137 protein-coding genes (1 of these 137 only partly in view) are annotated in these 165,811 nt (G+C 66.7%); 58 read left to right on the forward strand and 79 right to left on the reverse strand.

Features of this window, described 5'->3' with window-relative positions; translation table 11 throughout:
- Window positions 1–233, reverse strand: the 5' portion of a protein-coding gene (locus Pla108_RS07585; protein ID WP_197526336.1) for an ASCH domain-containing protein. Its footprint begins 103 nt before the window's first position; 233 of the gene's 336 nt are visible here — the first part of the coding sequence; its start codon is at window positions 231–233; the stop codon falls past the left edge of the window.
- Window positions 234–376: 143 nt separating this feature from the next.
- The gene (gene ald, locus Pla108_RS07590; RefSeq protein WP_146444255.1) at window positions 377–1,501 is read right to left on the reverse strand and encodes an alanine dehydrogenase; all 1,125 of its coding nucleotides are present in this window, start codon (window positions 1,499–1,501) and stop codon (window positions 377–379) included.
- A gap of 427 nt (window positions 1,502–1,928) precedes the next feature.
- Here ald and rplM point away from each other — a divergent pair, with 427 nt between their 5' ends.
- Window positions 1,929–2,390, forward strand: a complete 462-nt coding sequence (gene rplM, locus Pla108_RS07595) for a 50S ribosomal protein L13 (RefSeq protein ID WP_146444256.1) — start codon at window positions 1,929–1,931, stop codon at window positions 2,388–2,390.
- A 100-nt stretch (window positions 2,391–2,490) separates the two neighbouring features.
- Complete coding sequence (rpsI, locus tag Pla108_RS07600) at window positions 2,491–2,889, forward strand: 30S ribosomal protein S9 (protein ID WP_146444257.1); 399 nt, start codon at window positions 2,491–2,493, stop codon at window positions 2,887–2,889.
- A gap of 272 nt (window positions 2,890–3,161) precedes the next feature.
- On the opposite strand, the gene Pla108_RS20920 is transcribed toward rpsI, so the two are convergent.
- The 3 genes from Pla108_RS20920 to Pla108_RS07610 all read right to left on the reverse strand — a co-directional run bounded on the left by Pla108_RS20920 (window position 3,162) and on the right by Pla108_RS07610 (window position 4,360).
- Window positions 3,162–3,338, reverse strand: a complete 177-nt coding sequence (locus tag Pla108_RS20920; protein ID WP_197526337.1) for a hypothetical protein — start codon at window positions 3,336–3,338, stop codon at window positions 3,162–3,164.
- Window positions 3,339–3,370: 32 nt separating this feature from the next.
- Window positions 3,371–3,901, reverse strand: coding sequence for a hypothetical protein (locus Pla108_RS07605; RefSeq protein ID WP_146444258.1), 531 nt, complete (start codon window positions 3,899–3,901; stop codon window positions 3,371–3,373).
- Window positions 3,902–3,988: 87 nt separating this feature from the next.
- Window positions 3,989–4,360 (reverse strand): BON domain-containing protein, encoded by a 372-nt coding sequence (locus Pla108_RS07610; RefSeq protein ID WP_146444259.1) that lies wholly within the window; start codon window positions 4,358–4,360, stop codon window positions 3,989–3,991.
- Between the two features lie 472 nt (window positions 4,361–4,832).
- On the opposite strand from Pla108_RS07610, the gene Pla108_RS07615 reads away from it, so the two are divergent.
- A complete protein-coding gene (locus Pla108_RS07615; RefSeq protein ID WP_146444260.1) occupies window positions 4,833–6,431 on the forward strand; it encodes a DUF1549 domain-containing protein in 1,599 nt (532 codons plus the stop codon).
- An 86-nt stretch (window positions 6,432–6,517) separates the two neighbouring features.
- A complete protein-coding gene (locus Pla108_RS07620; RefSeq protein ID WP_146444261.1) occupies window positions 6,518–7,831 on the forward strand; it encodes a DUF1501 domain-containing protein in 1,314 nt (437 codons plus the stop codon).
- A gap of 153 nt (window positions 7,832–7,984) precedes the next feature.
- On the opposite strand, the gene Pla108_RS07625 is transcribed toward Pla108_RS07620, so the two are convergent.
- The 7 genes from Pla108_RS07625 to Pla108_RS07655 all read right to left on the reverse strand — a co-directional run bounded on the left by Pla108_RS07625 (window position 7,985) and on the right by Pla108_RS07655 (window position 16,772).
- On the reverse strand, window positions 7,985–8,416 hold the full coding sequence (locus Pla108_RS07625) for a VOC family protein (protein ID WP_146444262.1): 432 nt from the start codon (window positions 8,414–8,416) through the stop codon (window positions 7,985–7,987).
- 75 nt (window positions 8,417–8,491) lie between these two features.
- A complete protein-coding gene (locus Pla108_RS07630) occupies window positions 8,492–9,262 on the reverse strand; it encodes a helix-turn-helix transcriptional regulator (RefSeq protein WP_146444263.1) in 771 nt (256 codons plus the stop codon).
- Between the two features lie 374 nt (window positions 9,263–9,636).
- Window positions 9,637–12,138 (reverse strand): DNA gyrase subunit B, encoded by a 2,502-nt coding sequence (locus tag Pla108_RS07635; RefSeq protein ID WP_146444264.1) that lies wholly within the window; start codon window positions 12,136–12,138, stop codon window positions 9,637–9,639.
- A gap of 200 nt (window positions 12,139–12,338) precedes the next feature.
- A complete protein-coding gene (locus tag Pla108_RS07640; RefSeq protein WP_146444265.1) occupies window positions 12,339–12,725 on the reverse strand; it encodes a DUF721 domain-containing protein in 387 nt (128 codons plus the stop codon).
- A 27-nt stretch (window positions 12,726–12,752) separates the two neighbouring features.
- The gene (dnaN, locus tag Pla108_RS07645; RefSeq protein WP_146444266.1) at window positions 12,753–13,877 is read right to left on the reverse strand and encodes a DNA polymerase III subunit beta; all 1,125 of its coding nucleotides are present in this window, start codon (window positions 13,875–13,877) and stop codon (window positions 12,753–12,755) included.
- A 344-nt stretch (window positions 13,878–14,221) separates the two neighbouring features.
- Window positions 14,222–15,403, reverse strand: coding sequence for a DnaA/Hda family protein (locus Pla108_RS07650; protein WP_146444267.1), 1,182 nt, complete (start codon window positions 15,401–15,403; stop codon window positions 14,222–14,224).
- A 193-nt stretch (window positions 15,404–15,596) separates the two neighbouring features.
- Window positions 15,597–16,772, reverse strand: a complete 1,176-nt coding sequence (locus Pla108_RS07655; protein ID WP_146444268.1) for a cysteine desulfurase family protein — start codon at window positions 16,770–16,772, stop codon at window positions 15,597–15,599.
- 233 nt (window positions 16,773–17,005) lie between these two features.
- Between Pla108_RS07655 and Pla108_RS07660 the strand changes: the two genes are divergently transcribed.
- From Pla108_RS07660 to Pla108_RS20925, 3 genes are read left to right on the forward strand one after another with little or no spacing between them, the layout of a single operon-like run.
- The gene (locus Pla108_RS07660) at window positions 17,006–17,599 is read left to right on the forward strand and encodes a hypothetical protein (protein ID WP_146444269.1); all 594 of its coding nucleotides are present in this window, start codon (window positions 17,006–17,008) and stop codon (window positions 17,597–17,599) included.
- A gap of 37 nt (window positions 17,600–17,636) precedes the next feature.
- On the forward strand, window positions 17,637–18,233 hold the full coding sequence (gene scpB / locus Pla108_RS07665; RefSeq protein ID WP_146444270.1) for an SMC-Scp complex subunit ScpB: 597 nt from the start codon (window positions 17,637–17,639) through the stop codon (window positions 18,231–18,233).
- Window positions 18,234–18,291: 58 nt separating this feature from the next.
- Complete coding sequence (locus tag Pla108_RS20925; RefSeq protein WP_197526338.1) at window positions 18,292–18,684, forward strand: hypothetical protein; 393 nt, start codon at window positions 18,292–18,294, stop codon at window positions 18,682–18,684.
- Between the two features lie 105 nt (window positions 18,685–18,789).
- Here the strand turns inward: Pla108_RS20925 and hemA are convergent, their stop codons facing one another.
- The 7 genes from hemA to argH form a co-directional block, all read right to left on the reverse strand.
- A complete protein-coding gene (gene hemA / locus Pla108_RS07675) occupies window positions 18,790–20,067 on the reverse strand; it encodes a glutamyl-tRNA reductase (protein ID WP_146444271.1) in 1,278 nt (425 codons plus the stop codon).
- On the reverse strand, window positions 20,064–20,981 hold the full coding sequence (locus Pla108_RS07680) for a hypothetical protein (protein ID WP_146444272.1): 918 nt from the start codon (window positions 20,979–20,981) through the stop codon (window positions 20,064–20,066). Before Pla108_RS07680 ends, hemA begins: the two co-directional genes overlap by 4 nt.
- A gap of 15 nt (window positions 20,982–20,996) precedes the next feature.
- The gene (locus Pla108_RS07685) at window positions 20,997–21,254 is read right to left on the reverse strand and encodes a type II toxin-antitoxin system RelE family toxin (protein ID WP_146444273.1); all 258 of its coding nucleotides are present in this window, start codon (window positions 21,252–21,254) and stop codon (window positions 20,997–20,999) included.
- Complete coding sequence (locus Pla108_RS07690; RefSeq protein ID WP_197526339.1) at window positions 21,251–21,439, reverse strand: hypothetical protein; 189 nt, start codon at window positions 21,437–21,439, stop codon at window positions 21,251–21,253. The genes Pla108_RS07685 and Pla108_RS07690 overlap by 4 nt, the downstream gene beginning before the upstream one ends.
- Before the next feature lie 14 nt (window positions 21,440–21,453).
- Window positions 21,454–22,467 carry a sigma-54 interaction domain-containing protein gene (locus tag Pla108_RS07695; protein WP_231934359.1) on the reverse strand — a complete coding sequence of 338 codons (1,014 nt, stop codon included), beginning with the start codon at window positions 22,465–22,467 and terminating at the stop codon, window positions 21,454–21,456.
- Window positions 22,468–22,710: 243 nt separating this feature from the next.
- Entirely contained in the window at window positions 22,711–24,741 is a 2,031-nt protein-coding gene (locus Pla108_RS07700) for a hypothetical protein (RefSeq protein ID WP_146444275.1), read from the reverse strand.
- Window positions 24,738–26,186 (reverse strand): argininosuccinate lyase, encoded by a 1,449-nt coding sequence (argH, locus tag Pla108_RS07705; RefSeq protein ID WP_146444276.1) that lies wholly within the window; start codon window positions 26,184–26,186, stop codon window positions 24,738–24,740. Before argH ends, Pla108_RS07700 begins: the two co-directional genes overlap by 4 nt.
- A gap of 307 nt (window positions 26,187–26,493) precedes the next feature.
- On the opposite strand from argH, the gene Pla108_RS07710 reads away from it, so the two are divergent.
- The 4 genes from Pla108_RS07710 to Pla108_RS07725 all read left to right on the forward strand — a co-directional run bounded on the left by Pla108_RS07710 (window position 26,494) and on the right by Pla108_RS07725 (window position 33,310).
- Complete coding sequence (locus Pla108_RS07710) at window positions 26,494–26,757, forward strand: hypothetical protein (RefSeq protein ID WP_146444277.1); 264 nt, start codon at window positions 26,494–26,496, stop codon at window positions 26,755–26,757.
- A 39-nt stretch (window positions 26,758–26,796) separates the two neighbouring features.
- On the forward strand, window positions 26,797–27,081 hold the full coding sequence (locus Pla108_RS07715) for a hypothetical protein (RefSeq protein WP_146444278.1): 285 nt from the start codon (window positions 26,797–26,799) through the stop codon (window positions 27,079–27,081).
- 157 nt (window positions 27,082–27,238) lie between these two features.
- Window positions 27,239–27,709: a hypothetical protein gene (locus Pla108_RS07720; RefSeq protein WP_146444279.1), complete on the forward strand. Its 471-nt coding sequence runs from the start codon at window positions 27,239–27,241 to the stop codon at window positions 27,707–27,709.
- 141 nt (window positions 27,710–27,850) lie between these two features.
- Window positions 27,851–33,310 carry a sigma-70 family RNA polymerase sigma factor gene (locus Pla108_RS07725; protein WP_146444280.1) on the forward strand — a complete coding sequence of 1,820 codons (5,460 nt, stop codon included), beginning with the start codon at window positions 27,851–27,853 and terminating at the stop codon, window positions 33,308–33,310.
- A 678-nt stretch (window positions 33,311–33,988) separates the two neighbouring features.
- Here the strand turns inward: Pla108_RS07725 and Pla108_RS07735 are convergent.
- Window positions 33,989–36,154 carry a serine/threonine protein kinase gene (locus Pla108_RS07735; protein ID WP_146444281.1) on the reverse strand — a complete coding sequence of 722 codons (2,166 nt, stop codon included), beginning with the start codon at window positions 36,152–36,154 and terminating at the stop codon, window positions 33,989–33,991.
- 316 nt (window positions 36,155–36,470) lie between these two features.
- Here Pla108_RS07735 and carB point away from each other — a divergent pair, with 316 nt between their 5' ends.
- Window positions 36,471–39,929: a carbamoyl-phosphate synthase large subunit gene (carB, locus tag Pla108_RS07740; RefSeq protein WP_146444282.1), complete on the forward strand. Its 3,459-nt coding sequence runs from the start codon at window positions 36,471–36,473 to the stop codon at window positions 39,927–39,929.
- A 212-nt stretch (window positions 39,930–40,141) separates the two neighbouring features.
- Here the strand turns inward: carB and carA are convergent, their stop codons facing one another.
- Window positions 40,142–41,281 (reverse strand): glutamine-hydrolyzing carbamoyl-phosphate synthase small subunit, encoded by a 1,140-nt coding sequence (gene carA / locus Pla108_RS07745; protein ID WP_146444283.1) that lies wholly within the window; start codon window positions 41,279–41,281, stop codon window positions 40,142–40,144.
- Window positions 41,282–41,502: 221 nt separating this feature from the next.
- Between carA and Pla108_RS07750 the strand changes: the two genes are divergently transcribed.
- Complete coding sequence (locus Pla108_RS07750; protein WP_197526340.1) at window positions 41,503–42,495, forward strand: putative zinc-binding metallopeptidase; 993 nt, start codon at window positions 41,503–41,505, stop codon at window positions 42,493–42,495.
- Window positions 42,496–42,512: 17 nt separating this feature from the next.
- Here Pla108_RS07750 and Pla108_RS07755 read toward each other — a convergent pair whose 3' ends face one another.
- Complete coding sequence (locus Pla108_RS07755; RefSeq protein ID WP_197526341.1) at window positions 42,513–45,596, reverse strand: PAS domain S-box protein; 3,084 nt, start codon at window positions 45,594–45,596, stop codon at window positions 42,513–42,515.
- A 215-nt stretch (window positions 45,597–45,811) separates the two neighbouring features.
- On the opposite strand from Pla108_RS07755, the gene Pla108_RS07760 reads away from it, so the two are divergent.
- Window positions 45,812–46,441 (forward strand): ANTAR domain-containing response regulator, encoded by a 630-nt coding sequence (locus Pla108_RS07760; protein ID WP_146444286.1) that lies wholly within the window; start codon window positions 45,812–45,814, stop codon window positions 46,439–46,441.
- Window positions 46,442–46,509: 68 nt separating this feature from the next.
- Here Pla108_RS07760 and Pla108_RS07765 read toward each other — a convergent pair whose 3' ends face one another.
- The 6 genes from Pla108_RS07765 to Pla108_RS07785 form a co-directional block, all read right to left on the reverse strand.
- The gene (locus Pla108_RS07765; RefSeq protein ID WP_146444287.1) at window positions 46,510–46,737 is read right to left on the reverse strand and encodes a hypothetical protein; all 228 of its coding nucleotides are present in this window, start codon (window positions 46,735–46,737) and stop codon (window positions 46,510–46,512) included.
- A gap of 40 nt (window positions 46,738–46,777) precedes the next feature.
- A complete protein-coding gene (locus Pla108_RS07770; protein WP_146444288.1) occupies window positions 46,778–46,939 on the reverse strand; it encodes a DUF3309 family protein in 162 nt (53 codons plus the stop codon).
- A 129-nt stretch (window positions 46,940–47,068) separates the two neighbouring features.
- A complete protein-coding gene (locus Pla108_RS07775; RefSeq protein ID WP_146444289.1) occupies window positions 47,069–48,901 on the reverse strand; it encodes an alpha-amylase family glycosyl hydrolase in 1,833 nt (610 codons plus the stop codon).
- A 75-nt stretch (window positions 48,902–48,976) separates the two neighbouring features.
- Complete coding sequence (locus tag Pla108_RS07780; RefSeq protein WP_146444290.1) at window positions 48,977–49,162, reverse strand: YqaE/Pmp3 family membrane protein; 186 nt, start codon at window positions 49,160–49,162, stop codon at window positions 48,977–48,979.
- A 70-nt stretch (window positions 49,163–49,232) separates the two neighbouring features.
- Entirely contained in the window at window positions 49,233–49,409 is a 177-nt protein-coding gene (locus Pla108_RS20930; protein WP_197526342.1) for a hypothetical protein, read from the reverse strand.
- 421 nt (window positions 49,410–49,830) lie between these two features.
- On the reverse strand, window positions 49,831–50,400 hold the full coding sequence (locus Pla108_RS07785) for a PRC-barrel domain-containing protein (RefSeq protein ID WP_146444291.1): 570 nt from the start codon (window positions 50,398–50,400) through the stop codon (window positions 49,831–49,833).
- A gap of 463 nt (window positions 50,401–50,863) precedes the next feature.
- Here Pla108_RS07785 and Pla108_RS07790 point away from each other — a divergent pair, with 463 nt between their 5' ends.
- Entirely contained in the window at window positions 50,864–51,034 is a 171-nt protein-coding gene (locus Pla108_RS07790; RefSeq protein ID WP_146444292.1) for a DUF1328 domain-containing protein, read from the forward strand.
- A 411-nt stretch (window positions 51,035–51,445) separates the two neighbouring features.
- On the opposite strand, the gene Pla108_RS07795 is transcribed toward Pla108_RS07790, so the two are convergent.
- Window positions 51,446–51,916: a DUF2383 domain-containing protein gene (locus Pla108_RS07795; protein WP_146444293.1), complete on the reverse strand. Its 471-nt coding sequence runs from the start codon at window positions 51,914–51,916 to the stop codon at window positions 51,446–51,448.
- A 327-nt stretch (window positions 51,917–52,243) separates the two neighbouring features.
- Between Pla108_RS07795 and Pla108_RS07800 the strand changes: the two genes are divergently transcribed.
- From Pla108_RS07800 to Pla108_RS07820, 5 genes are all read left to right on the forward strand, one after another.
- Complete coding sequence (locus Pla108_RS07800; protein ID WP_146444294.1) at window positions 52,244–52,831, forward strand: exopolysaccharide biosynthesis protein; 588 nt, start codon at window positions 52,244–52,246, stop codon at window positions 52,829–52,831.
- A 59-nt stretch (window positions 52,832–52,890) separates the two neighbouring features.
- Window positions 52,891–53,346 (forward strand): DUF4112 domain-containing protein, encoded by a 456-nt coding sequence (locus Pla108_RS07805; protein ID WP_146444295.1) that lies wholly within the window; start codon window positions 52,891–52,893, stop codon window positions 53,344–53,346.
- Window positions 53,347–53,620: 274 nt separating this feature from the next.
- On the forward strand, window positions 53,621–54,031 hold the full coding sequence (locus Pla108_RS07810; RefSeq protein WP_146444296.1) for a hypothetical protein: 411 nt from the start codon (window positions 53,621–53,623) through the stop codon (window positions 54,029–54,031).
- 87 nt (window positions 54,032–54,118) lie between these two features.
- Complete coding sequence (dps, locus tag Pla108_RS07815) at window positions 54,119–54,592, forward strand: DNA starvation/stationary phase protection protein Dps (RefSeq protein ID WP_146444297.1); 474 nt, start codon at window positions 54,119–54,121, stop codon at window positions 54,590–54,592.
- A 101-nt stretch (window positions 54,593–54,693) separates the two neighbouring features.
- Window positions 54,694–56,247 (forward strand): sigma-54-dependent transcriptional regulator, encoded by a 1,554-nt coding sequence (locus Pla108_RS07820; protein ID WP_146444298.1) that lies wholly within the window; start codon window positions 54,694–54,696, stop codon window positions 56,245–56,247.
- Window positions 56,248–56,288: 41 nt separating this feature from the next.
- On the opposite strand, the gene Pla108_RS07825 is transcribed toward Pla108_RS07820, so the two are convergent.
- The 7 genes from Pla108_RS07825 to Pla108_RS07855 form a co-directional block, all read right to left on the reverse strand.
- The gene (locus tag Pla108_RS07825) at window positions 56,289–58,241 is read right to left on the reverse strand and encodes a PAS domain-containing hybrid sensor histidine kinase/response regulator (protein ID WP_197526343.1); all 1,953 of its coding nucleotides are present in this window, start codon (window positions 58,239–58,241) and stop codon (window positions 56,289–56,291) included.
- 165 nt (window positions 58,242–58,406) lie between these two features.
- Entirely contained in the window at window positions 58,407–58,607 is a 201-nt protein-coding gene (locus Pla108_RS07830) for a hypothetical protein (protein WP_146444300.1), read from the reverse strand.
- 29 nt (window positions 58,608–58,636) lie between these two features.
- Entirely contained in the window at window positions 58,637–59,074 is a 438-nt protein-coding gene (locus Pla108_RS07835; protein ID WP_146444301.1) for a phage holin family protein, read from the reverse strand.
- Window positions 59,071–59,259: a hypothetical protein gene (locus Pla108_RS07840; RefSeq protein WP_146444302.1), complete on the reverse strand. Its 189-nt coding sequence runs from the start codon at window positions 59,257–59,259 to the stop codon at window positions 59,071–59,073. The genes Pla108_RS07835 and Pla108_RS07840 overlap by 4 nt, the downstream gene beginning before the upstream one ends.
- Window positions 59,256–59,762, reverse strand: a complete 507-nt coding sequence (locus Pla108_RS07845; RefSeq protein WP_146444303.1) for a hypothetical protein — start codon at window positions 59,760–59,762, stop codon at window positions 59,256–59,258. The genes Pla108_RS07840 and Pla108_RS07845 overlap by 4 nt, the downstream gene beginning before the upstream one ends.
- A 3-nt stretch (window positions 59,763–59,765) precedes the next feature.
- Complete coding sequence (locus Pla108_RS07850; protein ID WP_146444304.1) at window positions 59,766–60,047, reverse strand: hypothetical protein; 282 nt, start codon at window positions 60,045–60,047, stop codon at window positions 59,766–59,768.
- 100 nt (window positions 60,048–60,147) lie between these two features.
- Complete coding sequence (locus Pla108_RS07855) at window positions 60,148–60,570, reverse strand: CsbD family protein (protein WP_197526344.1); 423 nt, start codon at window positions 60,568–60,570, stop codon at window positions 60,148–60,150.
- Window positions 60,571–60,892: 322 nt separating this feature from the next.
- Between Pla108_RS07855 and Pla108_RS07860 the strand changes: the two genes are divergently transcribed.
- Together Pla108_RS07860 and Pla108_RS07865 are read left to right on the forward strand one after the other, a co-directional pair.
- A complete protein-coding gene (locus Pla108_RS07860; protein ID WP_197526345.1) occupies window positions 60,893–62,065 on the forward strand; it encodes an AI-2E family transporter in 1,173 nt (390 codons plus the stop codon).
- Window positions 62,066–62,152: 87 nt separating this feature from the next.
- Window positions 62,153–62,785 (forward strand): hypothetical protein, encoded by a 633-nt coding sequence (locus Pla108_RS07865; protein WP_146444307.1) that lies wholly within the window; start codon window positions 62,153–62,155, stop codon window positions 62,783–62,785.
- Window positions 62,786–63,074: 289 nt separating this feature from the next.
- On the opposite strand, the gene Pla108_RS07870 is transcribed toward Pla108_RS07865, so the two are convergent.
- From Pla108_RS07870 to Pla108_RS07880, 3 genes are all read right to left on the reverse strand, one after another.
- Window positions 63,075–65,324, reverse strand: coding sequence for a S9 family peptidase (locus Pla108_RS07870; RefSeq protein ID WP_146444308.1), 2,250 nt, complete (start codon window positions 65,322–65,324; stop codon window positions 63,075–63,077).
- A 198-nt stretch (window positions 65,325–65,522) separates the two neighbouring features.
- Complete coding sequence (locus Pla108_RS07875) at window positions 65,523–67,193, reverse strand: hypothetical protein (protein WP_146444309.1); 1,671 nt, start codon at window positions 67,191–67,193, stop codon at window positions 65,523–65,525.
- A 553-nt stretch (window positions 67,194–67,746) separates the two neighbouring features.
- Window positions 67,747–68,487, reverse strand: a complete 741-nt coding sequence (locus Pla108_RS07880) for an FKBP-type peptidyl-prolyl cis-trans isomerase (protein ID WP_197526346.1) — start codon at window positions 68,485–68,487, stop codon at window positions 67,747–67,749.
- A gap of 225 nt (window positions 68,488–68,712) precedes the next feature.
- On the opposite strand from Pla108_RS07880, the gene Pla108_RS07885 reads away from it, so the two are divergent.
- From Pla108_RS07885 to Pla108_RS07900, 4 genes are all read left to right on the forward strand, one after another.
- On the forward strand, window positions 68,713–69,867 hold the full coding sequence (locus Pla108_RS07885; RefSeq protein ID WP_146444311.1) for a DUF1559 domain-containing protein: 1,155 nt from the start codon (window positions 68,713–68,715) through the stop codon (window positions 69,865–69,867).
- 163 nt (window positions 69,868–70,030) lie between these two features.
- The gene (cysD, locus tag Pla108_RS07890; protein WP_146444312.1) at window positions 70,031–70,945 is read left to right on the forward strand and encodes a sulfate adenylyltransferase subunit CysD; all 915 of its coding nucleotides are present in this window, start codon (window positions 70,031–70,033) and stop codon (window positions 70,943–70,945) included.
- Window positions 70,946–71,077: 132 nt separating this feature from the next.
- Window positions 71,078–73,015 carry a sulfate adenylyltransferase subunit CysN gene (gene cysN / locus Pla108_RS07895; protein ID WP_146444313.1) on the forward strand — a complete coding sequence of 646 codons (1,938 nt, stop codon included), beginning with the start codon at window positions 71,078–71,080 and terminating at the stop codon, window positions 73,013–73,015.
- A gap of 146 nt (window positions 73,016–73,161) precedes the next feature.
- Complete coding sequence (locus Pla108_RS07900) at window positions 73,162–73,566, forward strand: hypothetical protein (RefSeq protein ID WP_197526347.1); 405 nt, start codon at window positions 73,162–73,164, stop codon at window positions 73,564–73,566.
- 261 nt (window positions 73,567–73,827) lie between these two features.
- Here the strand turns inward: Pla108_RS07900 and Pla108_RS07905 are convergent, their stop codons facing one another.
- Together Pla108_RS07905 and Pla108_RS07910 are read right to left on the reverse strand one after the other, a co-directional pair.
- On the reverse strand, window positions 73,828–75,444 hold the full coding sequence (locus tag Pla108_RS07905; protein WP_146444315.1) for a glycoside hydrolase family 43 protein: 1,617 nt from the start codon (window positions 75,442–75,444) through the stop codon (window positions 73,828–73,830).
- A gap of 134 nt (window positions 75,445–75,578) precedes the next feature.
- On the reverse strand, window positions 75,579–76,145 hold the full coding sequence (locus Pla108_RS07910; protein WP_146444316.1) for a hypothetical protein: 567 nt from the start codon (window positions 76,143–76,145) through the stop codon (window positions 75,579–75,581).
- 303 nt (window positions 76,146–76,448) lie between these two features.
- On the opposite strand from Pla108_RS07910, the gene Pla108_RS07915 reads away from it, so the two are divergent.
- Window positions 76,449–76,757 carry a DUF202 domain-containing protein gene (locus tag Pla108_RS07915; RefSeq protein ID WP_146444317.1) on the forward strand — a complete coding sequence of 103 codons (309 nt, stop codon included), beginning with the start codon at window positions 76,449–76,451 and terminating at the stop codon, window positions 76,755–76,757.
- An 8-nt stretch (window positions 76,758–76,765) separates the two neighbouring features.
- Here the strand turns inward: Pla108_RS07915 and Pla108_RS07920 are convergent, their stop codons facing one another.
- Window positions 76,766–77,521, reverse strand: a complete 756-nt coding sequence (locus Pla108_RS07920) for an ATP-dependent Clp protease proteolytic subunit (protein ID WP_197526348.1) — start codon at window positions 77,519–77,521, stop codon at window positions 76,766–76,768.
- Between the two features lie 73 nt (window positions 77,522–77,594).
- On the opposite strand from Pla108_RS07920, the gene Pla108_RS07925 reads away from it, so the two are divergent.
- The gene (locus Pla108_RS07925) at window positions 77,595–79,013 is read left to right on the forward strand and encodes a bifunctional folylpolyglutamate synthase/dihydrofolate synthase (RefSeq protein ID WP_197526349.1); all 1,419 of its coding nucleotides are present in this window, start codon (window positions 77,595–77,597) and stop codon (window positions 79,011–79,013) included.
- 68 nt (window positions 79,014–79,081) lie between these two features.
- Here the strand turns inward: Pla108_RS07925 and Pla108_RS07930 are convergent, their stop codons facing one another.
- The 4 genes from Pla108_RS07930 to Pla108_RS07945 form a co-directional block, all read right to left on the reverse strand.
- A complete protein-coding gene (locus Pla108_RS07930) occupies window positions 79,082–79,357 on the reverse strand; it encodes a hypothetical protein (RefSeq protein ID WP_146444320.1) in 276 nt (91 codons plus the stop codon).
- 359 nt (window positions 79,358–79,716) lie between these two features.
- Window positions 79,717–81,030 (reverse strand): S41 family peptidase, encoded by a 1,314-nt coding sequence (locus Pla108_RS07935; RefSeq protein ID WP_146444321.1) that lies wholly within the window; start codon window positions 81,028–81,030, stop codon window positions 79,717–79,719.
- A 121-nt stretch (window positions 81,031–81,151) separates the two neighbouring features.
- Entirely contained in the window at window positions 81,152–84,334 is a 3,183-nt protein-coding gene (locus tag Pla108_RS07940; RefSeq protein WP_146444322.1) for an efflux RND transporter permease subunit, read from the reverse strand.
- A 173-nt stretch (window positions 84,335–84,507) separates the two neighbouring features.
- On the reverse strand, window positions 84,508–86,013 hold the full coding sequence (locus Pla108_RS07945) for a BBP7 family outer membrane beta-barrel protein (RefSeq protein ID WP_146444323.1): 1,506 nt from the start codon (window positions 86,011–86,013) through the stop codon (window positions 84,508–84,510).
- 364 nt (window positions 86,014–86,377) lie between these two features.
- Between Pla108_RS07945 and Pla108_RS07950 the strand changes: the two genes are divergently transcribed.
- Window positions 86,378–88,573, forward strand: a complete 2,196-nt coding sequence (locus Pla108_RS07950) for an SEC-C domain-containing protein (RefSeq protein WP_146444324.1) — start codon at window positions 86,378–86,380, stop codon at window positions 88,571–88,573.
- 80 nt (window positions 88,574–88,653) lie between these two features.
- Window positions 88,654–89,754, forward strand: coding sequence for a bifunctional diaminohydroxyphosphoribosylaminopyrimidine deaminase/5-amino-6-(5-phosphoribosylamino)uracil reductase RibD (ribD, locus tag Pla108_RS07955; protein WP_197526350.1), 1,101 nt, complete (start codon window positions 88,654–88,656; stop codon window positions 89,752–89,754).
- Window positions 89,755–89,818: 64 nt separating this feature from the next.
- Here the strand turns inward: ribD and Pla108_RS07960 are convergent, their stop codons facing one another.
- Window positions 89,819–90,505 (reverse strand): hypothetical protein, encoded by a 687-nt coding sequence (locus Pla108_RS07960; RefSeq protein ID WP_146444325.1) that lies wholly within the window; start codon window positions 90,503–90,505, stop codon window positions 89,819–89,821.
- A gap of 360 nt (window positions 90,506–90,865) precedes the next feature.
- Here Pla108_RS07960 and thrS point away from each other — a divergent pair, with 360 nt between their 5' ends.
- Window positions 90,866–93,046, forward strand: coding sequence for a threonine--tRNA ligase (gene thrS, locus Pla108_RS07965; RefSeq protein WP_146444326.1), 2,181 nt, complete (start codon window positions 90,866–90,868; stop codon window positions 93,044–93,046).
- A gap of 488 nt (window positions 93,047–93,534) precedes the next feature.
- On the opposite strand, the gene Pla108_RS07970 is transcribed toward thrS, so the two are convergent.
- The 7 genes from Pla108_RS07970 to Pla108_RS20935 form a co-directional block, all read right to left on the reverse strand.
- Window positions 93,535–94,797, reverse strand: coding sequence for a cytochrome-c peroxidase (locus Pla108_RS07970; RefSeq protein WP_146444327.1), 1,263 nt, complete (start codon window positions 94,795–94,797; stop codon window positions 93,535–93,537).
- Between the two features lie 86 nt (window positions 94,798–94,883).
- Window positions 94,884–95,405 (reverse strand): thiol peroxidase, encoded by a 522-nt coding sequence (tpx, locus tag Pla108_RS07975; RefSeq protein WP_146444328.1) that lies wholly within the window; start codon window positions 95,403–95,405, stop codon window positions 94,884–94,886.
- 255 nt (window positions 95,406–95,660) lie between these two features.
- A complete protein-coding gene (locus Pla108_RS07980) occupies window positions 95,661–96,206 on the reverse strand; it encodes a hypothetical protein (protein ID WP_146444329.1) in 546 nt (181 codons plus the stop codon).
- A gap of 54 nt (window positions 96,207–96,260) precedes the next feature.
- Entirely contained in the window at window positions 96,261–98,561 is a 2,301-nt protein-coding gene (locus Pla108_RS07985; RefSeq protein ID WP_146444330.1) for a hypothetical protein, read from the reverse strand.
- 238 nt (window positions 98,562–98,799) lie between these two features.
- Window positions 98,800–101,886, reverse strand: coding sequence for a beta strand repeat-containing protein (locus Pla108_RS07990; RefSeq protein WP_146444331.1), 3,087 nt, complete (start codon window positions 101,884–101,886; stop codon window positions 98,800–98,802).
- A gap of 295 nt (window positions 101,887–102,181) precedes the next feature.
- Complete coding sequence (gene lnt / locus Pla108_RS07995) at window positions 102,182–103,843, reverse strand: apolipoprotein N-acyltransferase (protein WP_146444332.1); 1,662 nt, start codon at window positions 103,841–103,843, stop codon at window positions 102,182–102,184.
- Entirely contained in the window at window positions 103,840–105,507 is a 1,668-nt protein-coding gene (locus tag Pla108_RS20935) for a hypothetical protein (RefSeq protein ID WP_197526351.1), read from the reverse strand. The genes lnt and Pla108_RS20935 overlap by 4 nt, the downstream gene beginning before the upstream one ends.
- 181 nt (window positions 105,508–105,688) lie before the next feature.
- Between Pla108_RS20935 and Pla108_RS08000 the strand changes: the two genes are divergently transcribed.
- Entirely contained in the window at window positions 105,689–106,579 is an 891-nt protein-coding gene (locus tag Pla108_RS08000; protein WP_197526352.1) for a metallophosphoesterase, read from the forward strand.
- 202 nt (window positions 106,580–106,781) lie between these two features.
- Window positions 106,782–108,185: an AAA family ATPase gene (locus tag Pla108_RS08005; protein ID WP_146444334.1), complete on the forward strand. Its 1,404-nt coding sequence runs from the start codon at window positions 106,782–106,784 to the stop codon at window positions 108,183–108,185.
- Window positions 108,186–108,345: 160 nt separating this feature from the next.
- On the opposite strand, the gene Pla108_RS08010 is transcribed toward Pla108_RS08005, so the two are convergent.
- The 5 genes from Pla108_RS08010 to Pla108_RS08030 form a co-directional block, all read right to left on the reverse strand.
- On the reverse strand, window positions 108,346–108,594 hold the full coding sequence (locus tag Pla108_RS08010) for a hypothetical protein (RefSeq protein WP_146444335.1): 249 nt from the start codon (window positions 108,592–108,594) through the stop codon (window positions 108,346–108,348).
- 58 nt (window positions 108,595–108,652) lie between these two features.
- On the reverse strand, window positions 108,653–109,657 hold the full coding sequence (locus tag Pla108_RS08015; RefSeq protein ID WP_146444336.1) for a DUF1559 domain-containing protein: 1,005 nt from the start codon (window positions 109,655–109,657) through the stop codon (window positions 108,653–108,655).
- Window positions 109,654–110,772 (reverse strand): hypothetical protein, encoded by a 1,119-nt coding sequence (locus tag Pla108_RS08020; RefSeq protein WP_146444337.1) that lies wholly within the window; start codon window positions 110,770–110,772, stop codon window positions 109,654–109,656. Before Pla108_RS08020 ends, Pla108_RS08015 begins: the two co-directional genes overlap by 4 nt.
- 207 nt (window positions 110,773–110,979) lie before the next feature.
- Window positions 110,980–112,659, reverse strand: coding sequence for a serine/threonine-protein kinase (locus Pla108_RS08025; protein WP_146444338.1), 1,680 nt, complete (start codon window positions 112,657–112,659; stop codon window positions 110,980–110,982).
- Between the two features lie 174 nt (window positions 112,660–112,833).
- Window positions 112,834–113,496 (reverse strand): sigma-70 family RNA polymerase sigma factor, encoded by a 663-nt coding sequence (locus Pla108_RS08030; protein ID WP_197526353.1) that lies wholly within the window; start codon window positions 113,494–113,496, stop codon window positions 112,834–112,836.
- A 359-nt stretch (window positions 113,497–113,855) separates the two neighbouring features.
- Here Pla108_RS08030 and Pla108_RS08035 point away from each other — a divergent pair, with 359 nt between their 5' ends.
- The 3 genes from Pla108_RS08035 (at window position 113,856) to Pla108_RS08045 (ending at window position 117,165) form a co-directional block, all read left to right on the forward strand.
- Window positions 113,856–115,838: a BBP7 family outer membrane beta-barrel protein gene (locus Pla108_RS08035; RefSeq protein WP_146444339.1), complete on the forward strand. Its 1,983-nt coding sequence runs from the start codon at window positions 113,856–113,858 to the stop codon at window positions 115,836–115,838.
- 258 nt (window positions 115,839–116,096) lie between these two features.
- Window positions 116,097–116,633 carry a hypothetical protein gene (locus Pla108_RS08040; protein ID WP_146444340.1) on the forward strand — a complete coding sequence of 179 codons (537 nt, stop codon included), beginning with the start codon at window positions 116,097–116,099 and terminating at the stop codon, window positions 116,631–116,633.
- A 181-nt stretch (window positions 116,634–116,814) separates the two neighbouring features.
- Window positions 116,815–117,165, forward strand: a complete 351-nt coding sequence (locus Pla108_RS08045; RefSeq protein ID WP_146444341.1) for a hypothetical protein — start codon at window positions 116,815–116,817, stop codon at window positions 117,163–117,165.
- Window positions 117,166–117,168: 3 nt separating this feature from the next.
- Here the strand turns inward: Pla108_RS08045 and Pla108_RS08050 are convergent, their stop codons facing one another.
- From Pla108_RS08050 to rpmI, 5 genes are all read right to left on the reverse strand, one after another.
- Window positions 117,169–118,443 carry an AMP-dependent synthetase/ligase gene (locus tag Pla108_RS08050; protein ID WP_146444342.1) on the reverse strand — a complete coding sequence of 425 codons (1,275 nt, stop codon included), beginning with the start codon at window positions 118,441–118,443 and terminating at the stop codon, window positions 117,169–117,171.
- 90 nt (window positions 118,444–118,533) lie between these two features.
- A complete protein-coding gene (gene pheT / locus Pla108_RS08055) occupies window positions 118,534–120,630 on the reverse strand; it encodes a phenylalanine--tRNA ligase subunit beta (protein ID WP_146444343.1) in 2,097 nt (698 codons plus the stop codon).
- 88 nt (window positions 120,631–120,718) lie between these two features.
- Window positions 120,719–121,819, reverse strand: a complete 1,101-nt coding sequence (gene pheS / locus Pla108_RS08060; RefSeq protein WP_146444344.1) for a phenylalanine--tRNA ligase subunit alpha — start codon at window positions 121,817–121,819, stop codon at window positions 120,719–120,721.
- Between the two features lie 148 nt (window positions 121,820–121,967).
- Window positions 121,968–122,387: a 50S ribosomal protein L20 gene (rplT, locus tag Pla108_RS08065; RefSeq protein WP_146444345.1), complete on the reverse strand. Its 420-nt coding sequence runs from the start codon at window positions 122,385–122,387 to the stop codon at window positions 121,968–121,970.
- Window positions 122,388–122,565: 178 nt separating this feature from the next.
- Window positions 122,566–122,769 (reverse strand): 50S ribosomal protein L35, encoded by a 204-nt coding sequence (gene rpmI, locus Pla108_RS08070; protein WP_146444346.1) that lies wholly within the window; start codon window positions 122,767–122,769, stop codon window positions 122,566–122,568.
- A gap of 321 nt (window positions 122,770–123,090) precedes the next feature.
- On the opposite strand from rpmI, the gene Pla108_RS08075 reads away from it, so the two are divergent.
- The 6 genes from Pla108_RS08075 to Pla108_RS08100 all read left to right on the forward strand — a co-directional run bounded on the left by Pla108_RS08075 (window position 123,091) and on the right by Pla108_RS08100 (window position 130,663).
- Window positions 123,091–124,506, forward strand: a complete 1,416-nt coding sequence (locus Pla108_RS08075; protein WP_146444347.1) for an ammonium transporter — start codon at window positions 123,091–123,093, stop codon at window positions 124,504–124,506.
- Window positions 124,507–124,754: 248 nt separating this feature from the next.
- A complete protein-coding gene (gene acs, locus Pla108_RS08080) occupies window positions 124,755–126,716 on the forward strand; it encodes an acetate--CoA ligase (protein ID WP_146444348.1) in 1,962 nt (653 codons plus the stop codon).
- A gap of 60 nt (window positions 126,717–126,776) precedes the next feature.
- Window positions 126,777–127,085 (forward strand): hypothetical protein, encoded by a 309-nt coding sequence (locus tag Pla108_RS08085; RefSeq protein ID WP_146444349.1) that lies wholly within the window; start codon window positions 126,777–126,779, stop codon window positions 127,083–127,085.
- Window positions 127,086–127,228: 143 nt separating this feature from the next.
- Window positions 127,229–129,040, forward strand: coding sequence for a DUF7453 family protein (locus Pla108_RS08090; protein WP_146444350.1), 1,812 nt, complete (start codon window positions 127,229–127,231; stop codon window positions 129,038–129,040).
- A gap of 194 nt (window positions 129,041–129,234) precedes the next feature.
- A complete protein-coding gene (locus tag Pla108_RS08095) occupies window positions 129,235–129,543 on the forward strand; it encodes a hypothetical protein (RefSeq protein WP_146444351.1) in 309 nt (102 codons plus the stop codon).
- Between the two features lie 37 nt (window positions 129,544–129,580).
- Window positions 129,581–130,663, forward strand: coding sequence for a hypothetical protein (locus tag Pla108_RS08100; protein ID WP_146444352.1), 1,083 nt, complete (start codon window positions 129,581–129,583; stop codon window positions 130,661–130,663).
- Window positions 130,664–130,698: 35 nt separating this feature from the next.
- Here the strand turns inward: Pla108_RS08100 and Pla108_RS08105 are convergent, their stop codons facing one another.
- Both Pla108_RS08105 and Pla108_RS08110 read right to left on the reverse strand, forming a co-directional pair.
- Window positions 130,699–131,607, reverse strand: coding sequence for a hypothetical protein (locus Pla108_RS08105; RefSeq protein WP_146444353.1), 909 nt, complete (start codon window positions 131,605–131,607; stop codon window positions 130,699–130,701).
- Between the two features lie 185 nt (window positions 131,608–131,792).
- Window positions 131,793–132,491: a response regulator transcription factor gene (locus tag Pla108_RS08110; protein WP_146444354.1), complete on the reverse strand. Its 699-nt coding sequence runs from the start codon at window positions 132,489–132,491 to the stop codon at window positions 131,793–131,795.
- A gap of 278 nt (window positions 132,492–132,769) precedes the next feature.
- Here Pla108_RS08110 and Pla108_RS08115 point away from each other — a divergent pair, with 278 nt between their 5' ends.
- Both Pla108_RS08115 and Pla108_RS08120 read left to right on the forward strand, forming a co-directional pair.
- On the forward strand, window positions 132,770–133,342 hold the full coding sequence (locus tag Pla108_RS08115; RefSeq protein WP_197526354.1) for an RNA polymerase sigma factor: 573 nt from the start codon (window positions 132,770–132,772) through the stop codon (window positions 133,340–133,342).
- A complete protein-coding gene (locus Pla108_RS08120; RefSeq protein ID WP_146444356.1) occupies window positions 133,339–135,816 on the forward strand; it encodes a protein kinase domain-containing protein in 2,478 nt (825 codons plus the stop codon). The genes Pla108_RS08115 and Pla108_RS08120 overlap by 4 nt, the downstream gene beginning before the upstream one ends.
- A 124-nt stretch (window positions 135,817–135,940) precedes the next feature.
- On the opposite strand, the gene Pla108_RS08125 is transcribed toward Pla108_RS08120, so the two are convergent.
- The 5 genes from Pla108_RS08125 to Pla108_RS08145 all read right to left on the reverse strand — a co-directional run bounded on the left by Pla108_RS08125 (window position 135,941) and on the right by Pla108_RS08145 (window position 141,588).
- Window positions 135,941–138,631, reverse strand: coding sequence for an alpha/beta hydrolase-fold protein (locus Pla108_RS08125; RefSeq protein WP_146444357.1), 2,691 nt, complete (start codon window positions 138,629–138,631; stop codon window positions 135,941–135,943).
- Window positions 138,632–138,937: 306 nt separating this feature from the next.
- Complete coding sequence (locus tag Pla108_RS08130; RefSeq protein ID WP_146444358.1) at window positions 138,938–139,171, reverse strand: hypothetical protein; 234 nt, start codon at window positions 139,169–139,171, stop codon at window positions 138,938–138,940.
- A gap of 518 nt (window positions 139,172–139,689) precedes the next feature.
- Entirely contained in the window at window positions 139,690–140,340 is a 651-nt protein-coding gene (locus Pla108_RS08135) for a hypothetical protein (RefSeq protein ID WP_146444359.1), read from the reverse strand.
- Window positions 140,340–140,768: a hypothetical protein gene (locus Pla108_RS08140; RefSeq protein WP_146444360.1), complete on the reverse strand. Its 429-nt coding sequence runs from the start codon at window positions 140,766–140,768 to the stop codon at window positions 140,340–140,342. The genes Pla108_RS08135 and Pla108_RS08140 overlap by 1 nt, the downstream gene beginning before the upstream one ends.
- Window positions 140,769–141,309: 541 nt before the next feature.
- Complete coding sequence (locus tag Pla108_RS08145; protein WP_146444361.1) at window positions 141,310–141,588, reverse strand: 4Fe-4S binding protein; 279 nt, start codon at window positions 141,586–141,588, stop codon at window positions 141,310–141,312.
- Between the two features lie 153 nt (window positions 141,589–141,741).
- Here Pla108_RS08145 and Pla108_RS08150 point away from each other — a divergent pair, with 153 nt between their 5' ends.
- The gene (locus Pla108_RS08150; protein ID WP_146444362.1) at window positions 141,742–142,959 is read left to right on the forward strand and encodes a protein kinase domain-containing protein; all 1,218 of its coding nucleotides are present in this window, start codon (window positions 141,742–141,744) and stop codon (window positions 142,957–142,959) included.
- A 92-nt stretch (window positions 142,960–143,051) separates the two neighbouring features.
- On the opposite strand, the gene Pla108_RS08155 is transcribed toward Pla108_RS08150, so the two are convergent.
- From Pla108_RS08155 to Pla108_RS08165, 3 genes are all read right to left on the reverse strand, one after another.
- Window positions 143,052–143,597 (reverse strand): gamma carbonic anhydrase family protein, encoded by a 546-nt coding sequence (locus tag Pla108_RS08155; RefSeq protein ID WP_146444363.1) that lies wholly within the window; start codon window positions 143,595–143,597, stop codon window positions 143,052–143,054.
- A 173-nt stretch (window positions 143,598–143,770) separates the two neighbouring features.
- On the reverse strand, window positions 143,771–144,748 hold the full coding sequence (locus tag Pla108_RS08160) for an anti-sigma factor family protein (protein ID WP_146444364.1): 978 nt from the start codon (window positions 144,746–144,748) through the stop codon (window positions 143,771–143,773).
- 349 nt (window positions 144,749–145,097) lie between these two features.
- Window positions 145,098–145,886 carry a sigma-70 family RNA polymerase sigma factor gene (locus tag Pla108_RS08165; RefSeq protein ID WP_231934328.1) on the reverse strand — a complete coding sequence of 263 codons (789 nt, stop codon included), beginning with the start codon at window positions 145,884–145,886 and terminating at the stop codon, window positions 145,098–145,100.
- A 301-nt stretch (window positions 145,887–146,187) separates the two neighbouring features.
- Here Pla108_RS08165 and Pla108_RS08170 point away from each other — a divergent pair, with 301 nt between their 5' ends.
- The 3 genes from Pla108_RS08170 to cutA all read left to right on the forward strand — a co-directional run bounded on the left by Pla108_RS08170 (window position 146,188) and on the right by cutA (window position 149,376).
- Window positions 146,188–147,363 carry an aminotransferase class I/II-fold pyridoxal phosphate-dependent enzyme gene (locus tag Pla108_RS08170; protein WP_146444365.1) on the forward strand — a complete coding sequence of 392 codons (1,176 nt, stop codon included), beginning with the start codon at window positions 146,188–146,190 and terminating at the stop codon, window positions 147,361–147,363.
- A gap of 248 nt (window positions 147,364–147,611) precedes the next feature.
- Entirely contained in the window at window positions 147,612–148,949 is a 1,338-nt protein-coding gene (locus Pla108_RS08175) for a hypothetical protein (RefSeq protein ID WP_146444366.1), read from the forward strand.
- A 97-nt stretch (window positions 148,950–149,046) separates the two neighbouring features.
- Complete coding sequence (cutA, locus tag Pla108_RS08180; protein WP_146444367.1) at window positions 149,047–149,376, forward strand: divalent-cation tolerance protein CutA; 330 nt, start codon at window positions 149,047–149,049, stop codon at window positions 149,374–149,376.
- 80 nt (window positions 149,377–149,456) lie between these two features.
- Here cutA and Pla108_RS08185 read toward each other — a convergent pair whose 3' ends face one another.
- The 3 genes from Pla108_RS08185 to Pla108_RS08195 all read right to left on the reverse strand — a co-directional run bounded on the left by Pla108_RS08185 (window position 149,457) and on the right by Pla108_RS08195 (window position 153,822).
- A complete protein-coding gene (locus tag Pla108_RS08185; RefSeq protein ID WP_146444368.1) occupies window positions 149,457–150,755 on the reverse strand; it encodes a polysaccharide biosynthesis/export family protein in 1,299 nt (432 codons plus the stop codon).
- 17 nt (window positions 150,756–150,772) lie between these two features.
- A complete protein-coding gene (locus tag Pla108_RS08190) occupies window positions 150,773–152,620 on the reverse strand; it encodes a hypothetical protein (protein WP_146444369.1) in 1,848 nt (615 codons plus the stop codon).
- Window positions 152,621–152,838: 218 nt separating this feature from the next.
- Window positions 152,839–153,822, reverse strand: a complete 984-nt coding sequence (locus Pla108_RS08195) for an MBL fold metallo-hydrolase RNA specificity domain-containing protein (RefSeq protein WP_197526356.1) — start codon at window positions 153,820–153,822, stop codon at window positions 152,839–152,841.
- A gap of 124 nt (window positions 153,823–153,946) precedes the next feature.
- On the opposite strand from Pla108_RS08195, the gene Pla108_RS08200 reads away from it, so the two are divergent.
- The 6 genes from Pla108_RS08200 to Pla108_RS08225 all read left to right on the forward strand — a co-directional run bounded on the left by Pla108_RS08200 (window position 153,947) and on the right by Pla108_RS08225 (window position 159,988).
- Entirely contained in the window at window positions 153,947–154,768 is an 822-nt protein-coding gene (locus tag Pla108_RS08200; RefSeq protein WP_146444371.1) for an undecaprenyl-diphosphate phosphatase, read from the forward strand.
- A gap of 4 nt (window positions 154,769–154,772) precedes the next feature.
- Window positions 154,773–155,663 carry a class I SAM-dependent methyltransferase gene (locus Pla108_RS08205; RefSeq protein ID WP_146444372.1) on the forward strand — a complete coding sequence of 297 codons (891 nt, stop codon included), beginning with the start codon at window positions 154,773–154,775 and terminating at the stop codon, window positions 155,661–155,663.
- Window positions 155,664–155,714: 51 nt separating this feature from the next.
- Window positions 155,715–155,927 carry a hypothetical protein gene (locus Pla108_RS08210; RefSeq protein ID WP_146444373.1) on the forward strand — a complete coding sequence of 71 codons (213 nt, stop codon included), beginning with the start codon at window positions 155,715–155,717 and terminating at the stop codon, window positions 155,925–155,927.
- A gap of 5 nt (window positions 155,928–155,932) precedes the next feature.
- Complete coding sequence (locus Pla108_RS08215; RefSeq protein WP_146444374.1) at window positions 155,933–156,328, forward strand: type II toxin-antitoxin system death-on-curing family toxin; 396 nt, start codon at window positions 155,933–155,935, stop codon at window positions 156,326–156,328.
- Window positions 156,325–157,326: an alpha/beta hydrolase gene (locus tag Pla108_RS08220; RefSeq protein ID WP_197526357.1), complete on the forward strand. Its 1,002-nt coding sequence runs from the start codon at window positions 156,325–156,327 to the stop codon at window positions 157,324–157,326. Before Pla108_RS08215 ends, Pla108_RS08220 begins: the two co-directional genes overlap by 4 nt.
- Window positions 157,327–157,591: 265 nt before the next feature.
- Window positions 157,592–159,988 carry an arylsulfatase gene (locus Pla108_RS08225; RefSeq protein WP_146444376.1) on the forward strand — a complete coding sequence of 799 codons (2,397 nt, stop codon included), beginning with the start codon at window positions 157,592–157,594 and terminating at the stop codon, window positions 159,986–159,988.
- Between the two features lie 306 nt (window positions 159,989–160,294).
- Here the strand turns inward: Pla108_RS08225 and Pla108_RS08230 are convergent, their stop codons facing one another.
- Both Pla108_RS08230 and Pla108_RS08235 read right to left on the reverse strand, forming a co-directional pair.
- On the reverse strand, window positions 160,295–161,146 hold the full coding sequence (locus Pla108_RS08230; protein ID WP_146444377.1) for a hypothetical protein: 852 nt from the start codon (window positions 161,144–161,146) through the stop codon (window positions 160,295–160,297).
- A complete protein-coding gene (locus tag Pla108_RS08235; protein ID WP_146444378.1) occupies window positions 161,143–161,817 on the reverse strand; it encodes a hypothetical protein in 675 nt (224 codons plus the stop codon). The genes Pla108_RS08230 and Pla108_RS08235 overlap by 4 nt, the downstream gene beginning before the upstream one ends.
- Before the next feature lie 263 nt (window positions 161,818–162,080).
- On the opposite strand from Pla108_RS08235, the gene Pla108_RS08240 reads away from it, so the two are divergent.
- The 4 genes from Pla108_RS08240 (at window position 162,081) to Pla108_RS08255 (ending at window position 165,335) form a co-directional block, all read left to right on the forward strand.
- Window positions 162,081–162,575 carry a 3-hydroxyacyl-ACP dehydratase FabZ family protein gene (locus Pla108_RS08240; protein ID WP_146444379.1) on the forward strand — a complete coding sequence of 165 codons (495 nt, stop codon included), beginning with the start codon at window positions 162,081–162,083 and terminating at the stop codon, window positions 162,573–162,575.
- A gap of 114 nt (window positions 162,576–162,689) precedes the next feature.
- The gene (locus Pla108_RS08245) at window positions 162,690–163,079 is read left to right on the forward strand and encodes an acyl carrier protein (protein ID WP_146444380.1); all 390 of its coding nucleotides are present in this window, start codon (window positions 162,690–162,692) and stop codon (window positions 163,077–163,079) included.
- 290 nt (window positions 163,080–163,369) lie between these two features.
- Window positions 163,370–163,924: a beta-hydroxyacyl-ACP dehydratase gene (locus Pla108_RS08250; RefSeq protein WP_146444381.1), complete on the forward strand. Its 555-nt coding sequence runs from the start codon at window positions 163,370–163,372 to the stop codon at window positions 163,922–163,924.
- Between the two features lie 139 nt (window positions 163,925–164,063).
- The gene (locus tag Pla108_RS08255; protein WP_146444382.1) at window positions 164,064–165,335 is read left to right on the forward strand and encodes a beta-ketoacyl-[acyl-carrier-protein] synthase family protein; all 1,272 of its coding nucleotides are present in this window, start codon (window positions 164,064–164,066) and stop codon (window positions 165,333–165,335) included.
- Window positions 165,336–165,811: the final 476 nt, after the last annotated feature.

The raw sequence follows: 165,811 nt of genomic DNA on the forward strand, positions 1-165,811 counted from the left end.
TTCTGGAGTTCGGCGCGCAACGCGTCGGCCGTCGCGAAGCCGTCGGGCAGGGCGTCCTTGTCGGTGAGCGAGTCGACCTCAACGGCTTCGACCACCGTGATCCGCACGCCCCCGGCGCCGGGGATATAGCTCCGCTGCCCGGTGCGCATCATCCGATGCTTCCAGAGCCGGATCGTCTGGGTCTTCTCGCCGGCGCGGATCGCGGGGAGGAACTTGCGTTTGAACAGCAGCATGGCGGGCGTCGCGGATCGATCGGGGTGAGGTGGCAGCCTGCCCCGGCGATCGTATCGCAAGCCTTTGCGCCGTTGCATCCATTATCGACGACGAGATCGCTCTCCCGAGCCCTCGCTGCGACAACAGTTTGTCACCTCAAAAGCTAAACCGCGAAAAGCGCGGTGTGCTGCAGGCCGAAGGTCTCCGCCACCGGGCCGTTGGTGACCTCGCCGTCGAACAGGTTCACCGCCCGGGCGAGCGGCTTCGACGCCATGGCCGCCTTGGCGGCGCCCTCCTTGCCGGGGCCGGCGGTCGCCAGTCGCATCACCCAGGGGAGCGTCACATTGCACAGCGCGAACGTGCTGGTGCGGCCGACGGCGCCCGGCATGTTCGTCACGCAGTAGTGGACCACGCCATCGACGATGTAGGTCGGGTCGGCGTGCGACGTGGGGCGGCTCGTCTCCATGCAGCCCCCTTGGTCGATCGCGACGTCGATGATCACTGCGCCCTGCTGCATCCGCGACAGGTCCTCCCGCTCGACGAGCCGCGGCGCCTTCGCTCCGGGGATGAGCACCGCGCCGATCACCAGGTCGGCCCGCTCGAGTTGGCGGCGGATCGTGTGCCGATCGCTGTAGAGACAGTCAACGTTGGCCGGCATGATGTCGTCGAGGTAGCGGAGCCGGTCCATGTTGATGTCGAGGATCGCGACGCTCGCCTGGAAGCCGGCGGCGATCTTCGCGGCGTTCGCGCCGACGACGCCGCCGCCGAGCACCGTGATATGGGCCGGAGCGACGCCGGGGACGCCCCCCAGCAGAATGCCGCGGCCCATCTGCGGACGCTCGAGGTACTTGGCGCCCTCCTGGACGCTCATCCGGCCGGCGACTTCGCTCATGGGGGTGAGCAGCGGCAGGCGGCCCGCGTCATCGACGAGCGTCTCGTACGCGATGCTCGTCGCCCCCGACGCGAGCATCGCCTCGGTCAGATCACGGCACGCGGCGAAGTGGAAGTACGTGAAGACTGTCTGCCCACGACGGACCATCGGCCACTCCGCGGGCTGCGGCTCTTTGACTTTGACGATCAGGTCGGCCTCGCCCCAGACCTCGGCGGCCGTATCGACGAGCGTCGCGCCCGCCTGTTCGTAAGTCTCGTCGAGCAGGCCCGAGCCCTCGCCGGCGGTCCGCTCCACCAGGACCCGATGACCCCAGAGCACGAGCTCTTCGACCCCTACCGGCAGCATGGCGACGCGGTACTCGTCGGACTTGACCTCTTTGGGAACACCGATGTTCATAGACCGCGCGGGGGAGGGGACGCAGGGAGGGACCGTGAGGAAGGCGAGCCGCGACGTGCTGGCGCGGTCGAAAACGGGGACGCAGCAAGTCCTACTGACGGTATAAGCCGCCCGGCACCGCGACGGCAGACCTCTATCTGCGCGGCAGACTCTCGGTAGGGCGAGCGCCGGAGGGCCGGGGTAGGGGTTTCTCGCGACGATTTGCCCGCCGTCGGGTCTACTCCGGGGGCTGACGCCCTCCGGCTCGCTGCCAAAGTAGGGGCGTGATTCTCCGAGGCGCCCCTCAGTTCCCAAACACCGCAATTTCACAGATGCCGCGATGACTTTGCCGCTTGTGCCCGCCCCGCGCTGCCGATAAGATGCGGGGCTCCCGAACGGGCCCGCGCTCGCTCTACGGACTCAAATCCAGCGTTTTCTCGGTGTTTTTATGCGTACGATCACCCGCCCGCTGCAGCGGACCACCCAGCTCAATTCGGCCGCGGTCGAGGCCGAGTGGTTCCACATCGACGCCACCGACCGCGTCGTCGGCCGCCTCGCGGCCTCGATCGCGACGGTCCTGATGGGCAAACACAAGCCGACCTACACGCCTCACGTTGACACCGGCGACTTCGTCGTCGTCACCAACGTCGAGAAGGTCCACTTCAGCGGCAAGAAGTGGGAACAGAAAAAGTACGCCTGGTACACCGGTTACACGCGTCAGCGGACCGAGGTCGCCGGCAAGCGGCTCGAAGAGAAGCCCGACCAGATCCTTCGCGAGGCGGTCCGCCGCATGCTCCCGAAGAACAAGCTCGCCAACGCGATGCTCACCAAGCTGAAGCTCTACGCCGGCCCCGAGCACCCGCACCAAGCGCAGCAGCCGACCGAGCTCGATCCCACAACGATCCGCTGAGACGAATCACTCTCCCCCGGCTCGCGCCGGGGGCTCAGTTCGAAACGGTAGGGGCGACGCCCTCTCCGCCATCCGAAATCCGCACTCCGCAACCGAAACGATGCCAACCGCCACGCCAGACGCCCTGGGAACCGGCCGCCGTAAGACGAGCGTCGCTCGCGTTCGGATCCGCCCCGGCAGCGGTAAAATTACGGTCAACAACCGCGAGATGACCGAGTTCTTCCCGATCCCGCAGTACAGCAACCAGGTCCTTGCTGTCCTCGAGCATTGCGAGATCAAGGATTCGGTCGACGTGGTGATCCGCGTCCACGGTGGCGGCCTCACCGGCCAAGCCGGCGCCTGCCTGCAAGGGATCGCCCGCGCCTTGCTGAAGCACGACAGCGACCTCGACGAGAAGCTCCGCGAGAAGAACTTCCTCACACGCGACAGCCGCATGAAGGAACGTAAGAAGCCGGGCCTCCGCGGCGCCCGTCGTGGCACGCAGTTCTCGAAGCGTTAATCGCGACGAGACCGATTGCAAACCGAAAAGGCCCGTTGGAAATCCAGCGGGCCTTTTTCTATGGCCCCACGTCGCTGTCATCCCAAAATCGCTTCGAGAGGCGTTCTCGTCTTGATCGAAGCGTTGCCATCAGCTCCCCGCCGGAAAAGCACATCGCCATCACTTTTCACGGACTCCGAGACGAAACGCAGAAGGCCCGCCGGAACCTCCGACGGGCCTTCGTGGTATCCCAATCAGGGCCTCCATTCCCATCCGCTACCGAGTCGCGTCCGTTAGAAGTCGCAACCGCGTACGAACAGCAAGATGATGAGGATCGGCAGTGGCAGACCAATCAGCCATCCGAGCAAGGCGTACTTGATCTTGCCGGCCCGATCATTGAAGTCTCGTTGCATAATGCTCACCTGATGCGGTCGCGGTAGTTGGTTAACGACCCGGAAGAACGAGGGCATGGAGGCGTTGGAGATCGCCCCCTGCTTGTGGACTAGTCGTCGCTTTTAGCGCCCTGCGTCGAGATGTGCTTGGCGTCGGCGTCTGAGAAGATCTTCTTCGCCTTGGAGACTTCATCGCCGTCGCAGACGCTAACCGAAATCAAAGCGTTGCCGTCCTTGAGGTAGGACTCGTACTGCTTCGCTTCGTACTCGGAGAAGCCCAGGCCGATCAGGCCGCCCGTCAGCGTTCCCGCGGCGCCGCCAATCGCGGCTCCGCCGAGCGCCGCCATGATCGGACCGGCAGCAATGAAGGGTCCCAGACCCGGGATCGCGAGCGCGCCGATGCCCGCCATCCAACCCAAGGCGCCACCCAACACCATCCCGCTCCCCGCTCCGGTCGCTGCGCCTTCGGGCGCTTTGGTATGGCCTTCGATAGCGATCTCGCCGTCGCTATCTTCATGGGCCATCACGACAGAAATCTCCGACGCGGTAAATCCACTAGCGCGCAAGTCGCTGAGGATCGATAGCGCCTTCGAACGGTCGTCGGTGATGCAGAAGACGGCTTTGTCGTGCGTTGTAGACATGTGTATTCTCGTGGATCGTGATTAGCGTGATTGAAAAGGTGCTGCTGTAGCTGAAGAACATTCGTCGTGCCGCTTAAAACTCATCGATCACTCGGGTTCGATTTCTAGTTGGTTATCAACGTTGCCTTCGCCCACAACGTTGGCCGCGACATTGGCAATCGCGTCTCGTTCGGCCGCTGAGGCGACTGGACCGCGCAGGGTGACTCGGCCCCCGTCGGTGATGATCTTGACGTTGCGACCAGCCACCGACAGGTCGTCGATTTCTAAGACGTCCGCGCGAATCTTGGCGACCTGATCGATGTCGGTCTCTTCGTTCGATTGATCAAGCGGCGTCTTCATCGAGCCGTTCGCGTCGCGCTCGTTGACCGCGGTGTTGTCAGGTTGGGTCGTGCGGTTCGCGGCGTCGTCGCACCCCGTTGCCAACGCCACAATTCCGGCCGCGAGAAGTAAAGCTCTCATATCATCCGCCTTCGGTTAGTTGCCATGGAACGAAGCAATTTCTGAGGAGGTTAAAGAACGCGGCGAGCGGCGAGGGCTTGCAGCACCTCGCCGCATTCGCTCGGACTCCGCATGAAAAGGAGTCGGACGGTCGGATAGGCAAAGGCCGTACCGTTAGGTTTTGAGCGACGTTGAGAGCCTTAGGAACCGGGAGAAGGCCCGTGTTTAATGGCGGTCGACCCTTTCTCTTTGCCTCGCTCTCCGGCGTGAGGCTCTCGCCAGCGAGCTACCACTCCGATGGCGGTCGCGCGTACAGGCTGGATCGTCGCCTTCCAGTTTCAGGCGGAATATGCTCCGGCAGGGTCGTCTCAGGAATCGACTGCTCAGAACCAATCGAGTCCCGCGGAACCGCCGCCCGGGCGCGGGGTTATACTTATTGGGAGGTCGCTAAAGGGGCGGCCCCTCTGCGTCTCGCCCGTCGGAAACCTTCGCGATGCGGTTCCTAGGAGGTCTTGCCGTCTGTCTCGTGGGCGCCGTCGCGCTGGCGGAAAAGCCCAAGGCGACTGCGGTCGCCCGGCAGATTGATGCGATGATCGCCGAAGAGATTGGCCTCAACCCCGGCGAGTTGGCGCCCCCGGTCGGCGACGCGGTTTTCCTCCGCCGGGCTCACCTCGACCTGTTGGGAACGATCCCGGCGCCCGAAGAGGTCCAACGCTTTGTCGCTTCCCAGGAGAGCCAGAAGCGGCAAGAGCTGGTTAACCAACTAACGAAGCGTCCCGAGTACGGCCTCAACCAGGCCCGCTACTGGCGCGACGTCGTCCTGTCGCGGCGGCTCGAGGACCGGTCGATCGTGGTCGCGCCGGCGATGGTCGAGGACCTGGCCCGGTGGATCAATGACGGCGAACCGTGGGACGCTATCGCCCGCCGGTTCATCACCGCCACCGGCACGGCGAGCGACAACGGCGCGACGGCGATCCTCGTTGCTCAAGACGGCCGGACCGAAGAGATCGCCGCCGAGGTTTCGCGGATCTTTCTCGGCGTGCAGATCCAATGCGCCCAGTGCCACGACCACCCGTGGGACGACTGGAAGCGCGAGCAGTTCCACGAGCTGGCGGCGTTCTTCCCCCGTGTCGGCGTCCGGCTGGTGCGCGATGTGAAGCCCTTCACGCTGAAGGTGAACGTCGCCGACCGGCCCGACTTGCCGCGTCTGCGGACCGGCGCCAACCTCAACAAGCGGGGCCGGCCCGAACACTACATGCAAGACCTCGAGCACCCCGAGGAGGTCGGTGAGCGGATCGAGCCAAGGTTCTTCTTGACGAGCCTCGAGCTGCCCGCCGGCGCCCGTGACGCCGAACGCCGCCGAGCGCTCGCGGACGACCTGACGGCGACCGACTGGTTCGCGATGGCGTTGGTGAACCGCTACTGGTCCGAGCTGGTCGGCGAAGGGTTCTATGAGCCGGTTGACGACCTCGGACCCGAGCGCGAGGCGTCGGCGCCGAAAGCGGCTGAGCGGCTGGCCGAGGCGTTCGCCACCAGCGGCTACGACCTTCGCTGGCTGCACCGCACGATCCTGGCGACCGACGCCTACCAGCGTGAGAGCCGCCCCCGCCGCACGCCCGATGAAAAGCCGTTCACGGCCAACGTCGCCCAGCCGCTCCGCGGCGACCAGCTCTTCGACGCCCTGCTGGCAGCCATCGACATCGACGAAACCCAGCTGCGGCGGATCGGCGGCGGCGGGAGGGGCTACGGCGCCGTGACGCCTCGCCTCGCGTTCGACGCCGCCTTCGGCTACGACCCGAGCGACGCCCGCTCGACCGTCCAGGCGACCATCCCCCAAGCCTTGGCGCGGATGAACACGCCCCAGCTCAACCGCGCCGTGCAGGCCATTGTCGCACGCCTTAACCGCGAGCGGGATCGCGACGCCACGGCGGTCGCACGCGATCTCTACCTGCGGACGCTCTCCCGCGAACCCACCGACGAAGAGGTCGCCATCGTCGCCGAGGTCGCCAGCAACGCGATGTGGTACGGATCGGCAATGGAAGACCTGCTGTGGGCGTTGCTGAACTCGGCGGAGTTCTCGCACCGCCGGTAGGGTCCGCTGTGCGGACCGTGGTTGGCGGCAACGTTCTTCATCACTGCAAACCTACAACGACGGTCCGCACAGCGGACCCTACAACAATGGCCACCTTCCGCCGCCAAACCAAGATCCGACTCGACCGCCGTGGCGCGATCGCCTCGCGGCGTGACTTTCTTCGCAACGTCGGCGCGGCGACCGCGGCCGGCGCGCTGCTGGGTTGGACCGACCGGGTCAGCCTCGCCGCCGAGACGCTCCGCCAACAAGGCAAGCGCTGCGTGCTGTTATGGATGGCGGGAGGCCCCAGCCAGTTTGAAACGCTCGACCCCAAGCCGGGGACTCCCTCGGCGGGTGAAGCGGGCTCGATTGTCACTTCCGTGCCCGGCATTCATCTCTCCGAGAACCTGCCCGAACTCGCCAAACAAATGGGTGAGTTGGCGGTGATCCGCTCGCTCACCAGCAAGGAGGGGAGCCACCCCCGCGCCAGCTACCTGATGCACCACGCCTCGCTGCCGATGGGCGGCGCCGATCTGCCGACTCTCGGCTCGAGCGTCGCCGAGCGTTTGTTGGCGACCGGCGCTGCTGAGCCCGACAACGCCCTGCCGAGCTTCGTCCGCATTGGCCGCACGGCGAACGCCGGTGGCGCCGGCATGCTCGGCGTCGACTTCGATCCCCTGCTGGTCGACAACCCCACGCAGCCCCCCCGCAACGCCAAGCCCGCCACGAGCGTCGCCCGCTACCGGCGACGGCTCGAACTGCTCGGTCGTCTGGAGAGCGACTTCGGCTCGGTCGAGGGCGCCGACATCGTGGCCGACCATCGCAAGCTCATCGAGTCGGCCAGCAAGATGATCCTCTCCCCCGAGATGGCCGCCTTCGACCTCGAGCAAGAGACCCCCGCGATGCGGGCAAGCTACGGCGAAGGGAAATTCGCCAACGGATGCCTCCTGGCGCGGCGGCTGCTCGAATCGGGCGTCACCTTCGTCGAGGTCACCCTCGGCGGTTGGGACACCCACGACGACAACCACACCCGCACGCAAGAACTCTGCGGCCAGTTCGATCGCCCCGCCGCCCGGCTGCTGACCGACCTCAAGGAGCGCGGGCTGCTCGACTCGACGCTCGTCATCTGGATGGGCGAGTTCGGCCGCACGCCGAGGATCAACGCCCGCAGCGGACGCGACCACTACCCCAAGGCGTTCAGCGCCTGGCTGGCCGGCTGCGGTGTGCGAGGCGGGCAGGTGATCGGCGCGACCGACGAGCGGGGCGCCAACGTCATCGAGCGGCCCGTCTCACCGCAGGACTTTTTCCAGAGCGTCTACCAAGCGCTCGGCATCGACCCGTCGCACGAGAACACCACCAGCACCGGCCGCCCCGTGAAGCTCGTCGATGGCGGCAGCGTAATCGAGGGTTTGCTTGCCTAGAGCGTGCTTCTTGTAAGCGTCGCGTTTGGTCGGGCTGCGGCTTCGCTGGGCGTCGTTGACCTGCATCGACGAAGCACCGCTTCGCCTGCTTCGGTCGCCTCGCCCAGCTCGCCTCGCCGACGACCAAATCGCTACGCTTACAAGAAGCACGCTCTAGTCGGTAGTCGGGCCGCCGGTGCCCGGCTCGGGCCCGACCCACATCTGGGGATTGTGGGCGACCTCCCAGAGGTGGCCGTCCGGGTCGGCGAAGTAGCCCGAGTAGCCGCCCCAGAAGACCTTGTGCGCCGGTTTGACCAGCGTCGCTCCGGCGGCGACCGCTTCTTCAAGCAGGGCGTCGACTTCGGCCTCCGACGCGAGATTGTGCGCCAGCGACACCCCGCGGAACCCGCCGCCAGTGGCGTCGATCTGGGCGTCCTCCGCCAACGCCTCTCGGCCGTACAGACCGAGCCACGTTCCACTGAGCGTGAAGAACGCGACGTCGTCGGTCGGCATCTCGAGGCGGGGCAGGCCTAGCCGCTCATAGAAAGCAGCCGCTACGGAGACCTCTTGGACACCGAGCGTGATCAGGCTGATCCGTGCGTCCATGTCCGCCCCTCCATGAAGGTCCTCGGAAATCGGCAATATCATCAGGGCCGGCGCGCCGGCCCTGAAGCAGCCGGGTCAGAGCCCGAGGTCAAGATAGCCGCGATCCTGCAGCCGCGTCAGCAATCGCGCCAGGTCGACCGCCTTGGCGACCCCGAGCTTGGCGAAGGCTTTCTGCTTTCGCAACTCGATGCCGCGCGTGGTCATGCCGAGCCGCTCGCCGAGTTCGCGGCTGCTGATCCCAAGAGCCGTCAGGCGGCACATCTCTTGGTCGCGATCGGAGAGCTCACGGAAGCGTGTGCTGGCGGACACCAAGTCGATCTGTTGGGTGACGTCGTTGCCGTCGTCTTGCCGGTTCAAGCGGAGCACTCCGAGGATCGCCAGTCCCGGCGACTCAAGCGCCTTCAGCGAACGTTTGTGCGAGACGATCCGGTAGAAGCAGCCGTCGGGGCAGGGACCGGAAAACTCGCATTCGACATACACGCACCCTTCCTGGAGCAGTGACGCGATCTTCTCCCCGCGCGCCGCCATGGTGGGTTCAAGGTACGACTGCGAAGTGCGGCCCACCGGCGAACCGTGGTGCGAGAAATGCCGCTGATGCGCTTCGTTGCTAAAGACGACGACCCCGTCGGAGTTCTTTAGATAGATGCATTCGTCAAACTGCGACAGGCCCGAGAAATCGGATCCGCCGCGTGACTCCTGGTCGCGGACCACACGTTCCGCCCTATCCGCAACTTCAGCGATCCGGCAGAGATGCTCAGGGCCTATCAGCCCCTCGCTCTCGTGATCGGTGTTGTCGGTGTTTGGAGTCAATCCGTTCGAGAACGGGCCCGGGTCGGCTTCCTGCATAACAATGAATGAAGTCCGTGCGTCTCTATTGGTGTTCCGGAGGATCTCTTCAAGCGGCTTCTGGGAGCGCTCGACGCTCTGCGCCCTAGGGCCCGTCGGGACAATCGAGAACTGCTGTCGACTAGTCACCGCACAAGATCCACTAGTCGTTTCTAGCTAGCGATGTGGTCGACCGCAACGCATTCAAGGGCGCAACACAATTCGTATAAGCGAATATGGGTACAAAAAAGCCTAGAAAAACGGTATTTTTTGTGAGACAGAGTCTCGTACTCCTGCCCCCAAAAAATATCTTCAGATTTGCTTTTGTTGATACCACCCGGACGAATTACGCAATTGCGCATCGTAGCGATCGCTTTTGCGTCAACCGCGGGTCGTTATACGTCAAGGTTCTTGACGTCCAACGCGTGCTTTTGAATGAACTCGCGACGCGGCTCCACCTGGTCGCCCATCAAGATGCGGAACAGCTCATCGGCGGCGGCCGCGTCGTCCATCGTTACCCGCAGGAGGGTCCGCGCCGCCGGGTCGAGCGTCGTGTCGCGAAGCTCCTCGGCGTTCATTTCGCCAAGGCCCTTGAAGCGGATGATCTGCAAGCCTCGCTCGCCGGCCGCGCGGATCGCCGCGGGAAGCCCGCGAAGGTCGTCGATGCCCGACTCGTTCTCGCCGCGACGGATGACGTAGCGGCTCGTCTCTTCGCCGGTCCGCTCTTGGGGGATCAACGAATCGATCTCGAAACCCATCTGCGAGAGGTCACCGATCAGCGTGTTGATCGTCCGCACCTCGTGCAGCTCGATGACACGCAGCCGTTTCTTGGCGGCGGCGTCGGCGGCGCCGCTCGCTTCGCCGTTGCGGGCGTCCTCGATGTCCTGTGGCCCGATAGCCGCGACGCCGAACTCGACGACCAATTCGTCGCCAACCCGCTCTTCCGTCTGGCGGATGTACTCATCGACCTCTTGGCGCGAGATGAACCAGTTCTCCTCCATGCCAAAGAAGACGTGGTAGACCGGGAGCTTGCCGCTGGTCGGGTCCTGGCGTTCGGCGTGGATCTTGAGCGACACGCCGCGGCGTTCGAGTTGCAGGAGCGAGTCTTCCATCGCGGCGAGCGTGTGGACCAGTTTGGCCATCGCCTCTCCCTCGACGCTGACGCCCCCTTCGGCTTCGAGCACGCTCTCGCCGAGGCCGAGGCTGAGGAGTTCCGACCGCATCTCTTCTTCGGTCTGCACATAGCGGGCCGGGCTCTTGCCGCGGCGCACGCGGAACAGCGGCGGTTGGGCGACATAGACGTGGCCGCGGGCGACCAGGTCGTACATCTGCCGATAGAAGAACGTGAGCAGCAGCGTGCGGATGTGCGAGCCGTCGACGTCGGCGTCGGTCATGATGACGACCCGTCCGTAGCGGCGTTTTCCGACGTCCTGCTCGGCGCCGATGCCCGCGCCGATGGCGGCGATCATGCTGCGGATTTCCTCGTTGGCGAGGACTTTGTCTTCGCGGCTCTTGTAGGCGTTGATGATCTTGCCCCGTAGCGGCAGGATCGCCTGGAACTCACGCCGCCGGCCCCCTTCGGCCGGGCCACCGGCCGAATCGCCTTCCACCAAGTAGAGCTCGCACTTATCGACTTCTTTGCTCGAGCAGTCCCGCAACTTGCCGGGAAGCGAGCCGCCGCCCAGGGCGCCCTTCCGCTCACGGATGAGCTGCCGAGCCTTGCGGGCCGACTCACGCGCCTCGGCGGCGACGAGGCCTTTGCGTAAGATCGCCTTGGCGGTTTTTGGGTTTTCTTCGAGGTGTTTCTGGAGGTACTCGCCGAACAGCGTGTTGACGATTCCCTCGACTTCGCCGTTGCCGAGCTTCGTCTTGGTCTGCCCCTCGAACTGCGGGTGCGGCACGCGGCACGAGATCACGGCGGTGAGCCCCTCGCGGAAGTCCTCGCCCGTGGGGGCGAGGTCTTTGAAGAGGTTTTCCTTCTTGCCGTAGTTGTTCAACGTCCGCGTCAGGGCGGCGCGGAACCCGCTGAGGTGCGTCCCCCCCTCGTGCGTGTTGATGTTGTTCACATAGGTGTGCACATTCTCGGTGTACTCGCCCGAGTACTGCAACGCGACTTCCAGTTCGACGCCGTCTTGCTCGCCCGAGACGTAGAGCACCTCGGGATGGACCTGTTCGCTGGCCCGATTGAGATGGACGACAAACTCGCGGATGCCGTCCTCGTACTGAAAGGTCTCCGACTCGTTGTTACGGCCGTCGGTGATAGTGATCCGGACGCCGCGGTTGAGGAACGCCAACTCTTGGAGCCGCTTCACCAGGGTCGAGTAGCTGTACTTCGTGACCTGGAAGATCTGCGGGTCGGCCTTGAAGGTGGTCTTTGTGCCCTGCTTGTCGCTCTTACCAACGCGCCGGATCGGACCCTTGGGAACACCGCGCTCGTACTCTTGATGGTGGACGGCGCCGTCGCGGAAGACCTCGACCTCGGCCCACTCGGAAAGGAAGTTGACGACCGTCACGCCGACGCCGTGCAGACCGCCGGAGGTCTGGTAGGCGCCCTTGGTGAACTTGCCGCCGAACTTCAGCACGGTCATCACGCCCTCGAGCGTGCTGACCTCGCGGTCCATCTGCTCGGAGAGCTGGGTGTGGCGCTCGACCGGGATGCCGCGGCCGTTGTCCTCGACCGTGATCGAGTCATCCGGGTTGATGATGACGGTGACGTCCGACGCGAAGCCCGCCATCGCCTCGTCGATCGAGTTGTCGACCACCTCGTACACCAGGTGGTGGAGTCCCCGCACCGTGGTGTCGCCGATGTACATACTCGGCCGTTCGCGCACGTGCTCCAGGTCGGAGAGGTGCTCGAGGTCGCCTTCGCTGTAGGTCTTATTGGGCTCGATCGCCATGTTGTCTTGTCGTTAAGCCGTTTAGGTGGCTGGGTTTCGCTTCTAAAGGAGAATCGGGAGATGCAGGGGATAGAGGGGCGAGAGCAATCAACGTCATTCTGTAGGAAGCGTCTCCGACGCCGATTTCGGATTCCTTACCGAGTACGGCATGGTGCGTGAATTCGGCGTCGGAGACGCCTCCTACAACGGATTGAATTGGCTTACGTAATTCGCCCCACTTTGAATCGCAACGCCGTGATTTTTGAATCGGGGAGGGCCGCTTGTGTGGCGGCGAGCAAACGCGGGCGGTGGAAGTTGATCTCTTGCATCACCACGTGGTTGGCGACCATCACCTCGAGCACGCCACGCTTTAGTTGGCCCACCGAGGTCATCTTCGCGATCGCCTCGTCGCCAAGGACGTCGGCCGCGACTTGCACCCAACCGGCCCGCACGGCGTCGGCGCCTTTGACGGCGGCGTAGCCATGCTTGGCGATCACCGCGGCGACAACGTCACCCGCTCGCTTCGGTCGCCGTGCGTAGAACCTTGCCCGCTCCTTCTCAGAGCGTTTGACGAGGTCTTTCAGTTTTTGAATAGCGTCGACGTCCATAATCGGGTTGCTTAGTTGTCCCTGTCGCTAATTGCGATCTCGAGCCAGCGGCATCAGCACGTAGGTGTAGCCGTCGTCGGTGAGGGCCACCGCGGCCGAGTCGCTGTCCACCAGGTCGAAGGTGAACGACTGCTCGGCGTCGAGGGTCTTGAGGAAGTCAATCACGAAGCGAGGGTCGAGCGTGATTTCGATCTTCGAGCCGTCGTAGCCGATCGGCAATTCGACGTGCGACTCGCCGACCTCGGCCGCCTGTCCGGCCAGGACGAGCGAGCCGTCGCCGAACGTGAAGTCGATGCCGCGCGACTCGTCGCTGGTGACAATCGCCGCTTGACGCACCGCGGCAAAGAACGGGCCGACCGTCAGTTCGATCTTGGCCGAGTCGCTCCGCGTCGGCACCACGTCGCGCCAGCGGGGGTAACGCCCTTCGAGCAGCCGCGTCGAGAGCGTGGCGGTGGGGGTCGCGAAGACGGCGTCGTTGGCGCGGACGGCGAACTTGGTCGGCGCCTCGTCGTCGACCAAGGTGCGGTCGATCAGCTGGAGTGAACGCATCGGGACGATGGTCGCGTCGCCGATCGGCGCCGGCTCGCCGACCTTCTCGACCGGGCCCTCCATCTTCGCGAGCCGACGGCCGTCGGTGCCGACCGCGATCAGCTGACCGTCATCGCCGATCTCGAACTTGACGCCCCCCAGGGCGTAGCGGCTCGACTCGTTGTCGGTCGCGAAGATCGTCCGGCGGATCATCTCCTTCAAGAGCCGCGTCGGCGCCTGGTAATACGCCTCGGCGTCGAAGCCAACCGCGGGGGGAAACTCCGTCGGGTTCTCGCTCGGCAGGTTGAAGCGGCTCCGCTCGCCGCGGACGAGCGTCTTGACCCCGTCGGTTTCGATGCGGAACGTCGCGTCGGAAGACTCGCGGAGGATCGCCCCAAACCGGGTGACCGGCAGCAGGACCGCCCCGGGCGCCTCGACTTCGACCCCCTCGACCTCACGGCGTATCGACACCTCCAGGTCGGTGGCGAACAGCGTCGCGGCCCCGTTGTCGGAGACCTCGAGCTTGACGTTCTGGAGGATTGGCTTGGGGCTTCGGGCCGGGGCGACGGCCGCCACGGCTTGGAAGGCGGCTTGGAGTTTGTCGCGATCGCAGTTGATCTTCATCGGTTCAACGAGAGGGTCGCGTCGGAGCGGCTCCCGTTCCCTTATTTGTTCTTAAAGAAAGCGATAGTAGTTGTAAGGCGGCGGGCGGACGTGTTGACGGCGGGCCGTTTCCGCGTCCTAAAGTCTTGAAGGGTCAGCAGTTGGTATCGACAGCGGAGCTGGGGATAAGCCGGCGCGCCAGGGTCGCCGTGGCGTTGGCGGAGCGGCGAGACACGTCGGACAAAAAGGGACGATCTCGGCGAACGACTCGAAGGGCGTCACCGAGCGCCATCCCCATGACAGGCGCGCGCCGAGTTTTCCAGGTTGCCGGTCGACTTGAGTAACGTCGACTTGAATTACGGAGTTCATGGCGCCGTCTCCGTCCGTTCGACGAGCGAGGCCGACAACTCGGCCCGGCCCAGTTTGCGGAACAGGTCGCCCAGAGCCGACCGTAGGGCGCGATTACCCGCGACCTGGCTGTCGATGCGGTTGTAGTTGTGCATGACGGTCGTGTGGTCGCGGCCCCCCAGGTAGCGACCGATCTCTTCGTAGCTGAGCGGCGTCAGCTGGCGAGCCAGATAGATCGTTACCGCTCGGGCGAGCACCACCGGCGCTTTGCGGGAGCTGCTGCGGAGCGTCCGCAGCGGCATGGCGTAGTAGCGGGCGGCCACCGCGGCGATGTCCGCCAGCGGCGTCGACGCCTCGTGGATGGTCGCGTCGTTGACGAACGAGCGGACCTCGGCCCGGGTGATCGGTTTGCGGCTGCCGAAACGGGTGTGGAGTTGCTGAGCGGCGGCGAGCACGCGGCGGGCGTCGGCCGGGAGCCAAGCGGCGAGGTCATTGGCGGCGGCGGAATCGATCTGACAACCCTCGGCCATCAATGACGCAACGAGCAACTCGCGGCGCGCCCCCGCCGCGGGGGACGCCACTTCCAGCGTCAGTCCTCCGGCCAAACGTCCGACGAGGCGGGTGTCGAGGCCGGCGATTTCGCCGAGCGGTTTGCTGGCCGTTACGACCAGGGCGGCGCCCGCCTCGCGTAGTCGGTCGGCCAGCGACGTGAGGAGTCCGATGGTGACCGGCGATTCGGCGAGGCCGTCCAGGTCTTCGACAACCAACAGCCGCAACCCGGCGAGTCGTTCGACCAACTCCGTGACGCCGCCCGCTTGTTGGCGTTCGGCGGCGATCGCCCGTTCGTAGCGGCGGCGGAGATCAACGCCGGTGAGGCTGAGCACCGCGTCGTCGCCCGCGGCGGCGGTCCAGGCGGCCGTCACGCCACTGGCGAGCAGGCTCTTGCCGCAACCGGGCGGGCCGATCAACGTGAGCGGGCTGGGATAAACCGAGACGCTGTCTTCCGCGGCGGCGATCGGAGCCGCGCCGATGAGCCGCGAGACGGCCGCCGCGACCAGTGAGTTTTCGGGGCCGGCGTAGTAGACCGATTCGGGCGTCGAGGACGCCGCGTGCGACGCCGTTTTCGCGCCGCGACCAACGACGGCGCCAGGCAGCGACAGCGGCGTGACGCGGTGGTTTTCCTGGCGAGCGGCGGGCACAGCGATCCCTGCGGCGGCGCCGCCGGCGGGGCCCTGTTGTCAGAGGCCCAACGCGCTCGGCGGAAGCCCCGGATTCTACCGCATTTTTGGCCCCAGCGGGGAGGCGCCCGCCCGCCTTCTGACAGGTCTTTTTCCGGTGGTTGAGAACCCGTCGATACCGTGTCGAAAAGGTGGCGACATTCTGTCGACAAACTCAAACGCCGAGCCCCGCCCGGATCCCCGCGTTAACCCGCGAGACCCGCTCTATCGCGACATCGATTTCCGCGTCGGTTGTCATGGCGCCGACCGCAAAGCGGACCGCCCCATCGACGAGCGTGCGCTCGAGCCCCATCGCCAGGAGCGTCGGCGAGGGTTCGCTCGAACCGCTTGCGCAAGCCGATCCGGTGCCGCAGGCGACGCCGGCGAGGTCGTACGCCATGACCAGGGCTTGGCGGTCGCCGCCGGGGAAGGCGATGCAGGTCGTATTCGGCAGGCGGGAACTCTCGGCGCCGATCACCACCGAGCCTGGCCACGATCCGCGAACGCCCCTCTCCAAGCGGTCGCGTAGGCTTCGTAAACGGCTTACGCGTTCGGCATCCCCCACCACGGCGGCCTCTAGCGCCGCGGCGAGGCCTGCGGCCAGCGGCGCCGGTTCGGTGCCCGGACGTAGCGACTCTTGCTGGAAGCCCCCGTCGAGGAGCGGCTTCGGTATCGCCCCCGGCGCCAGCAGCAGGCCGCCAATCCCAACTGGTCCGTGGAACTTGTGAGCCGTGAACGTCAGGGCGTTGACCGCCAGGTTCCGGAAGGCAACCTCCGATTTGCCAATGGCCTGGACCGCGTCGGTGTGGAAGGGGACGCCGGCGGCCCGGCTGAGGTCTGCTAACTCCGCCACGGGCTGGACGACCCCCGTCTCGTTGCTAGCGAGCATCACGCTCACCAGCCCGATCTCTTCGGCAGCCTCCGCCAGCAGCGCCACCAACTCCTCGACCCGCACGCGGCCGTCGTTGCCAACGCCGAGCCGATCGACCGCCACCCCCGCCGCCTCCAGCCGATCTGCCGTTCGCGAGACGCTCGGGTGCTCGATCGCCGAGATCGCCAGGCGCCGTTTACCAGAAGCGGCTAACAGGCCCCGGATCGCCAGGGCGTTGGCCTCGGTCCCGCCGGAGGTGAAGACCAGCCGATCGGGCGAACGGCCGGTGGGGTCGCCGCCAAGAAGGCGGATCACCCGTTCCCGGGACTCCTCCAGTACCCGGCGGGCCGCCCGGCCGGGGGCGTGCTGGCTGGCGGGATTGGCCCAGGCGGTGGCCCACGTCTCGCGCATCGCCTCCGCCGCGGCCGGCAGCAGCGGCGAGGTGGCGTTGTGGTCGAGATAAATCGGCTCAGCGGGCATAGCAGGCCAGTATACGGTCACGACCCCCCACCAGCCGCTCACCCCCCAAGTGACAGCGAGCCGGCGGGCGTTAGCCCCCGGAGTCGTGGTGGGTACCCGCTGCACTCCGGGGGCTGACGCCTCCCGGCTCGCTGGTCGCTTTTCGTTCGTCGCCGGCGACTGATCTTGCGACGAGGCGGCGCGAAGCCCTAGCGTGCGCGAAATCCCCTTACGCCCCAAGCTGGTTGCCGACCGTGTCGAACAAGCCCACGCCGTTTCAGACCTGCTACCGCCTGACGATCATGGTGGGGACGCTCGCCGTTGGTTCGATGGCGGCTTACCGCTACGGACCGGAGCCGGCGGAACTCGCCGAGCTGATCGACCGGGCCGCTTCGCTAGTGGCAGAGGTCCCCTCGCGCGGCGCGTCCGACCCCTCGGCGATGGCCCTGACCGAAGCGCCCGCCGCCGAACTCGATTTGCTCCAGCCGGCGCCCGCTCTGCCGTCGCCCCCCGTCGCGTCGAGCGACTGGCGCCATTACGACACCGCGGTGCAGCCCGCGTCGGCGCTGGCGCCGCTAGCAACTCCGTCGACGGACGCTCCTCCGCCAGCCGATTTAGAACCTCTCGAACGCGAACGGCTGACCGCCCCGCTGCTGGCCGTCGGCGCCACGCGGGCGGACGTAACCGCCTGGGGTCGCGGCGCCGCGACCGTCTATCGGGCGACCGCCTCGGCGCCCGTCGGCGAAGTCGGCGGCGGCTTAGAGCGTCAATTCGACGCGGTCGGCGAGACGCCCGAAGCGGCGGTCGCCGAACTGGCGGCCGAAATCCGCACCGCGTCGTTGCGCTAACCCGCGGCTTTGTTATTTTGGTGGGAGTCTCGACGCGATGCCGGCCGAAACGACGCCAGCCCTGTCCGACGAAGGCAACCCCGCCGGGCGTGTGGAATCGCTGCTCTGGGCGGCGCAGGACCCACTGAGCCTAAAGAAAATAGCGAGCGCCGCCGGCTTCGACGGCGTCGCCGAGGCCCGTGAAGCGCTCGCTGAATTGCGTCGCCGTCTCGCGTCGCGGCGCAGCGCCCTGGAGGTGGTCGAGGTCGCGGGCGGGCTGCGGCTTTCCACCAGGCCGGCATTCGCCCCGTGGCTCCAGCGAGTTGCGGAGCGGGCCGAAGCGGGGACCCGGCTCTCGGGCGCCGCGGCCGAAACGCTGGCAATCGTGGCTTATCGGCAGCCGGTGGTCCGCGCCGAGGTCGAGGCAATCCGCGGCGTCGGCTGTGGAGAAGTCTTGCGACAGTTGCTGGAGGTCGATTTACTGCGTATCGTCGGGCGTTCGGAGGAACTGGGTCGTCCGCTCCTGTATGGGACGACGGGCCGATTCCTAGAACTCTACGGTTTGGGTAGTCTCGAAGACTTGCCGGGCCGCGGTGAAGCCGCCGGTGGCGCTGGACCGACAACACACAACGCAGCTGACGAAAGCGCCGCCTGACTGGGCGGGGCAATTAACCTCTCCCGTTCCGCTTGACCGACTCGCCAAGAGCCGTCCCATGACGACGACCCTCACGAAAACCACCTTGACCGATCAAGACGAACTCCGCACCGATGTCGCCGCCGAAGGCCTCATCTGGGCGTACGCGCCGATCGAGGACGACGACGAGTACGAGTACGTCGACGTCTACGAGGACGACGACGAAGAAGATGATGACGATGAGGAGGAGGACGACGTCGAGGAGGAGTTCGAGGACGACGATGAATTCGAGGACGACGACGAAGAGGAAGATGAAGACGCCGAAGAAGAAGTAGAGGACGACGAAGAGGAATGGGAAGAGGTCGAAGAGGGCGAGGAAGAAGACGACGACTACGAGTATGAGTACGAGGACGAAGAAGACGACGACGAAGAGGAAGAAGACGACGAGGAGTACGAGTACGAGGACGAGTGACCCCTCGGCTCGTAGTCACCGCTGTGCGCGTCCCGCCCCTGACCCAACCCCGCGGCGGGACTCAGCCTGCCGCGGGACTCAGCCGCCGCCGCTTTCGGCTGGGTCTCAGTCCTTGAGCTGGAAGAGCCGGCTCAGCGCTTGGAGCAGCCCGTGCGGGGATCCCTCGCGGGACTCGTCGCGGAGCGATTCCATCGGCGGGTGGAGCATCTTGTTCACAAGGCGGTCGGCGAATCGCTCAATCTCCTGCCGCGCCACCGGGTCGAGGCCGGGCAGCTTGTTAAAGAGCCGCTCGAGCTCGGCTTGCTTGGGCTGATCGAGCCCTTCCCGCAGACGAGCGATCACCGGCGCCGACAGGCGGTGCCGGGCGTCGACGAAGAACCGGTCACGCTCTTCCACAACGATGCGCTCGGCCCGGGGCAGCTCGCGGCGCCGGGCGTCGCGGTTCCGCTCGCAGGCCGCCGACAGGTCGTCGATCGAATAGAGATAGACCCCCGGCTCGCGGCCGATCGCCGGGTCGAAGTCACGCGGCATCGAGAGGTCGAGCACAAACAGCGGCCGCTGCGCTCGCTTCGGCCCCACCCGGCGCCGGAACGTGTCGGCGGTCAGGATCGGTTCGCCGGCCGCCGTGGCGGTGATGACGAGGTCCGCTTCGGCGAGTTCATCCACCAAATGGTCGAGCGTTGTCGCGCGCCCCTGCCACTGCTCGGCGAGCGCCTCGGCGCGGTCGAGGCTGCGGTTGACGATGACCGGATGGCGGGCACCCTGGTCCGTTAGGTAGCGGAGCGTTTCGTCGGCCATCTCGCCAGCGCCGACTACCAGCACGCGTTTGTCGTCGAACCGCTCAAAGATCCGCGCGGCGAAATCGGCGATCGCGACGCTCGGGATACTGACGCGGTGCTTGTGCAGGTCGGTCTCGCTCGCCACGCGGCGGGCGACCCGGAGGGCCCGCTGGAAGCAGTCGTGCGTCAGCGGTCCGGCCGACTGGGCGTCGCGGGCCATCTCGTACGCTTGCTTCACCTGGGCGAGGATCTGAGGCTCGCCGAGCACCATGCTGTCGAGGCTCGCCGCGACGCGGAACAGGTGGTCGACCGCCTGCTCGTCGCGGAGCGTCATCAGGTGTGGCCGCACCTCGTCCATGCTCAGCCGACGCGAGTTGGCCAAGTGCCGGGCGATCAGCGCCGGACAGGGGGGCAGCCCGCCGTCGGCGGTCGCGGCGTAGAACTCGATGCGGTTGCAGGTCGCCAGCAGCACCCCCTCGGCGCCGGGGAGCACGTCGCGCCATTCGGTGAGGGCGGCGGCCGCCTCGTCGGGGGTGAACGCCAAACGTTCGCGGATGTCCGCCCCCGCATGGTGGTGCGAACAACCAACCATTCGAAGTTTCATGGGCGGGTTTCCTCGCTGGGGCGGTCGCTCGCCACTTCGCGGGCCTCATCGCGGGACGCAGCGCCGCCGTGGGCGGGCCCCTTCGCCGCTAGCGCAATCAACGTGATCGCCAGAAACCCGAAGGCGACCACCGTCAGATACGCGACCTTCCGCCCGCTCCGCGCTGGCGGGTAGACCCAGCGAAACGCCATCGCCACCGCGAGCCACGCCAGCATTGCCGACGACGTCACGACCACCGGGTCGGTCCACAGGGCGTAGCTGTTGGCGCCGCCCCGATTGAGCTGCGTTAAGACGAGGCCGGATAAGAACCCGCCGGCCGTGAGCCAGACCGACAGCGACAGCGAGCGGCTGCTGGCGCCCTCAAGCCATTCGAGGCTCGGCAGCGTCAGCCCGGTGAGGGGGGGCAAGCCGCGCCGCAGCCGCCAGCTCTGCACTAGGTACATGAGCCCCGCGACGAAGCCGACCGAGACCGACGCGGTGGCCGCCACCAGCAGCCAGCCATGCGCCATGCCCCAGAACCGCGACGCGTGTTCCGGGGCGATCGGCTGATCGCTCGCCGCTTGGGCGAGGCCCACCAACGCGAGCACGATCGGCAGCAAGAACAGGCCCACCGCCCAGCGCCGGTGGGCGAGCGACATCGCCAGATAAACCGCCGCCAGCGCGGCCGCGGCGATCAGGCACCACTCGGCGGGACTCGAGAGCGGCGTCGCCGACCGGCTCGCCTGCACGGCGAGGTACGCCACGTGGGCGAAGAGCCCCGCAACGGTGAACCCGACCAGCGCCCAACGTCGACCGCCGGAGAGCGTCGCCGCCAGTTGTCCCCCGCCTCTTCCCACCAGCGCAGCCGCTTCGAGGACGAGGGCTACGGAGTAGCTCGCGACAAAGCAGAAGACGGTGATACGGGAGAGGTCCATCAATAACGGTGAAGATTATTCGTAAGCGTCGCGTCGATGCCGAACCGATTGCACCGAGACGATACGCACAACGTCGGCGATTTCGTAGAGAATGCGGTAGTCGCCAACCCGCACACGCCAAACGTCATCGTATCCGGTCAGCTTCAAGCAACCGGCGGGGCGCGGATCGTCAGCGAGCCCGTCGATTTTGAACGAAACCCGGCGAAGGACTTGGCGGTCCAATCGGCCCAGATCGCGCTTCGCCGACCGCTCGATGCGGACCTCGTATCTCAAGATGCGTCCAACCCGAGCTCGCGTTTAACGTCTTCCCAGTTCTCGGTCGGTTCGCCACGCCTCGACTCGACAAGGTAGGCGTCGTAGATGTCTTCCCAGAGCTGGTGGTGGATCGCGAGGTCGATTTGAACGGCCCGCTTTTCACCCTGGTCGTCAATGACAAACGAGATGCCTGGCATTTCCATGAGGTCTTCCTTTTTCAGGAGCCGGACTTGGTCCCCGTCCCATTATCACCGTTATCAAGCCCGTAGTCCTTGATTTTCTTGTGCAGCGTGTTGCGGTTAATTCCCAGCCGCTGGGCCGCCTTGATCTGGACGCCGTCGCAGCGGCCGAGGACCTGGGCGATCACTTCCTTCTCGACCCGATCGACGACCCGGCTGTGGAGGTCGCACGCGTCGTCGTCCGCCTTGGCGAGCCCCTCCTCGACCAGTTGCACCGCGAGCGACTCGAAGTCCATCCGGCGGAACGCGCCGCGGGGGGCGTCCGACTCGCCGCGGACGATCGGCGGCAAGAGTGCGAAGGTCAGCTCGTCGCCGGTCGCCATGACCACGGCCCGCTCGATGTAGTTCTGCAACTCGCGGACGTTGCCCGGCCAGGCGTAGTCCTGCATCGCCTCCATCGCCCGCGGCTCGATGTGAACGACGTAGCGGTCGTTCTCTTCGTTGTAGGCGTTGAGAAAGTGGGTCACGAGCGCCGGGATGTCCTCGCGCCGTTGCCGGAGCGGCGGCAGCCAGATCGGCACCACGTTCAGGCGGTAGTAGAGGTCCTCGCGGAAACGCCCCTCGGCCGACTCCTCGGCCAGGTCGCGGTTGCTGGCGGCGACGACACGCGTATCGACGCGGATCGTCTGCGTGTCGCCGACCCGCTCGAACTCGCGTTCTTGCAGCACGCGGAGCAATTTGACCTGCAGCAGCGGCGTCGTGCTGTTGATTTCGTCGAGGAAGATCGTCCCCGAGTGGGCCGCCTCGAACCGGCCGGTGCGGTTGTCGATCGCCCCGGTGAACGAGCCGCGGACGTGGCCGAAGAGCTCGCTCTCCAGCAGGTTCTCGCTGAGGGCGCCGCAGTTGACGCGGACGAACGGCCGGTTGCGTCGTTCGCCCAACCGGTGCAGGGCGTGAGCGATCAGCTCTTTGCCGGTCCCCGTCTCGCCCAATAGCAACACCGACGCCCGACTCGACGCGGCTTGGCGCGTCGTTTGGTAGACCCCCTGCATCGCCTGGCTCGAGCCGATCAGGCCCGGCAGCGTGTGAGGAGCGCCGTTGAGGGGGGGAGAGAGCACGTTGGCTTCTTTATGGAACCGCCATGACGCCAAGAGCGCCAAGGCTCGCCAGGGAAGGAAGGTTGGGGGTGGGTAACTCTTTATTCGCCGTGGAGCACGTCTTCTCAGTTCCTTTGTGTGGGCCCCCCGTGGAGGCCCCATAGGTGGGGAGAGGGACTTCTCCAATTCGATGCTGCGCTACTTCTCTGCCTTCTTTTCAATGACGTCGAGCAACCGACCGAGCAATCGCTGGGTCGCTTCCGGCGCGGCCGCGCTAAGGTTGTACCGGTCGTACTGCCGGCGGATCTGGTCGCTGGTGAGTAGCACGCCGTGCGCGCGGACGCTGGCGGCGAAGGCGTCGGCGGCCGCTTCGCGATCGGCGATCGGACGCACCTCGAGGCTCGCCGCGGTGAGCAGCCGCTGCTGGCTCTCGGGCGTGCCGAGTGACTCGAGCGTGGCGAGCGACGCGTCGCTGCCGCCGAGCCCGGCGAGCATGGCCACGCGGTCGGCCCGACGGTCGAAGCCGTAGAAGGCGGGGCCGTCGGCGACCAACCGAGCAATCGCTTGCTGGGCCGCTTTCGCTTGGCCAAGTCGTTTGTCGGCGTCGGGCCAATCGGCCGGCGCCAAGGCGACCAGCCGCTCGGCGAGCGACGCGGTCGCTTCGGGCGAATGCGGACGCGGCAGGGCGATCACGCGGCCCGTTTCGCCCCCTTGGTCCTCGGCGACCCGCTGGGCCTCGTAGAGCCGGCTGTCGGCGGCGAGCACCGCGATCGGCACGAGGGCCGTCTCGGGCGATCGCCGCAGGCGGAAGATTGTCTCGCGGGCGCCTGGCAGGCTTACCGACATGTCGACCAGCACAAGCCGGGTGTCGGGTGACTCGGTCGCGATGCGGAGGGCGTCGTCGCCGCGGTTGGCGGGGACCGCGACATACCCGGCGCCAAGCAGCCAACCGGCCGTCTCGCCGGCGCGCGCCAGTTGGGGCGAGGCGATCACCGCGGCGTCGTCCCCCTCAGAGGCGGCGAAGTACAGCAGCGTATCGGCCAAGCGGCTGGAGCCAGCGAACGGCTGCCGCGGGTCGATGGCGAGGATGGCTTCGGCGGCGGCGAAGCGGGTCGAGGGATGGGGCGCCTCGAGCGCCTGGGCGAGCGGCGCGACGCCCCCGCCGGCGACCGCCAGGGCGGTCGGGTCGGCCCGCTTGCCGAGCGCTTCGCACGCCAGCCGGGCCGCGTGGTGCAACTGGTGCTCGAGCGCCGCGCCGAGCACCAGCGAAAGGTCGGAGGTCGAGCTCGCGTCGGGGGACGCCTCGGCGCCGGTCTCGAGGGCCAACAGCAGGGCTTGGCGGGCGGCTCGTTGGTCGGCCGGATCGAGGGCGGCCCGATCGGCGGCGAGCCGCGCGGCGAGCTGAACATCGAGATTCAGCGCCGCCGAAACCCCGTCTGAAAACAGCACGGGGCCCGCCAGCAGCTCGGTAATCGCGGCGTCGAGCCGCCGTTTGGCGTCGCCGATTGTCGGGATTCGGCCGGTTAGCTTGCCGTAGGCCCAGCGGGCGGCGTCGCCGGGGGGGCCGGGCTCGAACGCCCGGCCGGCGACCAGGGCCGCGGCGATGGGCGACCGCGTGCGGCCCAGCTCGGCCAGCCGGCCCAGGGCGTAGGCGGCTTCGGCAGCGACGTTCGGGTCATCACTGCCGGTCGCCTCGAAGATCGCCGGCTGGCTAATCGGGTCGAGCGCCACCAGCGCCTCGCGCAGGCGGGCGCGGATGGTGTCGTTGTCGGTCTTGGCGAGTTGCTCCATGCAGTAGGCGACACCCGCGGCGCCGGTCTCGCGGAGCGAACGGATGGCGTCGATCGCCTGGTCGCGCTCGCCGCTGAGCCGTTCGACGAGCGACTCGAGCCGTGCCGGCGAGGTGGCGGCGGCATGGGCGGCGGCGAGCGCCTTGTCGACCACCGGCGCCGCGGCGGGCAACTCGCGGCCGAGCCGTGTCAGCGCGGCCGTACCGACCGTCTCGACGAGGTCGGCGTACTGGGCATCGGTCAGGCCGAGGGCGTTAAGTTCGCTGACGATCTGGTCGGCCTGGGCGGCGGCGCCGAGGTCCACCAGCGTTAGCGCCGATTGGACGTAGTGCTGGGGCTCGGTCCGTGGCAGGGCGAGCGTCGCCTCGACGGCGGGGCTGGCGGCGCCCGCGACGCTCGACAGCAGGGTCACCGCGATCGCAGCAAGGAACGTCTTCATGCGGGGGCCTCCTGGTTCATGCCGAGCCGCTCACGCCACGCCGCGACTTGTTGGGCGACGAATTCGGGCCGCGTCGAGCCGACGCTGCGGAACGCCTTGACCGCTTGCTCGACGCCCAGGACGTCGTACAGCGACTCGTCCAATTGGGGGCAGTCTTCCTGGTAGGCGGCGAGCGGCAGGTCGGCCAAGCGGACGCCCTCCTTCATCGCGGCGCCAACCAGCTTGCCGACGATGCCGTGGGCGGTCCGTTGCGGCACCCCGAGATGGATCAGGTGCTCCATGAAGGTCGTCGCGTCGAGGTAGCCGCGGTCGAGCCTTTCGGCGATCGACTCTCGCTTCAGCTCGGCGCCCGCCACCAGCGGGGCCGCCAATTCCAGGCACATGCGGACCGTGTCGGTGGCGTCGAAGACCCGCTCTTTGTCTTCTTGCAGGTCGCGGTTGTAGGCGAGCGGCAGCCCCTTGGTGAGCACCAGCAGGCTCTGGAGCGAGCCGATCACCCGGGCCGATTTGCCCCGCGTCAGCTCAAGCACGTCCGGGTTGATCTTCTGCGGCATGATCGAGCTGCCGGTGCAGAACGCCTGCGGCAGCTTGAGGAAGTTGAATTCGGTGGTGCTCCAAAGGATCCACTCCTCGGCCCACCCCGACAGGTGCACCGCGATCAGCGAGAGGGCCGACACGTACTCGATCGCGAAGTCGCGGTCGCTCGACGAGTCGAGGCTGTTGGCCACGAGCCCCTCGAACTGCAGGTCGTCGGCCACCATCTGGCGGTCGATCGGGATCGTCGTGCCGGCCATCGCCGCGGTGCCGAGCGGCAGCTGGTTCACCCGGCGGCGGCAGTCGGCCAGCCGGTCGCGGTCACGCTGGTACTTCTCGACGTAGGCGAGCCAGTAGTGGGCCGCCAGCACCGGCTGGGCCCGCTGTAGGTGGGTGTAGCCGGGGAGGATGACCCCCTCGTCCTGGGCGGCCCGGCCGACGAACGCCCGCTGCAGGTCGGCGAGCAGCAGGTCGAACCCGTCGATCGCCTCGCGGACCCACATCCGGAAGTCGGTCGAAACCTGGTCGTTACGGCTGCGGCCGGTGTGGAGCTTGCGGCCGACGTCGCCGATGCGGTCGACGAGGGCCCGCTCGATGTTCATGTGGACGTCTTCGAGCTCTTGCTTGAACTCGAAGCGCCCCGCGGCGATCTCCCAGCCGATCTGGGTGAGGCCCTCGATGATCTGGTTCTTCTCGTCGTCGGTCAGGACGCCGACGGCGGCGAGCATCGTCGCGTGGGCGACCGAGCCGCGGATGTCCTGCTGGTACATCCGCCGGTCGTAGGAGACGCTCTCGCTAAAGGCCTCGACACGGGCGTCGGTGGCGCCGTCGAAGACGCCCCCCCACGGCTTGGCTTGGTTGCCCGCCTTGTCGCCGGCGTTGTTATCTTGGTTTTCGCTCGGTGGGGCCACTCGCCTGTCCCGCCTAAGTTGCCTGCTACCGACCCAGGCGGGGGTCGCTTACATGCGCCCCATCGGCCTCGGCTAGTGTGACTCACCCTAGATTCAGGGGGGTTTGCTGTCAACGAGCGGCGGGCAGCCGACGCCCAAGAATTAGGCACGTCGCCCCGCGACTGGGGGGCGATGCGAGTCCCTGCCTGTTAATTCTTTCCGCTGGCCAAGATCGGGCTCAAGCCGGCGAATCCGGTGGGGGCACGCCACGGTCCGCCGCCCTCCCGCCACGCACTCGCCGACCGATCCCTCACCCCCAATCGCCGCCATGAGCGCCTTCTTCGACCTCGTCCGCGAGATGCCGCCTCCCTTCAACATGATTGTGCTGGTGGTGGCGATCGGCAGCGCGGCGGGCGTCGTCAAAGCCCTCGTCAAGCAATTGCGGGTCTACGCCGACAACGACGCCGATCGTCGACTAAAACGAGACCTCGTCGATAGCGGCCTCACTGTCCCCGAGGTCGAGCGGATCGCCGCGGCGAAAGTGACGCGTGACTTGGACCCCGCCTGCAACTTGGACCCCGCCTGCAAATAGCCCGGCGGCAAACCGTTCCCACCCACCGCCCGACACGCCATGCCTGCGATCCTCGCCGAGCTCATCAGCGACTTTACGCCCGACCAACGTTTCACCTTGGTGATCGTTGGCGTCGCTTGTCTGACCGGGGCGGTTGTCGTGCTCGGGATCATGGCGTTCTCCTCCTGGTGCTGGATCCGGAGCCGGGAGCAACGCACCGAACTGACGCGTGACCTGCTCGACCAGGGGAAGTCGGCGGAAGAGATCGAGCGGATCCTCAACCCGTCGGACGGCTTCACCAGGAGCATGGAGAACTGGTTTGGCGGCGGTCGCCGCAAGCGATAGCGGCCGCGTTTGGCACGACGATTGCACCTGCGCTCTAGCGAGATAACGCACGCCCCCGCCGCAGCCTCCCCCCCGCTGCCTGCGTGTTTGAAGTAAAAAGACGGGCTCCGCTCGCGGCGCCCGTCACCCCACCTCTCGCCCTCAGCGAATGAATTCCATGCGCCCGTTGCTCATTGTTTTAGCAGGCGCTTGCGCCTCGATCGGCACCTCGCTCGTCGTCTGGGGCGCCTTGCGCCTCAACGAAGAGCCGTACTGTGAGGTCCTCAACGGCGGCTTGGTCCGCACCACCGCCTCGGAGGCGCAGGTCAACGTCGCCGTCTCTCACGTCCTCGAATCGAACCGTTCACAGGCCCCCTCAGCCGAGAAGTCGTACGTCGCGAGCAACTACCGCGAGGCGGCCGACGCTTGGTTTTCGCGGCCCGACGTTTTTGGCCAGAGCTACGAGCGCGCCAGCCGGCTGGAACGCGAACAGGTCGACAGCGAGGGGTCGTCGATGCGGATCGAAGTGATTCGTGGCGTCGAGATGCCGACGCTCGTCTTCATGGAGCACGCCACCCCCGACGGGCTGCGAAGCCTGACCCAGCAGCTGGCCAACGAGTTGGCGACCATGGGAGTACCAGAGCGCTGAGCCCCCGCACCGGGGGCGAATCGGGCGGAGCGGGCAATTCGGGGAACTTTTTGCGGTTCGACCCCGCCCCGGGGCACACTAACAGGGCAGACGCCGGCCGTTGCCGGTCTCTCCGCCCCCTTAGTGCGAGCGAGCCCTCACTTGTCGACGCCGTCCGACCCGCCGCTTGCTGAACCGTCACGCTGGCCAACGCCACGCGCCGCCGCCCTCCCCGCACGGCCGGCGCCAGCGCGCGGCGGCGCCTCAACAACTGGCGGCCTGCTAGAGACCGACGGCGAACTGCTGCGGCTCTTCACCCGGCACGACGACGCCGCGGCGATCGACCGCCTCATCGACCGCCACGCCCCGATGGTGTGGCGCGTCTGCCGGCAATCGCTCCGCCGCCAGCAAGACGCCGAAGACGCCTTTCAGGCGACGTTCCTCCAGCTGGTGAAGGGCGCCCGCCAGATCGGCGCCAGCGAGTCGGCCGCCGGCTGGCTCTACCGCGTCGCCTACCGCACCAGCCTGCGGGCGCGGAAGCGGCTCGCGGCCCGCCGCGAGGAGGCGCTCGCCCTCGACCCGACGGCGCCCCCCGAACAAGAGTTCCCCGACCTGTCGCGTCGGTGGACCGCCGGCGTGCTCGCCGAGGAGCTGATGCAGCTCCCCGAGCGTTACCAGACGCCGCTGGTGATGCGTTACCTCGAAGGCCAGAGCCGCCGGGCGATCGCCGAGGCGACCGACCTCACGATCGCGACGGTGCAAGGCCGCCTGGCGCGGGGCAAGCAGATGCTCCGCCGCCGACTGATCAGCCGCGGCGTGTCGCTGTCGGCGGCGATGGGGGCGCTCGCGGTCGATCCGAAGTCGGCCGGCGCCACGGTCCCGACGCAAGTCGTGCTGCAAACGACCTCGAACGCCACGGCCGTGGCGACGGGCGGCTCGCTCGCCGCCTCGGCCGCAGTGGTTTCCCTCTTCCAGCAAGGAACCCGAGCGATGCTCTTCGCTTCGCTATCGAAACCGCTAGTCGTCGCCACCGCCTGCGGCGTAGCGGCGCTCGTCCTCGCCGCGCCGCCTGTTGAATCGACCGTTACAACTTCAAGCGATGGCGTGGTTCTCACCGCGGCGGTCGAGGGTGAAGAGGCGGAGACGCCGACGGCAACGCTACAAATCGTTGCGAACGACGCAGCGAGCGAAGGCGAGCCGGGAGCGTTAGCGACGGTAGTGAGTCGAGTGTATCTCGTTGCGGATATTGTCCAGGCGCGTGCGATGACGGGTGAAGTTGTTGAACAAGAGAAGCTGCTTGAACAGTTAGCGAAGGAGATTGAACAGATAGCGGGCGTTGAATCATCGCCAGTAAGTCAACCGGCAAACTCGATCCTTGTCTTGAAAGCGAGTCGTGAAGCGTCGCAAGCAGTTAGTGACTACTTGCAGATGCTTCGTAATCGCATGCTCGATGGACGTCTTAATGCATATCCGCCATCGGTAGAGCCGGAAGCGTCAGCGCCCGGAGTTGCAGCGCAGGTGGGTGGCGGGGGCGCTCCGTCAGGAAGCCCCCGGACGGCGGAGTCCACCTCACCGCCAACGGCGGGCTTCAACTCCCGTGACGGTGCGGTGACGCTCGCGCAAGGTTCCACTCCGGCTGCCGCAAAAGCCGTTGATAACACCGCTCCGAATGGCTTCGTCGCCGAGTTCAAGCCGGGAGAGCTCGCGCCGAATGTCCGTTACGGCGACGCCCTCGGACCCGACGGCGAGCCCCTCTCCGACGCCAAACAGGGCAAGATCTTGTTGAAGAGGTGGGCGGAACGCGCCGCCGCCAACCCACCGCCAGCCGATGGGGAGCCAACGGTCAAAGAACTTCATCTATGGCACACTTACTGGGAGCAGAAATACGACATCCTCCGCCGACGCACTCGTCTGCTTCTTGAGCCGTTTAATGGAAAGTCGTACGACCAGATGACGGAGGAGGATCGACTCCGCAATGCCGAAGCGGAAGAATTGATGGCCGATATGTACAAGGCCAGAGCCGAGACGCTGCGCTACGAGCGGGAGTTAAAGCTGCGGGCGTTGAACGAAGGCGAGCCGGAAGCGTCAGCGCCCGGAGTGGAAGCGAAAGACGATTCGACCAAGAAGCTTGTCCCATCTCGTGGAATCATGCGTCTGGAGGAGGCGAAAGCCCTCGCTGACGAACGTAGCGACATTCAGATCGAGGAGAGTGACCTCAAAGGGGTGAATGGCGAACGCTTGGCCACCGTCACGGAGATGGTCCCCGCCACGATCGCAGAAGCTAGGAAGCGGCAAGGGATCGAGATTGAGCGCAATGCGGCTGCGGCCAGAGCCCAAGCTTATGAACAGAAGCGAAAGGCGTTGGTGATGGAGCTCCGCACCGCGGCCGCCAAGGATGAAGACGCCTTGCGATTAGCGAAAGAGATCCTGCTCGCCGAGAGCCGACACCAAGCGGAACTCGCCCGTGTCGAGCAACTCCAACGCCACCTCGAAGTGGGAGAAGAGAAGGTCGACGGGCGCCGGAGCATGAACCGCGCGTATGGCCATTCGGTCGAGACGCTCCAGCAAGCGTTGAACGAGCGGCTCGCGCCGGAATTCGCGATCGAAGTGGATGGGGATTACGGCCCCGCCACTGCGAGCGCGGTGGCGAGATGGCAACGGCAGGCGAAAGTACCCGCCACCGGTTTTGCTGACGACGTGACACGAAACTCATTGGATTTGGCGGACTCGCCGGTGGAAGTCCCTCTCGCTTGGTACGAAAACCCGTTCAATCAGGTTGAAGGCGTGGTCGGCCTGGCAAGCCAACTACATGGCCTACGGAACCAGATCGAGCTTGGCTTGCGTCGACGAGTTCATGAAACGACATGGCGCAACGAGCCGCTTAGCCAAGAGGACCAGTATCTCCAGTATGAGCTTGCGCAACTGCAAGCCAACTTCGACAGTCTTAACAAAACTTTACGGGGGATGGGTTTTAACGAGCCGATCGAGTTCAGTGTCTACTCCTCACCGCGTAGCAAGCAACGTGAAGAAACGACCTTAATCGACGAACGGGATGCCGTTGAGCACGACGAAGCGTCGGCGCCCTCCGCAAGCGACGCCGCTGCCGTCCCTGACACCGGCCCCGTCTACGTGGTCGGCACTTACTCCGGCGCCGACGGCGCGCCGCTGACCGTGACGGTCGAGCCGACCGCCGAGCCGATCACGCTGGTCCTCTGCGCTTACTACTTCCAGGACTGGCGTCTCGAATTGAAAGAGGGCGCCGAGCTCGGCCGCGTCATCGTCGCCGGCTACAACGCCCAGCGGATCGACGACCTGAAGAAGTCGCTTCCCGCCGGTGTGCCGCTCGACGTTTACACCTACTTCCCCACCAAGGGGGCCCGCAACGACACGCCCCGCCCCGAGTCGATCGGCGACCGCGCCTACTTCTGGGCCTTCAAGCCGACGAGTGAGGAGTACTTCGACCTGGTCGAGAAGATCAAGACGCTGACCGGCCGTGATGTGGCGTCGTTTGTGGGCGAGTATCAAGGCGATTCGTTCACCGTTAGCAGTGAGCCAGCGACGCCAGCGCCCCAAGACGACGCCGCCAGCCTCTCCAAAGACGGTTGGAAGGCGTTCTTCTCGCGCGACCACGCGGCGGCGGAGAAGCTGTTCCGCCAAGCGCTCGCCGCCGATCCGGACGACCTCTCCGCCGTCAACGGGCTTGGCTTCTCGCTGCTCAACCAGGGGAAGCACGAAGAGGCGAAGCCGCAGTTCGAGCGTTTCCTCGCCGAGTCGCCCGACGCACCCGGCCCGCTGAACGGCCTCGCCCGCTGCCTCGAGGCCGAGGGAGACATCGACGGCGCCGTGGCGATTTGGGAACGGCTCGTGGCGGCCCAGCCCGACGTGTTGATTGACCCCGTGTACTCGCTCGCGCGCGTCTACGAAGCCCGCGGCGAAACGGAGAAGGCGGCGCCGCTCAAGAAGCGGATCGCCGCCGAGCAGCCGAACCCTGCGGAGTATCAAGAGCTCTTGAAGCAGCAGACGGACTTGGCCGAGGCTCCTCCTCAGGAAGCCGCGCTGAGATCGGAGTCGATGAACCGCCTCAAGGATCTCGGTCTGGCCTTGCTTAACTACGAGAGCGACCGTGGCCATTTACCGCCGCCGGTCGCCATCAACCGAGAGACGGGTAAGCAGAATCCGGGACTTAGTTGGCGCGTCGAGCTGCTGCCCCTCTTGGGGCATCAGGACCTCTACGACGAATTCCATCTCAACGAGCCGTGGGACAGCCCCCATAACCTCACGCTGCTGACGAAGATGCCCGACGCGTTCCGCGACCCGCGGAGCACGCATCCACAAGAGGCAGGCAAGACCAACTACCTCGCCTCGACAGGGCCTGGCGCCTTCATGGAGAAGGGGAAGTCCCGTCAGTTTAGGGAGTTCCGTGACGGAACCTCACGGACGATCGCGTTGCTTGAAGTGGCCGACGAGCACGCCGTCGAGTGGACTCGGCCTTCCGATTTTGACACGTTGCTTCACGCCCCAGCGCCGCGGCTCGGGATCGGGTCTTTTGAGCCGGGCAAGTTCCTCGCGAGCTTTGTCGATGGCAGCATCCATCAGATCGGCGACGACACTTCAAGCGAAGATCTGCGGAAGATGCTGCTGATCGATGATGAGGCGAGCAATGCGGCGCCCGGCGAATCGGGTGACCGCTATGGGTCAGGTTTTGGAGCGTGGAGAGACGCAGCGCCAAGCACGCAAGGGCAAGGAGATTCGGGGTCTCCGACGGAGGCGGCCATCGACTCCTCGTACGACGATCCGACTTCGCCGCAATTGGAACCCTCCGCCGCGGCCCTGGAAATCGACCCCTTCGGGCCGAGGCTCTCACGCCAGGGCGCCCTCACACAAAAACTTGCCGAGAGGGTTCCCCTCGAACCGTCGGTCCCCGGCGACTCCGGTTCTTACCCCGAGCAGAGCTTCAAGTACGGCGCGTCGGTCTATCAGTTGCAGCGGCGGCTGAACGACGTGCTCTCGCCTTCGCCGCGGCTTAGCGTCGATGGCGACTACGGACCGCAAACCGAAGCGGCAGTAAAGCGTTTTCAAAAGCTGCGTGAGCTTCCCGAGACCGGCTTTGCCGACACCGCGACGCGCGAGGCGCTGGGTTTTGTCGAATCCAAGACAGCTCAGTACGGCCCCGGCTCGACGATGAAGCAGGGCCAGTGGCGTGTGTTCCACGAGCCTTCACAACTCGACCCTGCGGGTTGGTGCGTGATCGCCGAGCTTCGCGACGGCGAGCATCTGCCCGTCCTGCTCCCCGGCGACAAACGGCCCCGCCCTCATCTCCGACGGGAAGGGGACCCCGGCAGTGGCAAGTTCCGCGTCGTCGATCCCGGCCACCCGGACGACGGGAAGGTGATCTCGGGCGGCTGGGCGGGCGAGGTTGTGGAGGTCCGCGGCGAACGGATCAATGTCAGCACGCTGAGCAACGGTCCGACCCGTGACATCGTGCTTGTCCTGATCCGCGGTGAACAAGGCCGTGCGGCGGACGAGCTAGCGGAGAGCCTGCCCAATCACCGCTTGGCGAGACGGCTGCTGTATGAGCAAGCAAAGCCAATCGTGAGCCCTAAGCGCCAGCGCCGGGAGTGAATCACAAGCAACTCACGCGCGAATCGATCTTGTCGCCACTCCCGCCCTTAACTCGCGGCGGCCCCCAATTGCATCGAAGAGTTGAGCGTTTCTCCGAGTCACTCCCGGCGCTGGCGCTTAGGGCTCCCCTTGTAGTTGTTGGGGGTTGGTGGCGGTGTTGGGCATTCGCTGCCCGGCTCGCTAGCGGGATCGCCTCGCAATCCACTTTGGGAAACTGATCTTGCTCGCCGGTTCTGCCGATTCTATTTTCCGATTAACCGTGCGGGGGACCTACTACACGGCGGGCTTGTGGGCCTGCCTCTCCGCCGGGAATGTCGTGCATCGGAGTTGCGACAATGGCTGCCCAGCCGAAGAGTGCTGCGAAGAACGCCGCGAAGCCTGTTCAGTCCCCCAAAGCCAAGCCCGCCGCCGCTGCGAAGCCGGCCGCCAAGGCCCCGGCTAAGAGGGGCAAGTAACGGCCACGCGTTCTTAAAAAACGCGCGGAATTCAACGAGGCGTCGCGGGCTCGCCCGCGGCGCCTTGTTTTTTTGTCGAGACTGCGGATCGCCCTACAGCGCGGGCGGAGAGCCCTGAGCGTCAGCGACGGGAGTAGCGTTACGGCAGGCTTTGGTTCCCGGTTGTTCAACTCCCGGCGCTGACGCTTAGGGCTCCCTGACCAACGCGCGAATGTCGCTGGCTTTAGTCCAGCATGATTGTTGCGGCTTGGTCGCCGCGGACGGTGGGCTTCGAGGTTGGTTTCGCCTTCGGCGCGGTGCCCCGTTCGTGTTGGTTCCACCAGAGGTCGGCCTTCTCGACGCCCCAGCCGTCGTTGGCCACGATCTTTTCGAGCCGCAGCGCCAGCTCGCGGGCCGTCTGGGGACGCTTCGCGCGGTTCTTGTCGAGGCACGCTAGCAGGGCGTCGTCGAGTTCTTCGGGGAGCTTCTCACCGCGTACTTCCGAGGGCGGCAGCGGCGTTTCCGTGAGGTGCATCTGGGTCAGCTCTTGGAGGTTGCTGGCCTCGAAGACAACGCGGCCGGTTAGCAAAAAGTAGCCCACGGCGCCGACCGCGTAGAGGTCGCTACGGGCGTCGACGGTGGCGGGCGCCTGGATCGCCTCGGGGGGCATGTAGAGCGGCGTGCCGGCGATGCCGGTTTGGCCGTCGCCGCCGATGTCTTTGACGAGGCCGAAGTCCAGCACCTTCACCACGTCGGGGTCGGCGCCGCGGCGGTTGAGCATGAGGTTCGCCGGCTTGATGTCGCGGTGCACCAGGCCCATGGTGTGCGCTTCGTAGAGCGAGCCACACATCTGCTGCAGAAGGTCGACCACGCGCCCCACCGGCTGCGTGCCGTACTGCTCGACGAGGTCCTGCAGGCTGATGCCGTCGAGGTACTCCATCGCGTAGTAGAAGAGCCCCTCGGGGGTGTGCCCGTAGTCGAAGATCGCCACGGTGTTGGGGTGGCAGAGCTGGCTGGTGATCTGCACCTCGCGCTCGAAGGCGGCGAGCGCGTCGGGCGTCACTTTGTTGGGCTCGATCATCTTCACGGCGGTCGGCCGGCGGAGCATGGCGTGCTTCGCCTTATAAACGACCCCCATCGCCCCGGCGCCGAGGCGCTGCTCGAGGCGGTACTGGCCGAGCTGCTGGGCCTCGATCGCCGCCTCTTGCGCCTCGCGACGCAGCCGCGCCACCTTGAGCGTGAACAGGAAGATCGCCAGCGAGCTGAGGCCGAGCAGCGTGAACAATCCCCAGAACGTGCGCCGGAGAATGATCAGGGGGCGGTAAGCCTCGGCGGCGTTGATCTCGGTGGCGACCCCGAAGTCGTACTCCGGCAGCCAGGTCCAGGCGCCGACGACCGGCACGCCCCGGTAGTCGCGGTAGCCCTCGACGTCGGCGGCCGTCTCGCCCGCGGTGGCGCTGGCGACCATCCGAGTGGGGGGCAGCTCGAGCCGCCGCTTGGTGGGGCGGAAGCCGCTGGGGATGCTCCCGCCTGGGTCGCGCACCAACAGACGGAGGATGGATCGGCTCCCCGGCTCGTCGGGCAGCAGGCCAAGGAGGATCAACTCGTCGTCGAACCGGCTGCTGGACAGCATCCGCCCCTCCTTGTCGAACGCGTAAGTCTCGCCCGACTCGCCGCTCCGGCCGAGCTGCAGGATGCTGCTGAACTCTTTGTCGGGTCGGAGGCGGAGCCCCAGGGCCGCCACGACTTGGAGGTTCTCGTCCACGATCGGCGCGGCGACAAACATCACCGGCGTGCCGGTCTGGACGCGACCGATGTGGTCCTTGAGCGGCAGGACGCTCGGCATCGGTCGCGACACGACCGATTGACCATCCAGGGCGCGCGTGAAGAACTCGTCGATCGCGCTGTCGGCGGCGAGGTCGTCGCGGCCGACCGCCTGGACCGAGGAGGCGGCGCGGATGACCTTTTGCTCGTCGAGCAGGAAGTAGCCATCGTACCCGTGGGAGTTCATGCCGGGGCGGATCGCCTCGCCGAGCGCCTCGGCGGCGTCGGCTTTGCCCGTCAAGAGTTGCGTCGTCAGCTCTCGGACCGCCGAGGAGTTCGCCAGCGACGCGGCGTTGCGTTCTTGGCTGTGGAGCCAGGTGCGGAGCATCGCGACCTCGACGTCGCGGAGGGTGGTCAGCTCGGAGGTGAGCGACGCCTTCATGGTCCGTTCGATCGCTCCCCGGACAAACAGCCCGAGGGTCGTCAGCAGCACGACGGCGATGATCGGCCAGACCCAGATCTGCTGCTTGAGGAACGAGCCGGCCGAATGCAGCGTCCGGCTCACCGAGTGCGACGCCCACGTCATGTGGGCCTTGTAGGACGAGGCGTCGGTCCTGGCGGGACGGAAGGGCTTGAGGGGGGGCATAGCGTTCAACGCGTCGAGAAGAAATCCGAATCCGGCGACAACGGACCCCTCGCTTGTGGAAGCCCGATCAGCGTCCCCCCATAGTAATCCGCCGCCTGCGGCGCCCCACGGGTGATGGCGTATTCGCAGCAATTCGCGTTGGCGAGACGACTACGCCGCGAAATCGAGGCCGTGCCCCCCGTGCCGGTCCTCCGCTTGGCGTGGTATTTTAGGCCGGTTTGGCCGTTCCCGGTCGATTCGCACAGGCGGTCGCCCGCCCCCAGCGCGGGGTGAACGCCGCCTCCAAAAATCCCTCTGCTTAGCGACCCGCCCGCCGATGCCTCGCCGCGACGACATCCACAAGATCCTCCTCCTGGGCTCCGGGCCGATCGTCATCGGTCAGGCTTGCGAGTTCGACTATTCCGGCGCCCAGGCTTGTAAGGCGCTCCGTGAGGAGGGCTACGAGGTCGTGTTGGTGAACTCCAACCCGGCCACGATCATGACCGACCCGTCGATGGCGGACCGGACCTATATCGAGCCTCTCACCTGGGAAGTCGTCGAGAAGATCATCGAGCGCGAGAAGCCCGACGCCCTGCTGCCGACCCTCGGCGGGCAGACGGCGCTCAATCTGGCGATGGCCCTCGACCACCACGGCGTGCTCGCGAAGCACGGCGTCGAGATGATCGCCGCCAAGGCCGACGTCATCGACAAGGCCGAGAGCCGCGAGCGCTTCAAGGCGGCGATGGGCAAGATCGGCCTCGACGTCTGCCGCGGCGAGACCGTCACGACGGTCGACCGCGCGCGCGAGGTGCTGGAGACGATCGGCCTGCCGGCGGTGGTGCGGCCGAGCTTCACGATGGGGGGCAGCGGCTCGTCGATCGCCTACAACCGGGCCGAGTACGAGCAGCTGGTGCGCAACGGCCTCGAGGCGTCGCCCACCAGCGAGGTGCTGGTCGAGGAGTCGATCATCGGCTGGAAAGAGTACGAGATGGAGGTGATGCGCGACGCGGACGACAACGTCGTCATCATCTGCGCGATCGAGAACTTCGACCCGATGGGGGTCCACACCGGCGACTCGATCACGGTCGCCCCCGCACAGACGCTCTCCGACAAGGAGTACCAGCGGATGCGCGACGCCTCGCTGGCGGTGATCCGCGAGATCGGCGTCGAGACCGGCGGCTCGAACATCCAGTTCGCGATCAACCCGGACGACGGCCGGATGATCGTGATCGAGATGAACCCACGGGTGAGCCGTTCTTCGGCGCTGGCGTCGAAGGCGACCGGTTTCCCGATCGCCAAGATCGCCGCGAAGCTCGCCATCGGGTATCGGCTGCACGAGTTGCCCAACGACATCACGCGCGTGACGACCGCCTGCTTCGAGCCGTCGATCGATTACGTCGTCACGAAGATCCCGCGGTTCGCGTTCGAGAAGTTCCCCGAGGCGGACGCCACGCTCACCACGCAGATGAAGAGCGTCGGCGAGACGATGGCGATCGGCGGCACGTTCAAAGAGAGTTTTCAGAAAGCCCTGCGGGGCCTCGAGGTCGGGGCGTTCGGCTTCGGCTGCGACACGAAGGACCTCTGGTACGGCCCCAACGGCGAGCCGGGCGCCGACCGCCCGAGCGCCGACGAGATCGAGGCGAAGCTCACCGTCCCCACCGCCGAGCGGGTCTGGCACCTCCGCTACGCGTTTAAGAGCGGCATGACCGCCGGAGAGATCTTCCAACTCACGAAGATCGACCCGTGGTTCCTCGACCAGCTGCAGCAGATCGTCGAGACCGAGGAGGAGCTGCGCGCCGCGGCAACTGGCGAGCCCCCGACGTCAGTCGGGGGTGGGGCGTCGCAACCACCGACCACGAACGTGGCCGGCTCGCCATCGCTCGGCGCGCTGAGCGACTCATTGCTTTGGAAAGCCAAACGCTACGGTTTCTCGGATCGCCAGCTAGCGACGATCTTCGGCCGTAGTGAGATGGAGGTCCGCCGCGACCGCGAGGCGCGCGGCGTCAAGCCGGTCTACAAGTCGGTCGACACCTGCGCCGCAGAGTTCGAGGCGCAGACGCCCTACTTCTACTCGACCTACTGGGGGACCGAGGACGAGACGCCGGCGAAGAACGCCCCGGCGAGCCCTCGACGTCAGTCGGGGGTGGAACCCGCCACAACAACGAAGCCGGGTAGTACACCGACCACGAACGTGGCCGGCTCGCCGACCAAGCGTGTGGTCATTTTGGGCGGCGGCCCCAACCGGATCGGCCAGGGGATCGAGTTCGACTACTGCTGCTGCCACGCCAGCTACGCGTTGCGTGAGCTCGGCATCGAGTCGGTGATGGTCAACTCGAACCCCGAGACGGTCAGCACCGACTACGACACGAGCGACCTCTTGTTCTTCGAGCCGCTCACCGTCGAGGACGTGATGAACGTCTGCGAGCGGGTCGAGGCGGACGGCGTCATCGTGCAGTTCGGCGGGCAGACGCCGCTGAACCTGGCCCGCGCGCTGCAAGACGCCGGCCTGCCGATCATTGGCACGGCGGTCGACGCCATCGAGGCGGCCGAGGACCGCGAGAAATTTTCCGCCCTGGTCGACCGCCTTGGCCTCCGGCAGCCCGACAGCGGCATCGCCCGCACGCCGGCCCAGGCGCGCGAGATCGCCGAGCGGATTGGCTTCCCGGTGCTGGTGCGGCCGAGCTTCGTGCTCGGCGGCCGAGCGATGGAGATCTGCTACGACAAGTCACAGCTCGACCGCTACGTCGCGGCGGCGTTCATCGCCGCCCAGGGGCAGCCGGTGCTGATCGATTGCTTCCTCGAAAGCGCCACCGAAGTCGATGTCGACGCCATCTGTGACGGCGAGACGGTCATCGTCCCCGGCATCATGGAGCACATCGAGGAGGCGGGCGTCCACTCCGGCGACTCGGCTTGTGCGATCCCCGCCTACAGCCTGACGGCCGCCATGCAGGCGGAGATCCGCGAAGCGACCGATAAGCTCGCCCGCGAGCTCGGCGTCCGCGGTTTGATGAACGTGCAGTTTGCGGTCGTTGATGAATGCGATCCGGCGTCATCGTCGACAACCGTCTGGACGAATCCGGTGCTGTACCTCATCGAGGTGAACCCGCGGGCGAGCCGCACCGTGCCGTTCGTCGCCAAGGCGACCGGCATGCCGGTGGCGAAGATCGCCGCCAAGGTGATGGCGGGCGTGTCGCTCAAGGAGCAAGGCGTCACCGAGGACCCCAAGCCGCAGCACGTCTCGGTCAAGGAGGCGGTCTTCCCGTTCGTCAAGTTCCGCGGCATCGACATCGTCCTCGGCCCCGAGATGCGTTCGACCGGCGAGGTGATGGGGATCAGCCCCAGCTTCGCGATGGCCTTCGCCAAGAGCCAGCTGGCCGCCGGCACGGTGCTGCCGCTCCAAGGGAACGTCTTCTTGTCGTTCGCCCCGCGGCACAAACAGCGCGGCATCGAGCTGGCCAAGCGCCTCTTCGCCCGTGGCTATGGGATCCTCGCCACGCCCGGCACCTGCGACGCCCTCGCCGCGATCGGCGTCACGGCGACGCGCGTCAACAAGCTGACGCAGGGCCGGCCGAACCTGCTCGATTATCTGGCGGAAGAAAACGTCGCCCTGGTGATGAACACGCCGATCGGCAAGGGCGCCCGCACCGACGAAGGGAAGATCCGCGCCGCCGCCACCTCGGCCGGCGTGCCGGTGCTCACGACGATCGAAGCCGCCGAGGCCGCCGTCACGGCGATGGAAACGCTCGCCAGCAGTGAGATGCAGGTCGAGAGCCTGCAAGAGCGGTTCAGCCAATAGCCCTGGCGAGCCGCGAGCGTCAGCGACCGGAGGGAACCGCGAATGGGCGCGATTGATAAAAAGAAAGCTGGCCCACGAATCGCACGAATAAGCACGAATCAGTGAGGTTCTTATTCGTGAAGATTCGTGCGATTCGTGGGCTCTAAAACTATTCGCGCCCATTTGCGGATCCCTCCGGTCGCTTACGCTCCCGGCTCGCCTTTTTTGAACGCTCAGCCGCGGATCGCCGCCATGAATCGCTCGAAAAGGTAGTGGCTGTCGTGCGGGCCGGCGGACGCTTCGGGGTGGTACTGCACGCTGAACGCCGGGGCGCCGTCCTTGGCCGAACCGGTGTGCGAGACGCCCTCGACCGAGTCGTCGTTTAGGCTGCGGTGCGTCACCTTGAGCTCGGCCGGCAGCGACTCGGGGTCGACCGCAAAGCCGTGGTTCTGGCAGGTGATCTCGACCTTGCCGGTGGTGAGGTCCTGCACCGGGTGGTTGGCGCCGCGGTGGCCGAACTTCATCTTGTAGGTCTTGGCGCCACAGGCGAGCGACAGCAGCTGGTGGCCCAGGCAAATGCCGAAGATCGGCTTCTGGCCAACCAACTCACGGACCGTGCCGATGGCGTACCCGACCGGCTCGGGGTCGCCGGGGCCGTTCGAGAGGAAGACGCCGTCCGGCTCGCGGGCCAGGATGTCGGCCGCCGACGTCGCGCCGGGCACCACGGTGACACGGCAGCCGCGGCCGGCGAAGTGCCGGGGGATGTTCCACTTCATGCCGAAGTCGAGCGCCACGACGTGCGGTCCTTCACCGCTGGCCGAGTCGCCCGAACCGTCGAGGTTGGTCCAGGCGCTCAGCGGCTGGCTCCAGGCGAGCGATTCCTGCGGGGTGACTTCGCTGACGAGGTCACGGCCAACGAGCCCGGGGCTCGCCTTCGCCTTGGCCACCAAAGAATCGTCATTGAGGTCGGTCGTCGAGAGCACCCCCCGCAGGGCGCCGGTCGAGCGGAGCCGCCGGACCAGGGCGCGGGTGTCGATGCCGTCGATCGCCACGACGCCGTGGTGCTTGAGGTAATCGCCCAGCGACTGCTCGCTGCGGAAATTGCTGGCGAGGCGGCTGTTTTCGCGGACGACGAACCCGGCGACCTGCGGCTTGCTGCTCTCGGCGTCGGCGTCCGAGGCGCCGTAGTTGCCGATCATCGGGTACGTCATCGTGACGATCTGCCCGTGGTAGCTCGGGTCGGTCAGCACCTCCTGGTAGCCGGTCATCGAGGTGTTGAAGCAGACCTCGCCGTCGGTCTCGCCGGGGGCGCCGATCGAGTTGCCGGTGAAGACCGTGCCGTCTTCCAGAGCGAGTTTGGCGGGCTGAGGCATCGGAGTAGCTGCTGAGGGTCGAGTGACGGATGGCGGCTCGCCCCCCTGGCGGCGGCGAGCCGGTCTATTCTCCGCGGCCCCGCCAACCGCTTCAACCCACGGCGGCGGTCCTCTGGGGCGATCCTCTGGAGGCTAGCGCCGGCCTCCCGGGGCTAACGCCGGGTTTACGGTACGCTAAGTGCACCGCCTTCGCGACTTCTACCCCCTCGCCGGAACCCTTCATGCTCACCTACCAATGCGACTGCGGCGCGACGCTCTTCTTCGACAGCACCCATTGCGTGGCCTGTGGCCTCGATTGCGGCTGGTGTGACAGCTGCCGCCGCATCGCCTCCGTGAAGGTGGCCGACGGCGTCAAGCACTGCGGCAATCCTGACTGTGGGGTGGTCGTTTTCCCGTGCGTCTCGGCCGTGAATTGGTCGGCGTGCAACGCCTTGGTCGGAAAGGAGGGCAACCTCTGCCGGTCGTGCGTCACGACCACGGACCTGCCCGACCTGTCGCAAGGGATGCACCTCCCGCGCTGGCGGCTGCTCGAAGAGGCGAAGCGCCGGCTGATCTACGACCTCGACCGACTCGGGATCGCTTGGGAGATCAACCAGCCGAACTTGACGTTCCGCTTCCTCGCCGACACGCCCGAAGAACACGTCATCACGGGGCACGAGAATGGCGTCGTGACGATCAACCTGGACGAAGCCGATCCAGTCGCCCGCGAGAAAGCACGGCAAGAGTTCGGCGAGCCGCAGCGGACCCTCATCGGCCACCTCCGCCACGAGGCGTCGCACTACCTCTGGCAGACGCATGTGCAGGGCCGAGACGAAGCCGCATGCGTGCGGCTGTTCGGCGACCACAACAACCCGTCCTACAGCGAGGCCATGCCCGCCTACTACGAGCAAGGCCCGCCGGACGACTGGGCCGAGCACTTCATCAGCGCCTACGCGTCGAGCCACCCGTGGGAGGACTTCGCCGAAACGGCGGCTTTCTATCTCGACATGCGTTCGGTCGTGGAGACTGTCGGCCAGCACTTCGGTCGGAACAACGCTCCCGTGGGGCGGCAATCGTGCGACACGCTCCTCGCCAATTACAGCGAGGCGGGCTTTGGGCTGAACGAGGTCAACCGCTGCCTGGGGCTCACCGACGCGTTGCCCGAGGTGGTGAGCCCGCCGGTGGTGGAGAAGCTGCGCTACATCGATTCGCTGCTCAGCCGGCCCGTCGGCTGAGTCGCACGAAGATCGCTCTAGCCCCCGGCAACACCCTCGCGCGAGTCGGACCCCGGGGTGGCGTCGGCGGGGGCGCCAAGCGCCTCCAGGTGGGCCGCGGCGTCGTGGAGGAACTGCTCGAGGTCGTCCGCGCTGGCCGGCTTGACGAGGTGCCGGTCGAAGCCCGCCTGTTGCGAGCGGATGCGGTCGTCTTCCTGCCCGTAGCCGGTCAAAGCGACGAGGTAAGCCGACGCGACGCGGTCGTCGGCGCGGATCGCCGCGGCGAGCTCGAACCCGTCCATCCCGGGCAGGCCGATATCGAGCAGCGCGGCGTGCGGGCGCCACTCGATGGCCCTCTCCAGCGCCGACGGGCCGTCGTGGGCGGAGCGGATCTCATGATCACCGAGCTTCTCCATCAGCTTAGTGAGCATCCAGGTCGCGCCGACGTTGTCGTCGACGACGAGGACCCGCAGGGGCGAGAGCGACAGGGTCGGTACGCGTTCGGCGGCTGCCTCGGCTGCCTCCTCACCCTTCGGTTCGGAAAGAGGCATCTCGACCGTAAACGTCGATCCCAAGCCGGTGCCGGCGCTGTGGACCGACACCGTCCCCCGATGCAGCTCGACGAGTTGCTTGACGACCGTCAGCCCGATGCCCAGTCCCCCTTGCGATCGATCGATCGAGTGGTCGGCCTGGGTGAACAAATCGAACACCTGCGGCAGCAGGTTGGCATCGATCCCGATCCCATTGTCGGTGACGCTCACGACCGCTTTGTCGGGGGTCGCTTCGAGGCGGAGGTCGATCTGGGCGCCGCTGTTGGAGTACTTCGACGCGTTGTTCAGCAGGTTGCCGATCACCTGCGAAAGCCGGACCGTATCGGCGTTGACCCAAACAGGCCCCTCGGGAACCGACACGCGGAGTCCCTGGTCCCGTTGGCGGACAACCCCCTCGACACCGGCCGCCGTCCTTTCGACGAGGGCTGTCAGGTCGAGCACCGATCGGCGGAGCTCGATCTTGCCCCGCATGATCCGCGACACGTCGAGCAGGTCGTCAATCAGACGGACCATCTGATCGACCTGGTGGCGGACCACGTCGAGCTGCTCGGCGTCGTACGCCTGCTCGCGGGCGATGAGGTCGAGCCCGTAGCAGATCGGCGCGAGCGGGTTGCGGAGCTCGTGGGCGAGCATCGCGAGGAACTCGTTCTTCCGTTCGTCCGCTTCCTTCAGCGCCAGTTCCGCCGTTCGTTGCTCGGTGATGTCGGTGTTGGTGCCGAGCCAGCGGACGATCTGGCCCGCTTCGTTGCGGATCGGCAGCGCCCGGGAGAGGAACCAGCGATACTCGCCGTCCTTGCTCTTGAGCGGGAAGGTGTCTTCCCAGACCTCACCGGTGTCCCAGTGCCGCTGGACCTTTTCGACGACGCGATCGACGTGATCGGGGTGTTGGACGGCGCGCCAGCCCCACCCCTGCATCTCTTCGAGGGTGGTCCCCGTATAGTCGTACCAGCGCTTGTTGTACCAAAAGAGCGACCCTTTCGGGTCGGCCATCCAGGCCAGCTGCGACATGTTGTCGGCGAGCGTCCTGAACCGGTCCTCGCTCTCTAGCAGCGCGAGCTCGGACCGCTTCTCCTCGGTGATATCGCGGGCGATCTTCGACGCCCCGATGACCCGGCCGTGGTCGTCGAAAACCGGCGACACCGTCAGTGAAACCTGGATCCGCTCTCCGTCCTTCGTCATCCGCTCCGTCTCTAAGTACTCAAGCCGCTCCCCAGCGCGGAGACACGCGAGGATGTGGGCCTCTTCAGAGAACTTATCGGGTGGGACGATTAAATAAATCGGCTGGCCGATCGCTTCTTCGGGGGGGTATCCGAAGAGCCGCTCCGCGGCGCTATTCCAGCTGCGGATGACCCCGTCGAGCGACTTGCTGATGATGGCGGTGTTCGACGACTCGACGATCGCGGCGAGCACCCGAGCCGCGGCGAGATTCTCGCCCGTCTCGATCTCGGCTTGGCGGCGTTCCCGCACGTCGCGGAAGACCAGGACGCTCCCCTCGATCTCACCGGAGGTTGAACGGATCGGCGCGGCGCTATCGTCGATGGCGATCTCCGTGCCGTCGCGGGCGATCAAGACCGCATTGACCTCCAGATCGACCACCCGGCTTTCCTCGATGGCGCGCCTTGCCGGGCTGACAATCGGCTCGCGAGTCGTCTCATCGACAATCGCGAACACCTCGTCCAGCGGCCGCGTCAGTGCGTCGGCCACCGGCCACCCGGTGAGCTTCTCGGCCACCGCATTCATGCCCGTGACGATTCCGTCGGGGTCGGTCGTGATCGTCGCGTCGCCGATGCTGGCGAGCGTCACCCGGTAGAGCTCCCGCTGCTGGGCGACCGCGGCGGCGGCCCGGGTCTTCATCCGCAGGTTCCGGTTGATCGCCCACAGGAACGCCATCACCCCAAGGACCGCTAGCAGGCCCGACGAGAGACCGACAACCAGGGCGTTCCGGAAAGAACCGCGGCGGGCCCTGATACGGGATTGAAGGATCAACCGCTCTTCGGTGTCGGCTTCGCGGAGACGCAGGGCGATCGCGCCTGCGAGCCGGTTGGCGTCGGCGAGATCGGCCTCGGGGACGAGGCCGCCCAAGTCCCGGCCCTCGTCACGAGAGACCCGCAGGGCGGCCTGCAGCGCCTCGACGTCGTCGGAGATTGCCGCCACACGGTCTTGCTGAGACGCGTTGTCGACGGTGAGCGATTTGAAACGCTGGATCTCGTTGCGAGCCGCGTTGAAGACGCCGATGAGGTCAGAATCGATGTCTCCCGCGCCGGTCAACAGAAACGTCCGTTGCCTCGCCTCCGCTTCGTAGAGCCGAGTCCGCAGTCCCGCCACGGCGTCCATCACTTCGTGCGAATGGGCGACCCAGTCGGCGTCGTCGTTCAGCCGCCGGATGTTGTCCAGCGTTAGCGCGATGCCCGCCACGAGCAGGCAAATAAGGGCCGCCGCGACCAGGAACCAGCGTTCCCCCCCGGCGGTCGGGGGGGCTACGGTTCTATCCGCTCCGGCGCTCGTTGAGGGGGCGGTCTGAGTAGGCAACGCGGCGTGGGTGTCGTAGCGGGGCTGGCTAGTTAAGGACAATTAATCGCAAAAACCCGCCTGCTCCCCCGTTACAGGAAAAACAGCCGGGCTGTCATAGGCCGACCAAAAGCGTGTCCGCGAGCGATTGCGCTAATACGTCAATTGTACAGCGGCGATCCGCACGTCAAGATGCATCCCCCCCGAATTTACGGGGGATACGAACTCTATCGAGGCGGAAGGCCGATTCTCGCGACCGTATTGATACGAACCCCGCCGTGGCTGTCTGGACCGACTTCCTACCGAACCGAGTGTACGTGAACAGCAAAATAAGAATCGTACTGGCTCACACCGACCCCGAAGTCTGTAAAACCGTACGGGACGCCGTTGAAGAGGCCGATTACCACCTGTCGGATGTAATCGAGAGTTGCGACGACCTCCGCCGCCTCTGCTTGGAGACGCGTCCTGACATCGTGATCAGCGGCATCAAACTCTCCGACGGGGACGCCGTCCCCGTGCTCGTTGAGGTCGGACATGTCGAACCGCTGCCGGCGATTATCATCACCGACCGCGACTCCCTGGCGGACGTTGAACGGTCACTTCAAGACCACGTCATGGCCTACTTGGTCACACCGCTCGACGCCGACCAGATCAAGCCGACGATCTATCTCGTGATTCGCCGGTTCGAGCAATTCGAGCAGCTCCGACACGAGGTCGAAGACCTGAAGCAGGCGCTGACCAACCGCAAGATCATCGAACGGGCCAAAGGCATCTTGATGGGGAACGCCGAAATCGACGAGGCCGAGGCGTTCTCGATCCTTCAGCGGAAAGCCACCGACCAACGCCAGAAGTTGGTGAAGGTCGCCGCCGCAATCGTCGACGCTCACGAAGGGAAGTGCGGTAAGTAAGGACACGGCGTGACGCTGTTTCTCTCCACAACGAACGTTTCCCTCCCGCACGAAGTCGTTGCGACGCGTCACTGGGCCATGACGATCGCCTCGTCGGGCGGCGTCTCGGACGACCCATCGCGTCGCGGCGACGGGCCCTCCACGAACCGATTGCAACCGCTGTTTCCGTTGACCCGGAAGAGATAGCGTTGCAAGACGTTATCGATGCAGACGCCCCCGGTCGTATCGGTCCGGCTGGCGCCGGGCTCGATCTGCCACCATTTGCACTCTTTGCAGTAACCCCAAAGTTCCGACATGGCACTCTAGCCTTCTTGTAAGAGGATTCGCGGAGCCGGCTCAGAGCTTGCCCATAACGCCAAGCACAAGCAGGACCACGAGGACGAGCGCCAGTCCGCCGCTGGGGGTGTAGCCCCAACGCTTGGAGTGCGGCCAGGCCGGCAACGCGCCGAGCAATAGCGCCACGAGCATGATGACGGCGAGCAGACCTAGTGGAGACATCGTCGTCTTCTCCCGATGGTGAGGGCGACTTGAGGATTGATCCCGGCCGCCTTCGAAATTTCGACACGCCCGCGACGCCACAAGGGCGACTCGGCATCACGTAGTAAGCCGCCGCTGCATCGCTCCCGCTCAGACTGCGTCTTGCGAGTAAACCAGCAGTGAATAAGGGGGGAGGTTCACGGCGCCCGATTGCTGGAACCCGTCGTAAGGGGTTGCGTCGGTCGCGAACGAGTCAGGGAAGGCGGTCCGCTCGGGGATCTCCTCACCCGGGTTGTCGTAGAACGGGGCGTCGCTGTTGAATCGAAGCTTCCACTCGCCGCCGCGGACGATCCCGAAGCGGTACCCTTCGAAGGCTTTAGCCGAGAAGTTGGCCACGCAGACCGTGTCGTCGGCCGGCCCCCCGTCGGTCCACCGGCGGAAGACGATGACCTTGTCTTGATTGTTGACGTGGCAGACCTCGATCCGCTGACCCGTGAGTCCCGACGTGAAGCCGTCGCGGTCGAGCCGCAGCCGGGCCAGGTCGCGGACCGCATGGACGACGCCCTGTTCCTCGTCGATGCGGCGCCAGTCGATCGGACGCGAGTCGTCGAACCAACCGGTGCGCAGAAACTCTTGGCCCTGGAACAGCATCGGGACGCCGGGGCAGGTCAGCGCCAACGACATACCGAGCAGCGAGCGCTTGCGAGCCGGCCAGCTCGACGGGTTCTTGGGATCGACCTCACTCGGCACGCGGGCCTTGCCGTTGGCGACCTCGTCGTGTGACTCGGTATACACCACGCGTTCGAAGGCGTCGTAGTTGTACCGGTGGGTCATCGCGTCGCGGACCGCCTCCATCGACCGCCACTCGTCCTTGACCGCTGTGAGGGCGGCGCGGATCGGGTGGACAAACTCGGCGTCCCACTGCGCGCTGAAATTGGCGCCGCCCCACTTCTCGGGCTTGGTGATCGCGTCGTTATTGCGGAGGTCTTCGGCGATCGTGATCTTGTGCGGGTAGCGGGAGTGGATCTCGCGGTTGATCCACTGCGCCATCGACCAGCCTTCGGGGATCGCGTTCGACTCGTCGCCGTCGATCGAGCGCATGTAGAGCGTCATGTCGTAGCGGAGGCCATCCATGTGATAGTCTTCCAGCCACATCATCGCGTTGTCGAAGAGGTACTGGCGCACCTCCCCGCGGCCGTAATCGGGACGCGTATCGCCCCAGGGGGTGCTGCTCCGTTGATCGTTGTAGAAGTAGATACCCCCCTTGCCGTTTTCCGACCAGCCATCGAATTGCCAGAGGCTAAGGTCGCTCGGTCCGAGGTGGTTGTAGACAACATCCATCAGCACGGCGATGCCGCGGCGATGCGCTTCTTTCACGAGCTGCTTCAACGCGTCCGGTCCGCCGTAGGCGCTCTCGACAGCGAACAGGTGGGCCGGGTTGTAGCCCCACGAGAGGTCGCCGGCGAATTCGGCGCACGGCATGATTTCCAGCGCATTGACGCCCAACCACTGGAGGTAGTCGAGTTTCTCGATCGTGTTGGCGAAAGAGCCAACCCCTTCACCGTCTTTGCGATTGAACGTGCCGACGTGCATCTCGTAGACGATCAGCCGGTTCCGATCGGAAGGCTCAAAGTCATCTCCCTCCCAATCGAAGTCGGGGTTGTGGATGACGGCGTTGCCGACCGAGTTGGTGACCTCCCGGGCGTAGGGATCGATCCGCTCGAGTTTCTGGCCGCCGTTCCAAATGGCGAACTTGTACTCCTGCCCGGCGGTGGCGTTCTCGATGAACGCTTCCCAGACGCCCCCTTTACTCGCAGCGAGGGGCGACGCGGTCTCGGCCCAGCGGTTGAAATCGCCGACCACGGCGACCTTCTCCGCATGCGGAGCCCAGACCCGGAAGACGACGCCACCATCGACGATGGTGGCGCCGAGCGGTTGCGTCGAGATATCGACGGCCGGCTTTTGGAGGACTGCTGGAGCCATCTAGGGATCCCTTTTAATCGTTGTTGAAATCGCCGGGTATGAGAACCTAAGGATCGCAGCTGCTTGCGGTAGGAATCAGCGAGAGAGAATGATCCAGACGGCGTGAATGATGCCGGGAACATACCCGCAGAGCGTGAGCACCAAGTTGAGCCAGAATTGCCCGCCAAGGCCGACTTCCATCGCAACGCCGACCGGCGGCAGGAAGATCGCAATCAGGAGCTTGACGGGATCGGCGAGTTCGAGGCCAGTTCGGGCAGCCATGTTATTTCTCCGTAAGGGGGTTTGGCGTAATAAAGAATTCAAAGCAACCAGACGTAGTTGCTCGACGCGTTTAGGCCGCCTTCCACGCGTTGGGGCCGCCAGAGCAGAGCATCACGAGCTCGAGAAAGCGGCGTTCGGCCAACTCGGCCCGCGACTCCCGCTCACGCGCCGTCCATCCATTGCGGACCTTCGCGGCGCGGGCTTTCGTTTCGGCTTGTTCCGACGGGCGAGACGTGATGGTCTTCATGGCAGACTATGGCAGGCTGGGGTGAAGGGTGAAGGGTGAACGCGGTGTCGCTACTTCGGCCTTCTAGAGAGCAACGGGCATGCCAACTTCGGTGCGTGGCGAGGGGCGTTGGCAACCCCGCAGGAAATCGCCTCCCCGCGGCCCGCGGGCGTCATCCGCCACGTTGGAATTGAGCGGCGCCAAAGCGACCTGATCGTTTCTCAACCACGCAAGTTGGCGAGCGCGTGTTGGCTATCGATGGCGTCCGGCTGGTTCAGTGCCGCAATTCCCCTGAGTAGTGCGGCGCTTCGCCTCACCATGACGGGCAACGCTCTAACGCGGCAGCTCGGCCTGAGCGCATAAAACCTGAACGCATAAAAAAGCCGCCGGGGGGACACGCCCCCCGGCGGCTTGAGATCCTCGAGATAGCAAACGACGTCGATCAGTTATTGACGCCGACGCGACCCGAATAAACCTGGTCGTTCTTCATCTTCCACGAACGGTCGGCCATGTTGGGCCAGTTGTCCTGGTCAAAGCCTTCGGCCTTGCTCAAGCGTTCCTTGTCGACATTAAGCACGCAGACATGCTCGCCGTCACGGTTCTCGCACTTCAGGGCCGACCAGGGGACGGCGTACAGATCGTCACCCATACCGAGGAAGCCGCCCATCGAGACCGCCGCGTAGTTGATCTTGCCGGTCTTCGCATCGAGCACAACGTCGTCGATCGAACCGAGCGACTCATTGTTGCTGTTGTAGACCGTGCAGCCGATCACTGTGCTAGCGCGGAGGATCGTGTCCGACTTGGTCGCGTCGTCGGCGTAGTCATAGTCCGAGTCTTGCTGACGATCGTTGTCGGTTTGCACCTGGTTCTGATTGGCGCGATTGCGGTTCGTGTCGACCTGCACGTGGGCGGGGCCCGCCTGGACGTTGACGTCGGCCGACGCGAGCTGCTGAATCGTGAAGGTGCTCAAACCAAAAGCAATAGCGGTAGCAACATAGAGAGAGCGTTTCATCGGTGGACTCCTTGAGGGGATCGCTGAAGGGTTCGCACGCTCTCGCCGAGCGCTGATAGGCTACGAACCCCTTTTTGTGGCTCGGCCCCACCTGATGCGAACGCCGTGCCAGCCGGTGAACCCACCGACGCTTTGACGGTTGAACCACTACCGTTACCGCGGCAGGCTCCGTTGATCGTCTCAGAGAGCGTGCGGATACCGAGTGGCCGAAAAGCGGCTGCGTCTCCGACGCGGATGCTCTGCTTCGGCTCAGCTTGGACGCGAACCGACCAACCGGCCGGGCGTTTCTATCGCGGTGAAGCCCTCGCAACCTTTCGAGGCGGCAAAACCCGTCGCTGAAGGCGACTGGCATAGCCTTTGCACCACTCCCCTAGCGTGCGAGGCCGCGGGCCACGCCGCTTTTGCCATTCGCCGGGCTACGACAGACGCCACGTCGACCCGCACAACTTTGGGAGTACTAATCATGTTGAGTTGGGCCTTAACGTTCTTGGTCATTGCACTGATCGCCGCCGCCCTCGGGTTCGGCGGCATCGCTGGCGCTTCGGCCGGCATCGCCAAGATTCTATTCTTCGTGTTCCTGGTGCTGTTCATTGTGAGCTTGATTGTCCCGCGTTTCCGCGGCGGCTCGGTCTGAGCGTGACGACGAGCGATCGACGCGACGACTCGTGTTGGTTTTGAGTATCGACGGATGAGGCCCGCCCCACTGTTTTGGGCGGGCCTTTTTTAATGCCCACCCTGGCGGTCATCCCGTCGCAGGGCCCATCGAACCAGAAGCGTTAGGAGCGTCGAAAACATCGACCGACGCCAGGAAGAAGAATTAGCTGCCCGCGGTTAGCGCCGATGGCTCAAAGAGAGAATTTATTCCTTGAGCCGTCGGCGCTAGCCTCGGGCAGCGCTAAGAAAATGCGTCCCATCTGGTCGGCGCGCTAGGCGGCTCTGTACCCATCGGTCGGCCCGCACCAGTACTACTGCGATCACTATGGCGTACCGAGACAGTAACTCGGCAGCGGCAACGCCAGTGGAGGGCCAGTGGAGGGAACGTCGTTCAGCCTTCCCCAATCGCCTTCAGAAGCCGCCGGATCGAACCGGTGTGTCGCCGCACCACCTCGCGGTTGGCGGTCGCCGGCATCCGTTCGTGCGCCGCTTCGCATCTTTCCAGGAAGAAGCGTTCGGCTCGGCGGACCTCTCGTTTCACCGAATCGCCGTTCCCCGACGAGAGCGCGGCGCGGACCGCCAACCAGTTCCTTAGATGCCCGGCCAGCCACATCTTCGCGGCTTGTGGGGGCGGGCCCGATCGTCTGGCGATGCTGCGCAACTCGGACGTCGCCCGCTGGCGCTCAATCGAGAGGCGGGCGAAGTCGGCCGGCGATTGCCAGTTCCAAAAGTCGGCGGCGACGGAATCAAACCCCTCGGCGCTGATTGCGAAAGCGGACGCCAAGCGGTGCAGCATGGCGATGTCTTGTTTTTCTCGATGATTGCGATTGGCGGTCGGCTGCGGCGATAGTTGCGGCGCCATGGTGCTCCTCCTTAATAAGGCGGCATCTAGTTAGAAACCTACTAGCCGCAAGTCCCGTGCCGTAGGCAACTTACGCAAGATCGGCCCGTTCCGGTCGGCAAAGCGGCCTCGGATGGCGCAGGCTGGTGGCGGCACGTTCAGGTGACGGCGAGCGGGCTCTCGCGGCGGCAACGGCGCATGAATTGCCCCCTGTCCGGCCAGTAGCGGGCGTCCGGGTCTTCACCTCCCCTAGACCCTCCCCCTGAAGGGGCGGGGGATAAGCGTGAGATCGTCGCCAATCCAACGTCAAAACGGCCGAAACGCCTCCCCACAAAAAAGGTTATCCGCATGTCTGTCGCGACGCCCCGCAACACGACTCAACTCCTCGATAAAGTCGCCGACAGCGCCGAGGACGGCTCCGTCAAGCTCGGCCAGATCTTCGACGCGTTGGGCACCCGCGCCTACGGTCCGCTGTTGCTAGCTATCTCCCTGATTGCCGCCTCGCCGATCGGCGGGATCCCCGGCATGACGGTCGTTCTCGCGTCGCTCCTCTCGCTCGTCGCGGTGCAGTTGCTGTTTGGAGCCGAGCATCCCTGGGCGCCCGACAAGATCGAGTCGATGAGTTTCGACAAGTCGAGGCTGACTTCGGCCAAGGACCGTTTCGGGCCCTATCTAAGCCGGATCGACGCCCTGCTGCATCGCCGGTTGACCCTCCTGACAGGCGACGTCGCGGCCCGGTTTGTCGCGGTGGAAGTCCTCCTCATCGCCGCGACGCTCTATCCGCTTGCGTTGGTCCCTTTCGGCGCCACGCTCCCTTCGCTGGTCATCGCCGTGCTGGCGCTAGGCCTCACCGCGGACGACGGCGTCGTCATCCTTGTGGGGCATGCCTTGTTCGTTGCTTACGCCGCGGGCCTTGTCGTCGTCTGGCCGTTCTGAGTTGGCTGCCGTCTTAGTAATCCCCTGTGAATGCTGTTTTTTAAGGAACAGGCGTCCCGATGACCAACTCGCCAACTCCTGAGAAGGCGCACCACCACCTCAATAAAGCGGCGCGCTGGGCCCGCTTTCTTGATAACCGGTTCCGCATTCCCGGGACCGGCGTGGGCTACGGCTTCGACTCGCTGATCGGGCTTATCCCGGGGGTCGGCGACGCGGCGACCACCGCGATGGCGTGCATGCCGATTTACCACGCCTGGAAGGCCGGCTCGCCACGCGGGCTCCTTCTCCGTATGGCGTTCAATGTGGGGATCGACGCCGTCGTCGGCGCCATCCCCGGTGTCGGCGATGTCGCGGACATCTTCCTCCGCTGCAACCGCCGCAACGCGAAACTGCTCCGTAAGGCGATGGCCAACGGAGAGCTCACCGCAGGCGATAAAGCGGTCCAAGCGGGGACTCTCCCCTCGACCGGCGGCCCCCCGACGCGACCCTACACGGGCATCCGCGCCGTCCGTTGAGCGGGTGTCGCCATCTAGGCCGCTAGAGGGCGCCTGCTAGCTTTCGGTCTTCGCCCTCGTTGATCACTAATCGACCGATCTCAGTCCAAGCTGCTGCTCGGCCTGGTCTGATCCGGTCCGAAAGCAACCTGACTGGTCTCTCAGCGACCAAGTTCTACAGTGGTTTATTGGGAAGCGACCGTTTTTGCGGCCGGATCGAGCATTCCCGGTCTGCTGGTACGGGGGTTGCTCATGGTACGGGCAGGCAGGCGGTGTTCGAATCAGGAACTCAATCATGCAACCCGGTCACAACCGAATCGCAAGTCACTTCGCCGCGTTGGCGGGGTCGGATGGAAGCGGCGCCTGGCGGTCCTCCGCCCCCGCGACGCCTCGGCGCCGATTTGAACTGAACTCCCCCGAAGCGTCATCGCCTACTCCCGCGAGCTGGCGGCGCCAATCCAACCGACTCGGGGCGCTGCTGCGGACCATCACGCTGCTCGCCTCGGGCGCTGCGCTGTTGCTGGTGGCGGGACCGATTTCCCTTGTCGCCTCGGGGTCGTTCCTGTCCCAAGCGATTGGGCTGCCGACCTTTGTCAGCTTCGATGTCCCCACAACCATCCTCGCCTTTGCGGGGGTGCTGATCGGGTACTTCTTTCTGCTCATGGGGGGCTTCTCTGTCCTGCTGGCGCGCGACCACCAAGAGTGAGTTCACGCCCGCCGCGAGCTTGACGGACCGACCCCTCCATTGCTGTTACAACTCTCCGCCTCGGCGGTTCTTCGGATCAAGAAGCAAATGAAACCTTTACGCCGCCACGTTGTCGAAGGCGCCGACCGCACCAAGACCATCGAAAGCCTGCAAGCGTGCCTCGTCGATTTAATCGACCTGGCCCTGCAGGGCAAGCAGGCCCACTGGAACGTCGTCGGTCCCAATTTCCGCGCCGTGCACCTGCAGCTGGACGAGATCATCGAGTCGGCCCGCGCCGCTTCCGACGAAGTCGCCGAACGGATTGTGACCCTCGGTGAGCCGGCCGAGGGCCGCGCCGCAGCGGTCGCTGCCGCGTCGCGAATCGACGAGTTCCCCGCGGGCCTCCACTCGGTTTCGACCGTAGTCACCCACGTCGCCGACCGGTTGGAGCAGACGATCGCGGGGCTCCGCAAGGCAATCGACGCCGTAGAGAAAACCGACCCAATCTCGCAAGACTTGCTGATCGGCGTCTCGGCCACGCTCGAGAAGCACCTTTGGATGGTGCAGGCCCAGGAGGGCTGAGTCCGCGGCGGGCGGCTTGCCACGCGGCCCGCCAATCGAGACGATCGCCGCTCCGCCTGCGACCGCCATTTCACCGCCACCCCCCACAACCTCAACCTGCTATGCCACGCGTCCTGGCGATCGATGACGACCGAACGGTCCACCACCTCGTCAGCAAGGTGCTCGGCGACCGTGGCGTGACCGTCACCAGCGCGTTTACGGCGCAGGACGGGCTCGATGAAATCGAGCGGGACCCGCCCGACGCGGTGCTGCTCGACGTGATGCTCCCCGATATCTCGGGCCTCGAAGCGGTGAAGCTGATCCGCGAGCGCGACCCGAGACTGCCGGTCATCTTCGTGACGGCCGCCGAGTCGAGCGACACCGCGATCGAGGCGATGAAGCACGGCGCCTTCGACTACCTGCAGAAGCCGATCGACCTGGCCCGGCTTGAGGAGCTCGTCGACCAGGCGATCGAGTCTCGCCGGCTCGCGAACGTCAAAGTCGCGATGCACACGCTCCTCAAGCCCGACGAGAGCGGTGACGCCTTCATCGGCCGCTGCGCGCCGATGCAAGAGGTCTTCAAGTCAATCGGACGGGTCGCCCCGCAAGACGTGCCCGTCCTGGTGCGGGGCGAGAGCGGCACCGGCAAGGAGCTCGTCGCGAGGGCGCTGTTCCAACACGGCGCCCGGTCGGGCGGGCCGTTTCTTGCGGTCAACTGCGCCGCCCTCTCCGAGACGCTGCTTGAGAGCGAGCTCTTCGGCCACGAGAAAGGCTCCTTCACGGGCGCGCATGAACGCCGCATCGGCAAGTTCGAGCAGTGCCACGGCGGCACGATCTTCCTCGACGAGGTAGGCGACATGTCGCCGCTCGTCCAGAGCAAGGTCCTCCGCCTCTTGCAGGAGCAACGCTTCGAGCGGGTGGGCGGGAACCAGACGATCGAGACCGACGTCCGAGTCATCTCGGCCACCAACCGCGATCTCGAAGAGATGTGCGAAGAGGGCGAGTTCCGGCTCGACCTGATGTACCGGCTCAACGGTTACACCGTGTACCTCCCCGCCCTCAGCGAACGGGGGGACGACCGGATCCTGCTACTGCAGCACTTCCTCGCCCGCTTCAACCGCGAGCTGGGGATGGAGGTCCAAGGCATCGCGCCGGACGCCCTCGAACGGCTGCTCGCCTACGACTGGCCGGGCAACGTGCGTGAGATGCAGAGCGTCGTCAAGCAGTCGTTGCTGCACTGCTCGGGACCGGTGCTGCTGGCGTCGGCGTTGCCGACCGATATCGGTCCGCCGATCGCGCGCCGATCGAGCCAGGGGGCGCCCCGGCAAACGGCGGCCCCACATGAGTCGTCGCAATCGCCTGAACCGAACAGGGCGTCGCAGAACGGGGCGGCGGACGGTTTCGACCACTTCGTGACTGGGCGACTGAGCGATCCCTCCGGTGACCTCTACGCCGAAGCCCTCACCCACATGGAGCGGCGACTGCTCACCGCGGTGTTGACCCACACCGGGGGGAACCAGTCCGAGGCGTCCCGCATCCTCGGCATCACCCGCGGCAGCCTGCGGAACAAGATCCGCGGCAACGGCATCCAGATCGGACAGACGATCGACGTCGCCCCCTCGGCTGGCGCGACTGAACCTGTCGCAACCGCTGAATCAGGCGACGATGACGAATGAGCAAGCGAAAGCGAACCGGCGAACCGATGTCCGGCGAGCCATCACGCGTCCGGGGCGCGGTGCTCGGCAAGCCAGCCGTTGAGGCGTTCGGAAAGAACGACCGCCGCCTGCTGCAATTCTCGCAACTGAGGCGTCAGAGATTCGCGATCACCCTTCAGGGAGGACGACTCGAGATCGGCGGCCAAGTCAACCACGCCCTGCGCGTCAAAGTTCGACGCGAGCCCCTTGAGGCTGTGGGCCGCTCTCGAGAGCGCGTTCCAGTCGCCCTGCTCGAGGGCGGCGTCGGCCTGCTTGCAGAGGTCGAGGTGGTCGCGCTGGTAAAAGCCGATAATGTCCGCGAGCAACGCTTCGTCGCCGCGGAGCCGGTCGAGCGCCTTCCGCAGATCGATCGGCTCGGGCTTTCCGTTTTGGACGCTAGTCGGCTTGTCGGCCATCGCCGAAGTCTCCTCTTGCGCTGAACGCTTCTCTTCGGAACCTGAAAGGCCCTGGGCGGCTTGTTCTACCACGGCGGTGAGTCGTCCTAAATCAATCGGCTTGGAAAGGTAATCCGTCATCCCCGCTTGGAGGCATTGCTGACGGTCGGCGCGCATCCCGTGCGCGGTCATCGCAACGATGGGGACCACTTTGCCGTCGCCCCGCTCGCGCTCGATCGCGCGGATCTCACGCGTCGCCTCGAGTCCGTCCATGATAGGCATCTGCACGTCCATCAGGACAATGTCAAACTCGGCCGCCTGGTACTCTCGGATCGCTTCGGCGCCGTTGTGGGCGTAGACGAGGAAGTGCCCTTTCTTGCTCAGGACCCGGTCGAGCAGCTTCCGGTTGGCGGGGGTGTCTTCCACAACGAGCACGCGGGCTTTTGCCCCGTCGAACGTGGTGGGCGTTTCGGCGCGGGCGAGCTTGGCGATGAATGAGAAGCAGCTCCCCTGTCCCGGTTCGCTTTCAACCGAGAGCTCGCCGCCAAACGAGTGGATCAGCCGCCGCGTGACGGCCAGCCCGAGTCCGGCGCCGCCGTGGCGCCGCGTCGACGACCCGTCCGCTTGCGTGAACGGGGCGAGAATCATCGCGAGGTTCGAGTCGGAAACGCCGACGCCCGTGTCGTGGACGCGAAACTCGATCTCGCAATTCCGATCGTCCGCTGAGGAGACTTTGAACTCGATCGAAACCTCGCCCTTGTCGGTGAACTTCAACGCGTTGTCGACCAGATTCGACAACGCCTGGCGGAGCCTGACCGCGTCGCCGCTCACGATGAGCGGACCGCGGTCCGCCGGCGCAATCTTTCTTAGCGTGATCCCCTTCTGCAAGGCGACCGGGTCGTAGGCCCGGACGACCGAGGCGACCAGTTCGTCGGGTGCGAAGGTCGCGACGTCGAGTTCGAGCTCGCCCGACTCGATTTTCGAGTAATCAAGGACGTTGTTGACCAACATCGACAGCGTGTCGGCCGCGTCCCGAGACGTCTCGAGGTAGTCCCGCACAAGGGGCGACAGTTCCTCCTCGATCGCCAGGGAGGTCATCCCCACGATCGCGTTGAGGGGCGTCCGCAACTCATGGCTGATATTCGCGAGGAAGCGGCTCTTCGCGTTGTTCGCCAATTGCGCGTCGGCGAGCGCCTTCCGCAGGGCGTCCGCCGTGTTGACGCGGTCCGAGACGTCCCGCTCGATCGTCGCGAAGCCGACAATCTCGCCTCCGGGGCTCTTCACCGGGAAGCCTACGATCGAAGCCGGGAAAGCCTCCCCCGACGCGCGCACGCGCACCGTGTCGTAGGCGGGCGTCGACTCGTCGCGTCGCGCCGCGCCCGCGATTATATCGATTTCTTCGCGTCGCTCGGGCGGAGCCGTTATGGACGCGTGATTGCCGATGGCTTCGTCGGCTTCCCATCCGTAGACCGACTCCGCGCCCGGATTCCAAGTGACAATCTCACCGTCGTTCGTACAGACGATGATCGCGTCGCGGCAACCTTTGACCACCGCGGACAAGAGCTCGGTGTCACCATGCAAAGCAGGCCGCTCGGCGGGCCGCACGGGTTTCCGTGTCGCCCCGCCGTTCTCCTCTTTAGCACTCTCGGAATTCTTGTTGTCGCGCGTCGTTGGCCGCTCAGATTCCATCAGATATAGATCACCGACTAGTGAAAAGGGTGCTTTCGTCCTCGGGACGCGGGAGGCCTACCATGGCTTGAGTTTCCATCCGAGCACGAATCCTACTCCGAAGCACCACAGCGCCGCCACATCGGGATGGGCCTTGGCGTACGAGACGAGGTACGTCGTCAGATCGGGCGGCGTCGCGCCGTCGGGGGTCTCGAGGGCCGACGAAACAGCGGAACGCTGTTCGGCGGCGCTTTGCTTGTAGTCGGTCGCAGTCGACATGGGAAGTTTCTCCTAGCCGGGGTGAAAGTCTAGTGTCGGTGAGGGGGTGTCGGAGCGCTCTCCGAGCTTTGACCAGCGAGTGCGCGAAGGTTCTCCGCCAATTCGCCGAACGATAAGGCGACGCAGCCCGCGGTTTGTTTGGCGTAGCGCCACGCGACAGCGCCGCACACCGTTGCGAACGCCAACGCGATCAGGGCAGAGAACACGAGCGCGGGGGCGGCCTCCCACCCTTGCGCGGTGCGGAGCCACGCCGCCAGCGCCAGAAACAAGAGCGGCCCGGCGGAAAGCAGGGCGACGGCCGCCGCTGCGCCGACCGCCGCCGCGATCTTCAGCGAGTGCGCTGACGCGTTCGCCTCGACCGCCAGCAGCTTGGCGTTCAGCGTCAAGAGTTCGACGACCGAGGAAATCGCACGCCCGACGGGGCTCTCGGCCGACCGTTCGGCGGTGGGAGAGGAAGGAGTCTTCATCGTTTAAACCACGCCCCGATCACAAGGCCCACAACCAACCCGATGGCGATCGACGCCTCGGGCCGGCGGACGACAAAGTCGCGCACCTGCGAGCCTTTCGCCGCCAGTGCGTCGGCCGACGACGAGAAGTCGGCGGGCAAGAACGCCTCGACCGCGGCCACGGGTTGCTTAGGGATGTGGATCATTGGAAAGACTCGTTGGTGGATTCGTTGGCGGGTCCCGCCGCCGAGGCGGGCGACGCGCTCCCGGGGGACGTAGCTCCGCCCGGATGCAGCACCCGATCGGTAACGGCGCCGAGCGCAGACCGGAGGACGGCCGCGCCGGCCACTGCCAGCAAGCCTGACCACGGCGACGTCGACGTGCTGGACGCTCCCCCGCCGCCCTTCGAGGCGGTGCGAGCCAGTTTGCTCAGGAGGGCGGTTTGCTTGTCGGTTAGCTCGACAACTGGCCGCCCACGGGGGACGAGGAAGTAACCGACCGCCGCAGCGACGCCGACGCACGTGAGGGGGTACGACTCGACGTAGGAACGCCAGTCGAAGGCGTGGTTGATCTGCGTTTTTGTCGCCTCGACATCGGTGTGCAGCCGACTACGGACGCGCGCCATCTCCTCACGGATCGCCTGAGTCTGAGTGGCGTGGTCGAGCTTCGTATGGGTGACGCTATAAGCGCCGTTGATTCGCGATTCCACGCCTCACCCCCGGTGGATAGTGTCACGCACGGTCGCGAGACCCGACTTCGTCACGCTGTCGATCGAGTCGAGCACCCGGCGGCCCAGGTGGCCGGCGAGATCGGTCGCGCTCCGCCTTGGCGGCGTTGAAGAGGACGTCAGGAACGCGGTTAGCCCGATCCCGATCAACGCCCCCCCCGCAACGCACGCTAAGATCGACGCTTCGGGGTGACGCTGCACGTAGCCCTCAACGCGGTTGGTTGTCGCGCATCCGGGCTGTGCAGCTTTCTGATGGGGGTCGTTCATGACGCGGTTTCTCCTGCGACCGGGGGGTCGCGCTAGACGGCGTGGTGCGAGGGGTGGGACGAGAGGGTGGAATGCTGGCCGGGACCGTTACCGCGAAAGCTCAGGTCCGCGAACGCGCCAGCAAGCCAACCACGGCGCCGGCGACGATACCGACTCCAAAGGCGACCGCGACCGATTCCATCGGGCGACGTTTGACCATCTGCTCGGCCTCGGCGCGGCCCTCGTTGAAGCGCTCGCTCGCCGCGGCGGCTGAGTGCGAAATCGCATCGGCGGCGTCTTCCGAGTAGTGCCGGGCGAAGTTGGCGGCCCGATTCAGCAGCGGCTCGGCGCCATCCTGGGCCTGCTGCAGCCACTTCTCGATCTCCCCCCGGGCTTCGCCCGTCTTCCGCTCAATCATCCCAACGAACTCCTCAAGGCTTCCCTCGAACTCGGTCAGCTCGTCGTCGGAGATGTCGCCCCAGTGCTTCTTGACCCGGCCCTTCAATTCCGTCCAACCGCCGTTGAGTTGCTCTTTCGTGATCATCATCGCCTCCGAGGGGCATTGTTTTCAGGTGGATTGCGCCGCACCGGCGGCTTGGTACAAGTGGGGCAAACTGCGTGCCGATCGAAATCGTCGGGCCTCAGGCGAATCGGCTTACCGAGCCAAGATGCGATGGTTGCCATCAGCCCACTCTGGTCGTCAAGTGACCAGCCGCCGGCTTCCGACATGACCAATCCGGCGCCATCGAGAAGCGTCAAACGTCCGGCTACAGCGGCTCGATCCGGGGGGTACGGCGATTGCACTAATGGCGCGGCGAGCCCCCCCTTCAGCCGGGAGGCGCGCCCTACTATTAATCGAGCCAAGCATGATCCGCATCCCGTCCCGCCCAGCGCCGCAACCTCGCTCGGCGCAACAGCGGCGCGCCGATCGTCGCCCCTACTGGGGGCGGACGGTGGGACGGCCCCACGCGCGACGCCGCTCCAAGTCGAAGCCCTTTACGTGGAAGCTGTCGTCGGCCTGCTTGCTGGTCCTCACTCTGCTGGCGCTCTTCTACACCGCCTACTTCGCGAAGGCGGTCCTCGTCCCGATCGTCCTCGCCGCGATGCTGAGCATCGTCCTCCGCCCGCCGGTAGCGGCGATGGCGAAGTGGGGCGTCCCCAACGCGGTGTCGGCGACCCTGCTCTTCGTCAGCCTCGCCGCGATCATCGCGCTGGCGTCGGCGACGCTCAGCGGACCAGCGGGTGAGTGGGTTCGCCACGCGCCACAAACACTCGACACGATTCAAGAGAAACTCAGCGGACTGACGCGCCCGCTTGCGCAGCTACAGGAAGCGCAAAAAGAGGTGGAGGAACTTGCCGCGGTCCCCGGCGAATCGAAGCCGGTCGTGGTCCAAGTCAAGCAGCCGTCGCTCGCCACGCAGATGCTCAGCAGCACGGGGGGATTTTTCGCCAGCGCCGCGATCGCACTAACGACGCTCTTCTTCTTGCTCGCCGCCGGCGACCGTTTCCTCGAGAAGGCGGTCGAGATCGTGCCGACTTGGCGTGGCAAACGGGACATCGTCACGATGGTGAAGAACATCGAACACCGGATCTCGGTCTACCTCGGCGCGATCACCATTATCAACGTCGCGCTCGGCTTGGTGATCGGCCTGGGGATGTGGGCGATCGGCATGCCGAACCCCGCCCTCTGGGGCGTCCTCGCCGCCTTGCTGAACTACATCCCCTATGCCGGGCTGATCGCGGGGACCTGCATCGTGTCGGCGGTTGCGGTCACGTCGTTCGAGTCGCTCGGTCACGCCGCCTTGGCGCCGCTGGTCTATCTCGGCGCCAACGGCCTCGAAGCGAACGTGTTGACGCCGCTCATCTTGGGCCGCTCGATCGACCTCAACCCCGTCGTGATCCTGCTGGCGCTGTTCGTGATCGGGTGGGTGTGGGGGATCGTCGGCGTCTTCCTTGCGGTGCCGCTGCTGCTGGTGACCAAGATCGTCTGCGAGAGCTACGAGACGACGCGGCCTGTCGCCGTCTTCCTGTCGCAGTGAGTCGAACCGGCGCGCCGCTTCGCTTGTCTCACCGAGCCCTTCGACCCGATACTGGCGTCCCCCCTCCCTCTCTCCCGGGACGCCACGATGCACCGACGGGTCAGCCAGCTCCTTAGCTTCCTCCGCACGACGCTCGTTGGCGGCGTCGTCTTCCTCTTGCCGCTCGCTGCGGTGGGATGGCTGCTCGCCCAAGCGGTGCAGATTGGCTGGAGCGTTGTCTCAGCCGTGCAGAGCTACCTGGCCGATCACGAGGGAGACCCCATCGGCGCCTACGCCGAGCTCGGGCCGGGGGCGTACGCGCTGCTCCTCCTCGCTTCGCTGGTGCTCCTGGTGGGGGTCGCGTTCGTCGCGGGGATCGTCGCGCGGCGTTCGCTCGGGCAGTGGTTCAGCGAACGGGCCGAGCGCTACCTGTCGATGCTGTTCCCCCGCTACGCCGTCTTCAAGGACCAGCTGACCGGCAACCTCGGGACCGGCTCGCTGCAGCCCGTGGTCGCCCGCGTGGCGGGCTGGACGCGGATCGCCATTGAAGTCGAACGCGACCCGGTGGCGGGCGTCACCGTCTACCTTCCAAGCAGCCCCGACCCGTGGACCGGCACGGTCGCCATCGTGCCGCCCGACGCGGTGACGCCAATCGCCGGCGACTTCAGCGAGGTGATGGCGACGTTCGAACGCCTGGGTCGCGGCACGGGCCGGTACGTCGCCACCGCGCACAACGGGTAAGTCGCGTATCCCCCTCCCTTTCAGGGAGGGGCTAGGGGAGGGTGGGATCGTTCAGCACTGAGGATCCCTCCTGTGCCTAGACGGCTTGGACAGGACGACGCTTCGGGAGGGGACGCGTAGACCCTCCCCTAACCCCTCCCTGAAAGGGAGGGGAACTCCCGGGCGCACCTGGTCAACCCACGGATTGGCCAGGTTCGCGAACCCGAATTGTTGGAAGGACCTCGCTCGACGTCCGGGGTCGGCGACAAAAAAAGATCGAAAATCGCGGCGATCTCTCGACGCGGGATTCTCACTCCTCGCGCCGCGGCTCGACGTCGTGGAGCTTCCGGACAAAGAAGTCCCAGGTGCGGCGGTCGGTGTAGGTGCCGCCCGCCCCGTGACCGGCGCCGGGGACGAAGTGGAACTCGAAGTCCTTGTCCGCCTTGATTAGCGCGTCGACTACTTGCAGCGTCGCGGTGGGCGGCACGTTGCGGTCCATCTCGCCGACGATCAGCAACAGGTCGCCGCGCAGCTTGCCCGCCTGCGTGACGTTCGACTGCTCGGCGTAGTGCGGACCGACCGGCCAGCCCATCCACTGCTCGTTCCACCAGACCTTGTCGGTGCGGTTGTCGTGGCAGCCGCAGTTGCTAACGGCCGCTTTATAGAAGTCGCCGTGATGCAGCAGCGCGGCCATGGCGGTCTGTCCGCCCGCCGACGTGCCGCGGATGCCGACGCGCGTGAGGTCTATCGCCGGCTCGTGTTCCGCCAGCGCCCGCAGCCAAGCGATGCGGTCCGGGAAGCCGCCGTCGACCAAGTTCTTCCAACAGACGTCGTGGAACGCCTTGCCGCGATGGTCGGTCCCCATGCCGTCGAGCTGCACGACGATGAAGCCGAGGTCGGCGAACTGTTGCGAGCGGTGCAGGGTGGCGAAGCGCTTCGGGCAGTGCGACGCGTGGGGCCCGGCGTAGTGCTCCTCGACGACCGGGTACTTCTTCGCCGGGTCGAAGTTGGTCGGCCGGCAGACGACGCCGTAGATGTCGGTCTTGCCGTCGCGACCCTTCGCGACAAACCGCTGGGGCGCCCGCCAGCCCGCCGCCTCGAGGGCCGCCGTGTCGCCGCGCTGCAGTTCCACGACGAGCCCGCCGTCGCCCGCGCGACGCAGTTCGGTCACCGGCGCCAGGTCGACGCGCGAATAGGTTGCGATCAGCCAACGGCCGTCGGGCGACCACTGCGCCTCGTGGCTGCCGTCCCCATCGGTGAGCGTGACGACAGACGGGTCATCGAGACTCACACGACAATGGTGCTCGTAATAGGGGTCTTGGTCGGCGTGAACGCCGCCCGCGCGGAAACTAACCTCGCGTTTCTCGGCGTCGACATGATCAACGCGACGCACCACCCACGGCCCCCGCGTCAGCTGCCGCTTGACGGCGCCCGTCGTCAAATCGACCAGGTAGAGGTGATTCCAGCCGTCGCGTTCGCTGGTCCAGAGCGCCTCGTCGGTGTCGTCGATCCGGTAGAGCCAGCACTTCCCCTCGCCCGAATAGTGAACGAACGTTGGGGAGCTTTCCTCGATCAGTGTCTGCACCGCGCCGCTCGCCGCGTCCGCCTGCAGCAACCGTACGACCTGGTGGCCACGCTGGTTGAAGACGAACGTGAACGCCGAGCTGTCGGGCTTCCAGCGGAGGTCGCCGGCGGACCAAGGGTTCTGCCACAGGGTTTCGTCGAGCGGCGTCTCGTCCGCGTCGCCGACCGCAAACAGGTGGGGACGCCGCCACGGCAGATTGTCCCCCGGCTTGTCGTATTGGTGTTCGTGCAGCTTCGGCTGGAGCTCGTCGGCCGGCGACGACTCGATGAGCTGCACCGTGCGGCCGCCACCCGGCACGTTCTCCCAAGCAACGAAGCGTGTTGAGTCGGGCGACCAAGCGACCCGGGCGTCGTACGACCCGTCCCGAAGCGGCGCCGCCATTTTGACGAACGACTCGCCCGATGCGGTGTCGACGAGCACGAGCGCCCCGAGCCGCTTCTCGACGCGCCAGCGGCCGTCGGGCGAGCGCGGGCTTGGTTTGCCGCCGGGTCCGCTTGGCTCGTTGGCCGAGCGCTCCATCGGTTGAACCTCGTCCGCCACGGGCGCTCCGTCCCGTTGAGAGAGCTGGTCGCCGTCCCAATCCCACCACGTCTCGTCGATCCGCAACGCGAGGCGGTCGACCCCTTCGGGGGCGATCCGATCGATCTTCATCCGCTGGGGGTCGCGGTCGCGGTCGGTCGCCTCCGCCAGCGCCCCGGCGAGCGCGGCGTGGTCGAAGGCGACTTGCTGCGCGCCCGACTCGGCGTCAACGAGCCAGTACTCGCGGCGCCCCGCGCCGAGATTGGCGGCGTACCAAAAACGCGTTGGCGAAACCCAGTGCGGCTCGACGCGGTCGTGCGTCACTTGCTCGGCAAACTTGGCTTCGAGCGAGAGGGCGCGGTCGTAGTCGGACTTGGTCCCCTGAGCGGCGGCAATCGACGCCGTGGCAGCGAGACCAAAGAGCCAACCCGTCATTCGTTGAAAGGAGCGATGCACCGCGGGCCTCTTTGGCGAGCAGGAGGGAATCCCCCCACTCTAACTCGCGGCGCCGTCGGGTTCCGACATTGACGCCCAACGTGCGAGGAGGGCCCGTCGCCATGGGGCGGGGCGCAAAAAAGCACGGGCCGGGATTCCCGAAGGAAGCCCGGCCCGTGTCGTTATTCACACTCTGTAGCGACTGGTGTTCTTACGAACTCAGTTGCAGCCGCAGTCGGCAGCCGGCGCCGGGGCGCAACCGCCGCAACCGCCAGCGGCGGGGACGGTGACTTCCTGGGCGACCATCTTGCAGACGGTGACCGGGACTTCCTTGGTGACCGTGGTCGGGACACAGACCGTGTAGGTCTCGGTCTTTTCCTCGGGAACGCACGAGTAGGTCGTGACCGTGTAGGTCTCGGTCTTCTCTTGCGGCACGCACTCGGTGTACGTGACTTCCTTGGTCATCGTCTCGGGGACGCAGGTCATCACGGTGTACTCACGAGTCCGGGTCTCGGTGTTGCACTTGGTGACGCTGACCGTGCGGGTCTTCTCCTCGGGGACGCACTTCATGACCGTGTAGGTCTTGGTGCGCTCCTCGGGGACCATTGTGCAGACCTTGACGGTCTTGGTCTTGGTCTCGGGGACGCACTTCATGACCGTGTAGGTCTTGGTGCGCTCTTCGGGGACCATTGTGCAGACCTTGACGGTCTTGGTCTTGGTCTCGGGGACGCACTTCATGACCGTGTAGGTCTTGGTGCGCTCTTCGGCCTTGCACTTGGTGACGTTGACCGTGCGGGTGCGCTCTTCGGTCGTGCACTTGGTGACGTTGTACGTGTAGGGCACCTCTTCGGTGACGCACTCGTAGGTCGTGACCGGCACTTCCTTGGTCTCGCAAGTCGGGACCCAGACCTTCTGGCAGACGGTCTTGGTGGCGCAGCCACAGCCGCCGCACTCACCACAACCGCCGCAGTCGCCACAGCCGCCGCAAGGCGAGCCGCAACCACCACCGCAGGCCGAACCGGCCGACGAACCGCCGCCGCAACCAACCTCAACCATCTGCGTCTCGTAGTGGCCACCCGAGACCTGGACGGTCTTCATCGTGGTCGTGGGGACGCGCTTGGTGACCGTGCGGGTCGCTTCGACCGTCTCGGTGTAGGGGACCTGCACCGTGTAGGTCTGCTCGACCTGCTCGGTGTAGGGGACCATAACCGTGTAGGTCGAGGTCTTCTCTTCGGGAACCTGCGTCATGACGGTGTACTCGACCGTCTTGTCCTCGTAAGAGGGGACCATGACCGTGTAGGTCTGGGTCTTCTCTTCGGGGACGCGGGTCATGACGGTGTACTCAACCGTTTTGTCCTCGTAGGAGGGGACCATGACCGTGTAGGTCTGGGTCTTCTCTTCGGGGACCTGCGTCATCACCGTGTAGGTCTGCTCGACCTCTTCGGTGTACGGGACCTGGACCGTGTACTCTTGGGTCTTGGTCTCGGGGACCTGCTTCATGACGGTGTACTCGACCGTCTTGGTCTTGGTCTCGGGGACCATGACCGTGTAAGTGCGGGTCTTCTCTTCGGTCTGCGGGACACGGGTCATGACCGTGTAGGTCCGCTCGCGGGTCTCGGTGGTGTACTCGGTCGAGTTGACCGTGCGCATCTCCGTGACTTGCTGCGGGACGTAGACCGTCTTGGTGACCATCGTCGGGCCACAGGCGGCGCTGCTGACGGCAGCTCCACCGCAACCGCCGTCACAACCGCCACCGCAATCGCCACCACAGTCGGTGGTCGTCGCTTCGCTACAGCCGGAGCTGCAGCCACAATCCGAACAGGCCATGGCCTGTGTGCCCGCAACGAGCAGTGCAACTGCCGGAAGCAGGGCGAACAAAGTGCGCCGCATCGAGGGTGTCCTCCCAAAAGAATGAAAAAAACGCGTTTTCGAAACGTCTAGTGAGGCAGCCAGCGTGCGAAAAACGCGTAACTAGCGATCTACCGACGGATTTCACCTACCCACTGGGCCACGATTCTAACTTGCCTAGATTGGCCGTCAATGAACGTCGACCCAGATATCCCACATTGCCCGTTCGGCATTTACGTCGCCTCGCTATTCGACGACCGAATACGACAAAACGGTTCTGTGAGTCGAAAAGCTAGGCCATCGGAGCAAATGGGGCGATGTTCTGGCGCCTAAAAATCACAGAAATCTCGGAATGATCCTTACGATCGGCTCCCCAAATCGAACGTCCTCCCCCGCCGCGACGCCCAGGGGTAGGGGGCGTCGCGGCGGGAGGGCGCGCATTGCGTTAGGCCGCTGGGCCGACGCGGCTCTCGCGCCGGCCCAGCGGGCAATCGATCGAAACAGGCAAGCGGGCGATTCTTCTGGTGGTCGGTCGACTCAGGAGATCAGTCGACTCACGTGATCAGTCACCAGGGAAGGGATCAGTCACCAGGGATCAGTCAACGATGTCGATGAGCTCAATCGTGAAGACGAGCGTCTCGTTGGGGCCGATGGCGCCCGGCGCGCCGCGGAGGCCGTAGGCGATCTTCGCCGGCAGGAAGACCTCCCACTTGGCGCCGACCTTCATCATCTGCAGCGCCTCGGTCCAGCCGTCGATGACGCCGCCGACCGGGAACTCGGCCGGTTGGCCACGCTTGTAAGAGCTGTCGAAGACTTCGCCCGAGATGAGCGTCCCTTCGTAGTGGCAGCGGACCGTGTCGCGGAGGCCGGGCGAGTCGCCCTCGCCCTCTTCGATGACGCGGTACTGGAGGCCCGAATCGGTCTCCTGGACCCCTTCCTTGCCGCGGTTCTCCGTGAGGAACTTCTCGCCGCGGACCAGGTTCTCTTGGGCTTCTTGCGCCATCTTTGTTTCCGCCTTCTGTTGCATGAGTTGTTGAAAGCGGTCCATGACCGCCGCGACTTGCTCGTCCGTCAATTGGGGCTCCGCGCCACTGAGGCCGTCGCGTAGTCCCGCCACGATGGCGCCGAGGTCGACCGGCGCCGCGTCGTCGGCGAGCCGGCGCCCGAGGTCGAGGCCGATGCAGTAACCGACTTTCTCGTTGAAGCGGGCTGCTTCGTCGTCAGGCTGGCCAGCGGGCTCACCCGGGGGCGGCAATTCGACTTCTTGAGACATGGCGGGCACGGCGGTTAGGAACGCCGCGAGGGCAAACGAGGCAGCCGCGAGGGCGACACGCATCGGGAAGACTCTCGGAGGGATAGCGGTGGGATGCAAGGGGCAGCAGGCGCCGACCATCGGCGGAATCCGTAGGTTAACACACGCCCCGCCGGGCCGCGTAGGGCGTCAATTGATCGCCAGCGAAGCCGCGCGGGGTTAGAATTGGGGCGAATCTCCTCCTCCCACCGGAGCGCCTCCAACCGGGGTGGGCTCCGCCGGCCGGATTGGTTCGGCCCCGAAATCGTCATGACCCCTCGATACGCCAGCCGCCACCGTTCGACCCGGCTTACCGGCTTTACGCTGGTCGAGCTGCTGGTGGTGGTCGCCATTATCGGGGTGCTGGTCGCCCTGCTACTGCCAGCAGTGCAGTCGGCGCGCGAAGCGGCCCGGCGGACGCAGTGCGTGAACAATCAGAAGCAGATCGTGCTGGCGGCGATGAACTACGAGTCGGCCGAGGGCCGGCTGCCGCCGTCGGGGCTCGTGGGCATCTTCTCGAAGACCTACGCCGAGGAGCCGTACGAGGCGGTCGATCAGCGGTACGGGCAAATGACCAGCTGGGCGGTGCTGCTGCTCCCGTACCTAGGAGAGACGCCGCTTAGCGATCGGTTCGACCTCGGCAAGAGCGTCCTGGAGCAGGCTGGGGACCCGCAAGCGGTGTCGTTGGCCTCGCTGACTTGCCCGTCGGACGCCGCCACGGGGCGCTTTTTCAGCGACGAGGAGCTCACGGCAGGCAAGCAGTTCGCCAAGGGGAATTACGCCGTTTATACGTCCCCGCACCACACCGACGCCCAACTGGTCTACCCCGGCGCCTTTTTGGCGCGGCCGCTCTCGCTGCGGCGGATCACCGACGGGTTGGGGAAAACCCTCGGAGTCAGTGAGGTGCGGACGCACCCCCGCACCAGCGACGAACGAGGCGCCTGGGCCCTCGCCTGGACCGGGGCGTCCCTGCTAGCCCTCGACATGCACCACGCCAAGACGATCGCGGGGGGCTGGACCCAGGAGTACTACCTCGACGTGTCGCTGGCGCACAAAGCGCAGATGCCGAACTTCGTCGATCCTCAGGCGTTCACCGCCGAGGGCGCCGGGCAGATTATCGGGGACACGACGGTCCGCTGCCCGCCACTGCGTGGCGACGAATGGATGACGCTCGTCCGCGATGGGATGCCGTGCCATCCCTGGATTGGGCTGGAATCGCCGGTCACGTTCGGCACGGTCGGCCTGGGAGGCTACCAGTCGGCCGCTCCCAGGAGCCTCCACCCCGGGGGGGTGAATGGGGCGTTCCTCGACGGGCGGGTGGAGTTTATCTCCGACGACATCGACCCGGTGGTGATGGCGTTGTCGATCGATATCCGCGACAACACGCTGGCCGAGGCGATCAATCGGTCGACGGCGTCGCGGTGAGGAGCCGCAGCGGTCGCGTTCTGCAGCGCCTGGACGCCCTACCAGCGGCGGGCGATGATGGGGGGCTACCTACTATACCCCCCTCCGGGCGCTGACGCTTCCGGCTCGCCGGCCCCTCTCGGGCTGGTGGCGCCCCGCCCCCGTTCCGAACCCTGCCCGCGCCGTGTCCTACAACCTGACGCATCTCAAGCAGCTCGAAGCCGAGAGCATCCACATCATCCGCGAGGTGGCTGCCGAGTTTGACAACCCGGTGATGCTGTATTCGGTCGGCAAGGACTCCGCCTGCATGGTGCGGCTAGCCGAGAAGGCCTTCGCGCCCGGCAAGCCGCCGTTTCCCTTGATGCACGTCGACACGACGTGGAAGTTCAAGGAGATGATCGAGTTCCGCGACAACTACATCAAGAACGACCTCGGCTGGGACCTAATCGTCCACAGCAACGAGGAGGGGATTAAAGAAGGCGTCGGACCGTTCACGCACGGCAGTGATGTCCACACCCGGATCATGAAGACGGTCGCCCTCAAGCAGGCGCTCGACAAGCACGGCTTCGATGCGGCGTTCGGCGGCGCCCGCCGCGACGAGGAGAAGTCGCGGGCCAAGGAACGCGTCTACAGCTTCCGCGACAAGAGCCACGCCTGGGACCCGAAAAACCAACGCCCCGAGCTGTGGAACTTGTACAACGGCCGCGTGAACCGCAGCCGCGGCGAGTCGATCCGCGTCTTCCCGATCTCGAACTGGACGGAGCTCGACGTCTGGCAGTACATCCACCTCGAGCAGATCCCGATCCCAAGCCTCTACTTCTCGGCCAAACGCCCGGTGGTCAAGAAGGACGGCGTGCTGATCTACGTCAACGACGACCGCATGCCGATCGAAGAGGGCGAGGTCGTCGAGGAGAAGATGGTCCGCTTCCGCACGCTGGGCTGCTACCCGCTGACCGGCGCGGTGGAGAGCGAAGCGACGACGCTCCCGGAGATCATCCAAGAGATGCTGCTCACGACCACCAGCGAACGCCAAGGCCGCGTGATCGACCACGACCAGGCGGGCTCGATGGAAGAGAAGAAAAAAGAAGGCTACTTCTGATTTGATTCACCACAGAGCCACAGAAAGCTCTGAGAAGGAAAAAATACGAGACGGGATTAACAGGATCGACTGGATGAGAAACACCAGCAGCATCCTGTAAGTCCTGTTCATCCTGTCTAAAAAGCCCATGCTATGAGCCACCAATCCGATCTAATCGCGACCGACATCGACGCCTATCTCGAGCAGCACGAGAACAAGGAGCTTTTGCGCTTCCTGACTTGTGGCTCGGTCGACGACGGTAAGAGCACCCTCATCGGGAAGCTGCTCTACGAGTCGAAGATGATCTACGAGGATCAGCTCGCCGCCATCGAGAAGGCGTCCGTCACGCACGGCACCACGGGGGGTAAGATCGACCTCGCGCTGATGACCGACGGCCTCAAGGCCGAGCGGGAGCAGGGGATCACGATCGACGTGGCGTACCGCTATTTCTCGACGGCGAAGCGCAAGTTCATCATCGCCGACTGCCCGGGCCACGAGCAGTACACCCGCAACATGGCGACCGGCGCCAGCACCTGCGACCTAGCGATCATCCTCGTCGACGCCCGCGACGGGCACGGCGTGATGACCCAGACCAAGCGGCACTCGTTCATCGTCTCGCTGCTCGGCATCAAGCACGTGCTGATCGCGGTCAACAAGATGGACCTCGTCGGTTGGTCGGAGGACCGCTTCGAGCAGATCAAGAAAGACTACCGCGAATTCGCGACGCGGCTCGATATGCCGGACCAGCACTTCATCCCGATCAGCGCGTTGGAAGGGGACAACCTGATCGACCGCAGCCCCAACACGCCATGGTACGAGGGCTCGACCCTCATGCACCACCTCGAGAACGTACACATCGCGAGCGACCGCAACCTGATCGACTTCCGTCTGCCGGTGCAGTACGTCAATCGGCCGAACCTCAACTTCCGCGGCTTCTGCGGCACGATCGCGTCGGGCAAGATCTCGCCGGGTGACGAGTTGATGGTGCTGCCGAGCAAGAAGCGGACCCGGGTCAAGTCGATCGTCACCTACGACGGCGATCTCCAAGAGGCGTTCGCCCCGCTCGCCGTGACGATCACGACGGAGGACGAGGTCGATATCAGCCGCGGCGACATGCTGGTGCGGCCCGACAACGTGCCGACGGTCGCCGACAAGTTCGACGCGACGCTCGTCTGGATGGACGAGAAGGCGCTGACGCCCGGCAAGGACTACTTCATCAAGCACGGCACCAAGCTGACGCCGGGCCGGGTGAGCACGCTCCGCTACAAGATTGACGTCAACACGCTGCACCGCAGCCCAACGCCCGTGCTCGCCCTGAACGAGATCGGCCGCTGCGAACTAAGGCTGAACGCGCCGATTGCGTTCGATGGCTACAAGCACAACAAGGGGACCGGCGCCTTCATCATCATCGACCAGGTGACCAACGTCACGGTCGGCGCCGGCATGATCCTCGACCGCAAGACGGCCGCCGCCGAGGGCGACCTCTGGGAGACCGAGGCGAACGAGGACCTCATCGCCGCCGCCAGCGCCGTCACCGCCGACGAACGGGCGGCCCGCTACGGCCAGAAGCCGGCGACCGTGCTGCTGACCGGCCCGCCGGCTTCCGGCAAGACGCCGATCGCCGCGGCGGTCGAGCGGCTGCTGTTCGACCAGGGCCGCGCCGTGGTGGCGATCGACGGCCAGACGATGCGTCGCGGCCTGTCACGCGACCTGTCATTCACAGCGGAGGACCGCAGCGAAAATCTCCGCCGCGCGGCCGAGGTCGCCAAGACGATCAACGAAGCGGGCCTGATCACGATCGCCGCCTTCGTCGCCCCGCAGGAGTCGGTTCGCCTTAAAGCGGCCGAGGTGGTCGGCGCCGACCGCTTCTTGGTGGTGCATGTCGACGCCCCCGAAGCATGGCGCCGCGAAAACGACGAGCAGGGCGTCTACGCCAAGGCCGACGCGGGCGAGATCCAGAACCTGGCGGGCGTCTCGCTCGACTACGAACCGCCCGCGAAGCCCGACCTCGTCGTGAAGCCCGCTGAGAAGACGTTCGAAGAGTGCGCCGCGGCGGTGGTGAAGCTGCTCGAAGAACGCGGCGTCGTCTGATCCCAAAAGGCCCGCCAACCACGTTTGGAAAGTGAGCCCTAAGCGTCAGCGCCGGGAGTCAAAGCGGGTACACGGCGCCACTCCCGGCGCTGACGCTTAGGGCTCCCCGCTCACGAAATGGTTTGTCCAATGGAAGGACCTTGAGGATGGACGGCCCCAAGCCTAGAAGGCGGCGGTGGTTCGCTCTCCGCTTTGGTCTCGCGACCCTCTTGTTCCTCACCGCCTGCGTCGCCGGCTATCTGGGCGGCTACGACTACGGGATGCGTCGGGCGCTCGAAGACCAAGGCCCGCTGGCCGTCTCGATGCGAGTCTATTGGGTCGGCGACCTGATTCAACCGATCGACCATGCTGCCGAACGCGACGTTCTGGATCGTGACTTTGACGAGCTCGTCGATTTGATTACGTCGACAGTTTACTCCAATGAATGGAAGTCCGACGACGCCTTTCTGCGCCGGATCCCGGCCGATGAAAGTCTCGTCATCACCTCTCGCAATCGTTGCCACAGCGAGATTGCCGAGCTGCTAAAACAACTGCGGCGCCCCGTGCCTTGAGCGCGGTGGGTTCGACCTATTTTTTGAAGCCGACGAAGAAGACGTTCGAAGAGTGCGCCGCGAGGTGGCGAAGCTGCTCGAAGAACGCGGGGTCGTCTGATCCAACAAGCGCCCGCCAACCACGATTAGAAAGGGAGCCCTAAGCGTCAGCGCCGGGAGTCGAAGCGGGTACACGGCGCCACTCCCGGCGCTGACGCTTAGGGCTCCCCTCCAACGTCGTGGTTCGTCCAACGGAAGGATCGTGGATAGCTAAGCTTGTTTCTAATCGGCCGCATCCGCCTCGATCGTGAAGTGATCGACGTCGACGTACCCCGCTGGCGATGCCTCGCCCTGACAGAAGAGGCCGACCTTCGCGCCGATCCACTTCCCTTCGCGGGCCTGGAAGACGTCGCCCAGATCGGGCCACGCTTCGCCGTTGCAGCGGGCGCTGAAGCGACACACGCCGCCGTCGCGGACCTCGACGCTCAGCTCGACCGTGGCGTTGTCGTCGAGCCGCACGAGGTCGTCGCTCGTTTCGGCCGTCCCGCGTTCGGCGTTTGGGCACGTCTGGCGGACGATGCAGAGGCCCCCCGATGACTTCTTCAGGCCGACGTAGGCGTAATCCCTCCCCATGACGACGAGGCCCGCCGTCTCGCCCGACTGCATCGCGCGCGGATCGATCACGCAGGTCGCGGTGAACGCCGGCGCCGGGAACTTTTGTAGCAACAGGTGCGGGGCGTCCCACAGGTTGCGGTAGCCGGTGGGGAGCTGCGCGGCGGTGAGTCGTAGCCAACCGCGCCGGGCGGTCAGCGAGGCCCACTCGCTGCGTGGGTTGGCGTGCCACTGCCATTGCCGGCCGAGCTGCTTGCCGCCGAACGTATCGCTCGTCGCGGGGACCTTCACGGGGCCGCCGGCGACGGGCTCAGCGTGATTCAGCACCGGCTGGCCTTCGCCGTCGCCGTCGGGGTCGTCGCCGATGACCGGCCAATCATCGACCCACCGCATCGGCTGGAGGTGGACGATGCGGCCGTAGGGCTGCTTCTCTTGGAAGTGGAGGAACCAACTCGAGCCGTCCGGCGCGTCGACCCACGCGCCTTGGTGCGGGCCGTTGATGGCGGTGTCTCCCTGCGCGAGGACGCGGCGGACCTCGTAGGGGCCGCGGACGTGGCGTGAGCGGAGGACGATCTGCCAGCCTTCGGCGACGCCGCCGGCCGGGGCGAAGATGTAGTAGTAGCCGTTCCGCTTGTAGAACTTGGGGCCTTCGACCGTCGGGTGCTCGGCGTGGCCGTCGAAGACGATCCAGCCCTTGTCGATCGCCTTGGTCCCGTCGGCGTTGAGCTCGACCACCGTCAGCAGGCTGTTGACGCCGGCGCGCGAGTGGGCGAAGGCGTGCACCATGTAAACGCGTCCGTCGTCGTCCCACAGCGGGCAGGCGTCGATGTTGCCGTGCGCCGGCTTCACCAAGACCGGCTTCGTCCACGCGCCTCCCGGGTTCTGCGTGCGGACCATGTAGACGCCGAGGTCGGGATCGCCCCAGTAGATGTACCACCAGCCGTCGTGGTGGCGGATCGACGGCGCCCACACGCCGTCACCGTGGCGTGGCGTGTCGAACGTCTTCCCCGCGTATAAACGCGGAAGCGCGTGGTTGACGAGCTCCCAGTTGACGAGGTCGCGCGAGTGCAGGATTGGCAATCCCGGCACGCAGTTGAACGACGACGCGGTTAGGTAGTAATCGCCGTCGAAGCCCGCCACATCAGGGTCGCTGTAGTCGGCGTACAGCACCGGGTTCTGGTAGCCGCCGGCGCCGTCGTCTGGCGACCAGGGGGCGGCTTGCGGGTCCTCCGCCAACACCGTGCCGGCGGGCAGCAACCACAGCAGCAGAAGGGGTAAGATTCGCATCGGTACCCGCTGATGAAATTCGCTAGAAAAGTTCGGTCGCCTGTGTAGCTGAGCGCCAGTATAAGCCGGCGCGTGCCGCCGATGGCTTGGGGTGGCCCCCTCTTGAGACAAGAACGCCCCCTCGGGGGTAGCGATCAATTCGACACGGGGGCCGTGTCGTCGTCGAACGTTTCAATCTCGCCTTTCACCTCGGAGTCGCCTTTCCCATCGGTGTCGCCAGCGGCCGGAAGGTCGCGCCGGGGGCGGAGGATGATTTTGTCGCCGACCACTTCGAGCGACTCGAACCGGCTTAGCACTTTCGCGAATTTGGGGTCGCGATTGATTTTGACCGCCAAGTTCTGGCCGGCGAGCGTCCCAAGCATCCACGGCGGCAGCGGCGAGCCGTTGACCTTGGCGTCGGCGAGGGTGACCGTCAGCGCGCCGTTGCGCATCGCCACCTCAAAGTCGACCGAGGCGTTGAGGAACCGCCCCCCGCCGCCAGGCAGCTCGTCCATCGGCAGGCTGAGGTCGCCACCGACGCGGCCGTCCTCAATCCGCAGGAAGACCTTGCCGGCGAGGTCTTTGTTCTCGTTGATCAGGCCGTTGAGCTCTTCGGCGGTGATCTCGAAGTCGGGCGGCGCCCCGTCCTCGCGTATCGCCTTGGCGAACGCGTCGAAGCGCGCCGTGATCTGCTCGACCCGCGCGGCGGGCAGTTCGACCACCTCGATCTTGGCCGGCTCCTCGGCCGTGAACTGGTTGATGTAGGCCGCGCCGCGAAGTAGATCGCTAGCGGCACGCCCACCAGGAGCAGCAGCATCAGGATCGCCGTGATCAGGCAGCCCCAGAACAGGCAGCCCCGGCCTTGCCGCGGTTCGCGCTGCTCGGGCAGGGACTCGGGTGGCTGCTGGTCGAAACGGGGATCGTCGACACCGAAGGACATCGCGATTCGCGGTGAGCAAGGGGATACGAGGGGGACGGGACCAGCGTAGCACAGCGCGGCCGCAACACGGAACTTGGGCCCGTGCTTGCCATTCGCGGCCGGCTGGGCGATCTTGGCCGGCATGCCCGACCCCGATTCCGCCACCCGTGATCGCCTCGCGGTCACCCGAACGAAGCTCGCCAACGAGCGGACGCTGCTCGCCTACATCCGTACGGCGGTGATGCTGGTCGCCTCGGGCGCCACGCTCTGGCGGCTCCAGCCGACGGGGCCGATCGACCGGACGCTTGGCGCCGTGACGATGGGGGTGGGGCTCGCCGTGCTGGCGGTCGGCCTGTTCCGGTTCTACAGCACGCACGGCGCGATCGACGGCGATGACGCCCCGCGCGAGGGCTGAGCCCGCCGTCAGGCTGCGGCGCGGGGACGGGCGCGTGGTTCCTCGGCCGGTTGATGGACGGGCTGCGCGATCTCGTCGATCAGCTCCATCTTCAGCGCCTGCTCGGCGTTGAGGTACCACTGGTTGTCGCCGGTCCCGTCGAACCACGACTCGGGCACGTCGGTGTAGCGGCGGTAGACGTCGCGGAAGCGGTCCAACTCGCGGCGATCGACGTCGAAGTCGTCGCCCGGCTCGAAATCGTTGACGTGCACCGACAGGAGCGTGTTGGGCGTTGCGGCCCGCTTGCCGGTGGCGGCGGCCAGGATCACCGTGCCGGCCGAGTAGCAGCCCCCAATCGCCGTGACGTTCACCGGCGCCTCGATCGCACGCATCGTATCGACGATCGTGAAGGCCGAGTCGACCCAGCCCCCCGACGTGGCGATCCGCAGGTCGATCGGCCGGGCGGGGTCCAACGCGTCGAGATAGATCAGGCGCTCAACGACATGGCGGGCGACCCGCTCGTTCATCCCCTCGCAGACCAGCACGATCCGGCTCTTGAGGAGCGGCTCGTTGGGGTCGATCGGTTGGTGGTTGTAGCCCGACTCGTTGAGGCGATCGATGAGGTGGTCGATGGCGGGTTCGGCCAGGTACTCGACGCCCCCCACGTACTCGGCCGAGGCCATCACCTCTTCGGCCAAATCGCTGGCCGGTTTGCTAATCCCGATGCTCGCCAGTAGCAGCAGCACCAAGGCGAGCCAGCCGAGAACTGCAAAGACGGTTTTCATGCGGAGCCTGAGGGGTCGATCAATTCGGTGCGAGGACGTGCCGGCGGTTACCCGATCGTTTAAAGTCAGTCGCGTGAATCGACCTCCCTCCGACGCCGACGCCCCCCGAGCAGCCGCCCTCGCCTGGCTCATGGGCCGCGTCAATTACGAGCGGACCAAGGTTATCCCCTACACGGAGGAGTCTCTCAAGCTCGACCGCATCCGCGAGCTGCTGCGGCGGCTCGGCGACCCGCACGTCGGGCAGCGGATCGTCCACATAGCGGGGACCAAGGGGAAGGGGTCGACCGCGGCGATGATCGCGGCGGCATGCGAGGCGGCGGGGCTGCGGACCGGGGTTTCGAGCTCGCCCCACCTCGAGCGGCTTGAGGAACGCTTTGCCGTCGGGGGCCACCCCTGCACCGCCGCCGACCTCGTCGGGCTCGTCGAGCGGGTGCGGCCGATCGCCGAGGCGATGGACCGCGAGCCGGTCGGCGGGCCGACCTACTTCGATCTTACGACGGCGATGGCGCTGGCGCATTTTGCCGACCGGGCGGTCGATGCGGTGGTGCTAGAGGTCGGCTTGGGGGGGCGACTCGACTCGACCAATGTGGTGACGCCCGAAGTGGCGGTCGTCACAAGCATCAGCCTCGACCACACGCTGCTGCTCGGGGCGACGCGCGACAAGATCGCCGTCGAGAAGGGGGGAATCATTAAGCCTGGCGTCCCCGCGGTGAGCGGCGTCGCCGACACCGAGGCGGGCGACGTCCTCGAGCGGATCGCCGCGGAGCGGGCGTGCCCTTTCTGGCGCCGGGGGCGTGACTTCGACCTGCAACGAGACCTTCCGTCCGACGGGGGCGCCTGGCGGTTCACCCGACGACAGGAAGACGGCGCGACCGAGACCATTGATGGCGTCGCCCCCGCGCTGCCGGGAACGGCCCAAGCGGAGAACGCCGCGGTGGCGCTGGCGGCGCTCGGCGTGCTCGCCGACCGCGGTTGGCGGCTGCCGATCGAGGCGCGGCGGGTCGGCGTGAACACCGGTCGCCTCGCCGGGAGGCTGGAGCGCTTCGAGGGCGACCCAACGATCGTCATTGATGGGGCCCACAACGACGCCTCGGCCGCGGCTCTGGCCGAAGCGCTCGACGCGTTGTGCGGCCCAACGCCGCGCGAGCGGCGGGTGCTGGTCATCGCGGTGAGCGACGACAAAGACTTGGGTGCGATACTCAAGCCGCTCGCGCGACGCTTTGGCTGCGTGATCGCAACGCGGTTTCAGGACAACCCGCGTGCGGCTTCACCGGAAAAGGTCGCCGAGGAGGCTCGGCGATGGGTCATCGAGGGCGCCGTCGTCCAGACGGCCCCGACGCCCGCCGCGGCCTGGGAGACGGCCCGGCGGCGCGCCGCGGGGGGCGGCGCGGGGGGCGGCGCGGTCGTGTTCACCGGCTCGCTGCTCTTTGCAGCGGAGGTCCGGCGGTTGGTCGTGGCCGAGCGGGGCGCCCCGCTCGGCAGACCGGCGTGAGAGCGTGGCGACTGGGTCAGGCGGGCGCCACGCCCCGGTGCTTCCCCCCTGGGAAGGCTTGCATTGGTTTAGAAGCGGCGTGACGTCATCAGCTCGAACGCAAACTCGTCGTCAAGCGTCAGGGCCTCGTCCGCCATCGGGTTGACCGGCCGGACCGCTTCGCGGCGGACGGCTTCTTCGTCGCGGACTTCTTGCTGCAGCTGCTCGACGAGCGAGCGGATATGCGGGTCGGCCCAAGGCAGCAAGTCGCTGGGGCGGAATCGAGGCTGCGTGCGTTGGGTCATGCCGTGAGTTTCGGCGTCTGCTAGCACAACAACGCAGCGAATCTTTCGAGTGGCGACCATGGTGTCGTTCCTTTGTATTCCGGATGGAGGAGATGTTGGGATAAGGGACCGACTGGCGCCATCGGCTCAAGCCCGGCTGGGGGTGGCGTTGAGCGGCGGTGGGGCGCGGCGGGCGGTCCGGAGGGCGGGTCGCTCGTCCCTCGAGCGTCGACCTCGAAAGACCTTAGAAGCACGGGGCGTGCCAATCCGTCCTGCCGAAGCCGCTAGCACCCTGAATCCGCCGGAAGACGCCGGTTTCGCCCCGTGACGCCTCGGCGAAGGGGTCACCCCGTTGGTAACTCTTGCAAACGGGTTTACCGACAGCGGGCCGTCAGCGGCTCCCTTACCGACGCGGCTCGGCGGATCGCTGCGGCGCCTTGCTAGCGGGCTGCGTCGAGCTTGGCTTGCATGCGATCCACCGCCAGCCGCAATGCCGCGTCGGCAACCAGAGGGTCTTCCACCTCTGGCGTCAGTTCGATCAGGCGCTCGGCCGCCACGAGGTCGCGCTGGCGCCGCCACTCGTACCAGGCGACCCGCTCCGCGTCGGTGAGGGGGACCTCGGCGCCGGGGTCGGGCGAGACGCCCCAGGGGGCCTCCTCGGGCGTGCCGGGGAGCCGATGGATGTTGACGCCACTCGGGCGCCAGTAGCTAGCGGTCGTCAGCTTTAGCAAGCTGTGCTTCGGTTCGAGGTCCAGGAGCTGCTGGACCGTCCCCTTGCCGTAGGAACGTTGCCCGACGACCACGACCCGGCCGTGGTCCTGGAGGGCGGCGGCGACGATCTCGCTGGCGCTGGCGGTGTCGCCATCGACGAGGACCGCCAGCGGCAAGTCGGCGAAGGGGCCGTCTTGGGTGGTGGTGTAAGCGTCGAGGACCTCGCCGTCGCGGCCCCGGGTGCTGACAACCAGCGAGTCGGCCGGCAGCAGCAGCTCACCAACGTCGATCGCCGCGTCGAGCGCCCCGCCGGCGTTGCCGCGGACATCGAGGACGACCGCCTTGGCGCCGTCGTCAACCGCTTGCCGCAAGGCGTCGGCGAGCTCTGCGGCGGTCTTGCTGCCGAAGATCGTAATCCGCACCAGCGCGATCCGCGGATCGTCCTGCAGCGGGTAGACCCAACCGCCGTCGGCGCTGTGCCGGTCGCCGATCACCGAGGGGACGCGGATCACCTCGCGGACGAGCTGGAACGCCTCCTCAGACCCGTCCTCGTGCCGGACCGAGACCGCTACCGGCGCGCCGGGCTTGCCCCGCATGAGCGACACCACGTCTTGTAGGCCGAGCCCCGCCGTCGCCTTGCCATCGACCGTGAGGATGAGGTCTTTCGCGCGGATTGGCGACTCGTAGGCCGGCGTTCCTGGCTGCGGCGGTTCGACGACGACGACCCGGGGAGGATCGCCGTCGAGCCCAACCCGTACGCCCACGCCCCCGAACTCCTGCCGCATGTCGGCGAGCAGCGGCTCGGCCGAGCTCGGTGCGAGGAACCCAGAGTGGACGTCGCCCCGCTGACGGAGCACCGCGACCATGCCGCTGACCGCCCCGGCGAACAACTCTTGGTCGGGGGGCTCTTCCAGCGCGAGGTCGTCGACCAGCTCGTAAGCGCGGCTGACGTACCGGACGTAGGGGTTTCGCTCTGAGCGAGCGAAACAGAGCAGCCCGACCGCGATCCCAATGAAAAGCACCGTAAGGTTGCGTCGCGACATCCGGAGCGGCCGATCGAGCGGAGAGTCTGGTCCGCCGGCAGTATCACTCGGCAGGGCGTCGTTGGCCACAGGCCGCCGCCCACTTCGTCCGAATCAGGAGGACCTAATCGGGCGGACTCCGTCAGTTCGAGGGATCGTTCGAGGGCTGGCGACGGAACCTTTGGAGCTTCGTCCGGAGGGCGGCATTGGCGGCTGACAGGGGTTCGTCGGCGGCGTCGCCGGCAGGCGAGACGATCGGCTCGGCGTGGACCGGGACGGCCGCGGGGCTGACCTGCGGCTGGGCGGACCCTGAATGGGCGGACCCTGGCTGGGCGACCGGCGACGGGGCTCTCCGACTCTGGGCTTCCTCGGGAGTCGCCGGCGCCTTGGGGGCGAAGAACCGGCCCAGCGGCCCGCACAGCAGCGCCGGCAGCATCACCAAGTCGCCGATCAACGCGACCGCCAAGATGGTGATCATCAGCGTGCCGAACTGCTGCGTCGGCGTGAAAGTGCTCACCGCAAACACGGCGAGACCCATCCCGCCGATGAGAGTTGTCTGCATCATCGCGGTGGCGCAGCGGTCGAACGCCTGCTCGGTCGCGCTCCGGCGGTCGAGCCCGCTGCGGATGCCGCGGCTGAACCACGTTACAAAGTGGAGCGTGTCGTCCACGGCGACGCCGAGCGCGACGCTCGCGGCCATCATGATGCCGATATCGACCTTAATGCCGATCCAGCCGATCACGCCAAACACCATGACGATCGGGAAGACGTTCGGCAGCATCGAGGCGACGCCCGCCGGGGGGCTGCGGAGCACGAACATCATGACGCAGGCGATCAGACCGGTCGCCCAGATGATGCTCTGACGCAGGCTCGTGAGCAGCTCGCGCTGCGTCTTGTAGACCAGCGGCACGATGCCCGTGTAGACGGCGGTCGCTTCGGTCGGCGGCGTCGCTTCAACGCCGGGCGCCGTGAGGGCGAGCGTCGCGACGTCGACGCCCTTGAGCGGCGCCGCGTTGGCGGCGTTGAGCGTCACGACCGCGTCGAAGCGCTCGGCCAGTTGCTGAAGCGTCTGGGCCCGCCTCTCGGGGTCGGCGGCTTGGAAGGTCGCCAGCGGGTAGACGGTGAAGTCTTTCGTCGCGGACGACTGTAGCAGGTCGGCGAGCCAGGCTTCGGGCGAGCCGGGCTTCGGCAGCCAGGGATTCTCGGGGTCGTTCGTGTCGGTCAGCAGACAGACCCGCGCCTCGTCGAGTGGTATCCCCTGGGCGGCGAGTTTCGCGACGAGTAGGTCCCGCACTTTATAAGCGTCGAGCACCGGCTCGATCTTGCCGCGCAAGTCTTCGACGAAATGGCCGTAGTCAACGTCGCCCAAGGCGGTGACGCGGGCGCTGACGCGCCACAGCTCGCGGCCGGTCCGTTTGCCGTCGGTCTCCTCGGCGAGGAGGTACTCATTCAGGTCGCGGCGCGACGACTCCATCGCTTCGCTGGTGGCGGACTCGACCGCCCGTCGGGCCGAGGCCGACCCGCCCGCGTCTTGCGGCTTCGCCCCAAAGGTGGCGGCCGAGAGCGCGCGGCTCACCTCGTCGAGCGACTCGACCTGGGCCTGCAACGTACGGACGAGCTCCGCCCGCTCGTACATCGTCATCCGGTAGCGCGGCTTCGCGTCGTCGGCCTGGAGATCGACCGCCTTCTCGTAGGGCGAGCGGAGTTGGTCGTCGTCGAGGGCGACGATCACCTCCATCGGGACGAGGTTGCCCAGGTTGGCTTCCAGCCACGCGTAGTCGTGGATCAGGTCGCAGTCTTCATCGAGAAGGCCAAGCAGTTGGACCGACGTATGGATCTTCGGCAAGCCGAGCGCCGCGATCCCCATCAGCACCAGGCAGCACGTAAGGGTCAATGTGTGACGCCGGGTTACAAACCTAGCTAGCGGGGCGTGCCATGCCGGATCATTTGCACCTGCAGGTTGCAAGAAGTTGCGGTAGATAAGATCGAGTAGAGCGAAGTGTCTCCTGTATGGTACGAATGAAAAAAGGTGCCAAGGCATCGACTGACGCTCGCGTGGCTCTTTCGGCATTCTCCTGTTTTTATCTTCGACGACCCGTCGGCTGGGCGGGAATCGGTGCAGGAACACCGGCATGATCGAGAACAAGAGGGCCACCGCCACCATGACGCCGATGGCGGAGAAGATGCCAAACTTCTGGATCGGGAGGATGTCGCTCGCGGCGAGCGACCCGAGCCCCACCGCCGTGGTAAACGCCGCCAGCAGGCACGGGACCCAAGCGACGCGCACCGCACGCTCGACGGCGCCGAACTGCCCGCGGTCGATCCGCTCGTCCTTGTAGTAGTTGACGAGGTGGATCGCCCCCGAGAGAGCGAGCACGTAGACCACCGCCGGCATCGACATCAGGATGGCGTCGGCGGTCCCCAGTCGGGGTTGGCTGAGCCCCATCAAGAACATCTCGAAGCCGCCGAACCAGTAGACGAGCGACAGGCTCATGCCGGCGCTGGCGCCCGCGGTCCAGAAGACCATGGCGGTGATCTTCTTGCTGCGGAAGCAGAGGTACGCCAGCGAGATGCCGACCAGGCCCGAGAGGCCGGCGAGGCGGATCAGCGTCCGTTCGCCCTCGATGTCGATCGTGATGTTGTCGACCGGCGGGCCGCCCATGTGGATCGCCTCGAGCGGCACGCCGCACTGCTCGTGGGCGATGTCGCGGACCCGCTCCACGGCGACTCGCATCTGCCGGTTGCTGTCGGTAAGCCGGTCGTCGAGGTACGCCAGCAGGCAGGTGACCCGCGAACCGTCGCCGAGCGTCTCGCCATCGGGGCCGATCTTCTCGGGGCCCACCAGCGCGCCTTCGAGCCGCTCGATGGCGGCGTTGCGGCTGAGCGACGCGGCGCCGGTCGTCAGCGTCTCGACCGTGTCGGGGCCGGTGACGACGCGTGGGTACCAGGCCCAGTCGCCTTGATCGTCTTTGACCGCCCGCAGCTTCTGCTCGAGGAGCCGCATCTTCTCGGTGTTGCCGAGCGTGCAGCCGTCCCAACTAATGAGAATGAAAGAGTCGTGCGCGAAGTGGTCGCGGAACCACATCAAGTCGGCCGACTCGGAGTAGTTCGCCGGCAGCCAGTCTTCGGCCTTGTTGGTGTTGCTCTCGAGCGCTTTGCGGGCGCCGCGGGGGATAAACACCAGGGCGAACGTGACCGCCAGCGAGATCCACAAGTAGTGGGACAGACCCCAGGTCCGGCGCGATAGAAACGACTCGCTGGGAGACCCGTCGCCGGGCTCGCCATTCGGCGGACCGCCAGCAGCGTCGGGAGGCGTAGGCGACATAGCAGGCGGGGCGAAGAGGCGGGCGAATCGGGGCGGACGGCAATGCGGCGGCTGCTCCGCAGCCCGAACCAACTTAAGCCGCCCAGCCGCCAGCGCCTACGCCAAGCGGGTTGGGCGGGCCCCCCAAGTCGGCCCTGACTGGCGGAGTAGCCGCCGCGGTTTGCCTAAACCGCCTACCAGTAATACTCCGTACCCGCCGTGATTCCGCTGTAGAACGCGTCGCCCGAGATGTGAAGCTGGTTTGCCGCTGGGTTGAAATCGATCTGGTTCGGCGCCAGCGCCAGGCCGGACGCGTACATAAACTCCCACCCCGCCCGGAGCGACAGATTCGGTCGCAGGTGGTAGCGGGCCGTAATCCCCCCCTGTGCGATGTACGAGACACCGTTGACGTGGAGGTCGCGACCGAAGTTATTCAGAACCACCGACGTGTCGTTGGGGTCGGTATAGGTCAAGTTGGTCGTCGCCCGGGCGTCGTTGATATAGAAACCGTGCTTCGACTGGACCGACACGTTCCAGCGGTCGGTCTCGTACGTCAGACCGCCACCGAGTTGGAAACCGAACAAGTTATTGCTCGCACGGATGTTCATTGCCCCATCGGTGTCGCTCTGCTGCATGGCCTCGTCGCTCTCATAAAACTGTGTGTTGCCAACTCGGTTGAACGTCACCAAAGGCGCGTCAAGAACGATCCCTTGTGCGTTCCAGTCGAAGCGCTCCCCGATGTCGAAGTACCGCAGTCCTGCGAGGTAGTCCCACGAGAAGCCGGGCTGAGCGCGACGTACCCACTCGCCTTGGGGAGTCATTTCCATCCGGTCGTGGCGCATCCGCTGCGCGACGCTGTAGTTCCATTCCCAGCTATGGAAGTCGCTGGAGTACTCCGTCTGCATCGACCTAGCACGGTCTAAGGAGGTGTAGGACGGAATGAAGTCAACCCGCGTCGGGCCCGAGTTGTCTATCGACTGGGGGCCGTGCAACCCTCGCTGGTCAACGACTTCGACGGTGGCGGGAAGGGTGTTTTGCGGAGAGTTGCCGAACACGTCGGATTGGAGTTGGAAAAGACCTTCGCCTGCATCGGTCAGTTGCGCTTCGGCGCCAGTTCGTTCATTCCACTCGGAACCACCGAAGACAACCATCTCGAAATTGTGGTCGCGGTTGGCGATATCACGAAAGAGAAACCGGCCAAGCGCTAGTCGACCCGAGCCGTCGTATCCGGGGCTGCTCTCGCTAAGCGAGTGTTGCTGGACAACGGCGGTCGAGCGGAAGAGGAAGGCGTTGATTGATCCCACGGACTGGTCGAACGCGCTTTGATATTCCTCCACTAGCACGAAGCCATCGCTGTCCCAGGTGCGCTGCATGACGACGGCGTCGAGGTCGGCGTACCACAGGCCGCGTCGCAACCAGCTGCCACTGCTCTCGGTGATCGCCGGAGCGTCGGCGCCGATCGACATCTGGTCGTACTGCGGCGCCGGGATCGGCGAGAGGGGCTGGAAGCGGACCTCTCCCACGGGCGTGGGGACCATCTCCGCGCCCCCTTCGGCGCCCCCTCCGGCGCCGTCGAGCAACGCCGACATCGGGTCGTACGACGGCAGCTCTGCCGGGGTCGGCTGAACCTGCGCTCCGGCCGCGGTTGCGAGGCCGGATAAGGCGACGGCTGCTAAAATCGTGAACACGGGATGAGCCACGGAAAAGTCTCCTCGTTTCGTTGTCGACGGGGTGTCGTCGACGCCCTCTGCGCCTCGCGGCGTGATGTGCCGTAACGGGGCTCCGGTACACGACGGAACCGGGTCCGATAGCGGCCTCCTTCCCGCGGGGCGCCCCCCTGCGGGCGGCGACACTCCAGTCGCCTGTGCCAGTTAATCGACCTGGCGCAATCGTTAATGCAGAAATTGCCGGCAGAATCCGCAGAACGCCCCCGATTGGTATTGCCGCCGCAGTCGCTACAGATTGCCGGCGGCGGACGGTTGGACCCGGCGGGCGGTCCGGTAGAATGGCTCCCCCGGTCCGATGGTCTGTCGGGCCCCCCCTCTCCAGCCCCCTACGCTTGTCATGGCGGTCGATCCGTACGCCCCCTGCCCCTGTGGCAGCGGAAAAAAACTCAAGTTCTGCTGCTCCGACCTCGTCGGCGAGATCGAGAAGGTGCAGCGGATGCTCGAGGGGGATCAGCCACGCGCCGCGCTTTCCCACCTCGACAACACGCTAGCCAAGTCGCCGGGGCGGGCGTCGCTGCTCGACATGAAAGCGTCGATCGAGATGTCGCTGGGCGAGATCGAACGCGCCCAAGAGACGATCCGCCAGCACCTCGTCGCCGATCCGCAGAACCCCAGCGCCCACGCCCAGGCGGCGATTCTCGCCGCTAGCAGGGAGGATGACGCCGACGCGCCGCTGGCGCCCGAGTCGACCAGCCGTCAAGCCGTCGCCCATCTGCAAGACGCCCTCGAGCGGGTCACCGAGTCGATCCCCGCACGGGTGCTGCAAGCTATCGGCGCCGTCGGGCAGGCGCTGCTGGCGTCGGGCGACCTGATCGCCGCCCGCGCCCACCTGTGGCTTTACCAAGGCGTCGCCGGCGACGAGGACACCCGGGCGATGGAGTTGCTGATGCGGCTCAACCGCGTGCCCGAGCTGCCGCTGCTGCTCCGCGATAATCTGTTCCTCCGTGAGGCCCCCGCCGGCCATCCGGTCGAGGCGCAGCACGACCACGCCCAGCTGCTCGCCAGCCGCGGGCAGTGGCGCCGCGCCGCCGAGCTGCTCGACGAGCTCTGCCTCAAGCACCCGGACGTCGCCGAGTTGCCGTACAACGCGGCCGTCGTTTCGGGCTGGTTGGGCAACCAAGAGAAGTTCGTCGCCGGGCTCCGCCAGTTCGCCCAGATCGTCGCCGGGCAAGCGGGCGACTCCCTGCCAGACAACGCCTTGCCCGACGACGCCATCGAGGCCGAGGCGATCGCCCAGCTGCTCGACACCCTCACGCGCGAGCCGGGCAGCGACGTGGTGCGCCTCACCTACGAGGTCGCCGACGAAGAGGGGCTCATCGACCGCCTCACCCGCGACAAGCGGACCGCCGCTTACCGGATGAGCGAGTCCGAGCTCCACGCTTTGGACGGCCCGCCGCCGCGGCACACCTTCCTGCTGCTAGACCGCCAGCTGCCCGAAACGGGCGTCGAGATTACGGCCGACGCCACCCCGCGGATCGTCGGCGTGCTGTCGTACTTCGGTCGCCAGACCGGCCGCACCGAGCGGCTCGAACTGGTGACCGACCGCGACGAGCAGATTGACGAATCGCTGCAGACGCTCGCCGCGGTTGGTGGCGACGCCCTCGGCGCGAAGTCGGACGAAGAGGTCATTGGCGAATCGGCGTCGGGCTCGTCGTCGATGCGGTCACGCTGGCGGTTCCCCGACGACACGCCGGTCGCCGACCGGCGCCGGGTCGTGGCGGAGGAACAGCGGCGCGTTCTGCTCGACGTCTGGCCCGCCAAGCCGCTGGCGAAGCTCGACGGCAAGTCGCCCGCCGAAGCGGCGACCGACCCCGCGCTGCGGCTGCCGGTGAACGCCGCGTTGATGGTCCTCGAGCAGACGAACGGCGCCTCGGTCGAGGCTGAGCTGTTTAACGAGCTGCGGGGCCGACTCGGCCTGTCGCCGGCCCCCGCGATCGACCCGAAGCGGGTCGACCTCGAGACGATCCCGCTGTCGCGGCTCGGACGCGTCGATCTGGCGCAAGCGTGTGACGACGACCTCTACTCGCTCTACAAGCGGACCGAGCTCGCCGGCGCCACCGAAGCGGCCCGGATGGTGGCCCGCGAAGCCGTCACACGCCCCGGCCTTGCCGAGGACCTTCCGCCGGAAGACCTCTACGGCCGGCTGGCGGCGCTCGAGCCCGAGCTCGAAGACGCCCTGGCGTGGATCGACCGCGGCCGCCAGGCGGCCGAAGCGAGCGGCCAGAGCAACGCGAACTGGGACCTGGCGGAGCTCGAGATCCGCGTCATGGAGGGGCAGTTCGAGGAAGCGAACCGGCTGGTCCGTCACCTCCGCGACGAGCACCTGACCGAGAAGGGCATCCCGGAGCGGCTCTACCAGCTGCTGCACGCGTTGGGCGCTGTCCCCTCGGCGGAAGAAATGGCGCGGATGCCTGGCGGGGGCATGCCGCAAGAGCCTGAGATGGCCGGCGCCGAGGCGGGCGGATCGAAGCTCTGGACCCCGGGCAGCGACGAGCCGTCGGGCGGCGGCTCAAAACTCTGGACGCCCTCCTAAAGAGTTTTAGACAGGATCAACAGGATTGACAGGATTTCTGATCATCCTGTCGATCCTGTAAATCCTGTCTAGGTTTCTTTATGAAGGCCCCGTCGATCGACGATGTCGCGGCGATGCGCCGGGCTTTGGAGCTCGCCGCGCGCGGCGAGGGCTTCGTCGAGCCCAATCCGATGGTCGGCTGTGTCGTTGTCCGCGACGGAGTGATCGTTGGCGAGGGCTGGCATGAGCGTTTCGGCGGCCCTCACGCCGAGGTGAACGCCCTCGAAGCGGCCGGCGCGGCGGCGCGGGGCGCGACTCTCGTTGTGACCCTCGAGCCGTGCTGCCACACCGGCAAGACACCGCCGTGCGTCGAGGCGGTGCTCGCCGCCGGCGTAGCGCGCGTCGTCATCGCAACGCGCGACCCGTTCCCCAAGGTCGATGGCGGCGGCGTTCGCGCGCTCGAAGCGGCTGGCGTCGAGTGCGTTGTCGGCGTCGGCGAAGCAGAGGCCCGCCGGCTGCTCGCGCCCTACCTCAAGCTCGTCGAAACCGGTCGCCCGTGGGTGATCGCCAAGTGGGCGATGACGCTCGACGGACGCATCGCGACCGAGTCGGGCGACAGCCAATGGATCTCGGGCGAGGCGTCGCGTGCCCGCGTCCACCAACTGCGCGGTCGTGTCGACGCCGTCATCGTCGGCGCAGGAACGCTCGTCGCCGACGACCCGGTGCTCACCGCACGCCCTGAGGGCGCCCGCTTCGCGACACGGGTTGTCATCGCTGGCGGCAAGCCGCTTCCGAAAGAGCGAAAGCTTTGGCTCAGTGATGGGGTCGGGCCTGTCCTGGTCGCGACGGCGCCCAATTATCCCCGGCGCAACGCCGACTACCTAAGTACTCATGGAGTCGAGTTCCTAACGGCCACACCCGCAGAACTACTGGATGAACTCGGCCGCCGAAAGATGACGAACGTCCTCGTCGAAGGCGGCGCGAAGTTGTTCGGCAAGCTGTTCGACGAAGGCCTTGTTGACGAAGTGTGGGCGTTCATCGCTCCCAAACTCATCGGCGGCACCGGCCCCAGCCCCGTTGGAGGTGAAGGCGTCGCTCTAATGCGAGACGCCCTGACGTTCACCGAAGTCACCCAAGAATCAATCGAGGGCGACTTGCTTATCCGAGGACGATTAAAAAGGGCACGCGAAGGACGCGAATAAGCGCGAATGCTGATTACGCATCCGCGATCATCGGCGTCAATCCGCGGCGCCTTTCTCTGGAATACTACGAAACCAGCTCCATTGTCGCCCAGCAGCTCGGGTCCTCGTCGAACGGCATCGCCGGCCCGTTGGCGAAGGTCTGCAGCCCCAGCTCGCGATCGACCACGGCGTAGTTGAAGCCCATCTTCGTCTGTTGGGTCGGGTCGTAGCCCGTCATCGCCACGGCCGGCACGAAGGCCGCCAAGCGGTAGCCGGTCTTGGTCGTCTTGGCGACGACTTGCAGCTCGCGCGGCCGCACGGGTCGGGCGTTCTCTCGCGCGCGGTTGATCAGCAGTTGATCGGCGAGCGGCTCGGCGTCGCCCCGGCCGCCGCCGGCGGGGGTGAAGATGAAGCGGTTGCAGAACTTCGACGCGCGGTGGATCGTGTGGGTCGCCCGCGTGTCGATCCAGACGTGGAACCCATCGCTCTCGTCGAGGCGCGTCTCGCGACACCACGGCGCCTGCTGCTTGCCGTCGACATCGACCCAGAAGGCGAGCCCCTCGGGCGCCCACGCCATCCGGACATCGGCGAACCTCCGCTCGCTCGCCGGGGTCTCTCGGTCGAGCCCCGCCAGATCGGGCAGCCGGTGCTTCTCGCTCAACGCGACCCCCTTGGCCGACCAGATCGGCTTCTGCGGCCGCACCGGCACGCAGAACTGGAAAAGGTACCGCGGCGCCAGCAGCGTATTGAGTTGGTTCGGTGCGTCGGCCACGGCAAATTCGATGTGGGGAAGGTGCGACGGCGAGCCGGCGACGCAAGTCGTCGGAGGAACCCTCACTCTACCCTTCTCCCGCCACGAAGCGGAACCACCCATGAAAGGTGTGGGAGGGGTCTCCGACCCCGATTACGCGCTCCATGCCGTTGCGGACAGGACGCCGTAATCGGGGTCGGAGACCCCTCCCACAGATATCCGGCCTCCTGGCGGTTCCCCCCGCATGCCGGAGGGGGCCGCCACCCGCTATGATCCAAGCGCTATGATCCAAGCTCGGTCGCGGGGTACGGACACCCGCGGCCCGTCCGGCGCCCCCCCCGTAACGGGGCGCACCACCGCTAACTGGAAGGCCCCGCCGCCATGCTCACGGTTCAACTCCCCGACGGAAGCTCGCGCCCCTTCGAAACTGCTGTCACCTGCCGCGAGGTCGCCGAGGCGATCGGGCCCGGCCTCGCTAAGGCGGCCATCGCCGCCGAGGTGGATGGCGTGCAGCGTGACCTCGCCTACCAACTGCCCGCCGAGGGCGAGGCGGCCGTCCGCTTCCTCACCAAGCGCGACCCCGAGGCGCTCGGCGTCATGCGCCACAGCTGCGCCCACGTCATGGCCCAGGCCGTGATGCGGCTCTACAAGGACGTGCAGCTGGCGTTCGGACCGACCACCGGCAGCGGTTTCTACTACGACATGCTCCTCCCGGAGCCGATCAGCGAGGAAGACTTCCCGAAGATCGAAGCGGAGATGAAGAAGATCGTCAAAGAGGACCTCGCCTTCGAACGCCTCGACAAACCGCGCGACGAGTCGCTGCAGCTCTGCCAAGAGCTCGGCCAACGCTTCAAGGTCGAGCACGTCGAGACCGGCCTCGGCGACCAAGACGAGCTGTCGTTCTACCGCCAGGGCGAGTTTGTCGACCTCTGCCGCGGCGTCCACATCCCCTCGACCGGGCACATCGGCAAGGCGTTCAAGCTGCTCAACGTCGCCGGCGCCTACTGGAAGGGGGACGCGAGCCGTGACCAACTCCAACGGCTCTACGCCACCGCCTTCTTCGATAAGAAAGAACTCGCCGACTACCTCACCCAAGTCGAGGAAGCCAAGAAGCGCGACCACCGCGTGCTCGGCAAACAGCTCGAGCTCTTCACGATCGACCAGAAGGTTGGCTCGGGGCTCATCCTCTGGCTCCCCAAGGGCGCGGTCATCCGACAGACGTTGGAGGACATGCTCAAGGCCGAGCTCACCAAACGCGGCTACGACGCGGTCTACACACCGCACGTCGGCCGGGTCGAACTGTACGAGACCTCCGGTCACTTCCCCTACTACCGCGAAAGCCAGTTCCCGGTGCTCTGCGAGCACGAGGCGGGTTCGCTGGTCGATACACTGGTCGAACGCCTCCGCGCCGGTGAGATCGAACCCGACGAAGAGGCGAAGCTGATGGACGCCGCGCGGCTGCTCGGCTTCGACGGCGACATAAAAGAGGGCGCCACAGCCGCCGAGCGCGCCGCCGCGCTCGACGTCTGGGCTCATAAGCACGAGCGCTACCTGCTCAAGCCGATGAACTGCCCGCACCACATCATGATCTACAAGTCGAAGCCGCGTTCGTACCGCGACCTGCCGGTGCGGCTCGCGGAGTTCGGCACCGTTTATCGCTACGAACAGTCGGGCGAGCTCTCTGGCATGACCCGCGTCCGCGGCTTCACGCAGGACGACGCCCACCTGTTCTGCACCCCCGAGCAGGTGCCGGCCGAGTTCCGTGGCTGCCTTGAGATGACCCAGTGGGTGCTCGAGTCGCTCGGCATGACCGACTACCGCGTGCGGCTCGGGTTCCGCGACCCGGACAGCACGAAGTACGTCGGCGCCGAAGCGTTGTGGGACGAGGCTGAGGCGCAGCTCAAGGCCGTCTGCGAGTCGATGGACCTGCCGGGCCTCTCGATCGAGCCGGGCGAGGCGGCGTTCTACGGCCCGAAGGCCGACTTTGTCGTCACCGATTGCATCGGCCGCGAGTGGCAGCTCGGCACCGTGCAGCTCGACTACAACCTGCCGAGCGCCGACCGCTTCGGCCTGGAGTACATCGGCGCCGACAACAAGTCGCACCGCCCCGTGATGATTCACCGGGCGCCGTTCGGCTCGATGGAGCGGTTCCTCGGCGTGCTGATCGAGCACTTCGCCGGCGCGTTCCCGCTGTGGCTCGCCCCGGTGCAGGCGCGGGTCATCACCGTCAGCGAGAAGTCCGAAGCGTACGGCCGCGAGGTCGAGACGCGGCTCAAGGCGGCCGGCCTCCGCGTCGAGGGCGACTACCGCGGCTCGAAGCTCGGCGCGAAGATCCGCGAAGGCCAGCTCGAGCTGGTGCCGTACCTCGTGGTGGTCGGCGAACAAGACCGCGACAACGGCACGGTCGCGCTAAGAGACCGCATCGACGGCGACCAAGGCTCGTGCACGGTCGACGAGGCGATCGCGCGGCTCAAGCAAGAGGTGGCGGACCGCCGCGTACGGCAGGTCGCGGAAACGGCCGCGGCTGATTTGTCGGCGAAGGCGGTGGGGAATGAGTATTGAACCTCGACTGCAAAGGTTAAGACGTGCTTCTGAAAATGGAAAAGCGTGTCGGTCCTGATAGTCGAATCAGTGTCGTAGGCCGGAACAAGCGAAGCGCTGGTGCGGCGTGAACCCGTGCACAAACGCCGACAACACCGCCCGCCGGGCCTTCGCTTCGCTCGTTCCGGCCTACAAGAGGGGCGGCAGCGCGGGTGGCCCCGGTTCTTGAACCGGAGTGGCGTAGCCACAAGAGGTTGATCCAGCGGGACGCCATCTCCCTCAATCGTGCCAACCGGTGACGGTACCTCTTGTCGCCTGTGGCGACCCAGGTTCGAGAACCTGGGCTACCCCTGACGCGATGTTGGCGGGGTGGCGCAGTGAAGTAGGCCGGAACAAGCGTAAGCGCTGGTCCGGCGTGAACCCGGGCGTGGACGCCGACAACACCGCTCGCCGGACCTTCGCTTCGCTCGTTCCGGCCTACAAGAGGGGCGGCAGCGCTTAGCGACCACTCACTCGGGAAGACGCCCGGTCTCGACTGCCGGCCAATCACCGCGGAGCGCCTTGAGAAACGCCACCAGCTGGGCTTGTTCCGTGGCGGTCAGGTCGAGCGGTTCGAGCAGCGGGCTTAAGAACGGATTCGCCTCGCCCCCCTTCACGTACCACGCGACCACCTCGTCGAGCGTCGCTTGCGAGCCGTCGTGCATGTACGGTCCGGTCTCGGCGACGTTGCGGAGGCCGGGCGTCTTGAAGGCGCCGCGGTCGGCCTCGTCCTTCGTGACGAGGTAGCGTCCCCAGTCGAGTTCGTCCTCGAGCTCGGCAGGGATCGGCTCGTCGGCGTTGCGTCCCGCGAGACGCTGCATGCCGACGCCCAGATTGTGGTACGACTCGTCCGAGTAGTTGGCGCCCGCGTGGCATAGCGTGCAACCGGTGCGCTCACCGAAGAACAACGTGGCGCCACGCCGGGCAGCGTCGGATAGCGGCTGGGCAACGGCTTGCGCTTCCAGGCCAGCCAGCTCGGCAGCCAGCTCAGGATCGTCCTCGACGCCGGCGTTTCGCAGCTGTCGACGTCGCTCGGCGATGTCCCATGCGCTCGGCCCGCTGACGAGAGCACGCTCGAACGACGCGATCGCCCGGCCGGCGTTTTCGATCGTGAGCCCCTCGCCGGGAAACACTTTCTTGAACTGCAAGACGTAGCCCTCGACGTGGCGGAGCATCTCCACGACGGCGCCGTGGGTGAAGCCCATCTCGATCGGGTTCACCATCGGGCCGATCGCCTGCTCTTCGAGCGACGCCGCCCGGCCGTCCCAGAACTGGGCGCCCGAGAGGACCCGGTTCGCCGCCGTGGGCGAGTTGCGGCGCCCCTGCTGCCCCGCGACGCCGACGCCGAACTGCGTCGGGAAGGCGTACCCGTATTCAGGGGCGTGGCACGAAGCGCAGCTGACCGTGCCGTCGCGCGACAGGCGGGGGTCGAAGAAGAGCTGGCGGCCGAGTTCGATCTTCGCGCGGGTCAGCGGGTTCGCCCCGGCGCCCGGCGGGTCGATCGCTTGCAGGTCGGCGGCGCCCGCGGCGAGGCCGAGCGGCAACTCGGGACGCAGCTCGCGATGGTTGGCGGGGTCGGCGAGCCAAGCTCGGATCGCCTCGATCGTCAGCGGCCCCTCGCCTGGAATCCCCGTTAGCAGGCCGCCCTCCCCCAGACGCACCGTTTCGATGGCTTCGGAACGGGTCCCGAAGCACAACGACACGAGCAGCAAGAGGGCGATCGTCCGGGGCATGAATCGGGGCGTCCAGGCGGGGGGAGAGACGTGGCGTCTCTCCCCCACCCTAGACCAGTGATCCGCCGACGCCAGACGGTGCGACCTTACGACGCGGCCGACTCGAGGGCCGACATCGCCGCGGCGTAGTCGGGCTCGCTCGTCACTTCGGGCACGTACTCGACGTAGGTGACCTTGCCGTCGGCGTCGAGGACGAAGACCGCCCGGCAGAGGATCTTCAGCTCTTCGATCAGCGTGCCGAACGCGTTGCCGAACGAACGGTCTTGATAGTCGCTGGCGACGCGGAGGTTCTTGATCGACTCGGCGCCGCAGAAGCGGTTCATCGCGAAGGGCAGGTCGAGGCTGATCGTGACCGCGTTGACCTTGTCGGCCATCGCCGAGAGCTTGTCGTTGAAGGTCTTGGTCTGCGTGGCGCAGACGCCGGTGTCGAGCGACGGGACGACGCTGAGGATCGTCGGCTTACCCTTCACGTCCGCGAGGCCGAGCGACTTCATCCCCCCTTCGAAGTAGTGGCAGGTGAAGTCGGGGGCGGGCGAGCCGGCCGCGACCGCTTCGCCGGCGAGGGTCATCGGGGCGCCTTTGAACGTAACGGCTCCGGAACGGGACATGGGGGAAGCTCTTGGGGATTCGGTGAACTTGAAGGACGGAGAGGAAATCCCCTGCACTATCGCGCGAGAGTCGGCTATCTGACAAGTGGGCACGATCAATTGAACCCATCAATACCAGGAGCCCTAAGCGTCGGCGCAGGGAGTGAACCCGGGATCGCGGATGATGAGCGTGTCCCCATTCCACTCCCGGCGCTGACGCTTAGGGCTCACTGCGCGCTTGCTTGAAAGACAGTCGTGCGGTCCGTACCGCGGACCCTACGCGACTGCTTTGCGCCAGCACTCGTCGAACAGCGCCCGCCATTCGGCCCGCTGCACCGCGACACAGGCGTCGGCGAGCGAGCCGCCGCGCTGCGCCGCTCGCTGGACGTGGTCGACAAAGCCGACCGGGTTCCAATGCCCGCCGAGGGCGAGGTCGACCGTCTCCGGATGGGCCGCCGCGGCCGACGCGACGAGCGACCCCGCCGGGTGCTCGCCCGCCCGGCGGAACCAGTACTGGGCGTTGCCGTAGTCCCCCTCGCGGCGGTGCATCACGCCGTGCCAGTAGCTGCCGTCGGCGGTCGGCACGTCTTGGCAGAGGCGGTGCGCCTCGTCGAGGTAGCCGTGCAGCAGCCACACGCCGGCCAGGCAGCAAGAGAAGGCGTCGCGGTCCACGACCGAGCGCTCGGCCTCGGCCGTCAACGCGTCGAGCACCGGCCGCATCGCCCGATCGGGCCGGCCCGCGTCGAGCGGCATCGCCGGCTCGGCGCCGATCGCCTGCGCGAACGGGGCGCCGTAACGGGTGGGGTCGAAGTCGTCCATCATAGGGACGAGTTTAACCGACCCAGCCCCGCCTTGTTCAGACGCCGCGCGGCGTCCTTAGCGGTTCATCCAACGCTTGGGCAACGGACGGCCCGCCACGTTCTTCATCCGTGTCGACACTTTCGCGGCGGGTTCGGCGGCGGGTTTCGGCTTCGGCCGATTCGCGGCCTGCTGCTGCGTCGTGGCCTTCTTCTCCTGCTCGACGGGCGTCGAGTCGACGCCCTTCACTCCCCGCACCAACCGCCCGTACTCGAGCGCCTTGGCGCCGTTGTCGAGCTTCTTGTACATCGTCGCCAGGTTGCCGTAGGGGACGGCGAGGTCCTCGCTATCGAGGACGCCGGCCGAGACGGCCCGCTCCATCAACCGCGAGCCGCTCTCGGTGAGCTCGATCGCCAAGTCGCGTTGGTCCTGCGTCCAGTAGCTGACGCCCATGCTGACGAGCTCCTCCCCGTCACGCCGCGGCACGACGAACTCGCTCGGCGTCCGCTCGGCGGTGAGGATCTCACGCCCCTTGTCGTACCAACCGACCGCCTCGGCGTGGTCTTGCTTGTGGACCGCGTTGACGGCGCCCAGGTAGAAGTAGAGCTGCCCGACGATCTGCTCGGCCGACGGCGACGTGGTCCGGGGCGCGGCGCCCTCGGAGAGCTCGTTGATCGCCAGCGAGCCGTAGGCGAGGGCCTGATTGGCGTCGCCCCGCAGGTGTTCGATCCGGACAGCGTGCTGGTACGCCTCGCCCAGATCCCAATGCACGCGGGCCCGCATCAGCGGATCGTCGCATTCGGCGAGCAACGCGTCGGCGGTCTCCTTGGCCTCGTTGAGCCACGGGCCCGGGTCCTTTGTCGGACGCATCCCGGCGAGCGCCGCCAACGCCTCGCGGGCGACCTGCAGTCGCAGCTCGAGGCCGCCGCCGTCGGACTCGATCCGCCCTTCGGCGAAGGCCGAGGCGCGGCCGACCCACTCGGCGACCGTCGTCGCTTTGTCTTTGTAGTCGCCGCGGGCGATCTCCTGGGCCACCGCCAGATGCGACGACACGAGGAGGTCCTTCGCCAGCCGGCGTTCGTAATCGTCCTCGCTGGTGGCGAGTTGGTCGGCCACGACGATCGCCGAGTTGTGGAAGTCGATCGTCTTGCTGGCGATCGTCTTGTCGCCCATCGCGGCAAGCCGGCCCATCAGGCCGAGCGCGCCGGCGCGGACGATTTCGGGCGACGCCTCGTCGTCGAGCACCTGACGGGTCTCGAGCACCGCGCGGTCGTACTCGGCCGTGGCCAGCAACGCCTCGGCGAGCGTCAGCCGATAGGCCGGGTCGGTCGGGGCGATCTCGACCGCTTTTGCGGCGGCGTTCTGCGCCGCGGCGGCCTGGCCGGCGGCGAGGTGCTGCCGCGCCATCCGCCAGTGCGCCTGGGCGTTTTGCGGCTCGGCGCCCAACGCGAGCTGCAGGTCGGCGAGCTTCGCCTTCATTTCGTGCGGGTCGCGTTGTTCGCTGCGGAGCACGAACGTGCGGGCGTCGATCGACTCGAGCACCAAATGGGTCACCACGTCCGACTTGCTGCGGGCCGACGGCCGGGTCAGCATCGTGAGCCCCTTCTCGGGGAACGCGACGGCCAGCAGCTCGGCGGTTGTCGGGTCGACGAGATCGACCGGGTCGATCGCCGCCAGTTGCAGGCGCTCGACCATCTGCGAGACGGTGGTCGGTTCGTCGAGCGTGACCCGCACGACCGCGACAAGGTCCTGCTCGACGAGGGCTTCAACCTGTTCGAACGGCGGGAGCTCGTAAGTGAGCACTTCGCCGCCGTCGGTCTCGCCCTTGGCGACGGCGACCCGCAGCGGTTGGCCCCACGCCGACAACAAATCGGCGCGCGAGGTGAGCCCCGGCGTCACGCCGTGGAACTTCGAGGCCGCCGGCTTCTTGGCGCCGTCCCGGGGTTTGGCTTCTTGGATGGCCGGGGCCGGCTCGGCGGCGCGGGCGGCGATCCGATCGTCGGTCGCCCACTGGGTGGCGGCGCCTTGGGCCGGCGTCGCTGCCGTCGGAGGATAGTTTTCCTCCATCGGCTCGGCGAGCTCGGGCTCAAACTCCGAGATCTGCGAGATCGGCTCGAGCGCGTGCGGCTCGTTTCCTTCGAGCGGCGCGCCCTCGCGCTTGTCGACCAGCACCGAGTCGAGCGTCGGGTGGTCCGACGCGATCGCGCCGATGTCTTGCGGCAGGTCGTAGACCAAGTCGACCGCCCGCGCGGCCGGCGCAACCCAGCAGAGGGCCGCTCCGACGAGGGCCGCTCGGCTCACGCCGGCGAGCCACGCCCCCAAGGGGTCGCGGCGGCGAGTGGGTTCAGACCGTTGGGTCGTTAGAGACGTGCGTCGCATGTGGATTCCCTCCCCTGACCCCGGTGTTTCGGTGCGGCGATCCCCTCCCTGAGAATCGATCCGCACGGCCCTGCGCTTCCGCGCACGGCCGGGCCCTATCCGGAAGGATCATCGGCGCCGCCCCAACCCTCAGCCCAGGCAGAATCCGTAGAAACGCCAAGCGGCCCGGTTGCAAGCAACCAGGCCGCTTGGATTTTGGTTAAGTCCGCTCGACATTCAGCGACGTTTAGCAATGTTCTCAGCGACGGCGAGCGACTGCTGGCGCCAGCGCCAGGCAGAGCAGCACCGCGCTGAGGGGCTCGGGCACGTTGGCCAGGGCGACGAAGCCGCCGACCACCTCGGGCACGCCCGTGTAGAACTGGGCCATCAGGACGTCGTAGTCGGCCAGGTCGACGTCGCCGTCGTGGTCGGCGTCGCCCTGAATGATCGAGGCGCCCGACACGATGCCGGCGTTGCGGATCCAGACGTCGACGTCGTCCTGCGTGACGACGCCGTCGCCGGTGAAGTCGGCGCCGAAGGCGTTCGACATCACCACCTCGAGCCGGACCTCGTCGTTGACCGTGTCGTAGACGACGTCCCAGTACTTGCCGGTCGGCAGGTCGGGCAGGTCGAGACCGGTGAACAGGCTCGCTTCGTCGAGTTCGCCGGCCGTGATCAGGGCGATCGAGAAGTTGTTGTCGACCGTCGCGGCCGGCTGGTTGATGAAGGCGAAGCCGATCGTGCCGCCTTGGATCGAAACGCCGCCGGAAACTTGGATGTACGCGCCTGCCGAGCCGCTCGTGCCGAGCGCGTCGAACGCGACCTCGATGTTGCCGCCACCGGTCAGGTCGCCGAGGAAGTTGACCACGCTGCCGAACGGCCCGATGCCGATCTCGCCGTCGTTGATGACGTCGTCCTCGAAGGTGACGCTTGTCCCGTCGCCAGAAACGATGATCGTGCCCGGGAGCGGCGCGGGATTCATCGCCGTGCCGTAGTCGACGAAGGCGTTGTAGACGGGGCCATTGACGGTGTTCGTGCCGCCCGTAAACGCCAGGACGCCGCCCATGTTCAATAGGCCCGTCGTGAAGTGCAACGTCGCGTCGTTAGCGACGATCGTGCCGGCGGTGTTGTCGAGGAACTGGCCGGGGTTCGCCGTGTCGGGGACCGCGTAGCGGGCGTTGGTAAAGACCTCGGCGTTATTGAACGCGGTGCCCCCGGCATTGAGGAAGTCAATCGGGCCGCCACTCTCGGGCAAATAGCCGATCTCCAGATCACCGCCGGTCACTGAAATCGAACCGAGGTTCAATGTGCGGTACGACAGCTGGCCGCCGCCACCCACGACGGGGATGCCGGCGCCCGACGGAAAATTGGCCGGTCCGGCGTTGGCGCCGGCCGCGGTTGCGTAACCGGTGTGAATTGTCAGCGACTCGCCTTGGCGGACGCGGACCTCGGCGTCGGCGTTGTTGAGGAACTGGCTGGCCAGGATGCGGCCCGAGCCAGAGATCGTCCCGCTCGCGGCCGAGCCGTTGGCGGGCGCCGCGCTGGTCGGCAGGTAGTTGTCGCCGTTGACGACCCCGCCGGCCGAGATGATGTCGAGGTCGCCGTCGATCAGGCCGCGGTTGTGGAGCGCGCCGAAGTTGTCGTCACCGTCGTCGGCGCCCGCCGCCCGCGTGCTGGTGAGGTTCATGCGGATTGGACTCTGGCCGCTCGGGAAGTTACGGATCCGCGAGGTGGGTGTCGTAACCAACGACTGGGCCGTGATCTCGCCGCTGGTCTCGATCCGGCCCGAGTTAACAATCGTGCCCGAGACTTCCAGCTGCACACGGCCGTCAATCAGACCCCGGTTGAGCAACGCGGGGTCGTTGGCGTCGTCCGAGTCGTTCAGAACCACTAGTTGCAACGGGTCGGTCAGCGCCGTATTAGGCGAGTTCGGGTCGCCGCCGCGGATAACCGAATAGGCCGAGGTCTCAATCGTGTTGCTGCGGACGACGCCGTAGCCCTTGACCGTGCCGTCGATCTCCAAGTCGTTATCGATCTGGAACTGCCCGCCGGCGACGTTAACGATGCCCCGCTTACCGATTGCGGCGTTTCCCGTTTGGCCGTTACGCCCTGCGACATTAACAATTGCGGCGTCGCTGATGTTCAGCGTGCCGCCTTGGAGGTCACTGTCGCCCGGCAGAAACGGCGTATCGAGTCCCGCATTCGCGTTGCTGCGGATCTCACCAACTACGAGCGCGCGATTGTCGAAGGTCCCCGCGATGTTCGAAGGGAACAAGTTCATGAGCGACCCGGCGCCGGTGACGGTGACCGTCCCCGAGCCGTCGCCCGGCGTGCTGCCGCGTCCCGTCGTTCCCAGGTCGTTGCCGCTCAGGCTGCCGATCGCCAAACCATTGAAGAACTCGGCGCGACCGCCGTTGGAAACGGTCAGCGATCCGGTGCCGCGGCCGCCGACGAACGACGCGGTCTCATTCGAACGCGTCTCGGTTAAGGTCGCCGTTAGCCGTGTCCGGCCAAAGGCCGAGAGGGACGAACCGATTCCGTCGATCGTCACCGAGCCATTCGATTGGCTATCGACGCCGACCATGAGGGCGTCTTGGATCTCGGCGCGGCCGCCGGCTTCAATGCTCAGCGCGCCGGTGCCATCAAGGCCGACGATCACGTCGTAGCCTTCGTTTTCAGCGCGGGTCGAAAAAGTAGTGGCGGGACTGCCAGCCGGTTGCACCGCGGCATCCAAATCGACGACGATGTTGTTGGTTGGATCGCCATTGCCGAGGTTCAAAGCGATCTGATCGGACCGCGAGATCAAGTTGGGGTCGTTGTTGAAGAGGCTGCCGAAACCAGAAATCGTCACCAAACCGGTGCCACCCGTTGCGACGCCTCCGTTGTTATAGGAGGTGACGTCAAACGATCGATCATCGACATCGAAGTTGAGGCCGTTCGCGCCGGGCGCCGTCCCCTCGCTCACGGCGCCAATCACTAAGTGTTGGTACCGCAACTTGCCGGCAGCGAAGATCGAAAGCGTGCCCGATTGGCTCGCGTCGCCGACGAGGATGTTCTGCGCCGAGTCGTAGTTGCTCCAGATCTGCCACGCGTTCCACGGCAAGCCAAAACCAGTCACGCCCGTCGGATCCGTCTGGTTCGCCAACCCGTAGATGGGGTTGTTGCCGCCCGTGAATAGCACGTCATCGTTGCCGTCGCCATCACTATCGATGTTTCCGGTCGGGAAGCCGACGGACGCGGTCGGCTGGACACTCCCTTCCCAGCTGATCTGCGCCAGCGCGGGCGCCGCGATCAACGACAGGGTCAAGGCGACGAGCGACGGGTAGCGGGTAATCGTGCGTGGCATCGGGACGCGACGCTCCTGGTTGCGAAACACTTTGATTGCGGGGCGACACCGGGCCGGGTTGGCCGAGTGGCGGGCGACGCGGCGGGCTGTTCCGGGAGCCACGCCTGCGGTCGAGTCGGGGGGGTCTTGGACGGGCGCTAACCCGAAGTCGTCGAAGGAGTTGGGCAAAACAGCGGAGTGGGAGCAGCGAGGGACCTTTTGCCCAGAGTCCACAGTTTCACTGGCATTCCACACCCCGTCAACGATTTCGCCGCCAACGGAGCGTCATAACCCCATTCGCTGGCGTAGGCCGGTCTTATTCCGTCCGCTGACGCCACAGCCGCCGCCCCGTGAGGGCCGCACAGGCCGCGAGGCACGCCCCCGCGAAGAGATCGCCGACCTGGCTGTAGAGCGTCGGACGGGCCGTCCGGAGGGGGACGTCGGCCACGAGGACGTGTTCGGCCATCCGCGGCCCGACCGCCTGGACGGCCCCCTGGGCGTCGATGACGGCCGTCAGGCCCCCGTTGGCGGCCACCAGCAGCGGCAGGCCGTTCTCGACCGCCCGATAGACGGCGCAGGCGAGGTGCATGTCGAGCTCGCTGGCGCCCCAGAACCAGGCGTCGTTGGTGACGTTCACCAGGGCGTCGGGCCGCCCCCCCGTGGAGGTAAGAGTCGCCACCTGGCGGCGGATCACGTGCGGGACGACCGTCTCGTAGCAGATCGACGGGCAGAGCCGCAGCACGCCGCCCGCCCGCAACGGCGCCTCGAGCGCCACGGGCCCCGCCCCGGCGTGGAGGCCCTCCGACATCGGCGTCAGGTAGTACAAGACCGGCATCCCCGACGCGAACGGGATGTACTCGCCGAACGGCACCAGGTGGGTCTTGTCGTAATAGCTGACGAGGCGGCCCTCGCCATCGGCCAGGGCGAGGCAGTTGTAGACGTCGGTCGTCGGCGCCCCCGCGGCGCCGGTCCCTCGGTCGAAGCGATCGATCCCGACGAGCACCGCCGCCCCGCCGACCACGTCGGTCAGCGCGTCGAACCAGCTATTGGTGTTAACGACCCGACTGACAATCCAATCTTCCGCCGCCGGCGGTGGATCGAAGCCACCATCGAACGTTTCGAGCGGCGAGCGGAACATGTTCTCGGGCCAGACGACGAGGTCGAGCGGCTGGCCGTCGCGGCGGCTCTGCTCGAACGCGTCCCGCGACAGGGCCATCTGCCGGGCCATGATCCGCTCGCCCCGGTCGGGATCGGGGTCCCAGGTGGCGCGGGTGTCGCCCTGGATCAAGGCGACCCTCGGCCGATCGGCGCCCGCATCGGGGTCGATCACGCTCGACGCCCTGGAGCCCCACCCCGCCGCCAGCACCGCGACGAGGGCGACGGCGAGCCCGGCCGCACGACCGTTCCGCGCCGGACTCCGCCAAGCGAGGGCGAGGCTCGTCATGGCCGCGGCCACCAACACCACGGCAAAGGTCACCCCATACGCGCCGGCGTAGGCGGCGATCGAACGGACCCACGGCTGGCCCGCCTGCGAGTGGCTCACCGCGCCCATCAAGAAGCCGGTAAAGAGCCGCGCCTGTAGCAGCTCGAGCCCTGTCCAAACGACCGGCGCCGCGAGCCACAGCGGCCAGTTCCAACTCCGCCTCGCCGTGCGGACCAGCGCGACCAGCGCCGTCGGATAGAGGCCCAGGTAGAGCGCCAGCGGCGCCCAGCCGAGCGGCGTCAGCGGGTGCGGCAGCCGGACCCAGTGGACGGCGAGCAGCCAGTAGAGCGAACCGGCCAGCCACATCTTCAGGTACTCGCGCCGCCGCCAGACGGCGGGCGACTCGGCAAGCCAAAGCCAAACGCCCGGCGCGACCCAGGCCAGCGGCCACAACGCCGCCGGCGGCTGCGCCAGCCACAGCAGCACCGCCCCCAGCGCGCCGACGAGCAGCACCCGGGGAGGTCGGACGTCCGTGTCCTGATGGCTGGCGGTCAACGCAGGAACGACTCCACCCGCTCGTGGAGGCGGATGATCGCGTCGTGCGTCTCGTCGGCGGTGGGTTCGCTCGAAAGCGTCCGCACCGCGTCTTCCCAGAGGAACTTGGGGAGCATCCCCCGGTCGGCGGCGTCGCGGAGTGCGTTGGCGACCGGGCCGGCGAGTTCGGGGCGGTCCCCCGCGACGACGAGCAACGCGTTGGTCTTCAGCGCGATCTCCATCAGCGCGGCGTGGTCGACGCCGTGCGCCTGCTTGAGGTCGGCGCCGGCGCGGCTGGCGGCGTCGAGCATCTTGCGGACGCGCTCGCCCGGGTCGGCCGAGGCGGCGCCGGGAGTCGCGGGATCAGCGATCTTCAGCTCGCGGGCGAGCCGGCCGACTTCGTCACGCCAACCGGCGACCTCCGACGGCGTGGCGCCGTCGAGGTCCGCCAGTTCGGCGAGCCCGAGCTTGCCGCCGAGCAGCCACGCCAAGTGGCGGGTGTTGAACGACAAGACCGGCACCGAGGGGAGCGGTTCGATCGCCGCCGACGCCAAGGGACCGGGCCGCGAAGCGCGACGGTCGGCAAGCCGGCTCGGCTCGGAAGGAACGGTCGGCTCCGGGTTCCGACGGGGCTCGTCCGCCGCCGGTGGCGGGGGGAGGGGCTCGGTCTTTGGCTCCGTTGTCGGCGGCTCTGTTGTCGTCGGCTCTTTGGCGGGCGGGTCGGACGGCGGCTCGTCGAAGAGCGGCTCGTCGAACATCGGCGCCGGGTCGTCCGCCGGCGTCTGGGCGGGCGGAGCTTCGGAAGGCGGCGTCTTCGCCTCGGGCTCGGACGGCGTGTCGCCAAACAACTCGTCCAGCAGGTCCGACTCGGCCTCGTCGGTGACGCTTGGCGGCTTTGGCTCGACTGCTGCAGGGGGCTCGACCGCTGCAGGGGGCTCGACCGATACGGGGGGCTCGACCGGCAAGCGGCGCTCGGCGGATTCCATCTCGGCGGGTTCTTGCGAGCGGGGCTCGGCGGCGGGTCGCTTGCTGTCGACAATCGGCTTGGTGGTCGCGGCGCCCCACCAGTCCGATGGGTCACTCGCCACCTCGGCGGGCGGCGTGGCGCGGGGCGGCTCGGCGGCGGCCGGCTCCTTCGCAACTGGCTCCTTCGCGACTGGCTCCTTCGCGACTGGCTCCTTCGCGACTGGCTCCTCAGCCGGCGGGGCGTCTTCGTCGGCGGCGATGTCGCCGTAGGCCTCGTCGAGGAACGCGGCGAAGTCGTCGGGCTCCTCCTCCGGAGTCGGTGACTCGGTTGGCTCTTCGGTCGGCGGATCGTCTTGGTCGGCAGCCCGGTCGTCGGAGGGCGCCTCGACCGCAGCGAATAAGTCACTCGCTTCGGCGGGGGTGGCCGGGTCGGTGGTGTTGGATTCCCACGGCATCCGGCCCGCTGGCGCCGCTGGCTCGGCGGTGGCCGGCTCGCTCTCTGGCGCCGGAGTCGCTTCCGGAACGTCATCGCCGGCTTCGGGGGCGACAAACGGGGGCGCCTCGCCGGTCGCCGCGGCGTCCGGCGCGGCCGATCCGCTTTCCGGGTCGGCGTAGGGAACCTCCGTGGGGCAGCCCGCGACCAACGGGACAACCAGGCTCACCAGTAGCAGCGCCGCTCGGCGGAGGGCGCCCGTTCGATTCAACCGCGCTACACTCATGGACCGGGAGAGACTCGGGGGACCGGTTCGGGGTTTAGTGGGACGCGACACCGTAGCCGCCCCCTTGCCAGCGCGACGGTTTGGCGTCGGCCACTCAAGCTGCGCAGTCTACAGGCCAGCCGTATCCGACGCACGGGCAGCCGGCGGAGACGCCGAACACCACTGCCCTCTCGACACCACTTTGCGTAAGCCGCCATCGGTCGATATGCCAAGCCGCGAATCGTCACCGCTGACCCGCCGAGACTGGCTCCGCCGCTGCGCCGCCGGCGGGGCGACGCTCGCCTTGGGGACCGGCCTCTACGCCTGGCGCGTCGAGCCCCACTGGGTCGAGGTCACCCACCACGCCATGCCCTTCGTCGGGCTGCCGGCGGCGCTCGTCGGCAAGCGGCTGGTGCAGATCAGCGACCTGCACGTCGGACCGGTCGTCGACAACGACTACCTCCGCGGGGTGCTCCGTCGGCTGGCGGACCTTGAGCCCGACTACCTGGCGATCACCGGCGATTTTATGACGACCCGGGGGGACGAGGAGATCGACCTGACGATCGAGACCCTCCGCGAGGCGCCGATCGCCGACACGCCGACCGTCGCCGTCCTTGGCAACCACGACTACGCCGACAACTTCCGCAACGCGGCGGTCGCCGACCGGTTCGCCGATCGGCTCCGCGACCTCGGCATCCGGCTGCTGCGGAACGAGTCGATCGAGCTCGATGGCCTCCAGGTCGCCGGGTGCGACGACCTCTGGGCGCGGCGCGCGGATCTATTCGCCACGCTGAACCAAGTCGAATTGTCGCGGCCGACCCTCTGCCTGTCGCACAACCCCGACACGGTCGACTTGGCGGGGTGGACCACGTTCAGCGGGTGGGTCCTCTCGGGCCATACCCACGGCGGGCAGTGCCGCTTCCCGCTGCTCGGCGCGCCGGTGCTGCCGATCCGCAACCATCGCTACGCGCGGGGCCACGTCCGGCTCAGCGGCGGGCGGAACCTCTACGTGAATCGCGGACTCGGCTACAGCCGGCGCGTGCGGCTGGGAGTGCGGCCGGAAGTAACGGTCTTCACGCTTACTACCGCTTAAGCCGGATGCAACGGCCGGCGGGTTCGGGTCGGCGCAATGGCATCGGTTTGCTCCCGGAGGGACCGGAACGGTTCCTCTCGGAGGCTTCGGGCGTATTGGACGCCGGCAAGAACGCGACGCATGCTTGCGCTGAACGATAGGAAGGCTGCGATTGCGCGGCGCCGACGACCACACGCCCCCCTCTGCCTCGCGGTAGCCGCCGATGTCCCTCGCGCTGGAAACCAAATCGTCTCTCGAGTCGCAACTCCCGCCCGAATTGGCGGCGGCGGCGCTTGCCAAGCACACTGTCAATGGGGCAATCGAACGTCCTTCGGGACTACTGGAAGAGCTGACCAGCGGCTCGCCTCCCGCCGGCGCCTCGTACCCGACCGCGCCGCCCGAGCCGCGGGACCTCGCCGAAACGGGGCTCAGCGAAGGGCTGGTCGATTCGCTCCTGCTGAAGGCGTTGCTGAGCCGCGTGACCGCGACGGGCGGCGACCTCGCCCGGCAGAGCTGCCTGTCGCACGCCATTGTGTCGACGGCTCTCACGCGGATGCGGGATGAGCTATTGGTCGTCATCAAAGGCCAGGCCGGCGGCGATTACCTTTACCAACTGTCCGAGGCCGGCCACACCCGCGCCCGCCAGCACGCCGAGCACGCCAACTACGCCGAAGCCGCCCCCGTGCCGCTCGCCGCCTACGAGCGCGCCATCCGCGCCCAGGCGATCGGCCAGACGCGCGTCACGATCGACTCGCTCCGCCAAGCGTTCGACGGGCTCACCGTCGGCGACGAGATGCTCAGCCTCATCGCCCAAGCGGTCTCCGACGGCCGCGGGCTGTTCCTCTTCGGCGCGCCGGGCAACGGCAAGACAACGATCGCCGAGCTGCTGTGCAGCTCTTTCGGTAAGCACCTTTGGATCCCTCGCACCGTCATCGTCGGCACGGACCTCTTGCGGCTGTACGACGAGAGCTGCCACGAACCGGCCGAGGTCGAAGCCCTGCGGGGGGTCCGCTACGACCGCCGCTGGGTGCTGATCAAGCGGCCCACGGTCGTCGTCGGTGGCGAGCTGACGCTCGAACAACTCGACCCGTCGTTCTGCCCCGCGAGCGGCGTCAGCGAGGCCCCGGTGCAGATGAAAGCCAACGGCGGCGTGCTGGTGATCGACGACTTTGGCCGCCAACGCGTCAGCAGCACCGAGCTGCTCAACCGGCTGATCGTGCCCCTCGAGAAGCAGTTCGACTACTTGTCACTGGCGTCGGGCCGGCAGGCGCGGATCCCCTTCGAGATGCTCTGTGTCTTGTCGACCAACCTCGAACCGCGCGAACTGGTGGATGAGGCGTTCCTCCGCCGCATCCCCTACAAGGTCGAAGTGACCGACCCGAGCGTCGAGCAGTTCCACGAGCTGTTCGCGTTCTACGGCGAGCGGCTCGGCGTGAAGGTCCTGCCGGGCGTCGTCGAAACCCTCCTTGCCACACACTACGCCCCCTCACAGCGGGCCATGCGGTTCTGCCACCCGCGTGACTTGTTGCGGCAAGCGAAGAACTACTGCGTCGTCCATGGCCGCCCGATCGTCGCCGACCAGGAGAGCCTTGGCGTGGCGGTGCGGAACTACTTCGCGGGGCTGTAGGAGACGCTGTAGGAGACGGAGTCGGCGCCGTTCGGCGCTTCACTCCGGGAGCTGACGCTTCCCGGCTCGCTGCACGACGGCGGCAACGCTAAATAGCGAGCCGGGAAGCGTCAGCTCCCGGAGTGCGCTACAAGCGGCTCCGCTAAGTCTCACCCGCTGCTCAGCGGGCAAGGTACAGATAACGGGCCACAGGCCGGTCGCTGTGCCGCTGGTTCACGACCAGGGTGCCGTAATGGCGCCGACGCACGGTGTTGCCGTAAAAGTGCCCGAGGCGATTGGGACGCTCGTGTAGCGGCAGCGAACGGACTTCGGCCTCGCTGGCGAGGACCGCCGCGACGGGCGCCTGGGCCGAGACCAACGTGGCGGAAAGGGCGACGGTCGAAAGCGTCAGCGTGCGGAGAACGTTCATGGTCCTAGTTGAGAAATCTATTTGAGGTGAGCTGATCGATTGTTGCGAAAAGTATACATCACAAATCGTGCGAGTCCGCCCCGGCGATGGTAGCCCCGGCACGCCAAGCCGCGATGTCCACTTCATCCGCTACAAACCGCACCGACCCGTCGGCGAGCACGACATTCACCCCCCCCGGATGGAGGCTGCGGGCGGCCCGCCAACCGAACGGAGTCCATAGCCGCTCAAGCGGGTTCCCGCTGGGGGGCAGCGCGCCGCCAAAATAAACCCCCATGCAGTCGGGCGTCGGCGAGTTGGGGGTCTGGTGATGGTTGTAAAGCGCGCAGCGGTGCTCGCCATTGGCCCAAGAGAAACCGCGCGGCTCGGTCTGGTTCCAGGCCTGAGCAGCCCCGCATCCGGTCTCGGTGAGCGGCGCCCCCGTGATGAACTTGTACTCTAGCGCGGGGTCGTGCGGCCCGGTGGCGCGGGGTTGGCCGAGCGTGCTCTCGCTGGCGAGAACCGTTTTTGACAGGCCGTCCTTGATCTGCGCCGGACGGACCGCCGAATTGACGCCGAACGGTCCGTCGGTGTCGAACGGGCGTCCGCCGCCGAGGCCGGTTCCGGAGAGTACGGCATAGTTTGTGGGCCCGAAGCGCGGGTTCACCGCCGGCAGCGCGTCGCTCGGGCAGAGCAGATCGGGAATCACCTGCGAGACGCCTGCGACGTTGTCGGCCGTCACCGCAAGATTCACGCCGTAGAGAGGCTGGTCGAGGTCAACGGCTTCGATCGTCGATTCGAGTTCCATGTACGGCGCGAGGGCCGCCAAGGCGCTCCAGCGGTAGAACGTCCACGGCGTCGTCGCCGAGCGGGGGTCGGGCTTGGCGATCGAGCCGGCCGGCAACTCGCCGCGCGCCGCGAGGTGGTTCTGCATCGCCAGCCCGAGTTGCTTCAGCCGATTGACGCACGAGGTCCGACGCGACGCCTCACGGGCCTGTTGCACCGCCGGCAAGAGCATCCCCGTCAGCACGCCGACAATGGCGACGACGACCAGGAGTTCGACCAGCGTGAACGCGGCTCTTCTCAAGAAGCCCTCCGGCAGGCGGCGGCGGCCGCTATGAGCGCCAGGACCACGGTCGCCGGCTCAGGGACCGTGGCGACGCCGACGCCGCTCGGCGCCAACGCGATGCCGCTGATCGGCGGCAACCCGTCGGCCAGCACGCCAAGGAGATTGCCGTCGCGGTCGTATTCGAGGATCGACGCCCGGTTATCGGGGCGACGCGTCAGGCCCAGCGTCGAAACCAACAGCGTGTCGTTGGGCGAGAGGATTACCTCCGAAGGGAAGTTCGAGAAGAAGTCGGAGTTCGGCGGCAGTTCGCTCGGGAACTGTGGCGGCACGAACGGCACGAGGTACTGCCGATCGGTCCCATCGACGGCGAACGAGTTCACGAGGTTCGCGAAGAAGTCGGTCACCAAGGCGCGCGACTCATCCCCTTCGTGGTCACGCCAGAGCGTGTAGTCGGCGGCGTTAACGACGCCATCGCCGTTGCCATCCGTCGGGCCCCCGCTGCTGTCGCCATAGTCGGCGGCCCACGCGTCGTAGTCGGCGGTGTTGGTCGTGCCGGACCGGTCGTAGTCACCCGATGGCGTCAGCAGGGTAATGTCGAGGATGCCGCCGAAGTTCGTGTTGTCGAAGGTCGTCAGGTTGGCGCCGTCCCACTGCAACACTTCACCCGGAGCCTGCAGCCCCCCGTTGGCGATCAGCAGGTCGCCGTTGGGCTTGAGGCCGATGCCGGAGATAAAGGCGATGTCGGACACCGCGTTGGCTTGCCGGACGCCTTGCGGATCGACCACTGCGACCGAGCTGGTCTCGCCGATCTCCGCGACGTAGAGCGTGCCGTCGGGGGCGAACTCCAAATCGTTGGCGGCGCCGAACATCTGCATGAAGAAGCCGCCCGGCTCGTTCGCCAGCGGCGCACCGGTCACGGCGTCGAACCGGAACAGGCCCCCCAGCTGCGTGCCGACATAGACCATGCCGTCGAGCGGACTCACGGCGACGTCTGTCATCAAGAAGAAACCGCTCTCGCTATTTTCCGGAAGGAAGGACGTGGCGACCCCCGTCGTCAGATCAACCTTCATCAGACCCGTGAGACCCGGGTCCGCATCTTCCTCAGCGGGCGAAAAGACGTTCGTGGCGAACACCTCGTACGCCTGCGCAGGGGATTCAACAAAAGCGCAAATCGCTACTGCCTGCGCGCAAACCAACCCTAAAAGACTCCGCATTGCCTGCTCTCGCTATCGGGGGGTGTCGTTCGTCGTTCCGCTATCGTGCGGAATCGGGGCCATTCCTTGAGGACCCCCGATCCTAGACACCAGCACGGCGGAAGTGAATCGTCGCCGGCGATTGTCTCAGCCCCCCCGAGCGCGGCTTTGCCGCCAGTACTTCAGGCCCGGGACAAAGAACGTCAACGCCGAGACGATCCCGTAGAGCGTCAATCCGTACTCGAATCCCGCCGTCTGCAGCGCCGCCATCGCGATCGCCGTAGCGAACAGTGCCGTCGCATGGACATAGAACGCCCCCGACAGCACGCCCGCCTTGACGACGAAAACCATCCCGTTAATCAAGCCAAGCACCGGCGACAGCGTCAGCACCGGCAGCCGCAGCAAGTGCTCGACACCAAACAGCAGCATCACCGCCGCAACGCTGCCGCCCCAGAGGTGCGCGATCTGTCGCTCGACGGCCGTCACCGGCCCGGCGCGGTGGCGGAGCTTCCAGAAGATCGGCGCCCAGACCGCGAGCGCGCCGCCCCACAGCAACACGTACGGTGTCGTCGTCTTCATCACCGGCCACACCGGCTGCATCACCTCGAACCAATTGGTGACGCCGCAGATGACCAGCAGCACCATCGCGTGCCACATCCACAGCAGGCCCCAGTTCTCAAGCAACGTGGCGTGGTGCGTCTCGCGGAAGACGCGGGCGAGGACCTGCGTGAATTGCCCGCTCCGCGCGGCGATCGGCTCGCTACGCAGGAACGCGTCGAGGTCCGCCGCCAGTGCGCCGGCCGACGCGTAGCGCAGCTCGGTCGGCTTTTGCAGGCAGCGGAGCGTGATCATCTCGAGGTCGCGGTTGACGCGACGGTTCAGCAACCGCGGCGGGGCCGGCTCCTGCTCGAGGAGCATCAGCACGGTGTCGACGCCGGTCGGGCCTTGGAACGGGGGCCGCCCGGTGAGCAGCGCGTAGAGGATCGCCCCGAGGCTATAGACGTCCGTCGCCGGGCCGACGTCGCCGCGCGTGCCGGCCGCCTGTTCGGGCGCCATGTAGGAGGGCGTGCCGAGGATCGCCCCGGTGGCGGTGAGCGAGCCGGTCTCGCCTTCGCCGAAGCGTTTGGCGAGACCGAAGTCAGTGACGTGCACGCGCTCGTCGCGATCGATGAGGATGTTCGCCGGCTTGAGGTCGCGGTGCAGGACGCCCTTCTGGTGCGCCGTCTCGATCGCTCGGCCGATGTCACGCACCAGCCGGGCCGCGTCGCGATCGGCGAGGGGGCCGCGCGCCAGCCGCGCGGCGAGCGTCTCGCCCTCGACGAACGGCATGCTGAAGAAGAGCTGCCCGCCGTGCTCACCAACCTCGTGGATCGGGACGACGCCGGGGTGATCGATCCGCGCGACCGCCTCGGCCTCGCTACGGAACCGCTTTTGGTCGTCTTCCGACGCCAGCGCGCCGCGGAGGATCAGCTTGACGGCGACTTCACGGTCGAGGCTCCGCTGGTTGGCCCGATAAACGATCCCCATCCCGCCACGCCCGACCTCCGCGGTCAGGACGTAGTCCCCCAGGCGATACGGGAGCGGCAGCTCTTGCGCGGGGCCCGGCTTGGCGGTCTTCCCCGCCGGTTCGAACAGCTCGGTGGTCGCCATCGTCGCGACGGCGCTGGTGACCATGACCGCGCCCCACAGGTCGCGGAGGTCCGCGGCCAAGTCGGGGTGCGAGTCGACCGCCTCGTCGAGCCACCCCGTCTCGCCCGCTTCGGCGGCGGTGGTGAGCTCATCGAGCAGCGTGGCGAGTCGCTCGTCGGCTTCGGCGGTGGGGGGCATGGTCGTGGCGCGGGATTGGTTCGATACAGAGACCGTTGCGGCGAGCTTTTTTTAACGGGATATGGCAACTCGAACTGAGAAAGACGCCAACGAAAGAGCGCGGCGATCGCGGTTCATCCCCCTCCTCCGTTTGCTGGGGAGGGGGAACGCGCTTCGCGCCGTTTCTCAGTCTCCTTACTCGTCCTCATCGCCGTCGTTCGCTCGCGGCTCCAGATCGGCCAGATGCACGCGCAGCCGGCGCATCGCCCGCAGGTGCCGCATGCTCGCCGCCTGTGCCGAGAGGTCGAGGGTCTCGGCTACCTCGGAGTTCGAGAGCCGTTCGAAGTGGCGCATCAGGATGATTTCTTGGTCTTGCTCCTCGAGCTGCTCGACCGCCTCGAGGAAACGCCGCTGCAATTCGTGCCACGTCGCCGCTGCGGCCGGGGTGAGTTGCCCGTCGCTGAGCTGGGCCGCGAGGTCGAGGACCGACTCTTGGTCGTCGCGCGATGCGGCGGCGAGCGGCTGCTCGCGGTCCATGCTCCGCCGGGCCGCGACGCGGTGGCGGCGGTGGGCGTCGATCAACCGGTCCTTCGCCATCTGCCGCAGCCACAGATGGAACGGCATGATCGGGTTGGCGAGGTAGTCGGTCAGCCGGCGGTTGGCCTCGATCAACACGTCCTGGACGATGTCGCTGGCGTCGACGCGGCGTTCCAACACCCGGTCCATCCGCAGGTCGATCATCCGCCGGATCGCGCCGCGGTGGCGGTCGAACAGCCGGTCCTTGGCCTCCGACTCGCCGCGACGGACGCCGTCGAGCAGATGCTCGGTGTCGTCGCTGCGGGGCCAGATGGATGCCATGACGCGGAGGGGTAGGGATGCCGGGGGCGGCGGGCGCTCGCGGCCTCGCTAGCCTCACTATCGGACGCGCGGCGGGGAATGGCAACGCGCCGGAGTGTCGCATGGCGGTTGATTCGGGGATTCCTCCGGGAGCTGACGCTTCCCGGCTCGCTATCGGGCTTCGCTGCCGTCGGGCAGCGAGCCGGGAAGCGTCAGCTCCCGGAGGCCCCAAAAACGCCCTCCCCGCAAGCCCGCGACGCACGACTTCCGGGTTCTGACCTTGTTTCGCTCAAGTCGCGGCTGCTAAAAGCCGCCGCGCGGGCCCCGCCCCCCGGTGGGACTCGCTGCGCGGCCGCTTTCGACTCAACCCCCGACCCGTTATGCAACGCTGGCGCCTAGCCCTCCTCGTTCTGTCGGCCTTCGCCGCGTCGCTGCCGACGCGTGCGCTCGCCCAGAACCCCGGCGAATCGGCCCCCCGCGGCGCGATGGGGATCCTCATCCGCAACCCCGACACAGCCCGCGGCGAGCCGCCGTTCGCCGTCGCCGACCAGTACGGCAAGGTCCAGCGGCTCGTGGAGCCGTCGCCCGGCATGTCGCTCGACCGACTGGTCGGCCAGCGGGTGCGGATCAAGCACGACACGGGCCACACGCTGCTGGCGTCGCAGTTGGAGCTGCCCAACGCCGGCGCCGAGCGGGAGCGGAGCGTCCAGTTGAGCCGCGACGAACTGCGTCCTGTCTCGTCCGCCCAGTTCATCGCGCCGAAACGCGACGGCCGTCCCTATCAAGTCATTCCCGCGCAGCTGACGGACGACGACGCCACCATCGACAGGGGCGCCATCGACAGGGACGCTGCCGATAGCGCCGCGCCGATCGACCTCGACCGCCTCCTCGCCGAGGAAGGGGACAGCCTCCCGGCCCCGATGCGCGGCGAGTCGCTCGAGCCGATCCCCGCCGACGACGATTACTACCCCGAGTCGGTCTCGATTGAGCCGATGGACCGAGGGATGGTCGGCGGCGGCGGGCACGACCCCGACTGCCCCCATTGCCGTGAGAAGGCGCGGCGACAACGGGCGACCAATTACGAGCCGGGTGGTTACGAAACGGGTGGCTGCCCGCAGTGCGCGGCGCGGAGCACGGGACCCTTCTCGCGTTGCCAGTCCTGTGGGCTGAGCGATGGCTGGTGCGGCCCGACCTGTAGCCCGGCGTCACGACGGGGCGTCTACGGCCGAGCGGACTACCTGCTGTGGTGGTTCGACGGCATGAACACGCCGCCGCTCGCCACCACCAACGACCTAGGGGGCGCCCCGATCCTCGGCAATCCCGGCACGCGCGTCGTCTACGGCGGCGAGTTGCTCGACGACCCCCGCAGCGGGCTACGGTTCACGCTCGGGGCGTGGCTCGACGACCGGCGCGACCTCGCCATCGAAGGCGACTGGATGTTCTTCGAGACCGAGACCGACGCCTTCCACTACAACGACCCGACCGGCCTCGGCATCCTCGGACGCCCCTTTTACAACATCGCGACCGTCGACGCGCAGGACAACGTCGTCGGGCCCGCCGAGGACGTGCAGATCATCGCCTTCAATGGCCAAGCCGGCGGATCGCTCGACATCGTCGCCCGCAGCGAGTTCCAATCCTTCGGCCTCCGGCTGCGGACCGGCATCTGCTGCCGCGAGCTGGGCGGCTGCCAAGACGCCTGCGGCTGTTCGTCTTGCACCGGCGGCGGGCTCCTCAATGGCCGCGGCGGCGGGGCGGCCTCGGGCATCTCACGTATCGACTTCATCGCCGGCTACCGCTTCTACGAACTCGAAGAACGCCTCGCGTTCAACGAGCGCGACCTGACTTTCCTTCCGTCCACCGGCACGGTGAATGTCAACGACCGCTTCGACACCAACAACGAGTTCCACGGCGTCGACCTCGGTTTCATCTACGACCTGCAGTCGCGCCGCTGGGGCCTCGAGCTCGCCAGCAAGATCGCGGTCGGTGGCACGCACCAACGCGTCATCGTCGATGGTTCGACCTCGTCGGGCTCCGGCACGGCGACCGTCACCACGCCCGGCGGCCTGCTCGCCCAGACCAGCAACATCGGCTACTACTCACGCGACCGCTTCAGCGTGATCCCCGAGCTGTCGGCCCGGCTGTCCTACCGGGTGACGCAGCAGCTGAGCCTCAGCGCCGGCTACACCCTCCTCTACTGGGCCAACGTCGTCCGGCCGGGCGACATCATCGACACCTCGGTCGACGGCCGCCTCGCCTCGGACCCGCTCGCGACCGCGACCGCTGGCTCACACCCCCGGTTCGATTGGGACGAGACCAGCCTCTGGGCGCACGGCCTGAACTTCGGCCTCGACTACAACTACTAAGCGTCCGCGAAGAGCACCACTCAGCGCCCGCAAAAGGGGCGACCCTGCGCCGACGATGGCGCGCGCCTCGCTGCAGCCCGCGCAATCGGCGCAACCGCAACAGCCCGCGTCACCGCACGGCGGGTACGTGCGGGGCGCCCCTTCTTAGCACGCTCTGGCCGGCGCTGCGCCATCCCGCGACGTAAGTTTCTTTTGCGAAGCGTCTCGGGCGGTCGAGTCGCTCCCGCTCCTCTCTCCGGGCGATTCATCCCTCTCGGCATGTCCGAAGCCACGATCGATGCGCCGATCGACGAGTCGCTCCATGCGCTCGTCGAGGACTGGACCCAGGCCGAAGCGGGCCGGGCCGAGGAGCTGCATCGACTGCTCGAACCGATCGAGCAGGCCATGGCGCAACTCACCGAGTGGGCCGACCGCATCGCCGCCGCCGAAGCCTCGGAGGCTACCGCCCGCAACGAGGCCGCCTCACGCGATCAAGCCGCCGAGGACCGCCGGCGGAAACTCGAGCACGACCTGAAGCTCTCACGCACGCGGGTCGCCGAGCTCGAGAAGTCGCTCCAGGAACGCACCGCCGAACTTCTCCGCCTCCAGGCGGCCAACAACGAGCTAGCGGCGCAGCTACAAGAAATCGATGACGAAGAATCGCCCTCCGGAACCGGTGGGCCCACGACCGATCCGCCGCATGACGGCGACCTGATGTCGATCCCCGCCGACGACGCGACATTCGCGGACATCGCCGTCGAAGTCGACGGAAATGAGGGCGTCGCCGAACGATTCGCCCGCTTGCGGCGTACCTAAGGGTTTAGGGGGCCGACATTGGCGGATTCGCGCGCCGATGAGGCCTGAGCGGCCCGACTGCTAGTTTGCGATAGCAATTTTGCGATCGGCCGCGCGAACCCGCCCAACGCCTCCGGCTGTCTCTCTTCACACAACCCCGTCGTCCGCCATTTCCCGACGCCTCTCACCCGACGCCCAGCCCATGGTCGCCACCGCGCTGCCCCGCCGCATGTCGCCTCCCGCCCGGCAGGCCGAGGTGTCGCATGTCGTAGCGCCCGACGGCAGGCGGATCCCCTTCGACTCCTTGGAGCGGCTCGAGCAGCTCGACGACACGGTCTTCGCCGCCCTGTCGGGCGACCCCGCCGCGCTCGAGACGGTCCGCGCCGCGTGGCGCGAGGCGAGCGGGTCGGTCGACGCCGCGTTGCTCAACGAGACGCGCCAGCACTACATCGACCGCGCCCAGTCGCGCTGGCGTCGCAGCCAGCAGTCGCCCAGCGACCGGCTAACGCTCGGCTTCGCGGCGCTCGAGGTGCTCGCGATGCTCGACGGCTGAACCCTATCGCAATTCGCGAGCGAAGCTCTTCGCGATCACGTCGCGCCGTAGGCTGAGCTTTGCGGTCATCTCGCCGAGGTCACGGTCGAAGCCACGGCCGATCAACGCGAACGTGTGCACCTGTTCTTCGGGCGACGCGCCGGCGAGGCACGCGTCAATTACTTCACGGTAGAGCGTGCGAATCGCTTGGTGACGCAACGCGCCGCGCTTCGACCAGACCCAAAGCCGGCGGCGTTTGATCTCCGCTCGCAGCCGATCGCGGTTCGGCACAATGAGCGCCCGCAGTCCCTTCCTATCGTCACCCAAGACACACGCCTGCTCGATCCAGGGCGACGCGCCCAGCAGCGCCTCGACGCGTGACGGCGCCACGTTCTTGCCGGTCGCCAGTACGATCAGCTCCTTCTTGCGGCCGGTGATCGTAAGGAAGCCATCGCTGTCGAGTTCGCCGAGGTCGCCCGTGTGCAGCCAGCCGTCACGCAGCGCCGCGGCGGTCGCCTCGGGGTCGTTGTAATAGCCGAGCATCACGTTCGGGCCACCGACAAGAATTTCCCCATCGCTCGCGATGCAAACCTCGACGCCCGGCAGCGGCTTGCCGACCGTGCCGAGTTTGTAGGCCGTCGGCGTGTTCACGGTGACAACCGGCGACGCCTCGGTGAGGCCGTAGCCGTTGTAGAGCGGCACCCCCTCGTCAAAGAACCGCTGCTCAACACTCGGCGCGAGCGGCGCGCCGCCGCAGTAGCAGCGCTTGATCTCGCCGCCCAATAGCTCACGCAGCGACACCCTCTCCTGCTCCGCCAAGTCGATCGCCTTCTGGAAGAAGTAGGGTACGCCGTTGATGACGGTCGGCTTCACCAACTTCGCGTCACGGAAGACGGTCTTCGGGCTCTCGGCCAGCACGAGCCGCGACCCACGCACAATCCACGTATAAAGGTCGCACGTGCGGGCGTAGAGGTGCTCCATTGGCAGGAAGGAGAGCCGCAGCTCATCCCCATCGCCGCCGGAGGCTTCGCTGAGCGCGATGGCGTTCGAGGCGAGATTCTTCTCGGTGAGCATCACGCCACGCGGCTCGCCCGAGGTGCCGGCAGTCTCGACGACCACCGTCTCGAAGGGTTCCAGCCATCGCCACCACGCCTCGCCCGATAATCGGCCCTTACTGATTTCTTTCCAACGGGCCCACGCAACGACATTGCTTTCGATTCTACCCAACGCTTGCTTGTCGGCCTGCTCGTCGCGAACGGCGTCGATAAGCTCGGCGATCGTCGGGGTAATGGCCGGCACAATTCGCTACTAGGAAGGCCCACGAATCACGCGAATAAGCGCGAATCGCTCATTCGCGTCGATTCGTGTGATTCGTGGGCAGCAAAAAAACTAAGCGCGGAGCTTGCCGCCGAGCTCGCTCTCCAGCGCCGCGACGATGCGGCCGATCACCGCGTCGGCTTGGTCGCTTGTGAGCGTTCCTTCGGTTGAACGGAGCTGCACGCGGAAGACAACGCTCTTCTTGCCCTCGCCCAGCTGCTTCGCGTCGCGGAAGCTGTCGTCGGTGAACGCAATCTGCTCCGCCAACTCGCCGCCGGCTGTCCGCGCGGCCGACTCGATCGCGGCCCACGGCGTCGACTCCTCGACAACAATGTTGAGGTCCCGCGCCACCGGCGGGTAGCTCGACAGCGGGCTTGTTTGGCGGACCAGCTCGGCGGCGGCGGCCAGCACGCCCAGGTCGAGCTCGGCGACCGAAGCCGGGCCACGCAAACTAAAACGCTCGCGGCCGGCGGGGCTCACGTCGCCGAACAGGCACAGCGGCACGCCACCTAGCAGCAGGCCGGCGCTGCGCGACGCGTCGAGCAGCGCCCCTTCGTCGGGGCCGCGGGCTGGGGTGACCGTCAGCTCCGCCCCGGGCGCGACCGACGCCGCCAAGCTTTCGAGCACGCCCTTCAGTTCCGAGTAACCGCCGCCGGAAGTAATAGCGAGCACCCGCTTCTCGGCCGGCAGCTCTCCCTCCTGCGGCAGATAGACCTTGGCGATCTCGAACAGCTCGACCACGGGGTTCGAGAGCGTCTCGTTCGTACGGCGGCACGCCAGTAGGCTCGGCGCGACGCTCTGCCGTAAGACGTTCGCCCGCCGCAGCACGGCCATGCCGGTCGATAGCGAACCGCCGCTGCCGTCCGACCAGGGAGCGAAACCGTCGGCCAGCTCGGGCTCGACCGCGCTGAGGGTGTACGCCTCGTCGAAACCGGCGCCGGCCAGCAATGCGCGGACCTGGTCGAAGACGTGGTCTTCGCGATGCTTCGCCGAGGGGAAGATCGGGAGCGTCGTCGCGGCGGGGATCTTGTCGTAGCCGTGGATGCGGGCGACTTCTTCGATCAGGTCGCACTCGCGCGTCAGGTCGGCCCGCCAGGTTGGCGGCACGACCTTTACGCAGTGGTCGCAGTTGTGGATCTCTTCGCAACCGAGGTCGATGAGGATCTTGCGTACTTCGTCGGACGAAACCTCAACGCCAAGCAACCGCGAGATCTGCGGGTAACGCAGTTTGACGTGGTCGCGGCCCTCGTCGAAGACGCGCTCGGTCGGCTGGTTGTCGATGTCGATGACCCCTTCGCAGAGCTCACCGCCGGCCAGTTCGAGGATCAACTCGCAGCAGCGGCGGCTCGCCCAATCGATGCCCTGCGGATCGACGCCGCGCTCGAAGCGGTAGCTCGACGGGCTCTGCAGCACGTGCCGTCGCGCGGCGGCGCGGACGGCGAGCGGAGCGAAGTCGGCCGCCTCGATCAGGACGTCGGTCGTCGTGTCCGAGACCTCGGTGTCGGCGCCCCCCATCACGCCGCCAAGGGCGACGGGGCGCTTCGCGTCGGCGATGACGACCTCGTCGCCGGTGAGCCTGTACTCTTTGTGATTGATCGCGGTGAATGGCTCGTCCTTCACCGCTTGGCGAACGACGATCTTGCCGCCATGCAGCTTCGCAAAGTCAAACGCGTGCAGCGGCTGGCCGATCTCCATCATCACGTAGTTCGTGATATCGACAACGTTGTTGATCGTCGCGACGCCGATCGTCTTCAAGCGGTTCTGGAGCCACTTCGGGCTCGGGCCGATCTTCACGCCCTTGATTAGCCGGGCCGTGTAGCGGGGGCAGAGCTCGTGGCAGTTGACCGTGACGCTGGTCTCGGTGGCGACCGATTTTGCGCTGGAGGCCGATCCGCTTACTGTCGTGCGAGGCTGGACGCCATCCGCGTTGGTGAGCGGTTCGGGGCGCTTTAGTTGCTGGCCGAAGAGGACGGCGACCTCGCGTGCGACACCAATGTGGCCGAGGCAATCGGGGCGGTTGCTGGTGACCTCGAGGTCGATCGCGGTGTCGTCGCCGACGGCGTGGAACTCTTCGAGGTTCAGGCCCGCGAGCGTCAGACGCTCGGTCAGCTCCTCGATCGACTTCGGGAGTGCGACGTAGTCGGCGAGCCAGTCGGTTGAAACGATCATTGGATTAACCGCGGAGTACGCGGAGGACGCGGAGAAGGCTTAGGAGTCACCCCTTTGCGTCCTCCGCGAACTCCGCGGTGAATCGATTTCAAAACTGAGCTAAGAACCGTACGTCGTTCGCGTACAGATCGCGGATGTCGGTGATGCCGTGTTGCCGCATGCAGATGCGTTCGATGCCGAGGCCGAAGGCGAAGCCGGTTACTTGCTCGGGGTCGTAGCCAACGGCCCGCAGCACGTTGGGGTCGACCATGCCGGCGCCGCCGATCTCCATCCACTTGCCGTCGTGCCAGATGTCGCACTCGACACTCGGCTCGGTGAACGGGAAGAAGCTCGGACGGAAGCGGACCTCTATGGGCTCGCTACTCTCCAGACCGAAGTACGACTGCCAGAACATCTGCAGCACGCCCTTCAGGTCGGCCATCGTCACGCCCGGCGCGATGCAGAGGCCTTCGATCTGGTGGAACATCGGGTAGTGCGTCGCGTCGGCCGTGTCGGGGCGGTAGACGCGGCCGAGCGAGACGATCCGCACGGGGGGCGGGTCGTCCCCCTCGGCGGTGGCGGCGATGGCGGCCTCCATCGTGCGGATCTGCACCGTGGAGGTTTGGCTGCGGAGCAGGAGGGGTTTGCCGTCGGGGCCGAGGGCGGGGGCGGGTTCGGCCGGGGTCGAGGACGACTCGGCTCGCTGCGCGACTGAGAGGTAGAAGTTGTCGAGGGGGTCGCGCGCGGGGTGGACTTCGGGGATGTTCAGCGCGACGAAGTTGTGCCAGTCGTCTTCGATCTCGGGACCCTCGACGGCGGTGAAGCCGAGGCGGCCCATGATCTCCTTCATCCGCTCGATCGTCTGCGTGATCGGGTGGAGTCGGCCACGGCGGAGCGGGCGGCCGGGGAGCGTGATGTCGAAGGCGTCTTGAACGCCCGTCGAAGCGCCCGAGTCGAGCCGCGTCTTGGCGGTCTCGAAGGCGGTTTCAATGGCGCCCTTCACCGCGTTGAGCTTCTGCCCCGCGGCCGGCTTGTCGGCCTTATCGACGCCCCCCATCCCCTTCTGGATCGCCTTGAGGCGGCCCGCTTTGGCGCCGAGGAACTCGACGCGCGCCGCTTCGAGCGCCTCGCCGTCAGCCGCCGCGCCGAACGCCTGGGCGGCGTCGGACTCGAAGGCTTCGAGGTCGGCGAGGAAGTCAGCGAGGGCCACGGCGGGGACCTAGGCGGAGTCAGAAGCGGAGCGGGGCGTGGGGGCACTCCCGGCGCTGGCGCTTAGGGCTCCCGCCCACGGAATGGTCAACCAAGCGAGGGGCCGGGAGCCCTAAGCGCCAGCGCCGGGAGTTTCAGCGCGAACAACCTCAGACCGCAACCGCTTCGCGGGCCTTGTGGTCGGCGGCGACCTGGGCGGCGCGCTCGTCGTCCTTCTTCTTCATGTGGGTCTCGCACTGGGCGAACACCACGTCGAAGGCGGCCGGGTCGTGGATCGCCATCTCCGAGAGGCTCTTGCGGTCCAGCGCGATCTCGAGCGTGTTCAGGGCGTTGATGAACTCGCTATAGCGACGGCCACGCTGCCGGCAAGCGGCGTTGAGACGCGTGATCCAGAGGCGGCGGAACTCACGGGCGCGGACCTTACGGTCGCGGTATGAGTAAGCGCCCGACCGCACGAGCGTCTCTTTGACGGTGCGGATGCACTTGCTGCGGGCTCCGACGTTGCCCTTGGCGGCCTTGAAGAGACGCTTCTTACGCTGGTGGCGCGAGGCGCCGTTGGTTGTCCGCATGGCGGAACTCCGGGTTGTGCTCAGCCCAGGCCGCGGGGGGTGACCTTTCGGTCAAGAACCCGCTGTTTTAACGCCCGGCCAGCTTGGTGACGTTGGGGAGGGGCGAGGGACTCAGGGACGGGGGACGAGGGGGTTTCCGTTTCCCCCTCGTCCCCCGTCCCTAGCCTCTCGGCCCTTATCAGTATCCGTTGCCCGCCAACACCTCGGCAATCTTCTTCGAGTTGCTGTCGTTGGTGGTGTCGGTGCCGCGCAGGTTGCGCTTCCGCTTCTGCGTCATGCGGGCGGCCAGGTGGCTCGTGCCGGCCATGCGGTGCTTCGCCTTGCCGCTGGCGGAGAGGCGGAACCGCTTTTTGGACGCTTTGTGGGTCTTTTGCTTCGGCATAACAGCAGTGCTCCTAGGCCCGTGGGCCCCCGGAAATGACGGTAATGGTCTCGCGAGCCCCGCAGGATAGCGGCTCCGCGGGGGCGGGGGAAGGGCCAAAACCACGGCGGGCGAAGGGCGGCCCTGCGTTCTATCGACGCCCCCGGCCGCCCAATTTGACCGGAAATCCCCCGGCCAAGAGGCGTGGGGTGGCGTCGGTGGTTGAAACACTCCCCCCGCGCGCCCAAGATAACGGCCGCTCGACAGGCGGGCCGGCTCCGAAAGTGGGGCGCGGCCGGACTCAAATCTCTAATCTCTCTTCCAGAAAAACGGCAGGCGGCGATGATCGCATTCGGTCCGCGCGGGGCGGTATTGGTGTTGGGTTCGCTGCTGGCCCTCGCGGCGGCGGCCTCGCCGGCCCCCGCCCAGGAGATCACCACAGCGGACCTCGCCGCGGGCGTCGAGGAGGCGAAGCTCGCCGGCCACAACGCCTGGATGCTCACCAGCTGCGCCCTGGTCCTGTTCATGACCGTGCCGGGGCTGGCGATGTTCTACGGCGGCCTCGTCCGGCGTAAGAACATTCTCAGCGTGCTCATGCAGTGCCTCTTCTTGATGGGCCTGATGACCGTTCTCTGGGCCCTGTACGGCTACTCGCTCGCCTTCGGCGGCGACGGCGCCGACAACCCGTACATCGGCAACGGGCAGTACCTGTTCATGAACGATGTCGCCCGCACGTGGGACGCCGAAGCGGGCGCCGCGGTTGAGCCGATGGAGGGCGCCATCCCCCGGCTGACGCACATGGCCTTCCAAGGCATGTTCTTCATCATCACCCCGGCGCTGATCTGCGGCGCGTTCGCCGAACGGATGAAGTTCTCCGCGATGGTGCTCTTCAGCATCCTCTGGGGGACGCTGGTCTACTGCCCGCTCTGCCACTGGGTGTGGGACGGCGGCATCCTCGCCTACGGCGGCGAGAAGTCGTGGGGCAACGGCGCCCTCGACTTCGCCGGCGGCACCGTCGTGCATATCAGCTCGGGCGTCTCGGCCCTCGTCTGCGCCATGCTGATCGGCCGCCGCAAGGGCTTTGGGCACGAGGACATGCGGCCGCACAACCTCACCTACACGGCGATCGGCGCCGGCATGCTTTGGGTTGGCTGGTTCGGCTTCAACGCCGGTAGCGAACTCGCCTCGGACCACCTCACCAGCAGCGCGTTCGTTGTCACCCACTTCGGCGCCGCGGCGGGCGTGCTCACTTGGTCGTTCTACGAGTGGCTGACGCGCGGCAAGCCGAGCGTGCTGGGCGCCGCGTCGGGCGCGGTGGCAGGCCTCGTCTGCGTGACGCCGGCGGCCGGCTTCGTCTCGCCGATGTCGGGCCTGATCATGGGCGCCGCGGGCGGGATCGTTTGCGCCTACGCCGTCGGACTCAAGGGCAAGTTTGGTTACGACGACGCGCTCGACGCCTTCGGCGTGCACGGCGTCGGCGGCACCCTCGGCGCCATCCTGACGGGGGTCTTCGCCACCCGCGCCGCGTGGGACATCGGCGAAGGCAAACCGCTCGGCCTTATCGAGGCCGCCTCGTACGGCGAGTCGGTTATGGGGGGCCAGCTCTGCGCCACGTCGGTGACTTGGCTCTTCAGCATCGTGGCGACCTTCGTCATCCTCAAAGTGCTCGACGCGACCATCGGCCTCCGCATCGACGACGAGGGCGAGCGCAAGGGCCTCGATATCGCCGACCACGAGGAAGAGGGGTACCTGTTCTAGGTCCCTTCGTTTCTTCGATTGAAGAACGGCTCTTCGATAGAAGAACGGCCCGACAATCGCGATTTCTCGAGCCGCGCATGGAGTAAGCGGAGCGGTCCGCAGCGCTCTCCGCTTACTCCGTGCGCGGTTCGAGCTCTGTGCGCGGCTCGAAAAACCCTGATTCGCGCACCGTCGGTGGAAGCCCAACCGCTGCGCGGCTAGACTCGCCCTACTCTTTACCCCTCTTTTCTCGACGCGGAGAAGCGGCGATGGCTGACGCGAAGGGCATTCGCTCGATCGATACAGTGATGCACGAGGAACGGCTGTTCCCTCCCCCTGCCGAATTCTCCGCCAAAGCGCGGATCAAGTCGCTCGAAGAGTACGAAGCCCTCTGGAACCAAGTCGCCGCCGACCCGGTCGCTTACTGGGAGAAGACCGGCCGTGACGAGCTGCACTGGTTCGAGCCCTTCACGCAGACCCTCGACTGGCAAGAGCCCTTTGCCAAGTGGTTCGTCGGCGGCAAGACCAACGCCTCGTACAACTGTCTCGACAAGCAGATCGCCGAGGGCCGCGGCGACAAGCCGGCGATCCTTTTCGAGGGCGAGCCGGGCGACACCCGTACGATCACCTACACCGAGCTGTACAAGCTCGTCTGCAAGTTCGCCAACGCACTGAAGTCGCTCGGCGTCGAGCAGGGCGACCGCGTCTCGATCTACATGCCGATGACGCCCGAGCTGGTCGTCGCGATGCTCGGCTGCGCGCGGATCGGGGCGGTCCACTCGGTGATCTTCGGCGGCTTCAGTGCCGAGGCGATCGCCGACCGCAACAACGACGCCGGCGCCGTCGCCATCATCACCGCCGACGCCGGCTGGCGGCGCGGCAAGGCGTTGCCCCTCAAGGCGACCGTCGACGAGGCCCTCAAGAAGAGCCCGACCGTCAAGCACTGCATCGTGCTGCAGCGCGTCAACGAGGCGGTCGAGTGGACCGAGGGCCGCGACCATTGGTGGCGCCACCTAATGGCCGACGCGTCGGAGGACTGCCCCGCCACGCCGCTCGACAGCGAGGCGCCCCTCTTCATCCTCTACACGTCGGGATCGACCGGCAAACCGAAGGGGATCCTCCACACCACCGCCGGCTATAACCTGTGGGCCAAGAAGACGTTCGAGTGGGTCTTCGACCACCGGGACGACGACGTCTATTGGTGCACCGCCGACTGCGGCTGGATCACCGGCCACAGCTACGTCACCTACGGTCCCCTCTCCGCCGGCGCCACCTGCGTCATCTACGAAGGCGCGCCCGACTATCCTGAGAAGGACCGGTTCTGGGAGATCGTCGAAAAGTACAAGGTGTCGCTCTTCTACACGGCGCCGACCGCCATCCGCGCCTTCATTAAGTGGGGCGATGAGCATGTCGAGAAGCACGACCTGTCGAGCCTGCGCGTGCTCGGCACCGTCGGCGAAGGGATCAATCCGCAGGCGTGGATGTGGTACCACGAGACGATCGGCGGCGAGCGCTGCCCGATCGTCGACACGTGGTGGCAGACCGAGACCGGCGGCATCATGATGTCGCCCCTGCCGGGCGCGATCGCCACCAAGCCGGGCAGCTGCACCAAGCCCTTGCCGGGCGTCATCCCCAAGATCATCGGCGAGGACGGCGAGGAGTGCGGACCCGACCAGGGGGGCATGTTCACCATCGCCCACCCCTGGCCCGGCATGCTCCGCGGCATCTGGGGCGACGAAGAGCGCTACAAGGACGTCTATTGGTCGAAGGTCCCGGGCAAGTACCTCGCCGGTGACAACTCGCGCTGCGACCGCGACGGCTACTACTGGATCATGGGCCGCATCGACGACGTGCTCAACGTCTCGGGCCACCGCCTCTCGACGATCGAAATCGAGTCGGCGCTGGTCAGCCACCCGGCCGTCGCCGAAGCCGCCGCCGTCGGCCGCCCCCACGAGCTGAAGGGCGAAGCGGTCGCCGTCTTCGTGATGCTGAAGAGCGCCGCACCGACCGAAGCGCTCCGCCAAGAGCTGAAGCAACACGTCCGCAAAGAGATCGGCGCGCTAGCCCAGCCCGACGACATCCGCTTCACCAACTCGCTCCCCAAGACACGCAGCGGCAAGATCATGCGGCGGCTCCTGCGCGACATCGCCGCCGGCAAAGAAGCGGTGGGAGATACGAGCACGCTCGAGGATTACAGCGTGCTGGCGAGTTTGCGGCAGGATGAGGAGTGAGCGCGCTTGACGTCATGGACCCACCGAGATGGTGAAAGCCTCAAAGACAACGTTGGGGCTGTGATTACGCTCGGCGTCGTCGTCCCCGGCCTCCTCGCATTGCACACGGCGTACTGTTTAGCAGTTGGGTCGGTGCTCTGCTTTCGTGGTGGGAATGGCTTCGAGAAATGCAACCTAGTTTGGGCGGACGACTCGGTCCGGTTCACCTTCTGGCTTGCGTTCCAAACGGCGGTTGCCGTCGGCGCCTTTTCTTGGTTCTTTCTTGCCAACCGGCTGCGTTGGGAGCGCTACGCTGAAACGGGGGTACTCGGTGCTTGTGTGATCTTGGTTGCCGGCATCGTTCTGTCGATTCTTTACGCCGTGTGGTAAGCGGGAAGGAATGTTAGGTGTTTTTACCCAGCCCTCACGATGTCGCACAGAAAAGCGGCGTGGCAAGCGGCTCATCGAGTGACGCTTCTGGGTTATGCTGGGTAATCTCTATTAGCGAAACCGTCTCCTAAAGAGTTGTTCAGATGATCCGCATCCTTCTCTGCGCCGTAGCGTCACTAACCTTCGCAGCTAACGAATCCGTCGGGCAAGTCAGCTTACGCACGGTGGCATTGTCCGGCACCCAGGCGCCAGGACTTCCAACTGGCGTGAAGTACTCGGACTTTATCGATTCACATACTTACAGCGAGGGGAGTACCGTATTCACCGCGCATCTGTTGGGACCAGGGATTAATACAGACAACAACAATGCGATGTTCGCCGATCGCAATCACGACGGGATTTCGCTTATCATGCGAAAGGACGACCAAGCCCCCGGCTTTCCGGAAGGCGTCAGGTACGCCATGTCCGGGCCGCCTCACGTCAACAGCTCGGGGCAGATCGCGTTTCACGCTAGATTGTATGGCATCGGCGTCAATTTACTCAATGATGACGCCATCTTCAGTGATATCGGAGGGGAGGCCCTTCACTTGGTTGCTCGCAGTCGAGATCAAGTCGACGGTTTGCCTGAAGGAATCGCGTTCGAAACGATCCCTCGTTCAGCCAATACCCTGCGATTGAATAGCGAAGGTCGTATAGCGATCAACTCAACACTAGCTGTCGATCAACCATTTCGCGGCTCCGTCCTCCGAACAAAAAATGACGGTGAGTTTGAGCTGCTAGCTAGCAGCCTGGACCTGATCCCGGGAACTCAAGATGAGCAGTACTTGATTTTTCGTGAGTTGCAATTCAGCAATGGTGGGAACATTGCTTTCCTAGCGGTTACTTCCTCACCCGATTCGTCATCGGAGGTTCTCATCAGCGATCGCGGAAACCAGGGTCTACAAGAGATTGTGCGACGCGGCGATCAGGCGCCTGGCTTGCCAACCGGCGTTACGATGAAGGGCGTGGAGCCTGGAAGCGTCCGGCTGAACGATACCGGCGACATCGTATTCGCTGCGTCCTTGAGAGACGATGCGAATCCTTCGAACTACGACACAGCGATCATCCGCAGTGACGACAGTGGCAGCTCAAGTCTCATTGCACGTCGACAAACGCAGGTTCAGGGATTAGCGGCCGGAGTACTCTACGGCACACTACAGACTCGATACGGCATTCAGCTCAACGACAGCGGCCAAGTCGCTTTTGTCACAAGCTTACTTGGTGATGACGTGGATAACTCAAACCAGTTCGCGATTGTGAGAGGCACTTCGACTTCTGATACGACGGTGATCGCGCGAACAGGAAACCAAGCACCCGGGCTGCCACTCGGCGTTACCTTCGCCCAATTTGAATCGGACAGCTTAAGAATAAATAACACCGGTACGACCCTCTTTCACGCATTTCTGGGCGACGGTGATTCCGTCGGTCAGGGAATCTTTGCTGCAAATCCACAGGGAGAAGTCTTTCCCGTCGTTTCAACGTTTCAGATGATCGACGTAGACAACGACCCCCAAGGTTCTGACTTACGTCAGATCTCGATGTTGTACAAATCGCTGACGATCGGAGACGCATTTAGCGATTTGGGGGCGTTTTCGTTCCAGGCAAAGTTCACCGACGGCCTAGGCGCCCTCTTCACAGGTCAGATCACGACCCCACTCCCCGGCGACTATAACTCGGATGGCGTCGTCGACGCCGCCGACTACACCGTCTGGCGAGATAACCACGGGTCGACCACTTCCCTCGCGGCCGACGGGGATGGCGACCGCACCATCGGCGAAGGCGACTACGCCGTTTGGTCGCAACACTACGGCGCAAACGGGTCCGGGGGCGTCACCCCCGTTCCGGAGCCGACCGCCGCGGCTCTTTTGGCGATCGGCTGGTTAGCCGCCTCTCGTCGCCACGGCCGCGACGCCTGAACGGTGTTGTCGACGGACACGGTCTGAATGCCGGTACTCGTCGGCACGGCGTGAACCGCTGCTGCCAAAACGGCGCGAGAAATAGTTTCACCCTCCCCCTCGATTCGGGTAGGCTCTCACCACGGCGGCAGGTGGCCCGAGCGAGGGCCCCGCGCGTCGCTTTTCTTGAGCCCCTAAATAGGAGGCGGACCGCGATGAGCTCAGCAATCATCTCGCTGTTGATCCAACTCGTTAGCGGAGCGGCCGGCGGCAATGTCGTCGGCGCCTTGCTGAAGAACCTGCCGATCGACAAGATCCTCGCCACGGTGCTCGGCGCCGTCGGCGGCGCCGGTGGCGGCGCGCTCGCCGCCTACATCCCCGCTATCGCCGAGTTGCTCGGGCTCGGTGGCGGCGACCCGAACCTCGCCGGAGCGGCCGGTGCGGGAGCCGGCGGCGGCGCGATCTTGACGCTCATCGTCGGCCTCATCAAGAAAGCGATGGCGAGCCAATCCCCGCAAGCCTAACGGCGCAAGACAAGCAACTTTTGCAGACGGCGACGCGATGCGATTCGGTTTCAGCCTGAAAGGGTTCTTGATCGCAACCCTCGTCGTCGGCTGTGGCGGCGGGATGATGCTGCGCCTCTTGCGGCACGACCCGAGAACGTTTCAGTCGATTGTAATGGCGGTCTCGACGGCGGGCGCCCTCCTAGTCTTGCTCGCCGGGGCGTTGTGGAGCGCCGTCCGCAAGCGGAGTCGCTGGGAGGGGCCGCGCTGTGCGGCCTGCACCGAACCGCTCCGCGACGCGACGCCGGCCGACGCCGTGGCGTGCACCGCATGCCGACAGCCGATCACACGGCTCGATCAGTTACGCTTCGACGCGCCGCCGAAGCGGGACCGGCGTTTGTTGGCGTGCCTCGCCGCGGCGGTGCTGCTGCCGATAGTTGGGGGAGTGACCAACGCCGTCTGCTTTCCGAGGGGACGGATCTACGCCCCGATGACCACCAAAGTGCTCATCGATCAAGAGCTCGCTAAGAATGTCGACACGCCGTGGGTCTGGCGCGAGTTACAAGAGCGGTCCGCGAAGGGGGACTTGGACGAGGAAGACGCCGACGCGGTTGTCCGGAAGGTGGCGGATTGGGCGCGGTCTCAAAACGCTCTCGGACAGGGGATCCACCTCGCATGGGGACGGGGCCTGATCACCGACCCCGGCTTCCACGCAAAGGTCTCGGAGGCGGCGCTGGTCGAACTCGCTGAGGCGTTCTTTGAACTGACCGTGAAGGTGTCGGTGCGGCAGTCGCGCCCCGATCACCACCATATTGAAATCGTTGTCGGCAGGAAAACGCCTGGCATGACCAACGATATCGGCGTGCAGCCGACTTGGGACCTTGTCCGTCTGCGGGTCGATGGCAAGCCGGCAACCACTACCCCCATCCCGGGTCAGTGGACGACTCACCCCGGCGGATACGTCGTCGAAGTCGCCGGCTTGAAGCCGGGACAGGTGATCGAGGCCGAGGTGGAGATCGCCCTGTTCCGTGGCGTGACCGATCTAATTGGCTTCCAAGCGGCGCCCCAGTCCGCACGTGACGGATGGGCCAAGCCCCTGAAATCTTGGTCCGCCGACGCGAAAGCGACCGTGAAGCCGTAGGGCCGTGTGAAGCCGTATGGAACGTCGAGCGACTCCTACGGCGCCGCCTGCCGATCGAGCCGCCAATTCTGCCGGCCGCTAGGGAGCATCACCGACACGGACCCCCATCCCTGCGTGAGCGCGTCGAGTGTCGTCGCGAAGACGACGCCCGGCGACCCTTCGAGCGACCAGCTGGCGTCGCCGCTCGCTTGGTCCACCACGCCCCTCACGTTCTGCGTCACGCCGGTGATCTGGTCGTCAAAGACGCCGCGGAGTCGCGCGTCGCGGTCGATCGAAAGCTGCACGAACTGCGTCGCCGCGGCGCCCGGCTGCGGCTTCAGCTCGAAGACGCCGAGCGACAGCCACTCGTCATCGACGGATGTCGGTGCGACCGACCCGACGGGGTCGTCGGCCTGCTCTTCGACGTTCGTGTAAACGACCGTCGTGTCGGACGATGACTCGACGGGGTACGACGCGCCGGCCGGCTGGCCAGCGAGCCAAGCCGTCACTCCCGCCGCCGTGGCGACGACCGCCGCGTCGGCGTGCGGGTGCGTCGCCTGCCAAGCGTTGGGGTGCTGGGCGTACCAGGCGGGGCTGAACGCCTGCGGACTCGACGGCAGGTGGGTCGCCGCGGCCTGCGCGCTCTGGCCATAGCGTGCGGACGCGGCGCCTCTCGCCGCCGCTTGCCCGCCGCTGCCCAGCCACTGCTGCGCCTGAGCCGGATTGACCGGTTTGGCCCGGCCGCCGAGCGCCTGCTGCGTGGTTGCTGGGAGCGACCGCGGCGCCGACGCGCCGCCGGAGAATCCCCCCGTCGGCCGCGCCGACGGCGTCAACGACCGGGCCGCCCCCGCTGCGCCGCGTCCGGCCCCTCCCCGGGGCCCGCGAGCGACGCCATCGGCCGACATCGTCAGCACCAGAGCGAGGGACAGCGGACCGATCAACCAACGACACGCGAACAGCCGCATCGGCAAAGCCTTGGACGGAGGAGACGAGGGCGCGGACGCCCGAGACGTCCGCACGGCCCAGCGAGGTCCGCGGGCCATCTGAAACCTACGTCACTCCCCGGCCCCAGGCCGGATCGCTCCCTCAGAAAATCCTGCTTTCGCGCCTGCGGCCGACGATCATTGGCGTGCCGGCCTTATTCGGCAGATCAGCCGCAGATCATCGGCGACCGACTGCGGGCGAATCCAAGCTCGGCAAGGAGCTCGTACTGCGCGTACTTGCCGACCACCTCGCCGGTCGTCTCGGCGGAGAACTTCTCGACGATCTTCGCGCGGTCACCTTCGATCGTCCGCACCGAAACGTCCAGGGACCGGGCGATCGCCTTGTTGAGCTGACCGCCGACGATGGCCTGCAGGACCGTCCGCTCGCGCGACGAGAGCTGTTCGACGGCGGCGCCGATCTGTTGGAACCGCCGACGCACCTTCGCCTGGACGAGGTCTAACTCGACCGCCTTGTCGATCGCCCTGAAAAGCTCGTCCTGCTGGAAGGGCTTCTCGAGCAGCGTCACCGAGCAACGCTCCATAAAGCGAACCGCCGTCGGGACTTCGGACTGGCCGATCGTCACCACCATCGGCGTGGCGTCGACCTGATTCGCGAGCCGCTCTTGCAGCTCGTGGCCGCTGATCCCCGGCAGTTCGTAGTCGACCACCAGGCACCCGGGACGCGACGCGGCCCCGGCGGCGAGGAACTCGTCGGCCGTCGCGAAGGCCTGACAGCGAAAGCCACGCTGTACAATAAGATCGGCGAGCGAGCCCCGCGAAGACGCGTGGTGTTCAACGACGTAAATGGTCGGCCGCGGCCGATCGATTTCGGCGCTCCCCGACGGATAGAATTCGTTTTCCGACATTTGGTTGCCTGTCCTCTTACCGAATGGGCGTCGTTGCCAACGCCCCGAAGCCGTCACGACCCATTCCTCGATCACTAGCGGCTGTTAAAACACTTGCTTCCGACACTAAGAAGCACTTCTGAGGCGGTTCGAATTACGGATACCCCTAAGAATCACCGGGACAAACGACGCGATTTAACGTAAGTTGTTATCCGCAAACACGTTGGATCGAACACTCCCGAAGACTTTTCTGCTCGGATTCCCGCGCCCTATTGGTCCCAATGGGTGAAGCCACCCGCATGACGCTGTTGGACCGTGTTCGCCAGACTCAGACTGGCGAATCATGGACGGAGTTCGTCTCGGTCTACGAGGCGCTGATCTCGGCGTGGCTCCGCCAGCAGGCCCTTTCCGAGGCCGACGCGGATGACATCCGCCAGGAAGTCATGCAAACGGTGGTCCAAGAAATCGGCCGGTTCGACCACAACGGACGGCCCGGCGCCTTCCGAAACTGGTTGCGGCGAATTACGGCCAACCGCATGCGGCGGCTCTGGCAAACCCGCCAACGGCGGGCCGCCGACTATGCCGGCGCCGACTTCGGCGAAATCGCCGAGCAGCTCGAGGACGACGCGAGCCGGTTGACCCATGTCTGGGACGCTGACCACGACCGATTTGTTCTCAACCGGCTTATCGGCATGCTCAACGGCCGGTTCTCGCCGACGAGCCTAGCGGCGTTCCGACGCCTAGCGATTGGCCAAGAAGACCCCGCGCTGGTCGCCAACGACCTAGGCATGACGATCGGCGCCGCCCGCGTCGCGCAGCATCGGGTGCTCCGCGCGCTCAAAGACTTGGGCGAGGGGCTGATCGACGTATGAGTCCCGAGAACCAGGGCCCGCTGCCCGACGCGATCCATCCCGATGACGCGACGCTCGCTTCGTGGATAGACGGTGAATTGCCGGTCTCGATGGCCGAACGCCTCGAGTCCCACCTCGAGGTCTGCGATGAATGCGCTACGCGGCTCGACGCCTTCTACGCGCAGCCCGACCCCTTCCTGCAGAAGCTCCGGGGCGCGGCGGGGCTGACCGTCGACGGCGACCCGCTCGGCGCCACCGCAAAGTCGAGTGACTCCAACTTGATGTTCGGCGCGCTCGCTCTGCAGGCGGGTCTGGTCACGCCCCAGCAACTCGCCGACGCGTGTGTGCTGTGGGCGACCCACGGCGGGATGCCCCTCTCCGACCTCATGGTCGAGCAGGGCTGGCTCAGCCAGGCGGCTTGCAAGTCGGTTCTCTCCCTGCTGGCGGCCCGGCTCGATCGGCCCCGGACCCGCGGTTCGGCCGAGACGCTTTCGGGACGCGATCCCGCCGGGCTCGGCATCACCGACACGATGACCCTCGCGCCGCTCTCCGCCGAGCGGATGAAGCTGACCCACCTCCACTCGCAGGGGGGCATCGGCCAGGTGTGGCGCGCTCAAGACACCCTGTTGGGCCGCGAGGTGGCGCTCAAAGAGCTCCTGCCCGAGCTGCGGGGTTCGCGGCGGCACCGCGAGCGGTTCTTCCGCGAGGCCCGCGTCGCGGCGCAACTCAACCACCCGGGAACCGCCCCGGTCTACGAGTACCGCGAGGAGGGGGGCCGCTGCTACTACACGATGCGGTTCTACTCGGGGCGGACCCTTACCGAAGCGATCCGGCAGGCCCACAAGGTGCGGGCCGACGAGAACCCGAACGAGTCGTTCAAGCACCTCTTCCCGCTGCTCGAGCAGTTCCTGGCGGTCTGCGACACCATCGCCTACGCCCACTCGAAGGGGATCGTCCACCGCGACCTCAAGGGAGAGAACATCGTCCTCGGCGAGTACGGAGAGGTCACCGTCATCGACTGGGGACTCGCCAAGTCGATCGCCGGCCGCACCGGCGGCGTCACCCTCAATCGGGACAAGGACAGCAACAGCCCGACCATCGACGGCGAGCGTCTCGGCACCCCCGGCTACATGGCCCCGGAACAGGCCCGCGGCGACCTCGCGGCGATCGACGAGCAGACGGACGTCTACGGACTCGCCGCCGTCCTGTACGAAGTCCTTGCCGCGCGGGCGCCCTTCTCGGGCGAGACGGCCAACGAGGTGATGCATCGCGTCGAGACCAAGCCCCCGGTCCGCCCCAGCGCGCTCTTCCCCGACACGCCCGACGACCTCGAGGCGATCTGTCTCAAGGGCCTCTCTAAACGTAAAGAAGACCGCCACGCCTCGGCAATTGAGTTGCGTGACGCCGTGCGCGACTGGCTGACGCACCAACTGAAACAGCGGCACGAGCAAGAACGGCAAGCCAAGTTCTTTTCGCTGTCTCACGACCTATTCCTCGCCGTCGACGAGCGGGGGCACATCACGCAGGTCAATCCTGCTTACTCGCGTTTCTTCGGCTTCGACCCGCTCGGCAGTCCCGGCAAGCACTACGCCGAGAGAATACACCCGGACGACCGCGAACGGGCGGCGGCGATGCTCGATCAGCTGCGGCTCGGCGTGTCGCAGAAGGACACGGTGATTCGCACCGAAGACGCCAACGGCGTCTACCGCGCGGTCAGTTGGACCATGACCCGGGTCCCCTGCGAGCCGACGATCTACGCCGTGGGACGTCCCCTCGACGAAGAGAGCGAACGTCGGCGTCTCGCGGACGAGCGGTCGCGGTTCTTCTCGATGTCGCGTGATTTCTGCTTAACCTTCGACGAAAATTTCCGGATCACACAGATCAACAAGGCGGCGATCGAAGCGTTCGACACGACGGAGGATGTCATGATCGGCGCCGACGGTTTGGTGCTCACTCACCCTGACGATGTGGAAAGGACGCGTCTCGTCATCGCGGCGGCGCAGCGCGGCGAGTCGCAGCAAACCTCCCTGCGGGTCGTCACCCCGAAGGGCCGGCAGATCCCGACCACGTGGACGCTGACCCGGGTCCCCGGAGAGAACACCACCTACGCCGTCGGCAGGGCGCTCGATGCCGAGGCGGAACGGCGCCGCGAAGAGGAGGCCCGCGCCCGGTTCTTCGCCCTCTCGCCGAGCCTGTTTGTCATCTCGGACGAGAAGGGAAACGCCGCCCAGGTGAACCCGACCTGGACGAAACTGCTCGGCTGGGAACCCGAGGACGTGATCGGGAATCCCTTCTACGGCTTTGTCCATCCCGATGATATCGGCCCGATCTCGCGGGCCGGACGCTTGGCGCTGGTGCGGGAGCCGGTCGTCGATCTCGATGTCCGCATGCGCTGCAAAGCGGGGGGCTACAAGACCTTCGCGTTCACCCTCTGCCGCGTCCCGGGCGACCGGATCAACTACGCGATCGGCCGCGAGAAGACGCCTTCGGCATAGGGCGATTGAGGTTGGTAGATCGTTTGGTGCGTTGCCCGAGGCTAGCGCCTACGGCTCAGTTTCTAGTCAGCCTTGAGCCGAAGGCGCTAGCCTCGGGCAACGCCACGTTGATCGCTATCGACTGCTAAATCGCCAAGTCACGCCACACGACGCCGCCGTCTTCGAGGCCCCAGTCGGCGTCGAAGTAACCGGCGGCGCGGACGTCGGGCGCCTCGGACGGGTCGCCCGGCGAGTCGATCGCCCGCGGCCCATAGATCAGCACGTCGGGATACTCGACGCCCGACCAAAAATACCGCAAGCGGGTCGTCATCCGCATGCCGACCACGCCCGTGCCGCCGACCACCGCGATGGAGGCCTCGGCACTGCCGGGACGGGGGCGGACCGCCAACACCGCAAGGTCGTCATCCGACTCGGGCCGCGCGCCGATCCACGCCCGGCCCCGTTCGACCCGCACGGTCCGCTTACGGCGGAAGGACGCCTCTTGCTGCAGGAGCAGCCACGCCGAGTTCGCCGGCGCGGAGCCGTACAGGACGACCGAGCGATCCATATCGGACAGAGTCCGCAGCGAATCACGCAGGTCGGCGTCCGCGATGACTTCCAAGCGCCCGGCGCCGCGGTACAGGAACAGGTGGGCGTCGTACCGCGCCTTGGCGGCCATCCAACTCCGTTCGGCTTTCGAGCCGCGCGTGCCGTAGACCAGCTGTGGCCGGCAGCAGAACGCCGACTTCAACCCGCCGCTACGTTCGGGCTCTTTGAACAGCGCCGCCAGCGGCGCGCTGTTGGGCGTGCGTCGCCAGACCCCGTCGTCGGCCCGCGCCAACGAAAGCGTCTGGCCGTCGCGGCCGGGTCGGAACTTCACCGGGCGGCCGCCGTCGAGGCGGACCGACACGTTCGCGCTGTCGCCGAACGAGGCGAGCGACAGCCGCAGCCGCCGGACGTTGTCCGTGACGCCGACGATCTCGCCCTGCTCGCGGTCGCGCGACAGCCGGACCCGAGCGACGGCGCCCTGACGCTCCGCCGCGACGACCGTCACCCAGCCGAGCGTCGAGGCGGCGGCGGGGTCGGGCGTTGCGAAGTCGATCTCGTCCGAAGCGTCGTTGTCGCGGAGCTCGCGGTGCGTGAGCCAATCGGCCTGCTCGTGTAACAGTCGTGGCGTCTCGGCCGCCTCTGCTTCGCGGTAGGCGAAGTCGTTGTGGAAAGCGCCGAGGCGTTCGCGGAGGAAGCGGACCTCGCTGGGCGAAACGTCGGCGTTGCCGGTCGACAGCAGCGACACGCCGACGCCCTGCAAGTTCTCGAGGACTTGCAGCGGGTCCCCGGCCGCCGGCGCCCTGCCGAGCAGCCTGGCCATCGGCGAAGCGTCGGTGGGAACGACCCGCGCGCCCCCCTGGGTGTAGAAACTGAGCCAGCCGTCGGTGACGCCGACGGCGGCGAAACGGTCGGGCCGAAGCGTCGCCAGCCGCAAGGCGCCGTGGCCTCCCATCCCCGTCCCCATGACGGTGACGCGCCGCGTGGCGATCGGGTCGCCCCGTTCCGCCTGGCGTCGGGTGAAGTCGTCGAGCGCCTCGAGCGCGTCGGTCCGGCTCCAATCCTCCCAGTCGAACGCCCACGCCCCGCGTCCGCCGGGGGCGACGACATGGGCGCTGGCGAGCGGTGTGTGTTTTGCGAGCCGCTGGGCGTGCGTCTCGCCCGCGTCGTGCAACGACACGACCACCCCGGCGTTCTCCGCCGCGCCGCTGGCCGGCAGCACGCCGTACGCCTGCACCGACCCGTCGAGGTCGCTGACGAAGGTGTCGCTCCGCGGGTCTTGCGGCCCAACGACCCGCAGCGTCAGCGTCGCCTCGGCGAGCGGCGCGGCGCCAGGCTCGTTGCTGAGCACGGCGACGCGGACGGCGACGCTCTCGCCGACCGCGAGCTCCCGCTGCGGGGCGGGCAGTTTGATGGTGAGGGGCGTCAGCAGCAGCGACTCGATCCGCCGTAGCGGCGTCATTGTTGGTTCGTCATCGCCCCAACCGACCCGCAGTTGGCATCGCGCAAGCGGCGTCGCCGTGGCGTTGAGCAGCGGGAGCGACAACGCGACCGACTCCGGCCGGCCCGCCACCAGGTCGGGCAACCGCGCCGCCTCGGTGATCAGTCGGACCGGCTCGGCGGGTCGGACCAACCGCGGCGTCGCGGCCGGCGACGCAAGGTGAGCGAGCAACCAGTTCTCGCCCTTGGCGACTTCCACCGGCAAGCGGAACCAACCGATCGAGTAGGGATCGCCCGGCAGCCATTCGCCGTTGAGGCAAACGGCCGCGCAGCCGGGCGCCTTGAGCAGCATGACGCCGGCGCTCGGGGCCGCGAACGTGGCGTAAGCGTAGCCACCCGCCAGGTCGCTCGACCGGGGGCTGTCGGCAGGGCGCCACGCAACTTCCTCGCCGCTCGCGTCGAGGACTTCGTCCCCGGTATTGGGTGGCTTCCAATCGCCCCGGGCGACGGCGGCCTCGACCGGATCGACATGCAGGGCGGCACGATGATAGTCGCCAACACGCGGCAGCAACGCCGCGACGACCGGCTCGATCCGCTCGGGGAGCGTCGCCGCTTGTTCGGCCGTTTCGTCCTCCGCTACGCTCGGCGTTTCGACGGGCGTTTCGGCTGGCGTTGCAACGGCTGCGGCGGGGGTCGCCTCGGCGCTGTCGGGCGCCGGCGGAGCCTCGGGCTCGGCGGCGGCGACCGCCGCGATCCACCCGAGGGCGATCGCCGGCCAGGCGCGGAGGTGACGGCGGCAATTCAAGTGAGGAAGCGGCAAGTGGCAGAGCGGCGCGAAAGGGAGTGGCACGAGGGGCAAGCGGAGCGTCCCGAGGTGGAGTGAGCGCCCCCCTCTAGCCTAGCCGGCGGCGGGGTGGCTCCCCAACCTGGCGCCGGGCGAATCGGCAGAAGCCGCAAGATCGCCGCCCGCGCTGGCCGGCGCCATCGCGCCAGGGGGGCCCCATCGACGCGCGTGGACGGCAGGAAAGGTCACACTAACGAAAGAAACTTGCGATCGCAAAAAAAGCGACGAGCCGCCCTTTGGGGGGGCGGCTCGTCGGAATCGTTCAGATTGGGTCGGCAGGATTCTGCCGGCCGAGGACCTGCAGTCCGAGTATCAGTCGCGGGGACGGACCGCACCGGTCAGGCCGCTGTAGTCGACGCGATCAGCCGCGTGCCAGAGCGGGAAGCCCTGACGGACGCGTTCGGCGAGGATCTCGAGCTTCTCTTGCGAGCCGGCCGGCGCGGCGGTCGGCTGGAACTCCTGGTCCTGGGCGCGCGGGACAAAGTCCTCGTCGTGGCCGTACTTCAGGATCGCTTCGAAAACGTTGCCAAGGGTGGGATCGGCCATGGATGGCTCCTTTCGGTCGCGGAGGGCGCCGCTTCGCCGGGATGACCGGCGGCGGGGTCGCCTTCCTATGTGTCAAGCACCTATGTTTCAAGCCAATGGCCGGGCGTTGCGATTACGCCTCGGTTGGCCTTTTTCCGCCAAGCAGTGACACATCCTTGCGTCGATCACCTTTACGCTCCGTCTCGCACGCTACGAAAGGACCACGAAAACGGTTCAATCGTTGCGGTACGAATCTTCGCGGAGGGGAGAAACCTGCGGCAAACTCGCGGGGGCGGGATCCCCACGACGCCAGACAGATTTACCCGCCCAACGTCGCGAGTAGACCTCATCGTCCGACGGGACCCGCCCCGTGAGGGGATCCCGTCGGTTACGAGGTCGAAGGATTATCGCTGTGGGGATTGTGAAGTCAAGTTTTTTAGCGGGGGCGATACGGGGGGTTGACCGGTTCGGGACAGCCCGCTGTCAAGGGGCGCCGACTAGGGGGTTGGCGACGCCCCCCACGCCCCCGCAAGCCTTGTTCAGAAGGCGAACAACTGGCCCCACGACACCGCGACGGCCCGCGGGTCGGCGGTGAGCCGCAGCATCGCGGCCGCCACCAACGCGACGCCCGCGCCCAGCAAGAGCCAACCCCGCGGGTTCGGCCGGATCGCCACGCCCCGCAGGGCCCGCTCGACCGACCGCCCGAGCCGCCGCCAGCCCGCCAGGTCCTGTCGGCCGCCGCTGGCGATGAGGCTCGTGTTGCGCATCCAGGCGAACGTGTCGAGGTGGCAGTTCACGCCAATCTGGGGCAGCACCAGGCTCTCGCCCGCCCACCGGCCCGACCCGTCAAGCTTCCGCACCGCTTCGGAGAGGACCGGACGCAGCTCCTCGGCCGACAGGTTGTAGACCACCAGCCGCGGCCGACAGAGCATCGCGGCGAGCGTCACCCACAGCCAGTAGAACGCCAGCAGGAAGAGCCAGACGAAGTCGCCCAGCTCGACCGTCGCGGCGTCGGGACGGAACAGGGCGATCGGGCCGACAAAGATCAGCCCCGTGAGGGCCATGCCGAGCGTCGCCAAGTCGGCCGCCCCGGTGACCAAGACCGGCCGCGTGCGCAGGTTCAGCAGCCCCAGCAGCAGGAGGTAGGACCCGAGCGGGACCGCGGCGATCGCGAAGCGGAGCGGGTCCATCAGGCGCGGGCCGACTCCGTTTCTTGCGACGGCTTGTCGCGCTCGCCCCGGTGGTCTTCGAGCAGCCGCACCAGGGTCTGGGTGTGCTCGGCGACGCGGCGGCGGCTCTCGGCCCGGAAGCGGACGCTCGACGCCCAGGCGTCCCAAACGCCCAGCACAAAGATCAGCCCGGCCAGCAGCACCAGCGCGGCCATGTAAACGACCACCCACCACGGCTCGCGCGGCGTCACCGGCCAGAGGGCGATGAGCCCCCCCACCACGGCGATCGAGGCCGTAGCGGTCCAGCGCCGCAGCGTCCGCGAGCGGGCGAAACGCCGCTCGGCGGGGTCGGTCTCTTCCCGGGCGTCGGCCCACTCGCGGCGGTGCGAGTCGAGCAGCACCCCGGCCAGAGCCAGCAGCACGAGCGACAGCAGCGAGGTGGTGACCATGGACAACGACTAAACGAGCGAATCGGGTAAACGAACGAATCGGGCAAACGAGCGGGAGCGGGCAAACGGCGTCAGCAACCGTCTCCTATCTACCTAGGATACCGACCCGCGGCGGCGGTGTCGCGTGATCGCGAGGCGTGGCCAAAACCGCCGCGCGAAATCCGTTTTTGTTGGCGCCCGACCCGGGACAGGTGGCGAGGTCCTTCCAACCATTCGGGTACGCGCACCTGGCCAGAAGTGGGGTTGCGGCGGGGGCGGCGCTGTCGGGTTCAGAGGGGTAACCACGAAGGAACGACGGGGACGAAGGGATTGGCGGTCAACCCGGGCGTTTGGGGGCGAGGGTTATTCAAACCGCGTGGACCTGGGTGACCGCCTCCGCGACCTCAACGGTTTACGGATCGCGGACGGCACGACCGACGTAAGGCGATCTTCCGTCGTGGCAAAGGTCTACGGGAAGGAGTTTTTGGAAATGACGATGAACGCTCGAAGTGAGCTATGTCGCCGCATGCGAAAGAAGGTTCGCCGGCAGTTTGAATACTCGCTAGCCTTCCGCCAGCGGAGGCTTTTTCTCCGTTATCGGCGGGCGCCCGGCCGCCTTGTCGGCGTTCAGCTGGATGTAGTGGTTCCACTCAGCGGGAACTTCGTTCTCGGGAAATATCGCCTCGACGGGGCACTCACTGCGGCAGGCGTCGCAGTCGATGCACTCGTCGGGGTCGATGTACAGCATCCGGTCGCCCTCGCGGAAGCAGTCGCACGGGCAGACGGTGATGCAATCGGTATACTTGCACCCATCGCAGGGCGCCGTGACGACATAGGCCATTCGATTTTCTCCTTTATTCGAGGCGGGGTGTGAACTGTGCGGCCCGCACGAGGCTCTCTGTAAAGGGCATTCGATTCCGAGGCAGCGGTGGACAGCGATTCCAAGAAAAACGGAGTACACGCGTCGCGAAGCGAGCCGGTTGCGCCCGACTCGATGCGCTTGTTGGATCGCTTCCAGGCGGGAGACAGCCAGGCAGCGCCCGAGATATTCGATCGGTACGTCGCCCGACTTATCGGCTTGGCCCGGTCCCGTTTGAGCCAGGGCTTGAAGCGCCGCATCGACCCCGAAGACGTTGTCCACTCTGCCTACCGAAGCTTCTTCGTCCACGCGGCAGAGGGCGACTTCGCCTTGGAGCAGTCGGGGGACCTTTGGCGGCTGCTTGCCCAGATTACGCTCAACAAGTTGCGGAAGCAGGCCGAGCGTCATACGGCGGCCCGCCGAGACTTCCGTCGCGATGAAGGAGACGCCAAGGCGGCCTTCCAAGCGTCCGCCGAGCCAGCACCCGAGGAGGCCGCTGCGCTCATCGAGCAAGTGCGGCTCGTCGCGGAGCGGCTCTCGGCCGATGAGCGCTTCGTGCTCTCCGCGTACCTACGCGGCGACTCTGTCGACATGATCGCCAAGCGACTCGCGAAATCACCTCGTACTGTGCGGAGGGCATTGGCTCGCGTTCGAACGCAAACCGAGCGCCAGCTGCTCGGGTCTGGTGAGTGCTGCGAGGTGTCGGTGGATGAGACGCCTCTTGAGTACCCAATCCCCTACTCCGACTTTCGGCTTGAGCGGCTGATCGGCGCGGGCGGCATGGGCAAGGTCTATCTCGCAACTCAGCAAAGCACCGGCGAGGTCGTCGCGGTCAAGGCGCTTCGAAAAGTCCGCCAGACTGATAATCGGGCCGTGAAGCAATTCCTGCACGAAGCGGCCGTTGTCGAGCGGATGGATCATCCTGGGGTCATTCGGGTGCGCGGGCTTGGCCGGTTTCCGACAGGCGGTTACTTCATCGTGATGGACTTAATCGACGGTGGCGATCTGCAAACACTGATCGACACGCAGCGTCTGCCTCTTACCGCGGCCGTTGCTATCCTTGAGCGGGTGGCCGAAGCGATCGTCCACGCCCACCAGGCCGGTGTGGTTCACTGCGACCTGAAACCGGCGAACATCTTGCTCGGTCGTGACCAGAGGGTCGTTGTGACCGACTTTGGCTTTGCCCAGATCATCGCCGGTGAAAGAGCACCGGCGGCTCTTGGAGGCACGCTTGGCTACCTGGCGCCTGAGCTGCTTGAACGCCGCGGGCGGCCTACGCCAGCGGCCGATGTCTACAGCCTTGGAAGAATCCTTGAAAGGATCGTCGATTCCGAGCAGTCGTCCTTGCGCTGAGTCTCGGAATGTTGCTTGTCGGAAGACGCTTGCAAGAGGCCGCCGACGGCGGCCGCTTTTCTCGACCTGTTGCGAGACGCGGCGGATGCCGATCAGTCAGTAATGGCCGGCTCGCCGCTGTAGCCCCCTTCGCGATAGGCGGCCACGTACCGGGCGTAGTTGTCGGGCGACTCGTCGAGGTTGCGGATCTCGGCTTCGGTCAGCGGGCGTTTTACCTGGGCCGGGACGCCCGCCACCAGCATGCCCGAGGGGGCGGTGAAGCCGGTGCGGACCAGTGACCCCGCCGCTACCAGCGTGTGCGGTTCGATCACGCACTTGTCGAGCAGCACGGCGCCCATCCCGATCAGCACCCGATCCTTGATCGTGCAGGCGTGGAGGACCGCGTTGTGGCCGACCGTCACGCGGCTGCCAATGGTGAGCGGGCCGGTGTCGTGCGTGACGTGGAGCGTGCAGTTGTCCTGCACGTTGGTCAGCTCGCCGATCCGGATCGGGCAGACGTCGCCACGCACGACCGCGTTGAACCAGACGCTGGAGTGGGCGCCGATCTCGACGTCGCCGATGATCCGCGCGCCGTCGGCGACGAAGACGGTCTCGTGAAGACGGGGAAGCACGCCGCGGAAAGGAAGGATCGTCGCCATGCGGCGATTGTAGCAAGCAAGACTGGCGGTCGAGCCCCAGAGGGGCGGCAGCGCGTAGCCAGGGGCGTGAGCCCCTGGAACCGGTTCGCCTTTCAATCAACAGCCCCGGAGGGGCGAGAGCAACTCCGCAATCGAGTTGCTGCCGCCCCTCCGGGGCTGTAGCTCGGCTGCTTCTACTGCGGCGCCACTTTTAGTTGGATCCGCAGCACCACGAAGCGGCGGGGGGCGGCGCCGGGGGTGGCGGCGTGTTGTTGCTTTTGTTGCTGCAGCAGCTGGGCGATCTGCTCGGGGGTGAGCGTCACCCGCAGCGGCACCGCGCGGACGCTTGGCGTTGGCGCAGGCGTGGTGGTCGGGGTGGCGGTCGATGTCCGGTCGGGGGCGACCTTCACGAGCGAGCCCTCCTCGTCGCCCAGTTCGCCGAGCAAGCGGTCGAGCTCGCTCTGCTCCCCTTCGAGATAGACGAGCTGGTCCTGCGCGTCGGTCGACTCGGCCGGCTCGCTGACCGCCATCAAGGCGCCGGGGAGCTGCGCCGACTTGGTGGGCTGGAACGCCAGCCGTTGGCGGAGTTGTTGGTACGCCTCGGGGGTCGGGCGGTAGTTGACCAGCTGCATGCCGGGCGACGACTGCTGCATCGCGTTGAGGTACGACGCGAGCTGTTGTGAGTTGATGACGGCGCGCTGTTGCTGCGCAACCTGCGCCACTTGGGCGGGGCCTTTGGCCGGCTCGGGGCGGCCGTAGAAGCTGATCATCACCACCGCGGCGGCCGCGACGACGGCCCAGCCCCACTGGCGAGCGCCCTTGCCGACCGGCAGACCGAAGTAGCCCTCCGGCTCGAGGCGATCCGCCAGCTCGACGGGTTCGCCCTCACCAGTCGCTTGACGACCCCCTGCCTGACGACCCCCTGCCCGACGACGCAGCGCCTCGGCGACAACACTCGAAGCGAGGTCCCGCGTAAAGACCGGCGCCGGCGCCGTGTGACAGAGTTGGCTCAAGCCGGCGAGCTCGTCGGCGAAGCGCCGCGCCGCCGGGTCGTTGGCCAGCCGCTGCTCGATGTCGGCCGCCTCTTGCGGAGACAGTTCGCCATCGAGGTAGGCGCTGATCCGTTCGCCTAGCTCGTCGGGGAGCGTCGTGTTGTTGGGGTTTTGGTTCATCGGTTCGATTCCGAATCGTTGAGAAGAAGCAGTTCCATGCCGCGAGGGTTCGCGGCGGCTCTCTCGGTTCTCTAAACGGTTGGTCGTTGTAAGCGGGGAATTGGTTCCCAAGTCGAAAGCCCGTGAAGGCTTTCCCGCTTTACTTATTCCCCCTCCCTTTCAGGGAGGGGTTAGGGGAGGGTCTCGGCGATCAGGACAGGAAAACGCCCCTGTGATGAACGGTCTCACCCTCCCCTAGCCCCTCCCTAAAAAGGAGGGGAATTCTTTTCCTCTCGCCTTATCCGAGTCTATGTAAGTCTTATCCGCGTTTATTCGTGTAATTCGTGGGCTTCTTCCTTCTTCACAGCGTTCAAACCTCACCGAGCGTTTCCGCAAGGCGTTCGCGGAGTTGCGAGCGGGCGCGGAACAGGCGGCTGCGGACCGTGCCGATCGGGGCGCCAATCAGCTCGGCGATCTGCTGGTAGTCCATTTCCTCGAACTCGCGGAGGACGATCACCTGGCGGTGGTCCTCTTCGAGCTCGGCGATCGCGGCGTGCAGCAGCTCGGCGCGCTCGCCTTGGAAGGTGGACTCGGTCGGGCCGGTCGCCTCGGCGAGCGGCTCGACGCCCCCCGCTTCTTGGACGGCGTTGAGCGACACGCGCGGGCGGCGTTTGCGGCCCTTGCTGATCGCTTGGTTGAACGCGATGCGGTAGATCCAGGTGTAGAAGCGGCTGGAGCGTTGGAAGCTCGACAGCTTGAGGTAAGCCTGGACAAAGGCCTCTTGGGCGACGTCCTCGGCCTCCTCGGCCGAACCGGTGAGGCGGGTGAGCGACGCCCGGAGGCGGTCTTGGTAGCGGCCGACCAGCTCGCCGTAGGCGGACGACTGGCCGGCGAGTGTGCAGTCGATCAGCCGGTCGTCGATCGTCTGATCGGCGTCGAGCGGCTTTCGTTCGGAGGCCGCAGCGTCGGAAGTCGTGGCGTCGGGCGTCGAAGCGCGGTGGTCCACGGCGCCGGCAAAGGCCGCGCCGAGGGCGTGCGTCAGCGGGATCGATACGCTCGACAAGCTGTCGTCCTCGGGGGAGGAGTCGGGAGGGCCGCCGCGATGGGGTCCGTCGTCCCGGTCCTTGGGGGCGTCGTCTTGGGGGAGGTGGTCCGTCAAACGACGCTCCGCACGGCGGGATAGCGGGCGGCGTCGGGGGGTGGGACGCCCCCACCCGGGGAGAAGTTCCCCCAGCCCGCCGCCCAATAAGGGCCTACAGCTAGTAAACTATGGCGCCGTCACGCTTTACGGCTGCTGAATCGTTGGACTTCCGGGGCCTTGTGTCAAACTGGGGCCGCAGAAACCGCCAAGACGCCACGAGCGCCAAGGCATGCCAGCAATTTTCTGACAGGATCAACAGGATCGACCGGATGACGGCCAATCCCGTCGATCCTGTTTGATCCTGTCGAAATTCGCCCCGATGTCGACTTCATCCTCACTCAACTGGCTCGACGGCGCCCTCGAGGGTCTCCAGCGGGCCGGGCTGCGCCGCGAGCGGCGTGTCGGCTCGGGGCTCCCGGCCGGGGCGATCGACTTCGGCTCGAACGACTACCTCGGCCTAGCGGGCGACCCGCGGCTGGCGGAGGCGGCGGCCGCGGCGGGCCGATCGGGCTGGGGGGCGGGGGCGAGCCCTGTCGTCTCGGGCCGCAGCGCGTTGCACGCCGAGCTCGAACGGCGGCTGGCCGAGTTCGAGGGCGCCGAGGGGGCGATCCTCTTCCCCAGCGGGTTCGCGGCCGGCGCGGGGGTGATCCCCGCCCTGGTGGACGAGGGGGACGCCGTCTACGCCGACGCCAAGAACCACGCCAGCCTGATCGATGGCTGCCGGCTGACGAGGGCCGAGCGGCGGGTCTATCCGCACAACGCCGCCGCCGCCCTGCGGGCGATGCTGGAGGCCGACGCCGGGCGGTTCCGCCGGCGGCTGATCGTCACCGACGGGCTTTTTAGCATGGACGGCGACTTCGCCCCGCTGGCCGGGCTGGGCGAACTCGCCGCCGCGCACGACGCGATGCTGGTCGTCGACGAGGCCCACGCCACGGGCGTCTGGGGCCCCTCGGGCCGCGGCTCGGTCGAGGCCGCCGCTCAGAGGGCGCCGGCGCTGGAGTCCCAGGTCGCGGTCAGGATCGGGACGCTCAGCAAGGCGCTCGGGTCGGCGGGCGGTTTTGTTACGGGCAGCGCCGCCCTCATTGATTGGCTCCACAACCGGGCCCGGTCGTACGTTTTTTCGACCGCCGCGCCTCCCGCCGTTGCGGCGGCGGCGATCGCGTCCCTCGAGATTGTCCGCACCGAGCCCGAACGCCGCGAACGGGTCCGCCGCAATGCCGAGCGGCTCCGCGGGCTGCTCGGCGACGCCGGCTGGAACACCGGTCAGTCGACCAGCCAGATCGTGCCGATCGTCGTCGGCGCGCCCGAGCGGGCGGTCGCCCTCGCCGCGGAGCTCGCCCGGCGGGGCTTCTATGTGCCGGCGATCCGGCCCCCCTCGGTGCCGGCCGGGGAGTCGCTGCTGCGGGTTTCGGTCTCGGCCCGACACGGGGCGGACGACCTGCGGCAGCTCGTCGAAGCACTGGGCCCGGCCCCCGATCCGGCGCAACCCGGTTGACCCCAACCACGCCCTCCGGCTTGCGCGAATAACGTCGGCGCCTTGATTAGGGCCAAGTTCTTGCCATGTGGTGACTTACGTTCACTCACGGGGTGGCCGAGTTTCGTTGACCGACCGGCCCGCCCTGTTTACGATCGGCATTGGTTCACTGTCTTTCCCAAAGCCCGCAAACGGCCTCTAGGCCGGCATGCGGTTCGACTTGGGCGACCATTCCTTGTGGCCCGCCCGACCCACCGGAACTTCCCACCTTGGAAATCACGATCCAGATCCTGATCGGCGTCCTGACGCTGGTCGTCTTGGTGGGGGCGTTTCTTGCCTCGAAAAAATGGCACTGGGCCCACGTGCTCGTGCTGGTGGCGTTCTACTTCGCGAGCGTCGGCTACGCGATTCTCGCGGCGCGGTCGCTCAACACTCGGCTTGAGTACCAAGAGAAGCTCGCCAAGGCGGAAGAGAATTACGAACAGCAGGTGGACTTAAACGACGGCTTGCTGCGCGGCACGTCGGTCCCGAAGGTCGTCAACCAGCTCGCCGCACGCGACGTGCTCGCCGCCCAAGAGACCGAAGCCGTCCCGGGCACGGTTGAGCTCGAGCACAAGCTGCGTCTGCTCAGCCGCGACCGCGGCCGCGTGTGGCGATTCGCTAGCCCGACCGGCCCCCCCGACCCGCAGACGAGCGTCGTCGAGGTCCGGTTCCCGGTCCGCCCGAGCGTGCTCAACGCGCCGGCCGAAGGCGAAGAGGCGCCGCTCGAGGGCGAAGAAGCCGCCGCCGAGCAACCGTCTGGCCCGCCGCCGTCGCTCGGCCTGGAGACCGACGCCATCGTCTACGTCTTTGAGCAAGGCCCGCTTGAAGGAACCGAGGAGTCCAAGCCCAATCACTACATCGGCGAGTTCCGTGTCGACGCGGTCGCCGGCCGCACCGCCAAACTCGAACCGCTCGACCAGCTCGAGCTCGACCCGGTCGCCACCGAGCGGCTGCTCTCGAGCCGCGGCCCCTGGATCGTCTACGAGTCGATGCCCGCCGACGACCGCGAGCTGTTCGCCGGCATGGACGACGAGACCCTCCGCCGGTTGCTGCCCGAGTCGGTCGTCGAGCAGTACCTCCGCGACGGCACGCCCGCCCAGCCCGACGACCCGGAGGACCGACTCGTCTCGGTCGACGCCGACGGCCACGTCGTGCCTCCGGACGACCCGGAGGGCAAGGGCGTCGCGAAGCAGTACCGCCGCCAGATGCGTGATTACACGTTGCTGCTGAACGACCTCGAAGCCGAGCGCGCCGAGCTCGTCGCCCGCGAACAAGCCATGACGGCCGACATCGCCAAGCTCGAAGAGGCGTTGGCCAACGCCGAGAAGATCAAGGCGTACCGCGAAGAGGAGCTCGCCAAGTGGCAGGCCGACCTGGCCGCGGTGGAACGCGAGCGGAAGGCGATCGAGGCGCACGAAGCGGCCCTCCGCGCGCAAGTCGCCAACGCCCAACGGCTCCTGGCCGAAACGCTCAAGGAGAACGCCCAACTCGCCTCGATGCGGGCGACCGAACGCGGCGTGCTCGTGCCGTTCGGGTCGGGCGCTCTGGATATCGACGCCCTTTGACGTGATCCTGACGCGCACGACGCCGTGTTGTCGTGAATCGTTATCAGGGCCCGCCCGAGGCTAGCGCCTTTGGCTCAAGTACGGACGGCGTTCGACTGTGATTCTTGTCGCCACCACGACGCCCGACCGAGCGACGGCCGACGCGATCGCCGCGGCCCTGGTCGAGCAGCGCCTCGCCGCGTGTGTGCAGATCAGCGGGCCGATCACCAGCGTCTATCGCTGGGAGGGCGCCGTCGAGACGGGCCAAGAGTGGCTCTGCACCGCGAAGACCACCGCCGAGCGTTGGCTGGAAGTCGAGCGCCTCGTCACCGAGCTGCACCCCTACGAGACGCCCGAGCTGATCGCGACGCCGATCACGCACGCGTCGCCGGTGTACGCGGAGTGGCTGCGTGAGCAGGTGGCGGAGTCGGCGGGCCGTAGTCGTTAGCACAGTTAACCGGGGCTAGCGCCCTGCGGCTGATGTGCCGGTCCGATCAGCCGCAGTGCGCTAGCCCCGGTTAGCTTTCCTTAGCGGGTCGAGAGGATCGAGCTCACCGAGCCGAAGCCTTGGCCCCAGAGCAATTCGACGGGGACCGCCGCGTAGACGCCGCGCGTGAAGACCTGCTCGATAAAATCGTCCGCCACGTCGATCGGCGTCTTCGGCACGAGCACGATGTCCGAGTCGTTGAGCCAGATCTCGTCGGCCGGGACGGGCCGTTTGCCGTAGAGCGCGCCGCGGAGGTCGATCATGGTCGCCATTAATCGCCAGTCGTCGCCGCGACGGAAGACCACGACCTGCCGCAGGTTGGCGCCATTGGACCAACTGCCCGCCTGCGCGATCGCCTGCATGGCCGTGGTGGGGCCGCGAAGTTCGAACTGCCCCGGCGTGGCGACTTCGCCCAGCACGTAGATGAACCGCGGCGCCCGCTGCTGGAGGGCGACCGTGACGCTGACGCCGGGGATGACCGCCTCGTAGCGGGCGTCGATCTCGCGGGCCGCCTCGTCGAGCGAGAGTCCCTGCACGTAGACGTTGCCGAGCGCCGGCAGCTGGATCGTGCCGGCCGGCGTCACCGTGGAGGCGATCTGCCGCCCTCCCAGGTTGCCGCCGCGTCCGTCGACCGTCTCGAGCAAGTCCTCGAGCCGTGTGTTGAGGATGATCGGCGTGACGGTGATCGCCGGGACGTTGTAGTACTCCTTGAAGCGCTCCTCGAGGCCTTCCTGGAGGGCCACCAGCTGACGCCCCGCTGCCGGGACGCGTCCCACGAGCGGCAGCGTGATCATGCCGTCGGGCTGAACGATCACCTCGCGGCTCAGGTTGTCTTGCGAGTTGCTCTGCGCAGCGGCGTCGGCGCCGCCGCCGGTCGAGCCGCCGGCGGTGAGCGACTCGATGCGGATGCGGTCGCCGACCTGCAGCTGGTAGGGGCGCGAGAGCACCTCCCGCGTCCGCAGAAAGCGGAGCGAGAGGATGTCGTCGGCGCGCAGGCGGTACTCCGAGACGTGTGCCGTCCGGGCGTGGCCGACGTACTCGCCCTGGGCGAAGCGTTGCCAGTCGATCGCGCCGCGGGAGTCCCAGCCGACTTCGCCTTGGGCGTTGCAGCCGTTGCACGCCGTGTTGCTATCGACGCCCCAGATGGCGTGCGGCGCGCCGGGGTTGGCGCATCCGCCACCGACGCAGCCGCAGTTCGACTCGGCGCAGGGCGTCTCGCACGGCGGCTGGCAGAGCATCACCGGCGGCGCCGCCGGCACGCCGCTCACCAGCGCTAGCGTGGCGAGGACGCCAAGCAGCCGCCCCATCGCCGGCGTCGTTCGTAGGAGTCGAAGCATCATCGGGGGGTTCGATTCGGTTAGCGGTAGACACGCGGCTGCGAAGCGATCGCCGGGGGCGCTGTCGGTTGCGACGCGGGGGGCTCGGCCCAGCCAGTAGCCTGTTTGGCGCGGTCGATCCAACTACGCCAGCCGCTCGGTTGGCTGGCGGGCGCCATCGCGTAGCCGGGCGCGGCGGGAAACGCCGCTGCCTGGGGCGGGGCCATCATGGGTTGGGTGGGCATGGGCTGGTTGAGCATTGGTTGACTCGACACCGATTGGCCGGTCATGGGCTGGCTGGTCATCGGTTGATTGGGCGCCGGCGGGGTCGGCCGTTGCGGGGCGCCGACCGCGGCGGGCGCCTGCCGGAAAGCGGCCGGGTCGACCCAATCGACGCCGTGACGGCGCGACACGTCGCCCGCCAGACGCTCGCGTTGCGCGAGCCGGTCGCCCTGCGTGCGAGCGGCGATCGCCGCCTGCTCGCGGCCCAGCTTCTGCTCGACCGCCGCCAGGTTGGAGTGCACCGTCGCGATCGCCGAGGGCTGCGAGGCCGCTTTCTTGAGCACCTCGCGGGCTTGCTCGTAGCGACCGACCTGCGCGAGGCGGACGCCTAACTCGTTGGCGGCCAGATAGTTCTCGGCGTGGGCGTCGATCGCCGCCCGATACATCACGGCGCACTTGCGGCCCGCGGAGGCGTCGCCACCCTGCGCCTCGAGGCGGGCGTACGTCTTGCCGAGGCCGTGGAGCGCCATCGAACCGGCCGGCTCATCGGCAGCCGCCTCGGCCAATCGCTGCGCGGCGTACTGCGAGTAGCGGGCGATCGCCTCGTGCGGGGCGACGGGGCCCGCGTCGCTCAGCAGCCGCACGCCGTGCGACCGGGCGATCGCGGCGACGTCGAGTTCCGCCTCGAGCGCGTCCCCTTTCGGGATGAAGTCGTCCGCCTCGTCGAGCGTGCGGAGGCCGGCGGCGAGCGCCTCGGCGCAGCGGGTGGAGCCCTCGGCCGCGTCATTCGCCATCGCGATCCGCCGCAGCACCTCGACAAACTTCGACCGCGCGGCGTAAACCGCTCCCGCCTTGCCCAATTCGAAGCCGGCCTGCACTTCGGGTTCGAGTCGCCGGCTGAGGTCCTTCGTCGAAGCGGTGTAGGTCAACAGCGCGTCGCCTTCAGGAGACGCCATCTCACGGAGCGGGCGCGGGTCGGCGTGCGGCCGCAGCGGGGCGGCCACCGCGAGGAGCGCCTCGTCATCGGACCAGGCTTCCGAGCCCTCGACGGACCCGTCCTCGAATGCGTCGAACGCCTCGGCCGCAACTTGTTGGCGAGGCGCCGGCGTCGGGGCTTTGTACTGGTAGGGCGCCGCCGGATCGAAGCGCGGCCCGCTCCGCGCCAGCGCGACGCGCGGCGATGGCGACGCCACCGGCACGGGCGGGATCGCGTCGTCTTCGGGGGGCCCCATCGCGGCCGGGTTGTTGATCGTGAGGGCGCCGTTCCAGGCGTACGGCGCCATCTCGTCGCGCGGCGCGGCTGAGACCGGTTCGGGGGGCGTCGGGGCGACCTGACGCAGCGGTCGCGGCGGCTCGTAGGCCAGCGGCGCCATGAGCTGTTGCGTGACGGGCTGCTGAGTCAGGGTCTGTTGAGTGACGGGCGTCATCGCCGGCCGCTCCGATGTCGCCAGCGGCAGGCGATAGGAGCCGACCTCACCAAACAAGTCTGGCGACCGCGGCAGTTCGGGCGTCGTCGGCGCGGCGTCGACCGCGGCGGCCGACCGCTGCTCGGGACGGCCGAAGACGACGAAGTAGCCGGTGGCCGCGACGAGAGCGACGGTCAGCAGCACCCCACCGCCAGCGGCGAAGAGGCGGAGGGCGGCGCGTTGAGTCGACGCGGCTTCCATGCGTGGTGGCTCGGCTTGGCGGCACAACCCGCCGGCATCCATGCCGACGGCCCGATCACCCGCGCCCGACAAGACGGGGCGATCGTCCGTTGTAGGTTCGGAAGCTTCCAGTCCGGGCGACTAGCAAAACCGGACCCGGCCGACTCGCGTTTGCTAGCCCACCGTCGCTTAACCGGCACAGATTGCCGGGGCGATGCTAGCACGGGCCGCTAGCACGATTAAAACAACCGACCCTGCGGCTCCGGCGCCAGCGGCTCGGCGTTCCAGCCCCGGCTGCACAGTTCGTCGACAAACGACCGCGGCCCGTGCGTGCAGAGCACGCGCGAAGGCTCGACCCGCTCGACGAACTCTAGCAGCTCGGTGAAGTCGGCGTGGTCCGACAACGGCAGCGCGTGGTCGACCGCCAGCCGGTAAGGCGCCTTGCCCGCCGCCCAGCCCGTCACCGCGATCGATGTGACGGGGCCCAGGCCGGCGACGCGGTGGTTCTTCATCCCCTTGGGGAGCGTCACCACGGCGTGTCCCTGGAGCGGGCGTCCCTCGTAGCGGGCGACATCGGCGTCGCCGGTCGCCAGCGTGACGCCGCACGCCTCGTAGACGCGGCTCATCTCCCACACCACAGGGTGTTGCAACACCGGGACGCCGTGCGTGGTGAGGATCTTGGTCACCTCTTGGCTCTTGCCGAGAGCGTACGCGTGAATCACCGGCGTCCGGCCGGCGGCGAACGCCTCGTGCACCACTTCCAGCAGACGCTCGATCACCTCGCGCCGCGGCGGCAGGCGGTACTCGGGACGGCCGAAGGTCGACTCCATGACGAGCCAATCGGCGTGGCGCGGCTCGCATGGCGCGGCGGTGAGCGACTCTCCAAGCTTAAAGTCGCCCGTGTAGAGCAGCGAGCGCTCGCCGTCGTCGGCCAGCAGCATTGCCGAGCCGAGGCAGTGGCCCGCCCCCAAGGCGGTCAGCCGCAGGCCGCCGTGGTCGACCGCCTCGCCGAGCCGCATCTCTTGCACCGGCAGCCGCCCCCGCCCCGGCCCGCCGAGCCGGGCCTGGTACAGCCGGCCGGTCTCGGGCGTGCAGAGCGCCAGCTGGTGCCGGGCCATGTGGTCGGCGTGGGCGTGCGACACGAACGACCGCGCCTGCCGACGCCGCACATCGACCCAGAGCCGAGCACGGGTCAGCAGCAGTCCGTCTTCGTAGGTGAACAAGGCGCTAGATTGCGGAAATCGGATTGCGGAATGCGGAGTGACGCGTAAGCGTGCATAATATCGCCCCCAAAGCGCCGGCGTCGGCGATTCCACAATCCGAATTCCGCAATCCGCATTCCACTGCATGGGTTGGCTCGAAATCCTCGTCCTCGCCGTCGTCCAGGGGCTCACCGAGTTCCTGCCGGTCAGCTCGTCGGGGCACTTGGTGGTGGGCAACGCCCTGCTGCAAACGCTCGGATCGCCCCCGGTGAAGGACCTGGTGGAGGTGAGCATCGCCCTGCATATGGGGACGCTGGCAAGCGTGCTGGTCTACTACCGGCGCGAGATCGGGCGGCTGATCGGCGCCGATCGCCGGGTCGCCCCGCTGCTGATCTTCGGCACGATCCCCGCCGCGCTGGTCGGCATCGCCCTGAAGAAGGGGCTGCCCGACGCCATCGCCGACGGGCTGCTCGAGAACGTCCTGGTCGCCGCCGTGATGTTCCCCGTGACGGCCGCCATCCTGGTGATTGCGTCGCGGCGGCCGGTGGGCGACTTGAATTACACCCAGCTGACCCGCGGCAAGGTGCTGGCGATTGGCGCCGCCCAGGCGTTCGCGATCCTGCCGGGCGTCAGCCGCAGCGGCTCGACGATCGCCGCGGGGCTGGGCGTGGGGCTCGACCGCCAGAGCGCTTCGACGTTCGCCTTCTTGCTCGCGATCCCGGCGATCCTCGGGGCGGGATTTCTTGAGGCGCTCGACGCGGTCGAGGCCGGGACGACCGGCACGCCGATGGTGCGGTTGGCGGCTGGCTTCGGCGTTTCCTTCATCGTCGGCCTCGGCGCGCTGGCGCTGCTGATCCAGTTCGTCCGGCGTGGCAAGCTCGCCGTGTTCGCCTGGTACCTCGTGCCGCTCGGCTTGGCGGTGATTGCTTGGCGGCTGGGCGTCTTCGGCCCCGTCACGGGGAGTTGAGTCCGTGACAGAAGGATGGCCCGACTACGAGCTGATCGATTTCGGCGGCGGCCGGCGGCTGGAACGGTTCGGCGAGCTGTTGCTCGACCGCCCCTGCCCGGCCGCGGGCGATGCCGCCACGGCGTCGCCCGCGAGCGCCTGGAAAGAAGCGACCGCCCGCTACGACGGCGCCCGCGCCACCGACGGTGACTGGACGCCCAAGCCGAAGAAGTGGGCCGGCGACCAAGCATGCCGCGTCCCGCTCGGCGAAGACCAGGCCTTCACGCTCGGCCTGACGCCGACCCCCGCGGGGCAGATCGGTGTGTTCCCCGAGCAGCTCGCCAACTGGCGCTGGATCGCCGACCGGACCGCGCGGCTCGCCGCGGCGCGCCCCGACGAGCCGCCGCGCGTGCTCAACCTGTTCGCCTACACGGGCGGCAGCACGCTCGCCGCCGCCGTGGCGGGCGCTACGGTGACGCATGTCGACGCGTCGAAACCGTCGGTTGAATTGGCGAAACAGAACGCCGAGCGCTCGGGCCTCGCCGCGGCGCCGATCCGCTGGATCGTCGAGGACGTGCCCCGCTACTGCCAGCGCGAAGTGAAGCGGGGCTCACGCTACGACGCCGTAATCCTCGACCCGCCCACCTACGGCCACGGCCCGAAGGGCGAGGCGTGGCGGCTGGAGCGTGACCTGCTGCCGCTGCTCGAGCTCTGCGCGACGCTCGTCGACCGGACGCCGACGTTCTTCCTAGCCACCTGTCACACACCGGGCGTCGGCCCCGCCGAGCTGTCCGCTTATCTTTCCGACGCGATCGTCGGCCACTGCGGCCAACCCCCGGCGAGTAATCGCCTGTTCCTTACGACGGCGTCGGGTCGCAAGCTCGAGAGCGGCGTCGCGGCCCGCTGGCCGCGGTAGGGCGAACCTGTGGTAGACTGGAGGGGTCCCTCAATTCAGAGCCGTAGAATTATGACGACACTTCGCGTAACGATGATCGACGACAAGCCGGCAGTCTTTCTGCCCGACGACTTGGCGGCGCGCCTTGGCGTAATCGAAGGAAGTGAAATCGTCTTCGAAGACGGAGTCCTTCGCCCCACGGACGATGTCATCGAGAGCCAAGTGGCTACTTTCAAAGCGGTCATGGAGCGTCGTCGCGACGTGCTACGCCGGCTCGCCGAGTAGCACGCATGAACGAGCCCCAATGGATCCAGACTGAGGCGATTCGTCGCGCTCACGCTGCGCAATTAGCCGAACACGGCGGCCAGGAGGGGCTGCGTGATCCAGGCTTGCTGGAATCCGCTCTCAATCGCCCCAGAAATCTTTGGGCATACTCTCAACCTCGGCCCGACATCGCTGCCTTGGCGGCGGCGTATGGCTTTGGCTTAGCGAAAAACCATCCGTTCTTTGATGGCAACAAGCGGACGGCTGCCGTGGTCTGCGAAGGTTTCCTGAACGAGGAAGGCTACGCGCTCATCGCCAGTGACGACGACTGGTACGAGGCGGTCCTCGCCCTCGCCGCCGGCGAGCTCTCCGAAGAGGCCTTCGCCGAATGGCTCCGCCAGCACACCCAACCGATCGCATGACCGACGAAGTTGAGAACCAACCACGCCGCCGCTGGTGGCGAGTCATTGGCCTCGTCGCCCTAGCGATCGTGCCGCTGCACCTGGCGATCGACGCCGCCTACTCGGCCTACGTCGCCCGGGCGGCGGCGGGCTGGGAGGCGACGACCGACCGCAACGCCGACGGCGTCCTCGAAGGCTGCGAGTCGTACGACCTCCCCGCCGCCGGCGACGCGCCCACCAACACGGCCATCCTGCTGGTGCACGGCACGAACGCCTCGCCGCGGCATTACGACTACATCGCGCCGGCGCTCGCCGAGCGGGGTTACCACTGCCGAGTCGTGCGGCTGCCCGGCTTCGCCGAGCCGGTAGCGAAGTACAGCCAGACCACGGCGGCGCAATGGCTCGCCACGGTGCGCGATGAACTGGCTTCGCTCCGCGGACGCTTCGACCGGGTCGGCGTCGTCGGCCACTCGCTCGGCGGGGCGGTGACGATCGGCGTGCTGCTCGACGATCCAGACGCGGCCGACTTCGCCGTGCTGCTGGCGCCGGCGATCAAGGTCTCGAGCGCCCGCAGCCCGCTGCTCTCGACGCGGGCGTGGCATGAGATCTCGGAATGGACGTTCGTCTTCACGCACGTTCTGCACTCGCCCTTCCCGCTCGACTGCCGCGACCCGGAAAAGACGAGCCACCCTGGCGGCACGCCATTCACGCCTAGGGCCGTTGTCGACCAGCTCTTCACGCTGATGGACGCCAACGCCCCGCGGGCGGCCGACCTCACGACGCCGGTGATCGTCGTCGTCGCGGGCGACGACCACATTGTCGATACGCCCGCCATCGAGGCTTACTACGAGCAGATCGGCGCCACCGACAAACGCCTCGTAGAGCTCCCCAAGAGCGGCCACGAAGTGACGCTCGACTGGGAGTGGCGTGACGTTGTCAATGCAATCACGGAGGGCGTTTCAATGGGAACGCAAACGGCGTCTCGCCCTACCGACGACGCTTCTGGGGCCGCCCATTAACGGGCTCTCTGAGCGATCCGGAGTGAGTTTTTGGTAAACGCGAGGGCGTTTAGTCGACTCAGGGAGTCGGGTGAGCTATGCTTTCCGTGCTTGCCGACATCTCCGTCACGGCCTTATCTGCTATGGCGGGGCTACCGTCAGCCTGACCGGCGTCACGTCTTCGTTGTAGAGGCGGTCGAGGCTCAGCAGACGGTCGCGGCTCGGCAGAGAGTCGGCGAGTTACCTCTTATCTAAAAGTGACTACTTCACACGTCGGAACTGAGCCATGACCGCCTTCCGTACTCTGCCCGCTCTCCATGGGGCGTCCTTGGCGGCCCTCGTCGCGGTCTTGCTTGCGGCGCCGTCCGAGGCGCAGGAATCGGACTATCAGGTTCCGGTCAACCGCCGCGACCTTCCCATCGCCGCGCCGTGGCAGCCAGCGATTGAGACGCTCGACGCGCGCGATGCCAAAGCGCCGCCCGTGTTCGAGGTGAAGGCCCCCAAGGGCGCTCCCAACGTGGTGGTCATCATGATCGATGACCTTGGGTTCGGCGGCACGAGTGCGTTCGGCGGCGTAACGAAGACGCCGACCTTCGACCGCCTCGCTAGGAACGGCTTGATGTACAACCAGTTCCACTCCACGGCGCTTTGCTCTCCAACGCGGCAGGCTCTGCTGACCGGTCGCAACCACCACAGCGTGAACATGGGATCGATCACGGAGATCGCCACGTCGTTCCCGGGGCAGACCGGCAAACTCCCTGAGAGCTGTGCGAAGCTGCCGGAGACTCTTCGGCTGAATGGGTATAGCACCGCCCATTTCGGCAAGTGCCACGAGGTGGCGGCGTGGGAGATCAGCCCGTCTGGTCCGCTCACTCGTTGGCCAACCCTGTCGGGCTTCGACAAGTTCTACGGGTTCCTGGGCGGCGAGACCAACCAGTGGTCGCCAGCGATCTACGACGGCGTGACGCCGGTCGACAACCCGGCTAAGGGCGACCCGAATTACCACTTTATGAACGACATGACCACGCAAGCGATCAACTGGGTTCGCTCGCAGCAGTCGCTCACGCCCGATAAGCCGTTCTTTGTGTACTTCGTTCCCGGCGCGACCCACGCGCCTCACCACGTGCCCAAGTCGTACATCGAGAAGCACGAAGGGGACTTCGACGAAGGATGGGACGTGATCCGTAAGCGGATTTATGAAAACCAGAAGCGACTGGGCGTGATCCCCAAGGGGACGGAGCTGGCCGACAAGCCGAAAGACATCAAGGACTGGGACAGCCTGACAGCGGATGAGAAGAAGCTGTTCGCACGTCAGGCCGATGTGTTCGCCGCTTTCCTCGACATGACCGACACGGAGATTGGTCGGCTAGTTAGCGCGATAGAGGAGTTGGGAGAACTCGACAACACCCTGATTGTGTTCATCGCCGGCGATAACGGCACGAGCGCCGAGGGCGGCATGATCGGCATGTACAACGAGATGACTTACTTCAACGGCGTCGACGAGACCGTCCCCGACATGCTCGAAAAGTACGACGAATGGGGCGGCCCCAGCACCTACCCCCATATGGCGGCCGGCTGGGCTGTGTGCTTCGACTCGCCGTTCACCTGGACCAAGCAGGTGCCGGCCAACTACGGCGGGACCCGCCAGGGGACGGTCGTCCATTGGCCGGCGCGGATTAAGGCGAAGGGCGAGCTGCGCGACCAGTGGCACCACGTGATCGACATCGCGCCCACGATCCTCGAAGCGGCCGGTCTGCCGCAACCTCGCACGGTCAACGGCGTGGGTCAGCGCCCAATGGAGGGCGTCAGCATGGTCTACTCGTTCGACGACGCGGAGGCCGCCGACCGCCACCTTGTCCAGTACTTCGAAATCATGGGCAACCGCGGCCTCTACTACGATGGTTGGTTCGCGGGAACCGTGCACATGTTCCCGTGGGCGCCGCCGCGCAACACGTTCGAGAACGACGTGTGGGAGCTGTACCACGTGGCGGAAGACTTCAGCATGGCGAACAACCTCGCCTCGAAGCATCCCGAGAAGCTGGAGGAGTTGAAGGAGATGTTCTTGACCGAGGCGCTCAAGTACAAGGTGCTGCCGCTCGACGACCGCCGCCAGCTACGGGTCAACGCGAAACTGGCCGGCCGGCCGACGCTGATGGGTGACCGCAAGTCGCTCACGGTGTACGAGGGCCTCGGCTTTCTGCCGGAGAACGACTTCATCGACACCAAGAACACATCGTTCGAGATTGTCGCGGAGATTGACAACACGGCAAGCGACGCTGGCGGGGTGATTGTCAGCCAGGGCGGCCGCTTCGGCGGCTGGAGTCTGTATGTTCACCAAGGCAAGCCGGTCTATACCTACAACTTCCTCGGCCTCGAATCTTACTCCGTAACTTCCGACACGGGCCTGCCGGAGGGCAAGTCAACGATCAAGTTGGCATTTGAGTACGACGGCAAGAATGGCGACGGTCAGCCCAAGCTGGGAGCCGGCGGGACGGCGACGCTTTCGATTGATGGGAAGCAAGTCGGCACAGCGAAAGTCGACAAGACGCAGTTCGCAATCTGGTCGGCGGACGAGACCGCAAACGTAGGCCTCGACCGCGAAACCTCGGTCTCTACCGACTACGACGAGGAGTCGAGCAAGTTTAAGGGGAAAATCGAAAAGGTCACGATCAGCTTGAAATAAGGCGGCCGCTCAGCAGATGCTTTCCAGACGAATTGCGAACCCTAGCGGAGTTCCGGCAGCCGCGATCGGTGCACGGTTAGGTCCGTCCGGTGAGAGCGCAGCGGCGCCGTACGGAAATTGCCGGAACCCGACACCGATGCGAGTTCGGACGCTGCCAGATCTGCCCCGGGGATGAAGTCCTCTCTAGCTTGTGCGTTCGGCCCAGCTGCGTCAGTCGGATCGGCGCCGTCAGATTCATCTTTGGAAATGGGCAGACCGCGTCGCTGACGCCGACAAACGGCCCACCGTGAAGGCAACGCCGACTGCTCAGGGCGACGCGTCTTCCGCTTCGTAGCGATTCTCGTCGCCGAGCCATTCGGCCAGGTAGCGCAGGTGCGCCATGTGGTCTTCGCCGGTGTCGCCCGCGGCGCCCCAGAGCGTGAACCCACCCCGGGAAGCCGTGCGGGTGAACCGCAGCGGGCCGAGGCCCGGCCGGTCGATCGCCGTGGCGGTGAGGCCCAGGTGAGCGAGGAGCTCGTCGCCCGTCGCACGCGTGCTCTCGTACGTTGGCGTCGCCACGTCGGAGTGGGTGAAGGTGAAGGTCTTCTTCCCGGCGGCGGCCAGCTCGGCGAAGGTCTTGTAGTCCACCATCTGCGCATCGACCGGCGTCCCGTTCTCGTCGGTCGAGGCATAAAGCGAGTCGGCCGCCAACAGCACGTCGATCGCGTCTCGATAGCGTGGCTGCTTGAGGATTTCGCGGACGGCGCCGTAGCCCGCACTGAACGAGCTCACGGTGAGATGGTCCCAATGGGCCGCCGCGCCGAAGTCGTCCTCCGAACGCAGCTTGGCAAGGGCTGCGTCTGACAGCGTCTCAAAGAGCGCCGGGTCGGAGAACGGCGTGCTATAGACGCTCGACAGCCCCGGGTAGTTGACCGTGACGACGACAGCGTTGAGCTTGGCGTAAGCGGCGTTGTTCCAGACCGTTTGGGGGTCGCCGTGAAAGTGGATCAACCGATCGACGGCGCCGCCGGCGCGTGGTTCGTAGGTTGCAGGAATGAAAAGTTTCCACTGCGGGCGATCGAGCGCGATCTCCCGCCCCGTCGCCACCGGCAACTGAGCCGTTGCGGCGGAGGCAAGCACAAAGAACGCGACGGCTGCTTGGGTAACCGGTTTTGTCATGATGAGCGCCTGCGTAGTAGCTCGGCGAGGCGGCTGGTTCCTTCGACGTGCTCCATCCCGGGTAACCGGGCCAGTTGGCGTCGCAACGGGAACGTCACCTTCGTCCCGCGCAGGTCGAGTCGCTTGAGGCTGGCCAGCCGTGTGAGCCGCATCGCTCCCCGGTCGCCCACAGCCGTGTCGGCCAAGTTGAGTGTTTCGAGAAAGGGCAGGTGGGCCGGGTCGGCCGTCAACTCGGTGAGCTCGGCGTCGCCGACAGGACGGCCCGACAGGTCGATCGCCTTGAGCCGGTCGGCCATCTGGGCGAAATCATCGCCGATGGTCCCCTCGAGCCACTCGAGCGTCTCCACGACGAAAGTCCCGCCACAGCGCTCGACCAGCTCGATCGCGTCGCGCTGGGCGACGTAGACCGGCACCTGGGCGCCGATCCACGGGAGCCGCTTGCCGTTCCGTTTGGCGTACTCGACCGCCTCGTCGAAGGCCCGCTGCACCTCAAGAAAGTCGCTCATGGCGCCGCCGTGGTCGGGGTGCGCCTCGCGGGCCTTCTGGAAATAAGCCTGCTTGACGTCTTTCTCGGTCACCGGCAGCGACAGGCCGAGTCGTTCGACGGCGGCCGGCCGCTTCTTGTGGGCGTGGCCGCGGGAGGAGTCGTCGGGCGGAGGGAGCGTCGACATCGCAGTTTGAGCTCGAGGGCTTGGCGGCCGCTAGCTACGGATTCTACTCCGCGGCCAGCGAGCCGGGGGCGAGGAGAGGGCTACCGGGCGCCAGGAGACCCGACGCCCGCCGGCTCACTGCCGCACGGTGGCCATCCCGGTAGCGTTGTGGCCACTCCCGGGGCCGGCTATAATCCGCTGCTCTACCCCCCATCCTACCCAATCCCCCGCGTCCGCCTGGCGGCCATGCGTGCCTGCCCTCGCTCCGCCGGAGACCTTCCGCCATGCGGTTCTGGCTGCTCGACAAAATCGACGAGTTCGTCGCCGACGAGCGTCTCGTTGGCTCGAAACAAGTCAGCTACAGCGAGGAGTACCTCCAGGATCATTTCCCGGAGTTCCCCGTGCTGCCGGGTGTCTTCATGCTGGAAGCGGCGACTCAGGCCTCGGCTTGGCTGCTGCGGTTGAGCGAGGATTTCGCGCACAGCATCACGGCCCTGAAAGAAGCCAAGAACATCAAGTACGCCGACTTCGTCCGGCCCGGCTCGTGTCTGACCATCACCACCGAGTTGATGAAGAAAGATGAGCGTGAGGCGACTTTTAAAGTCACCGGCAAAGTGGGCGACAGCACGAGTCTTTCGGGGCGATTGGTGCTTGAGAGATACAACCTGGCCGACAACGACCCCGCTTTGGCCGAGGTCGACGCTCACGTCGTCCGCTACCTGCGGTCGATTGAATCGGTAATGAGGCTCACCGGCGTCCCCGCGGGGGCGACGGCGTAGCCGAAACAGTAGCGAAGCAAGCGGCGCCATCACGGCGGACGACTTCAACCTTGGAAGGAGCCCGACGCGACGGCCCTTCGACCCTTAACGATTTACGAGAAGACGAGAAACGGTATGCCCACCAAAGAAGAGATCTTCGCCAAGGTCCAAGAGGCCCTCGTCGACGCGTTGGGCGTCGAAGAGGACGAAGTCACTCCCGAGGCGACGCTCCAAGGGGACCTCGACGCCGAGAGCATCGACTTCCTGGACATCGTCTTCCGTCTGGAGAAGGCCTTCAACATCAAGATCGAGCGCGGCGAGCTATTCCCCGAGGACATCCTCACCGACACCGCTTATGTCGCGGATGGCAAGGTGAACGCCGAGGGGATCGCGAAGCTCAAGGAGCGGATGCCCTTCGCCAACCTCTCCGCCTTCGAGAGCGACCCGCAGGTGCAGAAGCTCGGCAAGCAGCTGACCGTGCAGGACATGTGCGGTTTCGTTGAGTACAAGCTTGCGAAGGCTTGAGTCTTGAGCGACCAGGCTTGAGAAGTAGTGGCGGCGGAGCCGCCGTAGGGAACGCCCTCCGTGGCGTTCCAAACGCTACGGACAACGCGAAGCACCCGCCCACATGGAACGCCGCAAAGGGCGGTCCCTACCACCCTTTCTCAAGCCTGTAGCCTCAAGCCTCCCCACCTCTCGATGCGCTGGTTCTGGGTCGATCGATTCACCGGCTGTGTTTCTAGGCGGTGTCGGCTTGGCTACCGCCAAGACCTCCCCTCGCTTACCGTCCACCGCCTCCTGCCCACTGCCTACTCATGAGATGGTTCTGGGTCGATCGCTTCACCGAGTACGTCGCGGGGTCGCATGCGCGCGGGGTGAAGGGCGTCACGCTTTCGGACGAGTTCATCCACGGCCACTGGGACATTTACCCGGTGCTGCCCAACTCGCTGATCGCGGAAGGGATGGCGCAAACGGCCGGCCTGCTCGTCAGTGAGATGTACGGCTTCAAGGAGCTGGTCGTCCTCGCCAAGTTCACCAAGCTGACGTTCAACACGGCGGTGCGGCCGAGCGAGACCCTTGAGTACCACGCCACGATCGGCCGGGCGCTCGACGCGGGGGCCCAGTGCACGGTGACCGCCACCGCTCGGGGCGTCGGGGGCGAGCGCGAGCAGGCGGTGGCCGAAATCTTCTTCGCCCGCCTCGCCACCGGCGCCGACTCGGACGCCGCCGCCAAGGGCCTGCCTGCCCGCCTCTTCGACCCCGCGGACCTCGTCCGCTGGCTGCACGTGACCGGCGTCTTCCAGGTCGGCGTCCGCCAGGACGGCAGCCGCATGCAGCCCGCCGATTACGGGCTGCCGGTGCTGGTGTGAGGAGATTGGGGACAGGGGACGAGGCCGTGCCTGGCCCCTCCACTTCCCTTGCCCCGCCTGGCGCCGGCAGAAAGAATCGGGGTCGCTAACAAGCCCCCCCTCGTCCCCCGTCCCGAACCCCCTCGCCCCTCCACTCGCCATGCGTCGCGTCGTCATCACCGGTATGGGCTGCGTCACGCCGCTCGGTCACACGGTCCCCGAGCTGTGGAGCAACCTGCTCGAGTGCAAGAGCGCCGTCGGTCCGACGACGCTGTTCGACGCCAGCTCGTTCCCAACGCGGATCGGCGCCGAGGTGCGGGACTGGTCGGTCGCCAAGGTCGGGCTCGATCCGGCCGAGTGGGAGCTCCGTGGCCGCCACACCCGTTTCGCCGCCGGCGCCGCCAAGCAGGCGATGGACCAGTCGGGCGTCGCGGGCTCGGTCGACCCGACGCGGATGGGCGTCTATCTCGGCGCCGGCGAGGGGCAGCAGGACTTCGATTCGTTCGCGCGGATGATGACCGTCGCGATGAAGGGGGGGCAGCTCGACATCGCCCGCTTCGTTCAGGAAGGGATCAAGACGCTCGACCCGCAGCTCGAGCTCGAGCAAGAGCCCAACATGCCGGCCGGCTACCTGGCGGCGATGTTCGACGCCCAAGGCCCCAACAGCAATTGCCTCACGGCGTGCGCGGCCAGCAGCCAGGCGATCGGCGAGGCGACCGAGATCCTCCGCCGCGGCGACGCCGACGTGATGCTCTCGGGCGGCTGCCACAGCATGATCCACCCGTTCGGCGTGACCGGCTTCAATCTGCTGACCGCCCTCAGCGAGCGGAACGACGAGCCCGAGCGCGCGAGCCGTCCGTTCGACAAAGGCCGCGACGGCTTCGTCCTCGGCGAGGGGGGCGCCATGGTGGTCCTCGAAGAGTACGAGCACGCCAAGAAGCGCGGCGCGACGATCTACGGCGAGCTGCTCGGCTACGGCGCGACGGCGGACGCCTTCCGCATCACCGACACCCACCCCGAGGGGCGCGGCGCCACGACCTGCCTGAACATCGCCCTGGCCGACGCGAAGCGGAACCCCGACCAGATCGACTACGTCAACGCCCACGGTACGAGCACGTCGGTGAACGACCGCGTCGAGTCGCTCGCGCTCAAGCAGGCGATGGGCGACATCGCCTACAAGACGCCCGTCAGCAGCACCAAGAGCATGATGGGCCACCTGATCGCCGCCGCCGGCGCCACGGAGCTGATCATTTGCCTGCAGGTGCTGGCCGAGGGCGTGATGCCGCCGACGATCAACTACGAGACGCCCGACCCCGACTGCGACCTCGACTACATCCCGAACAAGCCGCGCGAGAAGAAGTGCACGACAGTGCTGTCGAACAGCTTCGGCTTCGGCGGGCAGAACGTCACGCTGATCGCCGGCAGCGTCTGAGGCTCCGCCGCGTTCCCCCCTCCCTTTCAGGGAGGGGCCGGGGGAGGGTGAAACCGTTCAGGACAGGAGAGCCTTCCTGTGATGAGCGCGAAGACCCTCCCCTAACCCCTCCCCTGAAAGGGAGGGGGATTCTTCCTGTTCTTGCGACGGTGTCGCCACGATTGGGCGATCCTCCCTCCGAAGCCAATCCGCTGACGCCGAGGCAGCTCCGAAGTCGCTGAGGCGATGTCCAACGCGGGGAGCTAGGTAGCCACTTCCTGGATCTCGCAGCAGTATTCCGAAACTGCGGGAGGTGTCCCTGCTGCCAGGAGACCGCTGCGACTTCCCGGCTGGGCAAAGCCGCTGGTGTTGGTCCAACTTCGGCGACATCCCCAACTCCCTCTTTGTTGTACCCACGGGGCTGACATGAGTTCGCAGCCCACTTATTCCACCTCGACGACCACCTGCCTGATCTCTCCTGTGAAACGGAAGGGCGG

It is taken from the genome of Botrimarina colliarenosi, from assembly GCF_007859955.1.
GTDB classification, from domain to species: domain Bacteria; phylum Planctomycetota; class Planctomycetia; order Pirellulales; family Lacipirellulaceae; genus Botrimarina; species Botrimarina colliarenosi.

What these genes read in the sequence shown, in the direction of transcription:
- Pla108_RS08030 (WP_197526353.1), bottom strand. Translation starts at nt 113,496, where the DNA reads ATGGCATCCATCTGGCCCCGCAGCGACGACACCGAGCATCTGCTCGAC.
- Pla108_RS07715 (WP_146444278.1), top strand. Translation starts at nt 26,797, where the DNA reads ATGCCTGCGATCCTCGCCGAGCTCATCAGCGACTTTACGCCCGACCAA.
- Pla108_RS08095 (WP_146444351.1), top strand. Translation starts at nt 129,235, where the DNA reads ATGAGCTCAGCAATCATCTCGCTGTTGATCCAACTCGTTAGCGGAGCG.
- tpx (WP_146444328.1), bottom strand. Translation starts at nt 95,405, where the DNA reads ATGTCCCGTTCCGGAGCCGTTACGTTCAAAGGCGCCCCGATGACCCTC.
- Pla108_RS07810 (WP_146444296.1), top strand. Translation starts at nt 53,621, where the DNA reads ATGCAACCCGGTCACAACCGAATCGCAAGTCACTTCGCCGCGTTGGCG.
- rplM (WP_146444256.1), top strand. Translation starts at nt 1,929, where the DNA reads ATGCGTACGATCACCCGCCCGCTGCAGCGGACCACCCAGCTCAATTCG.
- Pla108_RS08220 (WP_197526357.1), top strand. Translation starts at nt 156,325, where the DNA reads ATGACCGACGAAGTTGAGAACCAACCACGCCGCCGCTGGTGGCGAGTC.
- Pla108_RS07930 (WP_146444320.1), bottom strand. Translation starts at nt 79,357, where the DNA reads ATGGTCGCCACTCGAAAGATTCGCTGCGTTGTTGTGCTAGCAGACGCC.
- carA (WP_146444283.1), bottom strand. Translation starts at nt 41,281, where the DNA reads ATGCCTCAGCCCGCCAAACTCGCTCTGGAAGACGGCACGGTCTTCACC.
- Pla108_RS07905 (WP_146444315.1), bottom strand. Translation starts at nt 75,444, where the DNA reads ATGCGAATCTTACCCCTTCTGCTGCTGTGGTTGCTGCCCGCCGGCACG.
- Pla108_RS07885 (WP_146444311.1), top strand. Translation starts at nt 68,713, where the DNA reads ATGACCCCTCGATACGCCAGCCGCCACCGTTCGACCCGGCTTACCGGC.
- Pla108_RS08120 (WP_146444356.1), top strand. Translation starts at nt 133,339, where the DNA reads ATGAGTCCCGAGAACCAGGGCCCGCTGCCCGACGCGATCCATCCCGAT.
- Pla108_RS07785 (WP_146444291.1), bottom strand. Translation starts at nt 50,400, where the DNA reads ATGAAACGCTCTCTCTATGTTGCTACCGCTATTGCTTTTGGTTTGAGC.
- Pla108_RS07985 (WP_146444330.1), bottom strand. Translation starts at nt 98,561, where the DNA reads ATGCGACGCACGTCTCTAACGACCCAACGGTCTGAACCCACTCGCCGC.
- Pla108_RS08115 (WP_197526354.1), top strand. Translation starts at nt 132,770, where the DNA reads ATGACGCTGTTGGACCGTGTTCGCCAGACTCAGACTGGCGAATCATGG.
- rpsI (WP_146444257.1), top strand. Translation starts at nt 2,491, where the DNA reads ATGCCAACCGCCACGCCAGACGCCCTGGGAACCGGCCGCCGTAAGACG.
- hemA (WP_146444271.1), bottom strand. Translation starts at nt 20,067, where the DNA reads ATGAAACTTCGAATGGTTGGTTGTTCGCACCACCATGCGGGGGCGGAC.
- Pla108_RS07990 (WP_146444331.1), bottom strand. Translation starts at nt 101,886, where the DNA reads ATGCCACGCACGATTACCCGCTACCCGTCGCTCGTCGCCTTGACCCTG.
- Pla108_RS08250 (WP_146444381.1), top strand. Translation starts at nt 163,370, where the DNA reads ATGAGATGGTTCTGGGTCGATCGCTTCACCGAGTACGTCGCGGGGTCG.
- rplT (WP_146444345.1), bottom strand. Translation starts at nt 122,387, where the DNA reads ATGCGGACAACCAACGGCGCCTCGCGCCACCAGCGTAAGAAGCGTCTC.
- Pla108_RS08235 (WP_146444378.1), bottom strand. Translation starts at nt 161,817, where the DNA reads ATGTCGACGCTCCCTCCGCCCGACGACTCCTCCCGCGGCCACGCCCAC.
- Pla108_RS07800 (WP_146444294.1), top strand. Translation starts at nt 52,244, where the DNA reads ATGTCTGTCGCGACGCCCCGCAACACGACTCAACTCCTCGATAAAGTC.
- Pla108_RS07950 (WP_146444324.1), top strand. Translation starts at nt 86,378, where the DNA reads ATGGCGGTCGATCCGTACGCCCCCTGCCCCTGTGGCAGCGGAAAAAAA.
- Pla108_RS08005 (WP_146444334.1), top strand. Translation starts at nt 106,782, where the DNA reads ATGTCCCTCGCGCTGGAAACCAAATCGTCTCTCGAGTCGCAACTCCCG.
- Pla108_RS07900 (WP_197526347.1), top strand. Translation starts at nt 73,162, where the DNA reads ATGGACGGCCCCAAGCCTAGAAGGCGGCGGTGGTTCGCTCTCCGCTTT.
- Pla108_RS07690 (WP_197526339.1), bottom strand. Translation starts at nt 21,439, where the DNA reads ATGGAAATGCCAGGCATCTCGTTTGTCATTGACGACCAGGGTGAAAAG.
- Pla108_RS08110 (WP_146444354.1), bottom strand. Translation starts at nt 132,491, where the DNA reads ATGTCGGAAAACGAATTCTATCCGTCGGGGAGCGCCGAAATCGATCGG.
- cysN (WP_146444313.1), top strand. Translation starts at nt 71,078, where the DNA reads ATGAGCCACCAATCCGATCTAATCGCGACCGACATCGACGCCTATCTC.
- ald (WP_146444255.1), bottom strand. Translation starts at nt 1,501, where the DNA reads ATGAACATCGGTGTTCCCAAAGAGGTCAAGTCCGACGAGTACCGCGTC.
- Pla108_RS08230 (WP_146444377.1), bottom strand. Translation starts at nt 161,146, where the DNA reads ATGACAAAACCGGTTACCCAAGCAGCCGTCGCGTTCTTTGTGCTTGCC.
- Pla108_RS08160 (WP_146444364.1), bottom strand. Translation starts at nt 144,748, where the DNA reads ATGAACCAAAACCCCAACAACACGACGCTCCCCGACGAGCTAGGCGAA.
- Pla108_RS07615 (WP_146444260.1), top strand. Translation starts at nt 4,833, where the DNA reads ATGCGGTTCCTAGGAGGTCTTGCCGTCTGTCTCGTGGGCGCCGTCGCG.
- Pla108_RS08145 (WP_146444361.1), bottom strand. Translation starts at nt 141,588, where the DNA reads ATGGCCTATGTCGTCACGGCGCCCTGCGATGGGTGCAAGTATACCGAT.
- Pla108_RS07620 (WP_146444261.1), top strand. Translation starts at nt 6,518, where the DNA reads ATGGCCACCTTCCGCCGCCAAACCAAGATCCGACTCGACCGCCGTGGC.
- Pla108_RS07865 (WP_146444307.1), top strand. Translation starts at nt 62,153, where the DNA reads ATGCACCGACGGGTCAGCCAGCTCCTTAGCTTCCTCCGCACGACGCTC.
- Pla108_RS07640 (WP_146444265.1), bottom strand. Translation starts at nt 12,725, where the DNA reads ATGGACGTCGACGCTATTCAAAAACTGAAAGACCTCGTCAAACGCTCT.
- Pla108_RS07805 (WP_146444295.1), top strand. Translation starts at nt 52,891, where the DNA reads ATGACCAACTCGCCAACTCCTGAGAAGGCGCACCACCACCTCAATAAA.
- pheT (WP_146444343.1), bottom strand. Translation starts at nt 120,630, where the DNA reads ATGATCGTTTCAACCGACTGGCTCGCCGACTACGTCGCACTCCCGAAG.
- Pla108_RS07875 (WP_146444309.1), bottom strand. Translation starts at nt 67,193, where the DNA reads ATGCGGCGCACTTTGTTCGCCCTGCTTCCGGCAGTTGCACTGCTCGTT.
- Pla108_RS08075 (WP_146444347.1), top strand. Translation starts at nt 123,091, where the DNA reads ATGATCGCATTCGGTCCGCGCGGGGCGGTATTGGTGTTGGGTTCGCTG.
- Pla108_RS08190 (WP_146444369.1), bottom strand. Translation starts at nt 152,620, where the DNA reads ATGGAAGCCGCGTCGACTCAACGCGCCGCCCTCCGCCTCTTCGCCGCT.
- Pla108_RS20930 (WP_197526342.1), bottom strand. Translation starts at nt 49,409, where the DNA reads ATGAAGACCATCACGTCTCGCCCGTCGGAACAAGCCGAAACGAAAGCC.
- Pla108_RS20935 (WP_197526351.1), bottom strand. Translation starts at nt 105,507, where the DNA reads ATGAGTGTAGCGCGGTTGAATCGAACGGGCGCCCTCCGCCGAGCGGCG.
- Pla108_RS07840 (WP_146444302.1), bottom strand. Translation starts at nt 59,259, where the DNA reads ATGATCCACATCCCTAAGCAACCCGTGGCCGCGGTCGAGGCGTTCTTG.
- Pla108_RS07795 (WP_146444293.1), bottom strand. Translation starts at nt 51,916, where the DNA reads ATGGCGCCGCAACTATCGCCGCAGCCGACCGCCAATCGCAATCATCGA.
- Pla108_RS07710 (WP_146444277.1), top strand. Translation starts at nt 26,494, where the DNA reads ATGAGCGCCTTCTTCGACCTCGTCCGCGAGATGCCGCCTCCCTTCAAC.
- Pla108_RS08100 (WP_146444352.1), top strand. Translation starts at nt 129,581, where the DNA reads ATGCGATTCGGTTTCAGCCTGAAAGGGTTCTTGATCGCAACCCTCGTC.
- scpB (WP_146444270.1), top strand. Translation starts at nt 17,637, where the DNA reads ATGCCGGCCGAAACGACGCCAGCCCTGTCCGACGAAGGCAACCCCGCC.
- Pla108_RS08105 (WP_146444353.1), bottom strand. Translation starts at nt 131,607, where the DNA reads ATGCGGCTGTTCGCGTGTCGTTGGTTGATCGGTCCGCTGTCCCTCGCT.
- Pla108_RS08090 (WP_146444350.1), top strand. Translation starts at nt 127,229, where the DNA reads ATGATCCGCATCCTTCTCTGCGCCGTAGCGTCACTAACCTTCGCAGCT.
- Pla108_RS08130 (WP_146444358.1), bottom strand. Translation starts at nt 139,171, where the DNA reads ATGGCCGATCCCACCCTTGGCAACGTTTTCGAAGCGATCCTGAAGTAC.
- Pla108_RS07920 (WP_197526348.1), bottom strand. Translation starts at nt 77,521, where the DNA reads ATGAAAACCGTCTTTGCAGTTCTCGGCTGGCTCGCCTTGGTGCTGCTG.
- Pla108_RS07850 (WP_146444304.1), bottom strand. Translation starts at nt 60,047, where the DNA reads ATGAACGACCCCCATCAGAAAGCTGCACAGCCCGGATGCGCGACAACC.
- Pla108_RS08245 (WP_146444380.1), top strand. Translation starts at nt 162,690, where the DNA reads ATGCCCACCAAAGAAGAGATCTTCGCCAAGGTCCAAGAGGCCCTCGTC.
- Pla108_RS07605 (WP_146444258.1), bottom strand. Translation starts at nt 3,901, where the DNA reads ATGTCTACAACGCACGACAAAGCCGTCTTCTGCATCACCGACGACCGT.
- Pla108_RS07835 (WP_146444301.1), bottom strand. Translation starts at nt 59,074, where the DNA reads ATGAAGACTCCTTCCTCTCCCACCGCCGAACGGTCGGCCGAGAGCCCC.
- Pla108_RS08200 (WP_146444371.1), top strand. Translation starts at nt 153,947, where the DNA reads ATGGGTTGGCTCGAAATCCTCGTCCTCGCCGTCGTCCAGGGGCTCACC.
- Pla108_RS07980 (WP_146444329.1), bottom strand. Translation starts at nt 96,206, where the DNA reads ATGATGGACGACTTCGACCCCACCCGTTACGGCGCCCCGTTCGCGCAG.
- Pla108_RS07860 (WP_197526345.1), top strand. Translation starts at nt 60,893, where the DNA reads ATGATCCGCATCCCGTCCCGCCCAGCGCCGCAACCTCGCTCGGCGCAA.
- Pla108_RS07695 (WP_231934359.1), bottom strand. Translation starts at nt 22,467, where the DNA reads ATGCAGGGGGTCTACCAAACGACGCGCCAAGCCGCGTCGAGTCGGGCG.
- rpmI (WP_146444346.1), bottom strand. Translation starts at nt 122,769, where the DNA reads ATGCCGAAGCAAAAGACCCACAAAGCGTCCAAAAAGCGGTTCCGCCTC.
- Pla108_RS07610 (WP_146444259.1), bottom strand. Translation starts at nt 4,360, where the DNA reads ATGAGAGCTTTACTTCTCGCGGCCGGAATTGTGGCGTTGGCAACGGGG.
- Pla108_RS08035 (WP_146444339.1), top strand. Translation starts at nt 113,856, where the DNA reads ATGCAACGCTGGCGCCTAGCCCTCCTCGTTCTGTCGGCCTTCGCCGCG.
- Pla108_RS07700 (WP_146444275.1), bottom strand. Translation starts at nt 24,741, where the DNA reads ATGAAGACGTTCCTTGCTGCGATCGCGGTGACCCTGCTGTCGAGCGTC.
- dps (WP_146444297.1), top strand. Translation starts at nt 54,119, where the DNA reads ATGAAACCTTTACGCCGCCACGTTGTCGAAGGCGCCGACCGCACCAAG.
- Pla108_RS07765 (WP_146444287.1), bottom strand. Translation starts at nt 46,737, where the DNA reads ATGTCGGAACTTTGGGGTTACTGCAAAGAGTGCAAATGGTGGCAGATC.
- thrS (WP_146444326.1), top strand. Translation starts at nt 90,866, where the DNA reads ATGCTCACGGTTCAACTCCCCGACGGAAGCTCGCGCCCCTTCGAAACT.
- Pla108_RS07680 (WP_146444272.1), bottom strand. Translation starts at nt 20,981, where the DNA reads ATGGACCTCTCCCGTATCACCGTCTTCTGCTTTGTCGCGAGCTACTCC.
- Pla108_RS08225 (WP_146444376.1), top strand. Translation starts at nt 157,592, where the DNA reads ATGACCGCCTTCCGTACTCTGCCCGCTCTCCATGGGGCGTCCTTGGCG.
- Pla108_RS08240 (WP_146444379.1), top strand. Translation starts at nt 162,081, where the DNA reads ATGCGGTTCTGGCTGCTCGACAAAATCGACGAGTTCGTCGCCGACGAG.
- Pla108_RS08010 (WP_146444335.1), bottom strand. Translation starts at nt 108,594, where the DNA reads ATGAACGTTCTCCGCACGCTGACGCTTTCGACCGTCGCCCTTTCCGCC.
- Pla108_RS07935 (WP_146444321.1), bottom strand. Translation starts at nt 81,030, where the DNA reads ATGTCGCGACGCAACCTTACGGTGCTTTTCATTGGGATCGCGGTCGGG.
- Pla108_RS07970 (WP_146444327.1), bottom strand. Translation starts at nt 94,797, where the DNA reads ATGCCCCGGACGATCGCCCTCTTGCTGCTCGTGTCGTTGTGCTTCGGG.
- ribD (WP_197526350.1), top strand. Translation starts at nt 88,654, where the DNA reads ATGAAGGCCCCGTCGATCGACGATGTCGCGGCGATGCGCCGGGCTTTG.
- Pla108_RS08185 (WP_146444368.1), bottom strand. Translation starts at nt 150,755, where the DNA reads ATGATGCTTCGACTCCTACGAACGACGCCGGCGATGGGGCGGCTGCTT.
- dnaN (WP_146444266.1), bottom strand. Translation starts at nt 13,877, where the DNA reads ATGAAGATCAACTGCGATCGCGACAAACTCCAAGCCGCCTTCCAAGCC.
- Pla108_RS08170 (WP_146444365.1), top strand. Translation starts at nt 146,188, where the DNA reads ATGTCGACTTCATCCTCACTCAACTGGCTCGACGGCGCCCTCGAGGGT.
- Pla108_RS08255 (WP_146444382.1), top strand. Translation starts at nt 164,064, where the DNA reads ATGCGTCGCGTCGTCATCACCGGTATGGGCTGCGTCACGCCGCTCGGT.
- Pla108_RS07750 (WP_197526340.1), top strand. Translation starts at nt 41,503, where the DNA reads ATGCTCACCTACCAATGCGACTGCGGCGCGACGCTCTTCTTCGACAGC.
- Pla108_RS07720 (WP_146444279.1), top strand. Translation starts at nt 27,239, where the DNA reads ATGCGCCCGTTGCTCATTGTTTTAGCAGGCGCTTGCGCCTCGATCGGC.
- Pla108_RS08210 (WP_146444373.1), top strand. Translation starts at nt 155,715, where the DNA reads ATGACGACACTTCGCGTAACGATGATCGACGACAAGCCGGCAGTCTTT.
- carB (WP_146444282.1), top strand. Translation starts at nt 36,471, where the DNA reads ATGCCTCGCCGCGACGACATCCACAAGATCCTCCTCCTGGGCTCCGGG.
- Pla108_RS07735 (WP_146444281.1), bottom strand. Translation starts at nt 36,154, where the DNA reads ATGCCCCCCCTCAAGCCCTTCCGTCCCGCCAGGACCGACGCCTCGTCC.
- Pla108_RS07770 (WP_146444288.1), bottom strand. Translation starts at nt 46,939, where the DNA reads ATGTCTCCACTAGGTCTGCTCGCCGTCATCATGCTCGTGGCGCTATTG.
- Pla108_RS07625 (WP_146444262.1), bottom strand. Translation starts at nt 8,416, where the DNA reads ATGGACGCACGGATCAGCCTGATCACGCTCGGTGTCCAAGAGGTCTCC.
- Pla108_RS07880 (WP_197526346.1), bottom strand. Translation starts at nt 68,487, where the DNA reads ATGCGTGTCGCCCTCGCGGCTGCCTCGTTTGCCCTCGCGGCGTTCCTA.
- Pla108_RS07855 (WP_197526344.1), bottom strand. Translation starts at nt 60,570, where the DNA reads ATGATCACGAAAGAGCAACTCAACGGCGGTTGGACGGAATTGAAGGGC.
- Pla108_RS07830 (WP_146444300.1), bottom strand. Translation starts at nt 58,607, where the DNA reads ATGTCGACTGCGACCGACTACAAGCAAAGCGCCGCCGAACAGCGTTCC.
- Pla108_RS20925 (WP_197526338.1), top strand. Translation starts at nt 18,292, where the DNA reads ATGACGACGACCCTCACGAAAACCACCTTGACCGATCAAGACGAACTC.
- Pla108_RS08155 (WP_146444363.1), bottom strand. Translation starts at nt 143,597, where the DNA reads ATGGCGACGATCCTTCCTTTCCGCGGCGTGCTTCCCCGTCTTCACGAG.
- Pla108_RS07635 (WP_146444264.1), bottom strand. Translation starts at nt 12,138, where the DNA reads ATGGCGATCGAGCCCAATAAGACCTACAGCGAAGGCGACCTCGAGCAC.
- Pla108_RS08135 (WP_146444359.1), bottom strand. Translation starts at nt 140,340, where the DNA reads ATGGACCCGCTCCGCTTCGCGATCGCCGCGGTCCCGCTCGGGTCCTAC.
- Pla108_RS08140 (WP_146444360.1), bottom strand. Translation starts at nt 140,768, where the DNA reads ATGGTCACCACCTCGCTGCTGTCGCTCGTGCTGCTGGCTCTGGCCGGG.
- Pla108_RS08045 (WP_146444341.1), top strand. Translation starts at nt 116,815, where the DNA reads ATGGTCGCCACCGCGCTGCCCCGCCGCATGTCGCCTCCCGCCCGGCAG.
- Pla108_RS07630 (WP_146444263.1), bottom strand. Translation starts at nt 9,262, where the DNA reads ATGCAGGAAGCCGACCCGGGCCCGTTCTCGAACGGATTGACTCCAAAC.
- Pla108_RS08025 (WP_146444338.1), bottom strand. Translation starts at nt 112,659, where the DNA reads ATGCCCCCCACCGCCGAAGCCGACGAGCGACTCGCCACGCTGCTCGAT.
- Pla108_RS08150 (WP_146444362.1), top strand. Translation starts at nt 141,742, where the DNA reads ATGCGCTTGTTGGATCGCTTCCAGGCGGGAGACAGCCAGGCAGCGCCC.
- Pla108_RS07775 (WP_146444289.1), bottom strand. Translation starts at nt 48,901, where the DNA reads ATGGCTCCAGCAGTCCTCCAAAAGCCGGCCGTCGATATCTCGACGCAA.
- acs (WP_146444348.1), top strand. Translation starts at nt 124,755, where the DNA reads ATGGCTGACGCGAAGGGCATTCGCTCGATCGATACAGTGATGCACGAG.
- Pla108_RS20920 (WP_197526337.1), bottom strand. Translation starts at nt 3,338, where the DNA reads ATGCCCTCGTTCTTCCGGGTCGTTAACCAACTACCGCGACCGCATCAG.
- Pla108_RS08040 (WP_146444340.1), top strand. Translation starts at nt 116,097, where the DNA reads ATGTCCGAAGCCACGATCGATGCGCCGATCGACGAGTCGCTCCATGCG.
- Pla108_RS07820 (WP_146444298.1), top strand. Translation starts at nt 54,694, where the DNA reads ATGCCACGCGTCCTGGCGATCGATGACGACCGAACGGTCCACCACCTC.
- Pla108_RS07655 (WP_146444268.1), bottom strand. Translation starts at nt 16,772, where the DNA reads ATGCCCGCTGAGCCGATTTATCTCGACCACAACGCCACCTCGCCGCTG.
- Pla108_RS07940 (WP_146444322.1), bottom strand. Translation starts at nt 84,334, where the DNA reads ATGTCGCCTACGCCTCCCGACGCTGCTGGCGGTCCGCCGAATGGCGAG.
- Pla108_RS07780 (WP_146444290.1), bottom strand. Translation starts at nt 49,162, where the DNA reads ATGGCTGCCCGAACTGGCCTCGAACTCGCCGATCCCGTCAAGCTCCTG.
- Pla108_RS08215 (WP_146444374.1), top strand. Translation starts at nt 155,933, where the DNA reads ATGAACGAGCCCCAATGGATCCAGACTGAGGCGATTCGTCGCGCTCAC.
- Pla108_RS07790 (WP_146444292.1), top strand. Translation starts at nt 50,864, where the DNA reads ATGTTGAGTTGGGCCTTAACGTTCTTGGTCATTGCACTGATCGCCGCC.